The organism is Nocardia sp. NBC_01388, from assembly GCF_045040085.1.
Taxonomy (GTDB): domain Bacteria; phylum Actinomycetota; class Actinomycetes; order Mycobacteriales; family Mycobacteriaceae; genus Nocardia.
The window spans coordinates 3,410,624-3,641,309 of the sequence record NZ_CP109553.1 but is presented as its reverse complement, the minus strand read 5'-3'; the positions used below and the strand labels follow the sequence as shown (position 1 = coordinate 3,641,309).

Annotated in this window: 221 protein-coding genes and 7 pseudogenes (2 of these 228 cut by a window edge); 141 read left to right on the top strand and 87 right to left on the bottom strand. The window is 66.7% G+C overall.

The genetic code is table 11. The features are described 5' to 3' along the window. On the bottom strand, positions 1–418 hold the 5' portion of the coding sequence (locus OG716_RS17970; RefSeq protein WP_405138713.1) for an AsnC family transcriptional regulator. 71 nt of this gene lie to the left of the window's left edge; only the first 418 of its 489 coding nucleotides appear in the window; the start codon lies at positions 416–418; the stop codon falls past the left edge of the window. On the opposite strand from OG716_RS17970, the gene OG716_RS17965 reads away from it, so the two are divergent. Further along, a complete protein-coding gene (locus OG716_RS17965) occupies positions 410–1,054 on the top strand; it encodes an MFS transporter (protein WP_405138712.1) in 645 nt (214 codons plus the stop codon). The two genes, OG716_RS17970 and OG716_RS17965, sit on opposite strands and share 9 nt — an antisense overlap. A gap of 208 nt (positions 1,055–1,262) precedes the next feature. After that, positions 1,263–1,562, top strand: a complete 300-nt coding sequence (locus tag OG716_RS17960; RefSeq protein ID WP_355120683.1) for a hypothetical protein — start codon at positions 1,263–1,265, stop codon at positions 1,560–1,562. A gap of 72 nt (positions 1,563–1,634) precedes the next feature. Here OG716_RS17960 and OG716_RS17955 read toward each other — a convergent pair whose 3' ends face one another. Continuing rightward, positions 1,635–1,817 carry a hypothetical protein gene (locus OG716_RS17955; protein WP_405138711.1) on the bottom strand — a complete coding sequence of 61 codons (183 nt, stop codon included), beginning with the start codon at positions 1,815–1,817 and terminating at the stop codon, positions 1,635–1,637. A gap of 289 nt (positions 1,818–2,106) precedes the next feature. After that, a complete protein-coding gene (pucD, locus tag OG716_RS17950; RefSeq protein ID WP_405138710.1) occupies positions 2,107–4,425 on the bottom strand; it encodes a xanthine dehydrogenase subunit D in 2,319 nt (772 codons plus the stop codon). A 249-nt stretch (positions 4,426–4,674) separates the two neighbouring features. On the opposite strand from pucD, the gene OG716_RS17945 reads away from it, so the two are divergent. Both OG716_RS17945 and OG716_RS17940 read left to right on the top strand, forming a co-directional pair. Then, positions 4,675–5,694, top strand: coding sequence for a LacI family DNA-binding transcriptional regulator (locus OG716_RS17945; RefSeq protein ID WP_405138709.1), 1,020 nt, complete (start codon positions 4,675–4,677; stop codon positions 5,692–5,694). A gap of 36 nt (positions 5,695–5,730) precedes the next feature. Beyond that, complete coding sequence (locus OG716_RS17940; protein ID WP_405138708.1) at positions 5,731–6,525, top strand: GntR family transcriptional regulator; 795 nt, start codon at positions 5,731–5,733, stop codon at positions 6,523–6,525. A 3-nt stretch (positions 6,526–6,528) separates the two neighbouring features. Here the strand turns inward: OG716_RS17940 and OG716_RS17935 are convergent, their stop codons facing one another. Next, positions 6,529–7,524 carry an amidohydrolase family protein gene (locus tag OG716_RS17935; RefSeq protein WP_405138707.1) on the bottom strand — a complete coding sequence of 332 codons (996 nt, stop codon included), beginning with the start codon at positions 7,522–7,524 and terminating at the stop codon, positions 6,529–6,531. 433 nt (positions 7,525–7,957) lie between these two features. Between OG716_RS17935 and OG716_RS17930 the strand changes: the two genes are divergently transcribed. The 9 genes from OG716_RS17930 (at position 7,958) to OG716_RS17890 (ending at position 17,873) form a co-directional block, all read left to right on the top strand. Beyond that, entirely contained in the window at positions 7,958–9,364 is a 1,407-nt protein-coding gene (locus OG716_RS17930) for an amidohydrolase family protein (RefSeq protein ID WP_405138706.1), read from the top strand. Positions 9,365–9,433: 69 nt separating this feature from the next. Further along, a complete protein-coding gene (locus tag OG716_RS17925) occupies positions 9,434–10,927 on the top strand; it encodes a uracil-xanthine permease family protein (RefSeq protein WP_405138705.1) in 1,494 nt (497 codons plus the stop codon). Next, positions 10,924–12,279 (top strand): nucleobase:cation symporter-2 family protein, encoded by a 1,356-nt coding sequence (locus OG716_RS17920; protein ID WP_405138704.1) that lies wholly within the window; start codon positions 10,924–10,926, stop codon positions 12,277–12,279. Before OG716_RS17925 ends, OG716_RS17920 begins: the two co-directional genes overlap by 4 nt. 49 nt (positions 12,280–12,328) lie before the next feature. After that, a complete protein-coding gene (locus OG716_RS17915; protein WP_405138703.1) occupies positions 12,329–12,967 on the top strand; it encodes a UbiX family flavin prenyltransferase in 639 nt (212 codons plus the stop codon). Next, positions 12,964–14,367, top strand: coding sequence for a UbiD family decarboxylase (locus OG716_RS17910; RefSeq protein ID WP_405138702.1), 1,404 nt, complete (start codon positions 12,964–12,966; stop codon positions 14,365–14,367). The genes OG716_RS17915 and OG716_RS17910 overlap by 4 nt, the downstream gene beginning before the upstream one ends. Next, positions 14,360–15,346, top strand: a complete 987-nt coding sequence (locus tag OG716_RS17905) for a CobW family GTP-binding protein (RefSeq protein ID WP_405138701.1) — start codon at positions 14,360–14,362, stop codon at positions 15,344–15,346. Before OG716_RS17910 ends, OG716_RS17905 begins: the two co-directional genes overlap by 8 nt. 35 nt (positions 15,347–15,381) lie before the next feature. Further along, positions 15,382–16,260 carry an FAD binding domain-containing protein gene (locus OG716_RS17900; protein ID WP_405138700.1) on the top strand — a complete coding sequence of 293 codons (879 nt, stop codon included), beginning with the start codon at positions 15,382–15,384 and terminating at the stop codon, positions 16,258–16,260. Then, complete coding sequence (locus OG716_RS17895) at positions 16,260–16,730, top strand: (2Fe-2S)-binding protein (RefSeq protein ID WP_405138699.1); 471 nt, start codon at positions 16,260–16,262, stop codon at positions 16,728–16,730. Before OG716_RS17900 ends, OG716_RS17895 begins: the two co-directional genes overlap by 1 nt. Before the next feature lie 36 nt (positions 16,731–16,766). After that, positions 16,767–17,873, top strand: a complete 1,107-nt coding sequence (locus OG716_RS17890) for an XdhC family protein (protein ID WP_405138698.1) — start codon at positions 16,767–16,769, stop codon at positions 17,871–17,873. 7 nt (positions 17,874–17,880) lie between these two features. Here the strand turns inward: OG716_RS17890 and OG716_RS17885 are convergent, their stop codons facing one another. Continuing rightward, positions 17,881–18,534 (bottom strand): NTP transferase domain-containing protein, encoded by a 654-nt coding sequence (locus OG716_RS17885; RefSeq protein ID WP_405138697.1) that lies wholly within the window; start codon positions 18,532–18,534, stop codon positions 17,881–17,883. A 75-nt stretch (positions 18,535–18,609) separates the two neighbouring features. Further along, complete coding sequence (locus OG716_RS17880) at positions 18,610–19,272, bottom strand: DUF998 domain-containing protein (protein ID WP_405138696.1); 663 nt, start codon at positions 19,270–19,272, stop codon at positions 18,610–18,612. A 9-nt stretch (positions 19,273–19,281) separates the two neighbouring features. On the opposite strand from OG716_RS17880, the gene OG716_RS17875 reads away from it, so the two are divergent. After that, positions 19,282–19,791 carry a nucleoside transporter C-terminal domain-containing protein gene (locus OG716_RS17875; protein WP_405138695.1) on the top strand — a complete coding sequence of 170 codons (510 nt, stop codon included), beginning with the start codon at positions 19,282–19,284 and terminating at the stop codon, positions 19,789–19,791. A gap of 36 nt (positions 19,792–19,827) precedes the next feature. On the opposite strand, the gene OG716_RS17870 is transcribed toward OG716_RS17875, so the two are convergent. From OG716_RS17870 to OG716_RS17845, 6 genes are all read right to left on the bottom strand, one after another. Beyond that, positions 19,828–21,012, bottom strand: a complete 1,185-nt coding sequence (locus OG716_RS17870) for a hypothetical protein (protein ID WP_405138694.1) — start codon at positions 21,010–21,012, stop codon at positions 19,828–19,830. Positions 21,013–21,158: 146 nt separating this feature from the next. Then, positions 21,159–23,963 (bottom strand): DUF5682 family protein, encoded by a 2,805-nt coding sequence (locus OG716_RS17865; protein ID WP_405138693.1) that lies wholly within the window; start codon positions 23,961–23,963, stop codon positions 21,159–21,161. Then, on the bottom strand, positions 23,960–25,078 hold the full coding sequence (locus OG716_RS17860; protein ID WP_405138692.1) for an AAA family ATPase: 1,119 nt from the start codon (positions 25,076–25,078) through the stop codon (positions 23,960–23,962). Before OG716_RS17860 ends, OG716_RS17865 begins: the two co-directional genes overlap by 4 nt. A gap of 14 nt (positions 25,079–25,092) precedes the next feature. Then, entirely contained in the window at positions 25,093–26,508 is a 1,416-nt protein-coding gene (locus tag OG716_RS17855) for a VWA domain-containing protein (RefSeq protein WP_405138691.1), read from the bottom strand. Further along, complete coding sequence (locus OG716_RS17850; protein ID WP_405138690.1) at positions 26,505–27,881, bottom strand: hypothetical protein; 1,377 nt, start codon at positions 27,879–27,881, stop codon at positions 26,505–26,507. Before OG716_RS17850 ends, OG716_RS17855 begins: the two co-directional genes overlap by 4 nt. Continuing rightward, entirely contained in the window at positions 27,881–28,327 is a 447-nt protein-coding gene (locus OG716_RS17845; RefSeq protein ID WP_405138689.1) for a hypothetical protein, read from the bottom strand. Before OG716_RS17845 ends, OG716_RS17850 begins: the two co-directional genes overlap by 1 nt. A 287-nt stretch (positions 28,328–28,614) precedes the next feature. Here OG716_RS17845 and OG716_RS17840 point away from each other — a divergent pair, with 287 nt between their 5' ends. Beyond that, on the top strand, positions 28,615–30,018 hold the full coding sequence (locus OG716_RS17840) for a lipase family protein (protein WP_405138688.1): 1,404 nt from the start codon (positions 28,615–28,617) through the stop codon (positions 30,016–30,018). Between the two features lie 370 nt (positions 30,019–30,388). Continuing rightward, entirely contained in the window at positions 30,389–31,465 is a 1,077-nt protein-coding gene (locus OG716_RS17835) for a methyltransferase (RefSeq protein ID WP_405138687.1), read from the top strand. 86 nt (positions 31,466–31,551) lie between these two features. Here the strand turns inward: OG716_RS17835 and OG716_RS17830 are convergent, their stop codons facing one another. The 3 genes from OG716_RS17830 to OG716_RS17820 all read right to left on the bottom strand — a co-directional run bounded on the left by OG716_RS17830 (position 31,552) and on the right by OG716_RS17820 (position 36,159). Further along, on the bottom strand, positions 31,552–32,589 hold the full coding sequence (locus tag OG716_RS17830) for a 3-oxoacyl-ACP synthase III family protein (RefSeq protein WP_405138686.1): 1,038 nt from the start codon (positions 32,587–32,589) through the stop codon (positions 31,552–31,554). After that, positions 32,586–34,481, bottom strand: coding sequence for a ThiF family adenylyltransferase (locus tag OG716_RS17825; RefSeq protein ID WP_405138685.1), 1,896 nt, complete (start codon positions 34,479–34,481; stop codon positions 32,586–32,588). The genes OG716_RS17830 and OG716_RS17825 overlap by 4 nt, the downstream gene beginning before the upstream one ends. Positions 34,482–34,863: 382 nt before the next feature. Then, positions 34,864–36,159, bottom strand: a complete 1,296-nt coding sequence (locus OG716_RS17820) for an amidohydrolase (RefSeq protein WP_405138684.1) — start codon at positions 36,157–36,159, stop codon at positions 34,864–34,866. Positions 36,160–36,381: 222 nt separating this feature from the next. On the opposite strand from OG716_RS17820, the gene OG716_RS17815 reads away from it, so the two are divergent. From OG716_RS17815 to OG716_RS17800, 4 genes and pseudogenes are all read left to right on the top strand, one after another. Continuing rightward, entirely contained in the window at positions 36,382–37,173 is a 792-nt protein-coding gene (locus OG716_RS17815) for an SAM-dependent methyltransferase (protein ID WP_405138683.1), read from the top strand. Positions 37,174–37,237: 64 nt separating this feature from the next. Then, a pseudogene (locus OG716_RS17810) lies at positions 37,238–37,735 on the top strand (serine/threonine-protein kinase); the annotation flags it as partial. Beyond that, a complete protein-coding gene (locus tag OG716_RS17805) occupies positions 37,725–38,345 on the top strand; it encodes a hypothetical protein (RefSeq protein ID WP_405140322.1) in 621 nt (206 codons plus the stop codon). The pseudogene OG716_RS17810 and the gene OG716_RS17805, both read left to right, overlap by 11 nt. Before the next feature lie 108 nt (positions 38,346–38,453). After that, positions 38,454–39,413, top strand: a complete 960-nt coding sequence (locus OG716_RS17800) for an SDR family NAD(P)-dependent oxidoreductase (protein ID WP_405138682.1) — start codon at positions 38,454–38,456, stop codon at positions 39,411–39,413. A 127-nt stretch (positions 39,414–39,540) separates the two neighbouring features. Here the strand turns inward: OG716_RS17800 and OG716_RS17795 are convergent, their stop codons facing one another. The 5 genes from OG716_RS17795 to OG716_RS17775 form a co-directional block, all read right to left on the bottom strand. Next, positions 39,541–39,942 carry a hypothetical protein gene (locus tag OG716_RS17795; RefSeq protein ID WP_405138681.1) on the bottom strand — a complete coding sequence of 134 codons (402 nt, stop codon included), beginning with the start codon at positions 39,940–39,942 and terminating at the stop codon, positions 39,541–39,543. A gap of 143 nt (positions 39,943–40,085) precedes the next feature. Next, positions 40,086–41,297, bottom strand: a complete 1,212-nt coding sequence (locus OG716_RS17790; protein ID WP_405138680.1) for a serine hydrolase domain-containing protein — start codon at positions 41,295–41,297, stop codon at positions 40,086–40,088. A 128-nt stretch (positions 41,298–41,425) separates the two neighbouring features. Continuing rightward, entirely contained in the window at positions 41,426–41,809 is a 384-nt protein-coding gene (locus OG716_RS17785) for a hypothetical protein (protein WP_405138679.1), read from the bottom strand. A gap of 207 nt (positions 41,810–42,016) precedes the next feature. Then, positions 42,017–42,889: an SAM-dependent methyltransferase gene (locus OG716_RS17780; RefSeq protein WP_405138678.1), complete on the bottom strand. Its 873-nt coding sequence runs from the start codon at positions 42,887–42,889 to the stop codon at positions 42,017–42,019. Between the two features lie 103 nt (positions 42,890–42,992). Beyond that, positions 42,993–43,577, bottom strand: a complete 585-nt coding sequence (locus tag OG716_RS17775) for a TetR/AcrR family transcriptional regulator (protein ID WP_405138677.1) — start codon at positions 43,575–43,577, stop codon at positions 42,993–42,995. Positions 43,578–43,702: 125 nt separating this feature from the next. Between OG716_RS17775 and OG716_RS17770 the strand changes: the two genes are divergently transcribed. Then, a complete protein-coding gene (locus OG716_RS17770; protein WP_405138676.1) occupies positions 43,703–45,148 on the top strand; it encodes an MFS transporter in 1,446 nt (481 codons plus the stop codon). Between the two features lie 61 nt (positions 45,149–45,209). On the opposite strand, the pseudogene OG716_RS17765 reads toward OG716_RS17770, so the two are convergent. Then, positions 45,210–45,536: pseudogene (locus OG716_RS17765) on the bottom strand (acyl-ACP desaturase); the annotation flags it as partial. 512 nt (positions 45,537–46,048) lie between these two features. Between OG716_RS17765 and OG716_RS17760 the strand changes: the two are divergent. Then, positions 46,049–46,424: pseudogene (locus tag OG716_RS17760) on the top strand (SDR family NAD(P)-dependent oxidoreductase); the annotation flags it as partial. A gap of 7 nt (positions 46,425–46,431) precedes the next feature. Here OG716_RS17760 and OG716_RS17755 read toward each other — a convergent pair. From OG716_RS17755 to OG716_RS17740, 4 genes are read right to left on the bottom strand one after another with little or no spacing between them, the layout of a single operon-like run. Beyond that, a complete protein-coding gene (locus OG716_RS17755; RefSeq protein ID WP_405138675.1) occupies positions 46,432–47,592 on the bottom strand; it encodes an acyl-CoA dehydrogenase family protein in 1,161 nt (386 codons plus the stop codon). A 3-nt stretch (positions 47,593–47,595) separates the two neighbouring features. Then, positions 47,596–48,747 carry an acetyl-CoA C-acetyltransferase gene (locus OG716_RS17750; protein WP_405138674.1) on the bottom strand — a complete coding sequence of 384 codons (1,152 nt, stop codon included), beginning with the start codon at positions 48,745–48,747 and terminating at the stop codon, positions 47,596–47,598. A 35-nt stretch (positions 48,748–48,782) separates the two neighbouring features. After that, entirely contained in the window at positions 48,783–49,385 is a 603-nt protein-coding gene (locus OG716_RS17745; protein ID WP_405138673.1) for a TetR/AcrR family transcriptional regulator, read from the bottom strand. 2 nt (positions 49,386–49,387) lie between these two features. Further along, positions 49,388–50,185 (bottom strand): SDR family NAD(P)-dependent oxidoreductase, encoded by a 798-nt coding sequence (locus OG716_RS17740; protein ID WP_405138672.1) that lies wholly within the window; start codon positions 50,183–50,185, stop codon positions 49,388–49,390. Between the two features lie 88 nt (positions 50,186–50,273). On the opposite strand from OG716_RS17740, the gene OG716_RS17735 reads away from it, so the two are divergent. Beyond that, a complete protein-coding gene (locus tag OG716_RS17735; RefSeq protein ID WP_405138671.1) occupies positions 50,274–51,125 on the top strand; it encodes a PaaI family thioesterase in 852 nt (283 codons plus the stop codon). Positions 51,126–51,128: 3 nt separating this feature from the next. Beyond that, the gene (locus tag OG716_RS17730; protein ID WP_405138670.1) at positions 51,129–51,938 is read left to right on the top strand and encodes an enoyl-CoA hydratase/isomerase family protein; all 810 of its coding nucleotides are present in this window, start codon (positions 51,129–51,131) and stop codon (positions 51,936–51,938) included. Positions 51,939–51,971: 33 nt separating this feature from the next. On the opposite strand, the gene OG716_RS17725 is transcribed toward OG716_RS17730, so the two are convergent. After that, positions 51,972–52,616 (bottom strand): TetR/AcrR family transcriptional regulator, encoded by a 645-nt coding sequence (locus OG716_RS17725; protein ID WP_405138669.1) that lies wholly within the window; start codon positions 52,614–52,616, stop codon positions 51,972–51,974. Between the two features lie 126 nt (positions 52,617–52,742). Between OG716_RS17725 and OG716_RS17720 the strand changes: the two genes are divergently transcribed. From OG716_RS17720 to OG716_RS17655, 14 genes are read left to right on the top strand one after another with little or no spacing between them, the layout of a single operon-like run. Then, positions 52,743–53,195, top strand: a complete 453-nt coding sequence (locus OG716_RS17720) for a MaoC family dehydratase (RefSeq protein WP_405138668.1) — start codon at positions 52,743–52,745, stop codon at positions 53,193–53,195. Then, positions 53,192–53,929 carry a 3-oxoacyl-ACP reductase FabG gene (gene fabG / locus OG716_RS17715; protein WP_405138667.1) on the top strand — a complete coding sequence of 246 codons (738 nt, stop codon included), beginning with the start codon at positions 53,192–53,194 and terminating at the stop codon, positions 53,927–53,929. Before OG716_RS17720 ends, fabG begins: the two co-directional genes overlap by 4 nt. Beyond that, positions 53,926–54,693 carry an enoyl-CoA hydratase/isomerase family protein gene (locus OG716_RS17710; protein ID WP_405138666.1) on the top strand — a complete coding sequence of 256 codons (768 nt, stop codon included), beginning with the start codon at positions 53,926–53,928 and terminating at the stop codon, positions 54,691–54,693. Before fabG ends, OG716_RS17710 begins: the two co-directional genes overlap by 4 nt. Next, positions 54,693–55,505 (top strand): enoyl-CoA hydratase/isomerase family protein, encoded by an 813-nt coding sequence (locus OG716_RS17705; RefSeq protein ID WP_405138665.1) that lies wholly within the window; start codon positions 54,693–54,695, stop codon positions 55,503–55,505. The genes OG716_RS17710 and OG716_RS17705 overlap by 1 nt, the downstream gene beginning before the upstream one ends. Positions 55,506–55,519: 14 nt before the next feature. After that, a complete protein-coding gene (locus OG716_RS17700; RefSeq protein WP_405138664.1) occupies positions 55,520–56,308 on the top strand; it encodes an enoyl-CoA hydratase/isomerase family protein in 789 nt (262 codons plus the stop codon). A gap of 14 nt (positions 56,309–56,322) precedes the next feature. Next, positions 56,323–57,957 (top strand): class I adenylate-forming enzyme family protein, encoded by a 1,635-nt coding sequence (locus tag OG716_RS17695; protein ID WP_405138663.1) that lies wholly within the window; start codon positions 56,323–56,325, stop codon positions 57,955–57,957. A 5-nt stretch (positions 57,958–57,962) separates the two neighbouring features. Next, the gene (locus tag OG716_RS17690; RefSeq protein ID WP_405138662.1) at positions 57,963–59,654 is read left to right on the top strand and encodes an AMP-binding protein; all 1,692 of its coding nucleotides are present in this window, start codon (positions 57,963–57,965) and stop codon (positions 59,652–59,654) included. Then, positions 59,651–60,913: a Rieske 2Fe-2S domain-containing protein gene (locus OG716_RS17685; RefSeq protein ID WP_405138661.1), complete on the top strand. Its 1,263-nt coding sequence runs from the start codon at positions 59,651–59,653 to the stop codon at positions 60,911–60,913. The genes OG716_RS17690 and OG716_RS17685 overlap by 4 nt, the downstream gene beginning before the upstream one ends. Continuing rightward, positions 60,913–61,425: an aromatic-ring-hydroxylating dioxygenase subunit beta gene (locus tag OG716_RS17680; RefSeq protein ID WP_405138660.1), complete on the top strand. Its 513-nt coding sequence runs from the start codon at positions 60,913–60,915 to the stop codon at positions 61,423–61,425. Before OG716_RS17685 ends, OG716_RS17680 begins: the two co-directional genes overlap by 1 nt. A 1-nt stretch (position 61,426) precedes the next feature. Next, complete coding sequence (locus OG716_RS17675) at positions 61,427–61,639, top strand: hypothetical protein (RefSeq protein WP_405138659.1); 213 nt, start codon at positions 61,427–61,429, stop codon at positions 61,637–61,639. Beyond that, positions 61,636–62,865, top strand: a complete 1,230-nt coding sequence (locus OG716_RS17670) for an acetyl-CoA hydrolase/transferase family protein (RefSeq protein ID WP_405138658.1) — start codon at positions 61,636–61,638, stop codon at positions 62,863–62,865. Before OG716_RS17675 ends, OG716_RS17670 begins: the two co-directional genes overlap by 4 nt. 28 nt (positions 62,866–62,893) lie before the next feature. Then, on the top strand, positions 62,894–64,090 hold the full coding sequence (locus OG716_RS17665; protein WP_405138657.1) for an acetyl-CoA C-acetyltransferase: 1,197 nt from the start codon (positions 62,894–62,896) through the stop codon (positions 64,088–64,090). Further along, on the top strand, positions 64,090–65,451 hold the full coding sequence (locus OG716_RS17660) for an OB-fold domain-containing protein (RefSeq protein ID WP_405138656.1): 1,362 nt from the start codon (positions 64,090–64,092) through the stop codon (positions 65,449–65,451). Before OG716_RS17665 ends, OG716_RS17660 begins: the two co-directional genes overlap by 1 nt. Continuing rightward, on the top strand, positions 65,448–66,641 hold the full coding sequence (locus OG716_RS17655; RefSeq protein WP_405138655.1) for an acetyl-CoA acetyltransferase: 1,194 nt from the start codon (positions 65,448–65,450) through the stop codon (positions 66,639–66,641). Before OG716_RS17660 ends, OG716_RS17655 begins: the two co-directional genes overlap by 4 nt. Positions 66,642–66,679: 38 nt before the next feature. On the opposite strand, the gene OG716_RS17650 is transcribed toward OG716_RS17655, so the two are convergent. Further along, a complete protein-coding gene (locus OG716_RS17650) occupies positions 66,680–67,609 on the bottom strand; it encodes an alpha/beta hydrolase (RefSeq protein WP_405138654.1) in 930 nt (309 codons plus the stop codon). A 69-nt stretch (positions 67,610–67,678) separates the two neighbouring features. Between OG716_RS17650 and OG716_RS17645 the strand changes: the two genes are divergently transcribed. Further along, positions 67,679–68,155, top strand: a complete 477-nt coding sequence (locus OG716_RS17645; protein WP_405138653.1) for a MarR family winged helix-turn-helix transcriptional regulator — start codon at positions 67,679–67,681, stop codon at positions 68,153–68,155. A 45-nt stretch (positions 68,156–68,200) separates the two neighbouring features. Here OG716_RS17645 and OG716_RS17640 read toward each other — a convergent pair whose 3' ends face one another. Beyond that, the gene (locus tag OG716_RS17640) at positions 68,201–68,863 is read right to left on the bottom strand and encodes a class I SAM-dependent methyltransferase (protein ID WP_405138652.1); all 663 of its coding nucleotides are present in this window, start codon (positions 68,861–68,863) and stop codon (positions 68,201–68,203) included. Between the two features lie 256 nt (positions 68,864–69,119). On the opposite strand from OG716_RS17640, the gene OG716_RS17635 reads away from it, so the two are divergent. Then, entirely contained in the window at positions 69,120–69,533 is a 414-nt protein-coding gene (locus OG716_RS17635; protein ID WP_405138651.1) for a hypothetical protein, read from the top strand. 120 nt (positions 69,534–69,653) lie between these two features. On the opposite strand, the gene OG716_RS17630 is transcribed toward OG716_RS17635, so the two are convergent. Next, positions 69,654–70,511, bottom strand: coding sequence for a hypothetical protein (locus OG716_RS17630; protein WP_405138650.1), 858 nt, complete (start codon positions 70,509–70,511; stop codon positions 69,654–69,656). 76 nt (positions 70,512–70,587) lie between these two features. Here OG716_RS17630 and OG716_RS17625 point away from each other — a divergent pair, with 76 nt between their 5' ends. The 4 genes from OG716_RS17625 to OG716_RS17610 are packed head-to-tail and all read left to right on the top strand — an operon-like array spanning position 70,588 to position 74,742. After that, entirely contained in the window at positions 70,588–71,364 is a 777-nt protein-coding gene (locus tag OG716_RS17625) for an enoyl-CoA hydratase/isomerase family protein (protein WP_405138649.1), read from the top strand. An 8-nt stretch (positions 71,365–71,372) separates the two neighbouring features. After that, positions 71,373–72,533: an acyl-CoA dehydrogenase family protein gene (locus OG716_RS17620; RefSeq protein ID WP_405138648.1), complete on the top strand. Its 1,161-nt coding sequence runs from the start codon at positions 71,373–71,375 to the stop codon at positions 72,531–72,533. A gap of 22 nt (positions 72,534–72,555) precedes the next feature. Continuing rightward, entirely contained in the window at positions 72,556–73,419 is an 864-nt protein-coding gene (locus OG716_RS17615; RefSeq protein WP_405138647.1) for an SDR family oxidoreductase, read from the top strand. 15 nt (positions 73,420–73,434) lie between these two features. Continuing rightward, on the top strand, positions 73,435–74,742 hold the full coding sequence (locus OG716_RS17610) for a phytoene desaturase family protein (RefSeq protein WP_405138646.1): 1,308 nt from the start codon (positions 73,435–73,437) through the stop codon (positions 74,740–74,742). A 61-nt stretch (positions 74,743–74,803) separates the two neighbouring features. On the opposite strand, the gene OG716_RS17605 is transcribed toward OG716_RS17610, so the two are convergent. After that, a complete protein-coding gene (locus OG716_RS17605) occupies positions 74,804–75,961 on the bottom strand; it encodes an acyl-CoA dehydrogenase family protein (protein ID WP_405138645.1) in 1,158 nt (385 codons plus the stop codon). Positions 75,962–76,016: 55 nt separating this feature from the next. Here OG716_RS17605 and OG716_RS17600 point away from each other — a divergent pair, with 55 nt between their 5' ends. After that, positions 76,017–76,892 (top strand): HpcH/HpaI aldolase/citrate lyase family protein, encoded by an 876-nt coding sequence (locus OG716_RS17600; protein WP_405138644.1) that lies wholly within the window; start codon positions 76,017–76,019, stop codon positions 76,890–76,892. A 26-nt stretch (positions 76,893–76,918) separates the two neighbouring features. Here the strand turns inward: OG716_RS17600 and OG716_RS17595 are convergent, their stop codons facing one another. The 5 genes from OG716_RS17595 to OG716_RS17575 form a co-directional block, all read right to left on the bottom strand. Next, positions 76,919–77,680, bottom strand: coding sequence for a phosphosulfolactate synthase (locus tag OG716_RS17595; protein WP_405138643.1), 762 nt, complete (start codon positions 77,678–77,680; stop codon positions 76,919–76,921). Further along, on the bottom strand, positions 77,662–78,891 hold the full coding sequence (locus OG716_RS17590) for an acyltransferase (RefSeq protein WP_405138642.1): 1,230 nt from the start codon (positions 78,889–78,891) through the stop codon (positions 77,662–77,664). The genes OG716_RS17595 and OG716_RS17590 overlap by 19 nt, the downstream gene beginning before the upstream one ends. Then, complete coding sequence (locus OG716_RS17585) at positions 78,888–80,339, bottom strand: class I adenylate-forming enzyme family protein (RefSeq protein ID WP_405138641.1); 1,452 nt, start codon at positions 80,337–80,339, stop codon at positions 78,888–78,890. The genes OG716_RS17590 and OG716_RS17585 overlap by 4 nt, the downstream gene beginning before the upstream one ends. 158 nt (positions 80,340–80,497) lie before the next feature. After that, positions 80,498–81,268 carry an SGNH/GDSL hydrolase family protein gene (locus tag OG716_RS17580; protein ID WP_405138640.1) on the bottom strand — a complete coding sequence of 257 codons (771 nt, stop codon included), beginning with the start codon at positions 81,266–81,268 and terminating at the stop codon, positions 80,498–80,500. A gap of 93 nt (positions 81,269–81,361) precedes the next feature. Further along, on the bottom strand, positions 81,362–82,762 hold the full coding sequence (locus OG716_RS17575) for a glycoside hydrolase family 27 protein (RefSeq protein WP_405138639.1): 1,401 nt from the start codon (positions 82,760–82,762) through the stop codon (positions 81,362–81,364). A gap of 192 nt (positions 82,763–82,954) precedes the next feature. Here OG716_RS17575 and OG716_RS17570 point away from each other — a divergent pair, with 192 nt between their 5' ends. The 4 genes from OG716_RS17570 to OG716_RS17555 all read left to right on the top strand — a co-directional run bounded on the left by OG716_RS17570 (position 82,955) and on the right by OG716_RS17555 (position 89,080). Further along, entirely contained in the window at positions 82,955–86,896 is a 3,942-nt protein-coding gene (locus OG716_RS17570; RefSeq protein WP_405138638.1) for an amino acid adenylation domain-containing protein, read from the top strand. Continuing rightward, complete coding sequence (locus tag OG716_RS17565) at positions 86,893–87,576, top strand: DUF6875 domain-containing protein (protein ID WP_405138637.1); 684 nt, start codon at positions 86,893–86,895, stop codon at positions 87,574–87,576. Before OG716_RS17570 ends, OG716_RS17565 begins: the two co-directional genes overlap by 4 nt. Before the next feature lie 38 nt (positions 87,577–87,614). After that, entirely contained in the window at positions 87,615–88,592 is a 978-nt protein-coding gene (locus OG716_RS17560; RefSeq protein ID WP_405138636.1) for an alpha/beta hydrolase, read from the top strand. Between the two features lie 131 nt (positions 88,593–88,723). Next, on the top strand, positions 88,724–89,080 hold the full coding sequence (locus OG716_RS17555) for a hypothetical protein (protein ID WP_355120547.1): 357 nt from the start codon (positions 88,724–88,726) through the stop codon (positions 89,078–89,080). Positions 89,081–89,089: 9 nt separating this feature from the next. Here the strand turns inward: OG716_RS17555 and OG716_RS17550 are convergent, their stop codons facing one another. Continuing rightward, positions 89,090–90,244: a lipase family protein gene (locus tag OG716_RS17550; RefSeq protein WP_405138635.1), complete on the bottom strand. Its 1,155-nt coding sequence runs from the start codon at positions 90,242–90,244 to the stop codon at positions 89,090–89,092. 120 nt (positions 90,245–90,364) lie between these two features. Then, positions 90,365–91,093 (bottom strand): S1 family peptidase, encoded by a 729-nt coding sequence (locus OG716_RS17545; RefSeq protein ID WP_405138634.1) that lies wholly within the window; start codon positions 91,091–91,093, stop codon positions 90,365–90,367. Positions 91,094–91,429: 336 nt separating this feature from the next. Between OG716_RS17545 and OG716_RS17540 the strand changes: the two genes are divergently transcribed. Next, the gene (locus tag OG716_RS17540; RefSeq protein ID WP_405138633.1) at positions 91,430–93,658 is read left to right on the top strand and encodes a SulP family inorganic anion transporter; all 2,229 of its coding nucleotides are present in this window, start codon (positions 91,430–91,432) and stop codon (positions 93,656–93,658) included. 210 nt (positions 93,659–93,868) lie between these two features. After that, positions 93,869–96,100 (top strand): SulP family inorganic anion transporter, encoded by a 2,232-nt coding sequence (locus tag OG716_RS17535; protein ID WP_405138632.1) that lies wholly within the window; start codon positions 93,869–93,871, stop codon positions 96,098–96,100. Positions 96,101–96,231: 131 nt separating this feature from the next. Here OG716_RS17535 and OG716_RS17530 read toward each other — a convergent pair whose 3' ends face one another. The 3 genes from OG716_RS17530 to fdxA all read right to left on the bottom strand — a co-directional run bounded on the left by OG716_RS17530 (position 96,232) and on the right by fdxA (position 97,683). Continuing rightward, positions 96,232–96,627, bottom strand: a complete 396-nt coding sequence (locus OG716_RS17530; RefSeq protein ID WP_405138631.1) for a hypothetical protein — start codon at positions 96,625–96,627, stop codon at positions 96,232–96,234. Between the two features lie 275 nt (positions 96,628–96,902). Then, positions 96,903–97,277, bottom strand: a complete 375-nt coding sequence (locus OG716_RS17525; protein WP_405138630.1) for a VOC family protein — start codon at positions 97,275–97,277, stop codon at positions 96,903–96,905. Positions 97,278–97,341: 64 nt separating this feature from the next. Continuing rightward, a complete protein-coding gene (gene fdxA / locus OG716_RS17520; RefSeq protein ID WP_405138629.1) occupies positions 97,342–97,683 on the bottom strand; it encodes a ferredoxin in 342 nt (113 codons plus the stop codon). A 112-nt stretch (positions 97,684–97,795) separates the two neighbouring features. Here fdxA and OG716_RS17515 point away from each other — a divergent pair, with 112 nt between their 5' ends. The 10 genes and pseudogenes from OG716_RS17515 to OG716_RS17470 all read left to right on the top strand — a co-directional run bounded on the left by OG716_RS17515 (position 97,796) and on the right by OG716_RS17470 (position 107,812). After that, complete coding sequence (locus tag OG716_RS17515; RefSeq protein ID WP_405138628.1) at positions 97,796–98,728, top strand: LysR family transcriptional regulator; 933 nt, start codon at positions 97,796–97,798, stop codon at positions 98,726–98,728. A 67-nt stretch (positions 98,729–98,795) separates the two neighbouring features. Then, positions 98,796–99,242, top strand: a complete 447-nt coding sequence (locus OG716_RS17510) for a PadR family transcriptional regulator (protein WP_405139731.1) — start codon at positions 98,796–98,798, stop codon at positions 99,240–99,242. 116 nt (positions 99,243–99,358) lie between these two features. Next, positions 99,359–99,865, top strand: a complete 507-nt coding sequence (locus OG716_RS17505) for a (2Fe-2S)-binding protein (protein WP_405138627.1) — start codon at positions 99,359–99,361, stop codon at positions 99,863–99,865. A gap of 112 nt (positions 99,866–99,977) precedes the next feature. Continuing rightward, positions 99,978–102,029 (top strand): threonine--tRNA ligase, encoded by a 2,052-nt coding sequence (gene thrS, locus OG716_RS17500; protein WP_405138626.1) that lies wholly within the window; start codon positions 99,978–99,980, stop codon positions 102,027–102,029. Between the two features lie 3 nt (positions 102,030–102,032). Then, a complete protein-coding gene (locus OG716_RS17495) occupies positions 102,033–102,683 on the top strand; it encodes an HIT family protein (RefSeq protein ID WP_405138625.1) in 651 nt (216 codons plus the stop codon). An 80-nt stretch (positions 102,684–102,763) separates the two neighbouring features. Further along, complete coding sequence (pgsA, locus tag OG716_RS17490; protein WP_355120511.1) at positions 102,764–103,435, top strand: phosphatidylinositol phosphate synthase; 672 nt, start codon at positions 102,764–102,766, stop codon at positions 103,433–103,435. 20 nt (positions 103,436–103,455) lie between these two features. Continuing rightward, positions 103,456–104,370: pseudogene (locus tag OG716_RS17485) on the top strand (phosphatidylinositol mannoside acyltransferase); the annotation flags it as partial. A gap of 185 nt (positions 104,371–104,555) precedes the next feature. Next, positions 104,556–105,680: a glycosyltransferase family 4 protein gene (locus tag OG716_RS17480; protein ID WP_405138624.1), complete on the top strand. Its 1,125-nt coding sequence runs from the start codon at positions 104,556–104,558 to the stop codon at positions 105,678–105,680. Continuing rightward, positions 105,680–106,720 (top strand): NUDIX domain-containing protein, encoded by a 1,041-nt coding sequence (locus OG716_RS17475; protein ID WP_405139729.1) that lies wholly within the window; start codon positions 105,680–105,682, stop codon positions 106,718–106,720. Before OG716_RS17480 ends, OG716_RS17475 begins: the two co-directional genes overlap by 1 nt. Positions 106,721–107,146: 426 nt before the next feature. Further along, positions 107,147–107,812 (top strand): hypothetical protein, encoded by a 666-nt coding sequence (locus tag OG716_RS17470; RefSeq protein ID WP_405138623.1) that lies wholly within the window; start codon positions 107,147–107,149, stop codon positions 107,810–107,812. A gap of 73 nt (positions 107,813–107,885) precedes the next feature. Here OG716_RS17470 and OG716_RS17465 read toward each other — a convergent pair whose 3' ends face one another. After that, positions 107,886–108,092 (bottom strand): CsbD family protein, encoded by a 207-nt coding sequence (locus OG716_RS17465; RefSeq protein ID WP_405138622.1) that lies wholly within the window; start codon positions 108,090–108,092, stop codon positions 107,886–107,888. 162 nt (positions 108,093–108,254) lie between these two features. Between OG716_RS17465 and OG716_RS17460 the strand changes: the two genes are divergently transcribed. The 11 genes from OG716_RS17460 (at position 108,255) to OG716_RS17410 (ending at position 114,958) form a co-directional block, all read left to right on the top strand. Beyond that, on the top strand, positions 108,255–108,821 hold the full coding sequence (locus tag OG716_RS17460; protein ID WP_405138621.1) for an RNA polymerase sigma factor: 567 nt from the start codon (positions 108,255–108,257) through the stop codon (positions 108,819–108,821). Beyond that, a complete protein-coding gene (locus tag OG716_RS17455) occupies positions 108,812–109,399 on the top strand; it encodes an Asp23/Gls24 family envelope stress response protein (RefSeq protein WP_405138620.1) in 588 nt (195 codons plus the stop codon). Before OG716_RS17460 ends, OG716_RS17455 begins: the two co-directional genes overlap by 10 nt. Next, a complete protein-coding gene (locus tag OG716_RS17450) occupies positions 109,396–109,773 on the top strand; it encodes an Asp23/Gls24 family envelope stress response protein (RefSeq protein WP_405138619.1) in 378 nt (125 codons plus the stop codon). The genes OG716_RS17455 and OG716_RS17450 overlap by 4 nt, the downstream gene beginning before the upstream one ends. Further along, positions 109,770–110,075: a hypothetical protein gene (locus tag OG716_RS17445; RefSeq protein WP_405138618.1), complete on the top strand. Its 306-nt coding sequence runs from the start codon at positions 109,770–109,772 to the stop codon at positions 110,073–110,075. Before OG716_RS17450 ends, OG716_RS17445 begins: the two co-directional genes overlap by 4 nt. Before the next feature lie 96 nt (positions 110,076–110,171). Further along, a complete protein-coding gene (locus OG716_RS17440) occupies positions 110,172–110,642 on the top strand; it encodes an Asp23/Gls24 family envelope stress response protein (protein WP_405138617.1) in 471 nt (156 codons plus the stop codon). 28 nt (positions 110,643–110,670) lie between these two features. Further along, positions 110,671–110,859, top strand: a complete 189-nt coding sequence (locus OG716_RS17435; protein ID WP_297610533.1) for a hypothetical protein — start codon at positions 110,671–110,673, stop codon at positions 110,857–110,859. Continuing rightward, complete coding sequence (locus OG716_RS17430; RefSeq protein ID WP_405138616.1) at positions 110,856–111,194, top strand: Asp23/Gls24 family envelope stress response protein; 339 nt, start codon at positions 110,856–110,858, stop codon at positions 111,192–111,194. Before OG716_RS17435 ends, OG716_RS17430 begins: the two co-directional genes overlap by 4 nt. After that, the gene (locus OG716_RS17425; RefSeq protein WP_405138615.1) at positions 111,191–111,730 is read left to right on the top strand and encodes a DUF6286 domain-containing protein; all 540 of its coding nucleotides are present in this window, start codon (positions 111,191–111,193) and stop codon (positions 111,728–111,730) included. Before OG716_RS17430 ends, OG716_RS17425 begins: the two co-directional genes overlap by 4 nt. After that, positions 111,727–112,296, top strand: coding sequence for an alkaline shock response membrane anchor protein AmaP (locus OG716_RS17420; RefSeq protein ID WP_355120489.1), 570 nt, complete (start codon positions 111,727–111,729; stop codon positions 112,294–112,296). The genes OG716_RS17425 and OG716_RS17420 overlap by 4 nt, the downstream gene beginning before the upstream one ends. A gap of 542 nt (positions 112,297–112,838) precedes the next feature. Next, a complete protein-coding gene (gene pdxS / locus OG716_RS17415; protein ID WP_297621788.1) occupies positions 112,839–113,759 on the top strand; it encodes a pyridoxal 5'-phosphate synthase lyase subunit PdxS in 921 nt (306 codons plus the stop codon). Positions 113,760–114,100: 341 nt separating this feature from the next. Beyond that, the gene (locus tag OG716_RS17410) at positions 114,101–114,958 is read left to right on the top strand and encodes an MHYT domain-containing protein (RefSeq protein ID WP_405138614.1); all 858 of its coding nucleotides are present in this window, start codon (positions 114,101–114,103) and stop codon (positions 114,956–114,958) included. A 31-nt stretch (positions 114,959–114,989) separates the two neighbouring features. Here the strand turns inward: OG716_RS17410 and OG716_RS17405 are convergent, their stop codons facing one another. Further along, positions 114,990–115,541: a DUF1990 family protein gene (locus OG716_RS17405; RefSeq protein WP_405138613.1), complete on the bottom strand. Its 552-nt coding sequence runs from the start codon at positions 115,539–115,541 to the stop codon at positions 114,990–114,992. A 134-nt stretch (positions 115,542–115,675) separates the two neighbouring features. Between OG716_RS17405 and OG716_RS17400 the strand changes: the two genes are divergently transcribed. After that, on the top strand, positions 115,676–115,918 hold the full coding sequence (locus OG716_RS17400) for an LLM class flavin-dependent oxidoreductase (RefSeq protein WP_405138612.1): 243 nt from the start codon (positions 115,676–115,678) through the stop codon (positions 115,916–115,918). Between the two features lie 74 nt (positions 115,919–115,992). Continuing rightward, positions 115,993–116,358, top strand: a complete 366-nt coding sequence (locus OG716_RS17395) for a hypothetical protein (RefSeq protein ID WP_405138611.1) — start codon at positions 115,993–115,995, stop codon at positions 116,356–116,358. A gap of 48 nt (positions 116,359–116,406) precedes the next feature. Here the strand turns inward: OG716_RS17395 and OG716_RS17390 are convergent, their stop codons facing one another. From OG716_RS17390 to OG716_RS17355, 8 genes are all read right to left on the bottom strand, one after another. Next, a complete protein-coding gene (locus OG716_RS17390) occupies positions 116,407–116,583 on the bottom strand; it encodes a hypothetical protein (protein WP_405138610.1) in 177 nt (58 codons plus the stop codon). A 32-nt stretch (positions 116,584–116,615) separates the two neighbouring features. After that, positions 116,616–117,245 (bottom strand): hypothetical protein, encoded by a 630-nt coding sequence (locus OG716_RS17385; RefSeq protein WP_405138609.1) that lies wholly within the window; start codon positions 117,243–117,245, stop codon positions 116,616–116,618. Positions 117,246–117,331: 86 nt separating this feature from the next. Beyond that, positions 117,332–118,768, bottom strand: coding sequence for a hypothetical protein (locus tag OG716_RS17380; protein ID WP_405138608.1), 1,437 nt, complete (start codon positions 118,766–118,768; stop codon positions 117,332–117,334). Further along, positions 118,765–119,475 carry an FHA domain-containing protein gene (locus OG716_RS17375; RefSeq protein ID WP_405138607.1) on the bottom strand — a complete coding sequence of 237 codons (711 nt, stop codon included), beginning with the start codon at positions 119,473–119,475 and terminating at the stop codon, positions 118,765–118,767. The genes OG716_RS17380 and OG716_RS17375 overlap by 4 nt, the downstream gene beginning before the upstream one ends. 9 nt (positions 119,476–119,484) lie before the next feature. After that, positions 119,485–120,777, bottom strand: a complete 1,293-nt coding sequence (locus OG716_RS17370; protein ID WP_405138606.1) for a VWA domain-containing protein — start codon at positions 120,775–120,777, stop codon at positions 119,485–119,487. 2 nt (positions 120,778–120,779) lie between these two features. After that, a complete protein-coding gene (locus tag OG716_RS17365; RefSeq protein WP_405138605.1) occupies positions 120,780–121,682 on the bottom strand; it encodes a PP2C family protein-serine/threonine phosphatase in 903 nt (300 codons plus the stop codon). Positions 121,683–121,694: 12 nt separating this feature from the next. Further along, positions 121,695–123,902 (bottom strand): tetratricopeptide repeat protein, encoded by a 2,208-nt coding sequence (locus OG716_RS17360; RefSeq protein ID WP_405138604.1) that lies wholly within the window; start codon positions 123,900–123,902, stop codon positions 121,695–121,697. Positions 123,903–123,964: 62 nt separating this feature from the next. Further along, complete coding sequence (locus tag OG716_RS17355) at positions 123,965–125,179, bottom strand: hypothetical protein (RefSeq protein WP_405138603.1); 1,215 nt, start codon at positions 125,177–125,179, stop codon at positions 123,965–123,967. A gap of 188 nt (positions 125,180–125,367) precedes the next feature. On the opposite strand from OG716_RS17355, the gene OG716_RS17350 reads away from it, so the two are divergent. Next, on the top strand, positions 125,368–126,219 hold the full coding sequence (locus OG716_RS17350) for an acyl-CoA thioesterase (RefSeq protein WP_405138602.1): 852 nt from the start codon (positions 125,368–125,370) through the stop codon (positions 126,217–126,219). A gap of 403 nt (positions 126,220–126,622) precedes the next feature. On the opposite strand, the gene OG716_RS17345 is transcribed toward OG716_RS17350, so the two are convergent. Next, positions 126,623–128,314, bottom strand: coding sequence for an APC family permease (locus tag OG716_RS17345; protein WP_405139727.1), 1,692 nt, complete (start codon positions 128,312–128,314; stop codon positions 126,623–126,625). A 208-nt stretch (positions 128,315–128,522) separates the two neighbouring features. Between OG716_RS17345 and pdxT the strand changes: the two genes are divergently transcribed. From pdxT to OG716_RS17330, 3 genes are all read left to right on the top strand, one after another. Next, positions 128,523–129,146, top strand: coding sequence for a pyridoxal 5'-phosphate synthase glutaminase subunit PdxT (gene pdxT, locus OG716_RS17340; RefSeq protein ID WP_327146503.1), 624 nt, complete (start codon positions 128,523–128,525; stop codon positions 129,144–129,146). 76 nt (positions 129,147–129,222) lie between these two features. Then, complete coding sequence (locus tag OG716_RS17335; protein WP_327145560.1) at positions 129,223–129,975, top strand: YebC/PmpR family DNA-binding transcriptional regulator; 753 nt, start codon at positions 129,223–129,225, stop codon at positions 129,973–129,975. Positions 129,976–130,090: 115 nt separating this feature from the next. Next, on the top strand, positions 130,091–130,525 hold the full coding sequence (locus tag OG716_RS17330) for a hypothetical protein (RefSeq protein ID WP_405138601.1): 435 nt from the start codon (positions 130,091–130,093) through the stop codon (positions 130,523–130,525). Between the two features lie 37 nt (positions 130,526–130,562). Here OG716_RS17330 and OG716_RS17325 read toward each other — a convergent pair whose 3' ends face one another. Beyond that, the gene (locus OG716_RS17325) at positions 130,563–131,294 is read right to left on the bottom strand and encodes a tyrosine-protein phosphatase (protein WP_405138600.1); all 732 of its coding nucleotides are present in this window, start codon (positions 131,292–131,294) and stop codon (positions 130,563–130,565) included. Positions 131,295–131,370: 76 nt separating this feature from the next. Between OG716_RS17325 and OG716_RS17320 the strand changes: the two are divergent. From OG716_RS17320 to ruvB, 5 genes and pseudogenes are all read left to right on the top strand, one after another. Further along, positions 131,371–131,466 (top strand): annotated as a pseudogene (locus OG716_RS17320) (O-acetyl-ADP-ribose deacetylase); the annotation flags it as partial. A gap of 4 nt (positions 131,467–131,470) precedes the next feature. Next, complete coding sequence (locus tag OG716_RS17315; protein WP_405138599.1) at positions 131,471–131,872, top strand: acyl-CoA thioesterase; 402 nt, start codon at positions 131,471–131,473, stop codon at positions 131,870–131,872. Between the two features lie 87 nt (positions 131,873–131,959). Then, on the top strand, positions 131,960–132,529 hold the full coding sequence (ruvC, locus tag OG716_RS17310) for a crossover junction endodeoxyribonuclease RuvC (RefSeq protein ID WP_405138598.1): 570 nt from the start codon (positions 131,960–131,962) through the stop codon (positions 132,527–132,529). Next, on the top strand, positions 132,526–133,131 hold the full coding sequence (ruvA, locus tag OG716_RS17305; RefSeq protein WP_405138597.1) for a Holliday junction branch migration protein RuvA: 606 nt from the start codon (positions 132,526–132,528) through the stop codon (positions 133,129–133,131). Before ruvC ends, ruvA begins: the two co-directional genes overlap by 4 nt. Positions 133,132–133,137: 6 nt before the next feature. After that, on the top strand, positions 133,138–134,241 hold the full coding sequence (gene ruvB / locus OG716_RS17300; protein WP_405138596.1) for a Holliday junction branch migration DNA helicase RuvB: 1,104 nt from the start codon (positions 133,138–133,140) through the stop codon (positions 134,239–134,241). An 85-nt stretch (positions 134,242–134,326) separates the two neighbouring features. On the opposite strand, the gene OG716_RS17295 is transcribed toward ruvB, so the two are convergent. Beyond that, positions 134,327–135,337: an NADP-dependent oxidoreductase gene (locus OG716_RS17295; RefSeq protein WP_405138595.1), complete on the bottom strand. Its 1,011-nt coding sequence runs from the start codon at positions 135,335–135,337 to the stop codon at positions 134,327–134,329. 28 nt (positions 135,338–135,365) lie between these two features. Here OG716_RS17295 and OG716_RS17290 point away from each other — a divergent pair, with 28 nt between their 5' ends. Further along, the gene (locus OG716_RS17290) at positions 135,366–136,340 is read left to right on the top strand and encodes a GlxA family transcriptional regulator (RefSeq protein WP_405138594.1); all 975 of its coding nucleotides are present in this window, start codon (positions 135,366–135,368) and stop codon (positions 136,338–136,340) included. A gap of 165 nt (positions 136,341–136,505) precedes the next feature. Here the strand turns inward: OG716_RS17290 and OG716_RS17285 are convergent, their stop codons facing one another. Then, positions 136,506–137,264: a FadR/GntR family transcriptional regulator gene (locus OG716_RS17285; RefSeq protein ID WP_405138593.1), complete on the bottom strand. Its 759-nt coding sequence runs from the start codon at positions 137,262–137,264 to the stop codon at positions 136,506–136,508. Positions 137,265–137,420: 156 nt separating this feature from the next. On the opposite strand from OG716_RS17285, the gene OG716_RS17280 reads away from it, so the two are divergent. Together OG716_RS17280 and OG716_RS17275 are read left to right on the top strand one after the other, a co-directional pair. Continuing rightward, complete coding sequence (locus OG716_RS17280; protein WP_405138592.1) at positions 137,421–138,563, top strand: acetamidase/formamidase family protein; 1,143 nt, start codon at positions 137,421–137,423, stop codon at positions 138,561–138,563. Further along, on the top strand, positions 138,563–139,777 hold the full coding sequence (locus tag OG716_RS17275) for an amidase family protein (protein ID WP_405138591.1): 1,215 nt from the start codon (positions 138,563–138,565) through the stop codon (positions 139,775–139,777). Before OG716_RS17280 ends, OG716_RS17275 begins: the two co-directional genes overlap by 1 nt. Positions 139,778–140,315: 538 nt before the next feature. Here the strand turns inward: OG716_RS17275 and OG716_RS17270 are convergent. After that, entirely contained in the window at positions 140,316–141,569 is a 1,254-nt protein-coding gene (locus tag OG716_RS17270; protein ID WP_405138590.1) for an amidohydrolase family protein, read from the bottom strand. Positions 141,570–141,686: 117 nt separating this feature from the next. Further along, positions 141,687–142,331 carry a GntR family transcriptional regulator gene (locus OG716_RS17265; RefSeq protein WP_405138589.1) on the bottom strand — a complete coding sequence of 215 codons (645 nt, stop codon included), beginning with the start codon at positions 142,329–142,331 and terminating at the stop codon, positions 141,687–141,689. Positions 142,332–142,593: 262 nt separating this feature from the next. On the opposite strand from OG716_RS17265, the gene OG716_RS17260 reads away from it, so the two are divergent. The 5 genes from OG716_RS17260 to OG716_RS17240 all read left to right on the top strand — a co-directional run bounded on the left by OG716_RS17260 (position 142,594) and on the right by OG716_RS17240 (position 147,630). Further along, positions 142,594–143,343, top strand: a complete 750-nt coding sequence (locus OG716_RS17260) for a sulfite exporter TauE/SafE family protein (RefSeq protein WP_405138588.1) — start codon at positions 142,594–142,596, stop codon at positions 143,341–143,343. Between the two features lie 34 nt (positions 143,344–143,377). Then, entirely contained in the window at positions 143,378–144,577 is a 1,200-nt protein-coding gene (locus OG716_RS17255) for an amidohydrolase (protein WP_405138587.1), read from the top strand. Between the two features lie 70 nt (positions 144,578–144,647). Further along, positions 144,648–145,508 (top strand): ABC transporter ATP-binding protein, encoded by an 861-nt coding sequence (locus OG716_RS17250; protein WP_405138586.1) that lies wholly within the window; start codon positions 144,648–144,650, stop codon positions 145,506–145,508. Next, positions 145,505–146,461 carry an ABC transporter permease gene (locus OG716_RS17245; RefSeq protein ID WP_405138585.1) on the top strand — a complete coding sequence of 319 codons (957 nt, stop codon included), beginning with the start codon at positions 145,505–145,507 and terminating at the stop codon, positions 146,459–146,461. The genes OG716_RS17250 and OG716_RS17245 overlap by 4 nt, the downstream gene beginning before the upstream one ends. A gap of 32 nt (positions 146,462–146,493) precedes the next feature. Then, positions 146,494–147,630 carry an ABC transporter substrate-binding protein gene (locus OG716_RS17240; protein ID WP_405138584.1) on the top strand — a complete coding sequence of 379 codons (1,137 nt, stop codon included), beginning with the start codon at positions 146,494–146,496 and terminating at the stop codon, positions 147,628–147,630. A 4-nt stretch (positions 147,631–147,634) separates the two neighbouring features. On the opposite strand, the gene OG716_RS17235 is transcribed toward OG716_RS17240, so the two are convergent. The 4 genes from OG716_RS17235 to OG716_RS17220 form a co-directional block, all read right to left on the bottom strand. Further along, positions 147,635–148,951 carry a DUF2254 domain-containing protein gene (locus OG716_RS17235; protein WP_405138583.1) on the bottom strand — a complete coding sequence of 439 codons (1,317 nt, stop codon included), beginning with the start codon at positions 148,949–148,951 and terminating at the stop codon, positions 147,635–147,637. A gap of 147 nt (positions 148,952–149,098) precedes the next feature. After that, complete coding sequence (locus OG716_RS17230; RefSeq protein ID WP_405138582.1) at positions 149,099–149,545, bottom strand: hypothetical protein; 447 nt, start codon at positions 149,543–149,545, stop codon at positions 149,099–149,101. A 79-nt stretch (positions 149,546–149,624) separates the two neighbouring features. Continuing rightward, on the bottom strand, positions 149,625–150,185 hold the full coding sequence (locus tag OG716_RS17225) for a DivIVA domain-containing protein (protein ID WP_405138581.1): 561 nt from the start codon (positions 150,183–150,185) through the stop codon (positions 149,625–149,627). 82 nt (positions 150,186–150,267) lie between these two features. Further along, positions 150,268–150,939 carry a TetR/AcrR family transcriptional regulator gene (locus OG716_RS17220; RefSeq protein WP_405138580.1) on the bottom strand — a complete coding sequence of 224 codons (672 nt, stop codon included), beginning with the start codon at positions 150,937–150,939 and terminating at the stop codon, positions 150,268–150,270. 57 nt (positions 150,940–150,996) lie between these two features. On the opposite strand from OG716_RS17220, the gene OG716_RS17215 reads away from it, so the two are divergent. After that, a complete protein-coding gene (locus OG716_RS17215) occupies positions 150,997–152,490 on the top strand; it encodes a flavin-containing monooxygenase (RefSeq protein ID WP_405138579.1) in 1,494 nt (497 codons plus the stop codon). A gap of 51 nt (positions 152,491–152,541) precedes the next feature. On the opposite strand, the gene OG716_RS17210 is transcribed toward OG716_RS17215, so the two are convergent. Both OG716_RS17210 and OG716_RS17205 read right to left on the bottom strand, forming a co-directional pair. After that, positions 152,542–153,072: a dihydrofolate reductase family protein gene (locus OG716_RS17210; protein WP_405138578.1), complete on the bottom strand. Its 531-nt coding sequence runs from the start codon at positions 153,070–153,072 to the stop codon at positions 152,542–152,544. 1 nt (position 153,073) lies between these two features. Beyond that, positions 153,074–153,994 carry a helix-turn-helix domain-containing protein gene (locus OG716_RS17205; protein ID WP_405138577.1) on the bottom strand — a complete coding sequence of 307 codons (921 nt, stop codon included), beginning with the start codon at positions 153,992–153,994 and terminating at the stop codon, positions 153,074–153,076. Positions 153,995–154,159: 165 nt separating this feature from the next. Here OG716_RS17205 and yajC point away from each other — a divergent pair, with 165 nt between their 5' ends. The 5 genes from yajC (at position 154,160) to OG716_RS17180 (ending at position 160,071) form a co-directional block, all read left to right on the top strand. Continuing rightward, complete coding sequence (gene yajC, locus OG716_RS17200) at positions 154,160–154,564, top strand: preprotein translocase subunit YajC (protein WP_355120406.1); 405 nt, start codon at positions 154,160–154,162, stop codon at positions 154,562–154,564. A 97-nt stretch (positions 154,565–154,661) separates the two neighbouring features. Further along, a complete protein-coding gene (secD, locus tag OG716_RS17195) occupies positions 154,662–156,401 on the top strand; it encodes a protein translocase subunit SecD (protein ID WP_405138576.1) in 1,740 nt (579 codons plus the stop codon). Positions 156,402–156,403: 2 nt separating this feature from the next. Continuing rightward, positions 156,404–157,627, top strand: coding sequence for a protein translocase subunit SecF (gene secF / locus OG716_RS17190; RefSeq protein ID WP_405138575.1), 1,224 nt, complete (start codon positions 156,404–156,406; stop codon positions 157,625–157,627). A gap of 182 nt (positions 157,628–157,809) precedes the next feature. Continuing rightward, on the top strand, positions 157,810–159,462 hold the full coding sequence (locus tag OG716_RS17185; RefSeq protein WP_405139725.1) for an ABC transporter substrate-binding protein: 1,653 nt from the start codon (positions 157,810–157,812) through the stop codon (positions 159,460–159,462). Positions 159,463–159,498: 36 nt separating this feature from the next. Further along, entirely contained in the window at positions 159,499–160,071 is a 573-nt protein-coding gene (locus OG716_RS17180; protein ID WP_405138574.1) for an adenine phosphoribosyltransferase, read from the top strand. A 22-nt stretch (positions 160,072–160,093) separates the two neighbouring features. On the opposite strand, the gene OG716_RS17175 is transcribed toward OG716_RS17180, so the two are convergent. Then, positions 160,094–160,375, bottom strand: a complete 282-nt coding sequence (locus tag OG716_RS17175; RefSeq protein WP_355120400.1) for a hypothetical protein — start codon at positions 160,373–160,375, stop codon at positions 160,094–160,096. A 187-nt stretch (positions 160,376–160,562) separates the two neighbouring features. On the opposite strand from OG716_RS17175, the gene OG716_RS17170 reads away from it, so the two are divergent. Then, entirely contained in the window at positions 160,563–161,753 is a 1,191-nt protein-coding gene (locus OG716_RS17170) for a PucR family transcriptional regulator (RefSeq protein WP_405138573.1), read from the top strand. On the opposite strand, the gene OG716_RS17165 is transcribed toward OG716_RS17170, so the two are convergent. After that, the gene (locus OG716_RS17165) at positions 161,750–162,037 is read right to left on the bottom strand and encodes a hypothetical protein (protein ID WP_327145595.1); all 288 of its coding nucleotides are present in this window, start codon (positions 162,035–162,037) and stop codon (positions 161,750–161,752) included. The two genes, OG716_RS17170 and OG716_RS17165, sit on opposite strands and share 4 nt — an antisense overlap. Before the next feature lie 151 nt (positions 162,038–162,188). On the opposite strand from OG716_RS17165, the gene OG716_RS17160 reads away from it, so the two are divergent. The 6 genes and pseudogenes from OG716_RS17160 (at position 162,189) to OG716_RS17135 (ending at position 170,035) form a co-directional block, all read left to right on the top strand. Then, a complete protein-coding gene (locus tag OG716_RS17160) occupies positions 162,189–164,171 on the top strand; it encodes a peptidoglycan DD-metalloendopeptidase family protein (protein ID WP_405138572.1) in 1,983 nt (660 codons plus the stop codon). 45 nt (positions 164,172–164,216) lie between these two features. Beyond that, on the top strand, positions 164,217–164,738 hold the full coding sequence (locus tag OG716_RS17155; protein ID WP_405138571.1) for an SRPBCC family protein: 522 nt from the start codon (positions 164,217–164,219) through the stop codon (positions 164,736–164,738). A gap of 183 nt (positions 164,739–164,921) precedes the next feature. Further along, positions 164,922–166,517 (top strand): ABC-F family ATP-binding cassette domain-containing protein, encoded by a 1,596-nt coding sequence (locus OG716_RS17150; protein ID WP_405138570.1) that lies wholly within the window; start codon positions 164,922–164,924, stop codon positions 166,515–166,517. A 207-nt stretch (positions 166,518–166,724) separates the two neighbouring features. Further along, positions 166,725–169,085, top strand: a complete 2,361-nt coding sequence (locus tag OG716_RS17145; RefSeq protein WP_405138569.1) for a RelA/SpoT family protein — start codon at positions 166,725–166,727, stop codon at positions 169,083–169,085. A gap of 98 nt (positions 169,086–169,183) precedes the next feature. Then, positions 169,184–169,588: pseudogene (locus OG716_RS17140) on the top strand (GNAT family N-acetyltransferase); the annotation flags it as partial. Positions 169,589–169,723: 135 nt separating this feature from the next. Beyond that, positions 169,724–170,035 (top strand): pyrimidine/purine nucleoside phosphorylase, encoded by a 312-nt coding sequence (locus tag OG716_RS17135; RefSeq protein ID WP_405139723.1) that lies wholly within the window; start codon positions 169,724–169,726, stop codon positions 170,033–170,035. Between the two features lie 69 nt (positions 170,036–170,104). On the opposite strand, the gene OG716_RS17130 is transcribed toward OG716_RS17135, so the two are convergent. Further along, complete coding sequence (locus OG716_RS17130; RefSeq protein ID WP_405138568.1) at positions 170,105–171,013, bottom strand: dienelactone hydrolase family protein; 909 nt, start codon at positions 171,011–171,013, stop codon at positions 170,105–170,107. Between the two features lie 92 nt (positions 171,014–171,105). On the opposite strand from OG716_RS17130, the gene OG716_RS17125 reads away from it, so the two are divergent. Beyond that, entirely contained in the window at positions 171,106–172,083 is a 978-nt protein-coding gene (locus OG716_RS17125) for a zinc-binding alcohol dehydrogenase family protein (RefSeq protein WP_405138567.1), read from the top strand. A 111-nt stretch (positions 172,084–172,194) separates the two neighbouring features. Here the strand turns inward: OG716_RS17125 and OG716_RS17120 are convergent, their stop codons facing one another. Continuing rightward, positions 172,195–172,956 (bottom strand): 3-hydroxyacyl-CoA dehydrogenase, encoded by a 762-nt coding sequence (locus tag OG716_RS17120; RefSeq protein ID WP_355120378.1) that lies wholly within the window; start codon positions 172,954–172,956, stop codon positions 172,195–172,197. 323 nt (positions 172,957–173,279) lie between these two features. On the opposite strand from OG716_RS17120, the gene OG716_RS17115 reads away from it, so the two are divergent. The 13 genes from OG716_RS17115 to OG716_RS17055 all read left to right on the top strand — a co-directional run bounded on the left by OG716_RS17115 (position 173,280) and on the right by OG716_RS17055 (position 187,129). Beyond that, entirely contained in the window at positions 173,280–173,960 is a 681-nt protein-coding gene (locus OG716_RS17115) for a hypothetical protein (protein ID WP_405138566.1), read from the top strand. 18 nt (positions 173,961–173,978) lie between these two features. Next, on the top strand, positions 173,979–174,854 hold the full coding sequence (locus OG716_RS17110; RefSeq protein WP_355120374.1) for a hypothetical protein: 876 nt from the start codon (positions 173,979–173,981) through the stop codon (positions 174,852–174,854). Then, positions 174,851–175,504 (top strand): hypothetical protein, encoded by a 654-nt coding sequence (locus OG716_RS17105; RefSeq protein ID WP_405138565.1) that lies wholly within the window; start codon positions 174,851–174,853, stop codon positions 175,502–175,504. The genes OG716_RS17110 and OG716_RS17105 overlap by 4 nt, the downstream gene beginning before the upstream one ends. Positions 175,505–175,598: 94 nt before the next feature. Continuing rightward, positions 175,599–175,889 (top strand): hypothetical protein, encoded by a 291-nt coding sequence (locus OG716_RS17100; RefSeq protein WP_297614170.1) that lies wholly within the window; start codon positions 175,599–175,601, stop codon positions 175,887–175,889. Continuing rightward, positions 175,889–176,152 (top strand): hypothetical protein, encoded by a 264-nt coding sequence (locus OG716_RS17095; RefSeq protein WP_355120372.1) that lies wholly within the window; start codon positions 175,889–175,891, stop codon positions 176,150–176,152. Before OG716_RS17100 ends, OG716_RS17095 begins: the two co-directional genes overlap by 1 nt. A 69-nt stretch (positions 176,153–176,221) precedes the next feature. After that, the gene (locus tag OG716_RS17090) at positions 176,222–177,046 is read left to right on the top strand and encodes a hypothetical protein (protein WP_405138564.1); all 825 of its coding nucleotides are present in this window, start codon (positions 176,222–176,224) and stop codon (positions 177,044–177,046) included. A 52-nt stretch (positions 177,047–177,098) separates the two neighbouring features. After that, positions 177,099–178,589 carry a hypothetical protein gene (locus OG716_RS17085; protein WP_355120368.1) on the top strand — a complete coding sequence of 497 codons (1,491 nt, stop codon included), beginning with the start codon at positions 177,099–177,101 and terminating at the stop codon, positions 178,587–178,589. Beyond that, positions 178,586–180,076 (top strand): SCO6880 family protein, encoded by a 1,491-nt coding sequence (locus tag OG716_RS17080; RefSeq protein ID WP_327145613.1) that lies wholly within the window; start codon positions 178,586–178,588, stop codon positions 180,074–180,076. Before OG716_RS17085 ends, OG716_RS17080 begins: the two co-directional genes overlap by 4 nt. Positions 180,077–180,082: 6 nt before the next feature. Continuing rightward, positions 180,083–183,862, top strand: a complete 3,780-nt coding sequence (locus tag OG716_RS17075) for a hypothetical protein (RefSeq protein WP_405138563.1) — start codon at positions 180,083–180,085, stop codon at positions 183,860–183,862. Then, positions 183,859–184,167, top strand: coding sequence for a transposase (locus OG716_RS17070; protein WP_405138562.1), 309 nt, complete (start codon positions 183,859–183,861; stop codon positions 184,165–184,167). Before OG716_RS17075 ends, OG716_RS17070 begins: the two co-directional genes overlap by 4 nt. Before the next feature lie 176 nt (positions 184,168–184,343). Next, entirely contained in the window at positions 184,344–184,850 is a 507-nt protein-coding gene (locus OG716_RS17065; RefSeq protein WP_355120364.1) for a hypothetical protein, read from the top strand. A 36-nt stretch (positions 184,851–184,886) separates the two neighbouring features. Beyond that, a complete protein-coding gene (locus tag OG716_RS17060) occupies positions 184,887–186,746 on the top strand; it encodes a type IV secretory system conjugative DNA transfer family protein (RefSeq protein ID WP_405138561.1) in 1,860 nt (619 codons plus the stop codon). Positions 186,747–186,766: 20 nt separating this feature from the next. Next, the gene (locus OG716_RS17055; protein ID WP_405138560.1) at positions 186,767–187,129 is read left to right on the top strand and encodes a DUF4913 domain-containing protein; all 363 of its coding nucleotides are present in this window, start codon (positions 186,767–186,769) and stop codon (positions 187,127–187,129) included. 122 nt (positions 187,130–187,251) lie between these two features. On the opposite strand, the gene OG716_RS17050 is transcribed toward OG716_RS17055, so the two are convergent. Together OG716_RS17050 and OG716_RS17045 are read right to left on the bottom strand one after the other, a co-directional pair. Then, a complete protein-coding gene (locus tag OG716_RS17050) occupies positions 187,252–187,809 on the bottom strand; it encodes a hypothetical protein (protein ID WP_405138559.1) in 558 nt (185 codons plus the stop codon). Between the two features lie 407 nt (positions 187,810–188,216). After that, positions 188,217–189,098, bottom strand: a complete 882-nt coding sequence (locus OG716_RS17045) for a peptidylprolyl isomerase (RefSeq protein WP_405138558.1) — start codon at positions 189,096–189,098, stop codon at positions 188,217–188,219. Positions 189,099–189,226: 128 nt separating this feature from the next. Between OG716_RS17045 and hisS the strand changes: the two genes are divergently transcribed. Both hisS and OG716_RS17035 read left to right on the top strand, forming a co-directional pair. After that, on the top strand, positions 189,227–190,507 hold the full coding sequence (gene hisS, locus OG716_RS17040; RefSeq protein ID WP_405138557.1) for a histidine--tRNA ligase: 1,281 nt from the start codon (positions 189,227–189,229) through the stop codon (positions 190,505–190,507). A 528-nt stretch (positions 190,508–191,035) separates the two neighbouring features. After that, positions 191,036–191,683, top strand: coding sequence for a hypothetical protein (locus OG716_RS17035; RefSeq protein ID WP_405138556.1), 648 nt, complete (start codon positions 191,036–191,038; stop codon positions 191,681–191,683). Positions 191,684–191,704: 21 nt separating this feature from the next. Here the strand turns inward: OG716_RS17035 and OG716_RS17030 are convergent, their stop codons facing one another. After that, positions 191,705–192,472: a hypothetical protein gene (locus tag OG716_RS17030; RefSeq protein WP_405138555.1), complete on the bottom strand. Its 768-nt coding sequence runs from the start codon at positions 192,470–192,472 to the stop codon at positions 191,705–191,707. Between the two features lie 239 nt (positions 192,473–192,711). On the opposite strand from OG716_RS17030, the gene OG716_RS17025 reads away from it, so the two are divergent. After that, complete coding sequence (locus OG716_RS17025; RefSeq protein WP_405138554.1) at positions 192,712–193,722, top strand: malate dehydrogenase; 1,011 nt, start codon at positions 192,712–192,714, stop codon at positions 193,720–193,722. 21 nt (positions 193,723–193,743) lie between these two features. Here the strand turns inward: OG716_RS17025 and OG716_RS17020 are convergent, their stop codons facing one another. Then, positions 193,744–194,616: a TIGR03619 family F420-dependent LLM class oxidoreductase gene (locus tag OG716_RS17020; RefSeq protein ID WP_405138553.1), complete on the bottom strand. Its 873-nt coding sequence runs from the start codon at positions 194,614–194,616 to the stop codon at positions 193,744–193,746. A gap of 251 nt (positions 194,617–194,867) precedes the next feature. On the opposite strand from OG716_RS17020, the gene OG716_RS17015 reads away from it, so the two are divergent. Then, entirely contained in the window at positions 194,868–195,617 is a 750-nt protein-coding gene (locus OG716_RS17015) for an SDR family oxidoreductase (RefSeq protein WP_405138552.1), read from the top strand. Between the two features lie 305 nt (positions 195,618–195,922). Here the strand turns inward: OG716_RS17015 and OG716_RS17010 are convergent, their stop codons facing one another. Both OG716_RS17010 and OG716_RS17005 read right to left on the bottom strand, forming a co-directional pair. Continuing rightward, entirely contained in the window at positions 195,923–197,497 is a 1,575-nt protein-coding gene (locus tag OG716_RS17010; RefSeq protein ID WP_405138551.1) for a hypothetical protein, read from the bottom strand. Next, a complete protein-coding gene (locus OG716_RS17005; RefSeq protein ID WP_405138550.1) occupies positions 197,494–197,823 on the bottom strand; it encodes a type VII secretion target in 330 nt (109 codons plus the stop codon). The genes OG716_RS17010 and OG716_RS17005 overlap by 4 nt, the downstream gene beginning before the upstream one ends. 157 nt (positions 197,824–197,980) lie before the next feature. Between OG716_RS17005 and OG716_RS17000 the strand changes: the two genes are divergently transcribed. From OG716_RS17000 to OG716_RS16985, 4 genes are all read left to right on the top strand, one after another. Further along, positions 197,981–198,970 (top strand): NAD-dependent epimerase/dehydratase family protein, encoded by a 990-nt coding sequence (locus OG716_RS17000; RefSeq protein WP_405138549.1) that lies wholly within the window; start codon positions 197,981–197,983, stop codon positions 198,968–198,970. A 31-nt stretch (positions 198,971–199,001) separates the two neighbouring features. Then, positions 199,002–200,018 carry an Rv2578c family radical SAM protein gene (locus tag OG716_RS16995; RefSeq protein ID WP_405138548.1) on the top strand — a complete coding sequence of 339 codons (1,017 nt, stop codon included), beginning with the start codon at positions 199,002–199,004 and terminating at the stop codon, positions 200,016–200,018. Between the two features lie 130 nt (positions 200,019–200,148). After that, the gene (locus OG716_RS16990; RefSeq protein WP_405138547.1) at positions 200,149–202,101 is read left to right on the top strand and encodes a 2-oxoacid:acceptor oxidoreductase subunit alpha; all 1,953 of its coding nucleotides are present in this window, start codon (positions 200,149–200,151) and stop codon (positions 202,099–202,101) included. Beyond that, positions 202,101–203,180 (top strand): 2-oxoacid:ferredoxin oxidoreductase subunit beta, encoded by a 1,080-nt coding sequence (locus tag OG716_RS16985; RefSeq protein ID WP_405138546.1) that lies wholly within the window; start codon positions 202,101–202,103, stop codon positions 203,178–203,180. The genes OG716_RS16990 and OG716_RS16985 overlap by 1 nt, the downstream gene beginning before the upstream one ends. 24 nt (positions 203,181–203,204) lie before the next feature. Here OG716_RS16985 and OG716_RS16980 read toward each other — a convergent pair whose 3' ends face one another. Continuing rightward, positions 203,205–203,945 carry a hypothetical protein gene (locus tag OG716_RS16980; RefSeq protein ID WP_405138545.1) on the bottom strand — a complete coding sequence of 247 codons (741 nt, stop codon included), beginning with the start codon at positions 203,943–203,945 and terminating at the stop codon, positions 203,205–203,207. Positions 203,946–204,104: 159 nt separating this feature from the next. Further along, positions 204,105–205,025: a neutral zinc metallopeptidase gene (locus tag OG716_RS16975; protein ID WP_355120329.1), complete on the bottom strand. Its 921-nt coding sequence runs from the start codon at positions 205,023–205,025 to the stop codon at positions 204,105–204,107. Positions 205,026–205,144: 119 nt separating this feature from the next. Between OG716_RS16975 and aspS the strand changes: the two genes are divergently transcribed. Further along, the gene (gene aspS / locus OG716_RS16970) at positions 205,145–206,932 is read left to right on the top strand and encodes an aspartate--tRNA ligase (protein WP_327145633.1); all 1,788 of its coding nucleotides are present in this window, start codon (positions 205,145–205,147) and stop codon (positions 206,930–206,932) included. 66 nt (positions 206,933–206,998) lie between these two features. On the opposite strand, the gene OG716_RS16965 is transcribed toward aspS, so the two are convergent. Then, positions 206,999–208,237, bottom strand: a complete 1,239-nt coding sequence (locus tag OG716_RS16965) for a hypothetical protein (RefSeq protein ID WP_405138544.1) — start codon at positions 208,235–208,237, stop codon at positions 206,999–207,001. 195 nt (positions 208,238–208,432) lie between these two features. Here OG716_RS16965 and OG716_RS16960 point away from each other — a divergent pair, with 195 nt between their 5' ends. From OG716_RS16960 to OG716_RS16945, 4 genes are all read left to right on the top strand, one after another. Beyond that, positions 208,433–209,602 carry a kinase gene (locus OG716_RS16960; RefSeq protein WP_327145635.1) on the top strand — a complete coding sequence of 390 codons (1,170 nt, stop codon included), beginning with the start codon at positions 208,433–208,435 and terminating at the stop codon, positions 209,600–209,602. A gap of 84 nt (positions 209,603–209,686) precedes the next feature. Beyond that, positions 209,687–211,036 carry a replication-associated recombination protein A gene (locus OG716_RS16955; RefSeq protein ID WP_405138543.1) on the top strand — a complete coding sequence of 450 codons (1,350 nt, stop codon included), beginning with the start codon at positions 209,687–209,689 and terminating at the stop codon, positions 211,034–211,036. 127 nt (positions 211,037–211,163) lie between these two features. After that, positions 211,164–211,496, top strand: a complete 333-nt coding sequence (locus OG716_RS16950) for a hypothetical protein (protein ID WP_405138542.1) — start codon at positions 211,164–211,166, stop codon at positions 211,494–211,496. Beyond that, complete coding sequence (locus tag OG716_RS16945) at positions 211,493–211,738, top strand: Uma2 family endonuclease (protein ID WP_405138541.1); 246 nt, start codon at positions 211,493–211,495, stop codon at positions 211,736–211,738. Before OG716_RS16950 ends, OG716_RS16945 begins: the two co-directional genes overlap by 4 nt. 30 nt (positions 211,739–211,768) lie before the next feature. Here OG716_RS16945 and OG716_RS16940 read toward each other — a convergent pair whose 3' ends face one another. Further along, complete coding sequence (locus OG716_RS16940) at positions 211,769–212,425, bottom strand: CatB-related O-acetyltransferase (protein ID WP_405139721.1); 657 nt, start codon at positions 212,423–212,425, stop codon at positions 211,769–211,771. Between the two features lie 74 nt (positions 212,426–212,499). Here OG716_RS16940 and alaS point away from each other — a divergent pair, with 74 nt between their 5' ends. The 4 genes from alaS to OG716_RS16920 all read left to right on the top strand — a co-directional run bounded on the left by alaS (position 212,500) and on the right by OG716_RS16920 (position 218,009). Continuing rightward, entirely contained in the window at positions 212,500–215,166 is a 2,667-nt protein-coding gene (gene alaS, locus OG716_RS16935) for an alanine--tRNA ligase (RefSeq protein ID WP_405138540.1), read from the top strand. A 71-nt stretch (positions 215,167–215,237) separates the two neighbouring features. Beyond that, on the top strand, positions 215,238–215,741 hold the full coding sequence (gene ruvX, locus OG716_RS16930) for a Holliday junction resolvase RuvX (protein WP_355120317.1): 504 nt from the start codon (positions 215,238–215,240) through the stop codon (positions 215,739–215,741). Next, on the top strand, positions 215,738–217,210 hold the full coding sequence (mltG, locus tag OG716_RS16925; protein ID WP_405138539.1) for an endolytic transglycosylase MltG: 1,473 nt from the start codon (positions 215,738–215,740) through the stop codon (positions 217,208–217,210). Before ruvX ends, mltG begins: the two co-directional genes overlap by 4 nt. Further along, positions 217,185–218,009, top strand: a complete 825-nt coding sequence (locus OG716_RS16920) for a shikimate dehydrogenase (protein WP_405138538.1) — start codon at positions 217,185–217,187, stop codon at positions 218,007–218,009. Before mltG ends, OG716_RS16920 begins: the two co-directional genes overlap by 26 nt. 2 nt (positions 218,010–218,011) lie before the next feature. Here OG716_RS16920 and OG716_RS16915 read toward each other — a convergent pair whose 3' ends face one another. From OG716_RS16915 to OG716_RS16905, 3 genes are read right to left on the bottom strand one after another with little or no spacing between them, the layout of a single operon-like run. Further along, positions 218,012–218,464 carry a DUF3291 domain-containing protein gene (locus tag OG716_RS16915; RefSeq protein ID WP_405138537.1) on the bottom strand — a complete coding sequence of 151 codons (453 nt, stop codon included), beginning with the start codon at positions 218,462–218,464 and terminating at the stop codon, positions 218,012–218,014. 13 nt (positions 218,465–218,477) lie between these two features. Next, complete coding sequence (locus OG716_RS16910; protein WP_405138536.1) at positions 218,478–219,119, bottom strand: helix-turn-helix transcriptional regulator; 642 nt, start codon at positions 219,117–219,119, stop codon at positions 218,478–218,480. A 51-nt stretch (positions 219,120–219,170) separates the two neighbouring features. Continuing rightward, on the bottom strand, positions 219,171–220,364 hold the full coding sequence (locus OG716_RS16905) for an RNA-guided endonuclease InsQ/TnpB family protein (protein ID WP_405138535.1): 1,194 nt from the start codon (positions 220,362–220,364) through the stop codon (positions 219,171–219,173). A 265-nt stretch (positions 220,365–220,629) separates the two neighbouring features. Between OG716_RS16905 and OG716_RS16900 the strand changes: the two genes are divergently transcribed. Continuing rightward, positions 220,630–221,115 (top strand): B-4DMT family transporter, encoded by a 486-nt coding sequence (locus OG716_RS16900; RefSeq protein ID WP_405138534.1) that lies wholly within the window; start codon positions 220,630–220,632, stop codon positions 221,113–221,115. Between the two features lie 92 nt (positions 221,116–221,207). Here OG716_RS16900 and aroB read toward each other — a convergent pair whose 3' ends face one another. The 4 genes and pseudogenes from aroB to OG716_RS16880 form a co-directional block, all read right to left on the bottom strand. Then, on the bottom strand, positions 221,208–222,323 hold the full coding sequence (aroB, locus tag OG716_RS16895; RefSeq protein ID WP_327145645.1) for a 3-dehydroquinate synthase: 1,116 nt from the start codon (positions 222,321–222,323) through the stop codon (positions 221,208–221,210). Positions 222,324–223,060: 737 nt separating this feature from the next. Continuing rightward, positions 223,061–223,579: pseudogene (locus OG716_RS16890) on the bottom strand (shikimate kinase); the annotation flags it as partial. After that, positions 223,576–224,784 (bottom strand): chorismate synthase, encoded by a 1,209-nt coding sequence (aroC, locus tag OG716_RS16885; protein ID WP_355120303.1) that lies wholly within the window; start codon positions 224,782–224,784, stop codon positions 223,576–223,578. The pseudogene OG716_RS16890 and the gene aroC, both read right to left, overlap by 4 nt. A gap of 105 nt (positions 224,785–224,889) precedes the next feature. After that, the gene (locus OG716_RS16880) at positions 224,890–225,351 is read right to left on the bottom strand and encodes a prepilin peptidase (RefSeq protein ID WP_405138533.1); all 462 of its coding nucleotides are present in this window, start codon (positions 225,349–225,351) and stop codon (positions 224,890–224,892) included. Positions 225,352–225,503: 152 nt separating this feature from the next. Here OG716_RS16880 and OG716_RS16875 point away from each other — a divergent pair, with 152 nt between their 5' ends. The 4 genes from OG716_RS16875 to OG716_RS16860 are packed head-to-tail and all read left to right on the top strand — an operon-like array spanning position 225,504 to position 228,063. Further along, on the top strand, positions 225,504–226,628 hold the full coding sequence (locus tag OG716_RS16875; protein WP_405138532.1) for a M24 family metallopeptidase: 1,125 nt from the start codon (positions 225,504–225,506) through the stop codon (positions 226,626–226,628). A 58-nt stretch (positions 226,629–226,686) separates the two neighbouring features. Next, on the top strand, positions 226,687–227,250 hold the full coding sequence (efp, locus tag OG716_RS16870; protein ID WP_327145649.1) for an elongation factor P: 564 nt from the start codon (positions 226,687–226,689) through the stop codon (positions 227,248–227,250). Positions 227,251–227,269: 19 nt separating this feature from the next. Further along, positions 227,270–227,788, top strand: coding sequence for a transcription antitermination factor NusB (gene nusB / locus OG716_RS16865; RefSeq protein WP_405138531.1), 519 nt, complete (start codon positions 227,270–227,272; stop codon positions 227,786–227,788). A gap of 17 nt (positions 227,789–227,805) precedes the next feature. Further along, a complete protein-coding gene (locus tag OG716_RS16860) occupies positions 227,806–228,063 on the top strand; it encodes a YciI family protein (RefSeq protein ID WP_405138530.1) in 258 nt (85 codons plus the stop codon). 23 nt (positions 228,064–228,086) lie between these two features. Here the strand turns inward: OG716_RS16860 and OG716_RS16855 are convergent, their stop codons facing one another. Next, complete coding sequence (locus OG716_RS16855; protein WP_405138529.1) at positions 228,087–228,329, bottom strand: helix-turn-helix transcriptional regulator; 243 nt, start codon at positions 228,327–228,329, stop codon at positions 228,087–228,089. After that, on the bottom strand, positions 228,278–228,811 hold the full coding sequence (locus OG716_RS16850; RefSeq protein WP_405138528.1) for an AAA family ATPase: 534 nt from the start codon (positions 228,809–228,811) through the stop codon (positions 228,278–228,280). Before OG716_RS16850 ends, OG716_RS16855 begins: the two co-directional genes overlap by 52 nt. Before the next feature lie 52 nt (positions 228,812–228,863). Between OG716_RS16850 and OG716_RS16845 the strand changes: the two genes are divergently transcribed. Beyond that, positions 228,864–229,202, top strand: a complete 339-nt coding sequence (locus tag OG716_RS16845; RefSeq protein ID WP_405138527.1) for a hypothetical protein — start codon at positions 228,864–228,866, stop codon at positions 229,200–229,202. Between the two features lie 64 nt (positions 229,203–229,266). Here the strand turns inward: OG716_RS16845 and OG716_RS16840 are convergent, their stop codons facing one another. Both OG716_RS16840 and OG716_RS16835 read right to left on the bottom strand, forming a co-directional pair. Next, positions 229,267–230,124 carry an SDR family oxidoreductase gene (locus OG716_RS16840; RefSeq protein ID WP_405138526.1) on the bottom strand — a complete coding sequence of 286 codons (858 nt, stop codon included), beginning with the start codon at positions 230,122–230,124 and terminating at the stop codon, positions 229,267–229,269. 180 nt (positions 230,125–230,304) lie between these two features. After that, on the bottom strand, positions 230,305–230,686 hold the final stretch of the coding sequence (locus OG716_RS16835) for a zinc-binding alcohol dehydrogenase family protein (RefSeq protein WP_405138525.1). Its footprint extends 593 nt past the window's final position; the window shows 382 of its 975 coding nt (coding positions 594–975); its start codon lies beyond the right edge, outside the window; its stop codon occupies positions 230,305–230,307.

Here is a 230,686-nt window from a genome sequence, read left to right as displayed (position 1 = left end):
CGGCCGAATCCAGCACGCGCCCCATACGTTTGATGAAGCGCAGCACGATCGAGGTGCCGAGGATCGTCAGTCGCGGTACCTCGGTCGAGAGCCGGGACTCGATCACGAGCACCTCGTGAATGGTCGGCAGTGAGAAGCCGACGGCGAGATTCGGCTCGCCGCCGGAGACCCGCATGCACACGCGGGCCCCCGGCACCCGGAGCAACGCCTCGACGGTCGCCCGGTCGTTCGGATCGGCCCGCGCCCACAGCCACATGCCCACAGGCCAGCTCGACAGCGACAGCGACAGCGCCAGATCGCAGCGCAGCACCAGCTGCCCGCCGGTGATCATGCGGTCGAGCCGGCGGCGAATTGTGCTGATACTCAGGCCGGTTTCGCTCGCCAGCTCGGCCAGCGGGGTGCGGCCATCATGTCCCAATCGGAGGATCAGGGTCCGGTCGGCGGCATCGAGCGGCCGCGTCGGCGGTGGGGCCTGTGGCAGCAGCGCGCCGGGTGCGCCCGAGCATTCGGGCTGACCATCGGCGGCACCGTCGCCTTCTATCTCTGGGTGATCGGCACACCGGCGCAAGCTGTTGCCGCACCATGGAGTCCGGCATCACAGGCGCTCTGGATCAGCATCGTGGCCTCGGCGTTCCTGATCGCGCTGCTGCCGCTGTGCGGTATCGCGTCGGATCGAATAGGCCGGCGCCCGTTGCTGCTGCTGTCGTTCCTCGGCACCGCGGTCGTGGTCTTCCCCGCGATGGCGCTACTGCACGCCGGTGCCTGGTCCATGGCGGTTGCGCTGTTCCTCGCAATGGTGTTCCCGGCCCCGTTCGCGGCGGTCATTCCGGCGGTATACGCGGAACTGTTCCCGGCCGGGATGCGTGCCACCGGAAGCGGTTTCGGCGCGGCACTGGCCACCGCTGCCTTCGGCGGCACCGCGCCCAATCTGCAAACCTGGTTGACCACCTCGGGCCGCACCAACCTCTTCGCCGGATACGTGTTCGTCCTCATGCTGATCAGCGCAGCGGTAGCGGCGTGGACACCGGAGACCGCCGGCGCGCCGCTCGACTGACCGGGCGGGATCAGAGTTCGTGGCCCCGAGCAGGGGAAATGCGGTGGATGCCCAAAAACATTGTTTCGCGAAGCAACCGATGGCTACCCCTGGAGAACGTGGTGGTGCCTTCCGATGCCGATGATGAATGTGTCGGAGGCTGCCCTGCGGAACCGGAGTTCGCCGTTTACCTGGCTGACTTTCACGACAGCGGGAAGGAACCAGACATATGTTGACGCTCACCCCCACTGCCATCGAGGTGGTTCGCACTCTCACGCATGCGGAGGGCATGCCGGAGGATGCCGGGCTGCGAATTTTCACGGCGGACGACTCCGCCACCCTGCAGCTCGCGGTCGCCCCGGTGCCGGCCGAGCAGGATCAGGTCGTGACCGCCGAGGGATCGCGAGTGTTCCTGGATCAGCAGGCCGCCGCATTCTTGGACGACAAGGTTCTCGATACCGGTCAGGACCCCAATGGTGAAGGCGGCTTCGTCATTTCCCAGCAGGGCCAAGGCGTGTCGGGCATCTGACATTCGACCTCCTGCTCCCGCTCATATGCGGTGAGCAGGAGGTCCACCTCATCGCCGCGAGGGGTGGCGATCTCACTCGCCGGGCCATCCCAGACAATGCACGGTGCGCCAATCCACTACATCGCCCCACGCCTGGATCACGGGGTCCTGCGACAGCAGCACGCCGCCGGGTACGCCGCCGAGCACCGCGGTCTCGGCGTAGGTCGGCGCCAGCGCGTCGAACTTGATCTCGGCGGGCGCGTTCGCGGCGAACAAGTGCGCGCGTGCACCGGCCGTGATACAGATCGTCGTAGAGGTTCACGACATAGGCATCCTCACCGCACAGGTCATAGCCCCGGCCGCCGATGCCGTCCCGCTACTCGACACCGCGGCTGCACCCGTCAATGCCATGACTCCGATCAGTATTGCTACTCGAAACATGAGGCTCCTCCGTACGATTGGGTACCGACCCGAATGTCGTCGAAGCCAAAGTGAGCACCTTTCAACGCCGTTACAGGGTCTTGTGCAGAACCTTCGTCACGTCGTCGCCGCATCTGCGCAACCTTTATGACGCCGTGATCGGATCCAGCGCAATGTCGTCGGGACGCACGGGTATCCGAGGCAGCTCCAATCCAGTGGCGTTACGCAACGCGTTCAGGATGGCGGGGGTGGATGACAACGTGGGCGGCTCGCCCACGCCGTTGAGTCCGTACGGTGAGTCCGGATGGGCGAACTCGAACAGCGTGATCGGCATCGGCGGCACATCGAGAATGGTCGGGATCAGGTAGTCGGTGAACGACGGATTACGTACCTTCCCAAGGGAATCCACCACGATCTCCTCCATCAGCGCCAACCCGAGACCTTGCACGCTGCCGCCCTCGATCTGGCCTTCGACGGCCATCGGGTTCATCGCCTTACCGACGTCCTGGGCCACGGCCAGTTCGACAACGCGCACCAGCCCCAGTTCGATGTCGACGTCGACTACGGCGCGATGCGCGCAGAACGAGAACGCGACATGTGCATTACCCTGGCCGCGTTCCGGGTCGATTCCCTGGGTCGGCCGGTGGTGATACTCGTAGACCCGTTCCAAGGTATCCCCGCCGAGCGTATCGGCGATCGAGGCGACCGGCTCATTGCTCACAATGTCGATGATGGTGTTGTCACGAAGGGCCAGAGCGGAGGCGTTTCGACCGGTGGCCGCCGCGGCGCGGCTCAGCAGCTCGCGCGTAATCTCCCGGCAGGCACCCTGCACGGCACCGCTCGACATCCAGGTCATCCGGGATGCCGACGCGGAGCCGGCGTCGCCGATCCGAGTGTCGGCCGGCAGCACCACCACTCGGGTGACACCGAGCTCGGTGGTCGCGATCTGCGACTGCACGGTCGTAATCCCCTGGCCGCATTCCGCCGCGGCGGTGTGTATCGACACCACCGGCTCGCCGGCAGCGACGGAAAGGGTCACCCGGGCCGTGGAGATATCGTCGACACCGCCGGAATAGCCGGTCGCCTTGACGCCCACCGCGTAGCCGATTCCCCGGCGAATACCTTCGCCGTGGGTGGTATTGCCGACCCCGCCGGGCAGCGTGCGCAGGTCGCGGTTCAATTCCGAATCGGGCAGCGGCCGGGCTTTCAGAGCATCGAGCAGTTCGCGCACCGGAACAGGTCCGTCCACGGGCTGGCCCGTCGGCAGCACGGTCCCGGTTGCCATCGCGTTCTTCAGCCGAAGTTCGAGCGGATCCATACCGAGTGCGCGAGCGAGCTTGTCCATATTGGACTCGCAACCGTATGCCGACTGCACCGCGCCGAACCCGCGCATCGCCCCGCACGGCGGGTTGTTGCTGTAGACGGCCAGTCCATCGATCTCCGCATGCTCGACCGCGTACGCCCCTGTCACGAAATACGACGCATTCGCGATCACGACCGGTGACGTCGAGGTGTACGCGCCACCGTCCAGCACCAGCCGCGCCTTGACGTAGACGAGCTTGCCATCGCGGGTGGCGCCATGCTCGTAGTGCATCTTCGCGGGATGGCGATGGACATGGCCGAAGAAGGATTCGTAGCGGTTGTACATCATCTTCACGGGCTTGCCGAGGTGTAGCGCCAGCATGCACGCGTGGACGTGCACCGAAAGATCTTCGCGCCCACCGAAAGCGCCGCCCACGCCCGCCATTGTCAGCCGAACCTGCTCCGGTGGCAGCGCCAGGCAGGGCGCGAGCTGCTCGAGATCCTTGTGCAGCCATTGCGAGGAGACGTAGAGCTCCACCCCGCCATCCGGCGAGGGAACGGCGAGGCCAGATTCGGGGCCGAGGAAGGCCTGGTCCTGCATGCCCACCTCGTAATCGCCCACGACCACGACCTCGGCTCGTGCGCGAGCCATTTCCATATCTCCGTGGCGAATCTTGACGTGCCGCACCAGATTCGCACCATCGTGTATCCGACGGGCGTCCGGGGCGAGGGCGCGCTCGGCATCGGTCACCGGTTCCATCAGGTCATAGTCGACCTCCACCAATTCGGCTGCGCGCCTGGCGGTCTCGGGATCATCCGCCGCCACCAGTGCCACCGGTTCGCCCTGGTACCGGACCTGATCGATGGCGAGCACCGGCTGGTCGGCGATCTTCATCCCGTACGTCTTCGCTCCGGGAACGTCCTCGTGGGTGAGGACCGCGTGGACGCCGGTGACGGCCAGCGCCTTGCTCACATCGATCGATCGGATACGTGCTGCCGCGTACGGGCTGCGCACCGTGGTCGCCCAGACCATGCCCGCTATCCACAGATCCGAGGAATAGGCGAATTCGCCGGTGACCTTGAGCGCTCCGTCCGGCCGCAGTGCGCTGCTTCCGACGCCTTTTCCTTCTCGTGTCTGTGCGGCACTCACCAGTGTCGTCATCGTGACATCCGGATCGGCCGGCTGCGGAGTGATCGGGGGCGGCATACGTCGTCGGGCGCTCTACTCATGAGCTGACTCCTTGGATGTGCGGCGTTTCGAGACGCCGGGGACTGACCGAGGTCGCCAGCCCATTCCCACCCAATTGCCCTGTACATCAAGTCATTCGGGACATCCCCGACCGGAAACCTCGGGTAAGTCTACACGTGTAGATACCGCGCTGCCCAGATATTCGGCCCGTAAGCTGCGCGCGTGCAACGGATTACCCGAGACGATGTCGCACGGCTGGCGGGCACCTCCACGGCCGTCGTGAGCTATGTGATCAACAACGGCCCCCGCCCGGTCGCGCCCGCGACTCGCGCCCGGGTGCTGGCGGCCATCGCGGAGCTCGACTACCGGCCGAACCTGGTCGCGCGCGCCCTGCGTTCGACGCGGAGCAATACGATCGGTCTCATAGTTCCCGACAGCAGCGAGGCATTCTTCACGGAGCTGGTGCATGCCGTCGAGCGAGCGGCTTTCGCCGACGATTCGCTGGTATTGCTCGGCAATTCCGGTTACTCCCAGACGCAGGAAGCCCGGTATGCGCGAACGCTGGCCGACATGCGGGTCGGTGGAGTCCTGCTGGTGCGCTCGGAAGTCGATGTGCCGCGTGCCGCGCATACCGGCGCGGCCGGTCTCGGGGTGCCGGCGGTCTATCTCAACTACCGGGCACCACGCAATATTGACGTGACGTCGGTGACGTTGGCCAATCGGCAGGGCGGCCGGGTGGCCGCCGAGCATCTTCTCGGACATGCCTACCGCCGAATCGGTTGTCTCACAGGCACATCACGATCCGGTCCGGTGGCGGACCGGGCGCGCGGCTGGGCGGACGCGATACGGGCGGCCGGCGGCGATACCTCGGCCGTGCAGCGCACCGGACTGGACCGGCGGGCGGCTCGCGGACAAGTGAAAGCCTGGCTGCGACAAGGGGATCGGCCCGAGGCCGTATTTGCCGCCGCGGACGGATTGGCACTGGACGTACTGGCGGCGGCGCAGGAGGTGGGACTGCGCGTTCCCGAGGATCTGGCCGTGGTGGGATTCGGTGCGACCGAACCCGCCGCACACAGCTGGCCACCGCTGACGACTGTCGGCCGGTCGTTCGACGACCTCGGCCGCGCGGCGGTGTCCGCATTGAAGGCGGTGCGGGCGGAGGGTAGTCGCCGGCCAGATCAGGAGCTCGCGGTATCCCTCATCCCCAGACGGAGCTGCGGGTGCCCCGAGGATTACATGTAATATGGCCGCATTGCCACAAAAGGAGGGTGTGCCGCCGTGCCCGATTCGCCAGGACTGGAGAGCGTCTCTCCCGGTGAACTTCTCACCGACCGTACCTATGAGGCCCTGAAGGCGGCGATTCTCCGCAATCAACTGACCCCGGGCACGGCACTGAGCGTGCCTGAACTAGCCCGGCAGCTCAATGTGAGTCGCACGCCGGTACGCGAGGCGGTGCAGCGTTTGATCTATGAGGGTCTGGCCAATCACGTATCGCGCCGAGGCGCCGAGGTGAGCAAGGTAGACATCGCTGACCTGCGGCAATTGTATGTGGTGCGCGAATTGCTGGAGGGCATGTCCGCGCGATTGGCGACCGAGCGACTCGACGCCGAAGGCTTGTCCACGCTGCGGGGGATATTGGCCGAACATGAACGAGTGCTCGCCGGCGACGCGGACAATGCCGCCCATATCGAACTGGATATCCGGTTCCACCGCACCCTGCGCGAAATCGCCGCGAATACCCACCTCACGGCCGCGCTGGAACCCATTGCCGGGCGGTCGCATCTGGCGCTGCATTCGCTGTGGCGCAGCAAGGACGCCCCGCGGCTTGCGCTGGATGAACATATCCACATCGTCGATGCGATGGCCGCCGGCGATCCGGAGTTCGCCGAAACCGTTGCGCGGCAGCACATTTCCCGGCTTCGAGTGCGGCTGTCCCAGGCGACGACCCGTGACGACATGTCGAGTGAGGCACCGCGCCGGCGAAACTTCTCCCTGCTCGTCGGCGACGATGTGCCCTCGGAGTCCGAGGGGCACGCAACCCCTCGTGCGCGCTCCCTCGAGACCCCTCGCTAGCAGCTACTTCGCGGAATCCAGTGCCGCTTCCTCGGCCCAGGCCGACGGCGTGTAGCCGCTGTAGTGATCAGCGTGCGAGTTCGTGGCCGAGGCCTGTGGGACCTCACCCCGCAGGTAGGCCTCGGCCTCGGTCTTATCCTTGGGCGGCGGGGTGGGGGCCAGTCCGAGCAGTTTCGCCATATTGTTGCCCAAATAGCCCTCGAGGTCGTCCTCGGACAGGTTCAGCCCCTGTGGCGGCTCGTGGCACAGGACTTCGAGCTCGCGTGCCCACATTCCCGGCTCATTCGGCGGCGAATCGGTGCCGAATACCATTTTGCTCTTCTTCATTTCCTTCGCGAATTCCACGATTCGCGATTGGAGAAGCCAGCCGGATTCACCGATGACATTCTTCGAATCCTGGATCATCCAGAAGGCCTCGAAACAGTAGACGCCGCCGGTTTGGATACCGAAATGCCCGAGGATGAAGTTCACGCCGGGGAACTCCCGGATGATCGGATAGAACTGTGTGGGAATGGAGTACGGGCCGTCGCCGGTGTGGATCAGGACGGTAACTCCGAGCTCATCACAGACTCGCAGGGCGGGGCGCAGCCAGTCCAGTGCCCGGTCCGGGCGGTACGAGTGCATATTGGCATGGAGTTTCATCATTTTGTAGCCGTGTTCCCGCACATGGAACGCCAATTCTTCGGCGCCGTTCTCGGGTCCGAAGCGCGGGTTGTAGATGAAATTTCCGATGAAACGGTCCGGATACTTCTGTACCAGCGAAGTGATATATGCCTGGTAATCGCGGATGCCCTCGCGTCCACTGCGATTGCCCTCACGCCAGGCCGTGTTTCCCGGCGGCGGCATGATGCAACTGATATCCACTCGGCGCGGCTTGCCATTGATCCACAATGGGCCGTCCATCATATCGAGAGTGCGCTCACCGGTGAATGGTTCACCGGTGTGACGCCACGCCTCGTCGACGAGATTTGTCGGATGGACGTGCGTATCGATGATCATCGTGGCTCTCCTTGATCAGGTCGGGATGAGATCCCCGGCCGCGAATCACCGCACCTACGGGCCGCTCTGTCGACGCGGCGGCGAGCCGGCCCGACGCCGACTCGATGGCATCGAGTTCAGCACAGCGCAATCGACGTGTCAACAGATTGCATGTAATTGATGATCGGTTGATTTTCATATTTACCCAGCTCAGATGGGCTATCATTCCGCGCGCTACCAAGCGCTTCGCCGAAAGTGAGGGTTGACAGCAGCAATGGTCCCAGGTTTACATGTATTTGCGCGATCCGAGAGGGTCAAGTCGCACTGCCGGTGACCTCCCGATCCTGGGTTAAACCGTTCGGCGATCGCCAGGGCTCTGCCCTGGCCTGGGAGTCAACTCCCTTCGCCCACGGATTTGAGGCGGCTCAGCCGCCCGGGAAAGGCAGAGGCGGCCATGACACCTCCATCCCACATACGCTGCGATCTTCTTCTCACCGGCGGGACGGTGATCACCGTCGATGATGCCCGCAGCGTCCATCGACCGGGCGCAGTCGCCGTTTCCGGTTCACGGATTGTCGCGGTGGGCACCGCGGCCGAACTCGCCGACTGGCGTGCGGACACCGTGATCGACTGCAGCGGCCGGGCAGTGCTGCCCGGCTTCGTCGACGGCCACAGCCATCTGTACCAAGCACTGGCCCGCGGGCTGGGCGAGGGCATGTCGATCGTGCCCTGGCTGTGCGAGTTCATGTGGCCCTACTCCATCGCGATGACTCACGAGGACGCGGTCGCCGCGGCCCGCCTCGGCGTGATCGAGGCCATGCGGGCGGGCACCACGACCATCATCGACAACCATTACGCTCCCAGCGATTTGGCGACCACGCTCGCGGTCGCCGACGTCATCGAGGACGCCGGTCTGCGCGGTGTGGTCGCTCGCGGTGTGATCGGCGACCGCACCGAGATCGCGGCACGGCGTGGCCAGCCCTCGGGATTGTTCCGGTACAGCAATGCCGAGGAACTTGCGATCACTCGCGAAGCGATCCAGCATCGCCCGCGCGGCTCGAAGGTCGAGATATGGCCCGCCCCACTGAATCTCACATATGTGGATCAGGATTTGGTGCGCGGCTGCGTCGAGCTCGCCGCGGAGTTCGACACCCGATGGCACACCCATTGTTGTGAGAGCGGCAGTGACCCACGCAGTTACGTCGAGCAATACGGTCTGCGGCCGGTGCAATGGCTGGCCAAGGAGGGTCTGCTCGACCATCGGGCCACACTGGCCCACGCCATCTGGCTCGATGACCACGAAATCGAACAGGTCGGCATGGCGGGCGCCGGTGTGGCACACAATCCGGCCTCGAACGCCTATCTCGCATCGGGCACCATGCGGCTGCGTGAACTCCGAAACCAGGGCGCCACAGTGGCTCTCGGCAGCGACGGGCCCTCTTGCGGGCACCGGCAAGACTTGTTCGAGGCGATGAAGTTGTCGATCTTCGCGCAGCGGCTGGCAACGCTGGACCCTACCGCCGCTCGTGCCGAAGACGCGCTCGTACTCGCCACCCGCGAGGGCGCGCAGTACGCCGGTATCGATGCCGGCGTACTCGAGCCGGGCAGGCTCGCCGACATCATCGTCGTCGATCTCGACCGGCCGCACCTTCGCCCGCTCCACCGTGCGGTGAGCTCACTTGTCTACTCTGCGCGCGGCTCGGACGTCGAGACCACGATCGTCGGCGGGCAAATCGTCTACCACAAGGGTCAGTGTGTGCTCGCCGACGAAGAGGCTGCGATCGCACAGGCTCAGTATCGGGCCGAACGACTGGTCGACCGTGCCGGTATGACGGCATTGCGAATGCCCTGGTCGAACTGATCGATCCCCTTGGGCCGCAGCCCATTTCTCGACCATGTGTCTCACCGCAGGGTGGGCCCAGGAGCAGTCATGAAGTTCTTCACCCGTAGCCGTACAGCAGAGTCGCGAGACCCCGTCGATACGGTACCGCCGCTACGTCACCTGATCCCCCTCGCCCTGCAGCACGTGATCGTCGCCTACTCCGGCATGGTCACGCTGCCGCTGGTCATCGGTTTGGGCATCGGCTTGTCTCCGGCACAGATCACCACACTGGTCACCGCGAACGTATTCGTCAGCGGCGTGGCCACGCTGCTACAGACTCTCGGCCTCTTCAATATCGGCGTGAAGTTGCCCATCGTCATGGGTTCCACCTTCACCGGTATCGCTCCGGCCATCATCGTGGGCACCAACTCCGGACTACCCGCCGTATTCGGCGCGACCATCGTGGTCGGCGTGCTCACGTGGTTGGTCGCGCCCTGGTTCGCCAAGCTGACCCGGTTCTTCCCACCCATCGTGACCGGTACCACCATCGCGATCATCGGCTTCTCCCTGGTGCCGAAGACCGCGACCCTGATCGCCGGATCCGCGACGGCGGCAGACCACGGGGGAGCCAAACGATTGCTGCTCGCCCTCGGCACCATCGTGCTCGTGGTGGTCCTCGAGCGAGTCGCTCGTCCCACCATCGGCCGCTTCGCCATCCTCATTGCGCTCATCGTCGGGACATTGGCGGCGTGGCCGCTCGGACTGACCAACTTTTCCGCCACTGATGCGGCGCCGATATTCGGTGTTGTGCGACCGTTCTCCTTCGGTACGCCGACCTTCATCCTCGCCGCGATTCTCCCGATGCTCGTGGTGCAGGTGGTCAATATGGTGGAGTCGACGGGGGACACGCTGGCCACCGGCGTGGTCGTGGGGCGGAAGGTCGGCCCACCCGATATTGCCCGCGCCCTGCGCGCGGACGGTGTGGGCACCGCGATTGCCGGTGTATTCAGCACCTTCACCTTTGTGACTTTCGGCGGGAACGTCGGGTTGGTCAGCATCACGCGGGTCATGAGCCGCTATGTCGTGGCCACCGCGGGGGCGATCCTGGTGATCATCGGGCTGATGCCCAAACTCGGGGCTGTGGTCGCCTCATTGCCCGGACCGGTCCTCGGTGGGATCGGGGTGGTCATGTTCGGCACCGTGGGTGCGATCGGCATCAAGTTCATGATGGCGGCGGACTTCAGCCAACCACGAAACCATCTGATTGTGGCCATTGCCTTCGGATTCGGGCTCATGCCGGTGGGAAATCCGGACTTCTACACACGGTTGCCGGGGCCGTTCCAGACCGTGCTCACCAGCGGCATCGCGGCCGGCGCCATCGCGGCGTTCCTGCTGAATCTGCTGCTCAACGGGGTTCCGCGAGACCAGCCCGACCATGCGGAGTTCGACCGGGCACAGCTGGAACACGCAGAGCTCGGCCATGCACAGCTCGGCCACGCAGAGTCCGGCCCGGCGGTCAGCGCAGCTGACAGCGGTTCGCGGGCGGGCGAACCCGCAGACGATTCGGCCGGCCCACCGTCTGCGAGTCGAGAAGTGTTATGACAGAAGAACACTCGGTTCCAGCACCGCGAGCGGCCGAGGTGTCCGCAGTCGATGAGCGTCCGCCCTTCGCGCACCTGGTGCTCTTGGGCCTGCAGCACGCGCTGGTCATGTACGCGGGCGTCATCGTGGTCCCGATCGTTGTCGGCAACGCCCTCGGCCTGTCCGCCGCGGAGATCGCCGACCTGGTCAGCACGGACCTCGTCCTCGCCGGTATCGGCACTCTGCTGCAAGCGCTGGGTCTGTGGAAATTCGGCATCCGTATGCCGCTGGTGGTCGGCGCGGCGTCCAGCGGAATCGTGCCCATGGTGCTGGTCGGCCAGAGCCGGGGACTTCCGACCGTCTACGGCTCTCTTCTTGCCGCAGGCGTGATCTGGGTGCTGGTTGCCCCCTGCTTCAGCAAGCTGTTGACCCTGTTTCCCGCGGTGGTGACCGGTACGGTCATCGCGCTCATCGGCCTGACTCTCATTCCGGTAGGACTGCGGCTCATCGCGGGACCCGATCCGAGCGACCCCGGTTACGGCGGGCTCAGCCGCCTCGGGCTCGCTGGTTTCACCATGGCTTCGATGGTGATATTCCGGCGGCTCTTCCGCGGCATCCTCGGGCAGCTCGCCATCCTTTCGGCGTTGGTCATCGGGGCGATTGTCGGATGGTCAACGGGGACAGGCAGTCTCGCACACACCGGTGCGGGTCCGATCGTGGGAATGATGAGCCCGTTTCATTTCGGCGCCCTGCAGTTCCATCTCCCATCGATCCTGCTATTTCTTGTTATTGCCTTCGTGCTCATGGTCGAAGGCGCGGGGCAGGGGCTGGCTGTCGGCGAGGTGGTGGGCAAGCAGGTCGAGCCGGACGACATCGCACGACTGCTGCGCGTGGATGGCCTCATGACGGCATTGAGTGGTGTGTTCAATGGTTTCGTCTACACCACGTTCGGCCAGAACATCGGCCTCATCGCGCTGACCAAGGTCCGGAGCCGATATCCGGTGGCGATCGTGGGCGTGATCCTGTTGGTACTGGGCATTGTTCAGCCCGTCGGCCGGGTGGCGGCCGCGATCCCGGAGCCCGTGATCGGGGCGGCCGCAGTGGTCACCTTCGGAGCATTGACGGTCTCCGGCATCCAGATCCTGTCGCGGGTGGATTTCGACCGGTCCAGCAATCTGATGATCGTCATGCTGTCGCTGGGAATCGGTCTGATTCCCGCGTACGCACCGCGCTTCTATCAGCAACTGCCCACCATGGCCGAGGTGTTCTTCAAGAGCGGCGTCGCCACCGGCACAGTTCTCGCGGTTGTGCTCAACCTCGTCTTCCACGCGCGCCGCCGCGACCCCGACGGCGCGCGTGTACCGGCCGATTAGGCCCTCGCGCATGCCATTTCAGAGCCAAACCATCCTGAGAAAGACCGTCATGTCACACGAATACGGCGACGGCGCCGGCCCACCCGACAAGCCTCGGCTGATCATCGGTGTCACCGGCGCCAGCGCACCGCACCTGGCAATCCATCTGCTCACCGCCCTCGCACGACTGAATACCGTGGAGACAAACCTGGTGGTATCCCGGGCGGCTCATCGCACTCTCGAACTCGAGGCCGGCCTGCGGGCCGACGACCTCGCCGGGCTCGCGGACGTCTACCACCAGCGCGGGGATATCGCGGCGACCATCGCGTCCGGATCCTTTCTCACCATGGGCATGGTCGTGGTCCCCTGCTCGATGAAGACGCTGGCCGGTATCGCGCTCGGCTATTCGGAGGATCTGCTCACGCGAGCGGCTGATGTCTGCCTCAAAGAGCGCCGCCGCCTGGTACTGGTCACTCGCGAGACACCGCTGAGTCTCGTGCATCTGCGCAATATGACGGCGGTGACCGAAGCGGGTGCGATCGTGCTGCCTCCGATGCCCGCGTTCTATCAGCGGCCCGCATCCATCGAGGACTTGCTCGCGCATGTGAGCGGCAAAATCCTCGACCAATTCGGCATCGAGCACGACCTGTCTCCGCGATGGCGCGGCGCGGGATCGGCGACCCAATTGACCGGAGGGATGGTCCGATGACCTATTCGGAACTGTCGCGGCGACAGGACCCGCACGCCTTTCTCAATGACTACCTCGCGGCATATCCCGAGGACGTACTGACGGTCGAGGATGCCCTCGACGCGGATCAGGGCGTCACCGGATTGATCTATGAACTTGCCGCCCGGGGACGGGAGGAGATGCTGCTGTGCCGCAAGGTCGATGGCGTCGCGGTCCCCGTGGTGAGCAACGTGTTCGCCTCCCGCCGCCGAATCGCGCGGTTGCTGGATGCCGGTCCGGAGAGTCTGCACGAGGCGTTCACGACTCGAGCGGCACAACCGCTGGCCCCGCGGTACGTCGATTCGGGGCCGATTCTCGAAGTCGTGCAGTCGGGCGCGGACGTCGACCTGGCGACGGTGCCGATGCTCCGGCACTTCGCCTCGGACCGGGCGCCCTACATCACCAGCGGCATCATCGTCGCTGAGGATCCCGATACCCGTGCCGGAAATTTGAGCTATCACCGCTCGATGATCCACTCGCCCAACGAATTGGCGACCAGCCTGCATTCGCGCGGCGATCTGTGGCGCATCCTGACGCGGTATGCCGAACTGGGTGAGCCGATGCCGGTCGCCATGGTGATCGGCGGGCATCCACTGTTCATGCTCGCCGCGTCCGCGCGGGTCGGCTACGACGTGGACGAACGCTTGATCGCCGGTGGCCTGCTGGGCGAACCACTCGAGGTGGTGCCGACCCCGAAGTACGGCATCGCGGTTCCGGCCTGGTCGGATTTCGTGCTGGAGGGCACGATCGATGCCGCCGCGCACGCGGCGGAAGGCCCGTTCGGCGAGTTCTCCGGCTACTCCTCGAACCGGTCCACCAACAACCTGATACAGGTCTCGACGATCATGCGGCGACGGCGGCCGATCCTGTTCGACGTCGAGGGCGGCAACACCGCGGAGCATCTCAATCTGGCCAGAATTCCGCGCGAGTCGGAGATGGCGGAGAAGCTCAAATCGCGGTTCCCGGATGTGACCGCCGTGCACTATCCGACTTCGGGGACCCACTTCCACTGCTATGTGGCGCTGCGGCAACGCAGGCCGGGGCAGGCCCGTCAGGTCATGCTGGGGCTGCTCGGCTGGGATCCATACGTCAAGACGGTTGTTGCCGTCGACAGCGATATCGACATCACCGACGACGCGGCGGTGCTGTGGGCGCTGGCCACCCATTTTCAGCCGCACCGCGACATCCTGACCGCCGGCGGACTTCCCGGATCACCCCTGGATCCGTCCTCGACCAGTGACGGGACCACGTCCCGCATGGGACTCGATGCGACGCGCGGCCCGGGCTTCGAAGGCCGGCGGATCGAAATCTCGGAAGACGCGCTGGCCCATGCGCGAAAAATCCTCATGCCGAACACACCCCTCGGAGGAATCCATGCCTGACCACGCCAAAATCCCGGTAACCGTCCTGACCGGATTTCTCGGTTCCGGAAAGACCACCCTGGTCAATCACATTCTGACGGCGAATCATGGCCACCGAATCGCGGTGATAGAGAACGAATTCGGCGAAATTCCCATCGACAACGATCTCGTGCTGAACGCGGACGAGAAGATCATCGAGATGAGCAACGGCTGCTGCCTGTGCTGTACGGCCCGCACCGATCTGATCGAAATCCTGCACTCCCTCCTGGCCCGCAGCGACCGCTTCGATCGCATCCTCATCGAGACCAGTGGGCTCGCCGATCCGAACCCCGTAGCTCAGACCTTCTTCGTGGATGAGGAGATCTCGCAGCACTTCGCACTCGATGCGATCCTCACGCTGGTCGATGCCAAACATGTCCGGACCCACCTCGCGGAGGTCGATCATCACGGTGTCGGATCACAGGTATTCGATCAGATCGCGTTCGCGGACCGGATCGTGATCAACAAGGTCGATCTGGTCGATGCCGAGTCGGTGCGCGCGGTCGAGGAAGCGGTGCGTGCGATCAATGCGACCGCGGACATCATTACCTCCGAATACGCAGCGGTCGACCTTGCCGATGTGCTGGGAATCGGCGCGTTCGACATGGCGCGCACCATGGCCGGCGATCCGCACTGGCTCGACGAGGACACCCATCAGCACGACCCGGAGCTGACCTCGGTCGGCGTCGAGCTCGACGGCCGGGTCGATCATCGCGCGCTGGAGTCGTGGCTGTCCGCTCACCTGGCCGAACGGGGTGATGACGTGTACCGGATCAAAGGACTGTTCGCCGTCGAAGACGATGCCCGCCGATTCGTCCTGCAGGGCATCCACGCTTCCTTCGATATCCGGCCGTCGGCGCCATGGCAGGGCGAAAACTACACCGGCAAAGTCGTTTTCATCGGCCGTGACCTCGATCGCGACGAGCTCACCCGCGGCCTGCGGTCCTGCCTCGCCTGGTGATCGAGATTCTCTTCAACTCATAGGAGTCTTCTCAGATGGAATTCTTGCGACCTGCGACCTGGGCAGATGCTTTGGCCGCCAGGGCCGACTATCCGGATGCGGCGCCGATCGCCGGCGGTACGGACGTGATGGTCGAGCTCAATTTCGACCTCAGGCGACCACCGGCCCTACTGGATCTGACGCGTGTCGGAGAGCTGGCAGAGTGGACGGTCGTCGAGGGCGTGCTGCGTATCGGCGCCGGCGTCACGTACTACCGGCTCATCAGCGAACTGGGCGCCCGATTGCCCGGATTGGCAATGGCCGCACGCACTGTCGGCTCGCCGCAGATCCGCAATCGGGGGACCGTCGGCGGCAATCTGGGCGCGGCTTCCCCTGCCGGGGACGCGCATCCGTCACTGCTTGCCGATGACGCGGTCGTGGAGGCGCATTCGGTCCGCGGCATCCGTCATATTCCGATCACCGACTTCTACACCGGCGTCAAACGCAACGCTCTGGCGCCCGACGAGCTCATCGCGGCATTCTGGGTCCGGCCCGCCACGGGCCCGCAGCAGTTTTCCAAGATCGGCACGCGAAACGCGATGGTCATCTCGGTCACCGCCTTCGCGTTGTCGCTGCGTCCCGACCGCCGAGAAGTCGGCACCGGATTCGGTTCCGCGGCACCCACACCGCGTCGGGCCACCGCCGCCGAACAGTTCCTCAGCGACGAACTCACCGCCAGCGGACGGTGGGAATCCCGAACCGAACTCGACCCCACCGTAATCCGCCGCTTCGGAGAATTGGTCGCCGAGGCTGCGGCACCCATTGACGATGTGCGCGGCACCGCGGAGTACCGCCGTCACGCGCTGTCGGTGCTGGCCCGGCGAACCCTCGCGTGGACCTGGAAAGACTATGTGACAGAAGGGAAGGCGGCCTGATGCGTGTCACCTTCACCGTCAACGGCGCACCTGTGACCGTCGACGACGTGCGTGCGGGCGAGAGCCTGCTCTACATGCTGCGTGAGCGAATGGGCCTGCCCGGCTCCAAGAATGCCTGCGAACAGGGTGAGTGCGGTTCCTGCACAGTCATTGTGGACGGCACCACTGTCTGCTCGTGCCTGGTCGCGGCCGCGCAGTCCGAGGGCCGTTCGGTGCGGACCGTCGAAGGTCTCGCCGAGGGCGCACAGTTGAATCCGATGCAGCAGGCGTTCGTCGAGGCCGGTGCCGTCCAATGTGGCTTCTGCACACCGGGTCTCATCGTGCAGGCGCATGATCTGATCGAGCGGAACCCGGAGCCCTCCGATGTGGAGATTCGGGAGGCGCTGGCCGGAAACCTCTGCCGCTGCACCGGTTACGAGAAGATCCTGGTTGCGGTCCGCCTGGCCGCCCAGCGAAAGGCGGCCGGGTGACAACCAACCGCATCGAACAGGTCCGAGGACGCTGATATGCGCGATATCGCGGCACAACTTCTGGAATGGCATGTGGCGCAGCAGAATTACGCCATCGCCACCGTTACCGGAATCCGTGGCAGCGCGCCCCGGCCGGTAGGTGCGGCTCTGGCGGTGAACTCCGACGGCACGGTCGTCGGGAGCATCTCGGGCGGCTGTGTGGAGGGTGCGGTGTACGAGCTGTGCCGCGAGTCGTTGCACACCGGTGAGCCGATCCGGGAAACCTTCGGCTACAGCGACTCCGACGCCTTCGCTGTCGGATTGACCTGCGGCGGGACCATCGAAGTCTTCGTGCAGCCGGTCACCTCTGCCAATTGCGCCGCCTTCGAGGCGATTCTGCGTTCCGAAGAGCCCGTGGCCCTGGTTCGCGACCTGAAAACCGGTGCGGCTATGGCGCTGGGCTCCTGGTGGACGGTTGGTGAGAGCTTCGACGACACGGTCGTCGCCGAGGCCCGGGCCATGCTCGATGCGGGAGCGACCGGTGTCCGCACTCTCGGCTGCGACAGTGCCGAGACCACTGTGTTCGTGGAGTCCGCGGTACCGCCGCCGCGGATGATCGTCTTCGGCGCAATCGATTTCGCCGCCGCGGTCGCCCGCATCGGTAAATTCCTCGGCTACCGCGTCACCGTCTGCGACGCCCGGCCGGTATTCACGACTCGAGCGCGTTTCCCGGACGCCGACGAGGTCGTGGTGGCGTGGCCGCACGCCTATTTGGCCCGTACCCGAGTGGATGCTCGCACCGTATTGTGCGTGCTGACGCACGATGCGAAATTCGATGTGCCCCTTCTCGGAGTGGCATTGCGCATGTCAGTGGCTTTTGTGGGAGCGATGGGGTCCCGGCGCACTCATGACGATCGGCTCGCCCGACTTCGTGCGATCGGCGTGACGGAGGCCGAACTCGCGCGGCTGCGGTCGCCCATCGGCCTGGACCTCGGTGGCCGCACCCCCGAGGAAACAGCCGTCTCCATCGCCGCCGAAATCGTGGCCGTGCGCCGCAGTGGCTCCGGCGTACCGCTGGGCGCGAGCGGCGGCCCCATTCACCGCGATACCGTCCCCATCTCCGGCCTATCGATTCCCGATGGGCTGAAAATCTCTGCGAAGTAGTCGCTGATCACCTCGTGCTGGATTGGTAGTCCTGATCGATCCCTGTCGCAAGGTCGTCACACCTGACCCGTACCGCATCCGGTCTTTCGCGCAAATAGGTCCCCGCTCCAGTGTTTCCGGTGGCAGTGGCCAGCACGCCCGCCCAGTGCCCCCGGCCCAGTACCACAGGGTGGCCGGGGAGCTTCCCGAAAACCGCGCGCGCCAATCGGCTTTCGGAGCCTCTGGCTGCGGCCAGCACCCGGGCCACCACCTCCGGTCCGACGTCCGGAGTGTCCACCGGCATGACCGCCGCGAACTCCGGCGGCGCACTACCGCTGCCGGAGTCTTTTGCCGTTCCAAGGCTCGCCACCGCGGCCAGGCCCGCCCGCATCGAGGCACTCAGGCCGATGGCCCAGTCCGAGGCCCACACCGGATGGACGCCCGCGGGCAGTGGCATGCGAGGAGTCCGCGAGATGAGCCATGCGGGCTCGTGGGCGGTCTGGTCACGCTGTGCGGGGCCGGTCGCGCCCAGCACCACGAAGACCCGGTCGCAGCCGCCCTCTCGGAGCGCCCGCACCGCCGAATGCAGCCAGGCCCCGTTCTCGGCCAGGGCTTTCGGCATGCCGTACCGGGTGCCGGCGCCCGCCGCCAGCACAATGCCATCGCAGCGTTCTGGGGTCATGCTCGCGAGGGTAGCGTCGCATGCTGATATTTGCCGCTCGAGGGGGCACACGCTGGGGACCGGACCCAACCGGGCTCAGTCGTTGCCCGGAAACCCCGGCTTGCGCGCGACTCCGACGATCTGGAAGCCGAGGGCGATCAGATACAGCAGGCCGGGGAAGGCGGCGATGCGCTCCCACAGTCCGAACTGCGCCGGTCCGCCGAACTTGGCCAGCATGAAGCCGATTCCCACGATCGCCGTCGTCCCGAGGGCTGATCCCAAGGCCCCGAGCAGGTTCCACCGGTCTGCGCGCCACAGCGCCGCGCCGATCATGAATGTCCCGAAGGCGAGGCTCCCGATCGCTATCGTCGCGCCCAGCACGTGCATGGTCTTGCCGGTGTCCTCGGGATTGAATGCGACCAGGCACAGGCCGATTCCCGCGATGAAGACCAAACCCAGCCCGAACGTGGCGATCCGGCTCGGCGGCAGCGCGGGTTTCACGAGTGCTGCCCCCAAAGAAATGCACACCCCGGCGATAGTCCACGAGATATTGGTCGCCACGTGCCATGGCGAGCACACCCACACCTGGAGCTGATCGGAGCGATGGCACGTCGCGGCCCCCAGATCGCTGATCGCATTGCGCGACCAGCTGTAGGGGGTGGTCCATCGACTCTGCGATACAACCAGCATGACGAAGTACTGCACCACCAGGATCCACGCGATACCGCCGATCACCGTCTGACGAGTGCGAGCGTTCATGGCTCCTCTGTGGTTGTCGTGGCGGCCGGCGTTGTGCGCGCCCCGTTTGCGCCCCGGTGTCCAGTAGCTGATCTTTGCCTTCGGTGCGCGGTGGTTTGCGGTGCCGCCCGCGATCTTCTTCTTGGTCCTGATGCCGATTGTGCTCGTCTCCGCCCTGATCGGGATTCTGCAGCATATTCGGTTGCTGCTCCACGTCGAGGAAGCCGAAACTCGGGACAAGTCTTCCTTTTTCGAGATGCCGGCCGACCACATCTGCTCGGCTTCCGGATCGCGATCACCGTCGCCGCCATGCTGAAGCTGCACAGCCGCCAGGCCCCACTGTCGACCCACGCCATGGCCATCCTCTCCACCTACCTGGTGTCCTTCGCCAACCTCACCACCATCGCCATAGTCACCGGCGCGGTCCGCATCATCGATCCCGGCCAAGGCGCCGTTGTCGCACGCAAGGGACTGCGGCTGATCTACAGCGCCACGCTGGCGAGCCTGATCAGCGCGACCGTCGTCGGGCTGGTGCAGTAGGCCGCCGGGTCCGGTATCGAGTATGGATTCCGATTGCTAACCCCCGTGCAGCCAGCGGTCTTTCAGCGCGAGGTGGTTGTCCCACCAGGCCTGGACCTGCGCGGGGTCCGAACCGGCGGGCGGGGGCGGGGATTCGCCGGGGAAGAGCCAGTTGGCTTCCGGTGCACCGACTTTGGTGGAGGTGGGCGGGGCATCCGAGGTAGTCGGGTCGGTGGTGGTGGTTTGAGCAGGCTCGGTGGTGGTGGGGCGCGGAGGATGGGAGTGTTTCGGGGGAGTGGTGGCGACCGGCGCGGGGTTGTCGGTGACCGGGTCCGGCGCTGGGATCGGTGCGGGGTTGTCGGTCGCAACCGCCGGCGGCGGCGGGATCGGTGCGGGGGCTTGCGTTGTGGGAGGTAGTGCGGCGCTGGAGCCGGCGGGGGTCATGTGGACCTGTGCCACCGAGGCGGTGTGTTCGCGGATCTGCACCAGGGTGAAGCCGGTGGCGGCGAGTGTCGCCGCGGCGACGGCGACTCCCAGCAAGACCAGGCCGGGGCGGCGGTTTCCCTTGGGGACTTCGGCTTCCAGTTGTCGCGGCTGTCCGGCCACCACCAGTGCGCCGCCGCGAGCCGCCGCGTTCGCGGCGTCGGGCGCCTCGGTGACGGGCATGGTGAATCCGAGCCGCACCGCCTCGGCGACAGCGGGATCGGCCAGCGCCGAACCGCAGACCAGGACTGCGTCCGGCCGTAGACCCATCGCGTCCAGGATCGGCCGGATCCGCCCGATCGCCTCCTGTGTGCTGGGTGCGTCGACGACACCGGTGGACCAGGAGTCCGCCGCCATGATCTGGGTGCGCCGGGGCGTGGCCAGCACGAATGCGGTGTGATGATCGAGCAGTTCGAGCACCATCAGACTCCCGGTGCCGGCTGCCTCCTGTGCCAGGGCCAGCAGTGCGACCTTGATCGAAACGTGTGAGGCGCGCTGCCATTTCCCGCCGGCGAGCGCCGAGACGGTGGCGCGCCGTTCGGTGACCGTGCGGTATACGACGGCCACATCGCTGATCTCCGGTGCGTCCCGGGCGAGCGCGTCGAGCACTTCGAGAACGACGGTATCGACCGGTTCATCCCGCACCGGCTGTTCCAGTACGCTCGACGCCGGCGAATCCCGCTGCCTGCCTGCCGGATCCGGCAGTAGTGCCCCGCGCACCACCGACCGTTCCGCTGAAATCCCGCCGAAAAACCGCATTCGATCAACCTCTGTTTGAAAATGCACTTCTTCGGTAGTTCGTCATGCGCGGTCGAAACGATTGGTCGAAAGCCCAACTTTCCGGAAGCGGTGTCCGGAGGGCCCGGCCGGCCGCAGATTTCCGGGACGAACCGGCCGGGCCGCTGTCAGCTCAGTGCGGCTGACACTCCGAGCTGCGTCGCGAGGGCGGCGGCGGTGGCGGGGAACCGGTCGAGCAGGCCGGTCACCTCGCGGTGTCCGGCCGGCCCGGTCTGCTGCCAGCTACCGTCGATACCGAGGAGCCCGGCGAGTGCGTCACAGGCGGCAGGGTGGGCGGCCAGTAATTCGGTGACCGGTCCGCTCGGCGCTGCCGCTGTTGACGTTGTGACCGTGGCGGATTCGATCGACCAGGGCGGTACGAAGGCGTCCACGGCGGGCAGTGCGCCGGGAAAGGTGCGGGCTGCCTCCCGGACCAGGCCCGGGATGAGGTCGCCTGCCTGATCCTTCAGGGTGGTGATGAGCTTGGGTAGCCATGGCAGCAGTACCGTGTCCGGCAGTGTGCCGAATGCCTTCGACAACAGTTCCACCACAAAGGGCTTCAGCGCCGGGGCCGGGTCGATGGCCTGTACGAAACCGCTGACGTAATGCGGAACCGTGGGCAGCACCAGCGGATTGGCGAGCATTGCGTCGCACCGCTCGCGCAGCTCGGCCATGGTCAGCATGCCGAGCTGGAACCGCGCCGCCCAGAGCAGCGCCACCTTGGCCGGGGCTTCCGGATGTGATTGCAGCACAGCCAATTCCAGCTGAGTGTGATCACAGCCCAGCGACAGTGCCAGGTTCTCCATCCCGAACAGGAAGCCCAGCATGGCCGCCACCTGCGCAGGTCCGGTCTCCTCGGCGGCGAAGGCGGTGGGCAGCAGGGTGCAGTAGTGCGAGTATCCGGCTGTCACGAACCGTTCGCACCAGGCCGGTAAGCCACCTTCGGTGGATCGGAAGTAGTTGAGCAGCAGCCGGATTCGGCGGAGCACGACGGGAGCGTCGTCCACTGTTCGCTCGGCGGCGAGTAGTTCGACCGCGCGATTGCCCAGCTCGCCGGCGAGCCGGACCGAGCCCAGATACACCAGCGCGTCCTCGACCGCACCCAGTGCGACGGCGGCCGTCGCGTCCGGTGCGGTGACCGCACGCCGCAGGCGCTGCTCCAGCACCTGCTCCACTGATACGCCCTCGTAGCCGAGCTCCACCAGCGACCGCTGATATTTGCCGAGCCCGATATCCCAGCTCTCCTGGATGGAGGTCTCGCCCAGTCCGCGCGAGCCCATGATCGGCCGCAGCGCGTCCTGCGGCAGCAGTCTGCGCAGCAGCCACAGCAGATCCGAGCACGGCCGCAGGTCCGGATTCGCCTTCAGATCCAGCAGTGCGCGCTGCAGCGTCCGCTTGGACAGATCCAGTCCGAGCGGTTGCAGCCGGTCGAGCACATCGCGGGCCAGCGGCGGCAGCGCCGCGTAGCCGACCTGGCCGATACGGTCGCCGCCGAGCAGGATTTCGCACAGCCGCCGCACATCGCGCCGCCCGGGCACCCGGTCCTTCTCGATGCAGGTGACGGCCGCGTCCTGGAAGTCGTATGGGGTCGGCCGCGCGCGATTGCGCAAGCCCGCCAGCAGGATCGAGGTCTCGAAGATGGCAATGGCGTCGGCGGTGCTGGCCAGGTAGCCATTGCGCCGGGCCAGCCGGACGATATCCACCGACCATTCCAGCAGCTCGGCCTCGTCGAGCGGGTCCAGCACCGGCGGCCGGGACAGGAATCCCGAAAGCTGATCCGCCACTGCGGCTTCCGACTCGGCCGGGAGTAGCGGCAGCTTCTTGATGGCCTTCTTCGCCCCCGGCTGGCCTTCCAGCTGGAACGGCTGCACTCGGCCGCGCCGCAATCCCTTCGCCCAGGTGGCCGCCGCGATCGACACCGCACCGCCCGCCAGCCCGAACTGCGCCTCGATCGCGGAGTGGCTGGATGGAATCAGCCCGTAGTGCCAGGTGGTGGCCGAGCGCGGCGAGATCTCGAACGCCGCGTCCGACTCCAGTCCGAACTGTTCGACCGGGCTGGCCGCATGGGCCGCGCCGCATACGTACAGCACCCGTGCCGGGTCGATCTTGCCGGCGGAGAGGTGTTCCCGCATACGGGTCCACATATACCGTTCGCGATCCTCGTCCTCGGCCGTGCTGCCGCGCCGCAGTCGCCGGAACAGGCTGCCGATCATCACCATGACCTGGCGGTAGGTGTCGTAGTCGGCGTCCGCGAGAGGTTGCTCTACGTACTGATCCCACCATTCCGACCAGTGCCGGACCTTGCCGTGGTGCAGCAGGTGTTCTTCCAGTTCGGCGAAACGCGGTCGCAGATCACCGATTTCGATGCCCACCGCCGCGCCGTGCAGGCCGTCGTCCTCGGGCTGCTCGCCCTCGTCGGGCGTGTGCGCCGATTCCACGGTGGGCGCCCACTGGAAGACATGATCGGTGGACCGATCCACCAGCACCAGTTCGACGCCCGGGGTATCTAGCGCGTAGGCGATGGCCTGATACTCGGCCGAGGATTCGGTGATCGGCGCGACCACCGACAGCGGCGCCCAGTCGGCCGGGAAGCCCGTGGTATCGGTGGCGAAGGCCTGTAGCGCCACCGGCAACCGGCAGTTGCGCAATTCGTCCAGCAGCGGCCGCAGATCCTCGCACAGCTCCAAATAGATGACGCTCGGCTGCTTTTCGCGCAGCCGCCGCACCATCGCCAGACCGGAGGCGGGGGAGTGGTGGCAGACCGGGAAGATCTCCAGCCGCTCCGTCAGCGCCCGGTCCACATCATCGACGATGCCCGCCAGGATATCGCCCGCCGCCCCGGGCGCGCCGGCGAACGCGACCGCCGCGTCCGCCAGCTGATCCCGCAGTGCAGCAAAGGTATTCGGCGCGGGACGAATATCGGAGACGGTCACGAGAGCCTCGCGATCGCGGCCCGGCCGCCCTCCAGGAATTCGCCCCAGGGCGCCTTGCCCCTCTTGTCCTTGGTGCGCGGCTCGACCACACCGTGCAGGTATTTGTTGAGAATGGCCAGATCCTCGGGCTGACGCCGGGCCAGCGATCCCACCAGCGAACCGGCGAGGGTTTCGGCGCTCAGCTGCTTCGCACCGAAGAACTGGCTGTGCAGGATGGCGTCCTCGAGCACGCCGATCTGCTCGGCGGTGGACAGCGCCGACTCCAGCTTGTCGTCATCGCTGGTGGCCGCGGCCGCGGCGGCGCGCAGATCGGCGAAGCTCTCCAACAGGATGTCCAGCAGGGTGGGCGGCAGTTCCAGTTCGAGGGAATGGCGGCGCAGCAGTTCCGCGGTGCGGAAGCGCACGATCTCCGCCTCGCTCTTCTTATTGGACACCACCGGAATTCGCACGAAATTGAAGCGCCGCTTGAGCGCCGAGGACAGATCGTTCACACCCCGGTCGCGGCTGTTGGCGGTGGCGATAATGGAGAAGCCCGGCTGCGCGAACACCACATTGTCATCATCGAGTTCGGGAATCGAGACGTACTTCTCCGACAGGATGGAGATCAGCGCGTCCTGCACATCGCTGGTGGAGCGGGTGAGCTCCTCGAAGCGGCCGATCACACCCTGCTCCATGGCGGTCATGATCGGGGACGGGATCATCGACTCCCGCGACTGCCCCTTGGCGATGACCATGGAGATATTCCACGAGTACTTGATGTGGTCCTCGGTGGTGCCCGCGGTGCCCTGCACCACCAGCGTGGAATTGCGGCTGATGGCCGCGGCCAGCAGTTCGGCCAGCCAGCTCTTGCCGGTGCCCGGATCGCCGATGAGCAGTAGACCCCGGTCCGAGGCCAGCGTGACAATGCTGCGCTCGACGAAACTGCGGTCACCGAACCACTTCTGGCTCACCTCCCGGTCCAGTCCGTCGGCGCGTTCGGAGCCGAGAATGAACAGCCGCACCATCTTCGGGCTCAGCCGCCAGGTGTACGGCTTGGGGCCGTCGTCGATGGACTCCAGCCAATCGAGTTCCTCGGCGTACTTGATCTCGGCGGGGGCGCGCAAAACGTCGTTCATGAGGGCTGTGTCTCCTAGTCGAGAAAGTTCTTGAGTTCGTGCACGAGCTTCTGGATGCGTCCGGAAAGCACCGGGGTGCCAAGGGCTTTGAACCGTTCGCGGAACCACGGGTTGACGCTCTGATGGCCGGAGCTGTTCACCGAGCCGACCGGGATGAGCTTCACCCCGGAGCGGTGCACCGCCTCCATGGACTCGAACAGCGGCTGCGAGCGGTCGAATTCGTAGAAGTCCGAAATCCACACCAGCACGGTGTTTTTCGGGTCGGTGATCTTGGGCTGGGCCATGGCCATGGCGATCGGGCCGTCATTGCCGCCGCCGAGATTGGTGCGCAGCAGCACCTCGAACGGATCGTGCACCCACGGTGTGAGATCCAGGGCGCGGGTGTCGTAGGCGATGAGATGCACATCCACCTTGGGCAGACCCGCGAAGATCGACGCCAGAATGGTGCAGTTCACCATGGAGTCGACCATCGAACCGGACTGGTCCACCACCACGATCATGCGGGCGGGGACGGTGCGCTTGGCGGTCTGCCGGTAGTAGAGCCGGTCGACGTAGAGGCGCTCGTCCTGGGGATTCCAGTTGGGCAGGTTCTTCCAGATGGTCCGGTCCACGTCCAGATTGCGCAGAATGCGTTTGGGCGGGACCGAGCGGTCGACGGTGCCGACGCTGGTCTGCCGCACCTGGGTGCGCAGGACCTCGGCGACCTCGTCGATATAGCGGCGGATGAGGCGTTTGGCATTGGCCAGGGCTACGCCGGACAGATTGTGCTTATCGCGCAGCAGCTGTTCGATGAGCGACATGCTCGGGGTGAGCTGGGCGGCCAGATGCGGATCTGCCAGCACTTCGCGCAGCCGCATGCGGGATACCAGCTCGCCCTCCAGCCCGGTGAGCACGCCCTGCACGGAGCCGGCCTGCTCTTCGCCCAGGCAGCGGCGCAGCCAATTGGCATCGGACTGCCAGCCCGCCAGCTGGGTCGCGCTGACCTGGCCGGAGCCGGTGGCGAAGACGTTCAGCAGCAGTTTGGAAACCAGTGCGGCAGTGCGGACATCGGCCGCGCCGATGGATCGCGGCGTCTCGGCGACGGCCGCGGCCTGCGGGTCGTCAGCGTCGGTCTCGGAAGCATCGGTCTCGGAAGCATCGGTCTCGGAAGGTTCGGCCTCGGAGAAGTCCAGGTTGTCGAATTCCGACTGCATCTCCGGATACCGTTGCACCACATTGTCGATGGAGATGCCCGGATCGAGCACCGCCAGCGGCAATCCCAGATCGTCGACGATCCCCGCGCTCGCCTGCTCCAGCGTCGGCTGCTGATCCCCGGTGAAGACACCGGCCAGCAGACGCCAGTACAGGACCTGGCGTCGTGTCTCGTGATTCGGCCCACCCGTCACCCGACCGCCGCCCCCCATGGAATCGCTTCGCGATGCTGTAGTCATTTGCGCAGCAACCGTCCTGCGCGCTCACGCAGCACCGCCACGGCATCGCCCGACTTCGCCTGTGCCTTGGCGACTTTCGGGTCGGTCGGGCCGAGGGCCCAATCGCCGTTGTGGAAGGCGGTGAGCACGGTTTTGACCTTGCGCTGCACGGCCAGCGGTCGCATCGACCAGCCGCTCGCATCCCAGCGCAGCAATCCGATCATGGTGCTGGAACCGGTCACCCCGGCCGGAGTGAGCGGACCGGCGGACGGCAGCGCGTCCAGCTCCACCCGGAGGCGCTGCCCATCCAATTCCAGTGCACCGTCGCGGAACCGGTACCCCTCGAGCAGAACCGGTACCGCGATATGCACCGGATCGCGATCCAGCGGCGCGACGGCCGGAGCCTGCGCCCGCGGCAGTTGCACGGTGGCGGTGACGAACGGATCGGCGGCCTCCCCAGCCTTCGCCCGATCGTCATCCCACAGCATGTCACCGGTCGCCGTCAGCGGCATGTCGGTGAGTTCCAGCGCGCGGTGTTCGGCCAGCGCGGTGAGCAACTGCCGATGGGCACCCAGTAGCTGCCATACCGCCGGTCCCGCAATGGTGTCCACCTTGGCCGCGGCGACCGACACGCGCACCTGGCGGGCCGGTGCGCGGGGGGTCTCCAGTACGCCGTGCACTTGTACCTGTACGACGGTCCCGTGCTCGTGAACGTCCACGCCCAGGGGTAGTAGGCGACCTGAAACTGCTTCGGGTGCCGCCGATTCCGTGCCGCGCCAGGACAGCAGCAAGGCGCGCGTCCACAGATCGGCCCAGCGGCGCGCCGGTATCCGATCCATGGTGGCGATCGGTGCGCACGCGCCCAGTTCAGCGGTGAAGCCATCCAGCAGCATCGCCAGCCGACGCAGCGCGGGTTCGGCCAGCAGCGCTTCCACGGTGCGATCCGCCGCGGCCACCAGGTCATGGTCCACGCCGCGCCATCCGGCGATGGCCAGTTCCCCGAGCCAGGCGCGGGAACCCGCCGCGAGCGGGCTCGGAGCGGCGGCATCCGGTGCGGTGGTCCACTCGAATCTCTTGCGGCCCAAGGTGTTATCGGCCTGTTCGACCAGTGCGTCGTGCACTGAGCCCAGTACTGCGGCCCGAGCGGCAGCCAATGCCGTCAGCTCATCCGTGCCGATCGCTCCGGTGCTCACCTTCGACACCGCCGCGGCTACCGCCCCGGTCAGTGGCGATCCCGCCACGGCTCCGGCCAGCGCGGTCAGCGCCGCGCCCTGCGGTTCGGAAACCCGGGCGAAGCCATTGACCAGCGCGGTATCGAACCCGCTCACGACATCCAGGGCATCCGTGACACCGGCGGGCGCGTCTGCCAGCGCGGTCAGTTGTACTGCCTGCATCAGCGACCCACCCCCGCCGGGAACCAGTGCAACTCCGGAATCGGCGTCGCGCTACCGGGCAACTCCAGGTAGGTCAGGTGCCGCAGGAACCGGCTGAACACCGCGGCGGCCGGAGCTGGATCGCGAGTTCCCTTGAGGCAACCGGAAAGTCGTGACCCCTCGGGCACCTCGACCCGCAGGAACCGCGCCACTCGGTCCTGCCCGTACTGCAGCACCGCTTCCTCGATGAGCGAATCCAGATGCTTGCAGCAGCCCCACCCCTGGTTCAACCCGCCGCACGGCCGGTTGTTATTGGTGCTGCAGCTCAACCCGTGCGTCCCCGCGGTCACTGACGCCACATACACCCGCGAAATATCGGACCCGCTCGACACCACCCCCTGCAAGCGTCCGTCGGCCAGCTCCACGAACGGCACCTTGTTCAGTTTGCGCGGCGCGACAGCGGGCAAAACCCTTACGACAGAAGCGCTTTCCCAAGCCGGGTGCTCCGGCGTGGCGCTCGAATTCGAGCCCATCGTTCTCCCTCCCGATCGATCAAGATGCGCTCAAGGTATGTGACGGCACCGACAAGTTCCGCCGGTATCCGCACGCCATACCGTGCGCCACGCGCACGGGTTGTGGTGTAGGAGGAGCCGGGCGCGGTATGTTTTGTGAGATCTACGGGAAAACTGCTGGCGGGGGCAGTCGACCGTAGTCTGGGGACGCGTCGGGGCAGCTTGATTTATTAAGGGGCACAGTGTCTTTCAGTGATTGGTCGCAGCGTGTCCGGATACTCGTGGCCGTCGCCTCGGCGGTGACCGCGGTGCTGCTCTACGCCCCGGTGGGGCATACCGATCAGGGCCCCGCCGGTGCGGCGCCCGCCGATGCCAACGAATGGCAGAGTTGGATCGACCACACCGTGCCGAAGCCGGTGCTGCCGCCGGCGCCGTCGCCGCCGAACGCGCAGTTGTCGCCCGAGCTCGCCTCGCTGTGGCGGTCCACGCTGTCGCCCGCCAGTGGCGATCCGCTGTTCGACGATTGGCCGAGCGGGTTGGATGCCCTGAAGCCCGGTGATCCGATCGAGGTACGGGACGTCACGGCGACGGCTGCGCCACTGGCAGGGGTGCCGATCTCCCGGGCGCTGCTGTTGAAGTTCCGGACCACCGGGGCCTCGGGCGGGGCGTCGTTCGGCACCGCCACCCTTCTTGTCCCGGCCGCGAGCTGGACCGGGCCGGGGGACCGGCCGGTGCTGGTGAACGCGATACCGATCAATTCGCTCGGGCTGCAGTGCACGCCCAGCTATGCGATGGCGCACGGTGTGAACAGCAAGTTCAGCGTCGGGGATCTGTTTCCGCCCGCCACCTTTCTGGCGCTGTCACGGGGTTACGGGGTGCTCATCCCCGATCACGAGGGGCCGCGGATGGCCTATGCGGAACCCCGGGTGGCCGGGCACGTGATGCTGGACGCCATCCGGTCCGTTCGCAATGTGGAGCCGAATACGCTGGGGCAGAGCAGGTTTGCCATCGGCGGTTACTCCGGCGGTGCGATCGCGGCCTATGCGGCGGATATGCTGCTGGGGGAGTACGCACCGGAGTTGTCCGGGTCCCTGGCGGGTGTCGCGCTGGGCGGGCTGGTCACCGATTATCGAGAGGTCGCGCACCACTTCGACGGCGGTCTCGCATCCGGGATCCTGATGGTGGTCGCTCTGGCCTTCGCCCGCGAACATCCCGAACTGCTCACCCAGCTGAACAATCTCGGCGAATGGCTGGCCACGTCCCCGGTCAAGGACACCTGCGGCGACAGCAACGGCATACTCGGCATCACCGGCGTACCGATCGAGATCGCCACGAACAATGCCCGCCCCCTCGACACCACGGTCGCCGCCGCCATGTTCGGCAACTCCGACTTCCGCGACCGCAAATCCGCTGCGCCGCTGTACATCTACCACGGCATGCTCGATATCTGGGTCCCCGAAACCGAGTCCCTCAACCTCTTCGCCGACCAATGCTCCCGAGGCGTCCCCGCCGTCTACCGCTCCATCCCCGGCGAACACACCATCACCCTCATGGTCGGCTTCCCCGGCGCCATCGACTGGCTCGACCAGCGCCTCCGCGATCTCCCGGCCCCCAATGAATGCCCTGCCCCGAAGCCAGGATCCTGAAGCTCCCGCATACAGAAACCGGGCTTTGCCTGTTCCGTGGCCGAAATCGAGCACTGATCCGCGCCGCCGAGGCCTGTCGGTGGGCTCAGTTAGTGTTCATGAAGGCGCAGAACCAGGCCTCCTCGGGCTCGATCTCCTGCTGCATCACCGTGGGCGGGCAATTAGTGATGTGATTGAGCCGAGCCTTGCGCTCGGCGCGGATTGCCGTTGGCTGCCGGTTCGCAGGTCGGTCATAGCACTGGAGGAATTGCACATGGCGCATCCTGAGAGTTCGATCGATGGCGGGCCGCTTCTCCCGGGTCGTGAGGTGTCGTCGGGGGAGGCCGCGGTAGCCGGTGCGGATCGTGGTATTCGCCGAGAGTTGTTGTTGATGCGAGTATTTCAGAGTCGGATCGGCGGGGCGGTGCTGCGGCGGTTTGCCGATCCGCAACAGATTCTGGAGCAGGGGATGGCGTTCTGGTCCTCGCGGGTTGTGCTCACGGCGGTCGAGGCGGGGGTTTTCACGGAGTTGGCGGTGAGTCCGCTGTCGGAGCAGGAATTGATGGACCGGCTCGGGTGGCATCCGCGGGCTACGGGCCCGTTTCTCGGTGCGCTGGTCGACATGGGACTGCTGCGGCGAAATCGCGCCGGGGTCTACACCAATTCGCGGCAGGCAGCATTGTTCCTGGACCGCGCCAAACCCAGTTACATCGGCGGGTTGATGGAGCTGTCGAGCACACGGCTCTACGACCTCTGGTCGGGGCTGGGGGATCTGCTGCGGACCGGCAGTCCCGGGGCCGAGGAGGAACACGGGGAGAGTGAATTCTTCTCTTCCCTCTACGGTGACCAGGCGGCGCTGCGGAACTTCCTGGCCGGGATGACCGGAATCTCGACCGGCGAGGCGATGCTCATCGCCAAACGCTTTCCCTGGCAGCGTTTTCGGACGTTCGTCGATGTCGGCGCGGCGCAGGGGGCGCTGCCCGTGCGGGTCGCGCTCACCCACTCCCATATCAGGGGAGTCAGCTACGACCTGCCCGCCGTGGGCCCGATTTTCGAGGAATACGTCGAGTCGTTCGCACTCGCGGACCGGATCGCCTTCGTTGCCGGCGATATGAACGAGGGCCCACTGCCGAGCGCGAACGTGATCTGCTTCGGCCATCTGCTGCACGGTTACAGCGAAACCAAGCGGCGCGAATTGATCGCCAAGTCCTACGAGGCACTGCCGCCCGGTGGCGTACTACTCGTCTACGACGCCATGACCGACCCGGGCCGCAGGAACAACCTCATCAGCTTCCTCTCCAGCCTGAACATCATGCTGGAGATGCGCGAGGGCTTCGAAGCCACGACAACCCAGTGCTCGGGCTGGCTTCGCGACGCAGGATTCGTCCACATCAAGAAGCGGCACCTGATCGGCCCGACCTCGATGGTGTTCGGCCGCAAACCGGGACGACTGCCCGCTGCGCGGTAAGTCGGCGAACGGTCCAGAAGGCGCGTGGCCTCCTGGACCGAATCGGTTACGCCGAGCAGGCGATCAGGTATGCGACGGCCGGATACCTATCCCTGACGGAAACATAATGTGCCCCACTGGAATCCGGCTCCAATGGCGGACAGTACATAGGTGTCGCCGGGCATGAGGCGGTCCTCGGTCCGCGCCTGATGCAATGCGGTGAGAACCCCGGCCGAGCCGGTATTGCCGAGAGTGTCGAGGGTGACGGGCGCGCGCTGCATCGGCACCTCGAGTTCGGTCATCGCGGCGGTGAGGATATTGAGATTGGCCTGGTGCAGGAAGAAATGGTCGATCTCGGTGACGTCGAGCCCGGCGCGGTAGGCGGCGGCGCGAATGCTTTCCGGCAGCCGCGTGGTCGCCGCCGCCCAGACCGCGCGACCGTCCATCCGCAGATAGTGCTCGCGCTCGGCGACGGTCTGGGCACTGGTCGGCAGCCGAGATCCACCGGCCCGGATTTCCACGTCATGGGAGAGCTGAGAGCCGAAGTCCCAGGCCAGGAGTCCGGCCCCGGTGGTTTCGGTGCGGGTCAGCACGACGGCGCCGGCCGCATCGCCGAAGAAAACGCCCGTGGTGCGGTTCAGCGGATCGGTGACCCGGGAGGCGCAGTCGGCGGCGATGACCAGTATCGCCTGCGCGGAAACCTGAAGCAGATGCGCGGCAAGCAGGATGGCTTGCAGCCCATTGGCACAGGCGGCCTGGGTGATGTCGATCGGCAGCGCACGACCGGCGCCGAGGCGGTCCTTGACCATCAGTGCCGTCGAGGGCAGCGGCTGGTCGTAGGTGTAGGTCGCGACGATGACGGCGTCGAGATCGCGCGCCGAGATCCCCGCCTCGGCGAGCGCCGCGGGCGCGGCGGCAATGCACATATCCGAAACCGCCAGCTCCGGCGCCAGACGCCGGCGTTCCCGGATACCGGTGCGCGCGACAATCCAGTCGGCCGAGGTATCGAGCGTCCGGGTGAGGTCCGCGTTGGTGACGACCGTATCGGGCAGATGGATGCTGGAGCCCGACACCGTGATCGGCAGCGGAACGGGCGGCCGCACCGACAGGGACCGCGGTTGATCGGTCGCGTACACCATGGTCATGTGAGAGCACCGTCCAGCGCGGTGGCGGTGTTGTACTCGGGAGCGATCAGCGTATCGAGGTCGATGTAGAACCGGCCCGATGCGCAGTGGCTGCCGAGCAGAATCCGGCGCGCGGCCGAGGTGACGAGCGCACCGCCGAGTGCCACATCGGAGGCCAGTTGCGGCCAACTGCTCAGTGTCCGGCCGATTTCCCCGAACGCGGCGGCGAGTTCGGGGCTGATCCGTTCGGCATCGACCATGGACAAGATGAGGTCCGCTTTCTCTTGATCGGAGAGTTCGGGCAGATCGGCAGCGCGCAGGTCGCCGATTCTGCCGTGCAGCAGGGGCCGGTCCGGCTCCAGATCGAAACGTTCGATATCGAGCATGCCGCGATCATTGCAATCCATGACCACCGGAATCCCCAGTGCGCGAGCGTATTCCCGGGCCGCGATCTTGACGTACGGCGTATCGCACTCCTCCACCAGCAGATCGATCGGTGCCCGATCGCCGTGGAAGAACTCGGCCATGGTGGTCTCGGTCAGCCCGCTCGTCATGATCTCGATATCCAGATACGGGTCGATCTCGAACATTTGGCGTGCGCAGATCACCGCCTTGCCGACGCCCAGGTGATGCACTCCCGCGCGCAGCCTGTTCATATTGGACAGGCTCAACTCGTCGAAGTCGGCGAGCCGGAATGCGCCGCCGACACCTTCGAGCGCGAGCGTGACCGCGGCGCTGTTGCCCACCGACAGTCCGACGATCCCGATGCGCCGATCGAGCAGACCGCGTTGCTGGGGGCGTTGGATCTTTTCGCGATTGCGGTCGGTGCGGACCAGCCGGTACTCCGCACGCGGCAGCACATGCACCAGCCGCCCCGACCACGGGTACCAGACCCAGCTCCCGTAGGCCCAGGCCTCGACCCCGGCCAGCTGCTCCTCGATCTTCCGCTCGAGTTCGGCCCCGGCATAGCGGCGATCGGGCTCGCGGCAGCGGATCAGCTCGGCCAGCTGCGCGGTGATGGTGTCGTGTACGGCGGTGACGCGGCCGGATTCGAGCAGTGCGGTCAATGCCGCATAGTCGGCGGCATGGTTGGGTTCGAGCAGCACCGGCTGCCACCCGTCGCCATCCGGTACGGCGGCCTGCACCAGAGCCGCTGGCGCGTCGCGGCTTTCGAGCCCGCCCGCTGTCCATACACCGAGATCACCGCTCGTCGGCACGCCGAGATCACCGCTCGTCAGTGCCGGGAACTCCGCACACATCCGGCCCACCAGATCGGTGTATTCACCCGCTCCCGCCGCGGTCCGGTGCAGCAGGATCACCACCTCCTCGGTATAGCGCTCGACATAGCAGCGCGTCCCCGGCACCGGATGAAAACCGAACCGGCCGTGGAACTGATCCTGGCCGTCCCTGGTTCCCGACGTGCCGATCATGATCTTGGCTCCGAGATAGTGCGCGGCACCGATCGCGACCGCGTTCAGATATGCGCCCAGCCCCAGTTTCCGGGCTCGATGCTCCACCACCAGCCGGCTGTGCTCGAAGGTCTCCTCGACCCCCGCGCCTTCGGCGGCCAGCAGTTGTTCGTACTGCTGTTCACCCAGATATGCCCGGGACTGGAACAGCTCACCGGTCGCCGGGGTCGACAGCCGGATGTAGCCCAGCACCGGGCCGTCCGGATGTCGCCGGGCGACGAAATGCCAGGCACCGTAATCCAATTCCTGATCGTCGACATGGGCGCCGGCGGCGTCGCGGAAGCCCGGCCGCCGGCCGTTGTCGTACAGGATTCGAGCCCGCAGCTCCTGTAACCGCCGCACCTGACCGGTGGGGTCGGCCCCGCTGCGGGGTGCTTGGAACGCCGAAACATGCCACTGCACATCAGGATTGCGGTTCCGGATATCGCGTCCGTCGATGGACATGCGAGATCCGCCAGATACCGACACGTGCATGGGTCCTTTCCGGGAATTCGTTTGCTGAGTGTGCTGTGCGTAGATGCGGACGAGCGGAGTGCGTCAACGTCTGAGCGAATTCAAGCAGGAAGAACACGTTTTTCTCGCGCGGTGAGAGGCCAACGAGTTGTGTTGCTAGATAGTAGCTGTGTGATGGAGCAAATGACCAACTGGACAAATCGCCGTGGTGTGTCCGAGGCGAAGTCGACCGCGTACAACGCGATGAGCGACGAGTCGGCAGGCGCTCACCGGCGGTGATCTACACGCGGGGGAGCGCCCTGGGCGCGGCGGCCGGGCGGTTCGGGAAGTGCTGTGCAGGGCCGGGATTCACCGACCCGAGTGGCGCGACTATCTACGCTGGGACGGCACCGGCGCGGCTGGTATCGAGCCAGCCGAGGGCCGCCGCGGTGAGCGCGGTGACGCCGTGGGCGATCGTGGGCTCGGCAAGCGGTGCGAAATATGGCGAGTGGTTCATCGGGATGTCCTGGTCGACCGTGCCCTTGTCCTGTGCCGCCGCGACTTTCGCCGGGTCCGCACCGCCGAAGAACCAGAAGGACAGCGGTGCTCCGGCGGCGTCGGCAAGGATGCTGACGTCCTCGCTGGCCGGGAAGGCGCCCATTTCCAGGACCTGCTCGGCGCCGAGGGCGGCCCGCAGCGCGGCGCGCGTCTTGTCCAGTGCGACAGGTTCGTTGATGGTGACGGGCAGCCGGGTCAGCGCCTCGATCGTCGGCGCGCGGTCCGCGCCCGCGGCTTCGGCCTCTGCGTACACGATCCGCCGTATCGCCTCGAGCACCTTGGCGCGCAGTTCGGGGGAGTAGGTCCGAATGCTGAGGCCGAGTTCGGCCTGATCGGCGATGATGTTCTCCTTGGTGCCCGCGTGCAGTGTGCCGACGGTGACGACGGCCTGGTCCGACGCGGCGACCTCGCGGGACACGATGGTCTGCAGGCGCATGACGGTCGCGGCGGCCATCACGATCGGATCGACCGTCGTCTCGGGGCGTGAGCTGTGCCCGCCGCGGCCGTGCAGGGTGATCCGTAAGCTGTCGTTCGCGGAGAGTATCGCGCCCGGGCGTGTCGCCACGGTGCCCACCGCGATCGGCAGGACATGCTGGGCCAGCACGATTTCCGGCTTCCCGAAGCGTTCGAACAATCCGTCGTCGACCATGGCCTGCGCGCCGAGGCCGATCTCCTCACCGGGCTGGAAGACCCCGAGCACGGTGCCGGACCAGTAATCCCGATCGGCCGCCAGCGTGTCGAGCGTGCCGAGCAGGCAGGTGACGTGCATATCGTGGCCGCAGGCGTGCATGGTCGGCCGGCCGCTGTCCGGATCGGTGGCGGTCGAGGCGTAGGGCAGTTCGGTCTGCTCGCGCAGCGGCAGCGCGTCCATATCCGCGCGCAGCATGATCAGCGGGCCGGGACCGTTCGCCAGGCGGGCGACCACACCCGTCCCGCCGACTCCTTCCGTCACCTCATAGCCGAGGGCCTTCGCACGCCGGGCGACGATCGCCGCGGTGCGGTGCTCGGCGAAGGACAATTCCGGATGTGCGTGCAGGTCTCGGTACAGCTCCGCGAGTTCGGCGGTAATGCTGGCGACACGACTGTTGATCGACGGCACAGCGCCTATGATCCACGCCTCGGCGCCACTCATGGCGATTTCCCCGTTTTCGTTCCTTCTGGAAGAAGCGCGGGCACCGCGATCGAAGCTGTCACGCACGACATTTCGGGCATGCGCGACAAAGGTTTGACCGGCGGCAATGGATATCGCGAGAGCCGAATCCCTTCCACATGAAACCCTTCGGTCCGGGTAGGTAGCGGACTAGCCTGTGCGGGTGGGCATGTGGTCGGTCGATCGATTGAAGTGGTGATTGGATTGGACAGGGTTATCCCGCTGGATCAGCCGCATACCTCGCGTATCTATGACTACTTCCTCGGCGGCAAGGACAACTACGAGGCCGATCGCAAGGCCGCACAGGAGATCTTGAAGGCGTGGCCCGATATTCGGACCGCGGCGCGGGTGAATCGGCAGTTCATGCAGCGCAGTACGCGGTTCCTGGCCGAGGCCGGGATCAGGCAGTTCCTCGATATCGGGACCGGGATTCCGACCGAGCCGAATCTGCATCAGATCGCCCAGCGGGCCGCCCCCGATGCGCGGGTGGTGTACGTGGACAACGATCCGGTGGTGCTGGCGCACGCCCGGGCCTTGATGCCCGGCGGGACGTCGGGGACGACAACCTATATCCAGGGTGACGTGACCGATCCACTCGCGATCCTGGCGGCCCCGGAGTTGGGTGAGGTGCTGGATCTCTCCGAGCCGGTCGCATTGAGCATGATCGCGCTACTGCATTTCGTGGAGGCCAGCATCCCGGCAATCGTGTCGGCGTTCCTGAGCGCTCTGGCTCCCGGTTCGTTCCTGGTGATCTGCACGATCACCGCTGACTTCGCCCCGGAGCAGGTGGTCGCCGCGCAGGATGTGTACCGGGTGCGGAAGTTGCCGGCGCAGGTGCGCACCCGTGATGAGGTGACCGGGTGGTTCTCGGGTTTGGAGTTGGTCGAGCCGGGTGTGGTGCCGCCGCATCGGTGGGGTTTGGCGGAGACGACGGAGATCTCCGCGTCCTTCGATGCCAAGGTGTCCTGCTACTGCGGTGTGGGCCGTAAACCCTGATCAGGGTCACGGCGGCCACTGGGACAGCGATATGGTGAGAGTCCCCGATAGATCCTGGTAGCCGATGATCGATCCCGAGCCGTTCGACACGCAGCGTGACCACGTGGCCTCGTCACTGCTCGCTGAGCTCGAGTCGGCGGGGTTCGAGCAGGTCGAGGAAATCGGGCGGGGTGGGTTCGGGGTCGTGTATCGCTGCGGCCGGCCTGCCCTGGACCGGACGGTTGCGGTCAAGGTGCTCACCGCCGATCTCGACGCCGAGAACCGGGAGCGATTCCTCCGGGAACAGCGTGCGATGGGACGACTGACCGGCCACCCCAATGTGTTCGATGCGCTGGAGGTCGGGACCACCACCGGCGGACGTCCGTACATCGTCATGCAGTACCGCGCCCAGGGCTCACTCGACGCGAGAATCCGGACCATCGGACCGCTTCCCGTGGAAGACATTCTCCGACTGGGTGTTCGGTTAGCCGCTGCGCTCGAAACCGTCCACCGTCTCGGCGTGCTGCACCGCGCCATCAAGCCCGGCAATATTCTGCGCACCGATTACGGCGATGGCGGCTTATGCGGCAGGCTTTCTCGCCTACAGTGGCGGGCAGATTCCGCGCGCCCGCGCCCTGCTGACCTATGCGGTGGCGGAATTCGGCCGGCAGCAGCGAGTCGCCTCGTTGGTCGGGGCGCTGATCATTCTGGGCCTGTGCCACGCGCTGTCCGGGGCCACCGACCAGGCACGCGATTGCTACACAAAGGTTTTGGAGATCACCGAATCGCGAGGCGAATCGGTGGGCCGATCCTATGCGCAATGGTCCATGGCGGTACTGCAGTGGCACAGCGGTGAATCAGGCCGGGCCACGGAACTTTTGGGTGAAGCGCTCACCCGCCCGGCCCGGCTGATGGACGATCCGGTCGGCACCGCCATGTGTCTGGAGGCCCTGGCCTGGATCGCCTGCGACACCGGCGATCCGGAGCGTGCCGCGGTGCTCATGGGTGCCGCGACCGCGCGGGGCGCCGCGGCGAGCAGCCGGCCGATCTCGCTGCCGAATCTGATGGCCAGTCATGTCGAGTGCGTCCGGGTTGCCGAATCGGCGCTGGGTACAGCGGGATTCGCGGCCGCGAGCCAGGCCGGCGAAGACATGTCGAGCGCGGACGCCGTGGTCTACGCGCTCGGCGAGTGACGCAGCCGGCGTCTGCCGCGTGGTCGCTGGTAGCCCTCAGGTCACGAAGATCGAATACGATCGCGTCGCAGTGAGATTCGGTTTCAGGGAAGTATGGGTAGTGCGTTGATGAGCGTTCGTAAGGTCATTGCGGGAGTCCAGATCGAGTTGGTCCGGAAGGTAGTGAATGTCCTGACAGTGCCGCAGCGGTTGCCACTGCCGTGGGGTCCGACGCTGCGTGAGCGGGTCGAGGGTAAGACGGTGCTCATCACCGGAGCGTCCAGCGGTATCGGCCGCGCACTGGCGCTGCGGATTGCGGACGAGGGCGCGACCGTCATCGTGACGGCCCGCCGCACAAGCGAATTGGATCAGCTGGTCGCCGAGATCGGCGAGCGGGGCGGGCGGGCGTTCGCGCTCACCTCGGATCTGTCCACCGCCGAGGGCATCGACAAGCTCGCCGATCAGGTGCTCGTCGAGTTCGGTGCGCCCGATATCCTGGTCAACAATGCGGGCCGTTCCATCTGGCGTTCGATCGCCAGTTCCGAACACCGCCTGCACGATTTCGAACGCACCATGCGGATCAACTACTTCGGTCCGGTCGGGCTGATGCTGCGGTTCCTGCCGGAGATGCGCCGCCGTGGTTCCGGGCATATCGTGTCGAGTTCCTCGCTGGGCGTGATCACCGATGTGCCCCGGTTCTCCTCCTACCTCGGCTCCAAGGCCGCACTGGAGGCGGTCATGCGGGTGGCGGCGGTCGAATGCCTTTCCGATGGAATCTCTTTCACGGATGTGCGGCTGCCGCTGGTCGCCACCGATATGAGCGCCTCGCTGGGCTGGAGCGGCTACAAGACGCTGTCGGCCGAGGCCGCGGTGGATATGCTGTCCGACGCCATCGTGCGCCGTCCCGCCCATCTGGAGAACCTGCACGGCGCGCTGTCGCTGTGGTTCAACCTGCTGCTGCCCGGTGTGGCTCGTCGCGGGCTGAGCGAACTGCACCGCAGGATGCCCGATCCGGGTCTCGCGAAAGCGCCTGCGCCGCAGGTGGAACCGGTCGTCGCCGATGCCGTGATCGTGCCCGCGCACAACTGAGCTCCCGCACACGACTGAGCTCCCACATGAGAAACGGCCGGTCCATCACAGGTTCGTGATGGACCGGCCGGTCTTCGCGATGTGCGCGCCTCACCGCGAATGCGGTTGCCGCGTCATCGGTTTCGGCTCAGGAGGACGATCCGGTGCCCGCCAGCAGGCCGGACAGCAGCCCGCCGGCGCTGCCGCTGCCCAGACTCGAGGATCCGGTCGAAACCTGCAGGTTCCAGGTGCCGCAGCCGGTGGTGAAGAACGCGATATCGGTCGACTGGATGGTGACGCTCGCCGAGCCGTTCACCGCCCCGCCGGTCTGCAGCACCGCGGTGGCGCTGGGGGTGAGCGCCGACAGTCGCGCCCAGGCGCAGGTGGTGAGAGCGGTGGTGGTGGTGTAGGTGCCCGCCTGGATATCGGTGCCGACATTGAAGATGGAGTCGGTGCTCATGCTGGTACCGGCCGCGCTCGCGGTACCGGTCGAGCTCAATACGGCGGTAGCGGCGAGAGCGAGCCCGCTGACCCAGAGTGACTTGCGCATATAGGGGGTCCTCAATCATCTGAAACGAATGTGTTTCGGAGGCTAGTGCGCGTGGGTTCGTTCTGTATGCATATCCAGGAACCTCACAGGAAGCGGCGGCGTAGCGGGCGGATGGCCACCGTCGACCATCCGCGCCGGACTTCCTAACCCGCTTGTGCGTAGCGTGCCGGTGCCGCGCTCGCGCCGGCTGCTTCCAGCGCCGCGCGCTGTGCCGCGCCCGCGAGGAGCGGGAGCCGGGTGTCGGCCACCGAGGTCGGAATGCTGCCGAGGTGGTTGGTGACGAAGGCGACGGAGAGCCCGAGGGCGGGGATGGCGAGCGCGCCGGAACCACCCAGGCCGAAGTGGCCGAAGGCGCGGCGGGTGAGGCGGGTGCCGACGATCGCGCGGTGGTAGCCGCGGGCGAATTGTGGTGCGGCGCCGAGGACATAGTCGTAGCGGCTGTTCGCGGGCATATGGGCAATGGCCGCCGCGGTTTCGGAGCGCAGCAGGCGGCGCTGGCCCAGTTGGCCGTCATTGGCCAGGGCGCCATACATCTTGCCGAGCGCACGGGCGGTGAAGGTGCCGTTCCAGCCGGGCATCATGGCGTCGTACGGGCGCTGTCCGGTGGTCATATCGGCCCAGCCGTCATAGACCGCGCTGCGGGCGGAGCGGACCTGCCGGACGCCGGCGAAGGGCGCGATGAGGGTATCGATCGGTATGCGGGCGACGCCGAGGCGCGGACCCAGCGTGGCGATGCGGTGACGCTGATCTTCGGGGACGCCGAACCAGAAGTCATTGTCGCCGAGGGGTTCTGCCACTTCGCCGCGCAGCACATCGCGGAAGTCGCGACCGGTGGCGCGCTGAGCGATCTCGGCGATGAGGGTGCCGAAGGTGATGGCGTGATAGCCGGAGGCGCGCAGGCGCAGGGGATCCGGTGCGGCGGTGGCGATGGCCGCTGCCACCAGGTCGTGGTCGAGCAGCTGGTGCGCATCGGGTAGCAGATCGCGAATGCGCTGCAGTCCGGCGCGATGGCTGAGCACATCGCGAATCGTGATGTCGGCCTTACCGTTTGCGGCGAACTCCGGCCAGTAGGTCGCGACCGGAGCATCCAATTCCAGTACGCCACTGTCGATCAGGCGGTTCGCGACAGTCGCGGCGACACCCTTGCCCGTGGAGTACGACAGTGCGATGGTGTCGGCCTGCCAGCGCCGATCCGGTGCCGCCCACCCCGACCAGATATCCAGCACCGGCTCACCGTGCAGATACACCGACAGCCCCCCGCCGCCCTGCCGTTTCCGGCGGAACATATGGAAGAACTTCGCCGCGACCGTCGTGAACCGGTCATCGATCACCATCGACGCGTGTGCAGCCGCCATAGTCAGACTCCTTTGTCTGTCGCGCTCACAGCAAAGTCGGTGCTAACAACTGCAAGCATCTTGCTAACTCACTGTAACCGCGCCCATTCGACGCAGGCAATGGGTCGCCCCCGACTGGCGGCTGCTGCCTACCGCCGCACGTCCGCCTGCGGTACCGGCCGATCGCAGACGCGCCAACTGTCGGCCTTCGCCAGAGTGAACAGGTACCGATCGCCCTTCTTATCGGGTTCGGTGGTGTAGCGAATGAACGCTGTCAGTGATCCCCTCGGCGGCATGAGTGTGACTGATACAACACCCCAGAGCATGCCCGATCCCCGTCGCTCGAGATCGCGACGGGCCTGTTCGGCGAAAACCTCAGCCGGTATCTGCTCGAGCTCGGATCGCAATGCGCCACAACTGCTTTCCAGCGCCAGCGCATGATCGCCGCGGTTGTGCGCGGCAATCAGCGCGGCGACCACCGCTTCGACGTCGAGCTGCTCGCCCTCCCCGGCCGTATTGCTGCTGTCCCCCACCGATGCCTCTCCCGAATAGCCCATGTCACCGAAGTGGTGGTGGCGACCGCACTGTCGCGGTAGACCACTATGGTCGACTATTCCAGCGCTGCAATCGGTTACCGAATCGGTGCCCGGCGACCCGGCCGCGCCGCGATCCGGGCGCGAATGAGCCCTGCGACACGCAGCGCGGTGCGGGCCGAGCGGCGGGGCGTTCCCGCCGCCGGATCAGGGACGTACGACGGTGACCAGGTTGATCAATGATTGCTGTTGGACGCCGTCGGCGAGGGGCCGGCCGAGTTCCTGGAGGTAGTCGGTGAGGTAGACGCGTTCGCCGGTCCAGCCGCGGGCGCCGAACCATGCGGTGGCTTCGCTGCGGGGCTCGTTGTAGATCAGGCGCACCCAGTCCGAGCCGCCGTCGCTGTCGGCCATGGCGGTGGCGGCCGCTTCGGGCAGCGGATCCATCTGCTCGATCGCGATCCGGCTGCCGGGGGCGCTGAGTGCGTCGATGGCGTCGAACAGCTGGTCCTGTGCGGCCGGGGGCAGGTAGATCAGCAGGCCCTCGACCAGCCAGGCGCTGGGCAGGGATGGGTCGAAGCCGTTCTCGCACAGGGCGTTCGGCCAGTCTTCGCGCAGGTCCACCGGCACCTCATGGCGCTGTGCGCGCGGCTTGTGGCCCGCCTCGGTGAGAGTTTCGCGTTTGAATTCCAGTACCTGTGGGCGGTCCAGTTCGTAGACCACGGTCCCGTCGGGCCACGGCAGGCGGTATGCGCGGGCGTCCAGGCCGGCGGCCAGGATCACCACCTGCCGGATGCCGGTGGCCGCGGCGGCGTTCAGGAAATCGTCGAAGTAGCGGGTGCGGGCGATTTGATGCTGCTGGAACTGCATCCCGAAGTCGGGGGTCAGCAGTGGATGGCCGGGCACACGGCCCTCGAGCAGGTCGACCCACTCCGGGCCGGCCGCCCGCACGAAGATCTCGGCGAGCGGGTCGTGCGCCGGTGCATCGGCCGCCCGGCCGGCCAGTGCGCGGGCCGCCGCGACGAACAATGCCGTGGATCCGACACCGGTATTGATATCCCAGGAATCTCCATCGGTTCGCATGCTCGCCAACGTACCGATTGCGGCGCGCACGGGCATTCCAGCGCACCGGGACCGCGAGAATCCTCCACGAATCAACCGCCGCAGCGGTTTTCGCCTCCTGAAATCAGGGTTGAACCTCGGTCGGCGCCACGCGCAGGCCCGCGAGCGTCACCGCGAGCAGTCGTTCCGCCGCCTCGGGCGTGGTTTCGCAGGCCACGCCGATCCCGTGGCCGAACCGGAGCACATCCCGGGGTTCGATATCCCGGCGGATCGCGCCCGCGTCCTGCGCGGCCTGTAGTACGGCGGACGCTGCCCCGGTGATCGCCGTCCGGCACAGCATGAAGGTCGGTGTGTTGTGGTCCATACCGGCCTTCAGGGTGGTGGCGAGGACGCGATTGGCCATCACCCACCCCACCTGTTCCCGTAGCCAGATCTCGAATGCCTTGTCGGCCGTGTGCTTTTCGAGCAGCTCGTGGGCGCGCGCGCTCAGCTGCTCGATGCTGGAGCGGTAGACGGCCTCGATCAGCACTTCCCGATTCGGAAAGTGCCGGTACAGCGTGCCGATGCCGACGCCCGTGCGGCGCGCGATCTCTTCCAGCGGTGCGTCGGGACCCAGCTCGGCGAATGCCTCCTGAGCGGCCGACACGATCCGCTCATAGTTGCGCCGCGCATCGGCGCGCATCGGCTTTCCCGTCGGCGGTGCTTCCACGGACCCTCCAGTAGAAAACGGATGAACCCTCCGGATAGACTTGCGGAAGTGGAGGATCCCTCCATATGATAGCTCTATAGAAACGGAGGCATCCTCCGTTTTGATTTCATTCGATGGAGCGTTCCTTGCCGACCACACTTTCTTCGAACAATGCTGTCGCGGACACCGTTGTCTCCACACCCCCCGAATCAAGCCGATTTCGATCGAACATTGTGCTGGCCACGCTGCTGACCTGCCAATTGATGATCGTCCTGGACGTCACGGTGATGAATGTGGCGCTGCCGCGCATTCAAGCCGATCTGCATTTCACCGCCACCAGCCTGTCCTGGGTCATGAACGCCTACACGCTGGTTTTCGGCGGACTGCTGCTGCTCGGCGGGCGCGCCGGCGATCTGTTCGGCCGCCGCAATCTCTTCATCGCCGGCGCCACCTTGTTCACCGTGGCCTCGCTCGCGGGCGGTCTCGCGCCGTCGGCGACCTGGCTGCTCATCGCACGTGTGGTGCAGGGCATCGGCGCGGCGATGGCCGGGCCCAGCACGCTCGCACTGCTGACCACCACCTTCCGTGAACCCAAAGCCCGAATCCGTGTACTGGCGCTGTTCTCCGGAATGTCCAGTGCCGGTTTCGCTATCGGCCTCATTGTCGGCGGCCTGCTGACCGAATGGCTGAGCTGGCGATCGGTGCTGTTCATCAATGTGCCCTTCGGGCTGGCGGTGGTGGCATTGGCGCTGCGCTATCTGCCCAGGGCCGAGCGGCAATCCGCGCATCTGGATCTGCCCGGCGCGATCACCGCAACCACCGGTGTGGCCGCACTGGTCTACGGCTTCATCAGCGCCGCGTCGGACGGCTGGGGCACTGCGACAACCGATATCTCCCTCGCGGCCGGCGCCATCCTGATCGCCGTCTTCCTCGTCATCGAATCGCGCACGGCCCAACCGCTACTGCCCCTGCGCTTGTTCGCCGACCGCAATCGCGCCGCTGCCTACGCGAGCATGTTCCTGGCGCCCATGGCAGGCATGTCGATGTTCTTCTTCCTCACCCAGTTCCTGCAGGATGTCCTCGGATTGAGCGCTCTGGCAACAGGTTTCGCCTTCCTGCCCACCGCCCTGCTGATGTTCACCATGATCCGCACCATTCCGCGCCTACTCCCGCGCTTCGGCCCGAAGCCCCTGGCCATGACCGGCACCGCATCGATGGTCGCCGGACTCGTACTGCTGACTCAATTGACGGCCGACAGCGGCTATTTCCCACTGCTGTTCGTGGCCATGCTCCTGATGGGTTTCGGTCTCGGCCTGGCGGTTTCGCCCCTCAATGTGATCATCATGTCGAACGTCGAACCCCACGACGCCGGGGCCGCCGGCGGCGCACTGCAAACCCTTCAGCAAACCGGCGCCTCCCTGGGCCTGGCCATCCTGGTCACCATCTTCGGCACCGCATCCCGCAGCGCCGGCGGCTCGGCCCAGCACGCCCTGGTCACCGGCATCACCACCGCCTTCACCGCGGCCGCAGCCATCGCAACCCTGACCTTCGCTGTCGCCCTGACCTTCCGAAACGCCCGCTCCGCCAGCTGAATACGCGCACGCTCCATCCGCCTGGCCGGCACCGGCCGGGCGGATGGCCTGTACCGGGAGCTCAGGCGCGAGCTCTGTCCCGGGCGCGGTCGCGCTGTTCCTCGAAGCGGGGGATCCTCACGTGCTGTATATCGTCGAGGAAACGGGATAGGCGTTCGCGGGCTTGTTCGCCGCGGGCGGTGAAGTCGTTGCGACCGAAGATGTTCCATTGGCGGACCACGGGCATGAGGACGTCTTCGAGGTGCTGGCGCAGGTCGTAGACGCCGTGTTCGGCCATCAGGACGCCGTTGCGGCGGAAGTTCGGCATGCCCGCGCCGGGCATCTGGAAGTTCTCGACAATGGTGTCGATGGCTTCCACGGCTTGGTCCGGGACCAGATCCAGGGCCGCGCACCAGGGAATGTCGGTGTTCGTTAGAGGCAAAAGTCCCGACGGGCGGAACCTTGATGTAGCTCACACGGGGAGATTGGGCAACGGTCCGGGAGTCGAGGGGTCGACTCCCGGACCGTTTCGTGTTCCGGCCACCGGCGCTGTGTATCAGCGTCCCGCTGGGCACCATCGGATCGTGCGCCATCATCGCAAGCAGTCTGCGTTGCCGCGACGACCAGCGCATTCCCCGATATCTGCACGCTTGCGGTGCGCCGCACCGTGCCCGGAGCAGACCGGGCGGCGATCGCCATTGCTGGTGAATCTCTGCCGGTCACAAGAAGTCTCACGGACGTGGGGGCCGACGTCGAACCGAGGGGAGTGGATGGCACGGCGCGTCGGTGGGTTGGCACAAACGGGACACGGGCTATTCGAGGATCTGCGCCTCCCGCTGCGCCCGCGGCGCACCTTTGGTTCCCGCACCGCTCACCACTGCAGCCTTCCGTCCGCACCTTTGACACCGGATTGAGCTGCGCGAGGCTGGTCGAGGCCGCATCATCAATATCGGCACCTGGGGCACCACCGCCGGAGTGATGCCCCAAGTTCACCGCCTACCACGCCTCCAAGGCCGCGCTCTCGGCCTTCGGCCGCAGCCTCGGCGCCGAATGCCACGGCACCGGAATCGCGGTCACCACAATCGGATTCCCGCTGGTGCGCACTCCCATGATCAGCCCCACCGGCGACTCCGACCCCCAATCCACGCTGACTCCCGAGCAGGCCGCGCAGTGGGTACTCACCGCGATCCGCGATCGCCCGGTCGAGCTGTACCCCACCTACGCCGCCGCGCTGCGCCTGGTCTCCACCGTTTCACCGCGCCTGGCCGACGCTTTGATCCGTGCCGCCGGTATCTGAACCCCGCTCAGCCCAACGGCTTTCGAGAAAGATCGCGTCCGATGATCTCCTTCATGATCTCGGTCGTGCCCGCGTAGATCGTTTGCACGCGGGTATCGGTGTACGCGCGGCCCACCGGATACTCCGACATGTACCCGTACCCGCCGTGCAGTTGCAGACAGCGATCGACGACCCGCTTCTGCAGTTCACTGGTGTACCACTTGCCCTTTGCCGCGTCGACGGGCGTCAGCGTGCCCGCGTTGTAGGCGCGCACCGACTTGTCGACGTAGGCTTCGACGATATCCAGTTCGGTGGCCATCTCGGCGAGTTCGAAGCGCACATGCTGGTTATCGCCGATGGGTTTGCCGAATGCCGTTCGGGTGAAGCAGTATTCGCGCGTCACCTCGAAGATCGCCCGGGACAGTGCAATGGCCCCGGCGCTGATCCCGAGTCGTTCCCGGGGCAGATGGCTCATCAGATTCTGCAGTCCGCGTCCGACACCGCCGAGCACATTGGCGCTCGGCACCCGCACATTGTCGAAGAACAGTTCGGCGGTGTCCTGGCCCGGCAGTCCGATCTTCGCGAGCTTGCGACCCCGCTCGAAGCCGGGCATATCCCGCTCGACGACAAAGAGCGTGAAGGCCCCGGTACCGCCGGCCGGATCGGTGCGGGCCGCCACGATCACCACATCGGCCATGATACCGCTCGAGATGAATGTCTTCTGCCCGTGGAGGATCCAGTCCTCACCGTCCTGTCGCGCCTCGGTCCGGATCCCCTGCAGATCGCTGCCCGCCCCCGGTTCGGTCATGGCCAGCGCGCCGATGATCTCGCCGGTGGCGAAGCCCGGCAGCCAGCGCTGCTGCTGCTCCTCGGTGGTCAGATCGAGCAGATAGTGCAGCACCAGATCGTCCTGCAGCGCCAGCGTCAGCGCGAAGGACAGTGCGTGCGCACGAGAGACCTCCTCGCACACGACCATTCGATAGCGGTAGTCTAGTTCGCCTGCGCCGCCGTACTGTTCGGGAATCTGCAAGGCGTAGATCCCCGCTTTCGCGGCCGCCGTGAAGGCGGTCCGATCGATCCAGCGTTCCTCGTCCCAGCGCTCGCGGTGCGGAATCACCTCGCGAATCAGGAACTCGCGCACCGTCTGCCGATAGAGTTCGTGGTCCTCGGTGTAGAAGTCGCGGTCCATGGCTCAGAGCCGTTCGATAATGGTGACATTGGCCTGACCGCCGCCCTCGCACATGGTCTGCAACCCGTAGCGGCCGCCGGTGCGCTCGAGTTCGTGCAGCAGGGTGATCATGAGCCGGGTGCCCGACGCACCGAGCGGATGCCCGAGGGCGATGGCGCCGCCGTTCACATTGACCTTCGCCGGATCGGCCTTCAGCTCGTGCGACCACGCCAGGACCACCGAGGCGAAGGCCTCATTGATCTCGGTGAGGTCGATATCGGCCATGGTCAGACCGGTCTTGGCGAGCGCGCGCCGGGTTGCGGGAATCGGTGCGGTCAAAAGGTTCACCGGATCGGCGCCAAGTACCGACAGGTGATGGATGCGGGCGCGCGGGGTGAACCCGTGTGCCTCGACCGCCGCCTCGGACGCGATCAGCACGGCCGAGGACGCATCGGAGATCTGGCTGCAGACCGCCGCGGTGACCCGTCCGCCGGGGACCAGTGCCGGCAGCGAGGCCATCTTTTCCAGCGTGGTGTCAGGGCGCGGCCCCTCGTCCCGGGTCACCCCGTCGAATGCGGAGATCTCGCGATCGAACCGCCCCTCGTCGCGGGCCCGAACGGCGCGCGTATGACTCTCCAGAGCGAAGCGCTCCATATCCTCCCGCGAGATATCCCACTGTTCGGCAATCGTTTCCGCACTGCGGAATTGGGAGACTTCGGCAGTGCCGTAGCGTGCTGCCCACCCCTTGGACCCGGTCCACGGATCGGTCGCGCCGAAGGGCTCGCCCGCGGTGAACGAACTGAGGATCGGGTACTGAGTCATCTTCTGCACACCACCGGCGATGATCAGATCACAGGTCCCGCTCATCACGGCCTGCGCCGCGAAATGCACTGCCTGCTGCGAGGATCCGCACTGCCGATCGATGGTGACACCGGGAACGGTCTCCGGCAGCCCGGCCGCGAGCGCGGCGGTGCGCGCGATATCGCCCGCCTGTGAACCGATCGCGTCCAGGCACCCGTAGATCACATCGTCGATGGCGGCCGGATCGAAGTCGCCGCGCTCGACCAGCTCACGAATGACATGGGCGCCGAGATCGGCCGGATGGGTGTCGGTGAAGCCGCCCTTGCGGCGGCCGACCGGCGTGCGAACGGCGTCGACGATATAGGCCTCGGGCATGGATTTCCTCCGGTGATGGTGTGCGGTGGTGGAGTTCAGGGCGCGGACAGGCCGGCGCGAATGAACGACTGTGCGGTGCTGATCAGCAGATCGATGGATTGTGCTGTGGCATGCCACCATTCGGGCGCCCAGTTCAAGGCGCCGATGATCAGCATGCGGGCCGAGCGTGGATCGATATCGGTGCGGATCGAGCCGTCGGACTGACCCTCGCTGATGAGCGCGCGCCAAATGGCGTGGTACTGCGCGCTTTCCCGGCCGACCTGCGTGCGCACATCGGCGGGCAGCTGCCCGGCATTGCGGGTGACGGCGGTGGCGAAGTCGGAGAGTTCCAGCTCGACTCGCAGATGCGCGTCGACGGCGGTGCAGACCCGGTCCAGGGCCGCGGTACCGGGTGGCAGGGCATCGAGCGCCTCGGTGACGTGCCGCCGCAGCCATTGCTGCCCGACGATCATCACCTCGGCGACCAGGGCCTCCCGCGAATCGAAGTAGTAGTACACGGCGGGTGCGCGCAACTGCGCGACCTCGGCGATATCGGTGAGTCGCGCTGCCGCATAACCCTTTTCGGTCAGCACAGCCGCGGCGGCCGCCAGAATGCGGTCGCGGCTGCCATTGCCCGGATTCCTCGCCGGCCTGGCCATCGCTACGGCATCGTGTATCCGCCGCTGACCGAGAACACCTGACCGGTGACCTGGCGCGCGGCACTGCCGGAGGACACCCAGAGCACCGAATTGGCGATGTCCTCGGCGGTGGTGAGCCGGCGCAGCGGAATGTCCTTGCGCAGGAACTCGATCTGCTTCTCGTTGAAGACCGCGTCCTGGCCGACCGCCCACAGGCTGCTCGGCCCGACCGCATCGGGCCCGTCGGGGATGACCAGGCCGGGGCATACGACATTGGAGCGAATGCCGTGGCGGCCGTGCTCGCGAGCGGTGGTGCGCGCCAGGGCGATCAACCCGGCCTTGGTCGCACCGTAGATGCCCTGGCGGATCTGCCCGAAGGCGGCATCACTGGCAATGAAAACGATTGCGCCGGAGCCTGTCTCGCGCATGGCGGGAATCGCTGCCTGGGTGGCGGCAATGGCGGTGTAGAGATTGATCTCGATGGTGCGCTGCCATTTCGCGCGGTCGGTGTCCTCGGCAATGAAGCCGGGCACACTCCAGCCCGCATTGTTGACCAGCACATCGAGCCCGCCCCAGTGCTGTACCGCGCGATCGACCGCCTCCTGTGCGACGCCGTCGAGAGTGAGATCACCCGCGGTGACCTCGACGGCCGCGGCGCCCAGTTCCAGCGCCTCCGCCCGCACCTTCTCGGCCTGCGGCCCATCGATATCGCTGATCACTATGCGCGCGCCTTCGCGGGCGAAGCCGTGCACGATGCCCCGGCCGATATTGGAGCCGCCGCCGGTGACGAGCACGCGCGCGTTGTGCAGCTGAAGATCCATGCGGTCGTACCCCTTCGTTGTTGCCTGCGGCTTAATTTAATCTATATTCAATTCAATAAGCAAGGCTGGTATGTGACAGGGAGGTCCTATGACGGTGGAGCTGTCCGCGATTGCCGCGGCCGATCCGGTGGCGCGAGCCGCGGAGGTGGCCGGATTCCCGAACCTCGGGCCGGAGGATCGCTTCGGTGTCCGCCAGATCGGCCACGGTCCCGAGCGAATCGCCGTCGAGCAGCGTTTGCCCGCAGGAAGCGCGGGGGAGTTGCCGATCGGCTGGCTCGGTCCGCTCGCGGATTTTGTCACCGGGCGTGCGGTGCAATCGGCGCTCGTCCCCGATGTCGGAATTCGTACGCTGTCGCTGCATATGCAGGTCGGTGCAGGCGGATTGCGCGGTGGCCATCGCATTGTGGCCACCGGGGAGGTCGTCGAGATCGGTGCGCATTCGGTCCTGGCGAGCGGGCGGATCACCGATGAGGCGGGAACCCTGGTCGCGGAGGTGACCGGGCGATTCATTATCGTTCCCGGTTCCGTGCAGCCGGTTGTCGGCGCCGGATCGGAACTGACTGTGCCCGAGACGGATTCGCTCGCCGTGCGGTTGGGTGCGGAGCCCGCCGCCGGCGGCCCGGGGGAAACCCGATTCGTGCTGCGGCCCGCGGGGTGGATGGCCAACCCGTACGGCATTCTGCACGGCGGTATTCCGGTCGCCTTGGCCGGACTCGCGCTGGCGGAGGCCGCGGGCGCGGCGGCCGGTCCGGTGCGGACGCTCGGAGTGGATATCACCTTCCATCGCCCCGGTCTGCTCGGCAATGTGCCGGTGACGGCGGATGCCGTCGTCGAACGCGCCGGACAGCGGATCGTGGCCGCGAACGCGACTGTCTACCAGGGCAGTTCACAACAGCCGATTGCCAGAGCGGCATGCACGATGCTGCGAACAGGAGTGTGAGCCATGGGTGTCGTAGCCGAGGGCGGACCGCTCGAGACCATCGAATACACCGTGGCCGACGGCATCGCCACCATCTGCCTGAACCGTCCGGCGGCGCGCAATGCGATGGACCTGCAGCTCGCCGAAGAGCTGCTGATCGTCGCCCGGCGCTGCGCCGCCGACCGCGATATTCGCGCGGTCCTGATCAAGGGCAATGGACCGGCGCTGACCGTCGGCGGCGATATTCGCTACTTCACCGAATGCGCGCAGCCCTATGGAGATCTGTTCCGGCGCATGACCGGTCCGCTCCACGAGGCCTTCCGCATTCTGAGCAGGCTGGACCCGCCGATTGTCACCGCCGCCCACGGTTCGGTGGCCGGTGGTGGACTCGGCCTGGTGTATATCGCCGACTTCGTGCTCGCGGCCGAGCGCACCAAGTTCGCCACCGGGTACGCCGCGATCGGGATCTCCGGTGACGGCGGTGGAACCTGGTTCCTGCCGCGTCTGGTCGGTCCGCGCCGCGCCGCCGAAATGTATTTGCTGAACAAGGTTCTCGATGCGCGCGAGGCCGTTGAATGGGGGCTCATCACGGAGGTGGTACCACACGATGAACTCACGCATCGCGCCGAAGACCTGGCTCGTGAACTTGCCGCCGGGCCGACGAAGGCCTTCGGTCAAATGCGCGCGTTGCTACGGGCGTCCTGGGACAACACCCTCTCCGAACAGCTCGTCGAAGAGTCCGAAGCGCTTGCCGCAACCGGCAATTCGGCCGACGCCACGCACGCGATCGAATCCTTCGCGGCCAAGCGCAGCCCCACATTCGAGGGCCGCTGAGCGGCACCGTTTCGAGCGACCTGCAAGCAGTCGCTAGCGGCCCGGGCTGAGCCCATTGCGGACGATATCCTGCGCGGTCCGCACCACGGTATCGAGCGATCCGCGCTCGGGCGTCCACCATTCGGCCGCCCAATTCAGCGCGCCGAGAACGAGCATGCGGGCAATGACCGGATCGAGCCCGGACCGCAATTCGCCGGCGGCCACGGCGTCATCGAACAGGGCGCGCCACATCTTGCCGTACTTGGCCTCCTCCTCCAGCTGCCGCACCCGAATCTTCTCGGGAACCTGACCGGCATTGCGAATGGAAGCCGTGGTGTAGTCCGAGATCTCGAGCTCGTGCCGCATATGCGCCTCGACCGCGACCAGAATGCGGTCGATGGGCCGGACCTCGGCGGGCACCTCGGCCAGTACGCCGCCCACGTGGACATTCATATCGGCGATGCCCGCCCACATGACCTCCTCGACCAGATCGTCCTTGGAGGGGAAGTAGTAGTAGATCGCCGGAGCCTGCAGCTCGGCGATCTCCGCCACCTCCGACAGCCGGGTGCCGGCATATCCCTTGCGGCTCAGCACGTATGCGGCCGCGTCGAGAATGCGCTTCCGGGTGCGCACCGCCTTCGACTCGGCACCGGTCTCGATGCTGTCGTCGGTCGGTGCTGAAGCTGATTTCCTGGCCACGGGACGACTATAGGGCCAGGTCGGGCCCTGCTCGGACAGCGCGCCCCCCGGGCGTCCGGTGATGTGTCGTTGACCACTCACATCTTCTAATCTATATTAGATTCAAATTCAGGCAGGAGTGATGACGTGCAGGTTTTCGCCAACATCCAAGAGTTCGCCGCCGCCGAGGGGACATGTCTCGGGACCACCGAATGGCTCGACATCGATCAGGACCGCATCAACAGGTTCGCCGATGCGACGGGGGATCACCAGTGGATCCACACCGATCCGGCACAGGCCGCGGATGGACCGTTCAAGTCGACCATCGCGCACGGATTGCTGACGCTCTCGCTGCTGCCGGTGCTCAATCACGAGCTCTATCGGATCGAAAACCTCACGATGGCAGTCAATTACGGCTTCGACAAGGTGCGCTTCATCGCTCCGGTGCCGGTGGGCTCCCGGGTGCGCGGCACCACCACGATCGAATCGGTGACCGAGGTGCCCGGCGGTATCCAGGCGAAGTTCAGCACCACCATCGAGATCGAGGGCGCGGCCAAGCCCGCGTGTGTCGCCGAATCGATCGCCCGGTTCCTCGCATGACGGGCCTGCTCAGCGGGAAGACGGCCGTGGTGACCGGCGCGGCGGGTGGCATCGGACTCGCTGTCGCACAGCTGTTCCACGAGCACGGTGCGGCGGTGGTGCTGGCCGATATCCATGAGGCCGGTGCGCGATCCGCCGCCGAACTGGTCGGGGCTCGGGCCATCGGCGTGGGCTGCGATGTGACCGACGAGGATTCGGTCCAGCGCCTGGTGGATGAGGCCGTGCGCTGGTCGGGTCGCCTGGATGCCTTCGTGAACAATGCCGGGGTCACCCGCGACGCCTCGCTGCGGAAGATGACCGTGGCCGACTTCGATACCGTCATCGCCGTCCACCTGCGCGGCACCTGGCTGGGTGTGCGCGCTGCGTCGGCGGTCATGCGCGACGCCGGTGGCGGCTCGATCATCAATATGTCTTCGCTGTCCGGAAAGTCGGGCAATCCGGGGCAGACCAACTACAGCGCCGCCAAGGCCGGCATTGTCGGCATGACCAAGGCGAGCGCAAAAGAATTGGCGCACAAGGGGGTCCGGGTCAATGCGATCCAGCCCGGCCTGATTCGCACCGCCATGACCGAGGCCATGCAGCCCGAGATCTTCGCCGAGCGCGAGGCCGCGATTCCGATGAAGCGCGCCGGTGAGCCCCGCGAAGTCGCCGGCGCCGCACTGTATCTCGCCTCCGATCTGTCCAGCTATACGACCGGCGCGGTGCTCGAGGTGGGCGGGGGTCGATTGATGTGAGCGATATTGTGCTGACCGAGGTATCGGACGGGGTCGCCACCATTACCCTCAATCGGCCCGAGCAGATGAATGCCATCTCGGTCGAATTGGGTGCGCGACTGCATGCCGAGCTGCTGACGCTGGCCGCTGCCGGCGATGTGATCGTGATTCGTGGTAGCGGCGGAAACTTCTGTGTCGGTGGCGATTTCTGGGAACTAGAGCAATTGCGGGCGCAGGGCCGGGCAGCCATGGCGCCGCTGTTCACCAACTTCCGCGCGGCGTGCGATGCCATTGCCACTCTGCCCGTACCGGTGGTGTGTGCGGTCGAGGGTTACGCCATGGCAGGCGGATTCGAGCTCATGCAAGCCGCCGATATCGTCCTGATCCACGAGACCGCGGTGGTCGCGGATACCCATTCGCGCTTCGGCCAGATACCCGGTGGTGGCGGCAGTCAGCGCCTGCCCCGGCTGGTCGGCCGCCAGCGCGCGCTGGCGCACATCCTCACCGGTGACCGCCTCTCGGCCGATGAGGTGATGGCCTGGGGCCTGGCCTATCGCAAGCTGGCGGCCGCCGAATTCGATACCGCAGTCACAGCATTCGCCCGGCGGCTGGCCTCCAAGGATCGTGCGGCACTGGCGAAGATCAAGCATCTGGTCGGCACAGGTCTGAGCCTGCCGCTCACCGAAGGTCTCGATCTCGAATTCGACGCAGTGCTCGACCATCTTTCGGGTGCGACGGCAGGAGCCGGAATCGCCTCGTTCACCACGGATCGCGGGAGCAAATAATGCCCGAGCGGGTGCAAATAATCTCCGATCTGGTTCGGCTGGATATCGACGCCGACGGCATCGCCCGGTTGCTGCTCAACAGTCCGGAAACCTCCAACGGTATGGATGTGCCGTTCCTGCAGGCGCTGCATGCGGCGATTCTGCGGGTGCACGGTGAGCCCCGGGTGCGCGCGGTGGTGCTCTCCGGTGCGGGGCGGAACTTCTGTGCCGGCGGCAATATCAAGGTCTTTGCCTCCAAAGGTGAGCAGCTGCCGGATTATCTGCGCGAGGCCACGGCCTGGTTGCAGATCGCGGTGGCCGCACTCACACAACTCAATCCCCCGGTCATCGCCGCTGTCCACGGATTCGCCGCCGGAGGTGGGGGATTCGGGCTGGTCTGCGCCTCGGACTTCGTGATCGCCGCGGATTCCGCGAAATTCATGTCCGGAGCTGTGCGCGTCGGGATGGCTCCGGATGCGGGTGTTTCGGTGACGCTGACCCAGCTGGTCGGCCTGCGTCGCGCCCTGCACATCCTGCTCACCAATCCCGTGCTCGATGCCGCGGAGGCGCTCGATATCGGACTGCTGACAAAGGTCGTACCAGCAGCGGAACTCGAGCAGGAAGCGCTGGCCTACGCCCGGCAATTCCTCGGCACCGCACCGAAAGCGATCGGTGCGACGAAGCGACTCGTCTGGGGTGGCCTCGGTGCGACGCTCGCCGATCGCCTGCCGGAGGAAGCACGCACCGTCTCTGAGCTGTCCGGCACCGCGGATTCCCGCGAAGGGCTCGCCGCCGTGATCGAACGGCGTGAACCGAAGTTCCGGGGCGAATGACTTTGTCCGACAATATGACTGAGCACACTGCCGAATCGCCGGTCTTGACCGAGGACGTCGGCGCGGTCCGCATCATCACGCTGAACCGCCCGCACCGGCGCAATGCCATCGATATTCCACTTCGTCACGCTCTCGCCGATCGGCTCGAAGAGGCAACGGCTGATGCGACCGTCCGTGCGATCGTATTGACCGGTGCGGGCTCGGCATTCTGTGCGGGCGGCGATATTTCGACCATGCGCCGGATGGACGAGTCCGAAGCCCGCCCGCGTGCGCAGGCCGCGCAGCGGGTGGTCCGTGCGATCTGGCAGGGCGGCACACCGGTGATCGCGGCCGTCGAAGGGTCCGCGTTCGGCGCCGGGGTCTCACTGGCCCTGGCCTGCGATCGAGTGATCGCCGCCGAGGACGCGATATTCAGCACCGCTTTCACCGGCGTCGGATTGGCCGGGGATATGGGCATTTTCGCCTCGCTCCCGGCCCGGGTCGGACCTGCGAAGGCCCGGCAGCTGATGCTGTTGCCGACCCGGCTGTCCGGTGCCGAGGCCGCGACGCTCGGCCTGTCCGATGTGGTTGTTCCCTCCGGAACCGCACTGGAATGCGCACTCGCCGACGCCGAACGCATCGCTGCCGCACCACCATTGGCGATCGCCGCGTTGAAATCGCTACTGGCCCGCTGGCCCGGCGACCCGCTCGCGGTGCTGGAGCACGAGGTCGACGCCCAGGTGCGGCTGTTCGACACCGAAGATTTCGCCGAGGGAGTCTCGGCGTTCCATGAGAAGCGAATCCCCGCGTTTCGCGGGAAGTAGATGGAAGCCCGCCTATGACCTCTGTGGCAGAACGCAACCTCATCGAATCGTATTGGGCGCGTGACGATAGCGTGCCGCTGTCCGATCACACCGTCGGCTCCCTGCTCGCCGACCGGGCCGCGCATCACGGCGATACCATCGCCCTGGTCGGCACCCCGCACGATACGACGGAACCGCGCCGATTCACCTATTCCGAGTTGTACGACGAGGCGCTGCGCGTCGCGGCCGCGCTCACGACCATGACCGACCCCGGTGACTTCGTGGCCCTGTGGGCGCCCAATGTCGCGGAATGGCCGGTCATCGAATTCGGCGCGGCTCTGTCGGGGCGCGTGCTCGTCGCGATCAATCCGGCCTTCCGGCAGGGCGAACTCGCCTACGCGCTGCGTCATTCCGGCGCGAAGGTACTGATCCACGCCGAAGGGAGCAAGGGCTACGACATGGCGGGTGTCGCGAAGGCGGCCGTCGCCGAGGTGCCTGGCGTGGAGCAGCTGATCAGTCTGTCCGAGCGCGAGCGGTGGCAGTCCCCGCACCTTGCCGGTGCCGAATTCGGGCGTTGGGCAAGTGATCCGGACGCACCGGTGATGCTGCAGTACACCTCGGGCACCACCGGAAATCCGAAAGGTGTGCTGCTGCGCCATCGTTCGCTGGTCAATGTCGCTAGAATGACCATGGAGGCGGCCGAGATCGCCGAGGGATCGGTCTTCGTCAATCCACTGCCGATGTTCCACACCGCCGCCTGCGTGATCGGCACGCTGGGTCCGGTCTGGAGGGCGGGGACCACGCTGCTGGTCGAAACATTCACCCCGGCAGCGGTATTGGAGTGGTCACGGCAGGAGCGGGCCGAGGTGCTCTTCTTCGTTCCGACGGTGCTCGCCGCGCTGTTGGAGACGGTGCGCGGAAATGAGGACACCGCACCGCAATTCGCGAGCATTGTCGGTGGCGCCGCCAATGTCCCGCGCGTATTGATCGAGGGCGCGGCGCGGGTGTTCGGCGCCGCGGTGCACAATCTGTTCGGTCAGACCGAGCTCGCGCCAGTCCTGACATTGACGCGCAAGTCGGATTCCATCGAGGACCAGTTGGCGACCGTCGGGCGTCCGATCGGCCAGGTGGAGGCCAAGATTGCGGGCAGCGACGGCACCGGAGTCGCGCCGCTGGGCGCGGAGGGCGAGATCTGTGCGCGCGGCTATCAGCAGATGATCGAGTACTTCCGGGACCCGGATGCCACCGCCGCGATCGTCGACGCCGAGGGCTGGCTGCATACGGGAGATCTGGGATCGATGGACAGCCGGGGCTTCGTCACGGTGACCGGACGGCTCAAGGACATGATCATCAGCGGTGGTGAGAACATCGCGCCGGCCGAGGTGGAATCACGACTGGTAGAACATGACGCGGTGCAGCAGGCCGCCGTGGTCGGCGTGCCGCACGACAGATGGGGTGAGACCCCCGCCGCGGTGCTGGTGGTGCGCGGGAAGCAACCCGACGATCTGGTCGATTCGGTGAAGGCGCATCTGAGTGCGCGGCTCGCGCCGTTCAAGACACCGCGCCGCTGGTTCGTCACCACCGAACTGCCGACAACACCGTCGGGCAAGATCCAGAAATTCAAGCTGCGCGAGGCCATTCTCGCCGCATCCGTCGACGAGATCGGGTGAGCGGCATGGACAGTCTCGACGCTCGACGGCAACAGCTGATCGAACGGTTTCCCGAGTGGCAGCCGTCATCGCTGGGGGATTGGCTCGGCACGTGTGCGGCTCAGTACAGTGACCGCCCGCTTGTCATTACCGACGACCGCACCCTCACCTACCGCGAAACCGCGGAATGGGCTGCCCGCCTGGCCGATGGCCTGGTCGCGCTCGGGGTGCGGCCGGGCGAGCACGTGGGTGTGTTGATGGCCAACTATCCGGAGTTCGTTCCGGTGAAGTTCGCCATCGCACTGGCCGGTGCGGTAGCCATCCCGATGAACTTCCTCTATCGCACCGAGGAATTGGCGTATGTACTCGCGCAGTCGCAGGCCCGGGTATTGATCACCATGACCGGATTCGCCACACTCGATTACCCAGGCATGCTCGATACCATCGCACCCGGCTGGGAAACCGGTGTGACCGAGCAATTGCCGTTGCTGCGCACGGTGATCCAGGTCCCGGCGAACGGCAATATCCGGGCCGGGGTGCGCACGCTGTCGGACCTCGAATCACTCGGTATCGGGAATGCCAGTGCTGCTCAGGGTATTTCGGTGGACCCGACCGGAGTGGGCGATATTCTCTATACCTCCGGTACCACCGGATCGCCGAAGGGCGTCCTGATCACCCATGACGCGGTCCTGCGCACCGGCTACGCCTCGGCGCTGACGCGGGCATTCGGTGATGGGCGGCGAATCCTGTTCTCGCTACCCTGCTATCACATGTTCGGCTATGTCGAAGGCCTGATCGCGGCGATGATGGTCGGCGGTGCGGTGATCATGCAGGCCGCGTTCGATCCGGTGCGGTATCTGGCCGGTATCGAGGCACATCGGGCCGACGACATCCTCTGCGTGCCGACCATGACCGTCGCGATTCTGGAGCATCCGGACCGGCACGCCTACGATCTGTCCTCGCTGTCGGCGGTGCTGTCCGGCGCTGCCCCGGCCCCGGTGTGGCTGTGGGAGCGCGTGCGCGATGAATTGGGCGCGACCGAGATCGTCACCGGTTACGGCATGACCGAATGCGGGGGCGCCATGACGCTGACCCGGCCCGAGGATTCCTTCGAACTCACCGCGACCACCGTGGGCACACCGAAATCGGCTGGGGCAGCTGGACTCTCCGACGGCATGCTGGTGTGGTACCGCACCGTCGATCCGGCGACCGGTGAGGTATTGCCCGAGGGCGCAGAGGGCGAACTGGTGTCACACGGCCCGACGAGCATGCTGGGATTCTGGGACAAGCCGGAGGAGACCGCCCGCGGCCTGCGCGACGGCTGGGTGTTCTCGGGAGATCTGGGCCGGGTCCGCCCGGACGGTTATCTCGAGATCACCGGCCGCAGCAAGGAGCTCTACAAGAGCGGCGGCGAACTGGTGATGCCCAAGGAGATCGAGGAACTGCTCACCGCGCACCCAGAGATCAGTCAGGCCTACGCCGTCGGCATTCCCGATGACCGCTGGGGCGAGGCTGGATGTGCCTGTGTGGTGCGCGCACCGGAAAGCCTTATCGACACCGATGCCGTGATCGCCCTGTGCAAGGCGCGACTGGCTCGATTCAAAGTACCGAAACATGTTGTGTTCCTGGAGGCTTCGGAACTGCCGACCACGCCTACCGGCAAGGTTCAGAAGTACAAGCTGGTGGCACAGCTCAAACAGCGATTGGAGCAACTATGACGGTCGGAACATTCACGGCCCCACGGGTCGACTACTCCGCGCTCATCGAACCCGAGCGCGTGCACGGCTCGCTGTACACCGACCCGGCAGTCTTCGCCGATGAGCTGGAACGGATCTGGTACGGCGGCTGGGTCTTCGTCGGGCACACCAGCGAGGTGCCGCAGCCGAACGACTACGTGCGCAAGAACATCGGCCCGCAGGACATCATCATGACCCGCGACCGCACCGGCGAGGTGCACCTGCTGGTGAACCGCTGCGCGCACCGCGGCAATCTGGTCTGTGATGCGCCGAGCGGTAATTCCAGCTCGTTCCGCTGCCCGTATCACGGGTGGACCTACCGCAATTCCGGTGAGCTGCTGGGCGTTCCGTTCAACAAGGGTTACGGCGGCAAGGGCGCGCTGGATCTCAAACTTGGTGCGCTGCCGAAAGTCGAGTCCTATCACGGGTTCGTCTTCGGCAGTTTCAATGCCGATGTACCGCCACTCGCCGAGCACCTCGGGGCGGCGGCCGGTGAACTCGACCGGCTGGCGCGACTCTCACCCGTTGGCAAGGTGTCCCTGGATGCCGGCTGGCTCGGACACCGCACCCACGCGAACTGGAAACTGCTGGCGGAGAACGAAACCGACGGCTACCACCCGCAATTCGTGCACAGCTCGATCTTCTCGGTGACCGGCTCCACCATCGGGCCGCTCTACAGCGACAATTCCAGCGCGGTGACCCGGGCCTTCGGCAACGGGCACAGTGAGAACGACCTGCGCCCCGAGTTCCGCAAGTTCGCCGAGCCCATGCGCTGGTTCGGGACCACCGAATCCCGGGTGCCGGACTATGTGGCCACGATGCGCGAAAAGCACGGCGACGCCGCCGAAGAGATCCTCATCGAGGGCGCGCCGCACGTCATGATCTTCCCGAACCTGTTTGTCGCCGAGATCCAGGTCTTCAATATCCAGCCGATCTCCGAGCGCGAATGCGTCCAGTTCTCCACCGCCGTACAGCTCGACGGCGCACCGGAGTTGAACAAGCGCATGCTGTCGCAGTCGATCGGATCGGTCGGTCCGGCGGGCATGCTGCTGGCCGATGACACCGAAATGTACGAGCGCAATCAGCGCGGCGTCGAACAGTTGCTGCCCGAATGGCTGGACGTCCGCCGCGGCGTGCGGCGAGAGTCCGAGGACGAGAACGGATTCCGCATCGGCGGCGCCACCGACGAGACCGCGATGCGGGCGTTCTGGCAGCACTACAAATCCCTCATGGAGAAGTGATGACCACCATGGAATCCGAGCCCGCTCTCGACTCCTCGGCCCTGATCGATCTTCGTGAGATCGAGCAATTCCTGTACCGCGAAGCGCGTTTCGCCGACGAGCATCAGTACGACGCGTGGGAAGCGCTGTGGACCGACGATGCGCTGTACTGGGTGCCGGTGGCCGGTTCCCTCGCCGATCCGGAACGGACTGTATCGGTGATGTACGACAACCGTCGCCGGATCAGCACTCGCCTGGCCCAGCTGCGTACCGGCAAGCGGTATGCCCAGTCGCCGCCGTCGAATCTGCGCCGGACCATTTCCAATGTCGAATTGCTCGGCAGTGTGGACGGTGATATCGGTGTCGGCGCGAATTTTGTGCTGCTGGAGTCGAAACCGCGTGGAGTGGTGACCTGGGCGGGCCGGTATCTGTATCGGCTGCGCCTGGTGGATGGTGAGATCAAGCTGGTCGGCAAGACCGTGCTGCTGGTGAACAATGCCGAGGCGCTGCCCACTCTCGGATTCCTGATCTGAGATGAATGGGGTGATCAGCAGCGAATTCGCCGGTGTCCGTGTCGATATCGACCACGAGGGCAATGGTCCGCGGCTGCGGCTGACGGATCTGAAGTCGGGGCGGGTGCGGTATCTGGATGCTCTCGAACTCGAGACGATCGTCTGGCTGCCGGACGGACGGCTGGAGCAGTTGCTCGACCCATCCGCCGATCGCTGGCGTGAGGATCAGCGGTGACGGTGGCGGACCTCGACTTTCGCGATATCGTGCGCGCGGGCGACTTCGTGGTGTGGGGTCAGGCCTGCGCGGAGCCGGTGCCGCTCACCGAACGGCTGCTGGCCCAGCGCGCCGAGTTCGGCGGAATCACCTGTTTTCTCGGAATTCCGGTGGCCGATACGGTGACCCCCGAACACGCGGACCATATTCGGTTCGTGGGGTACTGCGGGTCCGGCGGCAATCGCGCGCTGGCCGCCGCCGGGGTGCTCGATATTTATCCGGGCCACTATTCGACATTGCCCGCATACGTCTCGCGGGCGAATGTGGTGCTGGTCCAGTGCGCACCGCCGGATGCCCGAGGGCGCTACAGCCTCTCGCTGGCGGATGACTATCTCACCGCTGCAATAGATTCCGCGCGTGTGGTGGTGGCCGAGGTGAATGATCAGGCCCCGGCGACATCGGGTTCCCGGTATCTCACCGCGCGCGATATCGATATCGAGGTCCGGACCTCGCGACCGGTGGTGCGGAGCCTGTCCACTCCGGCATCACCCGAAGTGACGGCGATCGGCGAGCGCATTGCCGCAGTGGTCCCCGACGGAGCCACCCTGCAATTCGGCATCGGCTCGGTGCCGGAAGCCGTGCTGGGGGCGCTCGGCGAGCACAATGACCTCGGCATCCACTCCGGGATACTCACCGACGCCGTTGTCGACCTGATCGACAAGGGTGTGGTCACCAATGACCGCAAGACCGCCGATCGCGGTGTGTCCGTGGCCGCACTGCTGCTCGGTTCGCCACGGCTGTTCGACCACGCGCACCACAATCCGGCCGTCTCGCTGCGGCCGATCGAGTACACGCACGATCCCGCACGGCTTGCCGCACAACATCGTTTCGTGGCGATAAATTCGGCCATCGAGGTAGATCTCACCGGGCAGGTCAATGCCGAGGTCGCGGGCGGACGCTATGTGGGAGCCGTCGGCGGCGGAGCCGAATTCCTGCGTGGTGCGGCACGATCGGCGGGCGGGGTCCCGATTGTCGCTCTCCCCGCGACGGCGGGCGCGCGGACGCGCATTGTCGGCCGGCTGTCCGGCCCGGTGAGCACCGCGCGCAGCGATGCCGGCGTTGTCGTCACCGAATACGGGGTCGCCGATCTGCGCGGGACCACACTGTCCGAGCGCCGGGAACGGCTGCTGGCGATCGCCCACCCCGACCATCGAGAAGCCCTGCGGGCGAAGGAGTTTCCATGCTGAGCCGGTTCGAGGATTCGAGGTCGGCGCGATGAGGCGGGCGGCAATCGTGAATCCGCTGCGCACACCCGTCGGGACCTTCGGCGGCGCGCTGCGGCCGATGCCCGCCGAGGAGCTGGCGGCCCTGATCATCAAGGCGGTGCTGGCACGCTCGGGCATCGATCCCGCGCGCATCGACGATGTCTCGTTCGCGCAGTCGTACACCAACTCCGAGGCCCCCTGCATCGGCCGCTGGGCGGGGTTGGCGGCCGGGCTCCCCATCGAAGTTCCGGGCTTCCAGGTCGACCGCCGCTGCGGTGGTGGCCTACAGGCCGTGATCACCGCGGCGATGATGGTGCAGACCGGCGCAGCCGATGTGGTGCTGGCCGGGGGCGTCGAGAGTATGAGCAATATCGAGTACTACACCCAGGACATGCGGTGGGGCTCGCGCGCGGGCAATGTCGCGTTCTACGACCGGCTGGAACGGGGACGGGAACGCTCCCAGCCCGAGGATCGGTTCGGGAGGATCAGCGGGATGATCGAGACCGCCGAGAATCTGGCGTCCCGATACAGCATCAGCCGGTCGGCGGCCGACGAGTTCGCCGCGCGCAGCCATCAGCGAGCCGCTGCGGCTTGGGCGGCAAAGAAGTTCGACGATGAGGTGGTGCCGGTATCGGTGCCGCAACGCAAGGGTGAACCCCTGGAATTCACCCGAGACGAGGGCGTGCGCGCCGACTCGACGGCGGCCACCCTGGCTCGGCTGCGCACCGTCATGCCGGAGGGCACAGTGACAGCGGGCAATTCGAGTCAGCAGAACGATGCGGCCGCGGCCTGTCTGGTGGTCGCCGAGGATAAGCTCGACGAGCTGGGGCTGGAACCGCTCGGCTATCTGGTCGGCTGGGCGGCGGCCGGCTGCGAGCCCGCCGAGATGGGAATCGGCCCGGTTCCCGCCGTGGCCAAGCTCTTTCAGCGCACCGGGCACACCTTCGACGACATGGACCTGGTGGAGGTCAACGAGGCCTTTGCCGTTCAGGTGCTCGCCGTCATGAAGGGCTGGGGCTTCGATGACATCGACCGCCTGAATGTGAACGGTTCGGGTATCTCGCTCGGACATCCCATCGGCGCGACCGGTGTCCGCATTCTGACCACCATGCTGCACGAATTGCGCAGGAGCGGTGGGCGATACGCATTGGAGTCCATGTGCGTCGGCGGTGGCCAGGGCATGGCCGCACTGTTCGAGGCGCCGTGATGAGTTACGGGATCACCGCTTACGGCACGTATCTGCCCGCGCATCGGGTATCGCACGCCGATATCGGGGCGACACTGGGAACCAACGCGGGCAAGGGTTCTCGTGTGGTGGCGTCCTTTGACGAGGACAGCACCACGATGGGTGTGGCGGCTGCCGCAAGCGCGCTGCCCGCGGGGACCGGCGCGGTTGCGCTCTACTTCGCGACCACCACACCGGCGTACGCGGACAAGACCAATGCCACGGCAATTCATGCCGCACTGGACCTTCCGGAGTCCTGCTTCGTCGTCGATCTGGCCGGCTCGGCCCGCAGCGGGGTGGCCGCACTGCGGGCCGCTGCCGCCTCGGGCGGGCTCGCGGTGCTCGCCGATGTGCGGGTCGGGCGCCCCGGCTCCGCCGATGAACGCGGCGGTGGTGACGGCGCCGCCGCGTTCCTGTTCGGACCGGACCCGATCGCCGAGATCATCGCCGAATCCAGCATGACCGCGGAGTTCCTGGACCGCTGGCGTGATCCGCTGGCGCAGACCGGAATCCAGTGGGAAGAGCGCTTCGGCGTCGAGCAGTATCAGCCGCTGATCGGCCGGGCAGTGTCGGCTGTGCTGGCGGAAGCCGGTATCACCGAGGCCGACCACGTCGTGCTGGTGTCACCGAACCTCGCGGTGGCCAAGCGTGCCGCCTTCGCGCTGCCGGGCAAGCTCAGCACCGCGAACTCTCCGATCGGTCACGCGGGCGCCGCGGATATCGGTGTAGCACTGGCGGCGACCCTGGATATCGCCGAACCCGGCGAGACGGTGCTGCTGGTCTCGGCCGCTGATGGCTGTGATGCGTGGGTGTTGCGTGTCACCGATCGAATATCCGAAGGCAGGCAGCGGATTTCGGTGGCGGATCAGCTCGCTGCCGGTACGCCCGTGCCGTACCCGACCTATCTCGTCTGGCGGGGCATTCTCGATCGCGAACAACCGCGCCGCCCGGAACCCGGCCGGGTCGCCGCACCACCGTCGGCTCGCGCGGTTCGCTGGAAGTACTCCCTCACCGGCAGTCGCTGCGCCGCATGCGATCTGGTGCAGCTGCCACCTGCCCGAATCTGTAAGCGGTGCGGTGCGATCGACGAGCTGACCGCCGTATCCATGGCGTATCGCCAGGCGACGGTCGCCACCTTCACCGTGGACCGTCTCGCCTATTCTCCGGCCCCACCGGTTGTCGAAGCCGTCGTCGATTTCGAGGACGGCGGCCGCTGCACCCTGGAGATCGCCGACGGCGGCGCGGACCGGCTTGCGGTCGGCGCACGCGTGGAGACGGTGTTCCGGCGGCTGCACAGTGCCGGGGGAGTGCACAACTACTTCTGGAAAGCGCGAGTGATGTGAGCAGCAACGGGATTCGGGACAAGGTCGCCATTGTCGGCATGGGCTGCACCCGATTCGGCGAACGCTGGGAGAGTTCGGCGGACGATCTGCTCGTCGATGTCATGGCCGACTGCTTCGACGGCAACCCGAGACTGGACCGCCGGGGGATCGACGCCTACTGGCTCGGCACCCTGGCCACCGGCCAGAGCGGACTCACCGTCAGCAAGTCACTCGGACTGACCAACATTCCGGTCACTCGCGTCGAAAACTACTGCGCCAGCGGCTCGGAAGCCTTCCGCAATGCCTGCTACGCGGTCGCTTCCGGCGCCTACGATCGCGTGGTCGCCATCGGCGTCGAAAAGCTCAAGGACTCTGGGTTTTCCGGTCTGCTGCGCGGTGATCCGCCCAGCGATGGAACCGCCGCAGAACTGTCCTTGACCGCTCCGGCCGCCTTCTCTCTCCTGGACCCCGCCTACTGCGCGAAGTACGGCGTCGATCCTGCCGCCATGCGCGAGGCGATGACCCATGTCGCGTGGAAGAACCACCACAACGGTGCGCGAAATCCCAAGGCCCAGTTCCGTTCCGAGGTCTCCAAGGAGAAGATCGCGCGCGCCCCGCTGGTCGCCGGACGTCTGGGAGTGTTCGACTGCTCGGGCGTCTCCGACGGCGCGGCCTGCGCGGTCATCGTGCGTGCCGAGGATGCCCTCGACTACACCGACACTCCGCTCTACGTGAAGGGCCTGTCCCTCACCGCGGGGGCGGGACTCGGCGCGGTCGATCCGGAGTACGACTACACCACCTTCCCCGAGGTGGTCGCCTCCGCCTCGGACGCGTACGCCCAGGCCGGTATTGCCGATCCGCGCACCGAACTGTCCTTCGCCGAGGTGCACGACTGCTTCACCCCGACCGAGCTGATCCTGATGGAAGACCTCGGCTTCACAGACCCGGGCCGAGCCTGGAAAGACAGCCTCGCAGGCGATTTCGACCTGACCGGCCGCCTCCCCGTCAATCCCGACGGTGGCCTCAAATCCTTCGGCCACCCCGTGGGCGCCAGCGGCCTGCGCATGCTCTACGAATGCTGGCTGCAATTCCAGGGCGCCGCCGGAGAGCGTCAACTCGCCGATCCACGACTTGCCCTGACCCACAACCTCGGTGGCCGCCCCGGCGCCTGCGTCTCCTTCGTCTCGGTCGTCGGCTCGGAACTCGGCTGACGCCCTGCGCAAACACTGAACCGCGGACAACAGCGATGTCAGCCCTTTGCTGCTGACACAAAGGCTCTCTCGGGAACGTGGACGTGCTGGGTGAGGAACAGGGCTGCGCGGTCCAGTGCGTGGTCGGCCTCGTCGAGGACGCCGGCGAAGGACTGGAACACATGGGGTACATCGGCCGTGATGTCCAGGATGACGTCGACTCCGGCAGCACTCGCCCGCGCGGCCAGGCGCGTCGAGTCGTCCAGCAGGATTTCATTGGTGCCGACCTGGATCAGCATCGGGGGAAAGCCGGTCAGATCGGCCAGGACTGCCGGGCTGAGCAGGGGCTGATGCGGATCTGCGCCTGCGCGGTACATGCTTCCGGTGTATTCCATGCTTGCACTGCTGAGCAGCGGGTCGAGCTCTGCCTTGGTGTCCATGCTCGCGCCCGTCCGGGTGGCGTCGAGGCCCGGCGAGAATGCCACGATCGCGGCGGGCATCGGGAGACCGGCGTCGCGGGCGGCGAGACAGGTGGTGACGGTGAGCCCACCGCCGGCGGACTCACCGGCGAACGCGATCGTGGCAGGGTCCTGCCCTTCGTCGAGGAGGGCGCGGTAGGCGGCGAGTGCGTCGTCGATCGCGGCCGGGAACGGGTGCTCGGGGGCCAGCCGATAGTCCAGTGAGAACGCCCCGAAACCGGTCTTGGCCACGAGATTTCCCGTCAGCGACAGCGCCGCCCGCGGGGAGCCGAACACCCAGCCGCCGCCGTGCAAATACAGGATCGTCGCACTGCGCGCGCCGCCGCGCGGCTCGACGTGCAGGGCGGGCCGGTCGCCGAGCGTCGTCTGCGTGGTGCGCAGGCCGTCCGGGACGATCATCTCGGCCATCTGCGCCTCGAATTCGGCGCGGATCACCTCGACCGGCCGGGCCCCCTCGGGCCGGGGCTGCCGCAGCATCGCGTCGATCTTCGCGCGCTGTTCCTTGCTCATATCTTCACTCCTACCGCAAGTGCCTTCCATGGAACTATATTCTGTGGCATGTAATGTAGAATACATGCCGTGGCATCTAAATCAAGCGGTGAGACCGTCGACCTCATGGGGTTCTTCTCCGACCTGGTCCGCTGCGAGACGCGTCTGTACAACGCCCTCAACGACGCTCTCCGCGAGCGGCACGGGATCGTCACCTCGCAATATGAATTCCTGCGCTACCTGCGCGACCACCCCGCAGCCCGCGTCGCGGACGTCGCCGTGGAATTCGCCATCGGCATCGGGGCGACCAGCAAGGGCATCGACCGTCTGGAACGGCAGGGATGGGTTGTCCGGCAGCCGAACCCGTCGGACCGCCGCTCATCCCTGCTGGCCCTGACCGCCGACGGCCTGCACCTGGTGGACGCAGCGGAAGCGACCTTCACCGCCCGCCTGGCCGAATTGCTCGCAGGCACCCTCGAGGCATCCCCGCTGGCGGCCGCCGCACAAGCCCTCTCGACATTGCGTTCCGGCCTGGAACGCGACCAGATCGGCACGCCGACAGGCTGAGACGTTTTCCCAGCGCGTGTAAACGTGCCGACTTCGCTGTCTGCCCTAGACGCGGCGGACGCGGGCCAGCCAGGCGGCGACGTCGACCCGGCCGTTGTGCTGTTCCAGGTGGGCTGCCGCCTCGGCAACCGAATCTGTGACGCGACCGCGGTATCGCGCCGGGTGCAGATCCTCCAGTTCCCAGCCCTCCGTGAAGGATTCGCGAATCACCGAATCGCTGATGCGGGGACCGAAGCCGGGCTCGCTGTCCGACAGTGCCAGTACGTGCAGCAAGCCGCCGGGGCGGCATACGGCGTGCAGGCTGCGGACGTACTCGGCCCGGGCATCGGGGTCGGTTCCGAAGATGTGGAAGAGGGCGCTGTCGAGGATGGTGTCGAATTCGGGCGCGCCGTCGTCGGCGAGAGTCGGCGCCTCGCTCAGGTGCAATGCGTCCGCGACATCGAAACGAGCCTGTGGCACACCCTGTTCCGCGGCATTGCGGCGCGCCCACTCCACCGCGCTCGGCGCCAGATCGACGCCCCGCACGTCATATCCCAAGCGCGTCAACAAGATCGTGTGCTCCCCGGCGCCCGTGCCCGGATCGAGCACCCGCCCCCGTATCCACCCCGCCCGCTCCAACTCGACGACCGCGGGCTGCGGCTCGCCGATCACCCACGGTGCGACGCCACTGTCGTAGACGGAATCCCAGAACTCAGCAGGCCTAGTCATACCTCTACTGTGTCCCCTCAACCATGGTTGAGGTCAACCCCGCCGCCGCCGGAAATGCTTTTCGCCGCAGGCGTGTGGCGATAGAATTTCAGCATTCGATTTCACGGCTACGGCGGAATGGGTAGGCGAGACGGACGCCCTCCGTGAATGCTGTTCGGCGTCACAGCTTCTTGGCGGCGTGGACAATGATGCTGAATGTAGACGTCGGTAGCGCTTTCATCGCGGGGTAGCGGGGGTCTTCGCGTTTCCACTGCAATTGGCGGCGATCCGGGCCGGGACACTGGACCTCTACGCCGAAGCCCCCGCCATGCTGGACAAGGCCGGGTTCGCCGCCGCGGTGCAGGTCGCCGAACTGATTAGCACCCTATTGCATTCGGCCACAACGGATCTGCGGCCGGTCTCGCCCGAGCAACACCGCGCCGATACGATCGACGTCTTCACACACGCCATCAATGACAGCTATCGGCTGGGGTCGTGGTGGGAGCCGGCGCAGTCGACCCGGGAGATTCATCAGGCCACGGGGCTGATCGCCGCACAATTGGGCGCCGATATCACCACCGCCTATGCGCGACTGGTCGGCTACGCGCTGGCCGCGGGGCCTGCCGATCGCGCAGATCAGCGCCGAGGTGGTGGTCCACCGCGTACTCTTCCACCCCGACGACGGCATTGAACCCGATCCCGGCCCCTCTTGAAAGTGTTGCGTTACAGGACGATGACCCAAGCAACGCCGTTTCGCCCTCTCAGCTCCTACATCTGAACCGGGGTTACTGCGGACTCGGTCGAATTCGGCTCAGGGGTGGTGTGGTGCGAACTGGATGTCCGCGACGGCATTGTGGGCGTCGCCGGTGGCGCACGCGGTGAGGGATGCGGAGTCGGGTCCGGTCATATTGCCGGACAACAGCAGTTGATTGCACAGGAATACCGGGTGCTGGAGGCGGTAAGTCAGGGATTGGATTCGGCGGTGCGGCTTGTGTTTTCGGACCAGTTCCAGGAGTAGCAGGATCAGGAGTGGGCCGTGTACGACGAGGGCGGGGTAGCCCTCGGTTTCGCGGGCGTAGGGCTCGTCGTAGTGGATGCGGTGGGCGTTGGCTGTCAGGGCGCTGAAGCGGAACAGGAGGGTGGGGGAGAGATCGGGCTCGGATTGCCAAGGGGCCGTGGAGGGTTGCGGGGCGGGGGTGGTGGTGGGGAAACGGCGGCGTGTGCCGGGGCCGCTGCGGTAGACCAGGTCCTGTTCTTCGGTCAGGCGTGGGGTGCCTGCCTGGGTGTAGTCCGTGCGGATTGTCACGAAGGCGAGTTCGCCGGACTTTCCTTGTTTGACAGTGACTTTCGATACCCGTGAGATGCGTTCGGCCGGTTGTCCGATGTCCAGTGGTTGGGTGATTTGCAGGCGTCCGCCCGCGAACATGCGCCGCCGGTCCGGAATCGGCGGCAGGAAGCCGCGATTCGACGGGTGTCCGTCCGCGCCGAGTTCGCGCTGTGCGGGCCAGTCGAGGAAGTGGAACCAATGCCACAGCGGGGGGAGTGGAGTCGGCGCTGCGGGGAGGTCGAGGAGTGCGGCGAAGCGCGCGGACTCTCGCGCGGACATGTCGTCGTGCTCGACGACGGGGTCCGGCTGCCAGTGCGCGAGATAGCTCTTCAGTCCGCTCATGATTCCTCGATCCTCTCCTACCTTGACCCTGCGGTTTTGTTTAATCTATATTAAATTCGAATCGGAGGGAGCGAGTGTGATCTCGTACGACGTGCAGGACGGCATCGGATACGTTCGGCTGGACCGCCCACAGGCCCGCAACGCCTTGAACAAGGAGATGGGGGAGGCTCTGCTGGAGGTGGCGACAGTCATTGCCGGTGACGAGAGTCTGCGCGGGGTGCTGATCACCGGCAATGGGCCCACGTTCAGCGTCGGCGGCGATATCGGCGCGTTCGCCGAGGGTGCGGCGAACCTGCCGGACACGCTCGCCCGGATGGCGCTGCTCATGCACGACGCCATCCGAATCCTCGCCCGCGTCGAGGTGCCGATCGTCACCGCGGTACACGGCGCGTGTGCCGGTGGTGCGCTCGCCCTGCTGTACCCGGCCGATATCGCCCTCGCCGCCGCGGGTACGAAATTCGCCACCGGATTCGGCCGGATCGGCATTACCGCCGACTCTGGAAACACCTGGTACCTACCGAAATTCATCGGAATCCGGCGCGCCACCGAAATGCTGTTCGAAGATCGCGTCGTCGATGCCGAGACCGCCGCCGACTGGGGGCTGATCAATCGGGTCGTGCCCGCCGACCGGCTCGCCGACGAGGCGGAAGCGGTGGTGCGCAGGCTCGCCGCCGGTGCGACCCGCGGCTACGGCGAAATGCGCCGCCTGCTGCACAACTCCTGGACCACCAATCTCGATCAGGCACTCTCGGAGGAGACGGCCGCGCTGCGCCGCATTGCCCGGACCGCCGACGCCCCGGCCGCCATCAACAGCTTCCTCGCCAAAGCGCAGCCGACCTTCACCGGAAAGTGAGCACAATCGTGTCCGCATTCGTCGTCGATTCCGACGAGCACAAACTACTGCGCGAGAGCGCGGGCAAGATCGCGGCCAAATACGGCCAGGAGTACTTTCTGGAGCGATCTCGCGCACAGGGCAAGGTCGACGAGCTCTGGGCTGATCTCGGTCAGGCCGGACTGCTGGGCATGCATCTGCCCGAAGAATACGGTGGCGGCGGCGCGGGGATGTCCGAGCTGCTGATCGTCATCGAAGAGCTTGCCGCGCACGGTATTCCACTGCTGCTGACGGTCATCTCGCCCGCGATCTGCGGTTCGATTCTCGCCGCGCACGGTTCGGCGGAGATGAAATCCCAGTGGCTTCCGGGCATTGCCGACGGCACGAAGAAGATGGCCTTCGGACTCACCGAGCCGGATGCCGGCTCCAACAGCCACAATGTCAGCACCACCGCCCGGCGCGACGGTGCAGGCTGGCTGATTTCCGGTGGCAAGTACTTCATCTCGGCCATCGACGAGGCGGACGCGGTGCTGATCGTCGCGCGCGATCAGGAATTCGTCGGCGATTCCCGCTCACCGCTGTCGATGTTCGTGGTGCCTGCCGATTCTCCCGGCCTGACCCTGCAGCCGCTGCCGACCGCGGTGGTCTCGCCGGACGGGCAGTTCACCGTCTTCCTGGACGAGGTCCGGGTGGGACCCGAGGCTTTGATCGGCAAGGCGGGCAACGGTTTACGCCAGGTCTTCGCCGGGCTGAACCCGGAACGTATTCTCGCGGCGGGCATCAGCAATGGCATCGGCCGCTTCGCCATCACCAAGGCCGTCGCCTACGCTCGCGACCGCAAGGTGTGGAATACGCCCATCGGTGCGCACCAGGGCATTTCGCATCCGCTGGCCGAGGCGCACATCGCCGTGGAGCTCGCCCGGCTGGCGACCTATCGCGCGGCCGAACTGTTCGATGCCGGACAACCCGCCGCCGAAGCCGCCAATATCGCCAAGCTCGCCGCCGCGGACGCCTCGCTGCGGGCGCTCGATCAATCGATCCAGACCCACGGCGGCAATGGCCTGTCCAAGGAGTACGGCCTGGCCGAACTCTGGTTCTCCGCGCGCCTGCTCAAAACCGCGCCGGTCAGCCGGGAGATGGTCCTCAATTTTGTCGCGCAGACCAGCCTGAAACTGCCCGCGTCCTACTGATTCAGCAAGGGAGACAAGAACAATGCCCGGAGTAACCGATCGTGTCATCGTCGTCACGGGAGCCGGGGGCGGACTCGGCCGCGAGTACGCCCTGCTACTGGCGCGGGAGGGCGCGCTGGTCGTGGTGAACGACCTGGGCGGCGCCCGCGACGGCTCGGGCGCCGGTCATTCGATGGCCGATACCGTCGTCGAGGAGATTCGCGCCGCGGGTGGGACCGCCGTCGCGAACTACGACAGCATCGCGACCGAGGAGGGGGCGGCCGCGCTGATCAAGACGGCGGTCGACGCCTTCGGGACCGTGCACGGGGTGGTCAACAACGCGGGCATCCTGCGGGATGGCTCGTTCGCCAAGATGACCACCGAGAACTGGGAATCGGTGCAGCGCGTACACCTTTGGGGCGCGTACTTCGTCACGCGGGCCGCATGGCCGTACTTCCGTGAGCAGAACCACGGCCGCGTCGTGATGGCCACCTCGACCAGCGGTCTGTTCGGCAACTTCGGTCAGGCCAACTACGGGGCCGCCAAGCTCGGTCTGGTCGGACTGATCAATACGCTCGCGATCGAGGGCGCCAGAAACAATATTCTCGCGAATGCCGTTGCGCCGCTGGCGGCCACGCGCATGACCGAGGATATCGCGCCCAAGGAGATGCTGGACAAGCTGCCGCCCGCATACGTCGCCGGAGTCGTCGGATATCTGATGAGCGATGAATGCTCGGACACCGCAACGGTTGTCGTTGCCGGCGGCGGGCGCGTGCAGCGGGTCGCGCAGTTCCAGAACAAGGGCGCGGTGTTCACCGCGCCGCCGAGCATCGACGAGGTCGCCGCGCAGTGGGGCGAGATCACCGATATGTCGGGCGCGGAGCTCGGCATCAACCCGCTCGGCTGAGCCGGAGGACTTCACATGACCGAAAACAATTGGGATGCACTGGTTGTCGGCGCGGGCGCGGGTGGACTCTTCGCCGCGGCACGGCTGACGCACCTGGGCTACAAGACGCTGGTCGTCGAGCGACTGGACAAGGTCGGCGGCCGTGCCTCCACGGATGAGATCGATGGCTTCAAGGTCAATAACGGCGCCATCGTGATCGAACTCGACGGAATTACCGAGGAGACCTTCGACGAGGTCGGCGCGAAATTCGATATCCGCCGCCCCGAACCGCCGATTCTCTACCGCATCGGCGGCAAGGATGTCGACGTCACCGGCGGCGGCTGGGGCTTCCTGCTGTCCAAACTGACCCGTCAGGGCGCGAAACTGGTCAAGGGCCTAGGCGCCGCGCGCAATGACAGCGGCCTGCCCGAGGCCGAATTGTCTACGGCCGCATGGGTTGCCAAGTACACCAGGAACGAAGCCGTGCACGGCATCTTCCGCAATATGTGCGGCTCGGTATTCGCGGTCGGCTCCGAGGAACTGCCCGCCCGGGTGTTCCTCACCTACTTCACCCGCAAGAGCGCATTCAAGAAATTCGGCTTCAGTCCCGACGGCACCATCGGCGTCTGGAAATCGCTGGCCGAGGTCATCGAAAGCAATGGCGGCGCGATCTGGCTCGGCAGTGAGGTCAAGTCGCTGACACTCACCGGCGGCGTGATCTCCGGCGCCGTTGTCGAGCGGGCAGGCGAAACCGTCGAGATCTCCAGCCGTTTCACGGTCAGCGATATCGGCCCCTTCGCCACCCTCGATCTTGTCGGCCGGGCCAACCTTCCGGCCGAGTACGTCGAAACCGTGGAGACGGGCAACAACCCCTGCGGCATGATCTCGGTGAACTTCGCCGCCCAGCGCAAACTGGTGCAGTCCCCGGGATTGCTCAGCTTCGCCCAGACCCGAAGGCTGTGCTACGTAGCGAATTTCAGCGAGCTGTGCCCGGAGATGTCCCCCGAGGGCTGGTACCTCTACCAGGGCACCGCGGTCCCGAAACCCGCCGTCGGCGACTTCGACGAGGCCTCGGAAACCGAACTGCTACTGCAGGATCTGCGCGATGAGATCGAAGGCTTCGACGAGGCCCGCATCCTCTCGATCAATGTCACCCGCGACGGCTGGCCGCCCCAGCGCGCGGTCGCCGGTTTCGACCTCCCCCACGACACCCCGATCGCCAATCTCTGGAATGTCGGTGACGCGGTCAAGGAATACGCCAATGGCGGCACCACCGCCTGCGCCGAGACGGCGAAGATCGTCGTGGACAAGATCCGCGACGCTCACCCGGTGACAGTGAGCTGATCTGAAAGAGCCCCTGGCCCAACCGGACCAGGGGCTCTTTGCTGAGCGCGCGAAGCCTTGCTCAGTGCGGCAGGCCGCCGCGGCTGATGAGTTGATTGACGATCACATTGCGCTGGATCTCGTTGGTGCCCTCGCCGACGATCATCAGGGGTGCGTCGCGGAAGTAGCGTTCCACGTCGTATTCGGTGGAGTAGCCGTAGCCGCCGTGGATGCGGACCGCGTCGAGGGCGATCTCCATGGCCACCTCGGAGGCGAACAGTTTGGCCATGCCCGCTTCCATATCGCAGCGGGCGCCGGATTCGAAGCGATCGGCGGCGTGCAGTACCAATTGCCTTGCGGCCGTAAGCTTTGTCGCCATATCGGCGAGGTAGTTGCCGATCGACTGGTGCTTCCAGATCGGCTTGCCGAAGGACTGGCGATCCTGTGCGTACCGCAGGGCGTCGTCGAAGGCCGCCTGCGCGACACCCAGTGCGCGGGAGGCGACTTGGATGCGGCCCGTTTCGAGGCCCTTCATCATTTGGGCGAAACCCTGGCCCTCCACACTGCCGAGCACCGAATCCAGGGGTGTGTGGTAGCCGTCGAAGGACAGCTCGCAGCTCTCGACACCCTTGTAGCCGAGCTTCGGCAGGTCCCGCGAGACGGTGAGACCCGGGCCGTGTTCGATGAGCAGGATGCTGACACCCTGATGGCGCGGCTGTGCCTTCGGGTCCGTCTTGCACAGCAGCGCAATCAGTTTCGAATGCCGGGCATTGCTGATCCAGGTCTTGGCGCCGGAGATGACGTAGTCCTCGCCCTCCCGGCGCGCCACCGTTGTCATGGCCTGCAGATCGGACCCGCCGCCGGGTTCGGTGAGCGCCATGGTCGCGCGGACCTCGCCGGTCGCCATCGCGGGCAGATAGCGCTGCTTCTGCTCCTCGGTCCCGAAGGCCAGCAGCAGCTTCGCCACCACGGTGTGACCGCCCATCGCGCCGGCCAGGCTCATCCAGCCGCGTGCCAGCTCCTCGGTCACCCCGACATAGCAGGGCATCGAAACCGGTGCTCCGCCATAGGATTCCGGCACCGCCAGCCCGTAGATTCCCAGCTGTTTCATCTGCTCGATGAGTGCCTCGGGGTAGGTGTTGTTCTTCTCGAGATCGTGGACAACCGGCCGGACCTCCCGGTCGACGAATTCGCGGACGGTCTTGACGACGATCTGTTCGTCATCGGAAAGGCTTGACACCGTTGTCCCTCCAGCACCTGGACTATTTACTTTAATATAGATTAAAATATGTACCATGCAAAGCAGCGAGTGGCAGGCGATCCGCTGTCTGGTGTCGGTTCCCGCCTCCCGGCCCGCCCTGATCGCAAAGGCGAGGGCGGCGAATGCCGATGCGGTGCTGATCGACCTGGAGGACGCGGTCGCGCCGGGGGATAAGGACACCGCCCGCCACGCTGTCGCCGATATCGCCGGTGCGAGGCCGACAATCGTGCGAGTCAATGCGGTCGGTACGCCGTGGTGTCATCAGGATGTTCTGGCCTGCGCTGTGCCCGGCGGACCGGACGCGATCATGCTGCCGAAAGTGGAGTATCCCGGTGACCTGGAATTCCTCGATCGCCTGCTCTCCGGCGCCGAGGCGCTATCCGGTCGAACGACTCCGCTGGCGGTACTGGTGCTGATCGAAAGCGCGACCGGACTGGCCAATGTGCGGGAGATCGCCGCGACCTCGGATCGGACCGGTGCACTGGTGCTCGGATACGCCGACCTCGGTGCCTCCCTCGGCCGCGCGACCGCACAGCGGGCACACCGATGGCTCTATGCCCAGGATGCGGTGTTGACTGCCGCCCGCTCCGCAGACCTGGCCGCCCTCGACGGGCCCTACCTCGGCGTCGCTGATGACGATGAGCTCCGCGAATCCGCGGAACATGCGGCGGCTCTCGGCTTCGACGGTAAATGGGTCATTCACCCGCGCCAGATCGAGACCGTCACAGCTGTTTTCACGCCGAGCGCAGGGGAGGTCGCGCAGGCGCGCGCCACCGTCGATGCCCTCGCCGCGGCGCGGACGACCAACCGTGGGGCCATAGCGCTCGACGGGCGAATGATCGACGAAGCGCTGGCGGTTTCGGCGCGACGCCTGCTCGCCCGCGCCGGCGAACGGCTCGGCTCGGCGTGAAAGCCGCCGGAGCTACGCGGGTCTGCTCAATACATCATGCGGGGGTCGAGGTAGTGCTTGAACTCCAGGAGATTATTGGACGGATCCCGCAGAACGAAGCTGACGTGTTCTTCGGCGGTTCCGGCGAAGCGGGTGAATGTCGGTGCGTAGAAATCCTTGGTCGGAGCCTCGAACATCAAGTGGTTCACATCGATCGCGGATTCGGCGATCTCCTCGATCAGCCCGTAGCGCAGTTCGCCGTCGGGGCGGCAGATACCGCTGCGGCCGCTCTCGCGGGCTTCGGCGATCACGAAGTGCGCGCCCGCGTCCAGATCCTGCTGGATGTAGTCGATCCAGCGGGCGGGCGACAAGGTCTCCGAGCGGACCGGATCCTTGAAACCGACCTCGGAGAGCACCGTGAACTCGTCGGCGAATTGCCGGATGTAGCCGGCCTTCTCCGCATTGGACAGCGGGATGGTGCCATTGGAGATCTCGACCACGGTGGCGCCCGCGTCACTACAGAGCTTGTACCATTCGTCGACCCGATCGCTGATCAGGAACTTCTCGAAAAGGGTTCCACCGAAATAGAATTCGACACCGTAGTCGCGGGCGGCGCGGGTTTTGCCGAGAATGCCGGAGGTGGCCAGGCAGGTGCCCCAGCCGAACTTCACGTAGTCGATCAAATCGCCGTAGCTCGCCATGATGTCGCGGAAGACGCTGTTCGGGAGTCCGGGGTCGATCACCATCGTCAGGCCGCGCTCGCGCGGCTTGGCATCCCGGCCGGGCAGGTTCAGGGTGTGGGCGAACATACGACCTCCTCGGAGGAATCGCGGGCGGGCGCCGGGGTGCGGAATCGCCGGGGGATCAGCACGGACAGGTCGGTGCGGAGCATGGGTCGTCCGGTGAGCCAGAGACTTCCGGGGCTGCGGCGCAGAATTTCGGTCCCGATCAGCGATAGCGCCACGACCCCGAAAAACAGCAGGACGGTCTCCCAGAAATGCCCGATCGTCGATCCCCAGGCGACGAAGGCAGGAGCCAGAATCTCGATCATGAGGGGATGGATCAGGAAGATGCCGAACGAGCGATCCGCGCCGTAGCGGACCATGCGGGCCAGCAGATCGTTGTCCTGCCGCTGTGCGGCCCAGTGCGTTCCGATCAGGTAGAGCCCGACGATGACCCCGAAGAACCAGATGATCCGCTCCGGCATGAACTCACCGGAGGCCATCCACGGCGCCATACCGCCGTGCACCAGGCGCAGGTAATCCCATTCGGCGGCAACGGCCGTCGCGATCACGGCGATCGCGAGCACCCGGGCATGTCTGCGCAGGAAAGCCTGCACCGCATCGATATGCCACGCGGCGATGGCGCCGAGCACGGTGAAGAACTGGTACGGAACGAATGTGGCGTACAGATGTATCCAGAGCTGCCCCGCGAGACCGGTGGTGAACGGCGGATACGCCAGGGACCACAGGCACAGCAATTGCAGTGCGGCACTGACCAGCAGCACCCAGCGGTGCCGTCCTTCGGTGCGCCGCAAGAGCTTCAGCAGCAGCGGGAACAGCAGGTACACCTGCATGGTGACCAGCAGGAAGTAGAGGTGGTAGTACGCGGTGCCGAAGGCCAGGTCCAGTCCGAGTCGGCTGAGCAGCCAGCCCACGCTGCCGTAGTTCTGGCCCAGATAGATGGAATAGGCCCAATACACCACCGACCAGGCCACATACGGAATGCCGACCAGTGCGAACCGCCGCGGCCAGAAGTTCCTGGCGCGGAAGGAATCGTTCGTGAACTGGTAGATCAGCACGAATCCGGTCAGCGCGAAGAAGGCGTAGCGGGTGAAGTGCAGCAGCGCCATGGCGCCGTTAGCCGAGACGCTGCCCGAATCGTTCACCCCGCCGACGACGTGCACCGCGATGACACAGGCGAAGGTGAGAATGCGGAAGAGGTCGATCTGATGCAGATAGGGACGCTTCTGCCGGCGGACTGTCGTCTGGGGCGGACGAATTGCCGCGTCGGTACTCATGTTCCGACCACACCGTGAGCCTGGCCGCGCAGGACATGGCGCCGCACCTTGCCCGTCGCCGCGCGCGGGAAGTCGTCGACGAATCGAATCTCGGTCGGACGCTTGAAACTGGTGAGCTGACGTGCGCACAGGTTGTGCAGCTGCTGCGCCAATGCCATTCCGCCATCCCGCTGGGGCAGCGTCGAAACGACGAAAGCGACTGGTACAGAACCGAGGACGGGATCGCTGCGGCCGACCACCACCACATCGCGCACGCCCGGATCGGCGAGCAGCACCTCTTCGATCTCCCGCGGGTACAGCAGTTCGCCGCCCCGATTGATCACATCGTCACTGCGACCGGTCAGGTACACGAATCCGGCGGCGTCGACGCGCCCGAGATCACCGGTATCCAGCCAGCCCTGCGCATCGAAGCGTTCGCGGGCGCGACCACCGCGATAGCCGCTGATCACCCCGGCGCCTCGAATATGCACGTGCCCTATCTGTTCCGGTGGCAGCACCGCGCCGTCCTGGTCCCGGATCTCCAGCTGAACACCCACGGGGCGGCCGCACGAACCGAGCGGGGTCGGACCGTCCAGCGGTGTGGCGGTGATCTGGCTGGCCGCCTCGGTCATGCCGTAGCTCTCGACGATCGGCACGCCGCTGGCCGCACTGATTCGCTTGCGCACCAGGCTGGGCAGCGGTGCGGACGCGGAACGGATGAAACGCAGTTCGGGACAGGCGTTTTCGTGGCCGGTGAGATCGCCGCTGAGCACCGACAGGATCGCGGGCACCGCATTGAGCCAGGTGATCCGCTTGGCGGCGAGCAGTTCCCAGAACCCGGAGGCATGGAACCGCTGATCCAGTACCAGGCAGCCGCCCGCGGTCAGCGTCGCCAGCAGCGCGACCACTTCGCCGTTGATATGGAACAGCGGCAGGCAGTTGTAGCCGCGGTCGTGATCGGTGAGCCGATGATGCCGGACCACCGCGCCTGCGACATGCAGCAATTGCTGTTCGGTCAGCGGGACGGCTTTGGGTTCTCCTGTCGAACCGGAGGTCGACAGCAGGACCGAGCCGCGGCGCGCCAGCGATATCGGGCCGGAACGCACCGGTTCGGCGGTCGGGGAGATGAACAGGGCATCGCAGACCACGGCCAGCTCAGGCCGGGCGCCGACCACCACGACGGGGCGAACGCCGAGCAGCACCCGCAGCAGTTCGCCGATCGGCGCGCGCGGGTCGACCGGGAGGGCGCAGCGCCCGGATGCGATCACCGCTAGGAAGACCACGGCGAAGGTCAGCGGGTCGGGTACATCGACCACCACGACCGCACCCGGTCCCGCGCCCACCGCGTCGAGGCGCCGGGACCACTCGGATACCGCGGAGTGCAATTGCCTGTAGGTGACGGTCCGGCCACTGCGCGCATCCTCGAATATCGGTTTCGAGGCATGCAGATCGGCGCGCGTGGCGATCATCGTCACGAGTGTCTCTGCGTGCGAAGGGTCCTCGGCTGGATCCTGGCACTTGGTCACCGCATCCATTCCTCACATGGTCGTCGCCGAACCTGTGATACCCGTTTCCCGGTTCTGTGAACCTGCTGTGCGCGGCCCGGCGAACCTGCCGTCAACTCGGGCTAGGCGGTCGGCCTGCGCACGGCGGGCACCTGGGTGGGGCCGTGCACAAGACCATCGGCCCGCAGGTCCGATGCGAGTTGGCCGGCTATCCAGCGATGCCCTGCGGGAGTCGGATGTAACTGGTCGGGCAGCCGCGGAAAGCGCCAGCTCGATACCAGCGGATCGAAGACGTACACGCCCGGATCGGCCGATCGCGCGGCGGAGACGATGGCGGAGTCGGTGTCCCACACGATCTTCGAGGGATGGTCGCCGGTGGGGAAGACGGTGAGCACGGCGATTGCCGAGGTGGGTGACTCGGTGCGAATCTCCCGGATCAGCTGCACCACACCGGCGCGTACGCGCGCATCGGGCTGGCCGACGTCATTGTGACCGGACTGGATGATCACCAGCGCGGGCTTCAGATGTGGCAGATCCAGTTTCGTCAGCAACCGGTTGAGCGGGCCGAGTGCGTGCGCACCGCCGACGAGGTAGCCGGCGCCGGAATCGGCGCTGACCACCGCGCGCCAGCCGATCGAGGACGCGAGCACCTGGGGCCAGGCCTGGGTGGGTGAGGCGGCTCCGGTTCCGGCGGAGAACGAGGCGCCGACCACCGCGAGCACCGGCAGGTTCGCTGCCGCAGCGTTCACCGCGTGCGAGCCCCCGTGCGCGAGGGCGGCCACCGCGGGCCGCGAGCGCGCATCCTCGTGGTAGGCCACGACCGAGGACGACACAGCGGAAACCGACAAAACAGCGAAACCGGCAGCAAGCCAGCTCAACACGGTGCGACGCACGCCGACAGTCTGCGTGACGGCGCTCAGTGGGGTCAAGGAATACCCAGAAGCTGACACATTATTCGGATAGGCCCGGATTCGGTTCGAGATCGGTCAGCAGCGGGTGAGTTTCAGCAGTGCCACGCCGTGCGCGGGGATATCCCGGCCCGCTACCCGGTCGGTGGTGGTACCGCCGGCGTGCGCCCAGAGGTCGCGCACCTGATAGCACTGCCGGGACCGCAGGCCCAGTGCGGTAAGGCTGGTTTCGATGGTGGTGGGGAGGCTGCCACGATTGATCAGGGCCACCGCGAGCGCGCCGTCCGCCAGCGGTTTGGTCAGCACCCGATCGTCGCCCGGCAGTGGCGTAGCCTGCGCGACGAGCGCGTCCTGATCGATGGCGACGACCTCGGAATTGGTCAGCAGCGCCCGCGTCTGCTCGGTCATGGCGCGGACATCATTGCCCGCGAGCAAAGGCGCGGCGAGCATGGCCCACAGCGAGAAATGGGAGCGCTGCTCATCGGATGTGAGGCCCTCCTGCAGATCACCCAGCCGGGCAATCGCATCCGGTGTGAGCGGCACTCCCGAGGCGAGCTGTCGCGTCTGGTCCGGAGTCAGCTTGTCCGGGAGCGCGAAATCGGGCGTATTGCTGAGCTGGACGCCGAAGAACCGGGCGATCGGGACGCCGACCACCAGCATGTCCGGATCGTTCCAGTAACCCGGCCGACTGCGCGCGGCCAGCGGTGCGGCGGCCTGCAATTGATCGAGGATGCCGAGATACGAACTGGTCGAGTAGCCGTACGTCTGCACCGTGAAGAAAGTGTTCTGCCACAGCGGAATCAGATCGCCGTTATTGCGGGTCATATCGGCGACGGTCGACCAGTCATAGCCGGCATCCGCCGCCGGATCCGCCGAACTGTGCGGATTGATGCTGTAGATGATGTGCCGCCCACTGGCCCGCAGAGCATCCCGCATGGCGGTGAAGGCACGCACCTGATCGCCCAGATCCGCATCGTTCCGGCACCAGTCGTACTTCAGATAGTCGACGCCCCATGCGGCGAACGTGCGAGCATCAGCGATCTCATGGCCCAGCGAGGCATTCCGCGTGGTTTGCCCGCAGACCTGGTTGTACGGACTGGAATACAGCCCGAGGTACATACCCCGGTCATGCGCATACTGCGCCAGCGCGGCAATACCCCCGGGAAACCGCCCCGGATCGGCCCGCAGGTTCCCCTGACTATCCCGGGTCGGCGCCGCCCACCCCGCATCGAGATTCACGTACCGGTATCCCGCATCCCGCATTCCGGAGGCCACCATGGCATCGATCGTCGCCCGAATATTCTTGTCGGACAAAGCGATTCCGGAATTCCAGGAATTCCAACCCATCGGCGGCACCGCCCGGGCGGCAACCGCGGGCGCAGCCCGGACAGGTGTCGGAATAACCCCCGCATCCGCACCGAGGGCAGCCGCGAGACAGGCGGCGGCAACCACTGCGATAGCCGGCTCCCGGATACGCACGCTCGATTTTCCCTTCGGTCGTGCGGCCCCGGGCTCACCGGACGCCGTAGCGTACCGCCAACGCTGCCGGCGGCTCGATGCCGTGCGGAATCGAACTCGCCGTCGTGTGCGGTACCGGGTGGGTTGCCGGGCGATGCCGTAGGTTTGCTCGTTGACGGTTCAAACCCTGCTGTTCGGGCGTGAGGAGGCGCGTTGGCGCGGGTCGACGGGGACCTGGGTGCGGCGGGAACTGTGGTGTGCGGCGGGGGCACGGGGGAGGCCGACTTTGCGCTTTCCGCTACGCAATTGCGGTGGTGGGTCGCGCAGCAGCTGTATCCGGATGTGCCCAATACCGTGGCTATGTATCTGGAGTTGCGGGGGCCGCTCGAGGTGGGGTTGCTGGGGGAGTGTGCTGGACGGGCGGCTCGGGAGTTGCAGTCGCCGCTGGTGCGGTTTCGGATTGTTGCGGGGTATCCGCGGCAGTATGTGGACTTCGGTGCGTTCGGGGCGGTGGGGTTCGAGGATGTGAGTGGGTGTGCCGATCCGATCGCGGTGGCGCGGGAGGCGATGGATCGGGATTACGGGGCGCCACTGGATTTGCTGACCGATCGGTTGACGGTCGCCACTCTGTTCCATGTCGGGTCGGACGTGAATCTGCTGTATCTGCGTAGCCATCACATTGTGCTCGACGGTATGGGTGCGGCGGGGGTGCTGCGCCGGACGGCCGAATTGTATGCGGCTGCAACGGGTTCGCCGCTCGGGTCGAATGGCTTGTCGCGACGGCCGATGACAATCGGTGAGCTGCTGGAGGAGGAGCGGGCCTATGCCGATTCCGCGCGGGCGCACTCCGATGGTGAGTACTGGGTGGAGCAGTTGGCGGGCATCGGGGAGCCGGCGCGATTGGCGGGTGTGCAACCCGCCGGGTTGCGACCGCATCGGGTGGGAGCGGCGCTGCCGACGCAGACCGCGGACCGGCTGACCGTGGTGCGGCAGCGGTCCGGGCATCTGTTCCCGGAGTTGACCATTGCGGCGTTCGGTTGCTATCTGGCCGCGATGGCGGGTGCGGACGAGGTGCTGCTGTCCCTGCCGGTGGCGGCGCGGCCGAGCGCCGCGCTGCGGCGGTCGGGTGGATCGGTGTCGAACGTGGTTCCCCTGCGGCTGAGCGGATTCGGTGCGGCCACGGCGGGGGAGATGGTCGCACAGGTGCGGGCGCGGGTGGTGGGGGCGCTTCGGCATCAGCGGTACCGGTATGAGGATATGCAGCGGGGGCTCGGCGAAAATCACACTGTGCGAGGTGGTTTCGGGCCCGTGCTGAATATGCTCAGGTTCGTCGAAACTCCGCGGATAGGGCCGCTCACCGCGGAGATGCGACTGCTGGCGCTGGGGCCGGTGGAGGATCTGCTGGTCAACGGCTATCAGATCGGGCCCGACGACCGGTCGATCGTCATCGATATGCAGGCGAACTCGCGGATGTACTCGGTGGAGGCGCTGGCCCGGCATCATCAGCAATTCCTGGCGTACCTGGATGACTTCCTCGCCGACCTGGATCAGCCCGTGCGGACCCTGACCTCGTACCGTGCGCTGCCGGTCGCCCCAGCGGCGCGCACCGACCGGTTGCTGCCGGATCTGTTGTGCGGGAAGGTGATCGGCGGGCACGGGAGCGATCGGGTCGCGGTACGGGACGGTGCGCGTACCTGGACATACCGTGAGCTGGACGAGCTGTCGTCACAGTGGGCGCGTGAACTGATCGAGTCGGGCGCGGGACCGGGCGATTTCGTACTGCTGGCAGTGCCGCGATCGGCCGAATCGGTGCTGGCCGTGTGGGCCGTGGCGAAGACCGGAGCCGCATTCGTCCCAGTCGATCCTGCCGATCCCGCACATCGATTGGCCACCGTCGCAGCGGATTCCGGCGCGCGGTGGGGTATGACCGTGAGCGCCGCCCGTGCCGGTCTCCCTGCGGGACCCGGCTGGATTGTGCTGGACGATCCGGACACTCTCGCGCGGGTCGGCCGGCATTCCGGCGCACCGATCCAGGATTCTGGGCGGACACGGCCCCTGTTCCCCGAGTATCCGGCCTACCTCATCTATACCTCGGGCACGACCGGCACACCGAAGGGTGTGGCGGTCACTCACCGCGGACTCGGTCCGCTCACCGACCACATTGTCGAACACTATGGCGTGAACGAGGATTCACGGATCCTGCACGCGCACGCGCCCTCGTTCGACGCGCATCTGCTGGAGTTGCTGGCCGCATTCGCGGGCGGGGCCCGGTTGGTTGTCGAACCGCCATCGGTGGTGGCCGGACCCGAATTGGCCGCCCTGTTGCAAGAGGCCGCCATCACCCACTTCCTCACCACCCCGGCAGTACTGGCGACGCTCACCCCCGACCAGGTGCCGGGATTGCGGGTCGCGGTGGTGGGCGGCGAAGCCTGTCCTGCCGAGCTGGTACGACGCTGGGCGCCGAACCTACGGCTGTTCAACGGTTACGGTCCTACCGAAACCACTGTCATGGCAACCCAATCCGCGGCATTGACCGCCGGTGGACCGGTGCCGATCGGCGCACCGCTGCCCGGGGTGCGCGCGCTGGTCCTGGATGACCGGCTGCGATCCGCCGCACGCTGCGGAACCGGTGAGCTGTATCTGGGTGGTCCCGGGGTGGCGGAAGGCTACCGGGGTCGCCCGGGCGGCACGGCCCAGCGTTTTGTCGCCGATCCGTTCGGCAAGGGCGAAAGGATCTATCGCACCGGTGATCTCGTCCGCTCGGCGGTGGACGGCAGTCTGGAGTTCCTCGCCCGGGCCGACGACCAGTTGAGTGTGCGCGGGCGGCGCGCCGAGCCCGCCGAGGTGGAAGCCGCGCTGACGGCGCTGCCCGAGATCTCACACGCTGTCGTCACCGCATACGAGGCTACGGGCGGAACCCGGTTGATCGGTTATATTGTTGCTGCGCAAGGGATTCAGCTGGATCACTCCGCTCTGACCCGCCGGCTGCGCGAACTCTTGCCCGCCGCTCTGGTTCCCGCGCAGTTGGTCGAGCTCGATCGGTTGCCGGTCACCGCGCACGGCAAAATCGATCGCGCCGCACTACCCGCCCCGACGCCCGTTCAGCGCCCCTACCGCGCCCCCGAGTCCGAGCTGGAATGCCTGGTCGCCGAACACTTCACGGCGATCACCGGCACCCCGCGCGCCGGCCTCGACGACGACTTCTTCGAATCAGGCGGCAATTCACTGCTCGGCGTGGCACTTTCGGCCCAACTCGCCGCCGCCACCGGCCTGCCGGTCACGGTCCGCTGGCTCTACACCGCACCCACGGTGCGAGAACTCGCCGATCGCCTGGCCGCTCACGATGGCAGCTCCGCGACCGACGATGCCCTGGGCATAGTACTCACCCTGCACCGCAACGGCTTTCGTCCCCCGCTGTTCTGCGTGCACTCGGCCGTCCCGCTGGCCTGGTGCTACGCCGGTCTGGCCCGCCACCTCATGGACCGTCCGGTGTACGGGCTGCAGGCTTTGACCCTGGAGGGTGAGCCGCGCTCGGACGTCACCATCGACGATCTCGCCGACGGCTATGCGGCCGAGATCCTTCGAGTGCAACCGCACGGCCCCTACCATCTGCTGGGCTGGTCGCTGGGCGGGCAGATCGCACACGCCATCGCCGTCCGCCTGCGTGAGCGCGCGGCCACCGTCGCGACGCTGGTCATGCTCGACAGCATCGTCTTCCCCGAGGACATGCCACCGCCACCGGTCCCGCGCATGCGCGATCTGCTGACCCATCTGCTCGGCGGCGAACCCGAGGACGGTGATGCGCTACCCGACCTCACCGCCGATCAGGCAGCCGCCGAATTGGCTGCCGCGGCAGCGTCTTTCGGTACCGGCCTCACGGCCGAGCAGCTGACCCGCCTGCATCACGGCTACGTCGACGGCGTGCGCCTGTCTCACGGCTATCGCCCCGGCGTCTTCGACGGTGACCTGCTGTACTTCTCGGCCACTCGTGGCATGACCGAATCGTTCGGGGTGGAGATGTGGCGTCCGTACATCTCCGGCGCGCTCGTCGAGCATCCTGTCGCCGCCACCCACGCCCAGCTCACCAACCCCGATGCCGTCGCGGTCATCGGCCCACTGCTCGCCGCACACCTCGCACGCGGGGACGCCGGATGAGCGCCGCGGTGACCTGGTGCAATGTGTACGGACATCCGCAGCGCTGGGATCAGCAGGGCCCGGCGGCCGCGACCCTGGTGCGGTGGGTGAGCGATCATCTGCTGAACCCCCATGCGGGACTGGGCCGTCCGGGCCCGGTGTGCCCCTTCATGCGGCATACGACCACGCGGCAGCTGCTCTGGGCCGGTGTGGCAGCCGGCACGGACTTGTCGCCGGAGGGCATGGGGGAGGTGATGGACGACGCGTTCGCGGTGTACGCGCGACTGCGGCAGGAAAACCCCGTGGACTCCAGGGGTTTGACGCTTGTCACCCTCTTCCCGGAACTGACCCGCTACGAGCTGATCGATGCCGTGCACCGCGCCCGTAAAACGCAGGCGGTCTCGGCAGGTCTGATGCTCGGCCAGTTCTATCCGGGCTGCACCGTGCCGGGGCTGTGGAACAGCGACTTCCATCCCCTCGACGCCCCCGTGCCGATGCTGGTGCTCCGTCCGATGATGAGCACCGACTTCCCGTTCCTGGTCGCCCGGACCGAGTGGCTGTACGCATACTTCACGCGATTCGCACCGGACCTGCCCGGCAAGCTGCGCTGGTCGATTGCCGAACGAATGCGGGTAGACGGTCCGGACGCGGGGCGGATCACCTCGCTGCGCATGCATTCCGCGGACGAACACGCGCGGTGATCACGGAAAACCGGCTTCTTACGGGGGATACTCCAATAATGCGCCGGCTACCGCTTTGCCTTGCCACCCTGACCGCCGTAGTAGCTGGTCTGCTGCCAGTGGCAGCGGCCGCCCCGGCCGGGGCGGCCGCTGCGATTGTCGATGTCCGGCCGCTGGGTGGCAGGCAGTTCGAGGTCGACGTCTATTCGCCCGCCATGGACAGGACCATCCCGGTGTGGATTTCGCACCCCGACGGTCCCGCACCCGCGCTGTATCTGCTCAATGCCGTCGATGGTGGCGAGTCCGGCGGGCCCTGGACCAATCGCACCGATGCCGCGCAGTTCTTCGCGGACAAGCAGGTCAATGTGATTCAGCCGATCGGCGGTCGCGCCTCCTTCTATACCGACTGGGCCGCGGATGATCCGGTGCTCGGCCGGAACAAGTGGTCGACCTTCCTGATCGACGAGCTGCCCGCGGCGCTGTCCGACCGTTTCGCCCTGACCGGCCGCAATGCCATTGCCGGAACATCGATGTCGGCGACCTCGGCCCTGGATCTGGCGATCGAGGCGCCCGGCCGGTACCAGGCGGTCGGCGCGTTCAGCGGTTGCCCGGGCACCAGCGATCCGATGTCCGCCGCGGTCGTGCGCTCCGAACTGCAACTGTTCGGCGCGAATGCGGACAATATGTGGGGCGGACCCGGCAATCCGGCCTGGGCGGCACACGACGCGGTGCTCAATGCCGACCGGCTGCGCGGTGTGGCGCTCTACCTTTCGGCCGGCAACGGCCTCCCCGGCGTGCACGACACCCTCGCCGATCCGTCGATCGGCGGCGATATCGGCCGGTTGACCGACCGCCTCGCGGTGGGCGGCAGCATGGAATCGGTGGTGCACGGCTGCGCGGCCGCCCTGGCGGGCCGCCTCGCCGCACTCGGCATCCCGGCCACTGCGGTCTTCCGCAACGGCACCCACGCCTGGCCCTATTGGCAGGACGATCTGCACGACTCCTGGCCGGTCTTCGCCGCCGCCCTCGGCGTCTAGCCACCGTCCCTCAGCGGTCGATACTGCGGCCGCGAGGTCGTAGGCTGAAGGTCGAAGCAGCAAGATCATTGGTGGCGCTGGGGTGGGCGGCTGTGCGGCAGGCGGACTCCCGGAGATGAGCAGGAGGAAGCATGGCATTCGGATCAGTTTTGGGACAGGCCGCACGCGGCATGAACGGTGTGATCGTCAAGTTGATCGACGCACCTGTGATCGGCCCGCTGCTGGGTCGCGGTTTTGTGGTCATCACCTATGTCGGGCGGCGCTCGGGTAAGACCTTCAGCACGCCGGTGAACTACTGGCGCTCGGGTGACACGCTCACCATCGGTGTCGCCATGGCGGATTCGAAGTCGTGGTGGCGCAATTTCCTCGGCGAGGGTGGCCCGATCTCCTTGCACCTCAACGGTTCCGACCGCACCGGGCTCGCGATCGCCAAGCGCGACGACAAGGGCCGGGTCACGGTGAAGGTGACACTGAACCCCGCGAGCTGAATCCGCGGCTCACGACCGGACGTGGGCGGCGAGGAAGTCGTTGAGGGCGGCCCACATCTGCGGATTGAGCTGGGTGTGGCCGCCGGTGCCGACAACGCTGCGGAAATCGACCCCGCTCGCCGCGAACTGGGCGGCCAGGGCGGCGTGCAGCGGTGAGGGCACGCTGGTGTCGGTTGCGTTGAGCAGCAACAGGATCGGCCGGTTGTACCCGGTGGTCGGCACGGCCATATAGCTGTTCACCGCCCCGATGAGCGGGCCGTCGGCGAGCGGCCGGCTCAGCAGCTGGCCGATGCCCAGATCGCTGATGGTGGCATTGATCTGCGGCTGGCACATGGTCCCGATCCGATCGAGCACGGAATGACCCAGCGGCGTCAGATAGCTGTCGACGGCGGCGTCGGGACGTGCGGCTCGCAACCCGGCCAGAATGTCGGTGAGGTAGCCGACCGTTTCGGCGGTACCGGGGATGGCCGGGGTCGTGGGCCCGGCGATCGTGAGCGCCTTCTCGACATCGGATTCGGGATCGATGGCGACGGTGCCGCGGAAGTCGAGATCGGGGGAGTAGGTAGCCTGCAGGTGGCTGGTGGCCAATGCGGCCTGACCGCCCTGCGACGGACCCACTACGGCCCAGGTCCTCGACAGCTCGGGACGGGCTGCTCGGGCCGCGCGCACCATATCGATGGTGGCGGTCGCCTCGCTCTGCAGTTCCAGGTACGGATGCGGGCCGGTGTCGTACAACCCGAGCCCGAGATAATCGGGAGCCACCACCGCGTAGCCCTGGGAGACCAGGGAGCGCATGACATTGTCCTCATCCGCGATGAAGTGGTCGTACGGCGCGGTGCTCGGATCGGATTTACCGCCGCAGCCCATGCCCAAACCGGTGGTGCCGTGATCGAAAGCGACTATCGGCCAGCCGTTTTCGGGCGCCGGTCCGGCCGGGACGAACAGTGCGCCGCTGGCCTGCTTCGGTGCGCCGCCGGAACTGGCCATCCAGTATCGGACGACCGATCCGCCGGGGATGCCATGGAAGCTGTCCGATTGCGATTCGGCCGAGATCAGTGTCCCGGGCGGATCTGCGGCCGCGGGTACGGCATCGAAGGCGACCGCCATACTCGCCGACGCGGTGGCCGCGATGACGGCGCCGGTCCATTTGCGAAGCCCACGCATCGAAGACCCTCCTGAATCGCCAGGCTCAACCGTGCAGTATTCGCTGACTATTCGCCAACCATGTCGGCATTGCAAGGTGACCCGGCGCACCGGAGGTCGCTCGGCAGGTCGGCCCCGTGCTCAGAAGAGCCGGAAGCCCGCTCCGGCGCCGCCGTGCTGATCCATACTGGTCAGGACATTGCCGATGCTGGTGGAGAGGTCGGGCTCGTGCACGGGGTCGGCGGGGTTGGTGCAGGAGGGCATCTGCAGCACCACGCTGCCGAGGTCCAGTAATTGCCCGGCGATGACCATGCCGACCAGTCGGTCGCCGACCAGTACCGGCGCTCCCGAATCGCCGTGATCGGCGCACACATGACTGCTGAAGCCCTCCGGCAGCGTCTGCCAGACCGGGCCGCAGGTGAACCCGGTGGTGCGCCCGTTCTTGCACACCGTCTCCAAAAGTCCTGGCGGCGAACCGATTCCATTCACCACGCTCTGCGTGATCTGCCGCACCGGAACCACCTTGGCCGCATCGAGCTCGATGACCGCCCAGTCCCAGTAGTCGTCGACCTCGGCCACCCTGCCGATCACACCGGTGCGCACCGACCCCTCCGACCAGACCGCGGCGCCGACCTCGCCGCAGTGTCCCGCGGTCACCGCGACCAGCCGATTCCCGCCGTCGAATCCCACGGCGGTCACGGTGCACAGTGCGTAGAGCTGAGGATCGTCGGTGCTGATCGCGATGCCGGAGCCACCGCCCAGAACGGCGGGACCGTCGGCCGCGGCCGTCCCGGGTGTCAGCCCGACGGCGAAAATCGAAGCGGCCGCGATCGATCCGATACTGGTCAGAATTCTGCCGAGAGCCAACATGTCGAACCTCCCGTTGGGGAAGTCGTGCGGATGGGCTGGAACCGAACCAGTGAAACACACCGACCGGACTGTTTTGTATTGAATGTCTGATTGAGTCGATTTGGGCGGGCGATAGCCAACGTCTACTCTCAGGCGAGAGTGGCGCGGGTCACAGTTTGATAGCGGTTCACCGCAATCGCCGCAAACTCTTTCCAGATCCTTTGCATAGTCTTTACGATTACCGCGTTCTGCATAGCGCGTCGTGCTGTCTACAGCCTCGCCCGCAGCTCGCTCTCGATGCCAGTACATGTTGACCGATGAACCGGGCGGCTTCCGCCGTGCCGGCGAAGGAGAAATATGTCCACCGACACCGAACAGCCTCCCCGGACGTCGCTTCCAGGCCTCGCCGAGTTGGTACGCCACGATCTACCGGCTTCGCTAGTGGTATTTCTGGTCTCGTTGCCGCTGTCCATCGGTATTGCCGTCGCCGCCGGAGCCCCGGTGGCCGCCGGTCTTATAGCCGCGGTCGTGGGGGCGGTGGTAGCCGGACTGGTCGGCGGTTCGACACTGCAGGTCAGTGGTCCCACCGCCAGTCTCACCGTGGTCGTCGCCGAGTCGATCAATCAATTCGGCTGGGCCGCCACCTGTTTCATCACCGTCGCGGCCGGCCTGCTGCAAATAGTGTTCGGGCTCAGCCGAATAGCGCGCGGCGCACTGGCCATCGCGCCGGTCGTGGTGCACGCCATGCTCGCCGGGATCGGCATAGTCATCGCGCTGCAGCAGGTGCACGTGCTGCTCGGCGGCAATTCACTGAGCTCCTCGTGGGACAGCCTGGCCGGGCTGCCGCAGGAGCTGCGCTCGGTGCACGGCGGCGATCTCGCCGTCGGTTTGCTGGTGATCGTCATTCTGGTCGCCTGGAAACGTATGCCCGCCCCGGTGCGCGCGGTGCCCGGCCCGCTGGTCGCGGTCGTCGCGGCGACGGCGCTCGCACTGGTGCTTCCGGTCCGGGTCGAGCACATCGTGCTCAACGGCTCGCTGCTGGACGAACTGCGCCTGCCTGAATTGCCGCACGGCAGTTGGGCAACGATCGCGCTCATGGCGGTGACCATCGCGCTCATCGCGAGTGTGGAGACTCTGCTATCGGCCGTGGCGGTCGACCGGATCCGGCAGAACGCCTCGCGCCGTACCGATTTGGATCGAGAACTGATCGGGCAGGGCGTCGCGAACATGGTGTCCGGCTTGATCGGTGGCCTGCCGGTGGCGGCGGTCATCGTCCGCAGTATCACCAATGTGAAGGCGGGCGCGCGCACCAGGGCCTCGACCATGCTGTGCGGGCTGTGGGTGCTGCTGTTCTCGGTGGCGCTGGTCGGGGTGGTGCGGCAGATTCCGAAGGCCGCGCTCGCCGGACTGCTCATCGTGGTCGGCATTCAGCTGATCAAGCTCGCGCACGTGCGCCGCGCCCAGCGCACCGGTGATCTGATCGTCTACGCGGCGACCATCATCGTGGTGGTGTTCTGGAATCTGTTGCTGGGCATGCTCGTCGGCCTCGCACTGGCCTTCGCGCTGCTGCTGTGGCGGGTGGTGCGGGTGTCGGTGAATGCCGAAGCCGTGCAACCCAACCGCTGGCGGGTCACCGTGGACGGAACCTTCACCTTCCTCGCGCTGCCGAAACTCGCGGCCGAGCTCGCGAGGGTGCCCGCCGGTGCGGACGTGACGCTCGAAATGACCGTGGACTTCCTGGACCACGCGGCCTACGACGCCATCGAGGAATGGGTGGCCGGGCAGCGCGCCGGGGGCGGCACCGTCGAATTCGTGGAAATGGGCTCGGTGCGCATGGAAGGCGCGACCGACGGCCCGCCCGCGCGCGGTGACTCGCGGCTCATGCTCAATGAGGCGCTGGCGCCGTGGCGGCGCTCCGGCGGCGATGTCGATCCGATCGTGGCGGGGGTGGCGGCGTACCACCGCAGTCACGCGCACGTGGTGCGCCCGCATCTCGATGTGCTGCGCGATGGGCAGGAACCGGATTCGCTGTTCATCACCTGCGCCGACTCCCGGATTGTGCCGAATGTGATCACCAACAGCGGTCCGGGCGATCTGTTCACGATCCGCAATATCGGCAATCTGGTTCCGGCCGATCGCCAGGACTTCTCGATGGAGGCCGCGCTCATCTACGCCCTCGACAAGCTGGCTGTGCGATCGGTGGTGGTGTGCGGACACTCCGGCTGCGGTGCGATGGCGGCGCTGCATTCGGAATTGGTGACCGGCTCCGAACTCGACGGCTGGCTGGCCAATGCCCGGCCCAGTCTGGAGCTGTACCGGCTCGGGCATCCGGTGGCGCTGGCCGCCGCGGCCGCGGGATTCGGTCCGGTCGATCAGCTCGGCATGGTGAATGTGGCTGTGCAACTGGAAACCCTGTACGCGCATCCGGTGGTACGCCGGGGTGCGGTCGAGCGGGGAGTGGTGCTGTCCGGACTCTTCTTCGATATCGCGACTGCTCGCGTCATCGAGGTCACGGTGGACGGCATTGCCGAAATCGGGGATGTGGGCGGTCGGCTGCAAACTGTCAGCGCGGTATTGCCAGTGTGACGTAGGTCGCTTTTCGGGCGTGAATCCGTAAGGATTCACGCCCGTTTTGCATTGTGGCCGCGCTTTTCTCAGGGTTTACTAAGTCTTTACTTCTAATCTTGGCGAAGCTCGTCCGGTGAGTCTGTGGCCAACGCTGTCCACAGCAGCAATTCGATGCCCACAGAACATATTCGACGCTTCCGGGTCATTCGGCCCGGAGAAGGAGCCGAGATGTCCACCGACACCGATTCACCACCAGGCGGTAACGATGCGCCGCTTCGCAGCGGTGCGGACCGCTGGTCTGCCACCCTGCTGCGTCATGATCTCCCCGCTTCAGTAGTCGTATTCCTTGTTGCGCTACCGCTATCTCTCGGCATTGCCGTCGCCTCCGGCGCCCCGATCGCCGCCGGTCTCATCGCCGCTGTGGTCGGCGGCGTGGTGGTCGGACTGCTCGGCGGCTCCCCGTTGCAGGTCAGCGGCCCGGCCGCCGGTCTGACCGTGGTGGTCGCCGAGACCATCAACCAATTCGGCTGGCGCACGGCGTGTTTCATTACAGCCGCCGCCGGTCTGCTGCAGATTCTGTTCGGCCTCAGCCGTATTGCCCGCGCCGCACTGGCCATCGCACCTGTGGTGGTGCATGCCATGCTCGCCGGTATCGGTATCACCATCGCGCTGCAGCAGCTGCATGTGCTGCTCGGCGGGTCCTCGCGCAGCAGCGCCTGGGAAAACCTGACCGAGATGCCCGCTGAGCTGCTCTCGCTGCACGGCGACGACTTCTTCATCGGCGCCGTCGTCATCGCCATCATGCTGAGTTGGAAGTACGCCCCCGGACGCCTGCGGGTGCTGCCCGGACCGTTGGTCGCGGTCGCCATCGGCACCGGGCTGTCGCTGATCCTGCCCGGCAATGTGGAACGAATCGTCTTGAGCGGCTCGCTCTTCGACGCCATCGGCCTGCCGGAGATCCCGTCCGGCGGCTGGGGCGCGGTCGCCCTCGCGGTGCTGACGATCGCGCTGATCGCCAGCGTGGAGAGTCTGCTGTCGGCGGTCGCCGTCGACAAGATGCACACCGGTCCGCGCACCAATTTCGATCGGGAACTGATGGCGCAGGGCGCGGCCAATGTGACCTCCGGTCTGCTCGGCGGACTGCCGGTCACCGGCGTCATCGTGCGCAGCGCCACCAATGTGCAGGCCGGCGCCCGCACGCGCGCTTCGGCCTTCCTGCACGGCATCTGGATCCTGGTGTTCTCGGTGGCGCTGGTCTCGGTGGTGCAGCAGATACCCAAATCGGCGCTGGCCGGACTGCTCATCGTGGTCGGCATCCAATTGGTGAAGCTGGCGCACATCCGGCTCGCCCATCGCACCGGCGATCTGATGATCTATCTGGTCACCGTGGTGGCCGTGGTCTTCCTGAACCTGCTGGAGGGCGTGCTCATCGGGTTGCTGCTGGCCTTCGCGCTGCTGCTGTGGCGGGTGGTGCGGGTTTCGGTGTCGGCGACTCCGGTGACGGGTACCGACCGCTGGCTGATCAGCATCGACGGCACCTGCACCTTCCTGGCGCTGCCGAAGCTGTCCGCGGAACTGGCCAAGGTGCCTGAGGGGGCGCACGCGCTGGTCGAGCTGAGCGTCGACTTCCTGGATCACGCGGCGTACGAGGCCATTCACGATTGGGCCGCACAGCACGAATCTCATGGTGGCCGAGTCGAATTCGTGGAACTGGGGTCGGCGCCCATGGCCGATGCCCTGACCGGACCGCCGGTGCGCGGTCAGGCCCGGGGGCTGCTGGACGGGGTGCTGCGTCCGTGGCGTGCGGACGGCAATCCCATCACCACCGGTGTGGCCGCCTATCACCGTCGTAATGCGCATGTGGTGCGTCCGCACATGGACCAGCTGCGGGACGGGCAGAATCCGCACTCGCTGTTCATGACGTGCGCGGATTCCCGGATCGTCCCGAACCTGATCACCAATACCGGGCCCGGCGACCTGTTCACCGTCCGCAATGTCGGCAATCTGATTCCGAAGGACGGGCGCGACAACTCCATCGAGGCGGCGCTGTCCTTCGCCCTGGAGGAGTTGCGGGTGGATCAGGTTGTGGTGTGCGGACATTCGGGCTGCGGGGCGATGAAGGCCCTGCTCGGCGGAGTTCCCGCGGGCCCCGGCCTGGGTGACTGGCTGGCCAATGCCGACGCCGGTGTCGACCGCTGGCACCGGGGTCATCCGGTGGGCACGGCTGCCGCGGCCGCCGGCTTCGACCCCGCCGACCAGCTGGCCATGGTCAATGTCGCGGTCCAGCTGGAAACCCTGCGCGCGCACCCGGTGATCCGAAGAACCATGCGGCAGCGCGAGATCGCGGTGTCCGGGTTGTTCTTCGATATCGGGACCGCGAGGGTGCTGCAGATAACCGCCGATGATCTGTCCGAGATATCGGACCCTGACCTAGCGGTCCTGGCAGCAGTGACTCACTGACCGCTCCATTTCCCAGAACGAGCCCCCGGTTTGACTACCGGGGGCTCGTTTCTTGTTGGGACAGTCGACTATTCGCAGGATCGGCGTCGCGTTCAGACGTGCGCCTCGGCGGCTGCCTTCAGGTCCTTCATTCAGGCCTCGAGGCCCGCGCCGAGGAATGCGGTGGAGGTGGGGACGTCGGCTTCGACCTGTGCGCCGCTCCAGTTCTCTTCGGTGCGCACCAGAACGCCGCCGTCGACCTCGGTGAAGTTCCAGACGTGCACACCGTTATCGATGTTCAGCCCGTCGCCGACCGCGGGCCCACTCCAGCGAATGCAGCTGTCCGGCTGCGCATTCCGGACGGTGGAGGTGATGACGAGGGTGGTCGCGGGGGTGGTGGCGGGCACCGGAGTTGTCCAGCGGAATCGCGAGCCCGGCTGGAACGGTCCCTGGTCCGGGCGCTTATTGCTGGTGCGACGATGGCACCGAGCCGGACGGGTTCGCGGGAGCGCTATCGCGCCCAGGTGCGCGAGGAAGTCAGGAAGCACGCCTGGGAGCTCCCCGGAAATAATGTCGGTCCTGCTCGAGGCCTTTGCCGCACAGCCCCGGGGCGGCACCCCGATCCCTTCGGCATCCACCTCGAGACGCACGGCGGCTGGGCCGGCGGTCACCCGGTCCCAGCCGCAACCACTCTCGTTCTGAACCCGCCTGCACGGCGTTCTCTCCCTCGAATTGGCCGGCCAATTCGCCGGAATGGAGTTCGACCCCGCACTCCTCTTCGCCGACGAACTGAGCACGCTCCTCTCGCGCTGATGACGAACGTTCAGTCCGCCTGAGTGATGTAGAAGCGGTTTCCGTCCGGATCGCGAAACGCGAACATCGGTGGGGCGGTCTCCCATTCGAGCAGCGTGCCGACCGTGAATCCGAGCTCGGCGAGCGTGCTGTGCGCGGCGCGCGCATCGGGCGTCGCCAGCCGGATCCCGGTGTCGATCCCGGCGGGCAACTCCTCGGATGCGCGCACAAACGAGAGCGTCGTCTCGGCCCCGGGCGCCCGCAACTCCAGCCATCGAAAGCCCGGCTGCAACTCGGCGTCCAAATGCGTCGTGAACCCGAGCTGCTCCCACAGTGCCTTACTGCGATCCTGGTCGGTCACGGGAACAGCCACGGTGAGTACACCGGCACAAGTCGTCTTGGTCATAACGGAGATGACGACCCGACCCGGCCGAATTCATCGGTGTTCACCGCGGCCGACCGCCCACCGCCTATGGAAGTGTCTGATATTCCCGCACATAGGCGGTATCAACCCCCAGTGCCCCAACACCTCTCGTACCACCGGGATGCCCGAGGGGTGCGCTCCGCCCGGGCAGCGGCTCATTGAAGAAGCGGGCGTTCTCGATGACGAACTGCTCCTGCTCGGGTGGCATGTCATCCTCGTAATAGATCGCCTCGACCGGGCAGGCCGGTTCGCAGGCCCCGCAGTCGATGCATTCGTCGGGCTGGATGTAGGCCATCCGGTTGCCGATGAAGATGCAGTCCATCGGGCACTCCCCGATGCAGGCCCGATCGAGTACGTCTACGCACGCGGCGCCGATTACGAACGTCACGATGTTCTCCTCTGGTGTGCTGGGCCCCGCGACCGGGGGATATCTACGATCCTGGTGATCGCGCGTGCGGTCGGGTAGCGGGCGAACGCCCCCCACCTCATAAGGTGTTCTTATGACCTTGCCGCCCGGCACACCCGATCTCGAGGTGCTGGATCTGCTTGTCTCGGTGGCAGAGTTGGGCAGCCTCGGCGCGGCCGCGCGACGGCACGGCATCAGTCAGCCCGCCGCCGGTATGCGAATCAAGGCACTGGAGCGGCGAATGCAGGTGCGGCTGTTGGATCGCGGGCCCACCGGGTCGGCCTTGACCGACGCCGGGCACGCCGTGGTGGAACTCGGTCGCCCGGTGCTGGCGGCCGCGTTGGAACTGGCGGAGGGAATCGCGGCGCTGCACCGCGTCGCGCGAGCGAGCCTGCGCATTCTGGCCTCGACGACCATTGCGGACCATCGAATTCCGCACTGGCTGAACGCATTGCGGAAGATCCACCCCGAACTGGCCGTGGAATTGGATGTGGCGAACTCCCGGCAGGTGACCGTGGCAGTGCGCGACCGCGAGACCGAGCTCGGTTTTGTCGAAGGGCCCCATCCGCCTGCGGGGTTGGGCAGCCGCGTACTCGTCGCCGACGAGCTCGTGGTGGTCGTCGGCCGGGCGCATCCCTGGGCCACCCGCCGCCGTCCGGTGACTCCGCGCGAACTCGCCGATACCCCGCTGCTGTGGCGGGAGAAGGGTTCCGGAACGCGGGACACCGTGTGGGAAGCGCTCGAAATTCACGGCGCCCCGGCGCAACCGGCCGCCGAATTCGGCTCGGCCGCAGCGATTCTCACCACCGCCCGCAGCGGCGCCGCACCCGCCGTGGTCAGCCGCCTGATCGTGGCGCACGAGCTCCGCGCCGGCACCCTGCACGAGGTACCACTGGCCGACGGCCTCACCCTGACCAGAAAATTCCGCGCCATCTGGCACCGCCGAACCCCTCCCACCGGCCCCGCCGAAGACCTGGTCGAACTCGCCGCCCGTATTGAGCAAGCGCGAACGAACCGGCCCAGATGATCAGAGCCACTCGACGACGCCGACCACGAACCGGCGGAGTACTACCAGCGCGCCCCGGCCGCGTAATGTGGAAGTGTTGATCCTGAGGCATATCACGCGCAGCCCGGTGCACGGTTATGAGCTGCGCAAACATGTCGAACAGGACACCGGAATCACACTGAACAACAACGCGCCGTATCCGGCACTGCGGCGGTTCGAGGACGTCGGCGCCGTCACCAAGACCTCGGAGCAGCAACAAGGCCGCCCGGCCCGCACCGTGTACACACTGACCCCGGTGGGGCGGGAGCTGTTACCTGGAATCGCACCTGGATCATGTTGTGATGTGCGGGCATTCGCCCGACTGCCGGAACCGTCGAACGGCGCGCCTGCGGAAGGCGCCCGGGGCGGTCGACATAGGGTGGGGCGGCTGCTGAGGAAAAGACGGCCTCGCGGTGACATCCTGGTTGGTGAGCCCCGTGGTGGCGGCTGGATCGGAGTCCGATGGAAATGGTTGCGCAGCCCCCTGTTCGGATGAGTGAAGTGCCCGGTACTCGGCTACTGGATCCGCGGTGGCTGGGTGAGCGGATTTCCGATATGGGTATTTCGTGGGGGACTGGGGATGCTCGGGTGTCCGGGACCCTGTGGTGGTGCATGGCTGCGTCGTCGCTGGTGGCTCCGATTGTCGGGGCTTATGCGGAGGGGGTGCCGGCGCTGGACCCCACCTTGGAGCGGATCGGGTGCGAGATTCGGCCCGATGGGGGAGTGGAGCGGGTGCTGCCGCTGACGGGGACGGCTGCTGACGAACTGCCGACGGAATCTGTCGGGCATGCGCTGCGGCACACGCTGTCACGGGTGGTGCCTGTGGTGGCGGAGGTATCCGGTGCGGGGGTGGCTGCGCTGTGGGCGATCGTCGCGGATGCCATCGGCAATCGCGCGCTCGATGCGGGCGCCAAGGAATCGGGTGCGCTGCTGGCCAGGGAGGTGGCGGGGCGGCTGCCGGTGCCTCGATTCAGTGATATCGGAGGCCGTACTTTTGTGCGGCGCATCTCCTGCTGCCTGGTATTCGAGGTGCCGGGCTGCGAGATGTGCACGAGTTGCCCGAAACGACCTGCGGCTGAGCGCGAAAGACTGCTCGCGGAGCTGGCCGCGCGCGGCTGACACCCCGGCACCCGGTCCATCGGCGCACCGCCACCACCGTGCCGATAGCATGGACCGGCCAGACCTCGCGGGGAATTCCCGCGCTAACGACAATGCCTAGGAGTGCGCAGCCGTGACCACCACAGCCCCGAAGAGCCCCGTCGCCCTCGTCCGGGTGTCGGCCGGGACTACGGCGGGTGCCGCGGTGCGCGAGGCCGACCTGCCGAGCAAGGGCCCCGACGCCGTCATCGTCGTCCGTGACGCGGAGGGCAATCTCAAGGATCTGTCCTGGATCCCGGAAGCCGACACCGAGGTCGAGGCCGTCACCGCCGATTCCGAGGACGGCCGCAGCGTCATCCGGCACTCGGCCGCGCATGTGCTCGCGCAGGCCGTGCAGCAGGAGTTCCCGGAGGCCAAGCTCGGCATCGGCCCGCCCATCAAGGACGGCTTCTACTACGACTTCCAGGTCGAGCGCCCCTTCACCCCGGAGGATCTGGCCAAGCTGGAATCCCGGATGAAGAAGATCATCAAAGGCGCACAGCGCTTTTCGCGCCGCGTGACCGATGTCGAGGAAGCTCGCATCGAACTGGCCGGGGAGCCGTTCAAGCTGGAGCTGATCTCCGATAAGTCGGGCATCGACGATCCGGAGGTCATGGAGGTCGGCGGCAAAGAGCTGACCATCTACGACAATCTGGACCCGCGCACCGGCGAAAAGCTGTGGGGCGACCTGTGCCGCGGCCCGCACATCCCGACCACCAAGTACATTCCCGCGTTCAAGCTGACCCGCAGCTCCGCCGCCTACTGGCGGGGTGATCAGAGCCGCGAGGATCTGCAGCGCGTGTACGGCACCGCCTGGGAATCGCAGGAGGCGCAGGAGGAGTACCTGAACCTGCTCGCCGAGGCCGAGAAACGCGATCACCGCAAGCTCGGCCTGGAGCTGGACCTGTTCTCCTTCCCCGACGAGCTGGGCTCCGGCCTGCCGGTGTTCCACCCCAAGGGCGGCATCATCCGCAAAGAGCTCGAGGACTACTCGCGCCGCAGGCACATCGCCGCGGGCTACGAATTCGTCAATACCCCGCACATCACCAAGGGTCATCTCTTCGAGGTCTCCGGTCACCTGGACTGGTACCGCGACGGCATGTTCCCGGCCATGCACCTCGATGCCGAACTCAATGACGACGGCACCGTGCGCAAGCCCGGCCAGGACTACTACGTCAAGCCGATGAACTGCCCGATGCACAACCTGATCTTCCGTTCGCGCGGGCGCTCGTATCGTGAACTGCCGCTGCGCATGTTCGAATTCGGCTCGGTCTACCGCTACGAGAAGTCCGGTGTCATCCACGGCCTGACTCGCGTGCGGGGCATGACCCAGGACGACGCGCACATCTACTGCACCAAGGAGCAGATGCACGCGGAGCTCACCTCCACGCTGCAGTTCGTGCTGAGCCTGCTGCGCGATTACGGCCTCGACGATTTCTACCTGGAGCTGTCCACCAAGGACCCCAAGAAGTTCGTCGGCTCCGACGAGCTGTGGGAGGAGGCCACCGAAACCCTGCGCAAGGTGGCCACCGACTCCGGCCTGGACCTGGTGCCGGACCCGGGCGGCGCGGCCTTCTACGGCCCGAAGATCTCCGTGCAGGCCAAGGACGCACTGGGCCGCACCTGGCAGATGTCCACCATCCAGCTGGACTTCAACCTGCCCGAGCGCTTCGAGCTGGAGTACACCGGCTCCGATGGCCAGAAGCACCGGCCGGTCATGATCCACCGCGCGCTCTTCGGATCCATCGAACGCTTCTTCGGCGTGCTCACCGAGCACTACGCGGGCGCGTTCCCGGCCTGGCTGTCGCCGGTGCAGGTGGTCGGCATCCCGGTCGCCGAGGCTTTCGCCGAGCACCTCGACGGTGTGATCGAGCAGCTGCGCGAGCACGATGTGCGCGCCGAGGTGGACCGCAGCGACGACCGCATGCAGAAGAAGATCTTCAACCAGACTGCGCAGAAGGTGCCCTTCATGCTGCTCGCCGGCGCGAAGGATGTGGAGGCGGGCGCGGTCAGCTTCCGTTTCCGCGACGGCACCCAGGTCAATGGAGTTCCGGTCGCGGAGGCGGTGTCCACGATCATCGAGTGGATCAGGCGCCGCGAGAACGAGTCTCCGACCGCGCAGCGTTTCGAGAAGGCGAACGGGTAGGGCATGAGCGAATTCACGGCGCCCGGCGGTCTCACCGAAGACGCTGCGGGGCTTGCAGATTCGACGCCGCGGGAGACGATCGTCGATCGCGGCGCCGGCGACCCCGACCGCCTGCAGCGGTTGTGGACGCCGTACCGCATGTCCTACATCACCGGGGCGACCGGTGAGCGGCAGCCCGCCGACGATTCGAATGCCGACGCGGACTCGAATGCGGACGCGCCCAAGAAGACCGGCCATCCGTTCACCGACATCCCCGAGATGTCGGATGAGGACGGCCTGGTCCTGGCGCGCGGCGAATTCGTATACGCGGTGCTGAACCTGTACCCGTACAACCCCGGCCACATGATGGTGGTGCCCTACCGCCGGGTGGCCAATCTCGAGGACCTCACGCTCGACGAGAGCACCGAACTGATGGCCTTCACCCAGCAGGCGATTCGCGTCATGAAGCGGGTCTCGCGGCCGGAAGGATTCAATGTCGGCCTGAATCTCGGTGGCGTTGCCGGTGGTTCACTCGCCGATCACCTGCATCAACATATCGTGCCCCGCTGGAGTGGCGACGCGAACTTCATTACCGTCGTCGGCGGAGTGAAGGTCATGCCGCAGCTGCTACGGGAAACCCGGGCACTGCTGGCGGGAGCCTGGAAGGAGGCGTAGATGAGCGACAATCGCGCAGCGGATCATCGAAGCCGACCGGGTGCGGGTGTCCCGCAGGATACGGAAGGAAGCCGAATAGCGTGCTGAGCTTCTTCGGTCGCGAGACGTTCGCCAAAGCGACTGCGCCCCTGGGCAAAGCCTTGGTGAGCACCGGACTCACACCGGATGCCATGACGCTGATCGGCACCACCGCCTCGATTGCCGCGGCGGTGACGCTGTTCCCGTCCGGTCACCTGTTCTGGGGAACCATGGTGATCTGGCTGTTCGTCATGTTCGACATGCTGGACGGCGCCATGGCCCGGGCGCGTGGCGGCGGCACCAAATACGGCGCCGTGCTCGATGCCACCTGTGACCGGGTGGCGGACGGCGCGATCTTCGGCGGATTGGCCTGGTGGGCCGTCTATCACGAGAACTCGAAGGTGCTTTTCGCGGCTACCCTGGTGGTATTGGTGACCTCGCAGGTCATCTCGTACGCCAAGGCGCGCGCGGAGGCCAGCGGACTCTCGGCCGACGGCGGCATCATCGAGCGCCCCGACCGTCTGGTCATCGGTCTCGTCGGCGCCGGATTCACCGGCATCGGCGGGTATTTCGAGATCGACTGGCTCACCTACGCGGTGTATGTGGCCATCTATGTTCTGGCGGTGCTGAGCATCGTCACTGTCTTCCAGCGTGTGCTGGCCGTGCGCAATTCGCCTGGCGCACGCGACATTATCGCCCCCGTGGCGAAGGCGCCGGAGGAACACCAGCGGTGAGCACCGATTTCACGTCCGCGATGACCGATAAGGCGTACGCGGCCGGATGGGCTCTGGTGCGCGGACTTCCGGAGGGCACGGCGCGCCGCGGTTTCGATGCCGGAGCCGATGTGGGCGCCCGCCGGATGAATCGGAAGGCGCACACCGGGCATCCGAATCAGTTGCGGCGCAACCTCGCCCGGGTGATCGGTACAACGCCCGAGCAGGTGCCCGACGATCTGGTCCGTGCGAGCATGCGGTCCTATGCCCGCTACTGGCGTGAGGCGTTCCGGCTGCCCGGCATGGACCATGCGGAGATGGTCAGGTCGGGCCGGCTGTTCGTCAACGAGGTCGAGCATCTGGAGGCCGCGCTGGCCGCCGGTCGCGGCGCGGTATTGGCGCTCCCGCATTCCGGCAACTGGGATATGGCCGGTGTGTGGCTGGTGCAGAACCACGGCCCCTTTTCGACGGTCAATGAACGGCTGCAGCCGGAATCGCTGTTCGAGCGCTTCGTCGAATACCGCGAGAGCCTCGGCTTCGAGGTCTTCCCGCTCACCGGTGGTGAGCAGCCGCCGTTCCCGCAATTGGCGGATCGCCTGCGGCACAACCGCGTGGTGTGTCTCATGGGCGAGCGCGATCTCACCGGCAAGGGTGTGCCGGTCGACTTCTTCGGCGAGCGCACCTGGATGCCCGCCGGTGCGGCGAAACTGGCCATCGAGACCGGCGCGGCGCTGATTCCGGTGCACTGCTGGAACACCGTCGATGCGCAGGGCCGCGAAGGCTGGGGTTTCAAGACCGAAGCGGCGCTGGATGTTTCGGGTGGCGCGGCGGCGGCGACCCAGCTGCTGGCGAATCGATTCGCGGCCAATATCGCCGAACATCCCGCCGACTGGCACATGCTGCAACCGCTGTGGGAAAGTGATCTGTCGCAGTCGCGGCTGGACCGCATCGCGGCGGCGCAGCAGACTGTCACAAAGGATCGTGTGGGGATTCGGGAGCCCGGCACAGCCGAAGGCGTTGATGTACACAGTGCCGAAGGCGTTGATGTACACAGTGCCGAAGGCGTTGATGCACACACAGCCGAAGGCGTTGAGGGACACAGCGCGAACGGCGTCGACGGGCACAGGGGAGACGCAGCACTATGAGAATCGGCATGGTCTGCCCGTACTCGTTCGATGTGCCGGGTGGTGTGCAGTCGCATGTCGTGGAACTGGCCCAGGTACTGCTGGAGCGCGGTCACAAGGTGAGCGTGCTCGCACCCGCCGCCGATGACACACCGCTGCCGGACTATGTGGTCTCGGCCGGTAAAGCGGTCGCCATTCCGTACAACGGGTCCGTCGCGCGACTGTCCTTCGGCCCCACCGCGTACACCCGCATCCGCCGCTGGATCGGCGACAACGACTTCGACGTGCTGCACATTCACGAGCCGAACGCCCCCAGCCTGTCGATGCTGGCCCTGAAGATCGCCGAGGGCCCGATCGTCGCGACCTTCCACACCTCGACCACAAAATCATTGGTGCTCAGTACTTTTCAGGGTGTGCTGCGGCCGTATCACGAGAAGATCAGCGGGCGGATCGCAGTCTCCGAGCTGGCGCGGCGCTGGCAGGTGGAGGCGCTCGGCGGGGATGCCGTCGAAATCCCCAATGGCGTCGATGTTCCCGCGTTCGCGCACGCCCCGCTGCTGGAGGGCTACCCGCGCGCCGGTGGCACCGTGCTGTTTCTGGGCCGCTACGACGAGCCGCGCAAGGGTATGGACGTGCTGCTGGGCGCACTGCCCGGACTGGTACGCCGCCATCCCGATATCGAGGTGCTGATCGTGGGCCGCGGCGATGAGGAGCGACTGCGCCGCGAGGCCGGTGAAAACGCCTCGCACCTGCGCTTTCTCGGGCAGGTTTCGGATGCGGAGAAGGCCTCGGCCATGCGCAGCGCCGATGTGTACTGCGCACCCAACCTCGGCGGCGAAAGCTTCGGCATCGTGCTGGTGGAGGCCATGGCCGCCGGAACCGCCGTGGTCGCCAGCGATCTGGACGCCTTCCGCCGGGTGCTGCGCGACGGCACCGCGGGCATGCTGGTGCCGGTCGGCGATTCGGAGCTGCTCGCCGCGGCGCTCGATGCAGTGCTCACCGATTCCGATCGCCGCGCGGAACTCATCCGCACCGCGAATCAGGTTGTCGGCGAATATGATTGGCCGGTCGTCGCCGAGCAGATCCTGCGCGTCTACGAAACCGTCACCGTGGGCGATTCCCGCGTCAGGACCGCTGGATGATCACTTTCTCCGCGACCACGATTCTGGTTCTCGCCTTAATCGCGGCGCTTGTCATCACCCTGGGCGTCTGGGCCTACACCACCGCCAATCGCCTCGACCGGCTGCACGTGCGCAGCGATCAGGCGCGGAATGCCTTGAGCGCCGCGCTCGATCGGCGCGCGGTGGTGGCCCGGACGGTGGCCACCGTGCTCGGTGTCAATGCCGAGCCGGAACGCGCTGACCAGGCCCGACACCTCGTCGCCCTGGCCGGACGGGCCGAGCGCACCGACTGGCGTGACCGGGAGACGGTCGAGAATCAGCTGGCCGGAGCGCTTTCCGCGGTCGAGATCTCGCAATTGCCGCCGCAGCTGGTGGCCGAGCTCGCCGATGCCGAGGCACGGGTCTTGATTGCCAGGCGTTTTCACAATGACGCGGTGCGCGACACGCTGGCACTGCGTACCCGCCGCTCGGTCCGCCTGCTGCACCTGGGCGGAACCGCGCCGCTGCCCACGTATTTCGAGATCGCCGAACGCGTGACGGCCGCCGCCTCCACCGGTTTGGAGGTCGATACCGTGCGCACCTCCGCGCGGGTGCTGCTGCTGGATGAGGACAATCGGGTGCTGCTGCTGCGCGGCCGCGATCCCAAAGTCCCCGATGTCGAATTCTGGTTCACCATTGGCGGCGGCGTCGATCCGGGTGAAACCTTGCGCGAGGCCGCAATTCGCGAGCTATACGAAGAAACCGGTTATCCCGCCGACTCTTCCGCACTGCACGGTCCGCTCTGGCGTCGTGTGGCGGTATTCCCGTTCAATGGCGAACTGATTCGTTCCGAAGAACTGTTCTTTGTCCTTCGGGCTAAAAATTTCGAACCTAATCCGGCAAAATTAGATTTTGTCGAACGACGGTCCATTACCGGTAGTAAGTGGTGTCATGCCGCCGATATCGCGGCCCTCGATCGGTCCGGCGAAACGGTGTATCCCTATCATCTGGACGAGCTGCTGGAAGAAGCCATCGCCGCAGCTGACGGCCGTGCAGACCCTGAGGTCCGCTCGATTCGCTGATGGTCCCGCAACGCCGAACGCCACCGTAGACGACTGTGGTCATCTTCGGTGGCGTTCGGATTCCGGAGAAAAGGGCTTCGAATACTCTCGAGCCCTCGTTCGCATCCTGGTCAGATGAAGAATCCCAGTGTGCTGAGGAATGCGCCAGCGGCGATTACTGCTGCGCCGAAGAGGGTGCTGAGTCCGAGTCCTAGCAACATGATTTCTTTCCTTTCGTCCTTCCGCAGCTTGCGGATGTACCCGGTTAATCTCACGCAAACCGTGATGCGTTTCACCTTTTTCGGCACAAAATCAAAATAGGCGTTTGACCGGCCACCGTTCTCGCAGTCCGGTGGCTGGGATCGGAGCCCGAAAGCGCGTGGCCGCTCGCGTCGCCGGCATTACCGTGGGCCGTTCAACAACGGCTATGCGATAGGGACGTCCGAAATGAAGCTGATGTACGCGTTGTGGGGTGCCGATCTGGACGAGCGGCTGCATGCCGCCGAGCTGCGGCACCGACTGGCGGATATCGGGGCCACCGAGTGGCAGGTGAACGTCCGCGACGTGGAAGTGGCCGCGGCCCAGGTGCGGCACAGCACCTATGACGAGCCGATCGCCGCCATTGTGAGCGTGCGCACCGGCGGCGGGCACGAGGCCGTCACGGCCGCCCTGACCACCGTGTCCACCGAGGTGAACGGCTGGATCGTCGACGAGCGGGCGCCGATCGTGCCGCCGCCGGTCGAGAACGGGGTGCGCACGCCGGCGCTGGCGAACTTCGCCCTGCTCCGCATCCCCGCCGAGCTGACCCGCGAGGAATGGCTGCACCGCTGGCACGACCTGCACACCCCGGTGGCGATCGAAACCCAGGACACCTTCGGCTACGTCCAGAACACCGTCCTGGAACCCGTGACGGAGGGCAGGCGCGTCGACGCTCTCGTCGAGGAGCTGTTCCCCATGGCGGCCATGACCAGTGCCCACGCCTTCTACGGCGCGGGCGATGACGACGCCGAACTCCAGCGCCGCGTGACCCGCATGATGGAAAGCGTCGTCAGCTTCGGCGCCCACCTGGACCTCGACCTGGTCCCCACCAGCCGGTACGTGTACAAACTCTGACAGAAATGGGCTCGCCACGACCACGAAAGGTGGTGGTGGCGAGCCCTTCTCGTTGTCAGGGTCGGCGGGGCTGTCAGCGGCCGAGTTTGTCCTTGACCGCCTTGACGGCGCCGCCCACGGCGTCCTTGACCTCGTCGACGGCCTTCTCCAGGCCCGATTCGATCTGATCGGCCTTGCCTTCGGCGCGCAGATCGTCGTCTCCGGTGATATTGCCGGCGGCCTCCTTGGCCTTGCCGCCGAATTCCTGCGCCTTCTGGCCGATCTTGTCGTTGAGAGACATTTCGAATCCTCCGTAGGGGTGGTCGAACTTTGTCGTACTCGGACAGGACACTCCGGCCAGCCTACTGTCACGCGGCAACCGATGAGACAACGATCACTGATACAGCTGCGTGACGATCTGCGACGGCGGGTGTCTTCCTGTCGTAAGCGATGAGGAGGTGCTGTGACCGTGCCAGAGGCAGCACCCGAGGTGGAGTCGGACGATGCGACCCTGGCCGCTCGGGTGCGTGACGGTGATGTCCGAGCCTATGAGCAGCTAGTTGTTCGCTATCAGGGACAGATGTTCCGGCTGGCGTCGCGGATTCTCGCGGATCGGGCAGAGGCGGAGGACATCGTGCAGGAGGTCTTCTTGACCGCCTGGCGGCGTATCGGCCAATTGCAGGACGACGGCGCCTTCGCGGGCTGGCTCTACCGCATGACCACCAACCGCTGCCTGAATCTGCTGCGGTCCCGGCAACTTCCGGCCGACGTCGATCCCGACGCCACCGCATCGCCGCGCACCGAGACCCAGCCCGAGCAGGCGGTGCAGGTCAGCAGCCAGCTCGAGGCGCTGACCGTGGCATTGCAGCAGCTCACCCCCGAACAGCGGGCCTGCTGGCTATTACGTGAGGTACACGGCCGGTCCTATGAGGAAATCGGCGAGATCGTCGGCGCCAATGCCACCGCGGTACGCGGTCGCATCGCGCGGGCCCGAGCACAGTTGGCGGAGGTGATGAAGCCATGGCGGTGACCGACACCGAGCAGGAAGACTATCTACTGCCCTGCGGCCGTGGCCTGGAACGCGTGTGGGAGCGCCTCGACAGCGTGCAGAACGGCGGCGGGGACGCGCACGAGGCCACCTGTGTGCACTGCCGGACGGCACGCGACAGCCTGCTGGGCCTGCGCACCGCGACCCAGGAGCTGATCGACGAACCCGATCCGCCGCCCTCGGATCTGGTGGAGCGCATCATGTCCGCGGTGCGCGCGGAATTGCGGCGCGGCCAAGCCCTGAGCCTGCCGACCCCGCATGCGGGCGTGGTCGCGGTGAGCGAGCAGGCCGCCGCGGTAGTGCTGCGTTTCGCCGCCGACAGCGTGCCCGGTGTCCGTGCCCGGCGCTGCCGGATCAGCAATGTCGGCATCGGCCCGGAAGGTGAGACCGTCGTGCACATTTCGATGACCATCGCGGTGCGCGTCAACGGCGACGGCGTCCAGGGCTTGGTGCCGAAGGTCCGGGAACGCGTCACGGCCGCCGCGTCCGCCCGCACGGGCCTGCTGGTCGGACGGCTGGATATCGCGATCGTGGATGTCTATCAGGAGGGCGGCCGGTGAGCGCTGCGGCAACCCGGTCCGAACTCGTGGTCGCGGACGCGGTGGTGGCGGGCGTCGCCGCCCGGGCCGCGGCCGCGGTGCACGGTGTGGTCCGGGTCGAACCCGGCCTGCGCGGCCTGGTCGCCGAATTGACCCGGGCCGGACGGCAACTGTGGACCGGATTCGAGACCGCGCCCACCGACGGCGTGCGCGTGCTGCGTGACGACGGCGTGCTCGCGGTGCAGTTGGAGATCGCGATCGGCCCGGAACGTCATGCCGGTGTGGTCGCGACCGCGGTGCAGCACGGGGTGATCCAGACCGTGCGCGAGCAGACCGGGGTGCGCATCGACGAGGTGTCGGTGCTGGTCGTCGACATCGAACCGGAGGCGCGGTGAAGGACACGGGGGAGTTGACCGACAAGATCGCCGAGGCGATATCGGCGCTGACCGGCCTGCGACTGGAATCCTCGATCAAGGATGGCGTGCGCCTGCCCTGGCCGAGCCGGTCCACCGCGATCGATCTGGGTCACAACAGCGTCGAAATCCGGGTTGTCGCAACTACTTTGCCGCTGCCGCCGCTGCTGGAGAGGGTGACCGTAGCAGTCGAGCCCCTGCTCGCGGACACCCGCTGGTCCGGCGTGACCGTGCGCCTGATCGTGACCCAGCTCGAGGCCGCGGCGTTCGGGGCGGGCCCGTGAGCTGTGTCACGCCGCCGTGACAGGCGGCCGAATGCCGGGTCCCACCAGTGCAGTTTCGTTTCATCCGTTCCAACACAAGGGAATCAGGAGGCAGACATGACCGCTACCGCAACCGAGAAGCCGAAGGCCGAGACCGCGACCGCAAAGGCTTCGGCCAACTCGTCCAGCGCCCTGCGGAGTGAGCAGGGCACCACCAGCATCGCCGATATCGTGGTGCAGAAGGTCGCGGGCCTGGCCGCCCGCAATGTACGCGGTGTGCACGATCTCGGCGGCGGCACGGCCCGGGCGTTCGGCGCCATCCGCGACCGCATTCCCGGTGCTTCCGCCAGTGTGGGACAGGGTGTTTCGGTGGAGGTGGGCGAGACCCAGGCGGCCGTCGATCTGGAGATCGTCGTCGAATACGGTGTCGCCATCGCCGAATTGGCGCAGTCCATCCGCCGCAATGTGATCTCCGCGATCGAGCAGATGACCGGGCTCGAGGTCGTCGAGGTCAATATCAATGTCAATGACGTCTACATCCCCGAGGACGATGACGCCCCCGCTTCCGGAGCCACTCGCGTCCAGTAAGTCGCCCGCCTCGTAGAGGGAGTCGCAGATGAACGCCACATCGATCTGCCTGGCCGTCGGTCTCGCGCTCGGATTCGCCGCTGCCTTCGGCGGATTCGGCGCCTTCGCCATCGTCCTGGTGTTCGCCGCGCTGGGCCTGGTCGCCGGGCGCTGGCTGGACGGTGAGATCGACCTGTCCGGATTATTGCGCTCGGCCCGGGACCGGGGCCGGCGATGACCACCACCGTCGTACTCGAACCCGCGGGACGGACGACGGTGAGCAAGCGTGCCGTGGAACGCATTGCGGCGCGCGCCGCCCGCGAGATCGACGGCGTGGCGGACGGGGTCACGGTGGATGCCAGCGTGTCGGGTGATTCCGCTGTGCTGCGCATGCGGTTGCCGATCCGGTATCCGCTGCCGGTGCTCCGGATCGCCGAGGAGTGCCGGACCCATGTGATCAGCCGGACCGGTGAGCTCACGGGGGTGACGGTGACGGCTTTGGATATCGCGATCGCCGCCATGGTTGTCGAATCCGTCTCGGCGGCAACCGGTTCCGGGCGGAGGGTGCGGTGATCCGCCGCCCGCGCCGGGTCGGCCCGGCCGTGGTGGTGGCGCTGGCGCTGCTCGCACTGTGCGTCGTCACGGCGGTCTCGCTGATCGGGCGGCTGCTGGGCAGATCGGAAGTGGTGTCCTACGACTCGGTCGCGCACCGATTGCACGACACCCACTGGAGTGACGGACTGGTGCTCGGCGTGGGAGTGGCCGCCGCGGTGGCGGGTGTGCTCCTGCTCGCGCTGGCACTGCTGCCCGGACGGCCGGTGGTGGTGGCGCTCGACGAGGTCGACGGCAGCTCCGCCGGAGTGTCGCGGCGCAGTCTGCGTGCCGCTCTGCGCCGCGCGGCCGGTGCTGTGCACGGCGTGGATTCCGCGCGAGTTCGTGTGGGGAGCAAGAAGATTCTGGTGTCGGCGCGTACCGGGCGCATCGGCTCGGACGAGGTGGACGGCGCGGTGCGGGATGCGGTGACCGGCACGCTGGAGCGCATCGCCCCGGCTCGGCCGGCGACCGTCCGGACCCGGCTGCGATCGACAGGTAAAGGGGAGAATCGATGACGTCGATCAATCGTCCGGCCCGGCTCAATCGGGCACTGCTCGGTCTGCTCGGTCTGCTGCTACTGGCGGCGGGCGGGTACGCGATTGCCGCCAATCGCGGCCATCTCGGGTGGCTGGATTCGCAGGGAACGCTGGCGCCGGGCACGGGCGCGCCGCCGCACTGGGTGTTGGTGGTCATTGTGATCGGTGCCATTGTGATCGGATTGCTCTGTCTGCGTTGGCTACTCGCGCAGGTGTTCCGATTGCCGCGCGCGGTGGAATGGGACCTGTCCAGCGAACAGTCCTCCGGTGCAACGGTATTGGCCTCATCGGTCGCCGCCGATGCGGTGGCGGCCGATATCGAGAGCTATGCCGACGCCCGGTCGGTGTCGGCGTTCCTGTCGGGTCCGGGGCGCGCGCCGGAACTGCATCTCATCGTCACAGCCGAGCCCGGTGCGGATATCACCGCGCTGCGCCGCCGGATTCTGGGTGAGGCGGTGGCGCGGTTGCGGGAGGCGCTCGGGGTCGGGGTCGTTCCCGTCACCATGGAATTGCGGTTCGCCGACAGCGCCGCCCGCGTGCGCTGACCCGGCCGATGCCTCTGCTGCGGTACCGGCGGGCCATCGCGGAGCAAGCGGGGCCGAAGTCTGCGGACCGCAGTGGTCGGAGGGCGCCGAGGTCGGGCACACCTTCCGGGGCACCACGGACCGCGTGCGAGTGCGCTACACCCATACCGCTGGGATCGAACCGGTTTGGCACGAGGCCATTTGGGGCATAGCACGATCGGGGTGTGGTCGATCCGCATCTCGGTTAGTGTCGAAGCGGTTTGCCGCGTATGGGATGCGGTGGGCCGAGTGTGGAAGGTGAACTGATTCGTGTCTTATCTGCTCTACGACTTCCTGGTGCCCTACATGGGTGAGTCCGCGGCCCAGTACTGGGCGACGATGTTCGTGATCGGCGCGCCCGACTAGCGGTCGGGCCGCGCAGTAGCGAAGCGATTGCGTGTCAGCTGTGACGCCCGTCATTGGATTGACGGCGGGCAGTCCAGTCGTGCCGGACTGGCTATCAAGTGGCCTGCTCCGGGGGCCTAGAATCGGAGTGTTCGAGTCCGAGCGATCGATTGGCCCACATGACACAGGAGTTTGCCGTGACCACGCCCGACACCACACCCGCCATCGGCACCGCCCGCGTGAAGCGCGGCATGGCCGAGATGCTGAAGGGCGGTGTGATCATGGATGTTGTCAATGCGGAGCAGGCCAAGATCGCCGAAGATGCCGGCGCCGTCGCCGTCATGGCCCTCGAGCGTGTCCCCGCAGACATTCGCGCCCAGGGTGGCGTTTCCCGCATGTCCGATCCGGACATGATCGACGGCATCATCGCCGCCGTCTCCATCCCGGTCATGGCCAAGGCCCGCATCGGCCACTTCGTGGAGGCGCAGATCCTGCAGTCCCTCGGCGTCGACTACATCGACGAGTCCGAGGTGCTGACTCCCGCCGACTACGCCAACCACATCGACAAGTGGAACTTCACCGCGCCCTTCGTCTGTGGCGCCACCAACCTGGGTGAGGCCCTGCGCCGGATCACCGAGGGCGCGGCCATGATCCGCTCCAAGGGTGAGGCCGGCACCGGCGACGTCTCCAATGCCACCACCCACATGCGCAAGATCCGCGGCGAGCTGCGCCGCCTGAGCACCCTGGCCGAGGACGAGCTGTTCGTCGCCGCCAAGGAGCTGCAGGCCCCGTACGAGCTGGTCCGCGAGGTCGCCGAGACCGGCAAGCTGCCGGTTGTGCTCTTCACCGCCGGTGGCATCGCCACCCCGGCCGACGCCGCCATGATGATGCAGCTGGGCGCCGAGGGCGTCTTCGTCGGCTCCGGTATCTTCAAGTCCGGCAACCCGGCGCAGCGCGCCGCCGCCATCGTGAAGGCCACCACCTTCTTCGACGATCCGGATGTGCTGGCGAAGGTTTCGCGTGGCCTGGGTGAGGCCATGGTCGGCATCAATGTCGAGGAGATCCCGGAGCCGCACCGCCTCGCCGAGCGCGGCTGGTAATCGCTCGCGGTTTATCGCAGACTTGCGCCGCCGGAGAGCCTGAAAAGGGCTCTCCGGCGGCGTTTTTCACGTGGAGGACTCGGGGGCGGAAGTCGAAGATCAGATCAGTGTTCCGGGGAGGTTGCTGTGACCGCTCGCCGTCAAGGGACGAATACGCGAGCCTCCGGGGTGACGTGGGCGCGGTCGCACCGCCGTTTGCCTGCGCACTTGTGCTCCAGCAAACCCTGGCTAATTTTCTAGGATTGTACTGCGGCAAATTTACTACCTGCTGATTTATCGATACTCTTCGCCACAGTTGCCGATCTGAATGTCGGCGCGAAGCCTTCTGGCAAGGAGTCCGCATGCTGGAAATCGACCAGTTCACCTATGGTTGGTTGACCCCCGTGCTCGCCTATCTCATGTCCGTCCTCGGCTCGTTGCTGGCGCTGCGCTGCATGGTGCGGGCGCGCGGTCAGGCGGGGCGCGGCGGCAACGGCTGGGTCGCGACCGGGGCGATCGCGCTGGGCGGCACCGGCATCTGGGTCATGCATTTCATTGCGATGCTGGGTTTTTCGGTGCAGGACGCGACGATTCGGTACAACGTGCCGATCACCGTGTTCAGCGCCCTCATCGCGATGGGCGTTGTGTGGCTGGGGCTTTCGATCGTGGTGCACCGGCACGGCGGGGAATTGTTCGCGCTGGTCATCGGCGGGGCGATCACCGGGCTCGGGGTCGCGGGGATGCACTACGCCGGTATGTACGCCATGAAAACCGATGCGACAGTGCGGTACGACCCGTGGGTGGTGCTGCTGTCGCTGGTGATCGCCATTGTCGCGGCGACGGCGGCGCTCTGGTTCGCGCTGCATGTGCACGGCATACTCGCCACCATCGGCGCGGCGCTGATCATGGGAATCGCGGTGTGCGGCATGCATTACACCGGTATGTTCGCCATGCACGCCCATGTCGCCGAGCACATGCACGCGCCGGCCGGGGCGCAGGCGAACCAGCTGCTGACCCCGCTCATCGTCGGCGTCAGCATGGTCACCATGCTCATGCTGTTCCAGGTCGGCATCACCGATATCGACGAGCCCGATCTCAGCCGCATCCGCGGTCAGTACGCGAGCAGGTTCTGGCCCAGCGAGAGGGATGTTGTGCACCAGAAGTTCGATCCGGACGACTTCCCCACCGAGACGTTCGAACCGCACCATCGGGAGTACTGAAACACTGTGGCGTGAAATCGATTTCGTCCGATTACAGCGGTATCAGGGCGCGGAGATAGCGGCCCCGGTAGCGGCGCTGGGCAACAAGAATCAGTGGGAACAACGCCTGCCAGACGCCGGTGGGGGCGGGCCGGGTCACCGAACGAATGGTGAGCGCGACCGTCCCGTCCGGGCTGCGATGAACGATGAACGCCTCTTCCCCTGAGACCGGATGCCCCGGCAGCGTGCCGTAGGCGAACCCGCAACGGATCAATGTCTCCACCACGGCGACAACGCGCACCGGCTCGTGAATCGCGAACGGCCCGAACGCCGCAGTGATTCGATACTCGGCCCCGGTCGCCACCCGCAACTCGGCCCCCGGCTGCGGCTCGACCCGGAACCCGCTGCGCCGCTTTACTTCCCAGCTCATCACCGCCTCGGCAGCCCGCCGCCAGTCGACCTCCCCGTGTCCGACGACAACAGTCCTCTCATACCCGCGGTACCCCGAACCGGCGCCGCCCCAGTCGATATCGCCGGGACGGGTCGAACCCACCGGTCCGTAGTTGAGCCCCCCACCACCGCTTTCCGACCTGTTCCGCACCATGACGCTCCCGTCGGGGTGTCCCGCTTTTCCTCCGTCAGGCTATCGGCGTTGGACGCGCAGGTGTAGTGGACGCTGTGTGTAAGCGTCGCGCCAACGTCTCCGCGCAGTCGCGCGATACAGTGCCAGCGCCTCGAGTGGCGCAACCCTCGCCCGACACCATGCTGGCGACCGCGGCGGCCCTTGCCCCCAACCTGCGCGTGGGCGTCCGGGTGTACGCCTCCCCGTTCCGCCCGGCGTGGATGACGGCGTGGGAAGCGCACTCGCCGTCGCTGCTGACCGACGGTCGTTTCGAGTTCGGAATCGGCACCGGCAGACCCGGAATCGAGGACGAACTGCGCGAACGGGACTACCGGTCGTCCCTCCGGGCGAACGGCTGACCCAGGTCCGCGAGACCATCACGACGCTGCGAGATCTCGACGGCCCCGATCTCCGCACGCCCGTGGTGATGGCAGTGCGCGGACCCAAGGCCCGCGCAATGGCGGCCGAACTCGCCGACACCGTCAACTTCGCCCTGCGACCACACGAGGCCCGCGCCGACGTCAGCCGTCTGGCCCACGAGGTCCGTGCCCTCGGAGACGTCGAACTCGCCCTACACGTCCCGATCATCGGCGACATGGTCGCACCCTTCATGGCATCCCCCGACACCAAACCAGCCGACCTTCCCCCGGACACCCCGGCAATCCTCCCGGCTGACCCGGCCGCCGCAATCGAGGAAATCCAACGCCGCCGCGAGGAAACCGGCTTCTCCTATTTCGTATTCGGTGCCGACTTCGCAGAAACCTTCGCTCCCGTCGTAGCCGAACTCGCAGGCCATTAGGCAGGCGAGGGAGCCCGCTGCTCTCCGGCCTCGACTCCAACTGTCCCGTCACGAGTAGTCGCGGAAGGTCATGAGGAAACCCGCGACGCCGATGATGAACAGGACGATCCAGGCGATTACCTGGAGGGCGAGCCAGGGGAGGTCGCGGACCCAGAGGCCGCTGATCATGACTGTGAGCAGCATCAGGACGCCGTAGAACGGTGTTCGCTGTGGATGCTGGCCCATAGTGCCTGCATACGCCTGTTTCGGGGCGTGCGCTATCGGTCCCGGTGAGGGCCTTGCCGGGTGCGGTCGCGGACGGCTGGGCGGTCGGGGTGGTCCCAGGCGATCAGGATGTCGGGGGCTTCGGAGTTGTGTTCGCGGAGGGCTTCGATGGTGAAGGCTGCGTCGGGGCTGGTACGGCGGCGGAGGGCGGGCTCCGACATGTGCAGGCTGATGGTGAGGTCGAAGTCCAGGTTGCGGCCCAGGAGCATGGGGCCTGCGATGAGGAGGAGGGTGCCGGGGGCGGCAGTGCGGATGCGGGCTCGGGCGGAGCGGTCGGTGTGTTCGTTCCAGAGGGCGGGAAGCCAACGGCCGTGCTGCCGGAGGGCTTGCAGGACTTCACGATCCAGGGCGGCGTAGTCGAACCAGGCTGTGCGGTAGGTGTATTCGCCGCTGCGGTCGTACTCCAGTCGGACCGAGGCGGGGCGGACGAAATCGTGCAGGGCGACGACCTCGGCGGGGCGGCCGCCGGCGCGCAGGAGGTCGGCGACGGTGCGGGCGAAGGTCACCGGGTCGGCGGCGTCCGCGCCGTCGACAGCGATCACCGCATGCCCCGGCAGGCTGATCGCGCGGTCGGCGACCAGCTCGGCCAGGGCGCCGGGGGAGATGGCGGTGAACCGGGGCACCTGTCCATCATGATCGACGGTTTGGGACCGGTGCGGAGGGGTCAGCGGTTTCCGGTGTGGCGCGGGCGGACACCGACGCGATGGGGTCAGCGGAACTCGGCGAGGCGCGGGCGGACGCCGACCAGCACGAGGAGGCTGATCAGCACCGCACCGCCGAGGGGAAGCCAGTTGTTCCAGCCCGCCAGCGCGGATTCGCTGTCGGCGATGGCGCTGTCGAATGCGCGCTGATTGATATCGATGGTCGCCACGAGCGCCTGATCGTAGGCGGCGAAATGGTCGTTGGACGGCCCGGTGTCGAGGCTGATGGCGGCCCGCAGATCGGTGCGGTCCTGCGCGCGCAGGGCGCGATCGTCGTGCTGATAGCTCTGGTAGGCGGTCAAGGTGTTCTGCGCGGCCGTGCGCTCACCGCTGAAAGTAATGTTGCGCAGCTCTTTTCCGAGGAACGAGTCCGCGGCCAGCGCCGTCTCCAAGCCCGCGCCGTTCGTGCTGAGCGCCTTGTCGAGCGCGGGCACGTAATCGTCCAGAGTGTTCGCGGCGACCCCGGCCAGGCGCTGCGACTTGCGGTAGAACGCATCCTGGTAGGCGCCGGCGCGCTCCGGGTCGAGCAGGAAGCGGCTCTCGTCGGCATTGGCGTCGTAGGACAGGGCGCGCGCCTGGCGCAGCGCCAGCAGGGAGTCGAACGCATCCTTCTTGGCGGTGGTGAGCTGTTGCGCGGCAGTGGAATTCGCGGTGAATCCACCGATCACGAGTGCGGCGGCGAGCACTGTGGTCAGGACCAGCGCGGGGTTGATGCGCCGGCGCAGCGTCACGCGCAGCAGGACCTGCAGGCCCAGCAGCGTGCCCAGGACGAGAATGCCGAGCACCGCGATCCGCAGTCGCGCCACCGTCGTGGTGTGCTCGCTGTCGCTGTACGCGCTCTCCAGCACCCCGCTATTGGTGTCGGCGAGTTTCTGCGCCCGCGCCATCAGATCGGGAACCATTCCGGTCGCCGCGCGATAGGCGTCCAGCGTGCGCGCCGAAGGCTTCCCGGCCGCGCCGTGGTCGAGGTTGGTCAATTGCAGAGTGTCGGCGGCCTGCCCCTGATACCTGCCGAACAGATCGAGCAGTTCGCGAATCTGCGCGGCCGCATCGTCATTGGTGGCGATGGTCATGGCCTGCTGCAGATCGGCGTCGACCTGCGTACGCCGCTGCTCCATACCGGCGAGAGCGGTGTCACGCACCCTGGTGAGGGCGGAATCATCGCCGGCGAGAAGCACATTCGCCAGCTGCGCATCCATATCGGCCAGCGCGAAATACAGATCCTCGGTGGCGGCGACGGTGGGTGCGGTGCGGTGACCGATCACGTCGATGCCATGCCGGGTGGAACTCGCGCCGGTCGCTATCACCAGTGCGGCGCCCGCGGTGAGCAGTACCGCGAGAACCGCCAGCCAGCGAATCCAGCCCGGAGTATCGGCGCGCGCCGGCAGCAGTCGGCGGGCGCTGTCGAGAGCCGGTCGCGCCGGGCGGGTGGTGACCGTGGTCATGATGCGTTGTCCCGGTTCTGCTTCGAGGAGGTGAGGGTGAGCGTCGTCCACGCGCCGATGTGAATGCGATCGCCGGACGTGATGGCGATCGGCGTGCCCTGTTCGATCGGATCGATTCCGTCATTGATGCGCGTGCCATTGGTGGAACCGAGATCGATGAGGGCCCAGGTGTTCTCGGTCTGTGCCAGGAAGAGCACGTGCACGTGGGAGATGCCAGGATCCTGGGGCCGCCCGGTGAGGTCGATTTCGGGGCCCGAGCCGCCGGATGCGCGGCGGCGGCCCACCCGGACCTGAGCGCCGCGCAGGACGAATGCGCGCTCGGGGTAGTGCGCGGGGAACTCGATGTCGTCGTCCTCGCTGCGCATCGTGTCGAAATAGTTGCGGTCGGCGGAAATGGTTGCAGTCCAGACGGTTTCGTCCGGCGCGGGTGCAGGTGGTGGCGTCGCGGGCGCAGCAACGGGTGCGATGGTGACGAGGGGTGCGACGGTGGCAACCGGGAATCCGGCGACGAAGTCGTAACTGCACCCTTCGCAGAACCGCCCGGAGCGCGGTTCACCGCACTGCGGACATGGTTCACCCGGCGGTTCGGCGGTGGGCGTGGTGCGTTCGGCGGTATGCGTCGCGGTTTCGGACGCACCGAGCTGCAGCCCGCACACATCACAGAAATCCGTTGCCGCCGAGTCGTGTCCGGCGGGGCAGGTCAGCATGGTCGGCCCCTAACGCTTGTGCACACGGGAGGTCTTGGTGGACCGCGTATCCAAGGTCATCTCGTCCGCCTTGCGCACCGCAGACTTCAGCCGCACGGTCCCGGTCCGAGCGTCGAGCACATCGACCACTCCGGCAAGGAGTTTCGCGGTGTCCTCATGCCCCGATTCGGCGGCCAGCTGCACCGCTCGCCCCAATCGCTGTGTGGCAGTGTCCAGATCGCCGAGCCGCCGCGCCGTGAGCCCTTCCTGAATGGCCCCGGCGAGTTCGGCCTGACCGGTGTAGTGCGCCACCTCGGGACTGATCTTGCTGGACTGCACCACATCATCGGTCCAGACGGCCTTGATCAGACCCTGCCCCAGTACCTCGGTCCCGGCGGCATTGGTGCGCACCAGGCTCACCCGGCCCGCCAGCATGACATCCCCGACGCCGCCCGGGGCGACCTCGATGCAGATGTGATAGTCGCGGCTCTCCGCGCCGCCCCAGGATCCGGTCGGGTAATCGCCTGTCTGCGTGCCGGATTCGGTGCGGCGACCGGTCAGATCGGCCAGTTCGGGGGCCACCTGCTTGACGAACTTCACCGTCGCCCCGCGCGGCGTCCACAGGCGCAGCGCCACATCGGCGACCTCCTTGCCCATGGCCGCGGCGGTCATGGCCCGGAAGTCGGCCACCAGATCCGCCGGATCGGCGACGATATCGACCGTGCCGAGCAGTGCGGTGGAGATCTTGCGCAATTCGGCGATCTCCCAATCGGTGCCGACACCACGGCAGTCGCAGGCGAAAACGCCGGTACTCGAACGGATCTCGGCATCGAGCTGGTTCGCGGACTCGTGTTCGTCGCGGCCGTCGGTGAGGAGAATGGCGTGCCGCAGTCCGGCCCGGTCGCCGAACAGCTTGCGCGCCAGCTGCAACCAGGTGCCGATGGCGGTGCCGCCACCGGCGCGCAAGCCCTGGACGGCTTTGATGGCATTCTGCTTGTGGTTGGCATTGGCCTCGATGAGCGCCGGTGTCACCGGATACACCATGCGGGCGGTATCGGTCCCGGCGACAACGGCGAAGGCCACACCGTCCCGCACCGCCGAAATCGCCGCGGCGGTAGCGTTTTTGGCGGCGCTCAGCTTGCCGTAGGTGTGATCCATGGATCCGGAGCAGTCGACGATGATGACTTCCGCCGCGCCGTCCACGACCGCGGCGGGTCCACTCGCGGTGGCTGTCACCGTGACCACGGCATTCACCCGGGTTCCGCCGGCCGGCAGGAATTCGTTCTGAAAGGTATCGATGCGGAAACCGATGGGGGCGTTCATGATCAGCAGTTCCTCGGGTTCGATGGAAACGGTGCCACGGCGACGGTGATGTTGTCGCCGCCACCGGCGGCCAGCGCCAGATCGGCCAGGTTGTGTGCCGTGGTCAGCGGTGCGGTCCGGGCGGCCGGAGCGGCCAGATCGGAGAGGGTGTCGGCGGCCGGGAAGTAGTTCCAGAGCCCGTCGCTGCAGAGCAGCAGCAGGCCCGGACCGTCCGGGACGAAGCTGCGCACATGCGGTTCCAGGGCGTCCGCGTCGGCGCCGAGCCAGGCGGTCAGCGTATGCGCCCCGGGGCTCGCCATGGCGGTCTCGGCATCGACGCCGTGTGCGATGAGCCCGGCGGCGACCGAATCGTCGTCGGTCAGGCAGCGCGCCGAATCGCCGGCGGCGAGCCAGTAGGCGCGACTGTCGCCGACCCAGCCGAGGGTGATGGCCTCGGCGGTGAGCACCGCAGACACCAGCGTGCACGCTGGGCTGCGGTCACCCGAATCGCCGAGCGCCGCGACCGCCGCCGCGGCCTGCGCCATGGCGGTGACTATCGCGATGGCCGGATGGGTGCCGTCCCGCAGCTCCTCGGTGAGCCGGTCGGCGGTGGTGGCGGCGGCGCGTTCGGCGGCCTCGTCGGCACGATCGGAGGAGGAGACGCCGTCGGACACCACCAAGACCCGGGTCTGCGACTCGGTGAGCAGGCGCAGTGCCATCGCATCCTCGTTGTGCGCATGGCGTTTTCCGCGATCGGTCACCGCGGCACAGCTGCCGAGATCGACTTCGCGGCGATCCGCCGCGAGTACGGTGACTTCTCCGGTGAGCGCGTAGCCGCAGTCCTCACAGAACCGGTCGCCGATCTCGAACGTGATGCCGCATACCGGGCAGGCGTCGCTCAACTCATCATCCTTCGTGGTCGTCATCGACCGCATCGCTCACACCCAGCTGACGGGACGAACGGCATTGGCCCGGTTCACCAGATCGCGCCGGGCGGTGCCGTCCGGCGACAGCCGGGCCAGGGTCCGGTACTGCGCCTCGAGGGCGCGCCGCAGCTCGGTATCGGCGAATCGGCAGCCGAGCACCGTGAGGCTGTGTGGAATGGGTTGTCCCACAGCCAGTTCCCGCGCGGCGTCGAGGACGGCAATGCTCTTCCAGGCCCTGTGCTCCGGATCGAGGGGGAGTCCGGTGAGCCGCTCACCCGCCGCCGCCAGGTATTTGTGCGTCCGCTGCAGGGCGCCACCCTCGAGTTGTGCGCCGAAGGCCGCAAGCTGCGCGGCCACATGGTGACTCGAGCTCGCTGGTACCGACTCCGCGGCCGCTATGGCCCCGTCGATATCACGGTCCCGCAGGCGGGTTCGCGCTAGACCGAAGGCGGCGCTGGCATAGGCATTGTCGGTGCGCCACACCCGTTCGTAGAGCGCGGCCGCCGTGGCGGCGTCGCCGTCGCATTCGGCCGCCGCCGCGAACGCCAGCTTGACTGCTGCCTCGCCGGGCAGCAGGTCGTAGACGGTATCGAAAAACGCACGTGCCGAAGACATTTCACCGGCAGCCAAGGCGGCCAGACCTCGATACCAGGTGATCCGCCAGTCGGCGTCTTCGGACGCCTCCAGCACATCCAGTTCCGTCCGGGCGGCGGCCGGATCACCGGCGTCGATGCGGGCCCGCACCAGGGCGAGGGTCAATTCGGGGGAGGAGACCGATGCGGCCTCCAGGGCGGCCACCACCATTTTCGGGTCACCGCCGGCATTGGTGGCGAGGAACCCGGCAGCCGGATCGGTCGGATCCACGAGCGGAATCGGCAGCGCCGCCGCGATCACCGCCGGCGCCGGGAGGGTCGGCCACTGGTCCGGCTCCGTGCCGAAAGTCCTTCGCTCCCCGCTGAATACGGTCGATGATGCCGGTCGGGGCACCCCGTCCTGCGCCGCGACCACCTCGCGCAGCACCCCGGTGACCTGTTCGATCATCTCCGCGGCGGAGGCGAAACGATCATTGGCATCGGGTGCGGTGGCGCGGATCAGCAGCCGATGAAAGGACGGGTACGCGGCCAGCAGCGGCACCTCCGCGGCGGGCGGCAGGGTGTAGCGGTAGGCCGAGCGGTAATCGAAATTGAAGGTCAGCAGGGCGAGGGTGCGCGCGACCGTGAACAGATCCGATTCGATCGACGCGCCTTCGGTTTCCAGCTCCGGTGCGCAGTAACCGTCGGTTTTGAAGCCGGCGCTCTCCTCATCGTCCATGCGCCGCACCGCGCCCAGGTCGATGAGCTTGAGCTGCTCTTCGGTCTGAATCATATTGTCGGGCTTGAAATCGCAGTACAGCAGTCCGAGGGAGTGCAGATGCCCGAGCGCGGGCAGGATCTCGAGAATGTAGGCCAGACCCTGCGCCAGCGGCAGCGGCGCCAGATTGCCGACGGCATCGCGCTGGGACCGCAACTCCTTGAGCGAGGCCCCGCCGACGTATTCCATGACGATGTAGCCGACCTGCTCCCCGGTCCGGGGGTCGGGATGCCGCACGAAATTGAAGATCTTCACGATGTTCGGGTGTTCCACCGTGGCCAGGAACTGCCGCTCGGCCACCGCGGCGGCCATGGCATCGGCGTCGCCGGTGTCGAGCAGGCCCTTGAGCACCACCCAGCGGTCGCTCACATTGCGGTCGCGAGCCAGGTAGACCCAGCCCAGGCCGCCGTGCGCGAGGCAGCCCAGCACCTCGTACTGGCCCGAAACAAGTTCTCCGGCAGTGAGTTTGGGGATGAAGGAGTAGGCGGACCCGCACTGGCGGCAGAAGCCCTCCGGGCGTCCGGGGGTGGTGTCACGGCCCCGGCCGACCGGTGTGCCGCAGCTGCTGCAGAAGCGCTCCCGCTCGGGGACCTGGGGATCGGACAGCACCGCCGTCGACGGATCCCGGTACGGCACTTGCGGAATCGAGACCAGGCCCGCGCCCAGGCGGCCGCGCGCCGAGCGGGCGGTGCGGTTGGAGCGACTGGATCGCGAGGAGGATCGGCTCGAGCCGCGGCGGCTCTGCCTGCCCGAGGACGAGGTGAACGTGGTCGAGGGGCCGGGGGTACGCAGGGAGTGGGCGGGCGTGGCGAGGGAAGGTGTGATCGCGACGCCGTTCACTGCCGAAACGAGTTGCGGTGCAGGCGCCATTCCGCACTCATCGCAGAAACCATCCGCGATGGCGCCGCCGCAGCCGGGGCGGGTACATGAGGTCATGCTGTGGTTGTCCGTTCGGTTATGGACCGCTGGTATTCCGTGAGCGCCCGGGTTGCGGCAGCGAGATCGCAAGGCGTGCAATGCAGTAGCTCGTAGGCGCGGCGATATCGCGCGTCGACGGTGATGTCCTCGCTCAGGCGCAGGCGTGCGCCCTTGGCGCGGTACGCGTCCAGTCGCCCGCGCAGTTCGTCCCGTCGATCCAGTAGCGCCACCGCGTGATCGCGTGCGGTATCGGCGGCGGTGCGTGCCCGCTCCACATCGCGGGTCAGCGCCACCACCTCGTCATTGAGCCGAATCCAGTGCGTTGTGCGGCCTGTTTGCAGCAGTGTCAGCCGACCTCGCAGCGGGGCAAGAGGTTCCAGCGCTGGGGGAGTGGCGCCGAGGATCTTCGCGGAAGTGGTGGTCGCGGCGGTCCGCGCGGTGTCGTACAGCGCCGTGGTCGCTTCCACTGCCTCGGCCAGGGCCGAGAGCCGCTGCGTGACGCTCTCGCGGCGTGCCCGCAATTCCGCCAGTTTCGCTCGCAGTTCCGCTATTTCGCGGCTGAGGGCCACCGGATCGGCGGGATCCGGGTGCCGTTCGGCGACCGTCAGCGGATCCGACATGGCAAGTGCCCGTTCGGTGTTCAACCGCTGTTCGACTGTCGCGATATGTGTCAGCAGGGGGTGGTCGATCGCGGCGAGTTCCAGGTCCGCGGCCGTCTGCCGAATCTCGCGCACTCCGGCATCGGCCCGGTCGACCCCTGGCAGAAATGATGAGGCCACGGTGTCGGCGGCCGCGGCCATCCGCGCGACCTCGGAGTAGCCGGCCGTCATCTCACCCACCAGTTGTGCCAGCGTGAGCGCCCGTCCGACCACCGCGGGCCCGGTCAGCTGCCGTTCGCCGAACGGAATCGGCTGCGGCGCAAGCACGACCGAAGGCCCGCACAGCAGCGCCGTCAGATCGCTCAATTCGGCCGGACCCGGCCGCAGCCGCCGCGCCCGCACCTCGTGCACGCGCGCCACCACACCCTCGAACAGCGTGAATTGCGACCACACCACGCCCAGTCGGCCCCGCGCCGCCGCCCATCGCTGCGCACTGGCGCCGGCCAGTGGCACCTCATCGAGAAAACGAACCCCCGGATGACCCTCCAACTCCACCAGATTGGCGGAGATATCGGAGCGATCGGCATCGAGCCGGGCCAAGGCCGTATCGGCCTCGGCAAGTGTCAACACTGACTGGCCCCCCGTGCAAGCGCTGGATCTTGATGGGGTCAACCCCCTCTGCTCATGTTGCCACCGCTGCCCGTAAGCAAATCGTAAGTATTTGCCGGACTTCGGCGTGCGGCGTTCGGGCAGGTCGCGCAGGTCCCGGTAGTGCCCAGTTGTTAGCCTGAGCCGGACAATCCGGAAGGGAACGGTGCATGGCAACGATCGAAGAGGCCCTCGAAATCGAGCGGCTCGAGCGTGACATCTTCCGTGGCGCGTCCACCAAGACGCAGCTGCCGCGCACGTTCGGCGGTCAGGTTGCCGGACAGGCGCTGGTCGCGGCGACCCGGACGGTGGATGCCGCCTACCAGGTGCATTCGCTGCACGGTTACTTCCTGCGGCCCGGCAATCCCCTGGAACCGACTGTCTTCCTGGTGGATCGGATTCGCGACGGCCGTTCCTTCTGCACCCGCCGCGTGACCGGCGTGCAGAACGGCGACGCCATCTTCACCATGTCGGCGTCCTTCCACATCGGTGACGAAGGCCCCGAACACCAGGACGAGATGCCGACCGTGCCCGCACCGGACGACCTGCCCGATGCCGCTATCTCGATGAGCCCCGAACGGCTCTGGGCCATGCGGGAATGGGAGCACTGGGACATCCGCACGGTCCCGCAGGAGTTGGTGGACCGCCGCGAGGGCCTGGCCGCCCAGCAGCAGGTCTGGTTCCGCTACCGCCACCCCCTCCCCAACGACCCCCTCTTCCACGTCTGCACCCTCGCCTACATGAGCGATATGACCCTCCTCGGCTCCTCGAAGGTCCCGCACCCCGACGAGCCCACCCAAAACGCCTCCCTGGACCACGCCATGTGGTTCCTCCGCCCCTTCCGCGCCGACGACTGGCTCCTCTACGACCAGCAATCCCCCTCCGCCGGCTTCGGCCGCGCCCTCACCGCAGGCCGCATCTGGAACCGCCAGGGCGAACTCGTCGCCGTCGTAGTCCAGGAGGGACTGATCCGCACCTTCCGCGACAAGAAGACGGAGTCCTACCCCTCGGGCACGAACTGACCTTCGGGCACGCCATTGATCGCTGCGCGCCAAGAGGTCTCGGACGGGCGGCCGCTCCGACGGCATGACTCACTGTCATGTGGTGCCCGAACCCCTCTGCACCGCAGCAGAGTCCGTGAGTTCCCTCGACTCGGCCCCGACGGAACTATGGGCATGACAATGTTGATATTGCTGCCTACTGTGCGATGTCACCGGCGGACTGTCGCCGGCGGACGGAACGGATACGCACCATGAACTTTCTTTCAGCGATTGCCGCACTGCTGAGCCCGGTGGCATCGACGGGCAGCTTCAACCCGCTCTGCTGGGAATCGCCGGCGACGACTCCGGCGGGTTGCGGCTCGGCCTAGTACCGGAACGTGAGGCGGCCCGGTCCTTCCGAAAGGACCGGGCCGCGCTTCGTCGGTCAGGCTGTTTGCACGCGCAGGTGGCAGACGACGGTGTCGGGCATTTTGCGCAGGACCCGCTCCAGTTCGTCGCTGCGGTGGCTGGGGAGGACGTGGTTCCAGCCTGCGGGTGGTTCGACTTCGGCGATCACCACGACCTTGCGGCGCCCGTCGAAATGGTCGCGGACGTAGCGGGCCACCGGTCCGCCGACGGTGGCGTCGCCGTCTTCGAGCAGTACCAGGCGGACATCCGGATGCCAGGCCTGCCACTCCTTGGTGAAGACGGTGATGTTCTCGTCGTGCATGCAGACGTGCACGGCGATCACGTCGCGGCCCAATGACATTGCGGCGGAGAGGGCTTCGCGGCTCAGCTCGGATACCTCGGAGACCGGGACCACGATGGCGGTTTCGGTCGGTCGGGGTGTTTCCGGGACGCAGTCCGCGCCGCGGCAGCCGTCGATTCGCTCGTAGATCGTGCGAATCTTCTCCATGACCAGCACCAGCAGGGGCAGCACCACGACGATCAGCCAGGCGCCCTCGGTGAACTTCATGGAGGTGGTCACGATCGCGGCGACTAAGGTGAGGACGGCGCCGAGACCATTGAGCGCCGTACGCCACAACCAGCCGTCGCTGCGCGTGGCGAGCCAGTGCCGGACCATGCCGACCTGGGCGATGGTGAAGCCGACGAAGACGCCGATGGCGAACAGCGGCACGAGCGCGTTCATATTGCCCTCGGACGCCATCAGCAGCACCGCGGACGAAATGCCCAGTGCCAGTACGCCGAATCGGTACACCTGGCGCGGCGAGGTCACCGCGAAGCGATGCGGCAGGCAGTTGTCGTCGGCGAGGATTTTGGTGAGCGTCGGCAATCCGCCGTAGGAGGTGTTGGCGGCCAGGGCCAGCAGCAGTACGGTCGCGAATTGCACGACGTAGTAGGCGATTCCATGGCCGAGCGCGGCTTCGGTCAGCTGTGAGAGCACGGTGGTGCCGTCGATCGGTTGGATCGAGAACTTGCCGATCAGGGTGGCCAGGCCGATCAGCATGAGGCCGAGCAGGACGCCGAGTGCGACCTCGGCGCGCTGGGCCCGCTTCACCTTGGGCTGCTGGAAGCTCGGCACCGCATTCGCAATGGCCTCGACGCCGGTGAGCGCCGCGCATCCGCTGGAGAATGCCTTGAGCAGCAACAGGATTCCGATGGTCTTGGCATCGGTCGCCACGGCCGCGCCACTCGAGACGCTCGCCGGATCCGAGCGCAGCAATCCGGCGATGATCACCGCGAAGATGCCGATGACGAAGACCGCGGTCGGGGCCATGAACGCCCGCGCGCTCTCCCGAATGCCGTACAGGTTCAGCACCGTGATGCCCACCAGCACCGCCAGGCAGACCCACATCGTGTACGGCAGCAGCTCCGGGAACGCGGAGGTCAGTGCGGCCACACCGGCCGCGATGGAAACGGCCACATTCAGCACGTAGTCGACGATCAGCGAGGCCGCCGCGACCAGACTCGTGCGCCGCCCGAGCCGCGCCTTGGCCACCGCGTACGCGCCGCCGCCGTTCGGGAAGGCCGCGATGACCTGACGGTAGGACGCGATGAGAACGGTCAGCAGCACCACGATGGCCAGGGTCACCGGCAGTGTGTATCCCAGACCGGCCGAGCCCGCGGCCGCCAGCACCAGCACGATCGCCTCGGGACCGTAGGCGACCGACGCCATGGCGTCCAGCGAAAGCCCGGCCAACCCGGTCGAAACAGTCAGCCCGTGCTTCGGCGGCGGAGCATCTACCCCACCGCGCGGGCCGGGTGTGGTCTCTCGTAACACATCAGTCACATCGCGGAGTGTTCACCTCCGGCGACAGCTGGACACCCGTCCTAACGAAACCTTCACACCCTGGGTGAGCAGGGCCACATCAGCACCCGAACGTATGCTCGACGGCGTGACTCCGACGATTGGCGTGCTGGCCCTGCAGGGCGACGTGCGCGAGCATATGCACGCGCTGGCAGCGTGCGGCGCCGAGCCGGTGGCCGTGCGCCGCGAATCCGAACTCGATGCCGTCGACGGATTGGTGCTCCCCGGAGGCGAATCCACCACCATCAGCAAACTGCTGGAGGTCTTCGACCTGCTCGAGCCGCTGCGCAAGCGACTGCGTGACGGCCTGCCCGCCTTCGGGTCCTGCGCGGGCATGATCCTGCTGGCCTCCGAGGTGCTCGACACCCGCCCGGACATGCATACGCTCAACGGCATCGATATGACGGTGCGGCGCAATGCCTTCGGTCGTCAGGTCGATTCCTTCGAAACCGATCTGGATTTCCGCGGCCTCGATGACGGCCCGGTACGCGCGGTTTTCATTCGTGCCCCATGGGTGGAGCGGGCGGGCGACAATGTCGAGGTGCTGGCGCGTGTGCCCTCCGGACCCGCCGCGGGCACCATCGTCGCGGTGCGGCAGGGCAATGTGCTGGCCACGTCCTTCCACCCGGAGGTGACCGGCGACCTGCGGGTGCACCGGCTGTTCGTCGACACCGTGGTGCGCCCGCGCATCGGGGTGTGACCCGGCTGCACAAGATCAGTAGACTGGGGCGCTGTCCATCTGTGGGCTCCTGCCCCCTGAAAAGAGGAAGTAGGGAATGAGCGGCCACTCCAAATGGGCCACCACCAAGCACAAGAAGGCCGGGATCGACGCGAAGCGCGGCAAGCTCTTCGCCAAGTTGATCAAGAACATCGAGGTGGCGGCCCGCACCGGTGGAAGTGACCCGGACGGCAATCCGACGCTGTACGACGCCATTCAGAAGGCGAAGAAGTCGTCGGTGCCCAATGACAATATCGAGCGCGCTCGCAAGCGCGGCGGTGGCGAAGAAGCCGGCGGCGCCGACTGGCAGACCATCATGTACGAGGGCTACGGCCCCAATGGTGTTGCCGTGCTGATCGAGTGCCTCACCGATAATCGCAATCGCGCTGCCGGTGAAGTGCGCCTGGCGATGACCCGCAACGGCGGCAATATGGCCGATCCGGGTTCGGTGTCGTACCTGTTCCACCGCAAGGGCCTGGTCACCCTGGAGAAGCACAATCACTCCGAGGACGACGTGCTCATGGCGGTGCTCGATGCCGGCGCCGAAGAGGTCAACGATCTGGGCGAGTCCTTCGAGGTCATCTCCGAGCCCGGCGATCTGATCGCGGTGCGTACCGCGCTGCAGGCGGCCGGTTTCGACTACGACTCCGCCGACTCGGGCTTCCAGCCGTCGATGTCGGTCTCGGTCGACGCCGACACCGCCCGCAAGGTCTTCAAGCTGATCGACGCGCTCGAAGACAGCGACGACGTCCAGAACGTCTACACCAATGTGGACATCTCCGATGAGGTCCTCGCCGAACTCGACGACTGAGTTCGCACCCATACCGGCAATCGCAGGCCGCCCCTATTTTTTGGGGGCGGCCTGCGATTTTCGTATCGGTACAGTGGATTTCAGGTCGGGTTTTGACGAAGGAGTTCACACACGCATGGCGCAACGGTTGACCGTCGCCCTCGGCATCACCGCCCTGATCTCCGCCGGACTAGGGGTACTCGCCCCGCACGCCGCCGCGAAAGATCTCGCCCCCGGCCTGTCCTGCAGCGACTACACCTGCCGCAACGACACCGACGACATCTACTACGTCACCGGCCGCGTCACCTGCTCATTCGGCGGTGGCGCCCACGACTTCTCGGGCTACGCGGGCCGCCGCACCACCGAACAGATCCCGATCTCCTGCCCGAGTGACTACCAGCCCGGCGGCTGGCACACAGAAACAACCATGAACCCCGACGGCACCTTCCAGAACAACCAGGTCCAAGACCCCGGCACCTGGGACAACACCTACCCGGTCACCATCGACTACCAAACCGCCACAGTCGACAACGACCAAAAACTGGCCCCCCACACCGGCTCCGCCGGCTGACCTGCCGTTTGCGCTGTACCCGATTCCAGCTGATCGCCTACATGTCGGTGATCAGCTGGGACTTCAGCTTCTCGATCGTGTGCTTCTCGATCCCCAGCTCCTCGGAGATGTACCGGTGCACCGATCCGTGAGCTTCGGCGAGATCGCCGAGAACGAGCCGCATGATCTGCGCGGGTGCGCGTCCGTATCCGGGCCATCGGAGTTCGCGGTTCGGATGTGCTTCCTGCCATTCCTCGATGAGGAGCGGGGTTGCCAGTTCGGTCAGGGCGAAGTCGGCGAGGATCTGTTCCTCGGAGACATCCACGGCGGTCAGGACCAGTGCGGCGATGAGGCCGGTGCGGTCTTTGCCGGAGGCGCAGTGGAATACCGTGGGTCCTTCGGCGTCGGCGATCGATTCGATGACCCGGCGGATCTCCTCGACACCGTCGGCTGCGACCTCGGCGAATCTGTCCGCCAGGTAGCGCCAGGGGTCGAGATCCGGGTCTATCGACGCCTGATCGTACGGGCGGTGCTCGATGCTGAAGTTGGCGTAGGAGAACCGTTCCGGCTCGGGAACCGCGCCCTTGGCCTCGATCTCCCACGGGTACCGCAGGTCTATGACCGTGCGAATATCCAGGCAGAGGAAGCGATTCCAGTCCTGGCCACGAAGCTTGCCGAGCGAGTCGGACCGATACAGCCGTCCCCATGCGACCATCCGCCCGTCGCCGGTCCGGTAGCCACCCATATCCCGGAAGTTGTGCAGTCGTTCGAACTCGATGTGCCGCTTCATATTCGACCCCCTGAGAACACTCCGGCAGGCTCATCCTGCCACCTCCCGCTCGGTTGCCCGGTGCGAGAATGCGGGCATGGTCGAATTGGTGGCGGTTCGAGGGGATATCACTGTGCAGCACGTGGAAGCGGTGGTGAATGCGGCGAATTCGTCGCTGCTGGGTGGTGGGGGTCAGGGTGTCTGATCTGGATCCGCAGTTGCATGTGACGGGTGCCGCCTATCAGCAGTTCGCGGATCACTCGCGGTTCGAATGTGTTCAGGCGGCGGGGATTTCGGTGGCGGAATTGCTGGCCGACGGGTTGGGGCCGGTGAATCTGGAGACGGTGATCAAGTATCACCGGGAGTTGCGGGCGGGGGATGCGGTGGAGGTGTCCTGCTCGTGGGTGTGGGGTGCGGGAAAGACGTATCGCGTTGAGCACGAGTTGATTCGCGCTGATGGGGAGCTATCCGCGACCGTCACTCATGTGAGCGGGCTGATGGACCTGCGCACGCGGCGGCTGGTGGCGAATCCGGCACAGGAGTGGGCGAAGCGGGCGACGGATCCGACACTGCTCGGGGCGCAGCCGTCCTGTCCGTGAGCGGCGCGCTCGTGTCGGTGGGCGGGGAATCCGCGCTGTTCCGTTAGACTCTCGAACAGTTGTTCGTCTGCGGTGAGAGGGGTTTTCGTGCGGGTGATGGGCGTCGACCCCGGGCTTACCCGGTGCGGGCTCAGCATGGTCGAGGGCGGTCTGGGACGGTCGGTCAAGGCCCTTCAGGTCGATGTGGTGCGCACGCCGCCGGAGATGGATCTGGCGCAGCGGCTCATGGGTGTCGCCGATGCCGCCGAGCTGTGGATGGACAAGTACAAGCCCGAGGCCGTCGCCATCGAGCGAGTGTTCTCACAGAACAATGTCCGCACCGCCATGGGCACCGCACAGGCGGGCGGCGTCATCGCACTCGCGGCCGCACGCCGCGGCATCCCGGTGCACTTCCACACCCCCAGTCAGGTGAAGGCCGCCGTCACCGGAAACGGCTCGGCGGACAAGGCGCAAGTAACCGCCATGGTGACCCGTATCCTCGGGCTGGCGGTCGCGCCGAAACCGGCCGATGCCGCCGATGCGCTCGCACTGGCCATCTGTCACTGCTGGCGCGCGCCGATGATCGATCGCATGGCCAAGGCAGAGGCCATGGCGGCCGCGCAGCGGCGCATGTACGAGGAAAAGCTTGCCCAGCAACGGAAGGCGGTGTCCGGGTGATCGCGTCGGTACGCGGTGAGGTGCTCGAGATCGGGCTCGACCATGTGGTCCTGGAGGCCGCCGGAGTCGGTTATCGGCTCAATGCCACCCCCGTCACACTATCCACGCTCACTCGCGGCGAGGATGCGCGCCTCTACACGACCATGATCGTGCGCGAGGATTCCATGACGCTGTTCGGGTTCTCCGACACCGAGTCTCGTGAGCTGTTCGGGCTCCTGCTGACCGTGTCCGGCGTAGGGCCCAAGATCGCCATGGCGGTGCTCGCGGTGCTCGAGCCCGAAGCGCTGCGCAAGGCGCTCGCGGAATCCAATGTCGCCGCCCTGACCCGCGTGCCCGGTATCGGCAAGCGCGGCGCCGAGCGCATGGTGGTGGAATTGCGCGACAAGGTGGATCTTGTTCCGGTGCAGTCCGGTCCGCCCGGATCTGGCTCCACGGTCGCGGTCACCCCCGTGCGCGAGCAGGTGGTGGAGGCGCTGATCGGCCTCGGCTTCCCGGTGAAGCAGGCCGAACCCGCGGTGGAGGCGGTCCTGGTTCACGATCCCGACCTGGGTACCTCGCAGGCCCTGCGGGCGGCGCTGGGGCTGCTGGGCAAGAACCGATAGGCGATCATGATCGACGAACCCGACTTCGACGCCGATTCGGTCGATTCCGACGAATCCGCGGTCAGCGCAAGCTATCTCACCTCCGATGGGGAGATCGAGGCCAGCCTGCGCCCGAAATCGCTGGATGATTTCATCGGTCAGCCGCGGGTGCGCGAACAGCTGGCACTGGTGCTGCGTGGTGCGAAACAGCGCGGCGGCACCCCGGATCACGTGCTGCTGTCCGGTCCGCCCGGACTCGGCAAGACGAGTATGGCCATGATCATCGCGGGCGAACTCGGTTCCGCACTGCGCCTGACCTCCGGCCCCGCGCTCGAGCGCGCCGGTGATCTGGCCGCCATGCTCAGCAATCTAGTCGAGGGCGATGTGCTGTTCATCGACGAGATCCACCGCATTGCCCGGCCCGCCGAGGAAATGCTGTACCTGGCCATGGAGGATTTCCGGGTCGATGTGGTGGTCGGCAAGGGTCCGGGCGCCACCTCGATTCCCCTGGATATCGCACCCTTCACCCTGGTCGGTGCGACCACCCGCTCCGGCGCGCTGACCGGCCCGCTGCGCGACCGCTTCGGCTTCACCGGCCATATGGATTTCTACGAACCCGCAGAGCTGCAACAGATTCTGGTCCGGTCGGCGCGCATTCTCGGCGTGCAGCTGGAGGCGGATGCCGCGGCCGAGATCGCCGGCCGCTCCCGTGGCACGCCGCGCATTGCCAACCGCCTGCTGCGCCGCGTCCGCGACTACGCCGAGGTGAAGTTCGACGGCATCGTGACCCGGCAGCTCGCGCAGGCCGCACTCGCGGTGTACGACGTGGACGTGCTCGGTCTCGACCGCCTCGACCGCGCTGTGCTCACCGCTCTCATTCGCAGCTTCAATGGCGGCCCGGTAGGCGTCTCGACCCTGGCCGTCGCGGTGGGGGAGGAGTCCGCCACTGTTGAGGAGGTCTGCGAACCCTTCCTCGTCCGTGCGGGTTTGCTCGCTCGCACCCCGCGTGGTCGCGTCGCCACGGCCGCGGCGTGGGAACACCTGGGTCTGGTGCCACCCCCGGACCTGGTCTTCGGTTCCATCGAAGTCCGCGCCCGCGAATCCCATCCGGGCCTGTTCGACTCCGCGTAGCTTTCATGATCACCAGGAAATGGTGGCGGCCTGTTCTCGGCCGATGGCGCCACCAGTTCCTGGTGATCAACTGCCCAACGCGAACTCAGTCGACGGTGAGGACGAGTTTGCCTGCGGTGCGCCCGGTTTCGCCGAGGGCGTGTGCCTTGGCGGCATCGGCGAGCGGGAAGACACCGGCGATCGTGGGGCGCAGGGCGCCCGAAGTGGCGAGATCCGCCAGGGCGGTCATGCCGGCGTGGTCGGCTTCGACCAGCAGCACGGCAGTGCGTACTCCGCGCTGCTGGGCTGCCGCGATCAGCGCATCGGCGCCGAGAGCGCGAATGGACACCAGGATTCCATTGGGGTTCAGGGACTTCAGCGATGCGATGGCGTGATCGGCATCGATCGGATCGAGAATGACATCGACATTCCGAACGGCCTCTGCCACATCGGTGGTGCGATAGTCGACCACCTCGTCCGCACCGAGACTGCGCAGGAAGTCATGATTGGCGGAACTGGCGGTCCCGATCACGTACGCGCCGCGAGCTTTGGCGATCTGCACGGCGAAGTGACCGACGCCGCCGGCGGCCGCGTGGATCAGGACACGCTGTCCCGCTTGCAGATCGGCGGTATCCACCAGCGCCTGCCAGGCGGTGAGCGCGGCCAGCGGGATGGCGGCGGCCTCGATGTGGCTGAGCCCAGCGGGTTTCCGGGCGAATGCGCGGGTGGGTCCGGTGACGTATTCGGCGGCGGCACCGTGTCCGTGCGGATAGGGGAGCATGCCGAAGACTTCGTCGCCCGGCTGGAACAGGGTGACGCCGACCCCGATCGCCACCACCTCGCCGGAGACGTCCCAGCCGAGCACAAACGGCGGTTCCGGAAGGAACAGCCCGGTCCGGCGGCGGTGACCCCAGTCGGTGGGATTGAGCGCGGTGGCGTGCACCCGCACCAGGATTTCACTGGGTCCGGGCTGCGGGACCGGGCGTCGTACCTCGTGCAGCACCTCCGGTCCGCCCAGAACATCCTGGCTGATGGCGCGCATGGTCTCGGGAATGCTGGTGCTGTTCTCGCTCATATCACCCAGCTTGCCGCTGTCGGCCTCCCCGGAAAATGGCACGATCGCCATTATTCGATAGGATCGCGCCATGCAGATATCGGCAATCGAGCCACGCCGAGTGGCTGTGCTGGCCTTGGATGGGGTGTATCCGTTCGAGCTAGGCATCCCCTATCGGGTGTTCGGCACCGCCGACGGGCGCTATGAGGTGCTGACCTGTTCGGTCGACGGCCGGCCGGTGCGCAGCAATTCCGATTTCGATATTGCCGTCGCCCATGACACGAGCATTCTGGAGACTGCCGACACCGTGGTCATACCGCCGTGTGATGTGCTGTCGATTCTGAAAGACGGCTTGTCACAGCAGGTTTCGGATGCTCTCGCCCGAATTCCACCGCAGGCCCGGATCGTTTCCATCTGCACCGGCGCGATCGTGGTGGCCGCTGCCGGCCTGCTCGACGATCGCCCCGCGACCACACACTGGAACTTCAGCGCCGACTTCCAGCGCCGGTTCCCGCGTGTCCGCGTGGACCCGAACGTCCTGTATGTCGACGACGGCAATGTCCTCACCTCCGCGGGCGCCTCCGCCGGAGTGGACCTGTGCCTGCACATCATTCGCCGCGATCACGGCAGCGAGGTCGCCAATATGGTCGCCCGCCGCTGCGTGGTGCCGCCCTGGCGGGAGGGCGGTCAAGCCCAGTTCATCGAACAACCCATGCCCCCGCTCGCCTCCCCGGGCACCGCCTCTGCCCGCCAGTGGGCGCTGGAGAACCTGCAAGAACCGCTCACCATGGCCGATCTCGCGGGCCACGCACGCATGAGCGGCCGCACCTTCGCCCGCCGCTTCCGCGACGAGGTCGGCATGAGCCCCGGCCGCTGGCTCATCCAACAGCGCGTATTCCGCGCCCGCGAACTCCTCGAAACCACCGAGCTACCCGTGGATCGCATTGCCGCCGAAGTAGGTTTCGCCACCGGAACCTCCCTGCGCCAGCACCTGCACGAGGCCATCGGCGTAGCCCCACTCGCCTACCGCCGCACCTTCCGCGCCGTCGCCCTCACCGAATCCTGAGTTCCCGCAGTCATTGTCACCGTCTTCCGTGCTCATTGACTCACATCGAAGCTGCGGCTTTCATTTACCGCTGATACCAGGAGCTGCTGTGCCCATGCCCCCCATGCACTGATGTGCCAGGTTTCGGAAACGGGTTGCCCATGGTGCGAGTTGGGCGATTCCGCCTCATTCGTAGCCGCGCCGACTGGCCGCGGCTGCGAATGAGCCCGGCGCTGTAGCGCTTATCGCCGGGCCGGGGGGGATGCTGAGGTCGCGTACCTCGCGCAGATGCAGCTCCATGGCTGCGGCGGCGGCCATCCCGTCGCGGCGGGCGACGGCGTCGTAGATGAGGTGGTGGCCGCGCAGTGAGATGCGGCGGCCGAGTTTGGTGCGGTGCGAGAGGGCTCGGGTGCGACGGGTCCAGTCGGTGGTCATGGTGCACAGGGTGACCAGGAGCGGGTTCTGTGCGGCGTGCGCCAGCAGGGTGTGGAATTCGATATCCAGACGCAGTGATTCGGTGGCGGAGAGGGTTTCGTGGCTCTGCCCGAGCACGGTCTCCAGCGAGAGCAGATTCGATTCCACGGCGCGCAGTGCCGCCAAATGGGCGATGCGTGGTTCGACGAGATCCCGGAGCTCGCTGGCGTAGCCGAGTTCGATATCGGCCTCGGCGAGACTGCCTGCCAATTGCGCTGCCCCGCGCGCCATCTCGGTGACGGTGCTGCCGCGTCCCTGGCGGCGCTCGATGAGCTTTTTCGATTCCAGTTCGAACATGGCCTGCCGGAGGGACGATCGGGAGATGTTCATACTGGCGGCGAGTTCGCGTTCGGACGGGAGTTTATCGCCAGCGCACAGCTCACCGCTGATGATCAGGCCCTCCAGGTGCGCCGCGACCTCCGCGCTCACACTGCGGGAGCGGCGGCTCAGCGGTGGTATCGAAGTGGTCACCGTCTCAACTCTAAATCCGTTCGTATGCTTGCCATTTCGCGCCTGTAAACCGTTGGTTACGTTAGGTTTCGAAGTACGCCCTCGGTCGTTCGCCTATCTTATGGTCGGCATATCGGATGGTCCGACCAATTGCGGTCGGGTATGGAAGGTATGGGCGTGACGTCGATCGTGCAGGAGTTCGTTCCCGCGTTTCCGGTGCTGCAGCAGGGTGAGGGGATCGGCAGTGCGGACCGCTACATCCCCGCCGAGCCGCCGAAGGTGTTGTGGGGGCGCGTCCCCTGTATCGGCGACAAGCCCATCGCCACCGTCGACCCCGGGCAGACGGTGGTCATCGACACCATCAGCCATGAGGGCATTCTCGAGGATCAGGGTTCGGACCCGGTCGCCTACTTCGGCAAGCACGGCGTCGACGCCGGTCATATCCTCACCGACACGGTCGAAGTCGCCGCCGCCCGCAAGCGTGACTCCCTCGCCGGGCCGCATATCGTCACCGGTCCGATCGCTGTGACCGGTGCGCAGCCCGGAGACCTGCTCGCCATTCGCATCGACGACCTGGCCATGCGCGCGCCCTACGGCGTCGTGTCCACCCGGCACAATCGCGGTGTTCTCGCGCGCCGTCTCGGCTTCGACGGTGACTACGGTCAGTTCTGCAGCGTGGCATCGCGCGACGGAGAGTGGTTCGGTGGCATGCCGATGCACCCCGACCGGCCCCATCGGGCGGAGTTCCCGATCAATCCGTTCCTGGGGCTCATCGGTGTGGCCACCGATACCGATTCGCATATCTCCTCGGTGCCGCCCGGTCAGCACGGCGGCAATATCGATATCCGGCGCCTCACGCCGGGTGCGACGTTGTTCCTGCCCGTGCAGGTCGAGGACGCGCTGTTCTATATCGGCGACCCGCATTTCGCGCAGGGCAATGGCGAGGTGGCGCTCACCGCGCTGGAAGCGCCGCTGCGCGCCCGCCTCACCGTCGATCTGGTTCCGGCCGCCGAGGTGACGGCCGGCCTCGGCCGTTCCATCGGCCCGTTCGCGGCCGCCCACGGGTTTGTCATCCCCACCGGCCTGGATCCCGATCTGAACCGAGCGCTCGAGGTCTGTGTCCGCAATGCCGTCGAAATGGTGGTGTCGCTGTTCGACGCCGACCCGCAGCAGGCCTACCTCTACCTCAGTGCCGCAACGGATTTCAATATCTCGCAGGCCGTGGACCAGGTGCGTGGTGTGCACGGCGAGATCCGGGTGGCCGACTTCGCGCACCATGCCACCACCGACCTGGCGCGCCGCATTCTGGGGCGTGCGTAGTGGAAGCGGACCCACGGGGGAGTGGTGACGGTGTCTGGCGCGTACTGGGCGCGCCCCTGGTAGCGGCCACCGCACCGGGCCCGCTGTCCGGTCACGGCGTAGCGGTGAAGGACCTCTACGCCGTAGCCGGATTCGCGCTCGGCGCAGGCGTACCCGATTATCTCGGCGAACCGCAGCCCGATCACGCCGCCGCGGTTTCGCAGCTGCTGGCTGCCGGCGCCGACCTCACCGGGATTGCGCACACCGACGAATTCGCCTACAGCATCACCGGATCCAACGGACGGTACGGCATGCCGGTGAATCCGGCAGCCCCCGAACGCATTCCGGGTGGTTCCTCCAGCGGTTCCGCCGTCGCCGTGGCCCGCGGCGCGGTCACCCTCGGCCTCGGCACCGACACCGCGGGCTCCATCCGAGTCCCTGCCGCCTATCAGGGTCTCTGGGGAATTCGCACCACCCACGGCCGCATCTCCACCGAGGGTCTCCTCCCACTGGCCCCTTCCTTCGACACCGTCGGCTGGATGGCTCGTGACCCGGAAACACTTGCTGCTGTGGCTGATTGCCTGCTGCCGAACCCCAACTCGACCTCGCAGCGCCTCGTCGCCGATCCCGCGCGCCTCGTCACGGATCCTCCGCAGCTTGTCGTCGATCCGGCGCTGTGCGTGGTCGCCGACGGCGACCTCGCGAGCCGCGCACTCTCCGCCGCCAACGCCCTGGGCGCCGCCGAACTGGATCTCGACGCCGACCTCGACGCCTGGTTCACCGCCTTCCGCACCGTCCAGGCACACGAAGCCTGGACCACCCACGGCCCCTGGATCACCGCCCATCCGGGCGCCCTGGAACCCGAAGTGGCCCAACGCTTCGCCTACGCCGCCACCATCTCCGACCCCGCCGCCGACCGCGCCCGCGCAGTGGTAGCCGCCGCAGCCGCCCACCTCCGAACCGCCTTGACCGGCCGAACCCTCCTACTCCCCACCACCGCAACCCTCCCACCCCCGCGCACGGCCCCCGCCATCACCTTGGAGGCGGGCCGCACCCGCACCCTCCATCTGACCTGCCTGGCCTCCCTCGCAGGCCTCCCCGCAGTCACCCTCCCCACCCACCCGATCGACGCCCTCCCCGTAGGCCTCTGCCTCCTAGGCGCCCCCAACACCGACCACACCCTCATCCGCCAGGCCCACCTCATCGCGTTATCCCACCTCCCTCAACCACACTGACCAATCAACGCCGACTGAGATCCGCCAGTCCTCGACATCGTCCGAAATCCCGCCAGCCCCACGCATCTCAACCGCCCCCCATCCACGCGCGCACCCCTGCCTCTGACGCCGAGTGGGCTCTCATGGTGGCGACCCACCCCGCAGTTGTCCACCACCAGAGCCCTCTCGGCGCGGGCTGGGTTGGCGTGATGGACGTTTTGCTGCTCACCACTGATTACGGTGATCCGGCAGCCCCGCTGAAGCTCACCGGCTACCATCCCTCGGCGTCGATCGGCGCCCGGCTGCCGCATGCCTGGCTGCCGGACGGCCGTTCCACCCTCGAGCTGGTCGGTTCCGGCCCTGCGCACCACTCGGGAATCAACTGCCCGAACAACTTCGGCGGGAGTGCGGCCTCCCCGAGACCACCTCGCTCTCCGTCCGCCCGGACGGGCACATTGCCGCACGCCGTGGATGAGACTTGCCGAACTGCCCGTAGCGGGCGGTGTGGTAGTGCTTCCGACTGCCGTAGGCGAAGGCGTGCCCGCAGGCTCGGGTGTGGCTAATGCGTGAATATCCCGTCCTGAATGCGGCTGGTGCGGGCGACTATTCGGCCTGCCTTGAGCACGTAGTTGCGGTCGGGGCGGTCCAATAGGGCGTCGGCTACGCGGTGGGTGGAGAGCACAATCAGGTCGGCTGGGGCGCCGGGGCGTAGGCCGTAGTCGTGGGCGATGCCGATGACGCGGGCGGCCTCGGTGGTGGCCATGGCGAGGACTCGGGTCAGGTCTGCGGGGCCGGAGAGGTGGCAGGTCTGGGCGAGGAACAGGCCGATGTCGAGGAGGTCGGCATTGCCGTAGGGGGTGAAGGCATTGCGAATGTTGTTGGAGGAGTAGGCGGTGGTGACGCCTGCTGCCCAGAGTTCGCGGAGGGGGGCGATGCCGCGGCGGATATTGGTGGTGTCGGTGCGGCCGCCGAGGTGCATATCGGTGGCGGGGAGGGGGACCACCGCGACACCGGCGGCGGCCAGGCGGGTGAGGGTATGGCCACGGCGGGAGGGGTCTTGGCCGGACAGGGAGGTCATGTGGCCCAGCGTTACTCGGCCGGACATGCCGGTGCGGTCGGTGACGTCGGCGATGTAGTCGGCCATGGCGAAGCGCGGATCGGTGGCATCGTCGGCGAAATCGGCGTGGATGTCCACGGGGACATCGAATTCGGCGGCGAGGTCGAAGACCAGGTCGATGTGGCGGCGGCATTCGGCGACCGTGGGTTCGCTGTAGGCGCAGCCGCCGATGACATCGGCGCCGCGGCGGAGGCTCTCGCGGAGCAGAGCGAGGGTGCCGGGGGCTTGCAGGATGCCCTCCTGCGGAAACGCCACGATCTGCAGGTCGATGCGGTCGCGGTATTCCTCGCGCAGTTCGAGCAGTGCCTGCACACCGCGCAGCCCGACAATCGGATCGACATCGGGATGCGCGCGAATCACTGTGGTGCCGTGGGTGATTGCCATATCCATAATACGTCGGGCGCGATCGCGAATGGAGTCGACGGTGAACCCGCGCTTGAGTTCGGCGGTGACCGCGATGGCTCCGGCCAGCGTGCCGTCGGGGTTCGGCTTTTCGGCGTCCAGCAGCGCCTTGTCCAGGTGCACATGGGATTCGACGAGCCCGGGAATGACCACGCGCCCGGCGCACTCGATTTCGTCACGGCCCTGCTCGGGCAAGCTGCGGCCGATATCGGTGATGCGACCGCCGGCAATGACGATATCCACCGGATCGATGTCATCGTCGATGCGGGCATTACGCAGCACAAGATCCGCCATGGGTGCCTCCTGAACGAAAGTGTCACCGTTTGTATACGACCGGCGTGTTTCGTTCGAGGGCGAGAATTGCTGCGCTGAGGTTACGAGCCGCCTTGCCCGGCAAGGACTTCCGGCGGGCTAGGGCAGCTGGCGCAGCCGATAGGCGTACGCCGCATGCGCGATATGGTCGGCGACCACCTGCGCGGCGCGGTCCGGATCCCCGGCCTCCAGCGCGGCGCAGATCTCCTCGTGCTCATGCCAGGAGTCGCTGGCCCGGCGCGGCAGCTCGACGGCGTAGACCCAGGCGATCTTCCAGCTCAGCTGGGTGATCAGCTGTTCGAGCAGGGTGCTGCCGGACGCCTCGGCGAGCACCTCGTGGAAGCGGCTGTTGAGGCGGGTCAGCTCTTCCAGGCGACCGGCGTGCACGGCATCCTGACCCAGCATCGTGAGTTCCTTGAGCCGCCCGAGCTGTTCGGGCGTGCGGCGCACGGCCGCGCGCGAGGCGCACAGCGGTTCCAGGCGGGCGCGGATCTCCAGCAGATCCGCCGCCTCCTCCTCGGTCAATTCCGCGACGAAGACTCCGGCATAGGGCCGTGACGAGGCGAAACCCTCTGCCTCCAGGGTGCGCAACGCTTCCCGCACCGGCACTCGCGAGACACCGTAGCTCTCGGCGAGCGACTCCTCGGTGAGGCGCTGGCCCGGGGCGAACACCCCACTGATGATGTCGTCGCGAATCGCGCGGCACAGCTGCTGCGGCGTCATGCGCCGGACGGTGCTGCTCACTGTGGCTTCACAAGCATCACTATGGCCTCACAAACGGCACTGCGGCCTCACAGACGAAACGGGAAACGGGCATTTGCATACGATCCATCGTGCTGGCGCCGGATCGATTGCCGCCAATGTACTGCATGAAAGCGGTTGCCCGCCTGCGCGACCGCGGGCTGTGCCGACACTGTGTGACCTGCATTGCCCCACCGCATTTTTCGGCTCGCCGGTATGAGGCAGTTTGTATACGATGCGCTGCATATCTGTCCGGAAGGATTTCATGGATCCCGCGCAGCTGGTTCTACTGCTCCTCGCCGGTTTCGGTGCGGGCGTCTGCAATGCCATCGCCGGCGGCGGCAGCCTGCTCTCATTTCCCGCACTGCTGGCCACCGGCCTGCCGCCGGTCGCGGCCACCGTCACCAATTCGGTCTCGGTCTGGCCGGGTTACCTGGGCGGCGCGGCGGCACTGCGCAAACGGCTCGACGAACACCGTGCACTGGTCCCGCGACTGATACTGACCGGTGCCGTCGGCGCCGGCGGCGGGGTCATCGCACTGCTGGCGGCCCCGCCCAAGGTCTTCGCCGCGCTGGTTCCGTATCTGATTCTCGCGGCCACCGCCCTGGTCGCGGCGCAGCCGTTCATGTCCAAACTGCTGTCCGCGCGCCGGGGCGACGGCGATTCCCAGCTGCTGCTGTTCGCCGGGGTATTCCTCGGCGGCGTCTACGGCGCGTACTTCAACGGCGGTATGGGCATCGTCCTGCTGACGGCGCTGGCTCTCGGCATCGACGCCTCGATCACACAGCTGAACGGCCTGAAAAGCCTGCTCACCCTGACGGTGTCGACCACCGCCATGATCGCCGTCGCACTGTTCGGCCCCGTGCACTGGCTGTCCGTGCTGGTGCTCGCACCCGCCTGCCTGCTCGGCGGCGTGGCGGGCGCGAAACTCGCGGACCGCCTGCGGCCGGGCGCCTTCCGCGCCCTCGTCATCGTCTTCGGCGTCGGCGCGGGCACCGCCATGCTGCTGGCCTGAGGCATTCCCACCCCTTCGAAAGAGGTACACACCGATGCACGACCTACTGCTCCGCGGCGGCCGCCCCTGGACCCCCGGCCGGCCCCTGGAAACCGCCGATATCGCGATCAGCGGCGGCCGAATCACCGCGATCGGCCCGAACCTCACCGGAACCGCCACGGAGAGCATCGATCTGGCGGGCGCGCTGGTCCTGCCCGGCCTGGTCGACTCCCACTGCCATCTCGACAAGACCATGTACGGCGGCCCCTGGGTGCCCAACAGCGGTGGCCTGACCCTGCAGGGCCGCATCGCGAACGGGGAAGGCCGCCGCGATGAACTCGGCCTGCCCAGTGCCGATTACGCGGCGAATCTGCTGGGAGCCATGATCTCCGGTGGCACCGCCCACGTGCGCAGTCATATCGATATCGACCCGGAGGTCGGATTGCGCGGGGTGGACGCCGTGCGCGCCGCGGCCGCGCGGTATTCGGATCGAGTGGACGTCCAGCTGGTCGCCTTCCCCCAGGGTGGCCTGCTGACCCGCCCCGGCACCGACAAACTCCTGGAGGCCGCCCTGGCCGACGGCGTCGAGGTGATCGGCGGCCTGGACCCGGCCGGATACGACCGCAATGCCAACGGCCAGCTCGATCTGATCTTCGGCCTCGCCGAGAAGTACGGCGCGCGCATCGATATCCATCTGCACGACCGCGCCGCGCTGGGCGCCTGGCAGTACGACCTGATCATCGAGCGCACCCGGGCCACCGGGCTGTCCGGTCGCGTCACCATCAGTCATGCCTACGCCATGGGGGAGCTGGCGCCGGGCGAGCAGCGGCGCATTGCGGAAAGCCTTGCCGAGGCCGGAGTTTCGATGGTCACCTGCGCGGTCGGGGACGCCCCGGTGGTACCGGTCCGGCTGCTGCACGAGGTGGGCGCGACCCTGGCGCTCGGCAATGACGGCATTCGCGATCTGTGGACCCCGTACGGCGACGGCGACATGCTGCGCCGCATTATGACGGTGGCCTTCCGTGACCGCCTGGTCTCCGATCCGGAGATCGAACTGGCGCTCGCCGCCGGAACCTACGGTGGCGCACAGGTTCTCGGTCTCACCGACTACGGATTGACCGCGGGAGCGGCCGCCGACCTCTTCACCGTCAGCGCCGAAACACCGGCCGCCGCTGTGGTTTCCGTGGCGCCGCGCACGCTGGTGCTCAAGCGTGGCCGGGTGGTGGCGCGCCATGGCGTTCTCGTCGAGAACTGATCGTATACGAAACAGTGGCGTAATCATGTAGACCGCGAACGGCAATGAGCCACCGATAGAACTGTGAAGCATGAGCACCACCGCTTCACAAGCCATTACCGGTCCGGGCCGGGCCGGTGCGACGGATGCCGCCGATGACGGCAACGTATACATCCGCCCGGCCGCCACCGCCCCGGCGCTGGCGTTCCAGAACGTCTCGCTGGTCTTCGAGAACGGCACGCACGCGCTCGACGGCATCGATATCGACATTCGCCCAGGCGAATTCGTCTCCCTGGTCGGACCCTCCGGCTGCGGTAAATCGACCCTGCTGCGCCTGGCCGCCGGATTCGACAAGCCCACCGCGGGCGCCGTCGCGGCGGCCACCAGCAAGCTGGGATACGTCTTCCAGGAGGCGACCCTGCTGCCGTGGCGCTCGGTACTGCGCAATGTCGAACTCCCCGCCGAACTCTCGGGCGTGGACAAGGCCACCCGCCGCGCCGCGGCCCGGGACGCCATCGAGCGGGTGGGCTTGTCGGGCTTCGAGAACCACAAGCCCGCACAGCTTTCCGGCGGTATGCGCATGCGCACCTCGATCGCCCGCGCACTCACCGTGGCACCGGAGCTGTTCCTCTTCGACGAACCCTTCGGCGCCCTCGACGAGATCACCCGGCAGCGACTGAACGAAGAGGTGAGCGGCCTGTACCGCCGTTCGGGTTTCACCGGCGTGTTCGTCACCCACTCCGTGGCCGAGGCGGTGTTCATGTCCACCCGGGTCGTGGTGCTGACCGGTCGCCCCGGCCGGGTCGCCGCGGACATCCCGGTGCCCCTGGACTTCCCGCGCACCCCGGAACTGCGCTACACCCCCGAATTCGGGGCCATCGCCGCCACCGTCTCGGCGGCGCTGCACGACGCCGAACGCACCGACATCACACCGACCGGGAGGGCCGCATGACCGCCGCCACCGCCCGCTCCGCCACCGCCGCAACGCTTGTCGCCGCGGTCATGGCGGGCGACAACTCCACCGAGGCCGCGCCCCTGAGCGGCGCGACCGCAGCTCCCGAGCCTGTCGCCGACGCGGGACTGCGCACTCCGGACCCGGGCGATCACCGAAAACTGCGATGGCCCTTCGCGATCGCCCCCATTCGCATCATCGCCCCGGTGACCGTCTTCGTCCTCGTCATCTCCGCCTGGACCGTGGTCAGCCACTTCGTGCTCGCCGCGGACTCCCGATTCCTGCTGCCCCCGCCGGAATCGGTGTTGTCCAAAGGCCTGCTGAATGCCGCGACCCGCACCGAGATCCTCACGGCGCTGGGCGCCACCGTGCAGATCGCGCTCACCGGCCTCGCCATCGCCATTGTGCTCGGCGTCGCCTTCGCGGTGCTCATGAGCCAGGCCCGCTGGGCCGAGTACTCCCTCTACCCGTATGCGGTGATCTTGCAGACGATTCCGGTGCTGGCGGTGGTTCCGCTCTTCGGCTTCTGGTTCGGCTACGAATTCGGCAGCCGCGTCATCGTCTGCGTCATGGTGTCGCTGTTCCCGGTCATCACCAATACCCTGTTCGGCCTGAAGTCGGTGCAGCCCGCCGAACACGACCTGTTCACCCTGCACGGCGCGAACCGGTGGCAGCGGCTGCTGAAACTGCAACTGCCCGCGGCACTTCCGGCCATGATCACCGGCTTCAAGATCTCCGCCGGTATGGCCATCATCGGCTCCATCGTCGCCGACTTCTTCTTCCGCCAGGGTGATCCCGGCATCGGCCGCATGATCGATGTCTACCGGCAGCGCCTGGCCACCGAAGAACTGCTCACCGCTCTGCTGCTGTCCTCCCTCGTCGGCCTGATCCTGTTCTGGGCCTTCGACTTTCTCGCCGCACGCGTCGATCGCGCCCACGGTAAGCGCGCCTGATTTCCACCCCTCTGTGACAACCAAGGAATCTCGTGAAGAAACGTCTCCTCGCCACTGCCGCGCTCGCGGGCAGCCTCAGCCTTGTGCTCGCGGCCTGCGGCGGTAGCTCCTCCTCGCCCAAGCCGACCGGTCAAGGCGTCCTCGCCGGTGTATGCCCGGCCACCGTGGTGATCCAGACGGATTGGTACGCCACTCCCGAGCGCGCCGCCGCCTATCAGCTCGTCGGCCCCAACGGCACCGTCGAGGCCAAGAAGGGCGCGTACGTCGGCCCGCTCGGCGATACCGGCGTGAATGTCGAAGTGCGCCTGGGCGGTCCGTTCCTCGGCGGCCAGCCGGTGCCGGCCCAGATGTACCAGGACACCAGCATCACCCTGGGCCTGGTGCCCACCGACGAGCAGATCCGGGCCGAGGCCAAACTCCCGCTCACCGGCGTCTTCGCCTCGCTGCAGACCAATCCGCAGGTCATCATGTGGGATCCCGCGACCTACCACATCAATTCGTGGAAGGACGTGGCCGCCAGCGGTGCGCCGATCCTGTACTCCGAGGGCAAGCCCTATATGGACTACCTCGTCGCCAATGGCGATGTGAAGAAGGAGCAGCTCGACGCCTCCTACGACGGCACCCCCAGCCGCTTCGTCGCCGAAAAGGGCCGAGTCATGCAGCAGGGCTACGTCTCCAATGAGCCCTACCGCTGGGAACACGATGTGAAGGGCTGGCAGAAGCCCACCGGCAGCCTGCTGGTGTCCCGGTCCGGCTATGAGATCTACCCGCATCAGTGGTCGGTGCGCACCGGGGAACTCGACAAGCTCCGCCCCTGCCTGCAGAAGCTCGTCCCCATGCTGCAGCAGGCCCAGATCGACTACGCCGCCAACCCCGAACCCACCAACCAGGCCCTGCTGCACATTTCGCAGGCCATCCCCGACGGCCCGCCCATGACCGCGGCGGCCAATACCGACTCCGTCAAGGTCCAGTTGGCGGACAAGATCATCGCCAATGGCCCCGGCAATACCCTCGGTAATTTCGACACCGCCCGCATCGACCGTGTCATCGCGGCGGTCACCCCGATCCTGAAGAGTCAGGGTCAGCAGGTCCCGGACGGTCTCGCCGCCAAGGATCTGGTCACCAATGAATTCATCGATCCGGCAAAGGGATTGAAGACCCAGGGCTGAGTGCTCAGGCGGTGACGCGCTCGCGCAGAGCCTGGCAGCGGCGCAGAATATCGTCGCGATCGGACTGCTCCGGCACCGAATCGGCCACGGACCGCTCGATCATCGCCGCCTGATCCAACAGCACCCGCTGCCGCTCCGGCGCGCTCGTCCGATCCATGATCTGGGTGAGCGCGTCGAGCTGGCGAATCATAATGGCGGGCATACCGATTCCCGCCTGCCGAATCTTCTCGAAGGAACGCTGCACCAGGCGTTCATAACTGACCTGCTCGGCGATCACCCGGATCTGCCCGTCACGGGATCGCCGCACCGGCAGGGGATCCCAGGAGACCGCGAGCCGGGACAGGCAATCACCCAGCCAGTCGATGCACGTCATCACGGTGAAGGTGTCATTGACCGCCAGGGACAGCGCCCGCAGCGCGATCTCGACCAATTGGTCGATGCCGAAGGAAATGTCCTGGGTGAGAGTGCGTGTCGGCCCGGCCACATGACCTCGATCGAGCTTGACCGCCACCACCTCGGCCGCCGAGGCCGGCCACACCATCGCCATGACCTGACCCTCGGTGAGGAAATGTCCTGGGCGATAAGGCAAATGGATGACCGCATCGGCCTTCTCGGCAATATGAACCAGCTTCTCATAGCGGATGTACTGCAGATATCCACTGGTGGCGGTGCGCACCGGACCACCGGATTCGGCCATCAGCGCCAGCAATTCGGCGGACGAGGGCCCGGTCTCGATACCCGTGCTCGATGCGATGCCGTCGGTATAGGCCGCCGTCGCGAGGGAGACATCGCGCGCGATCCCGGCGATCACCCTGGGCAGCTGGATCTCCTGCGCGATGTGATTGATGAAGTAGATCAGCACCACCAGATCGAGCACCAGCGAGGCGATCGCCACCGTGGTGCTGATGTGCGGCACGAACTCCGGCCCGACCACCACCAGCGTCGCGACCGTATAGACGAACGTCGCCACGAAGGTGCCGAGCGTCAGCTGCGTACCGCGATCGCGAATGAAGTTGCGCAGCATGCGCGGACCGAACTGCGTCGAGGCCAGCGTCAGCGCCACGATGGTGATCGAGAAGACCACGCCGACCACCGTGATGATGGCGGCCGCGATCGCCGTGAGCACCTGCCGCGCGGCATCGGGCGTACCGCCGATCACCCAGGAGGGAATCCCGAACTCACCGCGGAACGTCGCCCGGTCCAGGCCGTAGGTGAGGACGAATACCGCTACCGCGGCGAGCACTTCGATGGTGGGAACGAACCACAGATTCGTTCGCAGCGTGTCCCGCCGCCGGTCCCATTCGGGATTGATGCCGCGCACGGTGCGCCTCCAGCTGGATCGATGAGTTGACGTGCCGGCCACACTCCCCGCCGTACCTGGATGAAATGTATACGCGCGGAACGCGGAAGGGAGACATGAGCGCTCCCTCCGCGATCCGTGCCGACAGCTTTCGCCGAGTAGTCGGGGCTATGCGTCGAGCAGTGCGCTCGCGCGCTCACCCGCCCGCAGCAGCATGGTGATCGCGGCCTCGGCCAGGTCCGGATCGATATCGGCGAGCGCGGCATCGGTCAATTGCCTTGCGTGGGTGTACATCTGCTTGAAGTGTGCCGCGCCCGCGGCCGTGAGCTCCACTGTCGCGGCGGCCGTGTCGAACACGATGTCGCCGGTCGGCGCGATGCGCTCCAGCAGGCTGATGACCTGTGGCCGAGGCAGATCCATGCGCTGATCCAGCTCGGCCACCACTACGGCGAGGGGCAGAACGGGACCCTGTTCACTCAGCAGCGTGAACAGCATCCAGGTCGGGAAATCGGCGTGCTGGTCGGCCAGCGCGCGGTCGTGCAGCTTTTTGATCCGGTGCGCGGTTTCGCCGAGTGCGCGGCCGAGGCTCGGCCGCGGCGCGGAATTCTGGGTCATGAGAACCTCCAAGAAACGTTGGTGAGACCAACGCTACTCCGAGATCGATGGTCGCGCCAACGAGAAATGTTCCCCAGACTCAGCGCGAGGTCTTCTCCAGCTGATGCGCCACCAGGTCGAGGAAGGCGTCGACCTCCTCGCGGTGGTAGGCGGCCGTACCGCCGGGCGCGGTGTGAAAAGCCGTGCCGCGCACATCTTCCGCGGTGAGGCCGTTCGGCCCGTCGTGAGCGAGGGTGGCCGCCAGGCGATCGAGGAAGGCGCCCACCTCCTCGGCCGCATAACCGGTCAGGCCGAATGGGGGAGCGGAGAACTGGACGCGCAGTACATCATCGACGGTGAGGCGATCCCGGTCGCGACCCGTCGGCACCCGATGGCGGCCGCGGCGCACGAACTCCAATTCCAGACAGGCCTGATCCAGGAATTCGTCCACCTGCTGAATGTCATAGCCGCGATGCCCGCGCGGAGCGTCGTCGAATTCGACCAGCCGGATGTCGGCGGTGCTGAGGTGATCATGACCGATCATGGTGTCGGCGATACGTGTTCGGAAGGCATCCACCTGGGCCGGATGGTAGCCGTGGTGCCCGAACGGTGCTGTGCCGAAGTGCCTGCGGCGAACGTCCTCGGGGGTCACGTCGGTCATTGTGCCAATGTGCTCATGTCCGAATCGTCGCCGCCCCTGGTGGGTCCGCTTTGTCGGGTGAGTCCGTGTGCGCGTGGCGGATTCAGTCCTTGCGCACACCGTCGATGAGCAGCCGCCGAATGGCCTGGGTGAGACCGTCGATCGCGGCCTGGTCGAGATCGGGATTGCGCAGCCCGTGCAGGATCGCCGCCAGCAGCATGCCGGTGACGGCCTTCGCGGTATTGACGGTGTCCAGATCGGCGCGCAGATACCCCTGTTCCACACCGTGTTCCAGATAGGCGGTGGTCAATGCGTCCGCGGTATCGAGCAATCCGTACAACCGCATGGTCAGTTCGGCGTCGATGCCCGTGGCCTGGAACAGCAGCAGCTGCGCCACCCGGCGATCCTCGAGGAAGATGCTGTTGAGTGCCACCCCGATCCGCTCGAGCTGACCCCGGTACGCCTCCAGGCTCTCAGCCGCGTCGGGTGCGTTCTCGGTGCCCAGCGCCTCCACGATGCGGGCGGCCAGATCATCGATGACGTGATCGATGATGTCGCGCTTATTGGCGAAGTACCGGTAGAAGGTGCCGTGCCCGATGCCCAGCTCATTGGCGATATCGGCAATGCCGGTGGCGTGATAGCCCCGCTCGGCGAAGCAGGCGAACGCGGTATCGATGATCTCCTGGCGGAGCTCGGCCTTGCGCCGTTCGACTCGGGAGGATGGCTTCGTCACCAGGCCGATGATACGGTGTTCACAAACGGAATGAGATGTCATTCCGTGACAACTGAGTCACAGGGCTCTTGCGAGCCGCAGTTTTCAGGGAGGTTCGGCGTGGCACCTCAGTACGACGCCATCGTGGTCGGTGCGGGTTTCGGCGGCATGGGCGCGGGCATCGAATTGGATCGGCTCGGTCTGAGCAATTTCGTGATCCTGGAGCGCGAGGACGACCTCGGCGGCACCTGGCACGTCAATCACTATCCGGGCCTGGCCGTGGACATCGCCTCGGTCACCTACTCCTATTCATTCGAGCCGAACCCGAATTGGTCGCGCCTGTTCGCGCCGGGCGCCGAGCTCAAGAAGTACGCCGAGCACGTGGCCGACAAGTACGACCTGCGCCGGCGCATGCGCTTCGACACCGTGGTCGGGGGAGCGCGCTGGGACGAAGAGCAGCAGCACTGGGTCGTCGCGATCGAGAACGGCGAATCCCTCACCGGCCGTTACCTGTTGACCGCCACCGGCTTCCTGTCGCAGCCGTACACGCCGCCGTTCCCGGGGATCGATACCTTCAAGGGCAAGATCATCCACACCACCCGGTGGGAGAACGACTTCGATCTCACCGATCGCAAGGCCGCCATCATCGGCACCGGAGCCACTGCCGTGCAGCTGATTCCGGAGGTCGCCAAGAAGGTGCAGGCGCTCACCGTCTTCCAGCGCACCCCGATCTGGGTGGTGCCCAAGGTCGACGTCGCCATCTCGAAGTCGGTGCAGTCGCTCTTCGCGCGGGTTCCTTTGACGCAGAAGGCCGCCCGGCTGGCCAATACCACAGCGCTGGAGGCCCTCATGGTCGTCGGTGTGCTGCACTTCAAGCAGGCCAAGCCGTTGAACAAGGCCGCCGCCGCGCTGGCCAAGGCGCATCTGCGGACTTCGGTGAAGGACAAGGAAACTCGGAAGAAGCTCACGCCGGATTACGATTTCGGCTGCAAGCGCCCCACCTTCTCGAACCTGTACTTCAAGACCTTCAACGAACCGCATGTGCGTCTGGAGACCAACTCCATCGACCACATCGAGCCCGACGGCATCGTCACCGCCGACGGCAACAAGACCGAGATCGACACCCTGATCCTGGCCACCGGCTTCAACCTGTGGGATGTGAACTTCCCGGCCATCGAGATCATCGGCCGCGAGGGCGTCAACCTCGGAAAGTTTTGGCGCGACAACCGCTTCCAGGCCTACGAGGGCATCACCGTGCCGAAGTTCCCGAACTTCGTCAGCCTCAACAGCCCGTACTCCTACAGCGGTCTGTCCTACTTCACCACCATCGAGGCCCAGATGAAGCATATGGGCCGGCTCTTCGGTGAGATGAACCGTCGCGGCGAGCAGGTCTTCGAGGTCACCGAGCAGGCCAATACCGGATTCCTGGACCGGGTCACCGACAAGCTGGATTCCTCGGTGTTCTATAGCGGCCAGTGCTCCACCGCGCGCAGCTACTACTACAACCAGCACGGTGAGGCGGCGCTGCTGCGTCCCACCAGCACGTTGAACGCGCATCGCGAAGCGGTGACCTTCCCGCTCGACGACTACACCTACGGCACGCAGTCGGCCTGAGCCGAGTACTCCGTGCCCGGCGATGATCGCCGGGCACGGAGCCGCGTGCTGTCAGTCGCGCACGACCGCATAACGGGCGCAGGCGAGTTCGCCGTTCGATGCGACCTCGATGGGCGTGAGCTCGAGCCGCCGCGGCAGCAGCGGTGCACCCGAACCCAGCGTGACGGGTGCGAAGGACACCACGATCTCGTCGAGCAGTCCGTGATCGGCGAACTGCCCCGCCAGATCGCCGCCGCCCGCCACCCACAGCTTCTTGTCCCCGGCCGCCGCTGTCATCTGCGCATGTACGGCCGGTACCGATGCGCTGGTGAAGCGGATATCCCGGCCGGGCTGCGGCGGGAACTCGCGATGGGTGATCACCCACGCCGGCATGTCGTAGGGCCAGGTATCGGGCGCGTTGTCGAGCAGCCACTGATAGGTATTGGCGCCCATGACCAATGCGCCGATCTCGGCGATGAACCCGTTGTAACCCATCGCCCCGTCACCGTCGCTCTTGCGCGAGAGCAGCCAGCTCAGGGAATGCTCGGCGTCGGCGATGAATCCGTCGAGACTGCTGGCGGTGTAATAGGTGGTGAAGGACATCTCAGCCTCTCTGCCGTAGCCACGTGATCGGATCTCCGTGGCCGAGTTCTCTTGCGGTGTCGGGTAATTCGCTGGCCAGCCACTGCCGTGCCAGCAGTCTGCGGTGTGCGGAATAGGTGAGTACGTGCGCGATCACACTGCCGAGCACAAAACTCTCCGGCGGATCGCAGAGCGCGTCGATGAGGGTGTCGTTCCAGCCTCCGCGCCGATCGATCTCGCGCACCGTCGCCAGCCACCGGGGACCGATCTCCTCGAAGCATTCGAGCAGCGCCGCCGGATCGTCGCCGGGCTGCTCGGGACTGTCCGCGCCCTCGACCGCCGCCAGCCACACCTGTTTCGTCCACACCAGCTGCAACAGCACCGCGGCGAGCGACTCCTCGGCGCCGGACCACGGGATCACCGTGAATCCCGGTGCACGTACGTGGCGGTATCGGTCCGCACTCAGTCCGGCCGCGAGAGTCAACAGCTCCCGGGTGTCATCGAGATCCTGATGCAGCATGATCGCGGTCGGATCCATATCGGCCCGTCCTTTCGGTTCGCTCTGCACCCACAGCGACATGGGCGGATGGAAATGGACGCCGTTCACCGCCGGTAGCCATCTGGCCGCCCGTTCGCGGCCGGTGCTGCTCGGCGGATGCCCGTAGGCGCGGCTGTATGCCCGGCTGAACCCCTCCACCGATTCGTATCCGGCCGCGAATGCCACGTCTGTGACACGCGCGCCCCGGCTCAGCTCCCAGGCCGCCCGTTCCAGCAGCACTCGTCGCCGCAGCGCCACCGGGGATTCGCCGGTGCCGCGGGCGAACTGCCGGGAGAAGTGGAACGGCGAGGCATAGGCGCCTGCCGCCATATCGCCGAGCGTCGAATTGTCCTCTGCCAGTACCGCGTCCAGCAGTTCGCGGAGCCGATCCCGTCCGATGTGCACCCGATCAGTCTGGCCGGACCGCCCGCCGCGGCGCTTGATCGAACTTGCTGTGTCCTTCGCCCTGGGCGAATCCAGTACAGGTCGGCGCGGCCTATCTCAGCTTCAGCTGGCAGACTGTCTGGGAAACGACCACTCGACCACTCAAATTAAGGGCTGACTTCGACGATGGACCTTCTGCTGCCGCTGCTGCTGGTTGCCTTGCTCATCCCGATGTTCCTGGGCGTCCGCCGCCAGAAGCGGGAACAGGCCAAGGTGATCGAAATGCAGGACACCCTGAAGGTCGGTGACCGCGTCGTCACCACGTCGGGCCTGTTCGGCACCGTGGTCGAGGCCGATGACACCTCCGTGGATCTCGAGATCGCCGAGGACGTCGTCACCACCTGGCTGCGTGCCAGCATTCGCGAGATCCGCAATGAGGATGCCGACGCCACGACCGAAGGGTCGGCCGACACCGCTCCGGAAGCCGAGTCCGACCATGCTCTGGAGGCGCAGTCCGGCAACGCCCTCGGGGCCACGTCCGATGCTGCCACCGAGAACGCCGACGAAGCCCCCCGGCTGTCCAAGGACTGAGATTCCCGCGCGCCGCCGGCCTCCGCGATCCGGTGGCCAGACGGCGCTGCGGTGTGCCCGCTCGTTCCACCTCGAATCCGCCTAGGAGATAAGTACAGTGCCACCTTCCCAGGGAACGGCGCATCCCTTGCGTCTGCTCGGCGTCTACGCCGCACTGGTGGCCGTGATGTTCGGCCTGGTGTTCTTCACCGGTGACAAATCCGCCAGCCCCAAACTCGGCATCGATCTACAGGGTGGTACCCGTGTCACCCTGACGCCGCGTACCCCGGACGGCGGGAAACCGAGCCAGGACAGTCTGCGCCAAGCGCAGAGCATCATCGAGCAGCGTGTCAACGGCCTGGGTGTCTCCGGTTCCGAGGTCCTGATCGATGGCGACAACCTGGTGATCACGGTCCCGGGTGAGAACGGCGCGCAGGCCAAGGCCCTCGCCACCACCGCCAAGATGTACATCCGCCCCGTGATCCAGTCCATCGCCCCGCAGGTGAAGGACGGCAAGCCGGTGGGCCAGCAGCCCGGCGCCGCACAGCAGCCTGGTGCGCCGCAGTCGCCGGCCGCGGGGCAGCAGCAGCCCGCCGCACCGCCGGCGGAAACCGTGGTGCCGAGCGATTCGCAGACGCCGCCGACCACCTCCGAGGCCCCGGCCGCGCAGAACCGGGTGTTCCCGGCGCAGGCGCCGACCACGCCCTCGGCTCCCGTGCCGGCGCCGACGCCCGCGTCACCGCAGCAGACCCAGCAGGAGATCGCCGCCGCAAAAGCCCTGCGGCAGAGCACCGATCAGACGGTTCAGCAGGAAGCCATGCTGACCATGGACTGCACCAAGCCGGATCCGTTGCAGGGCAACGACGATCCGAACCTGCCGCTGGTCGCCTGTGGCACCGACGGCAGCCAGGTCTATCTGCTGGACAAGAGCCGTCTCGACGGCCAGGAGATCAAGGACGCCTCCGGAGTCTTCGAGCAGAAGGAATCCAAGTGGGTCGTCAATGTGGACTTCAAGTCCGGCGGCGCGGACACCTGGGGCAAGCTGACCACCGAGTTCTACAACAAGCAGCTGGCGTTCGTGCTCGATACGAAGGTCGTCAGCGCACCGGTCGTGCAGCAGGGTGGCCAGTACGGCGGTAGCACCTCCATCTCCGGTACGGGCATCAACAAGTCCACCGCGCAGGAGCTCGGCAATACCCTCAAGTACGGGTCGCTGCCGCTGTCCTTCGCGACCTCCGAGGCCGAAACCGTCTCGGCCACACTGGGTTTGTCCTCCCTGCACGCGGGCCTGATCGCGGGCGCCGTCGGCCTGATCGCGGTGCTGCTGTACTGCCTGCTCTACTACCGAATGCTCGGCTTCCTGGCCGGGTTCTCACTGGTCGCGGCAGGTGTGGCTGTCTATCTGCTGATCGTGCTGCTGGGCCGGGGCATCGGATTCACCCTGGACCTGGCGGGTATCGCGGGTCTGATCATCGGTATCGGTTTGACGGCCGACTCGTTCGTGGTGTTCTTCGAACGCATCAAGGACCAGATGCGCGGTGGCCGGAGCTTCCGATCCGCGGTGCCGCGCGGCTGGAAGCGCGCGCAGCGCACCAACCTGTCGGGCAAGACGGTCAGCCTCATCGCATCCGCGGTGCTGTACCTGCTGGCCGCCGGCCAGGTGAAGGGCTTCGCCTTCACCCTGGGTCTGACCACGGTGCTCGACATCATCGTGCTGTACCTGGTCACCTCGCCGCTGTTGATGCTGGCGTCGCGCTCGGCCTTCTGGGCGAAGCCGTCGGTCAACGGTCTCGGTGCGGTGACCGAACTCGCCCGTGAACGCAAGGTGGCGTCCGGCGTTCTGGTGAAGGAGGCGTGATCATGCGCGATACCAGCTCCGTAATCGATACCGATTCCGAACTCGACTACGAGTCGGACAAGAGCACCAAGAAACACAGCCTGTTCGAACGGCTCTACACCGGCACCGGCGGATTCGAGATCGTCGGCCGGCGCAAGCTGTTCTACGGTGTGGCGGCGGTCCTGCTGCTGATCGCCATCCTGAGCATCGCGATTCGCGGTTTCACCCTGGGCATCGACTTCGCCGGTGGTTCCCGGATCCAGCTGCCCGCGGACGGTGTCACCACCTCACAGGTGGAGAAGGTCTACAACCAGGCCCTCGGCCATGACGCCGTGACCGTCCAGAAGGTCGGTTCGGGTTCGGCGGCGACCATTCAGATCCGCTCCGACACGCTGTCCCGGGAGCAGACCGACACGCTGCAGAACGCACTGTTCACCGCGTTCAAGCCGAAGGATTCCAACGGCCAGCCGAATATGAGCGCCATCAGTACGGCGGAGATCAGTGAGACCTGGGGTGGCCAGGTCACCCACAAGGCCTTGCTGGCGCTGGGCGTCTTCGTATTGCTGACGATGATCTACATCGCGATTCGCTTCGAACGCGATATGTCGATCGCGGCCATCGGCTCGCTGTTCTTCAACCTCGTTGTGACAGCGGGCATCTACTCGCTCGTCGGCTTCGAGGTGACGCCCGCGGCGGTCATCGGCCTGCTCACGATTCTCGGTTATGTGCTCTACGACAATGTCGTCGTCTTCGACAAGGTCGAGGAGAACACCGACGGCGTGCTGAACCTGACCAAGCACACCTACGCCGAGAAGGCGAACCTCGCCGCCAACCAGACGCTCATGCGATCGATCAACACCACCGTCATCGGCATCCTGCCGATCATCGGCATGCTGGTGATCGCGGTCTGGCTGCTGGGTGTGGGCACGCTCAAGGATCTGGCGCTGGTGCAGTTGGTCGGCATGATCGTCGGCGCGTACTCGTCGATCTTCTTCGCGGTGCCGCTACTGGTGACCATCAAGGAGCGCTTCGGCCCGGTGGCCGCGCACACCAAGAAGGTGCTCGCGCGCCGCAGCGGTGCGCTGACCGGACGGGCGACCGATGCGGCCGCGCAGCGCGCGGATGCGGCCAGCCGTCCCGTCACCGTCGGTGCCGGGCGCGAAGCCTCCGCATCGCGTCCGCGCGGTGGTGAGGGACCGCGACCTGGAACTCGGCCGAGCGGGAAACGAACCAAGAAGAGGCACTGACCATGCGCAGGGGGTTGCCGTCGGTGGTCAACCAGAAGGCCCGCTACCGTAGTTATTTCGCGGCTCGCTACCGTAGTTATTTCGCGGCTCGCCACCGTAGTTATTTCGCGGCTCGCCGCGGTAGTTATTTCGCGGCTCGCCGCGGTGCCGTCGTTGTGCTCGCGGGTGCTGTCGCCGCGGGCATGGTGACGGGCTGCGCCGGGAAGAATCAGGTCCCGTCCATCGGGTACGGCGTGGATACCGTGGTCGCCAGCTACAACGGCGGCAGCACGCTGGGCGCCGAAAGTGGTGCGGCGGCGGTGTTCTCGCGCGTCCTGACCGGGTTCTTCTACACCGGTCCGGACGGGCAGCCGGTGGCGGACACCGATACCGGTACCGCCAAGGAGGTTCCGGGCGATGCCCAGACCATCCAGTACCGGTTGAATCCGGACGGTAAGTACTCCGATGGCACGCCCACGTCCTGTGACGATCTGGTGATGGCGTGGGCCGCGCGCAGCGGCCGGTTCACCAAAGCCGGTCCGGGCGGCCCGATTCCGATGTTCGATGCCGCGAGTACCGCCGGATACGCCGATATCGAGCGGGTGGACTGCACGCCCGGATCCAAGGACGCCACTGTGGTGTTCCGGCCGGGCCGGCACTATTCGGCCTGGAAGACGCTGTTCAATGCCTCCGAGCTGATGCCCGCGCATGTCGTGGCCACGGCGGTGCAGGCGCCGAATGTGGTGGCGCCCCTGCAATCGGGTGATCAGGCGACCGCCGAGCGCATCGCCGATTTCTGGAACAACGGCTGGAAGCTCACCCCCGGCAAGCTGAACGTCACGGTGCTGCCGTCCTCCGGCCCGTACCGGATCGAATCCTTTGATGACAAGGACGGTCTGGTGCTGGTGAAGAACGAGCACTGGTGGGGTAATCCGGCCAAGACGCCGCGCATTGTGGTGTGGGACAAGAACGCCGATCTCAAGGCCAAGGTCTCGGCCAAGGCTGTCGGGGTGCTCGATGTGGGCGCGGGCGCGCTCGGTGACGGCACTCCGAGCGGGTTCTCGGGCGAGAACTATCCCGGTCGCGGCGTGGAGCAACTGGTGCTGAGTACCGGTGGCGTCTTCGGCAGTGCCGCGGCGCGGCGCGCCTTCGCCCTGTGCGTACCGCGGCAGGCGCTGTTCGACAAGCTCGGCCACCCGGGTTTCAAGGTGGATTCGGGCCTCGGCTCCGGTCCGCTGAATTCCCGTACCGTGCCGCAGGATTCGCTGTACTACGGGGCGATCTCCGGTGCCGCCGACAAGTACAAGAACGCCGATGTCGCCGCGGCCACCCAGGCCGCGGGTGGGGCCGGTCTGCAGAATCAGACCGTGCGCATCGGTTATCTGCGCCCGGACGATCGGCGCGCGCAGACCGTCGCCATGATCGCCGACTCCTGCAAGGGCGCGGGCATCACCGTGGTCGACGCGGGCACGCCGGACTTCTCGGCGCAGCAGCTCACCGACGGCAAGGTGGATGCGGTTCTGGGTGGTGCGGCGGCCATGCCGGGGCCTTCCGGATCGCTGTCGGCCACCGACGCGATTGCGGCGTTGCACACAGGTCAGGGCCTGAATTTCAATAGGTACGGCAACGGTCGCTACGATGCCATCGCGGATCAGCTTGCGGCGGAGGACAACTCGACCACCGTGCTGAACCTGCTTAACGAGCAGGAAAACCTGCTGTGGAACGAGATGCCGTCGATTCCCCTGTTCGCCACCCCGCGCACCATCGCGTTCGGTGACGGCATGCGGAACGGCGTCGCCAGCCCCACCAAGGCTGGTGCGGGCTGGAATATGGATCGCTGGGTGCTGGAGCGGTAAAGACCGCGGTGGCGTGGTGAAGAGGAGCGGGTGTAGATGAGCAAGCATGGAATGGTGGACACCGACGAGACCGTCGGTGAGCGCACTGCCCGAGCGGCCGAAGCCGTACAGCGGCTGACCCGCTGGCACGACGACTTCCCGACTCCCGGAGTGCGTTTCGCCGACCTGACGCCGGTATTCGCCGATGCCGAGGGCTTCCGCGCGGTGCTCGACTGCTTCGCCGCCTGCGCACCGGACGCGGATCTGGTGGCGGGCATCGACGCGCGCGGCTTCCTGCTGGGCGCGGGTGTCGCCGCGGTGCTGGGTACCGGTGTGGTGGCGGTGCGCAAGGCGGGCAAGCTGCCGCCGCCGGTCATCAGCCGTGAGTACACGCTCGAATACGGTTCGGCCGCACTGGAAATCCCGGCCGACGGCATCGAGTTGAAGGGTCGCCGGGTGCTGCTGCTCGACGATGTCCTCGCCACCGGCGGCACGCTCGCCGCCGCGGCGGCGCTGTTCCAGGCGGCCGGTGCCGAGGTCATCGCCACGGCCGTGGTGCTGGAACTGGGCTTCCTCGACGGCCGATCGAAGCAGGGCGACTACCCGCTGACCTCGATCGTCAAGCTCTGATCCGCGCCCGTGCCGTCGCCGGTCAGGCGACGATGCGGGCGATGATCCCGGTGACGACCAGCCAGAAGAGCGCGGCGAGACCGTAGTTCACGGCAATGTCCAGATGGGGCGTTCCGGTGTGGAACAGGCCGGGGAAGAACAGGGCGAGTGGTTCGGCCACCGACTTGATGAAGGTGAAGAACCGGTTGGTCTGATCCGCGCCGAAATCCAGCAGCAGAATATAGACGACCAGGATGATGGCGAAGAGAGCGCCGAGGCCGCCGATCAATCGGGCGGCGGCGCTCTCGCGGTAAGTGTCGTACATATAGGGCATGGAGCGGTAATGCCCTGTCTGCGTTGTTCGAAACGGTACGGGCGAACCGGTCGGTCGCGGAAAACTATGCGGGCGTGCAGTTTGTTCGGATGACAGGATGTGAGCAGCCTGCTATCCGGATTGCCCTGCTGTGTCCGTTTGCCGTGCAGGCGGATTCGTTCGCGCTCACAATATCGAGATGAGTACTGCACCGGGGGAGTCGGCAGCACCGTTCACAGAATTCCTGACCGCCCACCTGCCAGAGGTGGCGCGGGAGATGATGACCGCCGTGGTGCGGGCGGTGCCCGACTATGAGCAATTGCCCACCGAGCGGGTGGAACAGGACCTGATCCGGCGCTCCGAGGACAATCTGCGCCTGTTCGTGCGCCTGCTGAGCGAGGAGCGGGAACCGGGCGCGGGTGACCTCGACGAGATGATCGAAGCGGCGGTACGCCGTGCGCGCGAGGGCATTCCGCTCGATGCGGTGCTGGCTGTGTACCACCGGGGCGCGGTGGCGGCCTGGAACTTCATGGCGGCCGGGGCGCGCACGCCGGAGCAGCGGGATGCGCTGATCGCTGCCGTGCCGCAGCTGCTCGGCTATCTGGGCGCGGTGGTGCCCGGCGTCGCCGCGTCCTATCTGCGCGAGCGCCAGGATCTGCACTGGGAGCAGCGGGAGGTGAAACGCGCACTGGCGCAGGCGCTCCTGCAGGGCAAGCCCGCGGAACTGCTGGCCGAGCGCTTCGGTATCACGCTCGGCCGCTATCACGTACTCGCGCTGCGCACCTCCGAAGGTCCCGCCACGGACGGAATCCGGCCCGCCATGCGGGTCATCCACGGCGAGATCGATGCGCTGTCCCCGCAGGCCCTGACGGTGCTGGATCGGTCCGGCGGCTGGGCGCTGGTGCCCGCGACCGAACCGGGTGCGCGCCTGGATGCCGCGATCGCGGGTATCGCCGCCGCGGCAGGTGTGCGGGTGATCGCCGGAACAGCCACCGCCGCACTGGTTTCCGATATTCCGGCCCGTGCCGAGGAGGCTGGTGAGATCGCACGCCTGGCCATCGGATTGGGCCGGCCGACCGGTGTGTATCGCATGGCGGATCTGGCGCTGCAGTACCAGTTCGCGCGGCCGGGTCCGGCCCGCGCCTGGCTACTCGGCCTACTCGATCCTCTGACCGCGCACCCGCATCTCATGCAGGCCCTGCGCGCCTATCTCACGCACGACCACAATCGGGTCGCGGCCGCCGAGTCCCTGGTGGTGCACCGTAATACACTGAACTACCGATTGAACCGCATTGCCACCCTGACCGGCTACGACCCGGGCCGGTCCGAGCACGCGCCGCTGTTCGCCGCGGCGCTCACCGCCTTCGACCTCGCCGCCGCCGACCTCTAGCGGGCCACCATGCGGGCGATGAAACCGGTGACAACGAGCCAGAAGATAGCCGCCAGACCATAATTCAGGATGATGTCGATCGTGCCGTTGCCGGTGTGGAACAGTCCCGGGAAGAACAGTGCCAGGGGCTCGGCCCATGACTTGATGAAGACGAAGAACCGATTGGCCTGATCGGCTCCCAGTACCAGCAGCAAGATATACACGCCCTCGATGAGGGCGAACAGTGCTCCGACCCCGCCGATGATTCGGGCGGCGGTGGCCTCGTTGCGCGTGACGTACGGCATTGAGGAGGAATGCCCGATGTGTGCCGCTCGAAACGGCATCAGCGCGTGTCGAAACAGTGTCGTGCTCCCTGCTGTGTTTGCTCCACGAAAGCATGTGTACGCCATGGCATGATGTTTCCGTGACCTCTGCGGCGGCCGTGAGTACTCCAGGGTGAAGGCCAAGGCCCTCATCGTCGGCGCCGTCGGCCTCGCCGGGATGGTTCTGCTGCTGCTCCTGGTCGTTATTCTGCCTGCGAGCGAAGAGACCTGTGGCGCGGGCACACCGGTGGTGCCCTCGACGACCCAGGCGCTCACCGAACCCAATTGCCCGGCCACCGGTGCGGCCGCCGAGGCCGGTTTGCAGGACGGCGCGCTGCGCGCACTGCGCTGTGTGGTCGCACGTTTCGGCATGATGGATATGCGCGGGGTGGTGGCCGATGACGCCTATCCGGACCATCGAGAAGGCCGGGCCGTCGAATTCATCGTCGGCAACGATCAGGCCAAGGGTGATGCCATTGTCGCCTTCCTGCAGCAGAGCGCGGCCAACTTCCACATCGACTACGTGATGTGGAAGCAGCGCAGCTGGACTCCCGATGCGGCCAACGGCACCCAGTGGACGCCCATGGAGGACCGCGGCGATCCGGTGCGCAATCACATGGATCGGGTTCAGGTGACCATCAAGTCCGTGGTGGCCACCTCGACCGTGAGTGCGCCGCCCGAGGTTTCGCTGGCCTCGATGCCGGGCGCGGTCAATGAGGCGGGCAAGCTGACCGGTGTGGGGCGGCGTCAATACCCCATGGCGGCAGGCACTTTCACGATCTCCGATGTCTTCGGTGCGCGTGGCGGCACACATATGGGCGTCGATATGGCCGGGGCGGCGGGCACCCCGATCTACGCCGCCTCCGATGGTTTGGTCGTCGCGTCCGGTCCGGCTTCGGGTTTCGGTGACTGGGTGGTCATCGACTCGATCGACGAGAGCGGTAAGCGCTACTCCACGGTGTACGGGCATATGTACGAGTCCGGTATCCACGTGCACACCGGCGATATCGTGACCATGGGCCAGCACATCGCCGATGTCGGCTCCAATGGTGAATCCACCGGTCCCCATCTGCATTTCGAGGTGGTGCCCGGCGGTCGGCTGACCGGTGGCAAACAGGTCGACCCCATGCCGTGGCTGGCCGGTTCGGCACTGCCCACCGCCGGTACGACACCCACCTGTGAGAACGGATTCGGTACTGCCGGAGGCAATCTCGCTCCCGGTAAGGTCCCGCCCGAGCTCGAGATCTGGTATCGGCGTGCCGGATCGCTGTGCCCGCAGATCAGCGCCTCACTGCTGGCCGCGCAGGGTCAGCAGGAATCCGGTTTCCACCGCGGGCTCACCTCACCCGCCGGCGCGGAAGGCTTGGCGCAGTTCCTGCCGGGTACGGCGGCCTCGCTGGCCCCCGACGGACAGCCGTATGTGATCGACGCCGACGGGAACGGCACCGCCAGCCTCTGGGACGACGGTGACGCCATCATCGGCCAGGGCCGCTATATGTGCGCCCTCGCGCAGAAGATTCAGGGCTGGGAGAACGAGGGCAAGGTGACCGGCGATGTGGCCGCCCTGTCCCTCGCCGCCTACAACGCGGGCGAAGGCGCGGTGCTGGCCTCGGGCGGCATGCCCGATCAGGTGGCCGCGCACTTCACCGAAACCCGTCCCTATGTCGCGAATATCCTTGCGGCCGAAGCGAATTTCCGCAGTATGGGCAGCGAGGGCCGATTCCAGCCCAATTCCTCCGCGGCCCTCGGCCCGCAGGTCGTGTCCGCCGGTGAGCAATGGCTGGGTACTCGGTACGTTTTCGGCGGCGGCGGCACCCAGGGCCCGTCCAACGGCGGTTTCGACGAGCCCGGTTTCACCGCGGCCTCGGTCTTCGCCGCGAGCGGCGGCGCCATCACCCTGCCCGGCACCGCCGAACAGCAGTGGGAGCAGGGCGTAGAGATCCCGCTGATCAAGGCACAAGCCGGTGACCTGGTCTTCGGCAATTTCGGAATCCGCGGCCCCGCCACCGTCGGTGTCTACACCGGCGACGGCCGCATGCTGCACGCCGAACCCGGCGGCGTGGTCGCCGAAGTGCCGTTGCAGAACGGCATGAAGGCCCGCCGCGTCGGGCAGTGAGGCCGTAGGACGTCCTACGGCCGTCGTATGAAAATGGGGGATCTGATGATTTGCAATGTCCACCTGCGCGCCCTGCCGGTGCCCGCCGAGGTCGCGGGCGCACTGCTCGACGGTGTTGCCGAACCCGGAAATCCCGTCTGGCCGACCCCGGACTGGCCGGCGCTGGTGCTGGATCGTCCGCTGGCAGACGGTGCGGAGGGCGGCCACGGCCGTAACCGATACACCTGCACCAATTACCAACCCGGTCGGCGGGTGGAATTCACGTTCGGACCCGAATCGCCGTTCGCGGGCACACACGCTTTCGACGTGCTGAAGAGCGGCTCGAATGCCTGCGTACTCCGGCATGCCGTCATCGCGACCCCGCGTGACCTGCGCGGCCGATTGCAGTGGAGTCTGATCATTCGCTGGTCGCACGACGCGATGATCGAGGACCTGCTGGACCGCATGGCCGTTGCGGTCGATCATCCGCCGGTGCGGCCCGCGCGCTGGTCCCCGTACGTTCGGCTGCTCCGCAGGGCGCTCGGCAGGTGGAAGCAGAATCAGGTCGAGAGTGCGGAAGCCCGGTGATCACCGGGGCTGAGAGTCGGGTCACGAAATATGTACTTGCACGGCCTCGTTGACCTTCGATACCGTGGGAGCCGTTCCCAGCCCCGTCCGATCGGAGACATTGCGTTGATTTCCTGAAGGTAGCCGCCGCGTGGCCCGCAGTTCTTGCGCGCCGCATTTTCGCGATTACCGCTGGGAGTCCGTATGTCATATCCCGTTATTTCGCTGTCCGATCTGACCTTCGCGTGGCCCGATGGCACGACTGTCTTCGACGGTCTCGACGCGCTGCTCGGACCCGGTCATATCGGCCTGGTCGGCAGCAATGGTGCTGGTAAATCCACTCTTTTTCGCCTGATCACCGGCGAGCTGCGCCCCCAGCGGGGTTCGGTCACGGTGCCCGGACTGCTCGGCTATCTGCGGCAGAATCTCGGGCTGGCCACCGGCCAGCGGGTGGATGAGGTGCTCGGCATCGCCGATATCCGGAAAGCCTTGCACCGCATCGAAACCGGGGCGGGACTCGAGACCGACTTCGACAGCGTGGGTGCCGGATGGGATATCGAGGAGCGTGCGGTGGCACTGCTGGGCAGGCTCGGATTGCACTATGTCGCAGGCGATATCGCGCAATTGGATCGGCGCTTGGACACACTCTCCGGTGGGGAGACGGTATTGCTCGGCCTGGTGGCCGAACTGCTGCGCGAACCCGACCTGCTGCTGCTGGACGAGCCGACCAATAATCTCGATGAGCGGGCGCGCGAGCGGCTCTACGAGGTGGTCGGCCAGTTTTCCGGCACCGTGCTCACCGTCAGCCATGATCGCGAACTGCTCGAGCGCGTCGACTCCGTGGCCGAGCTGCGGCAGGGCGAAATCCGGGTGTTCGGCGGCAATTTCAGTGAGTACGAGCGCATGGTCGAGGCGGAGCAGGAAGCCGCGCGCGCCGCGATTCGGGATGCTCGCGGTGATGTGCGCAAGCAGGCGCGCGAATTGACCGAGACCCGCATCAAGCTCGATCGCCGGCTGCGCTACGGCCAGAAGATGTTCGAGCAGAAGCGCGAACCCAAGATCGTCATGGGCAACCGCAAGCGCGAGGCCCAGGTCTCGGCCGGGAAACTGCGCAATACCCATATCGGCAAATTGGAGGAGGCGAAGGATCTGCTCACCGAAGCGCAGGAGAAATTGCGTGACGACCGGGAGATCCGCATCGAACTGCCCGGCACCCGGCTCTATCCGGGGCAGGACGTGGTCGAGCTCGACGAGGTGGCGCTGGCCTGCGGCCCGACCGTGACGCTGAAGGTCACCGGCCCGGAGCGCATTGCCCTCACCGGCCGCAATGGTGTCGGCAAAACGACTCTGCTGCAACGTATCTGCGTGGAATCGCCGAGGGTGCCGTGGCGGTTGCTACCGCAGCGTCTCGATGTCTTCGATGAGGAACTGTCCGTGTTCGAGAATGTCGCCGCCACCGCACCGCATGCCTCGGCGGAACAGATTCGCGCCCAGTTGGCCCGCTTCCTGTTCCGCGGGTCCGATGCCGATATCCCCGCCGGCGCGCTGTCCGGCGGTGAGCGTCTGCGGGCGGCCCTGGCCATGATCCTGCTGGCCGAGCCCGCGCCGCGACTGCTACTGCTCGATGAGCCGACCAATAATCTGGACCTGCCGAGCCTGCGCCACCTCGCCGAGGCGCTGGCGGCATTCCAGGGTGCGCTCATCGTGGTCAGTCACGATCCGCGCTTCCTCGCGGAGATCGGCGTGACGCGCCGCGTGGAGCTCTCCGCGGAGGGCCTGGCGGATGTCCAGGTCAGCTGAGGGATGCCGTTTCGAGATCGGAGCAATCCGGACGCAATGCCGCGTCGAAGACGGTGCGGGAGAGAGTAGGGTCGATCTCTCCGGCCAGGTCCGGGTGGGCGGCGTTCGGCGTTCCGGTCTCGAAACGTTTCCAGGACTAAAGTAGGTGGTCTGCGTGGTTGGACGGTCCGATACGGTGTTCCGATCGAGGCCGGGAGAGGTGGTGGCATGACACAGAATTTGGAGCAGGCGAACGCCGGGCAATCGGAGGACAGCGGCGCAGCCGCTGCTCCGCAGCCCGGCGCTCCCGTGCGTCCCGCCTCGGCCGCTGTCCCCACCTCCGCATCCCGTCGCGTCCGTGCCCGCCTAGCTCGTCGCATGACCGGGCAGCGTGGCATCGCTGCCGTCAAACCGGTGCTCGAGCCTTTGGCCACCGTGCACCGCGAGCTGTACCCGAAGGCGAATCTCGCTCTGCTGCAACGGGCTTTCGACGTCGCCGACGAGAAGCACCAGCACCAGTTCCGTAAGTCCGGCGATCCGTACATCACGCATCCGCTGGCCGTCGCGAATATTCTGGCCGAGCTCGGGATGGACACCACCACGCTGGTGGCGGCGCTGCTGCACGATACGGTCGAGGACACCGGCTACGCGCTGGAGGATCTGACCGAGGAGTTCGGCACCGAGGTCGCGCACCTGGTCGACGGTGTCACCAAGCTGGACAAGGTCAATCTGGGCGCTGCCGCCGAGGCCGAGACCATCCGCAAGATGATCATCGCCATGGCGCGGGACCCGCGCGTGCTGGTGATCAAGGTCGCCGACCGGCTGCACAATATGCGCACCATGCGCTTCCTGCCGCCGGAGAAGCAGGCCAAGAAGGCGCGCGAAACCCTCGAGGTGATCGCCCCGCTGGCGCACCGGCTCGGTATGGCCACGGTCAAATGGGAGCTGGAGGACCTCGCCTTCGCGATCCTGCACCCCAAGAAGTACGACGAGATCGTGCGCCTGGTCGCCGACCGCGCGCCCTCACGTGACACGTATCTGGCCAAGGTGCGGTCCGAGATCGTGAGCAGCCTGACCGGGAACGGCATCAATGCGATCGTCGAGGGTCGCCCCAAGCACTACTGGTCCATCTATCAGAAGATGATCGTCAAGGGTAAGGACTTCGACGACATCCATGACCTGGTGGGTATTCGCATCCTCTGTGATGAGGTGCGAGACTGCTATGCCGCTGTGGGCGTGGTGCATTCGCTGTGGCAGCCCATGGCCGGGCGCTTCAAGGACTACATCGCGCAACCGCGCTACGGCGTCTACCAGTCGTTGCACACCACCGTGGTCGGTCCGGACGGCAAGCCGCTGGAGGTGCAGATCCGCACCCAGGACATGCACCGGACGGCCGAGTTCGGCATTGCCGCGCACTGGCGGTACAAGGAGACCAAGGGCAAGCACTCCAATGACTCGACCGAGGTCGACGATATGGCGTGGATGCGGCAGCTGCTGGACTGGCAGCGGGAGGCGGCGGATCCGGCCGAATTCCTGGAGTCGCTGCGCTTCGACCTGAAGTCGCCGGAGATATTCGTTTTCACCCCCAAGGGTGAGGTCATCACGCTTCCGCAGAAGTCCACCCCGGTGGACTTCGCCTATGCCGTGCACACCGAGGTCGGCCACCGCTGCATCGGTGCGCGCGTCAATGGCCGCCTGGTCGCGCTGGAACGGCAGCTGGAGAACGGTGAGGTCATCGAGATCTTCACCTCGAAGGCGCAGAACGCCGGACCCTCCCGCGACTGGGCGAACTTCGTCGTGTCCCCGCGCGCCAAGGCCAAGATCCGGCAGTGGTTCGCCAAGGAGCGCCGCGAGGAGGCCCTCGAGGCGGGTAAGGACCAGATCTCCAAGGAGGTCCGCCGCTCGGGGCTGCCGCTGCAGCGGCTCATGAGCGCCAATGCCATGACCTCGCTCGCGGCCGAGCTGCACTACACCGATATCTCGGCCCTCTACACCGCGGTCGGTGAGAACCAAGTGTCGGCGCATCATGTCGTGCAGCGGCTCATGGCGCAGCTCGGCGGGGTCAGCGATGTCGAGAACGAGCTCGCCGAACGTTCCACCCCCTCCACGGTGCCGTCGCGGCAGCGGCTCACCGGCGATGCGGGCGTGGAGATTCCGGGCGCGCCCGGCACCGTGTCCAAGCTCGCCAAGTGCTGCACCCCGGTGCCCGGCGACGAGATCATGGGCTTCGTGACCCGCGGCGGCGCGGTCAGCGTGCACCGCACCGATTGCACCAACGCGGATTCCCTTCGTGCGCAACCGGAACGGATCATCGACGTCAAATGGGCGCCGTCCCCGTCCTCGGTCTTCCTGGTAGCCATCCAGATCGAGGCCCTGGACCGCACCCGCCTGCTCTCGGACGTCACCAAGGTCCTGGCCGACGAAAAGGTCAATATCCTGTCCGCAGCGGTCACCACTTCCGGTGACCGCGTGGCCATTTCGAAGTTCACCTTCGAGATGGGCGACCCGAAACACCTCGGCCACCTCCTGAACGTGGTCCGAAACGTGGAAGGCGTCTACGACGTCTACCGGGTGACCTCGGCCGCCTGACCCGCTCTCGCTGCGCGGCGTTCTCCCTGACCGGAGGACGCCGCGCAGTTGTCTGCGCGGTCGAATGTCTGCGCGGTCGAAAATCAGCTGCGTCCGCGGTGGGTGCGCACTTGCCCGTCCTGGACGCCCCAGCCCCCGACGGCATCACCCTCCGGGAGGTCCACACCGATACCGATCTGCACCGCCTCGCCGAATTGTCCTCGGAGATATGGCAAGAGGACCGCACTTGGCTGGCCACCGCCCTGATCGACCAGCTTCACAGTGATCCGGCCCGGACCGTCGTCGTGGTCGCGGAAGCCTCCGGCCGAATGGTCTCCGCAGCCCGCCTGGAGATCGAACCCGAAACCGAATTCGCAGACCTCTGGGGCGGTGCCACCCTCCCCGCCTGGCGCCGCCGCGGCATCGACCGAGCCCTGGTCGCCCACCGCGCCCGCATCGCCACAGCCCGAGGCATCCGCTACCTCCACGTCGACGCCACCGAAAACAGCCGCCCCATCCTCCAACGCTGGGGCTTCACCGCCATCACCACCACAACCCCGTACGTCTCTGAGCCGGTGACCGGTTGGGCATCGGCCTGTGCAGCACCCCCGCCGCGCTCTAGTAGGCTGACCACTTCCGCGCCACTACCAGGAGAGTCCATGACCGCGTTCGAGAATGTCAGTGTCACGAAGAAGGCGAATGTCTACTTCGACGGCAAGTGCATCAGCCACAACATCGTGTTGGCGGATGGCACCAGCAAGTCGGTCGGCGTCATTCTCCCGGCCACGCTGACGTTCACCACCGGCGCGCCGGAGATCATGGAGTTGCTGGAGGGTGAGTGCAAGGTGACGCTCGCCGGTGCGGAGGAGACCGTGGTCTACCGCGGCGGCGAGACGTTCTCGGTGCCGGGGGACAGCTCGTTCCAGATCGAGGTCATCGAGCCGGTGCATTACGTCTGCCACTTCGGCTGAGCTACCTGCGCACAACGCCCGCGTGATCCGATCGGATCGCGCGGGCGGTTTTGTGCCGGGATGTCTCGCTCAGACCAGGTAGCGGGCGTACCAGTCGGTCACGCGCTGCCAGGCTTCGGCGGCCGCGGCGGGGGCGTAGCGCGGGCCGGTGTCATTGAAGAAGGCGTGGTCGGCATTGGGCGCGACGAAGAAGTCGTGCTCGGCGCCGATCTTGTTCAAGGCGGCTTCCGCGGCGGGGCGGGAGGCGTCGACTCGGCTGTCGAGGGCGCCGTAGATGGCCAGGACCGCGGCTTTGGTGGCCATCTCGCCGCCATCGGGGAAGGGACCGTAGAACGGGGTGGCGGCCGCCAACTGCGGGGTGCCGGTGGTGAGGAGCAGCCAGGTGAGGCCGCCGCCGAAGCAGAAACCGGTGGCGCCCAGCTTCTTTCCCGGTGTGCGCTGCGCGAGTTCGGCGACACCCGCCTGCAGATCGGCGATGAAGCGTTCCTGCGGGAGTTTGCCCAGGGCCGCGGTAGCCGCCGCCTCCTCGCTGAAGCCGGCGGTGCCGCCCTCCTCCGAGAGCAGGTCGACCGCCAGCGCGTTGTATCCGATTCCCGCGAAACGGCCTGCGATGGAACGAATGTGGTCGGTGAGCCCGCGGTTTTCGTGGATGACCAGCACTCCGCCGCGCGGTTGCGCCGCGGCCGCCCAGGCGGCCTGCAGGGTGCGGCCGTCCGGCCCGGGGAAGGTGATCGGGCTCGTCGGTAGTGCGGTGCTCGATCCGGGAGGTGTGGCCGGCACAGCTGCTGCCGACGTCGATGTTGTTGGGGGAGTTGGGGAATCGCCGGCCTTGTCGGCGCAGGCGGCCAGCAGCGTGACAGCGGCCGGTGCGCCCAGCCCGAGCATTCCCAGCCGGCGCAGCGCCTCGCGGCGACTGAGCAGGCCCTCGACGTGGTCGGTGGCGATTTCCTCTGCGATATAGCGCTGCAGCGGCGTCATGCCGGACAGCCTAGGCCCAGCGCCGGGAATGCAGAACGGCTGCCGTCGTTATGCTTCCACGTTGCTGTTTTTCAGGATGTGGAGGTCGCGGTATGCGCGGTGTGCGTTTCGATGAGTTCGGTGGGCCGGAGGTCTTGCGGCTGGTGGAGCTCGAGCTGCCGGAGCCGGGCGCGGGCGAGGTGACCATCGATGTCGCCTATGTCGGAGTGAATTTCGCGGACTTGCAGGCCAGGTCCATCGGCTATCGGGTGGCGGGCCTGCCGTTTGTCCCCGGGCTGGAGCTGTCCGGTCATGTGCGGGCCGTCGGCGCGGGGGTCGAGGGCCTGACCGTCGGTCAGCCGGTCGCCGCCATCACCGAGGGCGGCGCGTACGCGGAGGTGGCCGTCGCCAAGGCCGCGACCGTGTTCCCGGTGCCGGAGGGCGTCGATTTGCGTACTGCCGCCACCCTTCCCACGGTGCTGCCGACCGCCTATGCCCTCGTGCATACGGTCGGCCGGTTGCAGCCGGGGGAGACCGTGCTGGTGCAGGCCGCCGCCGGCGGTGTCGGCACGGTGGCCGGGCAGGTGGCCAAGCTGGCCGGAGCCGGTGCGGTATACGGCGTGGTTTCCAGTGCGGCCAAGGCGGATTACGCCCGTAAGCTCGGTTACGACGATGCGTTCCTGAGCGACACCTTCGACGACGAGGTCCGCGCAGCCACCGGCGGTCGCGGCGTCGATCTGGTGCTGGATCCGGTGGGCGGGCAGACCCTGCAGCGCGGGCTGGACGCACTGGCGCTGTTCGGCCGCCTGGTCTCGTTCGGCAATGCGGGCGGGGAACCCGCCTGGCAGGTCGGCTCGCCGCAGCTCTACCCGCGCGGTCGCTCCGTCGCCGGATTCTCGATCCTCGGCCTGACCGCGAACGAGCCGCAGGTGCTGCGCGAAATCGCTTCGCGCGCCTTCGAATTGGTCACCAGTGGTCAGGTGGATCTGCCGATCACCGCCGAATTCCCGCTCGGTGAGGTCGCCGAGGCCCATCGCCTGATGGAGAGCCGCACCTCGACGGGCAAGCTCATCCTCTCCCTCGGGGCCTGAGCCGCCGAAGCGGCAGTGCCGCAAGCATTCCTGACTGTAACTCGCCGAAACCGGCCGAGAGCGAACAACTCTCGGCCGGTTTCGGCTGTTGCATTTGTCACAGGCGGCTCTTTAGCGCGGCGCCATGCGGATCGCGCCGTCGAGACGAATGGTCTCACCGTTCAGCATCGGGTTCTCCACGATGTGGCGCACCAGTGCGGCGTATTCGGCCGGGTCGCCGAGGCGTGCCGGATGTGGCACCTGCGCGCCGAGCGCGGCGATCATCGTTTCGGGCACATTGGCGAAAATGGGCGTGTGGAACAGGCCCGGCGCGATCGTCATGACGCGAATCTTGTACGAGGCCAGATCGCGCGCGACCGGAAGCGTCAAGCCCACGATGCCGCCCTTGGAGGCTGCGTAGGCGGCTTGACCGATCTGGCCGTCGTACGCGGCCACCGAGGCGGTGTTCACGATGACGCCGCGTTCGCCGTCGGCCTCTTCGGTCGCCGAGATGCGTTCGGCGGCCAGGCGGATGACGTTGAACGTACCGATCAGGTTGATGTTCACAACCTTCTTGAACGAGTCCAGCGGGAACGCGCCCTGCTTGCCGACCGTCTTGATGGCATTGCCGATTCCCGCGCAGTTCACGGCAATTCGCAGCGTGCCGAGTGCCTCGGCGGCGTCCAGCGCGGCGGTGACATCCTCTTCGCTGGTCACGTCGCCGGGCGAGAACACCACGCGCTCACCGAGTTCCTCGGCCACAGCCTTGCCGTCGGACGAGGGCAGGTCGATGATCACGACCTTCACTCCGGCCGAGTGCAGTTCGCGCACAGTGGCCAGGCCGAGTCCGGACGCGCCGCCGGTAACGATCGCGGCGATGTCTGCTGTCTTCACAAAACCTCCAAATAGCTTGTCTTGTGAATGTAGATTCTTGTGTGGCGGTACGTGAGAGCGGGTCCCCGGCGTGGTGTGCACAGGCCGCTGACGGGCCTGCTATCGCGTACGCGCGGGGAATACAAGGAGTGCCTTCCGGCGCGTCGAGTCGCTGGAATCCTGCACATGCGAAATAATTTCTGATCGGGACCGTCTTGACTGCGACGCAACCGGCGGCGCGGTGACGGCGGGCCGTCCTGCGACACCGACCGTCCGTCACGACCGACCGCCGAGAGGGTCCGACGATGCAGCACGACGCGCCTGGCTCCACGGATAACCGAGCAATGTTGAAGTCGTACAAAAAACTCTCGCGGTGGTATCCCGCACTGGAACCCGCCCCGCAGGGCGCGGTGGCCGCGGGCGCGGCGCCCGGGTCCGCAGATGCGCACGGCGAGACGGCTTTCGGCGAGCCGCTCACGAGCGATGACGGCCCGGCCCGTTTTCCGCACTACATCCGGGACGATGAGCCCGATCTCGATTTCCCCCCGGTTCCGGAATCGGTCTTGCGCCGCACGCACTTCAGCGGCGCCTGGTCCGATTGGATGACCGATCACGAGTCCGCTTCCTACACACCGAAACTGCGCTATCGCGGTTCCACCGTCGTGGAATTTCCGGGCGATGGCGAGGATGATGGGTCGCGACCGGATGTGGCCTCGGCACTGTTGGACGCCGTGGACACGGACGCCGCCGCCAAGACACGCGCGGTGCCCGTCTCGCCCGATCGATACAGGCGCCGACGGGCTTTCGCGCTCACTTTCCTGATTGTTGCCATCCTGTTGCTGGCTGCTGCCGGAGGAGTTGCTCTCTATGTGCTCAACTCACACAGTGGCACTTCGCAATCCATCGGCACACTCGGAACGGACCCCCGTTCCGGTCCGAGTGACCTCCCGGCGGCGTACAACGAAATGACGGCGACCGTGGCGATCGGCGACCATATCCCCGCCGCAGGCATTCCGGCTGGATAAGAGGGAGAGCTGAGAACGATGGATCAGGACTGGAGCCGCTGGCTCGACGAGGTGCCCGAAGAGGGCGAATCGTCAGGCCGTGCCGCGCGTTCCAAGGCTCCGGTAGTGCGCTTGCGTAAGCGTCGCGGCGATTCCGGCGAGGCCGGTCCGGCGCAGCGCCCGATTCTGGTGGTGGGTGGCTGCGGTGGCGCGGGCGCCACCACGACGGCTCTGGGCATCGCGGGCGAGATCGGCGCCGCCGGTGCGCAAACGGTAGCCGTGGACGCCACTTTTGCGGGAAGCGATCTCGCATTGCGGGGCGCTGACGAGCATTTGAGCCCGATCAGTCTGCAGGCGTGGCTCTACGGCCGCGGTGACGACGAGGCCGCACCGCTCAAGGAATGCCTCTCGCGGGCGACCTCGGGCATCGGCCTGCTGTGGCGCGATCCGGCCCCGCTGCGCCGCCGCGCCACCTATCTCACGGTGGCGCGCGCGATCGACGAGTCCGGTTATGCGCCGGTCTACGACGGCGGCAGCCCCATCGCGAGCCGGCACCTGCGCCCGCTGCTCGAAGACGGGGATATCGCTCTGGTGCTGTCGATTCCGGCCCGCGCCGATGCCGCCAACCGGTTGCGGGTGACGCTGGAGTGGCTCGACGATCAGTTCGGCGGCCCCGGCGAGGGGCAGGGTGACGGAATCGTCGGAGATACCACGATTGTTGTCTCACATCAGTTGCCGGGTGGTGATTCTCGAGTCGCTGACCATTTGCGGGAACATCTCGACGGCTGGGTCGGTGATATTCGCGAAGTGCCCTACGACCCCCACCTCGCCCGCGGAGAGCTTGTGCGGCACGGAGATCTGGCTAACGAGACACGCCGGGCATATCGCCGCCTGCTTGCCGGGGTGGCATCATGACCGCAGCCATGAAGGAACGTCGACCCTCCCCCGAAACCGCAATGGCGGCAGGTGTGGTGCCACCCCCGGAAGCCCGCCGCGCACCGATTTGGGACCGTCCCGTACCCGGCGGCGGCCGCGCGCCACTGGTGTGGCTGCTCGGTGTGCACGGCGGCGCCGGGGCCAGCACTCTCGCGCATCTGCTTGCGCCGGCGGCGGATTCGTATCGCCGCTGGCCCGGAGTCTTCGATCGCGAATCCCCGTTCGTGGTGCTGGTCGCCCGCGAGACCATCTCGGGGCTGACCCGCGCCCACGATCTGCTGCGCCAGCATCACGCCGGCCTGGCCGGCCCGTGTGAGGTGCTGGGCATGGTGACGGTGGCGGCGCGGCCGGGCCGTATTCCGGTGGAGATCCGCCGCTATCGCGATGTGGTCGGTTCGCTGGCCGGTCAGGTGTGGCAGGTGCCGTGGCACGAGGAGTGGACGCTGGTCGAGCCCGATCAGCTGCCGGTCTGGTCGCCCGCCGATCCGGTGCCGAATCAGCGCAAGCGGAAAACCGATGCGCTGCAGGAGATTACCTCCGACATCTGGGAGCTGGGCTCGGACATCGTGGCGGCGGCGCAGGACGCGCTCGACGCCCCCCGCCCGGATGCCCCGGAAGCGGACGAGTGATCATTGTGACTGTTGGAATGCGTTGTGCCCGAAGAGGTTCCCTAATCCAAGGGGAGATTGTCACTAGCGGTTCATATTTGGAAAAGGACAGACAATGAGCATGATCCTCGTCGTACACGACGCGTACACGCAGGTCCTCGCCCAGGTCGGCAATCCGACCCCCGAGGCTCCGCCCGCGTCGGACAAATTGCTGAAGCTGGTTCGTTACTTCACCTGGTTCGTCCTGTTGTCGGGAATCATGGGAATCACCTACGCGGGCGGCAGATTCGCCTGGGAGAAGTGGTCAGGAGGCGGTTTGGAGTCGCCGAAGATGGTGGCGGGAGCCATGATCGGTGGAATCATCGCGACCAGTGCGGGCACGATCATGAACGCTGTGATCACCTAGTGTCCGCCACAGTTGCCGTGCTGGCATACAAGCAGATGCCGGCCGATGTCCTTCGGCCGATGATGCAGCTGATCGACTGGCTGCTGTGGTGCGTGCTGCTGTTCTGCCTGGCCTGGATGATCCTGTCCGCCGGCAAGCTGTGGTACCACTTCCGCGGCGATCTGGCCGCCAACGAAGCGACGCACGGGGTGGTGATGAGCCTGTTGGGCGCCATCATGGCGAGTTCGGCCAGTGCTATCGCTCTCGCCCTGCTGCCTGCATAGAGGGTCCGGTCCGCACACATTGTCCAGCACTGAAATGTCAAGTGACATACATACTTCGGAGGCGTCGTCATGAACGAGAAGGAGTCGCCCGAGCGCGACCGCATCTCGTTCGGCGTCATTGCCTCGGCGGCCGTGGTGATCCTGATCATCGTCGTGGGCGTCGTGGTCTACATCGGGCGTGACAACAGCCCCTCCGCTACCAAGCCCGACGGTACGGCTCCGGCGGTCTCCGATGCGGGCGCTACAGGTTTCGCGGCGCCCGAGGTGGATCTGTTCGGCCGCCGTGTCGATATTCCCAACAACGTTGCCGGGCAGCCGCTTCCGCAGGATGTGCGCAAACAGCACAAGCCTTCGGATCAGGACTGGCTGACCGCCGCCCCGGCGGGCACCGTCGATCCGGACGGCTGGCAGCGGGTCTACGGCGCCTCGGTGCCGTTCTCCACCTCCGACGGCCCGTCGCGTTTGGAAGACGGTCTGGCGGTGGGCTATTCGCACACACCGCAGGGTGCGGTGCTGGCCGCCGCGCAGATCACCTACCGGCTCAATGCCCGCCCCGCCGATCGCGAGCTCTATGTGCGGCAGGTGCGGGTCTCGGCGCAGCAGGTGACCGCCTACGACCAGGCCCTGGCGGATCAGCGGCTGCCGAAACAGCAGCCGGAGAAGGTAACCCGATACCTGGTGGCGTCCGACGCCTTCCAGATCGAGAACTATGCCGACGATATGGCGATCGTGCGGCTCGCGGCGCGCGGGCCGGTCGTCGACAACAGACAGCTGTGGGCGGCCGTACGGCTGATCATGGTGTGGGATGCCGGGGATTGGCGGCTCAAGCCGTCGACCTCCAAGACCTCGCAGACCGAGTACGTGGATTCCCTTGCGGGGTGGACCCGGTGGTAACGGAACGAATGGTGACTGAAGTGGCCCTGCGACCCTTCGAGGGGTGGACCATATGGTGAGGCGCATTCTCACGATCTTCGCGGTCGTGTTCACCGTCATGATCGCTACGCCGACGGTGGCGTACGGACAGACCTACGGGTTCGACCAGGCGTGCAACGACTTACACGATTCGCTCGACGGTCTCGGTATCCCCGGGGTGAGCCTCGGTGACGCGGCCTCGGCCGCCTGTAAGGCCGGCAATGTCGCCACCCACCCGACCGACGCGGCCGCGGCCGTGCGCGACAAGGCGTGGGATTCCACCTTCGGCAAGGTGGTGGACTCGCTGATGAACGGTCTGGGCGAGGCGCTGATCCTGGCGCTGACCTTCTGGATGAAGGTGCCCAACGATCGGATCAGTGATTCCGGCGCACTATTCACCAAGATCAACGACTACACCTATCAGCTACAGATTCTGCTGCTGATGGTGTCGGTGATCCTGTCCGGCATGAAACTCGCCGAAGCCAGACGCGGCGCCGCGGTCAGTGAGGCGGCGGAATCGTTCAGAATGTTCGCCCGCGTGGTGTTCAGCTCCTGGATGCTGGGCGCGGTCATCGTCGCGGGCACTCAGGCCTCGGACAAGTTCTCCGAGTGGGTGATCAACGACGCCACCGACGGCCAGGCCAAGAACATTGCCGAGCTGATGGTGAAAACCTCGAAGCTGCAAGCCTTCTCGCCCGGTCTGGTGCTGATCATCGCGATCGTGGGCCTGCTGGGCGCGCTCGCGCAGATCATTCTGGCGATCGTGCGCCAGGGTCTGCTGGTGGTCGCGGCGGGCGTGCTGCCCCTGGCGGCGGCGGCCTCGGGCACCTCGACCGGCAGGCAGTCCTATCCGAAGCTGATCAGCTGGATCATCGCCTTCATGCTGTACAAACCGGTGGCCGCGATCGTCTACATGATCGCGTTCACCACCGCCGGGCACGTGGATGATCTGTCCACTGCCGCAACGCTGCCGGACTCCGATCAGGCCCAGCGCATGCTGGTCGCGATCGTGCTGCTGTGCAGTGCCGCGTTCGTCCTGCCCGCGCTCATGCGCCTGGCCACCCCGGCCGTGGCGATCGTGGGTAGCGGTGGTTCCGGTCTGACCGCGACCACCGGCACCCTGGTCGGCGTGGCCGCCATCGGTGCGGTCGGCAGCCGGGCCGTCGGTGCGCGTGCCATGGCCGGACCGGGCTCCGCCGGATTTGTCGGTCCGGGCCGCGGTCCGCGACCGCCGGGCGGTATAGCCGGTCGGGGCGGCGGCGGTGGCGGGGGAGGCGGCGGAGGTCCGCGTCCGTCCCCGGCGCCGGGCGGCGGTGGCGGCGGTGGTGCTGCCGCGAGTCCTGCGGCTTCCGGTGGATCGGCCGCAGTACCGTCAGGCGCGACACGGGCAGCAGCTAATCGAGTCGCTCAGGTGCGTGCGGCGACCGCGGGCCTGAATCGGGCCGATGCGACCGCGGGTGATCTGGCCGGCGACCGCTGGGCCAACCGTTCCCCCGATCTCGGCAGGAGCACCATTCCGCGATGACCATGACCGACACCTACGAGCGCCGCTCGTACGGACTGTGGCAGAAGCCGCGCAGCGCAGGACTTTTCGGCCTGCGCTGGGGTGAGACCGTGGTCGGGTTCGCGGTCGTGATCACCGGTCTGCTGACGGCGATGATCGCCGGCCCGAAACCGGCGCTGTTCGTCGCCGGACTCGGCCTGATCGTGATGACTCCACTGGTGTGGCGGACGGGGGGCCGCTCCGGCTACGAGAACGGATTGATGATGTTCCATTGGTTGCGGGGCCGCGGCAAGGGCGAACACGTCTACCGCGGTGGCCGATTCTCCCGGATTCCGGGCGGTGTGACCCGGCTGCCGGGCCTGATGGCTCCGTCGCGCCTGTACGAGGGCATCGACGCCGGCGGTTACAGCTTCGGCATGATCCACCTACCCCAGTTCGGCCAGTACACAGTCGTGCTGCGGGCCTGGCCGCAGGGCCACGAGGCCGTCGACCAGCCGGTGATCGATCGCTGGGTGTCGGCCTGGGGCACCTTCCTGGCCTCGCTCGGGCAGACCTCCGACATCGTGGCCGTGGTACCGGTGATCGATACCGTGCCCGAGACCGGAAACCGTTTGCTCACCGAGGTTTCGGCCATCACCCGGCCCGAGGCGCCGGAGCTGGCGCAGCAGGTCATGTACGAATTGGCGACCGAGTTGCCGCAGGAGCGGGTGCAATTGCTGCCGCGCGTGGCCATCACCTTCAAGGCCACCACCGCCGAACGCCGGAAGAACCCGGCGGAGGAGGCGGTCGAGATCGGCCGCCGGCTGCCGGGCATCTGCGCGGCGCTGTCGGAGGCGGGCGTGCGCTGCCAGCCCATGTCGGCCGATGAGGTCATCTCCTACATTCGGCGCAGTTACGATCCGGCCTCCCAGGCCGACCTCGAGGTCGCCTCGGGCGAACCCGGTGGGCACGGCCTGGATTGGGCCGATGCCGGTCCGGTCTCGCACGAAGAGCGCTGGGACCACTTCATTCACGACGGCGGTCGCTCGGTCACCTGGGAGATGGACACCGCTCCCGAGGGCGCGGTCGACGAGCGTGTGCTGCAGCGGCTGCTCGCGCCGAATCCCGAGGTGCCGCGCAAACGTATCGCCATCGTCTTCCGGCCGCATTCGGCCGGCGATGCCGCCCAGATCGTCGATGACGACTTCAAGAACGCGCTCGTCGCTCAGCAGAGCGAGCGCGGAGTCGTCTCGGCCGCCGCATCCATCCGGGTCGGCGCCACCCAGCAGGCCCGAGAAGAACAGGCCAGGGGTCACGGTGTGACCCGCTTCGGGGCATTGGTGACCATTACCGAACCCCTGCGCGGCGATCTGCCGCGCATCGAAGCCATCACCCGCGACCTGTCCACACAGGCGCGGCTGAAAATCCGGCGGTGCTACCGCTACCAGGCGGCCGCCTTCGCAGCCTCGCTCGGCTGCGGGGTGATCCTGCCGGAACACGCGACGATTCCGAAAGCACTTGCGGGGTGACCGTTCATGGCACGTGAATTCGAACCACCGGTGCGGGAACGCGATGCCGTTCCCGCCCGTCGTGCTGCCCGTCGCGAGGCGGTCCCGGATGAGCCCGAGCGCACGCTCGGCGATCCGGAGCAGGCCTATCCCGCGAGCCGGGTGGCCCGCGACGAGCACCGCCCACGCCGCGGCACCCTGCCCGACCGCCGTCTGCTCCGCCGCGACCCCCTCCCGGACGCCGACGCACCCATCCAACTCGGCCCGCCCGCCGAAGGGCAGGAGGGTGATTCGGACGCCCAGGCCCCGCCCGCGCCCCTCGAACTCAACCCCCCGGACCGCGAGCGCTCCTCCTACGACGCCCTGCGCGCCTCCGCCCCCCAGGCGATCGAGCCGACTCCGGTTCGCTCCGACCCCGCGCCGGAGCGCGAATCCCGGACCGCCGCAGACGTTTCGGGCCGTGACCCGCAGGCACTGAGACAGGCCCCGGATCGGGACGCTCGCGCGGACCGTGAACGGCAGTCGGCGGCAGCAACTTCGGGCCGTGACCAGCAGGGTCTTGGGCAATCCCCGGGACGGGATGCCCGTGCCACCGGAAGCCGCGAAGGGCAGTCGGCGGCAGCAACTTCGGGCCGTGACCAGCAGGGTCTTGGGCAATCCCCGGGACGGGATGCCCGTGCCACCGGAAGCCGCGAAGGGCAGTCGGCGGCAGCAACTTCGGGCCGTGACCAGCAGGGTCTTGTGCAAACCCCGGGACGGGATGCGCGTGCCCCCGGAGACCGCGAACGGCGGTCGGCAGCAGCGACGTCCGGGCGGGAGCCGCGGGCGGACCTGCCGGGCTCGGATTCTCGGGCCGCGGCGGCGGAAAAGGCGCCGCGCACAGGTGATCCGGTCGCGGAAGCCGGGGTCCCGGGCAGTGCCGGAATTGCCGATGCCGATCGGGCGGCCCGGCGGCAGGCAGCCGGCGAGGGATCGAGGCGTGCGGGTGAGGGCGCGCCGTCAGCCACGGTGGGAGCGGAAGCTGCTGCGGTGGTGGGGGATTCGGCGGTTATTACAGAAGGTCTCAGCGGCTCGGAACAGTCGGAGCGGGAACGTGCGCGCCGTGTGGTGACCGAAGGTGCGCGCCCGCGCGATTCGGATCGAGTCGAGGGGGAGCGCATGGATGGGGAAGGTACTCGCGGCGGCGACGCCGTGACTGACATGGTTCCGCCGGTGCTGGAATCGCCCGGGCTGGTACCGGAGCGGCTGGAGGCGGCGGCCGAGGCCAGGCCGCGGCGTCCGCGCGGTCCGGAGGTCGCACCGGGGGAGGGACAGCCCGGGCGTGACATAGCGCGGGCCGGAGAACCCCCCGCGCGCGAACGCCGCGCCGAGACTGCGGGCGAACGTGAGGCCCGCCGTGCGGCGGGTGGCGAGCGTCGCGGTGAGCACGCGGGCGAGCGAGAAGGCCGCCGTCCCGCCGATATCGAAGGCCGGTTGCGCGGTTCCGACGCACCGGGTCAGCGCCGCCGTCCGCCGGGCGCCGAGGGGCAGCGTGGCGAGGGCAGGCATGCACCCCGCGCCGAGGGCCGAGCCGTACCTCGTGGCGAAGGCCGTGACGGGCTGCGTGGCGAAGGCCGTGAGGTGCCGCGTGAAGGTCGCGATGTGCTGCGCGGTGAAGGCCGTGACGGGCTGCGCGGCGAGAGCCGTGACCTGCCCCGTGGTGAAGCGCGTGACGGGCTGCGTGGTGAAGGTCGCGAGGTATCGCGCGAAGGTCGCGATGCGCTGCGCGGTGACGGTGTGCCGCGTGGTGAGGGCGTGCCGCGCGCCGAGGGCCGGGAAGCGCAGCGCCCCGGCGGCGCCGAGGGCCGTCCCAGGCCCACCGATGCCGATCGTGTGCATCTGGGTGGCCGCACCGGGACACCCGCGCGTCCCCGGCGACCGCGCCCCGAGGGCGAATCTGCTGATCGCCCGGAGCGCGGCAGGCAGGCGCGCACCCGTCCGGAGCGGCCCGCCACCGAGGAGCAGAAGCGCACCGCCGCGCGGAAGACCAAGAGCGATAAGGCGGCTCAGTCCAAGGCCGCCAAATCCGCTGCCGCCAAGCGCCGGGCCGCGGCCAAGAAGAAGCAGTCCGGTCCCAAACTGCTCGATGACGCCGCGCGCGCGAAGCTGGAGGTGGTGGCACGCGAACAGAACGGCCTGCGTGCCGCCTGGGCCACCTTCCGGCTGCATACCGATGATCTGCGCCGCCGCAATTTCGCGGCCCGCGCGGAGCGTATGGAGTACGGCAGTGTCGACGAATTCGACCGCACCACAGCACAACTGACCGACCGCGGCTATATCGGCGCGGGCGGCGGGCGGATGAACGTGATCGGCCGCCCGGTCGAATACCGCGCCACCACCGCGCAGGTCGCGGGCCTGTGGCCGTGGTCGGTCGGCGCGGGCGCGCCCCTCATCGGCACCCCGCTGGGCTCCCATCTGCACACCGGTGCGCCGGTCTGCTTCGACCCGATGAACTGGTTCATGCGCGGCAGTTTCATCACCGCGCCGAGCCTTTTCGTGCTGGGCCTCAATGGTTTCGGCAAATCCTCGCTGGTGCGCCGCATTGTGCTCGGCGGTGTGGCGCAGGGCATCACCCCGCTCATCCTGGCCGACGTCAAGCCCGACTACCGCAAGCTGGTGGAGCTGGTCGACGGCCAGGTCATCGATCTGGGTTACGGCCACGGCAAGCTCAATCCGCTCGCCGCCGGCGTGCTCGGCTCCATCGTGCCGAAGCTCGATCACCTGCCCGAACTGCAGATTCAGGTGATGCAGGAGCTGCGGGCCCGCCAGACCACCCTGGTCGCCGGTCTGGTGGAGCTGGTTCGCGGTGCGCGCGTACGCGATTACGAGGAAACGCTCATCTCGACCGCGCTGACCATCCTGTACCGGACGGGCAGCAAATTCACCCCCGACCAGCCGCCCATCATCGAGGACCTGCTCACCGTGATCATCACGGGCGGTGAGGAAATGCAACTCGACGCCGGCGCCGACAACGCCGAGGAATACCAGAACGCCATCAAGGGCCTGCGCCGATCATTGCGCGCGCTCACCCAGGGTCCGTTCGGCGCGGTCTTCAACGGGCAGACCACAACTCCCATCGATACGACCGCCACCGCGGTCTGCATCGACGTCTCGCACATCCCCAGCGGGGACAAGAAGCTCAAGGCCGCCGTCATGCTGGCCTGCTGGGCCGACGGTTTCGCCTCGGTGGAGGCCGCGCACGTGCTCGCCGATGCCGATCTGGGCCCGCAGCGCTACTTCCAGGTAGTCATGGACGAGCTGTGGCAGGTGCTCGGCCTGGGCGACTTCATGGTCGACCGGGTGGACGAATTGACCCGTCTGCAGCGCGGAATCGCCACCTCGCTCATCATGATCAGCCACACCATCAAGGATCTGCAGTCCCTCGGCTCGGAGGCCGCCATCTCCAAGGCGCTCGGCTTCCTGGAACGCGCCCGCGCCAAGATCTTCGGCGCACTGCCGGCCGAGGAGATCGCCCGCCTCGATTCCACGGTCCCGTTCACCTCCGCCGAGGAGGACATGGTGACCAGTTGGTCTGCGCCGCAGGCCCTCACCGGCGAGGCGCTCAAACCGGGCCAGCACCGGCCACCCGCACCGGGTACCGGCAAGTTCCTGCTCAAGATCGGTGAGGATCGCCGCCCGGGCATCCCGTTCCAGATGGAGTTCACGCCCTCCGAGAAGGAGAGCGGAATCCACGACACCAACCAGCGTTTCAGCGAATTCACCGAATCCACCGCCCGCCGCGGCACCGACGACGGGAGTGCCGCATGATGCCGCATCGGTCTTATCGAAGAGTCTCGCCCGAGGTCAGACAGGCCGCGGTCGAATCGGTCATCGCGCTCACCGGCAAGCTGCGGTCCGAGTCCGAGGCCTGCCGGGCGGTCGCCGAACAGATCGGCGTGCACACCAATTCGGTGCGCAACTGGGTCCGCGCCGCGGAGAGCCCGGGCCTGGAACGCATGGACGCGATCGCCCTGCGGCGCAAGGTGGCACTGCTGCAGCAGCAGTTGGCCGCCGCCGCCGAGATGAATCGCAGCCTGGTGGAGACCCTGCACGACGCCAAGCGGGGCGTATGACCGCGTGCCGCATAGGGCATCTGACCGCGTGTCGCGAGTGCGGACACGCCGACTCGGCAAACCCGCCGGTATTGCCCGGCCGCCGATTTCAAGGACTAGCCTGGAGGTCGGTGCGGTCCGTCCTCGGGAATGGCCAACACGCGAACCGGGTGGTGATGCTGGTGCTAGGCGTCGCAATGCTGGTGTCCGCGTGCGGCAGTGGCGGCGGAAGCAGCTCGGGTCCGAGTCCGCTGCAGCCGCCCACGTCCACCACGCGTCTACTGCAGAGCGCTCCGACACCCGACCCCACCACCCCCGACGGGGTAGCGGTCGCGGCGCTGCGGGAGATATTCACCTGGTATCCGGCTACCGAGTCGCAATCGGCCGCGCTGATGCGGGCGCGGAAATGGCTGGGTCCCACGCTGATCCGTACACTGGACACACCACCCACGAGCGCCGAGACGCCGAAGGCGACGCTGCAGTGGGCCGATTGGGGCAAGGCCGGAGCACACGTCGAGGCATTCGTATTCGCCTCGGGTGAGACGGCTCCGCCGGGCGCGGATCCGAACCGGCAGCAGTACAAGATCGGTATAGAGCAGACGGTCGTCTATCCGGACTCCCGGCGCGAGCCGAGGCCGCCGATAACGGTCGTCGCCACCGTAGTACGCAACGGCAGCAGCTGGCTGCTCGATGAATTCCACTGAGCAGCAACGAGATACAGGTCATCCAGGAGGCTAGAGATGGCGAAGAAACCGGTGAAGGACCCGGCCGATCCCGGGCCGGACACCACCCTGCAATTGATCTACGCGGCGGGCGCGGTCCTCGGAACGCTGTGGCTGTCATTGCAACTGGGTAATCTGCTGTCTTCCCCCAGACAGAACATTCCGATCAATCCGATCGCCCTCGCCATCGCGCTGGGTAAGGGCACTCTGCACTGGCCGATGTTCTCCACCGTCATCGTGGTGCTGGTGATCCTGGCCGCCGTCGCTTATGTCTTCATGAAGAAGAGAATGAAGACGCGCGCAGCCGTCGGGCGACTGCCGGTGGACGATAAGGCCGAGCATATGGGCAACGGTGGTGCCATCAGCGCGCTCACCGAGGCCGGTGTGCGCGCCAAGGCGGATCAGCTCGGTATGCGCTTGGGCCGCAACGATATTCCCGGTGTACCTATCGGTATGTCGGTCGCGGACAACTGCATGCTGTACGGCTCTTACGAGGATCTGCACATCGATATCTGGGGTCCGCGGCAGGGCAAGACGACCTCCCGCGTGATCCCGGCGATCCTGGCCGCCATCGGGCCGGTGGTGGTCACCTCGAACAAGCGCGATGTCGTGGACGCCACCCGCGATGTGCGCGACAGCAAGGGCAGCCCGATCTTCATCTTCGATCCGCAGGACATCGCGGGCGATCCGATGAATTCCGATGACCGGGCGCACAACTGGTTCTGGGATCCGCTGGCCTGGGTCGATGCGCACAATTCCGGATGTGAGGTGCGGGCCGCGCGACTGGCCGGGCACTTCGCCGACGCCTCCGATATGTCCGGCGCGGTCACCACCTCCACCGACAGCTATTTCGATCAGGAAGCCGAGGATCTGCTCGGTGGACTCTTCCTGGCGGCGGCGGTGGACGAACGCCCGATCACGCAGATCTGGGACTGGGTCACCAATCCACTCGATACCGAACCGATCGAACTGCTGCGCCGCTCCGGGCGCTTCCACTTCGTCGCCTCCGGTCTCGCGCAGCAGTACAACGTCGACGACCGCACGCGCAGTGGTGTTTTCGGCACCGCCAAGAAGATGGTCGGCTGTTTGCGCATGTCGAATGTGCACCGCTGGATCTCCCGGGAATTCGGCGGTCAGCAGTTCGACGAGCTGGCCTTCATTCGGGACAACGGCACGCTGTACTGCCTCTCGCTGGAGGGTCGCGGTTCGGCCGCGCCACTGGTCAGCGCGCTCACCGAGGCGGTCATCGATATCGCCATGCGGGAGGCGTCGCGCTCGCACGGCGGCCGGTTGGAGATCCCGCTGCTCGCGGTGCTCGACGAGGCCGCGAATGTGGTGCGCTGGAAGGATCTTCCGAAGCAGTACAGCCACTTCGGCTCGCGCGGCATCGTGGTCATGACGGTGCTGCAGTCCTGGGCGCAGGGTGCGCGGTGCTGGGGTGTGGACGGTATGGAGGCGCTGTGGGCCGCCGCCAATGTCAAGGTGCTCGGCAGCGGCGTGGACGACACCAAGTTCCTGCAGGAGCGCTCCGAGGCGATCGGCGATTACGACAGCATCTCCTCCTCGGTCTCGGAATCCTCTGGCGGCAAGAGCTATTCGCGGTCGCTCGGCTCCTCACGCACCTTCAATGTGCACGGTCTGGCCACCCTGCCGCGCGGCCGTGCCATCGTCTTCTCCTCCGGCGCACCGGCGGTGCTCGTGCGCACCGTGCCGTGGTGGGAGGGCGAATACGCCGAAGAGGTGAAGAAGTCGATCACGCACCATGATCCGTCACCACGTCGTAAGACCGAGATCGCTGATCTGATCGGCGGGCCCTCGTTGATCAAGGCCGAGCCGGCGTACGACGCCGGGCAGATTGAGGAGGTCCGGCCGCTGTGAACGAACAGCAGGAAACACCTATGGCGTATACGAGCGTCGTCGAGTTTGTGGAGAACTATCTGAGTCTGGTGTACCGGCGGCAGGTCACCGATATCAGCGATACGGTGTGGTGCCCGGAATGGTGGAAGCACGCGGAGGCGGTAGCCCGGCTCGACGCCATGTGGCGGGCATGGGAACACCTGCGCAAAGAGGGCAAAACCGGTCTGAGCGTGTGGTTCCTGGATCACGCCGATCCGCACATGGCGAAGCTGTTCGATCCGAAGGGGCCGTTCAAGTACTGCAGCGTGCGCAACGGGCACAAGGACATGCTCACACCGCTGCCGCTGAAATCACCGGCGCAGGGGCTGTTCAGCGATCCGAACATGGGTGATTTCCACATGTGAGGCTGGTCGCGATGAGAGCCGGGTCGCGCGTGATCGCGTTGTGGCGGATCGTCTTTCGAGCGATCCGCCGCTCTCGCGTCGGGGGCTGAATCAGCCGGAACAGCTATCAGCCGGAACAGCTTTCAGGAGCGGACGCGTTCGCGCCCACGTGCTTCCAGCTCACGGGCCCGGCGCTGTGCCACCGCGGCCTCCTGGTCCTTGGCCCGCACGGCTTCCTGCGCCGACTGTGCCTGCCCGACCTCCATCAGCATGCGCACCGCGGCCAGCTCGGGCGCGATACCCATGCGGGAAAGATGTTGGGCCAGAGCGGTTCGGCGCTCGACGGAGTCGTATCGCGTGAGGGATTTGTTCGCGGCGGCGGCCTGGGTCGCGGCCATGCGGCCGGCCTCTGCCTGTGCGGCGAAACGATCCTTCTCGAGTGATACGCCCTTGTCCAGCGGCGGTTTTTCGATCATGCGCGCAAGTTCGACATTGCGCGGATCCTTGGCCTTCGCATCAGCGGCTTCGCGCAGCTGACGTTCACGGCCTTCCTTCTGCCGGGCTTCGGTGACCTTGACGCGGGCTTCCGCTTCCTTCTGGCCACGTTCCCGGGTGCGCAGCGCGACAAGCGTCGCGAGCTGCAACATTTGCCTCATCATCGCCGCGGTTTCGCGGCCGATGTCGTCGAGTTCCTCGGCCATTGCCTGCTCCCCGATGCTGCAGTGATCACTATGGATGATTGTGGTGCTTCGTCACGATCCTCGCCACACGAACGGTGATTCGGATAGCTGAGTCCCGCCTGCAAACGTGACACCGGGAGCGAGAGTGGCGCTGGGGGGTTCGGCCCGATGGGGTTGGCCCGGTAGGCCTTACTACGCCGCTTCGTACTCCGTTCTACGAGATTACCAGCGAAAACTCAGATACCGCCGCACGCGCGCGTCGCGATACAGCATATATCGCACAATTCCGGCAGCGTGCGGGAAACTCAGGATTTTCTTTGGTTAGGAAAGCCTTACACAGTAGGTTCGGTGGCCGAATCTCGGACGTTTCGCCGGAAACTGAACGGGCCCGGCATCATCGCGATGCCGGGCCCGAAATGTCGTGTTGGTCAGTCGATTCGGACCGACTGGATGGTTACGTCGGTGGCGGGCTTGCCGTCCTGGCCACCGCCGGTGACACCGGCCTTGGCGACCTTGTCGAGCGTGGCCAGTCCGGCGTCGTCGATGGTGCCGAAGATGGTGTACTGCGGCGGCAGCTGCGAGTCGCCGTAGACCAGGAAGAACTGGCTGCCATTGGTGCCCTTGCCGGTCTGGTCCGGTCCGGCGTTGGCCATGGCGATCACGCCGCGCTTGTAGTTCACCGGCGTCTGAGCGGCCTGATCATTCGGCGCGTACTGATCGGTCGGGTACTCGTTGTCGAACGCGTAACCCGGGCCGCCCTTACCGCTGGCGGTCGGATCGCCGCACTGCAGCACCTTCAGGCCCTTACCGGTGGTCATCCGGTGGCACGAGGTGTTGTCGAAGAACTTCTGCTTGGCCAGACTCTCGAAAGAGTTGACGGTGCAAGGGGATTCGCCCGGATTCAGGGTGATGCCGATCGGGCCCTGGCTGGTCTGCAGATCGGCCTTCGGGGTGCCGGCCGTGGAGATATTGTCGGTGCCGGGCTTGGTCACCTGGCGATCCGACGGCTGCTGCTGTGCCACACGGTAATCGCAGGTCACCGTCGCGGGCTTGGCCTTCGCCGCGGGCGGCGCCGCCGACGCCAGCGAGGCGTCCGGGGTTTCGGAGGCGGAGGCGGCGGTGGTGCTGGTGCTGTCATCACCCCGCGTCAGGAAGTAGATGCCGACACCTGCCGCGACCGCGACCACGACGCCCAGCGCTGAGGCGGCGATGGTCAGTTGCTTGCGCTTGCGCGCCCGCTGGGTCCGGTTTGCGACCTGACGCTCCAGCTTCCGTTTCGCTGCAGCGCGTCGCTGTTCATTGCTCGGCACTAGCTAGTCCCTCCGTATCGGTTGCTTCCGGCATAAGAGTGTGCCATCACTTCCTGAGACCATCCCTTATAACCGGTGCACACTAACCGGTTGGACTTGGGAGAGCACGATGGGGAAAACTGAACCTCGTGACCGAGACCAGCAGCTTCCGTGCCCCGAAGGGGGTCCCCGATTACCTGCCGCCCACCTCAGCGGAGTTCGTCGCCGTGCGCGACGGATTGATTCATACCGCGCGACTGGCCGGGTACGGGCACATCGAGCTGCCGATCTTCGAAGACACCGCCCTGTTCACGCGGGGTGTCGGCGAGTCGACCGACGTGGTCAGCAAGGAGATGTGGACCTTCGCCGACCGCAATGGTGAGAGCTTCACGCTGCGACCCGAAGGCACCGCCGGCGTCATGCGCGCGGTCATCCAGCACGGTCTCGACCGGGGGGCACTGCCGGTCAAGCTCGCCTACGCGGGTCCGTTCTTCCGCTACGAACGGCCGCAGAAGGGCCGGTACCGGCAGCTGCAGCAGGTCGGCGTGGAAGCCATCGGCGTGGACGATCCGGCGCTGGACGCCGAGGTCATCGCGATCGCCGATACCGGGTTCCGATCGCTGGGCCTGGACGGTTTCCGGCTGGAGCTCACCTCGCTCGGCGACGAGACCTGCCGCCCGCAGTACCGGGAACTGTTGCAGGAGTTCCTCTTCAAGCTCCCGCTCGATGAGGAGACCCGCCGCCGCGCCGAAATCAACCCGCTGCGTGTGCTCGACGACAAGCGGCCCGAGGTCAAGGAAATGACGGCCGGCGCGCCGCTCATGATCGATCACCTGTCCGAATCGGCCAAGGCGCACTTCGAACTGGTGCTCGGCTACCTCGACACGCTCGGCGTGCCGTACGTGGTCAACCCGCGCATGGTGCGCGGCTTGGACTACTACACGAAGACCACCTTCGAATTCGTGCACGACGGTCTGGGCGCGCAGTCCGGCATCGGCGGCGGCGGCCGCTACGACGGGCTCATGGCCGAGCTCGGCGGGCAGGCGCTCTCGGGCATCGGCTTCGGCATCGGCGTGGACCGCACCGTGCTGGCGCTCGCCGCCGAGGGCAAGTCCGCCACCGACGGCTCGCGCATCGACGTGTTCGGGGTGCCGCTGGGCGATATCGCCAAGCAGCATCTGGTGGCCCTCGCCGGGCAGCTGCGCGCCGCCGGCATTCGCACCGATCTCGCCTACGGCGGGCGCGGTATGAAGTCGGCCATGAAGGCCGCCGACAAGTCCGGTGCGCGTTTCGCATTGGTGCTGGGCGACCGGGAGGTCACCGAGGGCGAAATAGGCCTGAAGGACCTCAGCACCGGCGAACAACGCCAAATCCCACTGAACGAAGCAGTCGCCCAACTGACCGCCGTCCTCATGGGCAAACAGCCCTGACCAACCCAACCACGGCCCGGCAGCGAATCCGCTGTCCGGGTCGCGGTTGCCGGGCACAAATGGCTCGCCGCGCACCAAATGGCCGGAGATTCCGTGCGCGGCAGGGGAAATCGTGCGCAGGACGCCGGGGCCGATCGGCCGCCCGGACCCGCGTGGCTCGTGCGAGATCGGTGAATTAGAGTCCATCGCCCTAGGTCCGTCGCTCTAGCGCTCTAGGCCCGTCGCTTTAGCGCTCTAGGTCCGTCGCTTTAGGCGACAACTGATCTAGTTCCGGTCGGGGTAACTCCCTGGGTACGGGCTGACCGAACCACCGCCTGACCGCCGGTCGCCAACGCGACTGTATCGAATCCTAAGTCTGGCCAAAAGGTTCGGGGAGGCGGGAAGAGTCTGGCCAAAAGGTTCGGGGAGGCGGGAAGAGTCTGGCCAAAAGGTTCGGGGAGGCGGGAAGTGCTGGTAGCGTCCCGGCGGTGTGCGGGAGCGGTGCTTCGTGGCGACCGGCGCACCCTCCGACCGGACGAATGCGCAACCGTGACTGAACAATCGAACGCCGGGCCCGATGCCGAAATCGGGCTCGATCTCATCGCGCCGGAATTGCTGGCGCCCTCGTTGCGCCGGCTTGCCCTCTCTGCCATCGGGATCGGGGTCGGGGTGGGATTGCTGCTGGCGCTCATGGTGACCTGGCCGCTGGCCGTCGCCACCGGTGTGGTGCTGGGCGCGCCGACGGCGCTGTACGCCATTACGGTGCAGCGGCGCCGGATCAGATTGTCCGGCACCGTGATTCGGTCCCGCACGTGGATGGGTGAGCGGCGGCTCGATCTCGCGGACGCCGTCGGGGTCGAGATAATCGTGCGCCCGGGCCGGCTCAGCCGAATCGTCTTGCGCGCCACCGCCGACCGTGACATCCGGATTGTGCCGCTGGCCATGTACACCGATTCCGGCGACGGCCGGGAACTGCACACTCTCGGGCTGCGCAAGCTCGCCGACGCTCTCGCCAACTGTCCGCTGGCCGCCGCGCTGGCGGTCTCGGAAATACTGGTGCTGCAATCGCGCGCCGAGGCGCGCGACGCCGTCGCCGAGGAGCGGCCGCTCTATCGGGCGGTGCGCATGGTCCGCGATCGCGACGAGGTCTCCGCCGTGGTGCTCACCGATGCGGATATCGCCCAGCTGGCTCGCTAGTCCCCGAGTGCGGACCGGCGGTCATGACACCGGCTGCCACGTCCCGGTAGCGCTGGCGGAATTGTGGCCGTCCGGCTGGCACCACATCCCCGTACCGCTGGCGGACCTGGCGTAGTGGTCCCGCTGAGCACTGCATCTCGCGCCGGGCGCGGGACTGACGGCGGGCAAGGCGCCCGGACGTCTCCACTGGTAGAGCCGCCCGTCACCACCGGGAGCGCACAGCAGCGTCGAGCCGTCGCTCGCGGCCCGGAACGTCCCCGCTTCATTGGTATTGCACAGCGATCCGACGACGGGAGTGCTCTCCTGCAGCCACACATAACCACCGTCCCCGGCGGTATCACAGGTCAAAATGACCCCGCTGTCCTTGGTAATGGTCTGCCCGGGTGTCGTGCACTGCTGATGAACGGCGGCATCCGCGACGCTCGTGGTGGTCGGGGTCGTCGTGGTGGAGGGGGACGTGGTGGCCGGATCGTCGGTGGTCGTCCGCGCCGCCGTGGTTGTTCGGGCCACTGTCGTCGGGGCGGCCGGCACCGTGGTGACGCGGACCGGCGCGGCCGACGCACCGGAGTTGTTCGGTGCGAATTTTCCATGCAGCAGCACTGCTCCGACCACTAGCACCCCGCAGGTCAGAGCGGCTATCAGCCCGATGATCGTGTACCGGCTCGTCCGCGATGCACCGGAACCGGCGCGCTGCGCGGCCTGGCCCGGCTCGTAGTCATCCGGGATGACCTCGAAAACTTCGGTGTCCTGTGACCACAAATCGTCCGGCCGGCGGTAATCCGGTGACATCGATGTCCCCAATCCTCGTGACTCGCAGGCACATCGGGACACCCGGCCCGCCTTTCGGGCAGCATACGACGAGCGTCACCCGAATGCGCAGCGAGTGCTGCGGGGCGCAGTGCCGTCCGGTGCTATTGCTTTCCGGCGGAGTGTCTACTTCCTCACGAAGGGCCTCACCGGCAGGTACCGGCGGACGTGAGCGCGGTTAGGGTCGAAGTGGTTATTCCGACTACCGCTAGGAGTTTGTCGTGAGCACTGCCGCCCGGGCGACACCTGTGACCGTCACCGTGACCGGCGCCGCCGGACAGATCGCCTACGGGCTGCTGTTCCGCATCGCCTCCGGCGCGCTGCTCGGCCCCGAGACCCCGGTGCGGTTGCGATTGCTCGAGATTCCCGCCGCGGTGTCCTCTCTCGAGGGTGTGGCCATGGAGCTCGAGGACGGCGCCTTCCCGCTGCTGTCCGGCATCGACATCTCCGATGATCCGTGGGTCGGATTCGACGGCGCGAATATCGCGCTGCTGGTCGGCGCCCGGCCGCGTACGGCGAATATGGAGCGCTCGGATTTGCTGGCCGCCAACGGCCCGATCTTCACCGATCAGGGCGCGGCCATCAATGCCAATGCCGCCGCGGATATCAAGGTGCTGGTGGTCGGGAATCCGGCCAATACCAATGCCTTCATCGCCATGAACAATGCGCCGGATGTGCCCGCCGAGCGGTTCACCGCGCTCACCCGCCTCGACCACAATCGGGCGATTGCGCAGGTGGCCAAGAGAACCGGCGCGGCGGCGGCCGATATCCACCGCGTCGCCATTTGGGGAAATCACTCGGCGACCCAGTACCCGGATCTGAGCCACGCCACCGTCGATGGCCGCGCCGCGCTCGCGCTGATCGATGATCAGCCGTGGGTGGAGCACGATTTCATTCCCACCGTGCAACAGCGCGGCACCGCGATCATCAAGGCGCGCGGGGCCTCCTCGGCGGCGAGTGCGGCCAGTGCCGCCATCGACCACATTCACGACTGGGCGCTGGGCACCGCGCCGGGCGAATGGGTCTCGATGGCGGTGCCGTCGGACGGGTCCTACGGCGTGCCGGAGGGGCTGATCAGCTCGTTCCCGGTCACCTGCGCCGCGGGGGAGTACAGCATCGTGCAGGGGCTGCAGATCGACGAATTCTCGCGCACCCGAATCGATCTCAGTGTGCAAGAGCTGGCGGCCGAGCGCGATGCGGTCATCGAGCTCGGCTTCGCCAAACGTTCCTGAGCGGGGTCTTCGATAGGGAGGTCAGCTGACCTTGGCGATGACGTTCTCGCCGTACCAGTTGATCTTCTTGATCTTGTCCTCGAGGGTCTCCGTATCGTGCTCCTTGGCGTAGGAGTTGCGGAAGCCCACGATCACATCGGTGATGCCCTTCTCCTCGACGCGCTTCACACCGTCCGGGGTGTAGGCGTCATAGGACACGGCGTGGATCTCGAATTCGCCGGGATTGTCACGCTCGCTGCGCAATTCGTTGATGCGCGCCAGATACTTGTCGAGGTCGTCGGCATTGCCGCCGGCGTGCATCCAGCCGTCGGTCAGCCGGACCGCGCGGCGCAGGGCGGCGTCACTGTGCCCGCCGACCAGGATCGGCAGCGGCTTGGTGGGCGCGGGGGTCATCTTGATCTTCTGGATGTCGTAGAACTCGCCGTGGTACTCGAAGTACTCGCCGGTGGACAGGCCCTTCACGATCTCGATGCACTCGTCCAGGCGCTTGCCGCGGCGCTCGAACGGCACGCCCATGATGTCGAAGTCCTCCGGCCACGGGCTGATGCCCACGCCCAGCGCGAAACGGTTATTGCTCAGGCGCGCAAGCGAACTGGCCTGCTTGGCGACCAGCACCGGCGGGCGGATCGGCAGCTTCAGCACGAACGGGGTCAGTCGCAGCGTGGTGGTGGCCGCGGCGATGGCCGCCGACAGTACGAAGGTCTCGATGAAGGGCTTGTCCTCCAGGAACTCACGGTTCCCGTCCGGGGTGTACGGATATTTCGAGTCCGACTCCGCGGGATAGGCGATGCTGTCCGCGATGGTGATGCTGTGGAACCCGGCCGCCTCGGCCGCTTGGGCCAAGGGGATGTAGTAATCCGGGTTGGTCATCGCCTCCGCGTAGGTGTAGCGCATCGGGTCGTCCTCTCGACGGTGAGCAAGTCTGCCAAAACTAGAACAGATTCTAGTTCTTGCCGTGATGTTAGCCCGCGACGGGCGCATTGGCGATGGATCCGAGTGAAACCGGCGTATCAGTCTCGAAGTCGCTGAGGTGCAGCATCTGTTGTAGCGCGACGTTCGCCGAGTGGGCTTGCGGGGTCTCGGTAGCTGAGATCGCTGGCTCGAGGGGTTGCCCCAGCAATCTGAACCTTGTTCTAATCGCAGACATGACCATTGCCATCACCGGATCCGGCTCGGGCATCGGAGCGGCCACCGCCGCCGCGCTCGCCGCGGCGGGACACGACATCATCGGCATCGACTTGCGCAATGCCGACGTCACCGCCGATCTCACCGATCCGGTCGCCCGCGCGGCCGCTGTCGAGACGGTGCTGGAACGTTCCGGCGGCGTGCTGGACGGGCTGGTGCTCTGCGCCGGCGTCGGACCGCAGGTCCCCGATCCGAACTTCGTGGTCGAGATCAACTACCGCGCCACCATCGCCTTCCTCGACGCGCTGTTCCCGGCGCTGCAGAAGGGCGAATCGCCTGCGGCAGTGGTGGTTTCATCTGTCGCCTCCACCCACCTCACGTGGGCCGACAACCCGATCAACCTGGGTACCGAGGCCGAATCCTTCGCGCAGGCGGGTGATTACGCCGGCTCGTTCGCGTACTCGGCGTCCAAGAACGCCGTCACCGTCGCCGTCCGCCAGCGCGCCGTCGAATGGGGCGCCGCCCGCGTCCGTCTCAATACCGTCGCCCCCGGCAGCGTGGAAACCCCGCTGCTGCAGGCCGGTCTCGACGACCCCCGCTACGGCGACGCCATCCGCAATTTCGTCGCCCCCATCGGCCGCAACGGAACTCCGCAGGAAATCGCCTCCCTGATCCAGTACCTGCTCGGCGCGAACGCCGGTTTCATCCACGGCGCCCAGTTCGTCATCGACGGCGGAATTGACGCGCAGGTCCGTCCGACGGCAGTCTGAGCCCCACGCCGGACGCGATCCGGCGCCACGAACGGTGGTTGAGCCCGCGGGGTGTACTGCGGATCGGCTCGGCACCAACGATGCCGCGGTCTCGGAGCAGCTACTCCGATGGCCGCGGCATCACTTTGTCCGGAGTGCGGTTCAGGCTCCGCCGCTGTTCTGCGCATGGCGCAATGCCGTCCGGACGTGAATCCCGGGCTGAGCATCGCCCTGGCGGGAGGTCAGATCGGCACCCGCTCCATCCGGAAACGCGGTCGGGACGAGGCTGTTCCGCGAGTCGGCCGCCACTCCGTCCGGAGCGGGAATCAGGCTTCGTCGCTGTCGCTGTCGCTGTCGCTGTCGTAGTCGCCCGCGACCTCGTCCTCCGGTCGGCCGATGACGCCGGGGCCGGAAGCGCCCAGGTTGCTGGTGAGTTCGCTTTCGCCGGAGACGTTTTGGTAGGGCTGGACGGTGCGGGAGTGCTGTTGATCGCCGCCGCCCTTGCCGCCCGCGCCGCCGCCGGGGGAGCCCATGAAGCCAGGACTGCCGGGGCCGCCGATGCCTCCCATGCCCGGAGCGCCCGAACCGAAGGGGTTGGCCTGGGCGGCAATTCGGCCGCCGGGGATCGAGGAGCCGGGGCCGCCGGGGGCCGACGGGATGCCGCCGCCCAGGCCGCCACCGCCACCGCCGCCGCCTGCGCCGCCACCCGCACCCGCACCGCCACCGCCGCCTTCACCGAGACCTGCGGCCTTGGTGTCGAGGTCGGTGGCCGGATCGAATTTTGCGGTGTCGGTGGCCGACTGGTTCGCCACGCCTTCGAGGAGTGATTTGGCCTGCTCCAGAATCGGCTGGCCGACATTCTGCGCTAGGGACTGGGCGACCTCGGCGGGGTTCGGTGCGCCGTTCTGACCGGCCAATTGGCCGATGATGCCATTGAGTTGCGCTGTGTAGCCGGACAATTCGCCGTGGGTGACGTTCACGACCGTGATCGCGGAGCCGAGGTGTTCGGTGGCAGCGGCGATCAGGGCGGTCTGGCCCGGGGGCGTCAGGGCTACCGGGGCGAGTGCGGTCGCCTGTGCGGCGAAGGACTGGGCGATGGCGGTGAGCTGGATATTGCCGCGCTGCACCACCGCCGCGGCCTGCTGGGTGATCGCCGACAGATCGAATCCGCGCTGGCTGGTGTCCTGGCCGTGGTTCTGCGCCTGCTGACCCGCCGACTGCGCGGTGCTCGACGCCTGGCCCTGCCAGAGCCCCTCGACCGTCTTGAGCGCACCGCTGCCGACCTGGACCGCGCTCTCGATGAACTTCGAGCCCTGACTCAGCAGCGAGGCCGGATTCAAGGTGCCCAGCACACCGGTGCCGAAGCTGTTGATCAGATCCAGGAACGGTTTGAACAGTGCGTCGAGACCCGGAACGGCCGGAACCGACAATCCCTTCATGAGATCGCCGACCGGATCCGCGGACAGCGGCGGCAGCACCGGAGTGATCGCGCCCTGAGCGAACGCGGCCTGCGCGGCATGGAGCGCGGCAGGCGCATTGCTCAGCGCGGCTTGGGCATTGCCGAGCACACCCTGGGCATCGGCCAGCGTCCGCTGTGCGCCCGACAGCACGCCGTGCGCGGAATCGAGGGCGGGGGACAGGGCGCCGTCCAGCACTGAGGCCGCATGGGTGTCGCCACCGTGCGCACCGCCGGGCAAACCACCGGACAGCGGTGTGCCCTGCTGCTCGAATTCCTTGCGGGACAAGGCGAATTCCGGCGGCTCGAACCCCGGGATATCGGCGGGGAGCCGGCCCAGCGGCAGATCGAGCAGGGTGCCGGAGGGTACCGCGCGCGCTACCTCCGGACCGGGTGCGATCGGCTGCGCGGGCGCGCTGATCACACCGGAATCGAGCGGCCTCATGCCTGGCTACCGATCTGACCCGCGACCGCGCCCAGCCCGTCCGCGAAGGAACCATCGGTGGCGTCGTAGGTGGCGGCCGAGCCGAAGGCGGCCTGCCCGAGGTGTGAGAAGCGCGCCGAGAGCGCGTTGATGTCCCTGTCGTGCAATAGTTCGGCGACCGCGAAACTGGCCAGGAAATCCGCCCCGATGAGCCCGAAGACGGGCGTCATGGCGGCGACGTGGGAGGCGGTGTCCAGCCCGCCGGTGGCGGCGATATCACCGGCCACGCCGTCCTGTGTCGCGGCGAAGGTGCGTACCGCATCGGTATCGACCGAGAGATCGGCCATCAGTGCCCCCCAATCGTCGTGAACATGCGGTTGCGAATATAACGCACTCAGCGTCCACCCCGGCGTGCCGTATGCCCCCACGCCGCAGGTGGAAGCGCTCCCGGTTCGCGGCATGACCGTTCTTGCAAATTAGAACAAGTTCTATATTCTTCAACTCATGAAGGTCGCAGTCACCGGCGCTGCCGGGTTCCTTGGCACCAACTTGCTTCGCCAGCTTACGGATCGCGGTCACGAGGTGACTGCCATCGATCGCGTCCGGCCCACCACGGACACCCCCGGTGTCACCTGGGTCAGTGGCGATGTGCTCGATCCCGCCTCGATGCGCAGCACGCTCGACGGCGCCGAGGTCGTGTACCACCTGGTCGCACTCATCACCCTCGCGCACAAGAACGATGTGGCGTGGCGGATCAACACCGAGGGCGTGCGCACCGTCGCCGAGGCCGCCCTCGCGGTCGGTGCGCGCCGCATGGTGCACACCAGCTCGATTCACGCGTTCAATCAGTACACCTGTGGCGGTCACATCAACGAGCGTTCGCCGCGCTCCATCGATCCCGCGCTGCCCGTCTACGACCGGTCCAAGTGGCAGGGTGAGATCGAGCTGCGCAAGGTCATCGACAAGGGCCTGGATGCCGTGGTGTGCAACCCGACCGGTGTGTACGGTCCGGTCGACAACACCGGCTCCCGGATCAATGTCACCCTGTGGGACGCCGCGCGCGGGCGGGTGCCCGTCATGATCAGCGGCGGTTTCGACCTCGTCGACGTGCGCGATGTCGCCAGTGGCCTGATCCTGGCCGGCGAGCGCGGCAAGACCGGTGAGAACTACCTGCTCGGCGGGCACTTCACGAATATGCTGCACGCCACCCGGCTCGCGGCCGAGATCAACGGCCGGATGAAGCCCGCCTTCGCCATTCCCGCCAAGTTCATCAACTCGCTCATGCCGGTCATGGAACCGGTCGCGAAGGCGCTCGGCAGCGACCGTATCTCGAAGGCTTCCATGGGCGCGCTGCTGGCGGCGCCGATCGTCGAACACGACAAGGCCACAGCCGAACTCGGCTACCGGCCGCGGCCCGCCGCGGAGACCGTGCGCGACCTGATCGCCTTCTACAACGGGCAGACCGTCAAGGTCGACACGCAGAAGATCGCTTGACACCTGGTAGAACAAGTGTTCGACTTGGGGGGTGCGGTGGCAAAGCCAGACCCTCGATGCCGATGACGGCGCGCTGCCCGGACTCGAACGCGCGGGATTCGTACGGAGCGTACAGACTCCGGAGTTCGAGGGCATCACGTTCCACGAGGTGCTCTGCAAGAGCGCTCTGAACAAGGTGCCCGACGGCGGCGCCCTGCCCTTCGGCTGGACCATCAACCCGATGCGCGGATGCTCGCATGCGTGCCGCTACTGCTTCGCGCGCGGTACGCACGAGTATCTGGATCTGGATGCCGGCGACGACTTCGACAATCAGATCGTGGTCAAGACCAATGTCGCCGCGGTGCTGCGCCGCGAGGTGCACAAACGCTCCTGGCATCGGGAAACCGTTGCGCTGGGCACGAATACGGACCCGTATCAGCGCGCCGAGGGTCGCTACCGGCTCATGCCGGGCATCATCGGCGCGCTCACCGAATCGGGCACCGGGTTCTCCATTCTCACCAAAGGCACTCTCATGCGCCGGGATCTGCCGCTGCTGACTCAGGCAGCGCGGCAGGTGCCGGTGCATCTCGCTGTCTCCATTGCCATTCTGGATCCGGAACTGCATCGCAGTCTGGAGCCGGGCACGCCGTCGCCGCGGGCGCGGCTGGAGTTGGTGCGCGCGTTCGCCGATGCCGGATTCGACGTGAATGTCATGGTGGCGCCGATCATTCCGTATCTCACCGACAGCCGCGCACACCTCGAAGAGATCTTCCAGGCCATCGCCGACGCCGGCGCGGCGAGTGCCGTCGCCTTCCCGATGCACCTGCGCGGCAGCACCCGTGGCTGGTTCCTGACCTGGCTCGCCGAACAGCACCCGGCGCTGCTGCGGCGCTATCGCACGCTGTATGGTCGCGGAACCTCGGTGACTCCGGAGTACTCCGCGTGGCTACGCGGCCGGATCGATCCGCTACTGGAAAAACATGGTTTGAATCGCGCACAGCAGGCCGAGCCCGAGGCGCCTGCCGTGCTGTCGCAGACGCCCGACCCGCAGCTGGCGCTGTTCGCCTGACGCTCGCTGCGAATCTCTCCGATCTCTGCAATCTCCGCATATCTCACTGCTCACTTCGCGGGCGTGCCGCGAATAGAGCGGAGTACTTTGGCGTTGGTACCTCTCACGGACGAGGAAGTGATGCAGGCGCATGGTTTCGCAGCGTGATGATTCGGTGGCGACATCCGGAAACGGTGGCGCCGCAGAGAAATTGGAAAAGGTTGTAATTCGCTTCGCGGGTGACTCCGGTGACGGTATGCAACTCACCGGTGACCGATTCACGCACGAGGCCGCCGCATTCGGCAATGACCTCGCCACCCAGCCCAACTTCCCCGCCGAGATCCGCGCACCACAGGGCACCCTGCCGGGTGTCTCATCGTTTCAGATCCAGATTGCCGACTACGACATCCTCACCGCCGGTGACCAGCCCGATGTACTGGTGGCGATGAATCCCGCGGCGCTGAAGGCGAATCTGGAGGATCTGGCGCGGGGAGCGACTTTGATCCTCAATACCGACGAATTCACCAAACGCAATCTCGCCAAGGTCGGATACGCCGCCGACCCGCTCGGCGATGAGAGTTTGTCCGATTTTGTGGTGCACCGGGTGCCCATGACTTCACTGACACTGGCCGCAACCGAACCGACCGGTGTGGGTAAAAAGGACGGGCAGCGCGCGAAGAATATGTTCGCGCTGGGATTGCTGTCCTGGATGTACGGCCGGCCGCTGGGCGGCACCGAAACATTCATGCGGGAGAAATTCGCGTCCACACCGGATGTCGCCGAAGCGAATATCCTCGCATTTCGGGCAGGCTGGAATTATGGCGAGACGACCGAATCCTTCGCCACCACCTACGAGATTGCGCCCGCGACGCTGCCCGTCGGCACCTACCGGCAGATCACCGGCAATACCGCGCTCGCCTACGGCCTCGTCACCGCCGGGCAACTCGCCGGAATACCGGTCTTCCTGGGCACCTACCCGATCACCCCGGCCTCGGACATCCTGCACGAACTGAGCAAGCACAAGAACCTCGGCGTCACCACCTTCCAGGCCGAGGACGAGATCGCCGGAATCGGTGCGGCACTGGGCGCTTCGCTCGGCGGGGCGCTCGGCGTCACCAGCACCTCCGGGCCCGGGCTCGCACTCAAGAGCGAGACCATCGGGCTCGCGGTCATGACCGAATTGCCGCTGCTCATCATCGATGTGCAGCGCGGTGGGCCCTCGACCGGCCTGCCGACCAAAACGGAGCAGGCCGATCTGCTGCAGGCGCTGTTCGGGCGCAATGGTGAATCGCCGGTGGCCGTGCTGGCCCCGCGCTCGCCCGCGGACTGTTTCGACACCACGGTCGAGGCGGCGCGCATCGCGCTCACCTACCGCACCCCGGTGCTGGTGCTCTCCGACGGCGCGATTGCCAATGGGTCCGAGCCGTGGTCGATTCCGCAGGTCTCCGAATTGCCGCCCATCGATCCCGGCTTCGAACCCGCTGGTGCGGAAGACGATTCGTTCGAGCCCTACGCACGCGATCCGGAGACCCTGGCCCGGCCGCTCGCCGTGCCCGGCACCGTCGGTCGCGCACATCGCATCGGCGGCCTCGAAAAGGCCGACGGCAGTGGCAATATCTCCTACGAACCGGCCAATCACGAACTCATGGTCCGGCTGCGGCAGGCCAAGATCGACGGCATCGCCGTGCCCGACCTCGAGGTCGACGATCCGGACGGCAAGGCCGAACTGCTGCTGCTGGGCTGGGGCAGCTCCTACGGGCCGATCGGCGAGGCGTGCCGGCGGGCCCGCCGTCGCGGTGTACCGGTGGCGCAGGCGCATCTGCGGCATCTGAATCCGTTCCCCGCCAACCTCGGTGCGGTACTGAAGCGCTATCGCACCGTGGTCGCGCCGGAGATGAACGGCGGTCAGCTGGCCATGCTGCTGCGCGCCCGCTACCTGGTGGATGTGCAGCCGTGGACCAAGATCGCCGGTCTTGCCTTCTCCGCCCAGGAACTCGTCGGCGTCATCGACGCGGCCCTGGACGGCTCCCTCACGGAGATGGAGCAGAACAAGGCCTTCACCGCCCGAGCGCGGGCGACCTACCGCACAACTGGGGGTAAGTGATGACCATTCTCGAAAACCCGCTTGTCGGCGCCGATCTCGGCCTCACCGGGCTGTCGGGCGTACCCCGTGCCGACGGGCCGCAGAAGGCCAAGGAGTACACCACCGATCAGGAGGTGCGCTGGTGCCCGGGATGCGGCGACTACGTCATCCTGGCCACGGTGCGCGGATTCCTGGCCGATCTTGGGCTCGAGCGCGAAAATCTGATGTTCGTCTCCGGCATCGGCTGCTCCAGCCGGTTCCCGTACTACCTGGAGGCGTACGGGATTCACTCGATCCACGGCCGGGCGCCCGCCATCGCCACCGGACTGGCCGTGACCCGGCCGGATCTGTCGGTGTGGGTGGTGACCGGTGACGGTGATGCGCTGTCCATCGGCGGTAACCACCTCATTCACGCGCTCCGGCGCAATGTGAATATGACGATCCTGTTGTTCAACAATCGGATCTACGGACTCACCAAGGGGCAGTACTCGCCGACCTCCGAGACCGGGAAGGTCACCAAGTCGACGCCGATGGGCTCGGTGGATCACCCGTTCAATACGCTCTCGATCGCACTCGGCGCCGAAGCCACTTTCGCCGCACGGGCTTTGGACTCCGATCGCACCGGTCTCAATGAGGTGCTGCGCGCCGCCGCCGCGCATCGCGGGACCTCGTTCGTGGAGATCCTGCAGGACTGCCCGATCTTCAATGACGGCTCCTTCGATGCCCTGCGCCGCGACAATGCCGAATCGCATCTCATCCGGCTGCGGCACGGTGAGCCCATCCGCTTCGGGGCCGAGAGCGAATTCGCGGTGGTGCGCAATGGTTTCGGGCTGCGGGTCGCGCCTGCCGACTCCGTCGCCGAGGCCGACATCGTGGTCCACGATGCCTACACCGACAATCCCGAATACGCCTACGCTCTCTCGCGGCTGTCGGATCAGGACCTGTCACACGTGGTGACCGGCGTCTTCCGCAGCGTGAATCGATCCACCTACGACGACGGCGTCCGCGCCCAGCTCGCGACCGCGGTGCAGCACAAACCGGTACACGAGAATTCGCTGCAACAGCTGCTCACCGGACGCGAAACCTGGACGGTCGGCTGACCTTTCGTCTCGAGGCCGCCGCGATCAGGAGGCGACGAAGGCGTTCAGCAGGTGCTGGAACACATCGGTGAAGCGCTGGCGGCACGCCTTCTGATCATCGGTGAGCCCATCGACGGCCCCCGGGCTGTACACGACCAGATGCACATCCTGATCAGGAGGCGCCGGCATGAAATCGATGATCGCGGCCCCCTGATCGGTCAGATTCGCCGTGCCCATATCCGCCAGCGCCAATGCCCGCACCTCGGTCGCGGCCGCCGCCGTCGCCTCCGCGGCCACCCTGCCGTAGATCTCCTGGCCATTGCGCCGCTCGATCGCCCGGCCATCGGCCCAGATCTCCAGCGCCGGTTGCGGGTTGCCGATGTTTTCCCAGCTGTTCGGCATGGATGTCAGCAGGAACACCGTGGACCAGGGCTTCTGGGTGTTGGGCGCGGTAGACGGTGCGGGCGAAACCGGCACCGGTGGAGCGGGTTCGGCGCCGGGCGTAGTGGTCACGGGCGCGGGCTGGTCCGGGGCCACCGGCGTGACGGGTGCAACGGGCGGTGCGGACGAGGGGGCCGCCGGGGCCGGGCCGGGCGCGGGCGCGCTGGTGAGCGGCGGCGCGGCGACAGCGGGTTCGGCCGGTGGTGGGGGAGCGGCATCGCCGGCCTGCGCGAAACCTATGGTGCCGGTGAGTAATACGGCCGTCGCCAGCGCGGTCACCATGCCGCGTCGCCGGATGCCGAACGCGTTGTGCTCGAATCCGCCTGGTGCGCTGAGTCTGCGCATCGATGCCCTCCGAATCTCCGCGCGGGCGAACACCCGCCGCCGATGATTCTGCCCCGTGCGTGGACGCGAGTCATCGGCGGAACGTCGGAGGCGGGTGGCTGCCGTGTCCGCGTTGCGCCCGTTCGGGCGTCGGGAGGTGCTGTCGCAGAGTGGGTTTCGTCAGCGGATGCCGGGCGGGTTACCGAGGTCGCGCGCGGAGTAGGTGTCGCACATCTTGACCTGTCCGGTCTTGTAGCCGGACAGGAACCACTTCTGCCGCTCGTCGGAGGAGCCGTGGGTCCAGGCTTCGGGGTTGACCTTGCCGGTCGACGCCTTCTGGATGCGGTCGTCACCGACAGCCGAGGCTGCCGAGAGGCCGTCACGGATATCATTGTCCGTCAACGGATTCAGGAACGTCTGGTTGGTGCCGGGCATGGGTAGCTTATCGGCGTAGTACGCCCATACGCCCGCGTAGCAGTCGGCCTGCAGTTCGGTGCGGACCGCGCCGGACTCCGGACCGCGCGGATCACGCTGCGCGCGGCCGATATCGCCGAGCAGGTTCTGAATGTGATGCCCGAACTCGTGCGCCACCACGTACTCCTGCGCCAGCGGGCCGCCGCTCGCGCCGAAGCGATCCTTCAGCTCCTGGAAGAAGCTGACATCGAAGTAGGCGGTCTGGTCGGCGGGGCAGTAGAACGGGCCGACCGCCGAGGACGCCTGCCCGCAGCCGGTGTTCACCGCGCCGGAGAACAGTCGCACCTTCGGTTCGGTGTACTGCTTATTGGTCTGCTTGGCCAGTTCGGTGCCCCAGACCGTGTCCAGACTCTGAACCGTCGCGATGACGCGGCAGTCCGCGTACTTGTTCGCGTCTGCACCGGTCTTGCAATGGTCCGGCGTCTGCGCCGCGCCCTGCGATTGACTCTGGGCTCCGGTGAACTGTCCGAGGACACTGCCGGGATCGCCCCCGAGCAGCAGTGTGGCAATGAGCACCACGATGCCCAGGGCGCCGCCCCCGAGGGCTATTCCGCCGCCCATACCCGGTCCGCCGCTGCCGCCCGAGACCCGGTTCGGGTCGATCTGCAGGCCCTCGTTGAAGGTCATGACCAATAGCTTGGCATGGCCGCACGGATATCGGTTTCCTCTAGGAATACGTGTCTCACTACGATGGGAGCGCACCCGGCCCACCCCGCCGGTGCTTCGAGCCCGTCGAAAGGAATCCAGTGCTGCGCACCCACTTGGCTGGTTCGCTGCGAAGCGAGCACGCCGGTCAGACTGTCACCCTCACCGGATGGGTGGCCCGACGGCGAGACCACGGTGGCGTGATCTTCATCGATCTGCGTGATGCTTCGGGCGTGTCGCAGGCCGTCTTCCGTGAAGGCGTCCCCGCCGAACAGGCCCATAAGCTGCGCAACGAGTTCTGCGTGAAGGTCACCGGTGTGGTCGAGAATCGACCGGCCGGCAGCGAGAACCCGAATCTGCCGACCGGCGCCATCGAGGTGAACGTCACCGAACTCGAGGTGCTCAACGAGGCCGCGCCGCTGCCGTTCCAGCTCGATGACGAGCCCGGCGAAGAGGCCCGTCTCAAGTATCGCTACCTGGATCTGCGCCGCGAAGGCCCGGCGCATGCGCTGCGGCTGCGGTCCAAGGTCAGCGCCGCCGCCCGCGAGGTGCTCGGCAATCACGCCTTCGTCGAGGTCGAGACCCCGACCATGACCCGGTCCACCCCGGAGGGCGCGCGCGACTTCCTGGTTCCGGCGCGCCTGCAGCCCGGCAAGTTCTACGCGCTGCCGCAGTCCCCGCAGCTGTTCAAGCAGCTGCTCATGGTCGCGGGCATCGAGCGGTACTACCAGATCGCGCGCTGCTACCGCGATGAGGACTTCCGCGCCGACCGCCAGCCCGAGTTCACCCAGCTCGATATCGAGATGAGCTTCGTGACCCAGGAGGACGTCATCCTCCTGGCCGAGGACATCCTGGTCGCGCTGTGGAAGCTCATCGGCCACGAGATCACCACACCGATCCCGCACATGACCTACGCGGAAGCCATGCGCCGCTACGGTTCCGACAAGCCCGACCTGCGCTTCGGCATCGAGATCACCGAGATGGCGGAGTACTTCAAGGACACCCCGTTCCGGGTGTTCCAGGCGCCGTATGTCGGTGCCGTCGTCATGCCGGGCGGTGCGTCGCAGCCGCGGCGTCAGCTCGACGCCTGGCAGGAGTGGGCCAAGCAGCGCGGCGCCAAGGGTCTGGCCTACATCCTCATCCAGGAGGACGGCACCCTCGGTGGTCCGGTCGCCAAGAACCTGACCGACGCCGAGCGTGAGGGCCTGGCCAAGTACGTCGGCGCCAACCCCGGCGACTGCGTGTTCTTCGGTGCCGGTGACGCCAAGTCGCAGCGCGCGCTGCTCGGTGCCGCGCGCGGTGAGATCGCCCGCAAGTGCGAGCTCATCGACGAGAACGAGTGGGCCTTCGTCTGGATCGTCGACGCACCCATGTTCGAGCCCGCCGCCGACGCCACCGCGAGTGGCGATGTGGCGCTCGGCCATTCGGCCTGGACCGCGGTGCACCACGCGTTCACCTCGCCCAAGCCCGATTCGCTCGCCACCTTCGACACCGATCCCGGTTCGGCGCTGGCCTATGCCTACGACATCGTCTGCAACGGCAATGAGATCGGCGGCGGGTCCATCCGTATCCATCGCCGCGATGTGCAGGAGCGGGTGTTCAAGGTGATGGGCATCAGCGAGGAGGAGGCGCAGGACAAGTTCGGCTTCCTGCTCGACGCCTTCTCCTACGGCGCGCCTCCGCACGGCGGCATCGCCTTCGGCTGGGACCGCATCACCGCGCTGCTGGCCGGTGTGGATTCCATTCGCGATGTCATCGCCTTCCCGAAGTCGGGCGGCGGCGTGGATCCGCTCACCGATGCGCCCACCCCGATCACGCCCGTGCAGCGCCGCGACGCCGGACTGGACGTGAAGCTGGACGCCGACGGTAACCCGGTGAAGGACAAGTAGTCTCGGTCCGAACACAAAGCACCGGCCGGTATCTCGATACTGGCCGGTGCTTTTCTGTCTGTCCCGCTAGTACTGTACGACCAGGCGACCGGTGAGCGTGCGATAGGCGTAGGTGATCGCGATGGCCGTGACCGGACCGGCGACCAGCAGGCCCAGACCGCACAGCAGCGCGCCGGCGAAGGTGATCACCAGCACGGCCAGGGCCAGCAGGATCACCTGCAGGGCATTCGAGATCACCAGCTGGGCACTGGATTTGATGGCGGTCAGCGGATCCATCTCCTGATCGATCACGAAATGCAGTGCGAACATGCACAGCACGCCGACGATCACCACCGGGAACACGCACAGCATCGAGGCGATCAGGCAGGCCACGAAGACGATGAGCGCCGTGATCAGCACACTGCCGGCATTGACGAATCCGAAGAAGCCCGAAAAATCCGGTGGGGTGCCATCGGTTTCGTAGAGCGCACCGCGGATCATCGCCGCCTGCAGCAGCCACATCACCAGGGCAGCCACGATGAACAGCAGCAGCACGCCCGTGAGCGATTGCACGTCAACGATATTCACCAGCAGGGTGACCACCAGCCAGGCGATCAATCCGACCAGCACCATGCCGATCCACGGAACCGGATTGGCGCGGAAGCGATCCCAGCCGTAGGAGATGGCGCGACCCACATTGAGACTGATCGGGGGATGCTCGTACGTCGAGGACTGCGGCTCCGAAGACTGCTGTCCGCCGGGTGGCACCGCACCGGGCGGCTGTCCGTAGCCGCTCGGGGGCTGGCCGTAATCGCCTTGCCGCGCACCCTGTTGCGGTGCGTAACCGCCCTGCTGGGGTCCGCCCTGGGGTGAGTAACCGCCCTGCTGGGGTCCGCCCTGGCCGGGTACGTAACCACCCTGTTGAGGTCCGCCCTGGCCGGGTACGTAACCGCCCTGCTGAGGTGAACCCTGCTGCGGCGCGTACCCGCCGGGCTGTGGTGCGTACCCGCCCTGCCGCGGTATCCCGCCGGACTGACCGTAGCCCGGCTGCGATACCGGCGCGCCCGACTGCGGGGGCAGCGGAGGCGGTGGTTCCACGGCTTCGCTGCCGTACTGCGCGGCGCCCGGCCCGCTGAATTGCGGGTATCCGGCGAGCCCGGGCAACTCGTGGCGACCGTGTCCCGGACCCTGTTCGGGCGCACCGGAATGCGGTGGCGGCTCGGGGTTTTGATGGGCTCCGGGCCGGGCCGTGTACTGCCCGCCGCCCTCCTCGCCCGGATTGTCGCCGGAGGGTGCGTTCGGTGCGGAGGGCGGCGTGCCGGTCATGGTCGCGAGCCTTTCACATTTCCCGGTTTACGGTGTGACACACAGCAGTTGAACATGAGACAACTCGACGGTCCTGGTTGTGTCAAGCAACCAGCGCCGTGTGGGCAAACCCGGTACCCAGACACGCCGGACGACGCGCGAAAGGTTGCGCAACCGCTCGCTGAAAGTGACCTGGTGCGAGTAACTTGGGAACCGATGACCGCACTATTGGCCGAACGCGCCGCCGAAGTCGTGTACGCGGCACAACAGTTGCTCACAAAGCGAATGGGTGCTGCGGTAAAGCTGAGCGATCCAATTGAACTCAGCGGCAGTGGTAGAACGACGGTGCTACGCGTGCGTGTAGCGGAGAACGCTTTCTCACTTCCGCGCACTCTCATAGTGAAGCAGGTACGCGGCAGCGCGCAGGAACGACGCACCGGGGGTATGGCGCCCGGTGTGGCCAGCATCGACTCCGCATTCTTGCGTGAGGCGGTTTCCTACCAATTCACCACGGCGCTCGGGCGCGACCACAGACCCGGGGCCTACCTACTCGGTTACAGCCTGCCCGATCGGCTGCTCATCCTCAGCGACCTCGGGGAGAACACCTCGCTCACGGCCGTACTGCAGGCCGGAGCCGAGCCGGCCGGGCGCAATTCGCTCATGGCATTCGCGCAGGCATTGGGTCGCATGCACGCTGCCACCGTCGGCCGCGAGGCCGATTTTGTCGCCCTGCTACGCCGCGTCGACGTGGTGCATCGGGTGGACGGCATTGCCCAGCAGGCCGAATCCTCGGTCTCCGATGTCCCCGTCATGCTGCAGCACGAGCTCGGCATAGAGGTCCCCGGCGAGATCGCCGAGCGCATCGTTCGTGGTAACCGCTTGTTCTCCGCCGGGCGCTATCGCGCCTTCAGCCCGTCCGATCTGTGCCCGGACAATGTCATCCTCAATGACGAGGGTGCGCGTTTCCTGGACTACGAGTGGGGTGGATTCCGTGATGCCACCCTCGACATCGCCTACGCCCTGGTCTCTTTCCCCGGCTGTCTCTGCGACTTCGAACTCTCCCGGGAACGTGCCCGGCAGATGGTCGAGGCCTGGCGCTCGGAAGTGGTCGCGGTCTGGCCGGCTCTCGCCGACGATGATGTGCTCGCCGAGCGCATTCTCGAGGCGCGGCTGATCTGGGTCTGGCTCTCCACCTACTGGTTCCTGCCCGCGGACCACACCCGCATCGCGGCGGCTCGTGAGCACGGACTGTCTATTCCGCGGTCGGCGGCGCTGATCAACCGCTGGGCCGCACTCGCCGAGGATGCCCGCTGCACGGGTGACGATTCGCTCGGTGATTTCGCCGAGCACGTCTCGGCGACGCTCGAGGAGCACTGGGAAGAATAGATTCGATTCGACGCGCGAGGCCGGGATCCCATGCGGATCCCGGCCTTGCTCGTTCCTGTCGTGGGCGGGCGGTACGGTCGCGTGGTGAGTGACGGGTTGTTCGAAGCGCCAGGGATGGAGGACGTGTCCGACGAGTTCGAGGCGTTGCCGCCGGCAGGCCGCGAGGGATTCGCGCCGCTGGCCGTGCGCATGCGCCCGAGAAATCTGGACGAGGTGGTGGGCCAGGAGCATCTGCTCGGCCCCGGCTCGCCGCTGCGCCGGCTCATCGAGGGTTCCGGTGCGGCTTCGGTGCTGCTCTACGGGCCGCCGGGGACCGGTAAGACAACACTCGCCTCGCTCATCTCGCAATCCACCGGCCGCCGCTTCGAGGCGCTCTCGGCGCTGTCCGCCGGAGTGAGGGAGGTGCGCGCGGTGATCGATCTCGCGCGCCGCCGGCTCACCGTGGGGGAGCAGACCGTGCTCTTCATCGATGAGGTGCACCGCTTTTCGAAGACCCAGCAGGACGCGCTGCTGGCCGCGGTCGAGAACCGCATTGTGCTGCTGGTCGGCGCGACCACCGAGAACCCGTCCTTCTCGGTGGTGTCCCCGCTGCTGTCCCGCTCGCTGGTACTGCAGCTGACGTCCTTGTCCGAGGATGATATTCGCACCGTGCTCACCCGTGCCATCGAGGATCCGCGCGGTCTCGCGGGCGAATACACGGTGACCGATGCCGCGCTCGATCACATCGTGCGCATTGCGGGCGGTGATGCGCGGCGCTCGCTCACGGCCCTGGAGGCGTCCGCCGAATCCTCGCTCGACGGCACCGTGGGCGTCGAGCTGGTCGAAGCCAGCGTCGACAAGGCGGCGGTCCGTTACGACCGCGCCGGTGACCAGCACTACGACGTCATCAGCGCCTTCATCAAATCCCTGCGCGGTTCCGATGTCGATGCCGCCCTGCACTACCTCGCCCGCATGATCAGCGCCGGCGAAGATCCGCGATTCATCGCCCGCCGCTTGATGATTCAGGCCAGTGAAGAGGTCGGCATGGCCGATCCGACCGCCCTGCAAACTGCCGTGGCAGCGGCCCAGGTCGTGCAACTTGTGGGTATGCCCGAGGCTCAGCTGGCCCTCGCCCACGCCACCATCCACATCGCGACCGCCCCCAAATCCGGTGCGGTCGTCAAGGGTATCGGCGCAGCCATGGCCGATATCCGCGCGGGCAAAGCCGGTGCGGTGCCGCCACATCTGCGCGACGGCCACTACCCGGGCGCCGCCGCCCTGGGCAGTGCCCAGGGCTACAAGTATCCGCATGATCACCCGGATGGTGTTCTCGCACAACAGTATCCGCCCGACGAACTGGTCGGCACGGACTACTACAACCCCACCGACCACGGCTACGAACGCGAAGTGGGCCCCCGCGTAACCAAACTCCGCCGCATAATCCGCAGTCGGTAGCAGAGTTCCTGCGTGTCGCGGTGCGAGTCGATCTGAAACGATGGCTACACGCCGCACTGGGGAAATACGGTGGTCCGTGTCGGTGAATCCACGGCCCCCAGTAGAGCGGAGGGATTCGGTGACAGCTATGGCGGATCGACCACAGATGCTTGTCGAGGATTTCGAAGAACTCGCGTGTCTAGCGAGTCGCGCCGGCGAGGGGATCAAGCTCGAATTCATCTACGGCAAGTTGGGGGCGAAGCCGGTGCCGGGCGGCGATCACGTCGAGATCATCCAGTGGTTGATCAGGCACTTCATCCTGAGCAGACCGGATCTGTCCATGTACCCGGGCACCGAACTGAAGGTGGAGGCATTTCGAGGTGGTCGTGCGATTCCCGATGGGATTCTCGCGCCCATCCGCTCCTTCACCGGTCAGCCGGTGTGGAAGAACGCCGACCCGGTACTGATGGTGGTGGAGTGACATCTTTCGATTCCGATACGGATCGACGCGATCGGGTGGAGAAGCCGCGTGCGTACGCCGAAACCGGCATCCCTGTCTATCTTTTCATCGACAGGGATGCCTGCGAGGTCTTCGTCTACAGCCGTCCAGTGCACGGTGTGTACTCCTCGATCAGCCGACTGCCGTTCGGTGAGCAGGTCGTTTTGCCGGCTCCCGTCGATTTCACGTTGGATACCGAGCCGTTGAAGGAATGGGTTCGCTGATCATGGGACCCGCGACCGGGTGGTCTCGATTCAGTCTGTGAGGAGGCCGTTTTCGCGGGCGATATGTCCGATTTCCTTCGGGGTGCCCGCCATGATGACGCGGACGTGTTCGGTGACGAGTTCGATGGGCCAGTTCCACCAGGCCGCGCGCAGGAGCAGGTCCACCTCGGCATAGTCGAAGCGCTGCTTGACCGGCTTGGCCGGGTTGCCACCGACGATGGTGTAGGGCGGCACATCGGTGGTGACGACCGAGCCGGTGGCGATGATCGCGCCGTCGCCGATGCGCACGCCGGGCATGATCAGCGTGTTGTAGCCGAACCACACGTCATTGCCGACCACGGTGTCGCCCTTGCTCGGGATCGACGTGATGATGTCCATGGTCTGTTCGGCCCAGGTGCCGCCGAAGATGGTGAACGGGAACGTGGACACGCCCGCGGTGGCGTGATTGGCGCCGGCCATGATGAAGCGGGTGCCGGTCGCCAGGGCGCAGAACTTGCCGATGATCAGCTTTTCGGGGCCGAAGGCGTAGAGGACGTTATTGGCCTCGAACTCCGTCGCCGCCACGGGATCGTCGAAGTAGCTGTAGTCGCCGACCTCGATCGTATCCGAGGTGATGTGCGGTTTCAGATAGACGGTCCGGTCCGTATGCGGCAGCGGGAACGGAGTTGATGGGTCTGGAATCACAATCACCATCGCGATGGTATCTATCGCCCGGTGGTCGGCGGAAACCCGCTGGACCGGGACCGGTAGGCTTGATATCTGTGCAGACCCACGAGATTCGCCGACGCTTCCTGGAGCATTTCGTCCGTGCCGGACACACCGAGGTTCCCAGTGCCTCGCTGATCCTGGCCGACCCCAACCTGCTGTTCGTCAATGCAGGCATGGTCCAGTTCGTCCCGTATTTCCTCGGTCAGCAGACGCCGCCCTGGGCGCGGGCGACCAGCGTGCAGAAGTGCGTGCGCACCGGCGATATCGAGAATGTCGGCGTCACCACCCGCCACAACACCTTCTTCCAGATGGCCGGCAATTTCAGCTTCGGCGACTACTTCAAGCGTGAGGCCATCGCCTTCGCCTGGTCGCTGCTGACCGACAGCGTCGAGGACGGCGGCTACGGCTTCGACCCCGAAAAGCTGTGGGCCACCGTCTACCTCGACGATGACGAGGCCGAGCAGATCTGGCTCGAGCTCGGTATGCCGTCCGAGCGCATCCAGCGCCGCGGTATGGCCGACAACTACTGGTCCATGGGCATCCCCGGCCCGTGCGGCCCGTGTTCGGAGATCTACTTCGATCGCGGCCCCGAGTTCGGTATCGAGGGCGGTCCGGAGGCCGACGAGGATCGCTACCTCGAAATCTGGAACCTCGTCTTCATGCAGAACGAGCGTGGTGAGGGCCGGAGCAAGGACGACTTCGAGATCCTGGGCCCGCTGCCCAAGCAGAACATCGACACCGGCATGGGCATCGAGCGTGTCGCGTTCCTGCTGCAGGGTGTCGACAATGTCTACGAGACCGACCTGCTGCGCCCGATCATCACCAGGGCCGAGGAGCTGACCGGCCGCAATTACGGTGTCGAGCACGCCGACGATGTGCGCTTCCGCGTTATCGCCGATCACGCCCGCACCGGCGCCATGCTCATTGCCGATGGCGTGAACCCGGGCAATGACGGCCGCGGCTATGTGCTGCGCCGGTTGCTGCGGCGTATCGTCCGCTCGGCCCGCCTGCTCGGCGCGGACCAGCCGGTCATGGGCGAGTTCATGAAGGTCGTCAGCGATCTCATGGCCCCGTCGTACCCGGAACTGGCCACTGATTTCAAGCGCATCGAGACCGTCGCAGTCGGTGAGGAGAGCGCGTTCCTGCGCACGCTCACCACCGGTTCCAAGCTGTTCGACGACGCCGTCGGCGAGGTGCAGGCCCAGGGCGGCAAGACGATCAGCGGCACCGAGGCGTTCCTGCTGCACGACACTTTCGGCTTCCCGATCGACCTGACCCTGGAAATGGCTTCCGAGGCCGGGCTTTCGGTGGACGAGGAGGGTTTCCGCTCGCTCATGGCCGAGCAGCGCAAGCTCGCCAAGGAGGACGCGCAGTCCCGTAAGCATGCGCACGCGGATCTGACGATCTACAAGGAGTTCGTCGATCGCGGCGCCACCGAGTTCACCGGTTTCGATGAACTGTCCACCGAGGCAACGGTTCTCGCGATCATCAAGGATGGCGTGCGGGTGCCGGTCGCGGAGATCGGGCAGGATGTCGAGGTCATTCTGAACCGCTCGCCGCTGTACGCCGAGTCCGGTGGCCAGATCGCCGATCGCGGCAGCCTGAGCTCCTCGCATGCGATGAAGGCGCGCATCAACGATGTGCAGAAGATCGCCAAGAAGGTGTGGGTGCACAAGACCACCCTCGAGGCCGGTCAGCTCGCCGAGGGCGATACCGTGCTCGCCGCCGTCGATCCGTCGTGGCGGCGCGGTGCGACCCAGGGTCACTCGGGCACGCATATGGTGCATGCCGCGCTGCGACAGGTGCTGGGCCCCAACGCCGTTCAGGCAGGTTCGCTCAACAAGCCGGGCTACCTGCGTTTCGACTTCAATTGGCAGGGTGCGCTTTCCGAAGGGCAGAAGGCCGATATCGAGGCCATCTCCAATGATGCCGTGGCCGACGATTTCACGGTGAACACCTTCGTCACCGATCTGCCGTCCGCCAAGAAGATGGGCGCCATGGCGCTGTTCGGCGAGAACTACGGCGACGAGGTGCGCGTGGTGGAGATCGGCGGGCCGTTCTCCATGGAGCTGTGCGGTGGCACCCATGTGCAGCACTCCTCGCAGATCGGGCCGATCACCCTGCTGGGTGAATCGTCGGTCGGTTCGGGTGTGCGCCGCGTGGAAGCCTTTGTGGGCCTGGACTCCTACAAGTACCTCGCCAAGGAGCGCGCGCTGCTGGCCGGTGTGGCGGCGTCGCTGAAGGTGCCCTCGGAAGAAGTCCCGGGGCGGGTCGAGCAGCTGGTGGAGCGCCTGAAGGTTGCCGAGAAGGAGCTCGAGCGCACCAAGGTCGCGGCCGTGCTGTCTCAGGCGGGCACCTTCGTGGAGCAGGCGCAGCGCATCGGCAAGGTGCTGCTGGTGGCCGCCGCCGCACCGAAGGGCGTCGGTGCCGGTGATCTGCGCACCCTGGTCGTGGACATCAAGGGCCGCTTCGGTTCCGAGCCCGCCATCGTGGTGCTGCTCGGCAATGACGAGGGCAAGGTGCCATTTGTGGTCGCGGTGACCAGGGCCGCGCAGGATCTCGGCATCAAGGCCGGCGATCTGGTCGCCGGCTTCGGGCCCAAGATCAATGGCCGCGGTGGCGGTAAGGCGGAGATGGCGCAGGGCGCGGGCTCGGATCCGTCCGGTATCGAGGCCGGATTGGCGGCCGTGCGGGCGCAGGTGGCCGAGCTCGCCGGCTGATGTCGCATTCCGAACCCTCGGACAGCCCGGGCGGCGACGCCCGGACCCCTGCCGAAAGCGCGGGGTATCCCGTGGACCGGCCCACCCTCGCGGACGATCCGGGACGCGGCCGGCGTATCAGCCTCGATGTCGGCACCGTCCGCATCGGTGTCGCCTCCAGTGACCCGGACGGTATTCTCGCCACCCCGGTGGAGACGGTGCCGAAGGCGAAAAAGGTCGCGCCAGGCACCCTCTCGCCCGATCTCGCGCGAATTGCCGAGATTGTGCGGGAGTACGAGGCCGTCGAAGTGATCGTCGGCCTGCCGCGCACCTTGCGCGGGGAGAGCGGCTCGTCGGCTAAGCTGGCGGCCACCTTCGCGGGGCGTTTGCGGACCCTGGTCGCGCCGATCCCGGTGCGACTTTCCGACGAACGTTTGACTACGGTGTCTGCTGCACGCGCGTTGCGGGACAGTGGAGTTCGCGCGCGCGGGCAGCGGCAGGTCATCGATCAGGCGGCCGCCGTGTCGATCCTGCAGGGTTGGTTGGACGAACGGAGTGCAGCATTGAAGCCGCGCGGTGATGGTGATCTTGCATGACCGACCGCTGGACGCGAGCCGAGGAACGCTACCGGCAGAGCGCTGAACACCGCTACCGTCGTGACGATCTGGAATGGTCGGAAGCCGACGATTACGAAGACGACACCACCGTCATCCCGCGCTACGAGGATGAGGACGAGGAGCCCCTGCTCGAGCCCGAGCCGCCGCGCCGCCCGGCGCCGCAGCGGCCCGATCGCGGACGTCCCGCGAAACCGCGCGGGTCCCGGGCATCGGCCGGGCGCAGTGGTGGCCGCGGCGGCGGGCGCTCGGGCGGGCAGCGCCCGAAGCGCTCCCGTGTCGCCTCCCGCAAGGCCGCCGAACGCAAGCGCCGCCGTCGTAATATGTGGGTCATCGGCGCGGTGCTGGCCGTATTGTTCGTCGGCGCAGCCGGTTTCGCGTCGTGGAAGTTCATGAACCGCTTCTCCCCGGCCGAGGACTTCGCCTCCGGTGCGCAGGGACCGCTGGCGGTGGTGCAGGTCAAGCCTGGCGATACCGCCACCCAGATCGCCGAAACCATGCACACCAAGGGTGTTGTCGCCAGTAGCGCCGCCTTCTACGAGGCGGCCGTGCGCAATGACAATATGAATGCGGTGCAGCCCGGCTACTACGCCATACCCGCGCACAGCAAGGCGTCGGAGGCCGTGGTCGCCCTGGTGACCCCCAGCTCCCGGGTCGGCAATGTGGTGATCTCCGAGGGCCGGCAGCTGCACGACTCCAGCGATGTGACCACCAATGCGCGCAAGGACGGCATCTACCGCAAGATCGCCGATGCCAGCTGTGTCGGTGCCGGCAGCACCGCCAAATGCGTGACCTACGACCAGCTCGAGGCCGCGGGCGCCAATACCGATCCGGCGGCGCTGGGTGTGCCCGCCTGGGCCCTGGACCGGGTGCGCGCGGTGCCCGATCGCTCGCGCCAGCTGGAGGGCCTGATCGCCGCGGGTACCTGGGATTTCGATCCCAGCGCCGCGCCCGACCAGATTCTCAAGCAGCTGGTGACCGCGAGCGCCGCCAGCTACGAATCGACCGGTCTGCTGCAGTCCAATGCCGCCAACGGTCTCTCGCCATACGACACGCTGATCGGCGCGTCGCTGGTGGAGCGGGAAGCCCTGCCGCAGGACATGTCCAAGGTCGCGCGCGTCATCCTGAACCGGCTCAAGGCCGAGCAGCCGCTGCAGTTCGACTCCACCGTCAACTACACGCTGCCGAGCACCGAGGTCGCCACCACCGACGCCGACCGCAATCGCAAGACGCCGTGGAATACGTACGCCATGTCGGGCCTGCCGGTCAGCCCCATCTCCGCGCCGTCGCTGGATGCCCTGCGCGCCATGGAGAATCCGACCCCCGGCACCTGGCTGTACTTCGTGACCGTCGATAAGCAGGGCACCACCCTGTTCACCGACAACTACAACGACCATCTGCGCAATATTGAAAAGGCCAGGCAGAGTGGAATTCTCGACAGTGGACGGTAATCGCCGGGTGGCCGTGCTGGGCAGCCCGATCGCGCATTCGCGCTCGCCGCAGCTGCATCTGGCGGCCTATCGCGCGCTGGGCCTGGACTGGACCTATGAGCGGGTCGAGTGCACCGCCGAAGAGCTGCCCGGCTTTGTCGACGGCCTCGGCCCGGAATGGGTCGGGCTGTCGGTGACCATGCCCGGCAAGGTCGCCGCCCTCGCCTACGCCGATGAGCGCACCGAGCGGGCCGAGCTCGTCGGGTCGGCGAATACGCTGGTGCGCACCGATACCGGGTGGCGCGCCGACTGCACCGATGTGGACGGGGTGCGCGGTGCGCTGGAAGGCGCGGGCGTCGAGGAGATTTCGAAGGCCGTGGTGCTCGGGGCGGGCGGCACCGCGCGCCCGGCGCTGCTGGCCCTGGCCGAACTGGGCGCGCATACGGTCACCATCGTCGCCCGTGATGCGGGCCGCGCGGCCGATACCCTGGAACTGGCGGAGCGCCTGGGCCTGTCGGCCGAAGTGATCGGATTCGATCCGGACAGCCTGGGTTTCGTGTGTTCGGATGTCGATGTCGTGGTGAGCACCGTCCCGGCGACCGCAGCCGCCGTCGTCGCGGACGCGGTGGCCCAGGCCCCGGTTGTCCTCGACGCCATCTACAACCCGTGGCCCACTCCGCTGGCGGAGGCGGTCACCCGCGCGGGGCACACCGTGATCAGTGGCCTCGACATGTTGCTGAATCAGGCTTACGACCAGGTTGAACAGTTCACGGGCAAGCCCGCTCCGCGCGCCGAAATGGCTGCGGCACTGCAGGACTGAGGCTAACCGGCCGGTTGCGGCTCGAACGCGCTGCGGAATGTGAAGGCGTGCGGCGTCGGCCCGTTCGCCTCGAGGTGTGTGAGGCGCGCCATGGCCTCCTCGACGGTCGGGGTGTGGCCGATCGGAACCCACCACAGCACGGTGACGGCCTTGCCGAGCGGGACGAACCATTCGCGGCGGCGGCGCAGGAATTCCATGTGCGCGCTGCGGTACACGTAGTCGAAGAGCGCCTGGCGCGACTCCCACATGCTGATATTGATGAGCATGTCCGGATCGGCCGTATAGGGGCGCAGCGAGGTCGCATTGTTCGACTCGCCGTCCACCAGGCGCCAGACGAAGCCGGGGGAGGCTTCGGCGACGGCATTGATCCGGTCCAGTTCGGCATAGAACTCCGTGACCTGCGGGTCGCCTTCGGGTGCGACGAGGCGCCCGGTATTGAGCTGAGCGAGATGCATATCTCTACTATAACTAGTCATTATTTGTTTTAGAAAGGCTTACGCAGCATCTGCCCGGCGCCGGATCCATCCGAGCCGTCCACCCGGCCTCGGTGGCCGGGCCCTCGAGCAGTGCGAGGTTCATGCCGCAGACCAGCGGCGGGAAGTCCACGGCCAGCCGGTGAAAAGGGCAGTTGCGCAGGCGAATCACCGCACCGCCGAGGTACGGCTCATAACCGCGCTCGCGCAGCGCCTCCATCAGGTCGCGACCCGCGACCGCCGGACCGTGCTGTGCGGCGGCCGCCGCGACGGCGTCCTCGAGTCCGGCATGTTCGATCACCTCGGCGAGAACCGTTGCGAGCGTGCGATAGTCGCGGGCGGGCAGGCTGATCGCGAACTCGGCATCCGCGCGGCGGTAGAACTTCGCCGGACGCCCCGAACCCGGGCCGGTCTTGCCCTCCGGTCGCCGGAACACCGCGTCGAGCAATCCGGCCTCGGCGAGTTTGTCGAGGTGGAAAGCGGCGAGCGGCCGCTTGATCTCGGCGGCGGCCGCAGCCTCGTCGCGGCTCACATCGTGGTCCGCGGCGGCGACATGCTCATAGAGCCGCCTGCGGATCGGATCCTGCAGCAGGGCGACGGCCTCGATGCTCGCGGAGCTTTCGTCAGTGCTCACCATGCCTTTTTGACTTCCTCTCACCGGTAAGGGTGGGATTCCGGCCTGCACGGCTTACGCCGCGCTTCCGGCGGGTTCCTGCTTCACAGCTGGTCGCTCGACCGAAGTCGAGTCTGACACCAACTCCACAGGCGTTGGCCTGTCCGCCTGCCCGGCGGCCAGAATGTTCTTCGCGGCGTTGAGATCTCGATCATGGGTTGCTCCGCATCGGCAGGTCCACGCACGGACGTGCAATGGTTTCTTCCCGTCGATCACTCCGCACACTGAGCACAGCTGAGACGATGGGAAGAACCGGTCGATCTTCCCGAAATGCCGTCCTCGGCGTGCGGCCTTCTCCTGCAACATGGTCGTGAACAGGCCCCATCCGGCATCGTGTACAGACTTCGCCAACCGTGTCCGAGCGAGACCCTTGACGCACAGATCCTCGACGTACACCGCTTGATTTTCGCGGATAATGATCGTGGACTGCTTGTGCGCCCAGTCCTTGCGGGTGTTGGACACCGTGGCGTGAGCTCTGGCGACCTTGACACGCGCTTTGTTGCGATTTTTGCTGCCTTTTTTCTTGCGGGACAGTGACTTCTGAAGCTTTCGCCACTTGTGTTCGGCGTGCCGCAGAAACTTCGGCGACTCGATCACCTTGCCGTTCGACAGGACCGCAAAGGCGCTCAATCCCAAGTCGATACCCACCTCGGACTCGACTGCCGGTAACAGCTGATCCTCGGTCTGCAATACGAATGACGCGAAATAACGGCCCGCTGCGTCCTTGATGACTGTCACCGACGAAGGCTCCGAGGGCAACTCGCGCGACCAGCGGACTGGCACTTCGCCGATCTTCGGCAACCGCAATTTCCGGCTCGCTGTGATCGTGAAGCGGGCGTTCCGGGTAAATCTGACCGTCTGTTGGTTGTCCTTGCGGGAACGGAACGTCGGTGGCGCGACCTTTGCGCCCTTGCGCTCGCCTGCGGCCGAGTTGAAGAAGTTGCGGTACGCCGTGTTCAAGTCCGCCAGTGCTTGCTGCAACACCACCGACGACACCTCGGCCAGCCATGCGCGTTCTGGAGTCTTCTTCGCTTCGGTCAGCCGCTGGCTCAGTTCCCTGTCTGACAGATACGGCAGGTTGTTTTCCCGTGCATCTCGTCGGGCACGCGGTGCGTCGTTGAAAACGACACGCGCGCAACCGAACGCTTTCGTCAACGCCTCCTGCTGACCCACGGTCGGGTAGAGGCGGAAGCTGTATCGAAGCTGCACCACCACAAACTACCGGCACCGGGTGTTCACGGTCGTGCATCTCGTCTGGATGGAGGAAGTTATGCGCGATGTGTGTGCGCCGACACGGGCTAGCCTGCGGGCGTTCCACCTCTGCCGTTGAAGTGCGGGAGCATAAGCCACCTTCCGGAGGCGGCGTGTCGGGTGGTGTCGCGGTGCCCGTCGGGGCCGTGTCGGAACGAACGGGATACAGTTCTAGAACGAGTTTCAGTTCGAACGAGCCGGTTCGCAGGTTAAGGTGATCATCATGAATGCGTGGGTGTTGCGCGCCGTTGTACTGGGAGCGCTGACCGTTGTGCTGCGTACCCTGCTCGGCTTCGCGATGGTGTACTGGCCGACCAATGGTGCGTGGATGCGAATGTTGTGCCTGTTGGTCATGGTGGTCGCGGTGGTCGCCTGGGGCGTTCTCGACGGGCGCGCCGATCGGCGGAAGAACGTCGAACCGGAGGACGGCGCGGATCTCACCATGCGCTGGCTGAAGGCGGGCCTGGCCGGTGGACTGGGCAGCGGCCTCGTCGCCTGGATCCTGGGCTTCGTGCCGAAGTTCGATCTCGGTTCCAACGGGCTGCTCTTCGAGATGACCTCGGGCGCGTCCTTCATCATCCTGCTGATCTTCATCCCGGCCATGATCGGTGTGGCCATCGGCCGCTACCTGGTCGGCCGTGAGCACAAGAAGAGCTCGGGCACGCCGGACGACTCCGTCTCCCTGAACAAGGAGCCGGCGAGCGTCTGACCCGCCCGGACATCATGCAGAACGCCCGCAGTCGATATCGACTGCGGGCGTTGCTGTGCGAAATCCGTTGTGAGCGGACGCCTTCGCGCTGACTACAGCAGGATCGCGCCGCCGGTGCTGCCCTCGCGGGCGACCGCCGAGTAGGCGGCGGCCAGCAGCGACGGGTCGGGGCCTTCCAGGCGGCCCGGCTTGGCCAGACCGTCCAGGACCACGAAGCGCAGTACGCCGGAGCGGGTCTTCTTATCGGTCTGCATGGTGTCCAGCAGCTGGGGGAGCGCGTCGGCGTCGTAGCTGGTGGGCAGGCCGACGCTGGCCAGCACGCTGCGGTGGCGTTCGGCGGTGGCATCGTCGAGACGACCCGCGAGGCGGCCGAGTTCGGCGGCGAAGACCAGGCCGACCGAGACGGCCGCGCCGTGACGCCAGCGGTAGCGCTCGCGGCGCTCGATGGCGTGGCCGAGGGTGTGGCCGTAGTTGAGGATTTCGCGCAGATCCGATTCCTTGAGGTCGGCGGCGACCACATCGGCCTTGACCTGCACGGCGCGGCGGATGAGTTCGGGCAGCACCTCGCCGGTCGGATCGAGCGCGGCCTGCGGATCGCGTTCGATCAGCTCCAGAATGACCGGGTCGGCGATGAAACCGGCCTTGATGATCTCGGCCATGCCCGCCACGATCTCATTGCGCGGCACCGTTTCCAGCGTCGCGAGGTCGACCAGTACCGCGGCCGGCTCGTGGAAGGAACCGACCAGGTTCTTGCCCGCCTCGGTATTGATACCGGTCTTACCGCCGACGGCCGCATCCACCATGGCCAGCAGGGTGGTCGGCACGTGCACGATATTCACACCGCGCATCCAGGTGGCGGCGACGAAGCCGGACAGGTCGGTCGCCGCGCCGCCGCCGAGGCTGATGATCACATCCTTGCGGGTGAGACCGATGCGGCCGAGTACCTCCCAGCAGAAGCCCGCGACGGCCAGATCCTTACCGTCCTCGGCATCCGGAATCTCGATGCGGTGCGCGTCGATACCCTTGTCCGCCAGCGCCTTCCGCACCACCTCCGCGGTCTCGGCCAGCGGCGGCTGATGGAAGATCGCGACGGTGCGCACGGCGGAACTGCGGGTCACCTCGTCTACCAGGTCGCCCAGCAGACCACGCCCGATAATCACCGGGTACGGGTCGGCGGTGCGGACCTCGATGCGGGTCGGCTCGCTCATAGGGGCTGCTCCGATTCTTCTCGTGCGGATTGTTCTTGTCCGTATTCGGGTCCGGTCCGAGCGCGCGCCCGCGCCCGGCGGGCCCGAGCCCGCCGCGACCGCCCGGCCCCCGGCGCACTCTGCGTCCCCGAATCCTGTTGTTCAGCAGCCGAATTCGCAATAGCGCCCCCGGTCGTGGCTTGCGTTCCTTCCGCCGCTGCGCTTCGGGCTGCGGATCGCCGATTGGCGGCAGCCCTGCGACGACCGCCACGCGTCGAGGCCCGTGGGGAAGCGTCGGAGTCGGTTGGCTGGGCTGCTGCGGGGTTGGCATCCGAGCCCGCGGAACCTCTTGTGGCGGAGCCGGAATCCGGCCGCGGTTCGCCCGCTCCCGAGGCGCCGCCCTTCGCGATCGCTGCGGCGCTGCTGCCGTCCGTGGCATCGGCCGTCGTGGCGCCGGTGGCGGGACCCGCCGGGCGGCGGCTGCGGCGGCGAGACCGGCGGCTGCGGCGGGCGGGTTTGGCCGTGGCGTCGTCGGGACCGGTCTCGGAGTCCGGGTCGGCGGGGGTCGACTGTGCGGAGGTGGCCGGAATTGCCTCGGGTGCTGCGGCACTGGGTTGGGTGGGGGCTGCGCTGTCGGCGCGGCTGCGGCCGCGGCGTCGGCGGCGGCGCGAGCGGGAACGGCTGGAGTCGTTCGGTTCCAGGGGGACGGGCGGCAGGTCGGGGGTCGTATCCTCTTGCGGCAGAGTCGATTCCAGGCCGAGCTTGCCGAGGATCATTTTGACCACGCGGCCGGGGCTGCGGCCGTCGGTGCGCACGCGCACGCTCGCCACCTCGCGGTAGAGCGGGCGGCGGATCTTCATCAGCTCGCGGTATTTGGCGCCCGGATCGGCGCCGTTGAGCAGCGGGCGGTTGGTGCTGGCCCCGGTGCGCCGAAGTCCTTCGCCCACACTGATTTCCAGGTACACCACGGTGCGGCCGCGGAGTAGTTCCCGGGTGGTGGCCGAGAGCACCGAGCCGCCGCCGAGGGAGATGATGCCGTGTCCGGCCAGGACGGCGTCGCGCACCACCTGTTCCTCGATGCGCCGGAACTCCGGTTCCCCGTCCTCGGCGAAGATTTCGGGAATGGTGCGCCCGGTCTGCTCCTCGATCCCGGCATCGGTGTCGTAGAGGTCCACGCCGAGTTCGCGTGCGAGTTTGCGGCCGATCGTCGACTTACCCGCACCGGGCGGACCGATCAGCACCACACTCGGCGGCTGCTGATCGGTTTCGCCGGTCACTGTGGCGCGTTGCCCGAGGGAACGTGCGGGCGCGCGTTGATTCGCTTCAAGTAGCCGTTGATGTTGTCGACGGTTTCCGGCAGCGAGTCGCCGCCGAACTTCTCCAGCACCGCCTGGGCCACCACCAGGGCGACCATGGCCTCGGCGACCACACCGGCCGCCGGCACCGCGCACACATCGGAGCGCTGGTGAATGGCGACAGCCTCGTCACCGGTGGACATATCGACCGTCGAGAGTGCGCGCGGCACGGTGGAAATGGGCTTCATGGCGGCGCGCACCCGCAGCGGCTCGCCATTGGTCATACCACCCTCGAGCCCGCCCGCGCGGTTGGTGGAGCGCAGCACACCGTCGGGGCCGGGCTTCATCTCGTCGTGCGCCTGGCTGCCGCGGCGGCGCGCGGTCTCGAAACCGTCACCCACCTCGACACCCTTGATGGCCTGAATCCCCATGAGCGCGCCCGCGAGTCGCGAATCCAGGCGCGCCTCACCGCTGGTGAACGAACCCAGTCCGACAGGCAGCCCCTCGATCACGACCTCGACCACACCACCGAGGGTGTCGCCGTCCTTCTTGGCGGCCTCGATCTCGACGATCATGGCGGCCTCGGCCGCTTTGTCGAACGCCCGCACCGGGCTCTCGTCGATGGCGTCCAGATCCGCGGCGGTCGGCACGAAGCCGGTGGTATCGGCCGCGGTGCCGATGGACACCACGTGCGAGATCACCTCGACCCCGAGCGCCTGCCGCAGGAAGTTCTTGGCCACGGTCCCGGCCGCGACGCGCGCGGCGGTCTCGCGGGCGCTGGCGCGCTCGAGCACATTGCGGGCGTCGTCGAAGCCGTACTTGAGCATGCCCGAGTAATCGGCGTGCCCGGGCCTGGGACGGGTGAGCGGCGCATTGCGCGCCAGCTCGGCGAGCTCGGCCTCGTCCACCGGATCGGCGGACATGACCTGGGTCCACTTGGGCCATTCGGAATTGGCGACCTCGATGGCGACCGGCCCGCCCATGGTGCGGCCGTGGCGCACGCCGCCGACCAGGGTGACCACATCGGCCTCGAACTTCATCCGGGCGCCACGGCCGTAGCCCAGACGCCGGCGGGCCAGCTGTGCGCCGACATCGGCAGAACTCACCTCGACACCGGCCACCATCCCCTCGAGGATGGTGACAAGAGCAGGGCCATGGGATTCTCCGGCAGTTATCCAGCGCAACACGAGTTACATCTTTCCACGTGAATACGGTTACCCGGACACGCGGTCCGGCGTGACCCGGGTCATGGTGCGGCAAACAGGGCGGTCACGCCGTGGCCGACCGTGCGGTCACGGCGTGGCAAGGAGCGCAAGCACACTGGCGGCGCACATGGCGGGACCGTGTGCGACGGTACCGATCGGCGGGTCGGGGCCCGCCGAATCCCGGGGTCGTACCGCCTGCGCGAGCAGCAAGCCGACCCCGGCCAGCGCGGTGATCGCGGGTGCGGCCAGCGCCGCCCACACCCAGGCGTGCGCGCCGCCCAGTGCGGTCGCCGCCCCGAGCCCGAGTGCGAGTTTCACATCACCGGCCCCGAGTGCGGCCGGGGCACACAGATGTACGAGTAGATAGGGCACGGCGAGCAAGAGCGCACCGAGCGCCACGGCTGCCGGACGACCGATAGCCGAGCCGTAGCAGAGCACGGCGACCGCACCGGGCAGCGTCAGCGAATTCGGCAGTCGCCGCACGCGCAGATCGATACAGCTGAGCGCCGCGCACCAGGCGGCGAGGACGAGCAGTGGCAGCAATCGCATAGATCGAGCCTGCCGCCCCGGACGCCGCCGTGGGCGGCGCAATCACGAATTGTGGAGAACCACTTGGCATGTGAACAACCAGGCTTTCGCCCAATTCGGGCATCTACGTGTTGGGTGTCGGTGTTGCGGCGTGTCGGCGGTAGCTTGGACGCATGTCTGCTGACCACGATCCGGGCGGGCGGCCCGATTACGCGGCGCGCCGGGCCAACCTGCGGAACCTGCTGGTCGAAAACCGCGTCGACGCGCTATTGGTCACGGACCTGATCAATATTCGCTATCTGACCGGTTTCACCGGATCGAATGCCGCACTGCTGGTGGATTCCTGGGACAGCTCCGAGGACCGCACCGTCATCTGCACCGACGGCCGCTACATCACTCAGGTCGGCGAGCAGGTCCCCGATCTGCGGGCCGAGATCAACCGGGCCAGTGCGCGCCGCGTGGTGCAGATCGCGGGGGAGTGGCAGACCGGCAGAGTCGGTTTCGAGAGTCACGTGCTCACCGTCGAACAGCATCGCGGCTTCGAGGGCCTGGTCACCGGACTCGAACTGGTCGCGGTCTCGGGCCTGGTGGAGCAGCTGCGCATGGTGAAGGACGCGCATGAGGTCGCCCTCCTCGCCGCCGCCTGCGCCGCCGCGGATACGGCCCTGGCCACCCTGCTCGAGCGCGGTGGGCTGCGCCCCGGTCGCACCGAACGCCAGGTCGCGCGCGAGCTGGAGTGGCTGATGTTCGAGCACGGCGCCGATGCCATCGCCTTCGAGACGATCGTGGCCACCGGCGCGAATTCGGCCGTCCCGCACCATCGTCCGACCGAAGCGGTGCTGGCCACGGGTGATTTCGTGAAGCTGGACTTCGGCGCGATGCTCGGCGGCTATCACTCGGATATGACGCGCACCTACGTCCTGGGTCAGCCCTCGGACTGGCAGCGCGAGATCTACGACCTGGTCAGCGCGGCGCAGCAGGCGGGCCGCGAGGCCCTGGCCCCCGGCGTCTCGACCCGCGCGGTCGACGCTGCCGCCCGCTCCGTCATCGAGGCGGCGGGCTACGGCGAACTCTTTGTGCACGGCCTCGGACACGGTGTCGGCCTGCAGATCCATGAAGCGCCCGGAATCGCCAAAACGGGCACGGGTACACTTCTCGATGGCGTGGCGGTGACCGTCGAGCCAGGTGTGTATTTCCCCGGCCGCGGCGGAGTCCGGATCGAGGATACGCTCGTGGTTCGCCAAGGGGGCCCGGAGCTGCTCACCCGCACCAGCAAAGACCTGACCGTCGTCGAATGACGCCGGTCTGCCAGCGCGGCGAGCCGCGAATGGAACTAGAACAGGAGATCCGAGGACAGTGGCGGATACCAGCGACTTCAAGAACGGCCTCGTGCTGAAGATCGACAACAATCTGCAGCAGATTGTCGAGTTCCAGCATGTCAAGCCGGGTAAGGGTCCCGCCTTCGTGCGTACCAAGCTGAAGAACGTGGTCTCGGGCAAGGTGGTCGACAAGACCTTCAACGCCGGTGTGAAGGTGGAGACCGCGACGGTCGATCGTCGCGATATGACCTACCTGTACCACGATGGCTCGGACTTCATCTTCATGGATGGCGAGACGTACGACCAGATTCACCTGCAGGAGGGCACTCTCGGCAAGAACGCGGGCTTCCTGCTGGAGAACATGCAGGTCCAGATCGCGATGCACGAGGGTGAGGCACTCTTCGTCGAGCTCCCCGTCGCCATCGATGTCGTGGTCACCCACACCGAGCCGGGTCTGCAGGGCGACCGCTCCAGCGCGGGCACCAAGCCCGCCACCGTGGAGACCGGTGCGGAAATCCAGGTGCCGCTGTTCATCAATCAGGGTGACAAGCTGCGCGTCGATACCCGTGACGGCTCCTACATCAGCCGCGTCAACTCCTGACGCGCGGATACTGGTGACCGTGGCCAATCAGCCCCAGGACAAGAAGTCCGCGAGTTTCAAGAAGCTGGGTGCGCGACACAAGGCGCGCCGACGTGCGGTCGATCTGCTCTTCGAGGCAGAAGCCCGTGACATCGACCCTGCGGAACTGCTGTCCGAACGCGTCTCGCTCTCCGTGCGGGACGATTCGGTGGCCCCGGTGAACCCCTACACCCGTGTGCTGGTCGAAGGCGTTGCCGACGATCTGGACCGGGTGGACGGCACCATCGAGTCCTACCTGCAGGATTGGGCCCTGTCCCGGCTGCCCGCCGTGGATCGTGCCATTCTGCGGGTGGCGGTGTGGGAGTTGTTCCACGCCAATGACGTTCCGCCCGTGGTGGCGGTGGATGAAGCGGTGGAGCTGGCCAAGGAGCTCTCCACCGACGATTCGCCCTCGTTCATCAACGGTGTGCTCGGTCAGGTGGTGCAGGTCGCGCCGCAGGTCCGGGCCGCGGCGGCCGCAACCCGCGCCCCGCACCGCACCGACGACGAACAGAATTAATTAGGGAGAGGCGCAGGGTGCGCAAGTACTTGGTGCTGGCAATGCGCACCCCGCGCTTCGATCCGGCTGTGGCACAGCCTCATCGGGAGTGGCTCGACGGCGTCCGCTCGCGCGGGCAATTGGTCGAGACGGGCAAGTTCACCGATAACAGCGGTGGCGCCTATGTCGTCCTGGCCGAAAACCTCGATGCCGCCCGGGATCTGGTCTGCACCGATCCCATTCACACCAGCGGCGCATCGGAACTCACCGTGTACGAGTGGGAAATCACCGGCTGAGTGCCGGTTTTCGAGCTCTCCGGCTAGCGCGCCGGCGCGGCATCCAGCTCGACCGGTCGGTGGGCGATGCCAGCCCGGCTGGTGAGACCCAGTTTGCGCAGGATGCGACTGAGGTGGTCCTCGACGGTGCGCGGGCTCGGATACAGCTGCGCGGCGATCTCCTTGTTGGTACGACCGCAGGCCGCGAGATCGGCGACTTCACGTTCCCGCTCGGTCAGTTCCCCTGCCCCGCTGACGGTCTGATGCCCCGCCAGGCGTCGTTGCACGGCTGTCGCTTCGACGAGCAATTCGAATGCACCCGCCGCGGTGAAATCCGCACGCGCGGCGGCGATCGCGGCGGTGGCGCGGGTGAAGTCGGTGCGACGCCGAGTCGCCGCCGCAGCAGCCGGGCCAGTTCGCGGGCGTCGGCACCGCTCGGATCACGATCCAGCGCCGCCGTATCGGCGTCGGGGAATTGGTCGAGGATGTCGCGGATCAGCTGCAGCGGTGTCGATTCCTCGAATTCGGTGGCGGGCACCGATACCACCTGGACCGCACGCGCGCCGACCTGTTTCGGCAACTCTCCGAGCAGCCGGGACTTCCCGATGCCCGCTGGACCTTCGACGAGGAATACCCAGGGCCCGTCGGCGGCGCTGTAGACCGCGTCCAAGCTGGTGAGCTCGTGGGCGCGTCCGACGAATGCCTTGATGGCGCGCTCCTCCCGGTCGGTCGGTCCCTTGGCAGCCCAACTTGCGTGGGGTGCAGTCACGGGTCCGGGCCGAATCCGTGGTTTCCCGGATGCTCGCGCGGCGCCGACCGGGTTGGGCGGGCCAGGCAAATCCGGACAAAAGTGTTTAAAGGGATGTGACATCGACGTATTCGACGGCGCCGCGGACTACACCTCCTACGAGGAGACGCTCAACGCGACCACCACCGCATTCCTGTGCCTGGCGCCGAACTTCAAGCAGGCCAGTTGCTATCACGACGCCCCGATGACCGGCTACCAGTACGCCGATGGTGCCTCGAGCGACGCCGGCTTCCGGGTGCTGCAGCGTATCGACGGGCAAGCGGACGAGAACCTGTGCAGCGCGGATGCGGACAATGTGATCACCCTGTCCGATCCGCAGGCGACCTTCTGCCTCGGCGAGCCCCAGGGCTGAGCGCATTTCGCGGTGGCCGGTCGCGAGCAACTCGTGCTCGGACCGGCCCACGCGATCGGCGAGGTCAGTGGACGGGCTGGGCCACCCAGCTCGCGGTGACCATCTGGACTGCGGAACCATCCAGGTCGGCGAGCTTGGTGGAGCTGAATCCGCGGGCCCAGGAGGAGGTTTGGACCCGGAAGGGCGGCTCCTCCGCCGTGAGCGCCTCGATGATCGACGCGGCTGCGCCCTCCGAGGTCTGGGCATTGCGGAACGCGCCCTGGGTGCGTTCGATATAGGACTTCAGGGCGGGGGCGTAGGGACCGGCGGCGGCGAGCAGTCCGGCGATGTCGATCTGCTGGCTGGCCACGAATTCGCTTGCCACCGCGCCGGGTTCGACCACCGTGACGTGCACGCCGACGGTGGCGGCGACCGGTGCGAGCGATTCCATGAAGCCCTCGACCGCGAATTTGGCCGCGCAGTACGCCTCGTTGAAAGGCTGGCCGATCACGCCGCCGACGCTGGTGACGGTGATGAGCCGCCCGCCCGAGGCGCGCAGATGCGGCATGGCGGCATGGGTGACCGCGACAACGCCGAAGTAGTTGACCTCCATGACATTTCGCACCGGATCCAGCCCGGTCTGCTCGATGGTGCCGACGTATCCCGCCCCCGCGTTGTTGATCACGGCATCGAGCCGGCCGTAATCGGCGACAACCTGCTGCACGCAGTGCGCGATCGAGGCGGGATCGGTGACGTCCAAGGCCTCCACGCGGATGAGCCCGGCGACGCCGGCCTCGTTCGCGGCGTCCATCAGCGCGCCCGCTCTGCCGACATCTCGCATGGTGGCAATGGTCTGCCAGCCCGCCCGCGCCGAGGCCACCGCGGCGGCCAGGCCGATACCGGAGGAGGTGCCGGTGATCAGAACGGTGTTCGAGGAGCTCATGGAGCCTCGCTTCCGGGCTTGTCATTCACCACATCGCTGTCGATTACCGACTCTATCCGCCCGGCCGTTTCCTGCCTGGATTCTCCCGTTTTGCGTTGTCCAGGTCGGTACGGCGAGCGGGGAGTGCGGTGGAGGCCGCTGCTCGTCGCCCGCCGCGGTTTCGACGGGGCGTAGGCGGGGCTATTGCCCGGGGCGTAGGACGATGGTGCCCTTGGCTGCTCGATCTTCCAGGAGTTGATGGGCCTGCGCCGCCTGTGCCAGCGGAAGCACCCGATCGACCAGCGGGGTGAGCGAGCCGTCGGCGGCGCGGTCCAGTGCGGCACCGCGCGATCCCGCGACCCAGGCCAGCCAATCCGGCCCGGAGCATCCGACCAGGGTCAGTCCGCGCATGATCAAATCCATGGACGTCACCTGGGCGGGCGCACCGGAGAGGAAGCCGTAGCTGAGCATCCGGCCGCGCAGCGGGGTCATGAGATCCAATAGGGCGAGTGCGGATTCGCCGCCGATGGAGTCGAAGACGACGTCGATCGTTGCGCCGCCGAGAGTTTCGCGCAGTCGCTGC

Coding starts and splice junctions, on each gene's coding strand:
- OG716_RS17965 (WP_405138712.1), top strand. CDS start 410: ATGTCCCAATCGGAGGATCAGGGTCCGGTCGGCGGCATCGAGCGGCCG.
- OG716_RS17960 (WP_355120683.1), top strand. CDS start 1,263: ATGTTGACGCTCACCCCCACTGCCATCGAGGTGGTTCGCACTCTCACG.
- pucD (WP_405138710.1), bottom strand. CDS start 4,425: ATGACGACACTGGTGAGTGCCGCACAGACACGAGAAGGAAAAGGCGTC.
- OG716_RS17935 (WP_405138707.1), bottom strand. CDS start 7,524: ATGATCATCGATACGCACGTCCATCCGACAAATCTCGTCGACGAGGCG.
- OG716_RS17930 (WP_405138706.1), top strand. CDS start 7,958: ATGACACCTCCATCCCACATACGCTGCGATCTTCTTCTCACCGGCGGG.
- OG716_RS17925 (WP_405138705.1), top strand. CDS start 9,434: ATGAAGTTCTTCACCCGTAGCCGTACAGCAGAGTCGCGAGACCCCGTC.
- OG716_RS17920 (WP_405138704.1), top strand. CDS start 10,924: ATGACAGAAGAACACTCGGTTCCAGCACCGCGAGCGGCCGAGGTGTCC.
- OG716_RS17915 (WP_405138703.1), top strand. CDS start 12,329: ATGTCACACGAATACGGCGACGGCGCCGGCCCACCCGACAAGCCTCGG.
- OG716_RS17910 (WP_405138702.1), top strand. CDS start 12,964: ATGACCTATTCGGAACTGTCGCGGCGACAGGACCCGCACGCCTTTCTC.
- OG716_RS17905 (WP_405138701.1), top strand. CDS start 14,360: ATGCCTGACCACGCCAAAATCCCGGTAACCGTCCTGACCGGATTTCTC.
- OG716_RS17900 (WP_405138700.1), top strand. CDS start 15,382: ATGGAATTCTTGCGACCTGCGACCTGGGCAGATGCTTTGGCCGCCAGG.
- OG716_RS17895 (WP_405138699.1), top strand. CDS start 16,260: ATGCGTGTCACCTTCACCGTCAACGGCGCACCTGTGACCGTCGACGAC.
- OG716_RS17890 (WP_405138698.1), top strand. CDS start 16,767: ATGCGCGATATCGCGGCACAACTTCTGGAATGGCATGTGGCGCAGCAG.
- OG716_RS17885 (WP_405138697.1), bottom strand. CDS start 18,534: ATGACCCCAGAACGCTGCGATGGCATTGTGCTGGCGGCGGGCGCCGGC.
- OG716_RS17880 (WP_405138696.1), bottom strand. CDS start 19,272: ATGAACGCTCGCACTCGTCAGACGGTGATCGGCGGTATCGCGTGGATC.
- OG716_RS17870 (WP_405138694.1), bottom strand. CDS start 21,012: ATGCGGTTTTTCGGCGGGATTTCAGCGGAACGGTCGGTGGTGCGCGGG.
- OG716_RS17860 (WP_405138692.1), bottom strand. CDS start 25,078: ATGAACGACGTTTTGCGCGCCCCCGCCGAGATCAAGTACGCCGAGGAA.
- OG716_RS17855 (WP_405138691.1), bottom strand. CDS start 26,508: ATGACTACAGCATCGCGAAGCGATTCCATGGGGGGCGGCGGTCGGGTG.
- OG716_RS17850 (WP_405138690.1), bottom strand. CDS start 27,881: ATGCAGGCAGTACAACTGACCGCGCTGGCAGACGCGCCCGCCGGTGTC.
- OG716_RS17835 (WP_405138687.1), top strand. CDS start 30,389: ATGCGAGTATTTCAGAGTCGGATCGGCGGGGCGGTGCTGCGGCGGTTT.
- OG716_RS17830 (WP_405138686.1), bottom strand. CDS start 32,589: ATGACCATGGTGTACGCGACCGATCAACCGCGGTCCCTGTCGGTGCGG.
- OG716_RS17825 (WP_405138685.1), bottom strand. CDS start 34,481: ATGTCCATCGACGGACGCGATATCCGGAACCGCAATCCTGATGTGCAG.
- OG716_RS17820 (WP_405138684.1), bottom strand. CDS start 36,159: ATGAGTGGCGCCGAGGCGTGGATCATAGGCGCTGTGCCGTCGATCAAC.
- OG716_RS17805 (WP_405140322.1), top strand. CDS start 37,725: ATGGCGGCTTATGCGGCAGGCTTTCTCGCCTACAGTGGCGGGCAGATT.
- OG716_RS17800 (WP_405138682.1), top strand. CDS start 38,454: ATGAGCGTTCGTAAGGTCATTGCGGGAGTCCAGATCGAGTTGGTCCGG.
- OG716_RS17795 (WP_405138681.1), bottom strand. CDS start 39,942: ATGCGCAAGTCACTCTGGGTCAGCGGGCTCGCTCTCGCCGCTACCGCC.
- OG716_RS17790 (WP_405138680.1), bottom strand. CDS start 41,297: ATGGCGGCTGCACACGCGTCGATGGTGATCGATGACCGGTTCACGACG.
- OG716_RS17780 (WP_405138678.1), bottom strand. CDS start 42,889: ATGCGAACCGATGGAGATTCCTGGGATATCAATACCGGTGTCGGATCC.
- OG716_RS17755 (WP_405138675.1), bottom strand. CDS start 47,592: ATGGACCGCGACTTCTACACCGAGGACCACGAACTCTATCGGCAGACG.
- OG716_RS17750 (WP_405138674.1), bottom strand. CDS start 48,747: ATGCCCGAGGCCTATATCGTCGACGCCGTTCGCACGCCGGTCGGCCGC.
- OG716_RS17745 (WP_405138673.1), bottom strand. CDS start 49,385: ATGGCCAGGCCGGCGAGGAATCCGGGCAATGGCAGCCGCGACCGCATT.
- OG716_RS17740 (WP_405138672.1), bottom strand. CDS start 50,185: ATGGATCTTCAGCTGCACAACGCGCGCGTGCTCGTCACCGGCGGCGGC.
- OG716_RS17735 (WP_405138671.1), top strand. CDS start 50,274: ATGACGGTGGAGCTGTCCGCGATTGCCGCGGCCGATCCGGTGGCGCGA.
- OG716_RS17730 (WP_405138670.1), top strand. CDS start 51,129: ATGGGTGTCGTAGCCGAGGGCGGACCGCTCGAGACCATCGAATACACC.
- fabG (WP_405138667.1), top strand. CDS start 53,192: ATGACGGGCCTGCTCAGCGGGAAGACGGCCGTGGTGACCGGCGCGGCG.
- OG716_RS17705 (WP_405138665.1), top strand. CDS start 54,693: ATGCCCGAGCGGGTGCAAATAATCTCCGATCTGGTTCGGCTGGATATC.
- OG716_RS17700 (WP_405138664.1), top strand. CDS start 55,520: ATGACTGAGCACACTGCCGAATCGCCGGTCTTGACCGAGGACGTCGGC.
- OG716_RS17695 (WP_405138663.1), top strand. CDS start 56,323: ATGACCTCTGTGGCAGAACGCAACCTCATCGAATCGTATTGGGCGCGT.
- OG716_RS17690 (WP_405138662.1), top strand. CDS start 57,963: ATGGACAGTCTCGACGCTCGACGGCAACAGCTGATCGAACGGTTTCCC.
- OG716_RS17685 (WP_405138661.1), top strand. CDS start 59,651: ATGACGGTCGGAACATTCACGGCCCCACGGGTCGACTACTCCGCGCTC.
- OG716_RS17680 (WP_405138660.1), top strand. CDS start 60,913: ATGACCACCATGGAATCCGAGCCCGCTCTCGACTCCTCGGCCCTGATC.
- OG716_RS17675 (WP_405138659.1), top strand. CDS start 61,427: ATGAATGGGGTGATCAGCAGCGAATTCGCCGGTGTCCGTGTCGATATC.
- OG716_RS17665 (WP_405138657.1), top strand. CDS start 62,894: ATGAGGCGGGCGGCAATCGTGAATCCGCTGCGCACACCCGTCGGGACC.
- OG716_RS17660 (WP_405138656.1), top strand. CDS start 64,090: ATGAGTTACGGGATCACCGCTTACGGCACGTATCTGCCCGCGCATCGG.
- OG716_RS17650 (WP_405138654.1), bottom strand. CDS start 67,609: ATGAGCAAGGAACAGCGCGCGAAGATCGACGCGATGCTGCGGCAGCCC.
- OG716_RS17640 (WP_405138652.1), bottom strand. CDS start 68,863: ATGACTAGGCCTGCTGAGTTCTGGGATTCCGTCTACGACAGTGGCGTC.
- OG716_RS17630 (WP_405138650.1), bottom strand. CDS start 70,511: ATGAGCGGACTGAAGAGCTATCTCGCGCACTGGCAGCCGGACCCCGTC.
- OG716_RS17615 (WP_405138647.1), top strand. CDS start 72,556: ATGCCCGGAGTAACCGATCGTGTCATCGTCGTCACGGGAGCCGGGGGC.
- OG716_RS17610 (WP_405138646.1), top strand. CDS start 73,435: ATGACCGAAAACAATTGGGATGCACTGGTTGTCGGCGCGGGCGCGGGT.
- OG716_RS17600 (WP_405138644.1), top strand. CDS start 76,017: ATGCAAAGCAGCGAGTGGCAGGCGATCCGCTGTCTGGTGTCGGTTCCC.
- OG716_RS17595 (WP_405138643.1), bottom strand. CDS start 77,680: ATGTTCGCCCACACCCTGAACCTGCCCGGCCGGGATGCCAAGCCGCGC.
- OG716_RS17590 (WP_405138642.1), bottom strand. CDS start 78,891: ATGAGTACCGACGCGGCAATTCGTCCGCCCCAGACGACAGTCCGCCGG.
- OG716_RS17585 (WP_405138641.1), bottom strand. CDS start 80,339: ATGATCGCCACGCGCGCCGATCTGCATGCCTCGAAACCGATATTCGAG.
- OG716_RS17565 (WP_405138637.1), top strand. CDS start 86,893: ATGAGCGCCGCGGTGACCTGGTGCAATGTGTACGGACATCCGCAGCGC.
- OG716_RS17560 (WP_405138636.1), top strand. CDS start 87,615: ATGCGCCGGCTACCGCTTTGCCTTGCCACCCTGACCGCCGTAGTAGCT.
- OG716_RS17555 (WP_355120547.1), top strand. CDS start 88,724: ATGGCATTCGGATCAGTTTTGGGACAGGCCGCACGCGGCATGAACGGT.
- OG716_RS17550 (WP_405138635.1), bottom strand. CDS start 90,244: ATGCGTGGGCTTCGCAAATGGACCGGCGCCGTCATCGCGGCCACCGCG.
- OG716_RS17545 (WP_405138634.1), bottom strand. CDS start 91,093: ATGTTGGCTCTCGGCAGAATTCTGACCAGTATCGGATCGATCGCGGCC.
- OG716_RS17540 (WP_405138633.1), top strand. CDS start 91,430: ATGTCCACCGACACCGAACAGCCTCCCCGGACGTCGCTTCCAGGCCTC.
- OG716_RS17535 (WP_405138632.1), top strand. CDS start 93,869: ATGTCCACCGACACCGATTCACCACCAGGCGGTAACGATGCGCCGCTT.
- OG716_RS17525 (WP_405138630.1), bottom strand. CDS start 97,277: ATGACCAAGACGACTTGTGCCGGTGTACTCACCGTGGCTGTTCCCGTG.
- OG716_RS17515 (WP_405138628.1), top strand. CDS start 97,796: ATGACCTTGCCGCCCGGCACACCCGATCTCGAGGTGCTGGATCTGCTT.
- OG716_RS17505 (WP_405138627.1), top strand. CDS start 99,359: ATGGCTGCGTCGTCGCTGGTGGCTCCGATTGTCGGGGCTTATGCGGAG.
- OG716_RS17495 (WP_405138625.1), top strand. CDS start 102,033: ATGAGCGAATTCACGGCGCCCGGCGGTCTCACCGAAGACGCTGCGGGG.
- OG716_RS17480 (WP_405138624.1), top strand. CDS start 104,556: ATGAGAATCGGCATGGTCTGCCCGTACTCGTTCGATGTGCCGGGTGGT.
- OG716_RS17470 (WP_405138623.1), top strand. CDS start 107,147: ATGAAGCTGATGTACGCGTTGTGGGGTGCCGATCTGGACGAGCGGCTG.
- OG716_RS17465 (WP_405138622.1), bottom strand. CDS start 108,092: ATGTCTCTCAACGACAAGATCGGCCAGAAGGCGCAGGAATTCGGCGGC.
- OG716_RS17455 (WP_405138620.1), top strand. CDS start 108,812: ATGGCGGTGACCGACACCGAGCAGGAAGACTATCTACTGCCCTGCGGC.
- OG716_RS17440 (WP_405138617.1), top strand. CDS start 110,172: ATGACCGCTACCGCAACCGAGAAGCCGAAGGCCGAGACCGCGACCGCA.
- OG716_RS17435 (WP_297610533.1), top strand. CDS start 110,671: ATGAACGCCACATCGATCTGCCTGGCCGTCGGTCTCGCGCTCGGATTC.
- OG716_RS17430 (WP_405138616.1), top strand. CDS start 110,856: ATGACCACCACCGTCGTACTCGAACCCGCGGGACGGACGACGGTGAGC.
- OG716_RS17420 (WP_355120489.1), top strand. CDS start 111,727: ATGACGTCGATCAATCGTCCGGCCCGGCTCAATCGGGCACTGCTCGGT.
- pdxS (WP_297621788.1), top strand. CDS start 112,839: ATGACACAGGAGTTTGCCGTGACCACGCCCGACACCACACCCGCCATC.
- OG716_RS17410 (WP_405138614.1), top strand. CDS start 114,101: ATGCTGGAAATCGACCAGTTCACCTATGGTTGGTTGACCCCCGTGCTC.
- OG716_RS17405 (WP_405138613.1), bottom strand. CDS start 115,541: ATGGTGCGGAACAGGTCGGAAAGCGGTGGTGGGGGGCTCAACTACGGA.
- OG716_RS17390 (WP_405138610.1), bottom strand. CDS start 116,583: ATGGGCCAGCATCCACAGCGAACACCGTTCTACGGCGTCCTGATGCTG.
- OG716_RS17380 (WP_405138608.1), bottom strand. CDS start 118,768: ATGACCACGGTCACCACCCGCCCGGCGCGACCGGCTCTCGACAGCGCC.
- OG716_RS17375 (WP_405138607.1), bottom strand. CDS start 119,475: ATGCTGACCTGCCCCGCCGGACACGACTCGGCGGCAACGGATTTCTGT.
- OG716_RS17370 (WP_405138606.1), bottom strand. CDS start 120,777: ATGAACGCCCCCATCGGTTTCCGCATCGATACCTTTCAGAACGAATTC.
- OG716_RS17365 (WP_405138605.1), bottom strand. CDS start 121,682: ATGACGACCACGAAGGATGATGAGTTGAGCGACGCCTGCCCGGTATGC.
- OG716_RS17360 (WP_405138604.1), bottom strand. CDS start 123,902: ATGGCGCCTGCACCGCAACTCGTTTCGGCAGTGAACGGCGTCGCGATC.
- OG716_RS17350 (WP_405138602.1), top strand. CDS start 125,368: ATGGCAACGATCGAAGAGGCCCTCGAAATCGAGCGGCTCGAGCGTGAC.
- OG716_RS17345 (WP_405139727.1), bottom strand. CDS start 128,314: ATGGCGTCGGTCGCCTACGGTCCCGAGGCGATCGTGCTGGTGCTGGCG.
- pdxT (WP_327146503.1), top strand. CDS start 128,523: ATGCTCGACGGCGTGACTCCGACGATTGGCGTGCTGGCCCTGCAGGGC.
- OG716_RS17335 (WP_327145560.1), top strand. CDS start 129,223: ATGAGCGGCCACTCCAAATGGGCCACCACCAAGCACAAGAAGGCCGGG.
- OG716_RS17330 (WP_405138601.1), top strand. CDS start 130,091: ATGGCGCAACGGTTGACCGTCGCCCTCGGCATCACCGCCCTGATCTCC.
- OG716_RS17325 (WP_405138600.1), bottom strand. CDS start 131,294: ATGAAGCGGCACATCGAGTTCGAACGACTGCACAACTTCCGGGATATG.
- ruvB (WP_405138596.1), top strand. CDS start 133,138: ATGATCGACGAACCCGACTTCGACGCCGATTCGGTCGATTCCGACGAA.
- OG716_RS17290 (WP_405138594.1), top strand. CDS start 135,366: ATGCAGATATCGGCAATCGAGCCACGCCGAGTGGCTGTGCTGGCCTTG.
- OG716_RS17270 (WP_405138590.1), bottom strand. CDS start 141,569: ATGGCGGATCTTGTGCTGCGTAATGCCCGCATCGACGATGACATCGAT.
- OG716_RS17260 (WP_405138588.1), top strand. CDS start 142,594: ATGGATCCCGCGCAGCTGGTTCTACTGCTCCTCGCCGGTTTCGGTGCG.
- OG716_RS17255 (WP_405138587.1), top strand. CDS start 143,378: ATGCACGACCTACTGCTCCGCGGCGGCCGCCCCTGGACCCCCGGCCGG.
- OG716_RS17250 (WP_405138586.1), top strand. CDS start 144,648: ATGAGCACCACCGCTTCACAAGCCATTACCGGTCCGGGCCGGGCCGGT.
- OG716_RS17245 (WP_405138585.1), top strand. CDS start 145,505: ATGACCGCCGCCACCGCCCGCTCCGCCACCGCCGCAACGCTTGTCGCC.
- OG716_RS17230 (WP_405138582.1), bottom strand. CDS start 149,545: ATGACCCAGAATTCCGCGCCGCGGCCGAGCCTCGGCCGCGCACTCGGC.
- OG716_RS17225 (WP_405138581.1), bottom strand. CDS start 150,185: ATGACCGACGTGACCCCCGAGGACGTTCGCCGCAGGCACTTCGGCACA.
- OG716_RS17220 (WP_405138580.1), bottom strand. CDS start 150,939: ATGACATCTCATTCCGTTTGTGAACACCGTATCATCGGCCTGGTGACG.
- OG716_RS17210 (WP_405138578.1), bottom strand. CDS start 153,072: ATGTCCTTCACCACCTATTACACCGCCAGCAGTCTCGACGGATTCATC.
- yajC (WP_355120406.1), top strand. CDS start 154,160: ATGGACCTTCTGCTGCCGCTGCTGCTGGTTGCCTTGCTCATCCCGATG.
- secF (WP_405138575.1), top strand. CDS start 156,404: ATGCGCGATACCAGCTCCGTAATCGATACCGATTCCGAACTCGACTAC.
- OG716_RS17185 (WP_405139725.1), top strand. CDS start 157,810: ATGGTGACGGGCTGCGCCGGGAAGAATCAGGTCCCGTCCATCGGGTAC.
- OG716_RS17180 (WP_405138574.1), top strand. CDS start 159,499: ATGAGCAAGCATGGAATGGTGGACACCGACGAGACCGTCGGTGAGCGC.
- OG716_RS17175 (WP_355120400.1), bottom strand. CDS start 160,375: ATGTACGACACTTACCGCGAGAGCGCCGCCGCCCGATTGATCGGCGGC.
- OG716_RS17170 (WP_405138573.1), top strand. CDS start 160,563: ATGAGTACTGCACCGGGGGAGTCGGCAGCACCGTTCACAGAATTCCTG.
- OG716_RS17165 (WP_327145595.1), bottom strand. CDS start 162,037: ATGCCGTACGTCACGCGCAACGAGGCCACCGCCGCCCGAATCATCGGC.
- OG716_RS17155 (WP_405138571.1), top strand. CDS start 164,217: ATGATTTGCAATGTCCACCTGCGCGCCCTGCCGGTGCCCGCCGAGGTC.
- OG716_RS17150 (WP_405138570.1), top strand. CDS start 164,922: ATGTCATATCCCGTTATTTCGCTGTCCGATCTGACCTTCGCGTGGCCC.
- OG716_RS17145 (WP_405138569.1), top strand. CDS start 166,725: ATGACACAGAATTTGGAGCAGGCGAACGCCGGGCAATCGGAGGACAGC.
- OG716_RS17135 (WP_405139723.1), top strand. CDS start 169,724: ATGACCGCGTTCGAGAATGTCAGTGTCACGAAGAAGGCGAATGTCTAC.
- OG716_RS17130 (WP_405138568.1), bottom strand. CDS start 171,013: ATGACGCCGCTGCAGCGCTATATCGCAGAGGAAATCGCCACCGACCAC.
- OG716_RS17125 (WP_405138567.1), top strand. CDS start 171,106: ATGCGCGGTGTGCGTTTCGATGAGTTCGGTGGGCCGGAGGTCTTGCGG.
- OG716_RS17115 (WP_405138566.1), top strand. CDS start 173,280: ATGTTGAAGTCGTACAAAAAACTCTCGCGGTGGTATCCCGCACTGGAA.
- OG716_RS17110 (WP_355120374.1), top strand. CDS start 173,979: ATGGATCAGGACTGGAGCCGCTGGCTCGACGAGGTGCCCGAAGAGGGC.
- OG716_RS17105 (WP_405138565.1), top strand. CDS start 174,851: ATGACCGCAGCCATGAAGGAACGTCGACCCTCCCCCGAAACCGCAATG.
- OG716_RS17100 (WP_297614170.1), top strand. CDS start 175,599: ATGAGCATGATCCTCGTCGTACACGACGCGTACACGCAGGTCCTCGCC.
- OG716_RS17090 (WP_405138564.1), top strand. CDS start 176,222: ATGAACGAGAAGGAGTCGCCCGAGCGCGACCGCATCTCGTTCGGCGTC.
- OG716_RS17085 (WP_355120368.1), top strand. CDS start 177,099: ATGGTGAGGCGCATTCTCACGATCTTCGCGGTCGTGTTCACCGTCATG.
- OG716_RS17080 (WP_327145613.1), top strand. CDS start 178,586: ATGACCATGACCGACACCTACGAGCGCCGCTCGTACGGACTGTGGCAG.
- OG716_RS17075 (WP_405138563.1), top strand. CDS start 180,083: ATGGCACGTGAATTCGAACCACCGGTGCGGGAACGCGATGCCGTTCCC.
- OG716_RS17070 (WP_405138562.1), top strand. CDS start 183,859: ATGATGCCGCATCGGTCTTATCGAAGAGTCTCGCCCGAGGTCAGACAG.
- OG716_RS17065 (WP_355120364.1), top strand. CDS start 184,344: ATGCTGGTGTCCGCGTGCGGCAGTGGCGGCGGAAGCAGCTCGGGTCCG.
- OG716_RS17060 (WP_405138561.1), top strand. CDS start 184,887: ATGGCGAAGAAACCGGTGAAGGACCCGGCCGATCCCGGGCCGGACACC.
- OG716_RS17055 (WP_405138560.1), top strand. CDS start 186,767: ATGGCGTATACGAGCGTCGTCGAGTTTGTGGAGAACTATCTGAGTCTG.
- OG716_RS17050 (WP_405138559.1), bottom strand. CDS start 187,809: ATGGCCGAGGAACTCGACGACATCGGCCGCGAAACCGCGGCGATGATG.
- OG716_RS17030 (WP_405138555.1), bottom strand. CDS start 192,472: ATGTCACCGGATTACCGCCGGCCGGACGATTTGTGGTCACAGGACACC.
- OG716_RS17020 (WP_405138553.1), bottom strand. CDS start 194,616: ATGCGCTACACCTACGCGGAGGCGATGACCAACCCGGATTACTACATC.
- OG716_RS17015 (WP_405138552.1), top strand. CDS start 194,868: ATGACCATTGCCATCACCGGATCCGGCTCGGGCATCGGAGCGGCCACC.
- OG716_RS17010 (WP_405138551.1), bottom strand. CDS start 197,497: ATGAGGCCGCTCGATTCCGGTGTGATCAGCGCGCCCGCGCAGCCGATC.
- OG716_RS17005 (WP_405138550.1), bottom strand. CDS start 197,823: ATGGCCGATCTCTCGGTCGATACCGATGCGGTACGCACCTTCGCCGCG.
- OG716_RS17000 (WP_405138549.1), top strand. CDS start 197,981: ATGAAGGTCGCAGTCACCGGCGCTGCCGGGTTCCTTGGCACCAACTTG.
- OG716_RS16990 (WP_405138547.1), top strand. CDS start 200,149: ATGGTTTCGCAGCGTGATGATTCGGTGGCGACATCCGGAAACGGTGGC.
- OG716_RS16985 (WP_405138546.1), top strand. CDS start 202,101: ATGACCATTCTCGAAAACCCGCTTGTCGGCGCCGATCTCGGCCTCACC.
- OG716_RS16980 (WP_405138545.1), bottom strand. CDS start 203,945: ATGCGCAGACTCAGCGCACCAGGCGGATTCGAGCACAACGCGTTCGGC.
- OG716_RS16975 (WP_355120329.1), bottom strand. CDS start 205,025: ATGACCTTCAACGAGGGCCTGCAGATCGACCCGAACCGGGTCTCGGGC.
- OG716_RS16965 (WP_405138544.1), bottom strand. CDS start 208,237: ATGACCGGCACGCCGCCCTCCGCACCGAACGCACCCTCCGGCGACAAT.
- OG716_RS16960 (WP_327145635.1), top strand. CDS start 208,433: ATGACCGCACTATTGGCCGAACGCGCCGCCGAAGTCGTGTACGCGGCA.
- OG716_RS16950 (WP_405138542.1), top strand. CDS start 211,164: ATGGCGGATCGACCACAGATGCTTGTCGAGGATTTCGAAGAACTCGCG.
- mltG (WP_405138539.1), top strand. CDS start 215,738: ATGACCGACCGCTGGACGCGAGCCGAGGAACGCTACCGGCAGAGCGCT.
- OG716_RS16915 (WP_405138537.1), bottom strand. CDS start 218,464: ATGCATCTCGCTCAGCTCAATACCGGGCGCCTCGTCGCACCCGAAGGC.
- OG716_RS16910 (WP_405138536.1), bottom strand. CDS start 219,119: ATGGTGAGCACTGACGAAAGCTCCGCGAGCATCGAGGCCGTCGCCCTG.
- OG716_RS16900 (WP_405138534.1), top strand. CDS start 220,630: ATGAATGCGTGGGTGTTGCGCGCCGTTGTACTGGGAGCGCTGACCGTT.
- aroB (WP_327145645.1), bottom strand. CDS start 222,323: ATGAGCGAGCCGACCCGCATCGAGGTCCGCACCGCCGACCCGTACCCG.
- OG716_RS16880 (WP_405138533.1), bottom strand. CDS start 225,351: ATGCGATTGCTGCCACTGCTCGTCCTCGCCGCCTGGTGCGCGGCGCTC.
- OG716_RS16875 (WP_405138532.1), top strand. CDS start 225,504: ATGTCTGCTGACCACGATCCGGGCGGGCGGCCCGATTACGCGGCGCGC.
- OG716_RS16840 (WP_405138526.1), bottom strand. CDS start 230,124: ATGAGCTCCTCGAACACCGTTCTGATCACCGGCACCTCCTCCGGTATC.